Source organism: Kitasatospora sp. NBC_01266 (assembly GCF_036242395.1).
Classification (GTDB): domain Bacteria; phylum Actinomycetota; class Actinomycetes; order Streptomycetales; family Streptomycetaceae; genus Kitasatospora.
In genome coordinates, this window is record NZ_CP108458.1 from 454,617 (window position 1) to 679,869 (window position 225,253).

209 protein-coding genes and 6 pseudogenes (2 of these 215 only partly in view) are annotated in these 225,253 nt (G+C 72.7%); 103 read left to right on the plus strand and 112 right to left on the minus strand.

The features are described from left to right. The 3 genes from fusA to OG403_RS02025 all read right to left on the minus strand — a co-directional run. A protein-coding gene (gene fusA / locus OG403_RS02015; RefSeq protein ID WP_329560882.1) for an elongation factor G crosses the window boundary here: on the minus strand, window positions 1-680 show its 5' end (the start). Its footprint begins 1,429 nt before the window's first position; the window shows 680 of its 2,109 coding nt (coding positions 1-680); its start codon is at window positions 678-680; the stop codon falls past the left edge of the window. 362 nt (window positions 681-1,042) lie between these two features. Then, window positions 1,043-2,221: an aminotransferase class V-fold PLP-dependent enzyme gene (locus OG403_RS02020; protein ID WP_329560883.1), complete on the minus strand. Its 1,179-nt coding sequence runs from the start codon at window positions 2,219-2,221 to the stop codon at window positions 1,043-1,045. Window positions 2,222-2,334: 113 nt separating this feature from the next. Beyond that, window positions 2,335-2,637, minus strand: a complete 303-nt coding sequence (locus tag OG403_RS02025; protein WP_329560885.1) for a GlsB/YeaQ/YmgE family stress response membrane protein — start codon at window positions 2,635-2,637, stop codon at window positions 2,335-2,337. 232 nt (window positions 2,638-2,869) lie between these two features. Between OG403_RS02025 and OG403_RS02030 the strand changes: the two genes are divergently transcribed. The 4 genes from OG403_RS02030 to OG403_RS02045 all read left to right on the plus strand — a co-directional run bounded on the left by OG403_RS02030 (window position 2,870) and on the right by OG403_RS02045 (window position 7,133). Further along, entirely contained in the window at window positions 2,870-4,078 is a 1,209-nt protein-coding gene (locus OG403_RS02030; RefSeq protein ID WP_329560887.1) for an FAD-dependent monooxygenase, read from the plus strand. A 345-nt stretch (window positions 4,079-4,423) separates the two neighbouring features. Continuing rightward, the gene (locus OG403_RS02035) at window positions 4,424-5,725 is read left to right on the plus strand and encodes a S53 family peptidase (RefSeq protein ID WP_329560889.1); all 1,302 of its coding nucleotides are present in this window, start codon (window positions 4,424-4,426) and stop codon (window positions 5,723-5,725) included. 410 nt (window positions 5,726-6,135) lie between these two features. Further along, window positions 6,136-6,564 (plus strand): SSI family serine proteinase inhibitor, encoded by a 429-nt coding sequence (locus tag OG403_RS02040; protein WP_329560891.1) that lies wholly within the window; start codon window positions 6,136-6,138, stop codon window positions 6,562-6,564. Window positions 6,565-6,683: 119 nt separating this feature from the next. Then, complete coding sequence (locus OG403_RS02045; protein WP_329560893.1) at window positions 6,684-7,133, plus strand: hypothetical protein; 450 nt, start codon at window positions 6,684-6,686, stop codon at window positions 7,131-7,133. 28 nt (window positions 7,134-7,161) lie between these two features. Here the strand turns inward: OG403_RS02045 and OG403_RS02050 are convergent, their stop codons facing one another. Further along, entirely contained in the window at window positions 7,162-9,156 is a 1,995-nt protein-coding gene (locus tag OG403_RS02050) for an ABC transporter ATP-binding protein (RefSeq protein ID WP_329560895.1), read from the minus strand. Between the two features lie 279 nt (window positions 9,157-9,435). Between OG403_RS02050 and OG403_RS02055 the strand changes: the two genes are divergently transcribed. The 4 genes from OG403_RS02055 (at window position 9,436) to OG403_RS02070 (ending at window position 13,504) form a co-directional block, all read left to right on the plus strand. Then, entirely contained in the window at window positions 9,436-10,167 is a 732-nt protein-coding gene (locus OG403_RS02055) for a TetR/AcrR family transcriptional regulator (RefSeq protein ID WP_329560896.1), read from the plus strand. 1 nt (window position 10,168) lies between these two features. Beyond that, window positions 10,169-11,323 carry an FAD-dependent oxidoreductase gene (locus OG403_RS02060; RefSeq protein ID WP_329560898.1) on the plus strand — a complete coding sequence of 385 codons (1,155 nt, stop codon included), beginning with the start codon at window positions 10,169-10,171 and terminating at the stop codon, window positions 11,321-11,323. Between the two features lie 211 nt (window positions 11,324-11,534). Further along, window positions 11,535-12,902 carry an MFS transporter gene (locus OG403_RS02065; RefSeq protein WP_329560899.1) on the plus strand — a complete coding sequence of 456 codons (1,368 nt, stop codon included), beginning with the start codon at window positions 11,535-11,537 and terminating at the stop codon, window positions 12,900-12,902. A gap of 146 nt (window positions 12,903-13,048) precedes the next feature. Further along, window positions 13,049-13,504, plus strand: coding sequence for a hypothetical protein (locus tag OG403_RS02070; RefSeq protein ID WP_329560901.1), 456 nt, complete (start codon window positions 13,049-13,051; stop codon window positions 13,502-13,504). 55 nt (window positions 13,505-13,559) lie between these two features. On the opposite strand, the gene OG403_RS02075 is transcribed toward OG403_RS02070, so the two are convergent. Then, window positions 13,560-14,057, minus strand: coding sequence for a universal stress protein (locus OG403_RS02075; protein WP_329560903.1), 498 nt, complete (start codon window positions 14,055-14,057; stop codon window positions 13,560-13,562). Window positions 14,058-14,409: 352 nt separating this feature from the next. On the opposite strand from OG403_RS02075, the gene OG403_RS02080 reads away from it, so the two are divergent. After that, entirely contained in the window at window positions 14,410-15,234 is an 825-nt protein-coding gene (locus tag OG403_RS02080) for a GNAT family N-acetyltransferase (protein WP_329560904.1), read from the plus strand. A gap of 24 nt (window positions 15,235-15,258) precedes the next feature. Here the strand turns inward: OG403_RS02080 and OG403_RS02085 are convergent, their stop codons facing one another. Next, window positions 15,259-16,953 (minus strand): phospholipase, encoded by a 1,695-nt coding sequence (locus tag OG403_RS02085; protein ID WP_329560905.1) that lies wholly within the window; start codon window positions 16,951-16,953, stop codon window positions 15,259-15,261. Between the two features lie 245 nt (window positions 16,954-17,198). Here OG403_RS02085 and OG403_RS02090 point away from each other — a divergent pair, with 245 nt between their 5' ends. Beyond that, complete coding sequence (locus OG403_RS02090; RefSeq protein ID WP_329560907.1) at window positions 17,199-18,248, plus strand: TIGR03617 family F420-dependent LLM class oxidoreductase; 1,050 nt, start codon at window positions 17,199-17,201, stop codon at window positions 18,246-18,248. 32 nt (window positions 18,249-18,280) lie between these two features. Here the strand turns inward: OG403_RS02090 and OG403_RS02095 are convergent, their stop codons facing one another. After that, window positions 18,281-18,958, minus strand: a complete 678-nt coding sequence (locus tag OG403_RS02095; protein WP_329560909.1) for a hypothetical protein — start codon at window positions 18,956-18,958, stop codon at window positions 18,281-18,283. A 250-nt stretch (window positions 18,959-19,208) separates the two neighbouring features. On the opposite strand from OG403_RS02095, the gene OG403_RS02100 reads away from it, so the two are divergent. Continuing rightward, on the plus strand, window positions 19,209-20,027 hold the full coding sequence (locus OG403_RS02100; RefSeq protein ID WP_329560911.1) for a DUF4118 domain-containing protein: 819 nt from the start codon (window positions 19,209-19,211) through the stop codon (window positions 20,025-20,027). Window positions 20,028-20,048: 21 nt separating this feature from the next. Here the strand turns inward: OG403_RS02100 and OG403_RS02105 are convergent, their stop codons facing one another. Then, entirely contained in the window at window positions 20,049-20,321 is a 273-nt protein-coding gene (locus tag OG403_RS02105) for a hypothetical protein (RefSeq protein ID WP_329560912.1), read from the minus strand. 54 nt (window positions 20,322-20,375) lie between these two features. Between OG403_RS02105 and OG403_RS02110 the strand changes: the two genes are divergently transcribed. Beyond that, complete coding sequence (locus OG403_RS02110) at window positions 20,376-21,233, plus strand: hypothetical protein (protein WP_329560914.1); 858 nt, start codon at window positions 20,376-20,378, stop codon at window positions 21,231-21,233. Between the two features lie 288 nt (window positions 21,234-21,521). On the opposite strand, the gene OG403_RS02115 is transcribed toward OG403_RS02110, so the two are convergent. Next, window positions 21,522-21,791: a hypothetical protein gene (locus OG403_RS02115; protein ID WP_329560916.1), complete on the minus strand. Its 270-nt coding sequence runs from the start codon at window positions 21,789-21,791 to the stop codon at window positions 21,522-21,524. A gap of 272 nt (window positions 21,792-22,063) precedes the next feature. Between OG403_RS02115 and OG403_RS02120 the strand changes: the two genes are divergently transcribed. Further along, on the plus strand, window positions 22,064-23,524 hold the full coding sequence (locus tag OG403_RS02120; RefSeq protein WP_329560918.1) for a S1C family serine protease: 1,461 nt from the start codon (window positions 22,064-22,066) through the stop codon (window positions 23,522-23,524). 40 nt (window positions 23,525-23,564) lie between these two features. Here OG403_RS02120 and OG403_RS02125 read toward each other — a convergent pair whose 3' ends face one another. Both OG403_RS02125 and OG403_RS02130 read right to left on the minus strand, forming a co-directional pair. After that, the gene (locus tag OG403_RS02125) at window positions 23,565-24,665 is read right to left on the minus strand and encodes an LLM class flavin-dependent oxidoreductase (protein WP_442910849.1); all 1,101 of its coding nucleotides are present in this window, start codon (window positions 24,663-24,665) and stop codon (window positions 23,565-23,567) included. Between the two features lie 17 nt (window positions 24,666-24,682). Then, complete coding sequence (locus OG403_RS02130; RefSeq protein WP_329560921.1) at window positions 24,683-25,162, minus strand: DUF5994 family protein; 480 nt, start codon at window positions 25,160-25,162, stop codon at window positions 24,683-24,685. Window positions 25,163-25,469: 307 nt separating this feature from the next. Here OG403_RS02130 and OG403_RS02135 point away from each other — a divergent pair, with 307 nt between their 5' ends. From OG403_RS02135 to OG403_RS02145, 3 genes are all read left to right on the plus strand, one after another. Next, the gene (locus OG403_RS02135) at window positions 25,470-25,889 is read left to right on the plus strand and encodes a CBS domain-containing protein (protein ID WP_329560923.1); all 420 of its coding nucleotides are present in this window, start codon (window positions 25,470-25,472) and stop codon (window positions 25,887-25,889) included. A 64-nt stretch (window positions 25,890-25,953) separates the two neighbouring features. Further along, window positions 25,954-26,472: a PadR family transcriptional regulator gene (locus tag OG403_RS02140; RefSeq protein ID WP_329560924.1), complete on the plus strand. Its 519-nt coding sequence runs from the start codon at window positions 25,954-25,956 to the stop codon at window positions 26,470-26,472. A gap of 39 nt (window positions 26,473-26,511) precedes the next feature. Then, entirely contained in the window at window positions 26,512-26,670 is a 159-nt protein-coding gene (locus OG403_RS02145) for a hypothetical protein (protein WP_329560926.1), read from the plus strand. Window positions 26,671-26,701: 31 nt separating this feature from the next. Here OG403_RS02145 and OG403_RS02150 read toward each other — a convergent pair whose 3' ends face one another. The 3 genes from OG403_RS02150 to OG403_RS02160 form a co-directional block, all read right to left on the minus strand. Beyond that, entirely contained in the window at window positions 26,702-28,117 is a 1,416-nt protein-coding gene (locus tag OG403_RS02150; RefSeq protein ID WP_329560928.1) for a PLP-dependent cysteine synthase family protein, read from the minus strand. 50 nt (window positions 28,118-28,167) lie between these two features. Then, window positions 28,168-28,299: a hypothetical protein gene (locus OG403_RS02155; RefSeq protein WP_329560930.1), complete on the minus strand. Its 132-nt coding sequence runs from the start codon at window positions 28,297-28,299 to the stop codon at window positions 28,168-28,170. Window positions 28,300-28,416: 117 nt separating this feature from the next. Then, a complete protein-coding gene (locus tag OG403_RS02160) occupies window positions 28,417-28,779 on the minus strand; it encodes an SHOCT domain-containing protein (protein ID WP_442911040.1) in 363 nt (120 codons plus the stop codon). A gap of 339 nt (window positions 28,780-29,118) precedes the next feature. On the opposite strand from OG403_RS02160, the gene OG403_RS02165 reads away from it, so the two are divergent. Continuing rightward, window positions 29,119-30,726, plus strand: a complete 1,608-nt coding sequence (locus tag OG403_RS02165; protein WP_329560933.1) for an MFS transporter — start codon at window positions 29,119-29,121, stop codon at window positions 30,724-30,726. Between the two features lie 285 nt (window positions 30,727-31,011). Further along, window positions 31,012-31,662 (plus strand): DedA family protein, encoded by a 651-nt coding sequence (locus OG403_RS02170; protein WP_329560934.1) that lies wholly within the window; start codon window positions 31,012-31,014, stop codon window positions 31,660-31,662. Between the two features lie 58 nt (window positions 31,663-31,720). Here OG403_RS02170 and OG403_RS02175 read toward each other — a convergent pair whose 3' ends face one another. Next, a complete protein-coding gene (locus tag OG403_RS02175; protein ID WP_329560936.1) occupies window positions 31,721-32,110 on the minus strand; it encodes a transglycosylase SLT domain-containing protein in 390 nt (129 codons plus the stop codon). A 544-nt stretch (window positions 32,111-32,654) separates the two neighbouring features. Here OG403_RS02175 and OG403_RS02180 point away from each other — a divergent pair. Beyond that, window positions 32,655-32,822: a hypothetical protein gene (locus OG403_RS02180; RefSeq protein ID WP_329560937.1), complete on the plus strand. Its 168-nt coding sequence runs from the start codon at window positions 32,655-32,657 to the stop codon at window positions 32,820-32,822. 124 nt (window positions 32,823-32,946) lie between these two features. On the opposite strand, the gene OG403_RS02185 is transcribed toward OG403_RS02180, so the two are convergent. From OG403_RS02185 to OG403_RS02195, 3 genes are all read right to left on the minus strand, one after another. Then, window positions 32,947-33,336 carry a DUF302 domain-containing protein gene (locus OG403_RS02185; protein WP_329560939.1) on the minus strand — a complete coding sequence of 130 codons (390 nt, stop codon included), beginning with the start codon at window positions 33,334-33,336 and terminating at the stop codon, window positions 32,947-32,949. Between the two features lie 25 nt (window positions 33,337-33,361). After that, on the minus strand, window positions 33,362-33,628 hold the full coding sequence (locus OG403_RS02190) for a metal-sensitive transcriptional regulator (RefSeq protein WP_329560941.1): 267 nt from the start codon (window positions 33,626-33,628) through the stop codon (window positions 33,362-33,364). 66 nt (window positions 33,629-33,694) lie between these two features. Continuing rightward, complete coding sequence (locus OG403_RS02195) at window positions 33,695-34,504, minus strand: endonuclease/exonuclease/phosphatase family protein (protein ID WP_329560942.1); 810 nt, start codon at window positions 34,502-34,504, stop codon at window positions 33,695-33,697. A gap of 57 nt (window positions 34,505-34,561) precedes the next feature. Between OG403_RS02195 and OG403_RS02200 the strand changes: the two genes are divergently transcribed. The 3 genes from OG403_RS02200 to OG403_RS02210 all read left to right on the plus strand — a co-directional run bounded on the left by OG403_RS02200 (window position 34,562) and on the right by OG403_RS02210 (window position 36,896). Continuing rightward, entirely contained in the window at window positions 34,562-35,065 is a 504-nt protein-coding gene (locus OG403_RS02200) for a hypothetical protein (protein ID WP_329560943.1), read from the plus strand. A 170-nt stretch (window positions 35,066-35,235) separates the two neighbouring features. Next, on the plus strand, window positions 35,236-36,291 hold the full coding sequence (locus OG403_RS02205; RefSeq protein ID WP_329560944.1) for a sensor histidine kinase: 1,056 nt from the start codon (window positions 35,236-35,238) through the stop codon (window positions 36,289-36,291). Continuing rightward, window positions 36,288-36,896, plus strand: a complete 609-nt coding sequence (locus tag OG403_RS02210; RefSeq protein WP_329560945.1) for a response regulator transcription factor — start codon at window positions 36,288-36,290, stop codon at window positions 36,894-36,896. The genes OG403_RS02205 and OG403_RS02210 overlap by 4 nt, the downstream gene beginning before the upstream one ends. On the opposite strand, the gene OG403_RS02215 is transcribed toward OG403_RS02210, so the two are convergent. Next, window positions 36,891-37,499 (minus strand): hypothetical protein, encoded by a 609-nt coding sequence (locus tag OG403_RS02215; protein ID WP_329560946.1) that lies wholly within the window; start codon window positions 37,497-37,499, stop codon window positions 36,891-36,893. The genes OG403_RS02210 and OG403_RS02215 overlap by 6 nt on opposite strands. Before the next feature lie 243 nt (window positions 37,500-37,742). Here OG403_RS02215 and OG403_RS02220 point away from each other — a divergent pair, with 243 nt between their 5' ends. Together OG403_RS02220 and OG403_RS02225 are read left to right on the plus strand one after the other, a co-directional pair. Further along, window positions 37,743-39,053, plus strand: a complete 1,311-nt coding sequence (locus OG403_RS02220; protein ID WP_329560947.1) for a glycosyltransferase — start codon at window positions 37,743-37,745, stop codon at window positions 39,051-39,053. Window positions 39,054-39,148: 95 nt separating this feature from the next. Continuing rightward, the gene (locus tag OG403_RS02225; RefSeq protein WP_329560948.1) at window positions 39,149-39,565 is read left to right on the plus strand and encodes a GNAT family N-acetyltransferase; all 417 of its coding nucleotides are present in this window, start codon (window positions 39,149-39,151) and stop codon (window positions 39,563-39,565) included. A 13-nt stretch (window positions 39,566-39,578) separates the two neighbouring features. On the opposite strand, the gene OG403_RS02230 is transcribed toward OG403_RS02225, so the two are convergent. Together OG403_RS02230 and OG403_RS02235 are read right to left on the minus strand one after the other, a co-directional pair. After that, window positions 39,579-40,262 (minus strand): class I SAM-dependent methyltransferase, encoded by a 684-nt coding sequence (locus OG403_RS02230; RefSeq protein WP_329560950.1) that lies wholly within the window; start codon window positions 40,260-40,262, stop codon window positions 39,579-39,581. 136 nt (window positions 40,263-40,398) lie between these two features. Further along, a complete protein-coding gene (locus OG403_RS02235) occupies window positions 40,399-41,337 on the minus strand; it encodes an aminoglycoside phosphotransferase family protein (RefSeq protein WP_329560952.1) in 939 nt (312 codons plus the stop codon). Window positions 41,338-41,447: 110 nt separating this feature from the next. Here OG403_RS02235 and OG403_RS02240 point away from each other — a divergent pair, with 110 nt between their 5' ends. The 4 genes from OG403_RS02240 (at window position 41,448) to OG403_RS02255 (ending at window position 44,485) form a co-directional block, all read left to right on the plus strand. Next, entirely contained in the window at window positions 41,448-41,921 is a 474-nt protein-coding gene (locus tag OG403_RS02240; protein ID WP_329560954.1) for a carboxymuconolactone decarboxylase family protein, read from the plus strand. 72 nt (window positions 41,922-41,993) lie between these two features. Further along, a complete protein-coding gene (locus OG403_RS02245; RefSeq protein ID WP_329560956.1) occupies window positions 41,994-42,917 on the plus strand; it encodes an RNA polymerase sigma-70 factor in 924 nt (307 codons plus the stop codon). Between the two features lie 20 nt (window positions 42,918-42,937). Next, window positions 42,938-43,483: a GNAT family N-acetyltransferase gene (locus tag OG403_RS02250; protein ID WP_329560957.1), complete on the plus strand. Its 546-nt coding sequence runs from the start codon at window positions 42,938-42,940 to the stop codon at window positions 43,481-43,483. A gap of 162 nt (window positions 43,484-43,645) precedes the next feature. After that, window positions 43,646-44,485, plus strand: a complete 840-nt coding sequence (locus OG403_RS02255; RefSeq protein WP_329560959.1) for an SAM-dependent methyltransferase — start codon at window positions 43,646-43,648, stop codon at window positions 44,483-44,485. Window positions 44,486-44,521: 36 nt separating this feature from the next. Here OG403_RS02255 and OG403_RS02260 read toward each other — a convergent pair whose 3' ends face one another. After that, entirely contained in the window at window positions 44,522-45,562 is a 1,041-nt protein-coding gene (locus OG403_RS02260; protein WP_329560960.1) for an NAD(P)-dependent alcohol dehydrogenase, read from the minus strand. Between the two features lie 270 nt (window positions 45,563-45,832). On the opposite strand from OG403_RS02260, the gene OG403_RS02265 reads away from it, so the two are divergent. Continuing rightward, window positions 45,833-46,900 carry a terpene synthase family protein gene (locus OG403_RS02265; RefSeq protein WP_329560961.1) on the plus strand — a complete coding sequence of 356 codons (1,068 nt, stop codon included), beginning with the start codon at window positions 45,833-45,835 and terminating at the stop codon, window positions 46,898-46,900. A gap of 175 nt (window positions 46,901-47,075) precedes the next feature. Further along, window positions 47,076-47,471, plus strand: coding sequence for a hypothetical protein (locus tag OG403_RS02270; protein WP_329560962.1), 396 nt, complete (start codon window positions 47,076-47,078; stop codon window positions 47,469-47,471). Between the two features lie 30 nt (window positions 47,472-47,501). Here OG403_RS02270 and OG403_RS02275 read toward each other — a convergent pair whose 3' ends face one another. Then, on the minus strand, window positions 47,502-49,028 hold the full coding sequence (locus tag OG403_RS02275; protein WP_329560963.1) for an SDR family oxidoreductase: 1,527 nt from the start codon (window positions 49,026-49,028) through the stop codon (window positions 47,502-47,504). A gap of 201 nt (window positions 49,029-49,229) precedes the next feature. Here OG403_RS02275 and OG403_RS02280 point away from each other — a divergent pair, with 201 nt between their 5' ends. Next, window positions 49,230-49,943, plus strand: a complete 714-nt coding sequence (locus tag OG403_RS02280) for an alpha/beta fold hydrolase (RefSeq protein ID WP_329560964.1) — start codon at window positions 49,230-49,232, stop codon at window positions 49,941-49,943. A gap of 81 nt (window positions 49,944-50,024) precedes the next feature. On the opposite strand, the gene OG403_RS02285 is transcribed toward OG403_RS02280, so the two are convergent. After that, window positions 50,025-50,897, minus strand: coding sequence for an EamA family transporter (locus tag OG403_RS02285; RefSeq protein WP_329572053.1), 873 nt, complete (start codon window positions 50,895-50,897; stop codon window positions 50,025-50,027). Window positions 50,898-51,044: 147 nt separating this feature from the next. Here OG403_RS02285 and OG403_RS02290 point away from each other — a divergent pair, with 147 nt between their 5' ends. The 7 genes from OG403_RS02290 to OG403_RS02320 all read left to right on the plus strand — a co-directional run bounded on the left by OG403_RS02290 (window position 51,045) and on the right by OG403_RS02320 (window position 67,593). Then, entirely contained in the window at window positions 51,045-51,908 is an 864-nt protein-coding gene (locus tag OG403_RS02290; protein ID WP_329560966.1) for a MurR/RpiR family transcriptional regulator, read from the plus strand. Window positions 51,909-52,377: 469 nt separating this feature from the next. After that, a complete protein-coding gene (locus tag OG403_RS02295; RefSeq protein ID WP_329560967.1) occupies window positions 52,378-59,565 on the plus strand; it encodes an SDR family NAD(P)-dependent oxidoreductase in 7,188 nt (2,395 codons plus the stop codon). A gap of 17 nt (window positions 59,566-59,582) precedes the next feature. Continuing rightward, window positions 59,583-64,154 (plus strand): polyketide synthase, encoded by a 4,572-nt coding sequence (locus OG403_RS02300; RefSeq protein WP_329560968.1) that lies wholly within the window; start codon window positions 59,583-59,585, stop codon window positions 64,152-64,154. Between the two features lie 68 nt (window positions 64,155-64,222). After that, entirely contained in the window at window positions 64,223-64,477 is a 255-nt protein-coding gene (locus OG403_RS02305; RefSeq protein ID WP_329572055.1) for a phosphopantetheine-binding protein, read from the plus strand. Between the two features lies 1 nt (window position 64,478). Beyond that, complete coding sequence (locus OG403_RS02310; protein ID WP_329560969.1) at window positions 64,479-65,300, plus strand: alpha/beta fold hydrolase; 822 nt, start codon at window positions 64,479-64,481, stop codon at window positions 65,298-65,300. After that, window positions 65,297-66,502, plus strand: a complete 1,206-nt coding sequence (locus OG403_RS02315) for a glycosyltransferase (RefSeq protein ID WP_329560971.1) — start codon at window positions 65,297-65,299, stop codon at window positions 66,500-66,502. The genes OG403_RS02310 and OG403_RS02315 overlap by 4 nt, the downstream gene beginning before the upstream one ends. Further along, window positions 66,499-67,593 (plus strand): class I SAM-dependent methyltransferase, encoded by a 1,095-nt coding sequence (locus OG403_RS02320; protein WP_329560973.1) that lies wholly within the window; start codon window positions 66,499-66,501, stop codon window positions 67,591-67,593. The genes OG403_RS02315 and OG403_RS02320 overlap by 4 nt, the downstream gene beginning before the upstream one ends. Before the next feature lie 60 nt (window positions 67,594-67,653). Here the strand turns inward: OG403_RS02320 and OG403_RS02325 are convergent, their stop codons facing one another. After that, window positions 67,654-68,880 carry an FAD-dependent monooxygenase gene (locus OG403_RS02325; RefSeq protein ID WP_329560975.1) on the minus strand — a complete coding sequence of 409 codons (1,227 nt, stop codon included), beginning with the start codon at window positions 68,878-68,880 and terminating at the stop codon, window positions 67,654-67,656. A gap of 174 nt (window positions 68,881-69,054) precedes the next feature. Here OG403_RS02325 and OG403_RS02330 point away from each other — a divergent pair, with 174 nt between their 5' ends. After that, on the plus strand, window positions 69,055-70,242 hold the full coding sequence (locus tag OG403_RS02330) for a lactonase family protein (RefSeq protein ID WP_329560976.1): 1,188 nt from the start codon (window positions 69,055-69,057) through the stop codon (window positions 70,240-70,242). 57 nt (window positions 70,243-70,299) lie between these two features. Here OG403_RS02330 and OG403_RS02335 read toward each other — a convergent pair whose 3' ends face one another. From OG403_RS02335 to OG403_RS02390, 12 genes and pseudogenes are all read right to left on the minus strand, one after another. Next, window positions 70,300-70,944 carry a dihydrofolate reductase family protein gene (locus tag OG403_RS02335; protein WP_329560978.1) on the minus strand — a complete coding sequence of 215 codons (645 nt, stop codon included), beginning with the start codon at window positions 70,942-70,944 and terminating at the stop codon, window positions 70,300-70,302. Between the two features lie 84 nt (window positions 70,945-71,028). Beyond that, a complete protein-coding gene (locus OG403_RS02340) occupies window positions 71,029-72,657 on the minus strand; it encodes an amidohydrolase (RefSeq protein WP_329560980.1) in 1,629 nt (542 codons plus the stop codon). A 20-nt stretch (window positions 72,658-72,677) separates the two neighbouring features. Further along, a complete protein-coding gene (locus tag OG403_RS02345; protein WP_329560982.1) occupies window positions 72,678-73,544 on the minus strand; it encodes a PaaX family transcriptional regulator in 867 nt (288 codons plus the stop codon). Between the two features lie 84 nt (window positions 73,545-73,628). Next, complete coding sequence (locus OG403_RS02350; protein ID WP_329560984.1) at window positions 73,629-74,387, minus strand: maleate cis-trans isomerase family protein; 759 nt, start codon at window positions 74,385-74,387, stop codon at window positions 73,629-73,631. Next, on the minus strand, window positions 74,384-75,271 hold the full coding sequence (locus OG403_RS02355; RefSeq protein WP_329560986.1) for a fumarylacetoacetate hydrolase family protein: 888 nt from the start codon (window positions 75,269-75,271) through the stop codon (window positions 74,384-74,386). The genes OG403_RS02350 and OG403_RS02355 overlap by 4 nt, the downstream gene beginning before the upstream one ends. Beyond that, window positions 75,262-76,407: a cupin domain-containing protein gene (locus OG403_RS02360; RefSeq protein WP_329560988.1), complete on the minus strand. Its 1,146-nt coding sequence runs from the start codon at window positions 76,405-76,407 to the stop codon at window positions 75,262-75,264. Before OG403_RS02360 ends, OG403_RS02355 begins: the two co-directional genes overlap by 10 nt. Then, the gene (locus tag OG403_RS02365) at window positions 76,404-77,402 is read right to left on the minus strand and encodes a carbon-nitrogen hydrolase family protein (RefSeq protein ID WP_329560990.1); all 999 of its coding nucleotides are present in this window, start codon (window positions 77,400-77,402) and stop codon (window positions 76,404-76,406) included. Before OG403_RS02365 ends, OG403_RS02360 begins: the two co-directional genes overlap by 4 nt. Then, the gene (locus tag OG403_RS02370; protein ID WP_329560991.1) at window positions 77,402-79,747 is read right to left on the minus strand and encodes an oxidoreductase; all 2,346 of its coding nucleotides are present in this window, start codon (window positions 79,745-79,747) and stop codon (window positions 77,402-77,404) included. The genes OG403_RS02365 and OG403_RS02370 overlap by 1 nt, the downstream gene beginning before the upstream one ends. Then, complete coding sequence (locus tag OG403_RS02375) at window positions 79,744-80,157, minus strand: acyl-CoA thioesterase (protein ID WP_329572057.1); 414 nt, start codon at window positions 80,155-80,157, stop codon at window positions 79,744-79,746. The genes OG403_RS02370 and OG403_RS02375 overlap by 4 nt, the downstream gene beginning before the upstream one ends. Before the next feature lie 3 nt (window positions 80,158-80,160). Further along, window positions 80,161-81,792: pseudogene (locus OG403_RS02380) on the minus strand (AMP-binding protein); the annotation flags it as partial. Between the two features lie 179 nt (window positions 81,793-81,971). Then, window positions 81,972-83,690 carry a hydrogenase maturation protein gene (locus OG403_RS02385; protein WP_329560993.1) on the minus strand — a complete coding sequence of 573 codons (1,719 nt, stop codon included), beginning with the start codon at window positions 83,688-83,690 and terminating at the stop codon, window positions 81,972-81,974. A 106-nt stretch (window positions 83,691-83,796) separates the two neighbouring features. Beyond that, entirely contained in the window at window positions 83,797-83,925 is a 129-nt protein-coding gene (locus OG403_RS02390; protein WP_329560994.1) for a hypothetical protein, read from the minus strand. A gap of 62 nt (window positions 83,926-83,987) precedes the next feature. Here OG403_RS02390 and OG403_RS02395 point away from each other — a divergent pair, with 62 nt between their 5' ends. Then, on the plus strand, window positions 83,988-84,779 hold the full coding sequence (locus OG403_RS02395) for a maleylpyruvate isomerase family mycothiol-dependent enzyme (RefSeq protein WP_329560995.1): 792 nt from the start codon (window positions 83,988-83,990) through the stop codon (window positions 84,777-84,779). Window positions 84,780-84,849: 70 nt separating this feature from the next. On the opposite strand, the gene OG403_RS02400 is transcribed toward OG403_RS02395, so the two are convergent. Then, window positions 84,850-85,482, minus strand: a complete 633-nt coding sequence (locus OG403_RS02400; protein ID WP_329572059.1) for a TetR/AcrR family transcriptional regulator — start codon at window positions 85,480-85,482, stop codon at window positions 84,850-84,852. 100 nt (window positions 85,483-85,582) lie between these two features. Here OG403_RS02400 and OG403_RS02405 point away from each other — a divergent pair, with 100 nt between their 5' ends. Then, the gene (locus OG403_RS02405; protein ID WP_329560997.1) at window positions 85,583-87,181 is read left to right on the plus strand and encodes an MFS transporter; all 1,599 of its coding nucleotides are present in this window, start codon (window positions 85,583-85,585) and stop codon (window positions 87,179-87,181) included. A 175-nt stretch (window positions 87,182-87,356) separates the two neighbouring features. After that, window positions 87,357-87,830: a MarR family winged helix-turn-helix transcriptional regulator gene (locus tag OG403_RS02410; protein ID WP_442911041.1), complete on the plus strand. Its 474-nt coding sequence runs from the start codon at window positions 87,357-87,359 to the stop codon at window positions 87,828-87,830. A gap of 252 nt (window positions 87,831-88,082) precedes the next feature. On the opposite strand, the gene OG403_RS02415 is transcribed toward OG403_RS02410, so the two are convergent. Then, a complete protein-coding gene (locus OG403_RS02415; RefSeq protein ID WP_329561001.1) occupies window positions 88,083-89,366 on the minus strand; it encodes an MFS transporter in 1,284 nt (427 codons plus the stop codon). A 52-nt stretch (window positions 89,367-89,418) separates the two neighbouring features. Here OG403_RS02415 and OG403_RS02420 point away from each other — a divergent pair, with 52 nt between their 5' ends. Further along, complete coding sequence (locus OG403_RS02420) at window positions 89,419-89,814, plus strand: MerR family transcriptional regulator (RefSeq protein WP_329561002.1); 396 nt, start codon at window positions 89,419-89,421, stop codon at window positions 89,812-89,814. A gap of 76 nt (window positions 89,815-89,890) precedes the next feature. Here the strand turns inward: OG403_RS02420 and OG403_RS02425 are convergent, their stop codons facing one another. Beyond that, complete coding sequence (locus OG403_RS02425; protein ID WP_329561004.1) at window positions 89,891-90,436, minus strand: MarR family winged helix-turn-helix transcriptional regulator; 546 nt, start codon at window positions 90,434-90,436, stop codon at window positions 89,891-89,893. Between the two features lie 49 nt (window positions 90,437-90,485). Between OG403_RS02425 and pip the strand changes: the two genes are divergently transcribed. The 3 genes and pseudogenes from pip to OG403_RS02440 all read left to right on the plus strand — a co-directional run. Beyond that, the gene (gene pip, locus OG403_RS02430) at window positions 90,486-91,451 is read left to right on the plus strand and encodes a prolyl aminopeptidase (protein ID WP_329561005.1); all 966 of its coding nucleotides are present in this window, start codon (window positions 90,486-90,488) and stop codon (window positions 91,449-91,451) included. Window positions 91,452-91,674: 223 nt separating this feature from the next. Continuing rightward, complete coding sequence (locus OG403_RS02435) at window positions 91,675-93,897, plus strand: alpha-N-acetylglucosaminidase (RefSeq protein WP_329561007.1); 2,223 nt, start codon at window positions 91,675-91,677, stop codon at window positions 93,895-93,897. A gap of 104 nt (window positions 93,898-94,001) precedes the next feature. After that, window positions 94,002-94,106, plus strand: a pseudogene (locus tag OG403_RS02440) (DUF1772 domain-containing protein); the annotation flags it as partial. An 84-nt stretch (window positions 94,107-94,190) separates the two neighbouring features. Here OG403_RS02440 and OG403_RS02445 read toward each other — a convergent pair. Further along, window positions 94,191-94,625 (minus strand): MarR family winged helix-turn-helix transcriptional regulator, encoded by a 435-nt coding sequence (locus tag OG403_RS02445; RefSeq protein WP_329561009.1) that lies wholly within the window; start codon window positions 94,623-94,625, stop codon window positions 94,191-94,193. A gap of 294 nt (window positions 94,626-94,919) precedes the next feature. On the opposite strand from OG403_RS02445, the gene OG403_RS02450 reads away from it, so the two are divergent. Both OG403_RS02450 and OG403_RS02455 read left to right on the plus strand, forming a co-directional pair. Next, window positions 94,920-95,222: an alpha/beta hydrolase fold domain-containing protein gene (locus tag OG403_RS02450; protein WP_442910850.1), complete on the plus strand. Its 303-nt coding sequence runs from the start codon at window positions 94,920-94,922 to the stop codon at window positions 95,220-95,222. Window positions 95,223-95,264: 42 nt separating this feature from the next. Continuing rightward, window positions 95,265-95,438, plus strand: coding sequence for a hypothetical protein (locus OG403_RS02455; RefSeq protein ID WP_329561011.1), 174 nt, complete (start codon window positions 95,265-95,267; stop codon window positions 95,436-95,438). On the opposite strand, the gene OG403_RS02460 is transcribed toward OG403_RS02455, so the two are convergent. Continuing rightward, window positions 95,413-95,916 carry an NUDIX hydrolase gene (locus tag OG403_RS02460; RefSeq protein WP_329561012.1) on the minus strand — a complete coding sequence of 168 codons (504 nt, stop codon included), beginning with the start codon at window positions 95,914-95,916 and terminating at the stop codon, window positions 95,413-95,415. The two genes, OG403_RS02455 and OG403_RS02460, sit on opposite strands and share 26 nt — an antisense overlap. A gap of 181 nt (window positions 95,917-96,097) precedes the next feature. Here OG403_RS02460 and OG403_RS02465 point away from each other — a divergent pair, with 181 nt between their 5' ends. Next, window positions 96,098-96,589 carry a MarR family winged helix-turn-helix transcriptional regulator gene (locus OG403_RS02465; RefSeq protein WP_329561014.1) on the plus strand — a complete coding sequence of 164 codons (492 nt, stop codon included), beginning with the start codon at window positions 96,098-96,100 and terminating at the stop codon, window positions 96,587-96,589. Window positions 96,590-96,660: 71 nt separating this feature from the next. Further along, entirely contained in the window at window positions 96,661-97,215 is a 555-nt protein-coding gene (locus OG403_RS02470) for an isochorismatase family protein (protein WP_329561016.1), read from the plus strand. A 144-nt stretch (window positions 97,216-97,359) separates the two neighbouring features. Here the strand turns inward: OG403_RS02470 and OG403_RS02475 are convergent, their stop codons facing one another. Then, complete coding sequence (locus OG403_RS02475) at window positions 97,360-98,190, minus strand: aminoglycoside adenylyltransferase domain-containing protein (protein ID WP_329561017.1); 831 nt, start codon at window positions 98,188-98,190, stop codon at window positions 97,360-97,362. After that, on the minus strand, window positions 98,085-100,352 hold the full coding sequence (locus tag OG403_RS36630) for a multicopper oxidase domain-containing protein (protein WP_442910851.1): 2,268 nt from the start codon (window positions 100,350-100,352) through the stop codon (window positions 98,085-98,087). The genes OG403_RS02475 and OG403_RS36630 overlap by 106 nt, the downstream gene beginning before the upstream one ends. Before the next feature lie 84 nt (window positions 100,353-100,436). On the opposite strand from OG403_RS36630, the gene OG403_RS02485 reads away from it, so the two are divergent. Then, entirely contained in the window at window positions 100,437-101,252 is an 816-nt protein-coding gene (locus OG403_RS02485) for an IS5 family transposase (RefSeq protein WP_329572061.1), read from the plus strand. Between the two features lie 7 nt (window positions 101,253-101,259). Here OG403_RS02485 and OG403_RS02490 read toward each other — a convergent pair whose 3' ends face one another. Next, window positions 101,260-101,685, minus strand: coding sequence for a hypothetical protein (locus OG403_RS02490; RefSeq protein ID WP_329561021.1), 426 nt, complete (start codon window positions 101,683-101,685; stop codon window positions 101,260-101,262). Window positions 101,686-102,183: 498 nt separating this feature from the next. Here OG403_RS02490 and OG403_RS02495 point away from each other — a divergent pair, with 498 nt between their 5' ends. Further along, entirely contained in the window at window positions 102,184-102,837 is a 654-nt protein-coding gene (locus OG403_RS02495) for an HAD family hydrolase (RefSeq protein ID WP_329561023.1), read from the plus strand. 54 nt (window positions 102,838-102,891) lie between these two features. On the opposite strand, the gene OG403_RS02500 is transcribed toward OG403_RS02495, so the two are convergent. Beyond that, entirely contained in the window at window positions 102,892-103,440 is a 549-nt protein-coding gene (locus OG403_RS02500) for an NUDIX hydrolase (protein ID WP_329561024.1), read from the minus strand. Between the two features lie 275 nt (window positions 103,441-103,715). On the opposite strand from OG403_RS02500, the gene OG403_RS02505 reads away from it, so the two are divergent. Together OG403_RS02505 and OG403_RS02510 are read left to right on the plus strand one after the other, a co-directional pair. Then, the gene (locus OG403_RS02505) at window positions 103,716-104,135 is read left to right on the plus strand and encodes a YciI family protein (protein ID WP_329561025.1); all 420 of its coding nucleotides are present in this window, start codon (window positions 103,716-103,718) and stop codon (window positions 104,133-104,135) included. Further along, the gene (locus OG403_RS02510) at window positions 104,108-105,439 is read left to right on the plus strand and encodes an RNA polymerase sigma factor (protein ID WP_329561026.1); all 1,332 of its coding nucleotides are present in this window, start codon (window positions 104,108-104,110) and stop codon (window positions 105,437-105,439) included. The genes OG403_RS02505 and OG403_RS02510 overlap by 28 nt, the downstream gene beginning before the upstream one ends. A 334-nt stretch (window positions 105,440-105,773) precedes the next feature. Here the strand turns inward: OG403_RS02510 and OG403_RS02515 are convergent, their stop codons facing one another. Both OG403_RS02515 and OG403_RS02520 read right to left on the minus strand, forming a co-directional pair. Then, window positions 105,774-106,274, minus strand: coding sequence for a hypothetical protein (locus tag OG403_RS02515; protein WP_329561028.1), 501 nt, complete (start codon window positions 106,272-106,274; stop codon window positions 105,774-105,776). Between the two features lie 135 nt (window positions 106,275-106,409). Next, complete coding sequence (locus OG403_RS02520) at window positions 106,410-106,757, minus strand: hypothetical protein (RefSeq protein WP_329561030.1); 348 nt, start codon at window positions 106,755-106,757, stop codon at window positions 106,410-106,412. Window positions 106,758-106,949: 192 nt separating this feature from the next. On the opposite strand from OG403_RS02520, the gene OG403_RS02525 reads away from it, so the two are divergent. Beyond that, window positions 106,950-107,768, plus strand: a complete 819-nt coding sequence (locus OG403_RS02525; protein ID WP_329561032.1) for a hypothetical protein — start codon at window positions 106,950-106,952, stop codon at window positions 107,766-107,768. An 83-nt stretch (window positions 107,769-107,851) separates the two neighbouring features. Here the strand turns inward: OG403_RS02525 and OG403_RS02530 are convergent, their stop codons facing one another. Both OG403_RS02530 and OG403_RS02535 read right to left on the minus strand, forming a co-directional pair. Next, a complete protein-coding gene (locus OG403_RS02530; protein ID WP_329561033.1) occupies window positions 107,852-108,322 on the minus strand; it encodes a nucleotidyltransferase domain-containing protein in 471 nt (156 codons plus the stop codon). A gap of 197 nt (window positions 108,323-108,519) precedes the next feature. Further along, a complete protein-coding gene (locus OG403_RS02535) occupies window positions 108,520-108,849 on the minus strand; it encodes a deoxyxylulose-5-phosphate synthase (protein ID WP_329561034.1) in 330 nt (109 codons plus the stop codon). A 450-nt stretch (window positions 108,850-109,299) separates the two neighbouring features. Between OG403_RS02535 and OG403_RS02540 the strand changes: the two genes are divergently transcribed. Then, window positions 109,300-109,959, plus strand: a complete 660-nt coding sequence (locus OG403_RS02540) for a hypothetical protein (RefSeq protein ID WP_329561036.1) — start codon at window positions 109,300-109,302, stop codon at window positions 109,957-109,959. Between the two features lie 156 nt (window positions 109,960-110,115). Here the strand turns inward: OG403_RS02540 and OG403_RS02545 are convergent, their stop codons facing one another. Together OG403_RS02545 and OG403_RS02550 are read right to left on the minus strand one after the other, a co-directional pair. Next, on the minus strand, window positions 110,116-110,409 hold the full coding sequence (locus OG403_RS02545) for a hypothetical protein (protein WP_329561038.1): 294 nt from the start codon (window positions 110,407-110,409) through the stop codon (window positions 110,116-110,118). 149 nt (window positions 110,410-110,558) lie between these two features. Further along, the gene (locus tag OG403_RS02550; protein WP_329561040.1) at window positions 110,559-110,930 is read right to left on the minus strand and encodes a winged helix-turn-helix transcriptional regulator; all 372 of its coding nucleotides are present in this window, start codon (window positions 110,928-110,930) and stop codon (window positions 110,559-110,561) included. 91 nt (window positions 110,931-111,021) lie between these two features. Here OG403_RS02550 and OG403_RS02555 point away from each other — a divergent pair, with 91 nt between their 5' ends. The 5 genes from OG403_RS02555 to OG403_RS36635 all read left to right on the plus strand — a co-directional run bounded on the left by OG403_RS02555 (window position 111,022) and on the right by OG403_RS36635 (window position 118,816). After that, window positions 111,022-111,861, plus strand: coding sequence for an SDR family oxidoreductase (locus OG403_RS02555; RefSeq protein WP_329561042.1), 840 nt, complete (start codon window positions 111,022-111,024; stop codon window positions 111,859-111,861). A 217-nt stretch (window positions 111,862-112,078) separates the two neighbouring features. Then, window positions 112,079-113,776 carry a serine/threonine-protein kinase gene (locus tag OG403_RS02560; protein WP_329561044.1) on the plus strand — a complete coding sequence of 566 codons (1,698 nt, stop codon included), beginning with the start codon at window positions 112,079-112,081 and terminating at the stop codon, window positions 113,774-113,776. Window positions 113,777-113,930: 154 nt separating this feature from the next. After that, on the plus strand, window positions 113,931-115,235 hold the full coding sequence (locus OG403_RS02565) for a nucleotide disphospho-sugar-binding domain-containing protein (RefSeq protein ID WP_329561046.1): 1,305 nt from the start codon (window positions 113,931-113,933) through the stop codon (window positions 115,233-115,235). 374 nt (window positions 115,236-115,609) lie between these two features. Further along, window positions 115,610-116,443 carry an SDR family oxidoreductase gene (locus OG403_RS02570; RefSeq protein ID WP_329561048.1) on the plus strand — a complete coding sequence of 278 codons (834 nt, stop codon included), beginning with the start codon at window positions 115,610-115,612 and terminating at the stop codon, window positions 116,441-116,443. Between the two features lie 279 nt (window positions 116,444-116,722). Further along, the gene (locus tag OG403_RS36635; RefSeq protein WP_442910852.1) at window positions 116,723-118,816 is read left to right on the plus strand and encodes an NEW3 domain-containing protein; all 2,094 of its coding nucleotides are present in this window, start codon (window positions 116,723-116,725) and stop codon (window positions 118,814-118,816) included. A gap of 139 nt (window positions 118,817-118,955) precedes the next feature. Here OG403_RS36635 and OG403_RS02585 read toward each other — a convergent pair whose 3' ends face one another. The 3 genes from OG403_RS02585 to OG403_RS02595 form a co-directional block, all read right to left on the minus strand. Continuing rightward, window positions 118,956-119,201, minus strand: a complete 246-nt coding sequence (locus tag OG403_RS02585) for a hypothetical protein (RefSeq protein ID WP_329561049.1) — start codon at window positions 119,199-119,201, stop codon at window positions 118,956-118,958. Between the two features lie 288 nt (window positions 119,202-119,489). Then, the gene (locus OG403_RS02590; protein WP_329561050.1) at window positions 119,490-120,431 is read right to left on the minus strand and encodes a peptidase; all 942 of its coding nucleotides are present in this window, start codon (window positions 120,429-120,431) and stop codon (window positions 119,490-119,492) included. A 2-nt stretch (window positions 120,432-120,433) separates the two neighbouring features. Continuing rightward, window positions 120,434-121,813 carry a VWA domain-containing protein gene (locus OG403_RS02595; protein ID WP_329561053.1) on the minus strand — a complete coding sequence of 460 codons (1,380 nt, stop codon included), beginning with the start codon at window positions 121,811-121,813 and terminating at the stop codon, window positions 120,434-120,436. Between the two features lie 243 nt (window positions 121,814-122,056). Here OG403_RS02595 and OG403_RS02600 point away from each other — a divergent pair, with 243 nt between their 5' ends. Continuing rightward, the gene (locus OG403_RS02600; protein ID WP_329561054.1) at window positions 122,057-123,316 is read left to right on the plus strand and encodes an NAD(P)/FAD-dependent oxidoreductase; all 1,260 of its coding nucleotides are present in this window, start codon (window positions 122,057-122,059) and stop codon (window positions 123,314-123,316) included. A 4-nt stretch (window positions 123,317-123,320) separates the two neighbouring features. On the opposite strand, the gene OG403_RS02605 is transcribed toward OG403_RS02600, so the two are convergent. Together OG403_RS02605 and OG403_RS02610 are read right to left on the minus strand one after the other, a co-directional pair. Continuing rightward, window positions 123,321-124,475, minus strand: coding sequence for a glycosyltransferase 87 family protein (locus tag OG403_RS02605; protein ID WP_329561055.1), 1,155 nt, complete (start codon window positions 124,473-124,475; stop codon window positions 123,321-123,323). A 246-nt stretch (window positions 124,476-124,721) separates the two neighbouring features. Further along, window positions 124,722-127,499 (minus strand): glycosyl hydrolase family 95 catalytic domain-containing protein, encoded by a 2,778-nt coding sequence (locus tag OG403_RS02610; RefSeq protein WP_329561056.1) that lies wholly within the window; start codon window positions 127,497-127,499, stop codon window positions 124,722-124,724. Between the two features lie 529 nt (window positions 127,500-128,028). Between OG403_RS02610 and OG403_RS02615 the strand changes: the two genes are divergently transcribed. After that, on the plus strand, window positions 128,029-129,498 hold the full coding sequence (locus OG403_RS02615) for a hypothetical protein (RefSeq protein ID WP_329561057.1): 1,470 nt from the start codon (window positions 128,029-128,031) through the stop codon (window positions 129,496-129,498). A 71-nt stretch (window positions 129,499-129,569) separates the two neighbouring features. On the opposite strand, the gene OG403_RS02620 is transcribed toward OG403_RS02615, so the two are convergent. Together OG403_RS02620 and OG403_RS02625 are read right to left on the minus strand one after the other, a co-directional pair. Further along, window positions 129,570-130,526 (minus strand): aldo/keto reductase, encoded by a 957-nt coding sequence (locus OG403_RS02620; protein WP_329561058.1) that lies wholly within the window; start codon window positions 130,524-130,526, stop codon window positions 129,570-129,572. Window positions 130,527-130,601: 75 nt separating this feature from the next. Then, the gene (locus tag OG403_RS02625) at window positions 130,602-131,303 is read right to left on the minus strand and encodes a TetR/AcrR family transcriptional regulator (protein ID WP_329561060.1); all 702 of its coding nucleotides are present in this window, start codon (window positions 131,301-131,303) and stop codon (window positions 130,602-130,604) included. Window positions 131,304-131,414: 111 nt separating this feature from the next. Here OG403_RS02625 and OG403_RS02630 point away from each other — a divergent pair, with 111 nt between their 5' ends. Further along, window positions 131,415-132,578 carry an FAD-dependent oxidoreductase gene (locus tag OG403_RS02630; RefSeq protein ID WP_329561062.1) on the plus strand — a complete coding sequence of 388 codons (1,164 nt, stop codon included), beginning with the start codon at window positions 131,415-131,417 and terminating at the stop codon, window positions 132,576-132,578. Between the two features lie 89 nt (window positions 132,579-132,667). Continuing rightward, a complete protein-coding gene (locus OG403_RS02635; protein ID WP_329561064.1) occupies window positions 132,668-133,414 on the plus strand; it encodes an SOS response-associated peptidase in 747 nt (248 codons plus the stop codon). Window positions 133,415-133,444: 30 nt separating this feature from the next. Here the strand turns inward: OG403_RS02635 and OG403_RS02640 are convergent, their stop codons facing one another. Both OG403_RS02640 and OG403_RS02645 read right to left on the minus strand, forming a co-directional pair. Continuing rightward, complete coding sequence (locus OG403_RS02640; RefSeq protein WP_329561065.1) at window positions 133,445-133,732, minus strand: DUF1905 domain-containing protein; 288 nt, start codon at window positions 133,730-133,732, stop codon at window positions 133,445-133,447. 96 nt (window positions 133,733-133,828) lie between these two features. After that, the gene (locus OG403_RS02645; protein ID WP_329561066.1) at window positions 133,829-134,854 is read right to left on the minus strand and encodes a serine hydrolase; all 1,026 of its coding nucleotides are present in this window, start codon (window positions 134,852-134,854) and stop codon (window positions 133,829-133,831) included. A 232-nt stretch (window positions 134,855-135,086) separates the two neighbouring features. Between OG403_RS02645 and OG403_RS02650 the strand changes: the two genes are divergently transcribed. Further along, on the plus strand, window positions 135,087-135,860 hold the full coding sequence (locus tag OG403_RS02650) for a class I SAM-dependent methyltransferase (RefSeq protein WP_329561068.1): 774 nt from the start codon (window positions 135,087-135,089) through the stop codon (window positions 135,858-135,860). A 60-nt stretch (window positions 135,861-135,920) separates the two neighbouring features. Here the strand turns inward: OG403_RS02650 and OG403_RS02655 are convergent, their stop codons facing one another. The 10 genes from OG403_RS02655 to OG403_RS02700 all read right to left on the minus strand — a co-directional run bounded on the left by OG403_RS02655 (window position 135,921) and on the right by OG403_RS02700 (window position 146,845). Beyond that, window positions 135,921-136,670, minus strand: a complete 750-nt coding sequence (locus tag OG403_RS02655) for an alpha/beta fold hydrolase (protein ID WP_329561070.1) — start codon at window positions 136,668-136,670, stop codon at window positions 135,921-135,923. Between the two features lie 98 nt (window positions 136,671-136,768). Beyond that, window positions 136,769-137,089 (minus strand): hypothetical protein, encoded by a 321-nt coding sequence (locus OG403_RS02660; RefSeq protein WP_329572065.1) that lies wholly within the window; start codon window positions 137,087-137,089, stop codon window positions 136,769-136,771. 153 nt (window positions 137,090-137,242) lie between these two features. Continuing rightward, complete coding sequence (locus tag OG403_RS02665) at window positions 137,243-137,896, minus strand: DUF5825 family protein (protein WP_329561072.1); 654 nt, start codon at window positions 137,894-137,896, stop codon at window positions 137,243-137,245. Continuing rightward, window positions 137,877-139,790: a RiPP maturation radical SAM C-methyltransferase gene (locus OG403_RS02670; protein WP_329561074.1), complete on the minus strand. Its 1,914-nt coding sequence runs from the start codon at window positions 139,788-139,790 to the stop codon at window positions 137,877-137,879. The genes OG403_RS02665 and OG403_RS02670 overlap by 20 nt, the downstream gene beginning before the upstream one ends. 362 nt (window positions 139,791-140,152) lie before the next feature. After that, window positions 140,153-141,634, minus strand: a complete 1,482-nt coding sequence (locus OG403_RS02675) for an MFS transporter (RefSeq protein WP_329561076.1) — start codon at window positions 141,632-141,634, stop codon at window positions 140,153-140,155. After that, entirely contained in the window at window positions 141,631-142,860 is a 1,230-nt protein-coding gene (locus tag OG403_RS02680; RefSeq protein WP_329561077.1) for an AMP-binding protein, read from the minus strand. Before OG403_RS02680 ends, OG403_RS02675 begins: the two co-directional genes overlap by 4 nt. Further along, the gene (locus OG403_RS02685) at window positions 142,857-143,870 is read right to left on the minus strand and encodes an ATP-grasp domain-containing protein (protein ID WP_329561078.1); all 1,014 of its coding nucleotides are present in this window, start codon (window positions 143,868-143,870) and stop codon (window positions 142,857-142,859) included. The genes OG403_RS02680 and OG403_RS02685 overlap by 4 nt, the downstream gene beginning before the upstream one ends. After that, window positions 143,863-144,642 carry an alpha/beta fold hydrolase gene (locus OG403_RS02690; protein ID WP_329561079.1) on the minus strand — a complete coding sequence of 260 codons (780 nt, stop codon included), beginning with the start codon at window positions 144,640-144,642 and terminating at the stop codon, window positions 143,863-143,865. Before OG403_RS02690 ends, OG403_RS02685 begins: the two co-directional genes overlap by 8 nt. Beyond that, the gene (locus tag OG403_RS02695; protein WP_329561080.1) at window positions 144,639-146,168 is read right to left on the minus strand and encodes a class I adenylate-forming enzyme family protein; all 1,530 of its coding nucleotides are present in this window, start codon (window positions 146,166-146,168) and stop codon (window positions 144,639-144,641) included. Before OG403_RS02695 ends, OG403_RS02690 begins: the two co-directional genes overlap by 4 nt. Then, window positions 146,165-146,845, minus strand: coding sequence for a class I SAM-dependent methyltransferase (locus OG403_RS02700; protein ID WP_329561082.1), 681 nt, complete (start codon window positions 146,843-146,845; stop codon window positions 146,165-146,167). Before OG403_RS02700 ends, OG403_RS02695 begins: the two co-directional genes overlap by 4 nt. Window positions 146,846-147,111: 266 nt before the next feature. Here OG403_RS02700 and OG403_RS02705 point away from each other — a divergent pair, with 266 nt between their 5' ends. Beyond that, window positions 147,112-147,507, plus strand: a complete 396-nt coding sequence (locus tag OG403_RS02705; RefSeq protein ID WP_329561084.1) for a hypothetical protein — start codon at window positions 147,112-147,114, stop codon at window positions 147,505-147,507. Between the two features lie 60 nt (window positions 147,508-147,567). Here OG403_RS02705 and OG403_RS02710 read toward each other — a convergent pair whose 3' ends face one another. Next, window positions 147,568-148,140, minus strand: a complete 573-nt coding sequence (locus OG403_RS02710; protein ID WP_329561086.1) for a YceI family protein — start codon at window positions 148,138-148,140, stop codon at window positions 147,568-147,570. Window positions 148,141-148,288: 148 nt separating this feature from the next. On the opposite strand from OG403_RS02710, the gene OG403_RS02715 reads away from it, so the two are divergent. Beyond that, window positions 148,289-148,648 carry a UBP-type zinc finger domain-containing protein gene (locus OG403_RS02715; RefSeq protein ID WP_329561087.1) on the plus strand — a complete coding sequence of 120 codons (360 nt, stop codon included), beginning with the start codon at window positions 148,289-148,291 and terminating at the stop codon, window positions 148,646-148,648. 71 nt (window positions 148,649-148,719) lie between these two features. Here OG403_RS02715 and OG403_RS02720 read toward each other — a convergent pair whose 3' ends face one another. Continuing rightward, a complete protein-coding gene (locus OG403_RS02720; protein WP_329572067.1) occupies window positions 148,720-149,865 on the minus strand; it encodes a metallophosphoesterase in 1,146 nt (381 codons plus the stop codon). A gap of 438 nt (window positions 149,866-150,303) precedes the next feature. On the opposite strand from OG403_RS02720, the gene OG403_RS02725 reads away from it, so the two are divergent. The 3 genes from OG403_RS02725 (at window position 150,304) to OG403_RS02735 (ending at window position 153,008) form a co-directional block, all read left to right on the plus strand. Then, a complete protein-coding gene (locus tag OG403_RS02725; protein WP_329561088.1) occupies window positions 150,304-150,843 on the plus strand; it encodes a hypothetical protein in 540 nt (179 codons plus the stop codon). A gap of 146 nt (window positions 150,844-150,989) precedes the next feature. Continuing rightward, on the plus strand, window positions 150,990-152,057 hold the full coding sequence (locus tag OG403_RS02730; protein WP_329561090.1) for a hypothetical protein: 1,068 nt from the start codon (window positions 150,990-150,992) through the stop codon (window positions 152,055-152,057). 177 nt (window positions 152,058-152,234) lie between these two features. Next, the gene (locus OG403_RS02735) at window positions 152,235-153,008 is read left to right on the plus strand and encodes a carbonic anhydrase (RefSeq protein ID WP_329561092.1); all 774 of its coding nucleotides are present in this window, start codon (window positions 152,235-152,237) and stop codon (window positions 153,006-153,008) included. 22 nt (window positions 153,009-153,030) lie between these two features. Here the strand turns inward: OG403_RS02735 and OG403_RS02740 are convergent, their stop codons facing one another. After that, on the minus strand, window positions 153,031-153,681 hold the full coding sequence (locus OG403_RS02740) for an NAD(P)-dependent oxidoreductase (protein WP_329561093.1): 651 nt from the start codon (window positions 153,679-153,681) through the stop codon (window positions 153,031-153,033). A 71-nt stretch (window positions 153,682-153,752) separates the two neighbouring features. Between OG403_RS02740 and OG403_RS02745 the strand changes: the two genes are divergently transcribed. Continuing rightward, window positions 153,753-154,370, plus strand: a complete 618-nt coding sequence (locus tag OG403_RS02745) for a TetR/AcrR family transcriptional regulator (RefSeq protein ID WP_329561095.1) — start codon at window positions 153,753-153,755, stop codon at window positions 154,368-154,370. Between the two features lie 10 nt (window positions 154,371-154,380). Here the strand turns inward: OG403_RS02745 and OG403_RS02750 are convergent, their stop codons facing one another. Then, window positions 154,381-154,800 (minus strand): hypothetical protein, encoded by a 420-nt coding sequence (locus OG403_RS02750; RefSeq protein WP_329561097.1) that lies wholly within the window; start codon window positions 154,798-154,800, stop codon window positions 154,381-154,383. A 138-nt stretch (window positions 154,801-154,938) separates the two neighbouring features. Here OG403_RS02750 and OG403_RS02755 point away from each other — a divergent pair, with 138 nt between their 5' ends. Next, on the plus strand, window positions 154,939-155,589 hold the full coding sequence (locus tag OG403_RS02755) for a hypothetical protein (protein ID WP_329561098.1): 651 nt from the start codon (window positions 154,939-154,941) through the stop codon (window positions 155,587-155,589). A 41-nt stretch (window positions 155,590-155,630) separates the two neighbouring features. Continuing rightward, the gene (locus tag OG403_RS02760) at window positions 155,631-156,068 is read left to right on the plus strand and encodes a hypothetical protein (RefSeq protein ID WP_329561099.1); all 438 of its coding nucleotides are present in this window, start codon (window positions 155,631-155,633) and stop codon (window positions 156,066-156,068) included. A gap of 216 nt (window positions 156,069-156,284) precedes the next feature. On the opposite strand, the gene OG403_RS02765 is transcribed toward OG403_RS02760, so the two are convergent. Beyond that, entirely contained in the window at window positions 156,285-156,512 is a 228-nt protein-coding gene (locus OG403_RS02765) for a hypothetical protein (protein WP_329561100.1), read from the minus strand. A 79-nt stretch (window positions 156,513-156,591) separates the two neighbouring features. Here OG403_RS02765 and OG403_RS02770 point away from each other — a divergent pair, with 79 nt between their 5' ends. Then, on the plus strand, window positions 156,592-156,747 hold the full coding sequence (locus tag OG403_RS02770; protein ID WP_442910853.1) for a hypothetical protein: 156 nt from the start codon (window positions 156,592-156,594) through the stop codon (window positions 156,745-156,747). Window positions 156,748-156,845: 98 nt separating this feature from the next. Here OG403_RS02770 and OG403_RS02775 read toward each other — a convergent pair whose 3' ends face one another. From OG403_RS02775 to OG403_RS02795, 5 genes and pseudogenes are all read right to left on the minus strand, one after another. Continuing rightward, window positions 156,846-157,364, minus strand: a complete 519-nt coding sequence (locus OG403_RS02775) for a hypothetical protein (RefSeq protein WP_329561102.1) — start codon at window positions 157,362-157,364, stop codon at window positions 156,846-156,848. Window positions 157,365-157,589: 225 nt separating this feature from the next. Beyond that, a pseudogene (locus OG403_RS02780) lies at window positions 157,590-157,901 on the minus strand (IS5 family transposase); the annotation flags it as partial. Between the two features lie 38 nt (window positions 157,902-157,939). Continuing rightward, window positions 157,940-159,154, minus strand: a complete 1,215-nt coding sequence (locus OG403_RS02785; protein WP_329561103.1) for an alpha/beta hydrolase family protein — start codon at window positions 159,152-159,154, stop codon at window positions 157,940-157,942. Window positions 159,155-159,482: 328 nt separating this feature from the next. Continuing rightward, the gene (gene nudC, locus OG403_RS02790) at window positions 159,483-160,382 is read right to left on the minus strand and encodes an NAD(+) diphosphatase (RefSeq protein WP_124286798.1); all 900 of its coding nucleotides are present in this window, start codon (window positions 160,380-160,382) and stop codon (window positions 159,483-159,485) included. Window positions 160,383-160,533: 151 nt separating this feature from the next. Next, entirely contained in the window at window positions 160,534-160,692 is a 159-nt protein-coding gene (locus OG403_RS02795; RefSeq protein ID WP_329561106.1) for a hypothetical protein, read from the minus strand. Window positions 160,693-161,186: 494 nt separating this feature from the next. On the opposite strand from OG403_RS02795, the gene OG403_RS02800 reads away from it, so the two are divergent. Beyond that, window positions 161,187-162,470 (plus strand): M48 family metallopeptidase, encoded by a 1,284-nt coding sequence (locus tag OG403_RS02800; RefSeq protein WP_329561108.1) that lies wholly within the window; start codon window positions 161,187-161,189, stop codon window positions 162,468-162,470. A gap of 3 nt (window positions 162,471-162,473) precedes the next feature. Here OG403_RS02800 and OG403_RS02805 read toward each other — a convergent pair whose 3' ends face one another. Further along, window positions 162,474-163,193: a TetR/AcrR family transcriptional regulator gene (locus OG403_RS02805; RefSeq protein ID WP_329561109.1), complete on the minus strand. Its 720-nt coding sequence runs from the start codon at window positions 163,191-163,193 to the stop codon at window positions 162,474-162,476. A 214-nt stretch (window positions 163,194-163,407) separates the two neighbouring features. Here OG403_RS02805 and OG403_RS02810 point away from each other — a divergent pair, with 214 nt between their 5' ends. The 6 genes from OG403_RS02810 to OG403_RS02835 are packed head-to-tail and all read left to right on the plus strand — an operon-like array spanning window position 163,408 to window position 170,461. Continuing rightward, the gene (locus OG403_RS02810) at window positions 163,408-165,078 is read left to right on the plus strand and encodes an amidohydrolase (protein ID WP_329561111.1); all 1,671 of its coding nucleotides are present in this window, start codon (window positions 163,408-163,410) and stop codon (window positions 165,076-165,078) included. 44 nt (window positions 165,079-165,122) lie between these two features. After that, the gene (locus OG403_RS02815; protein ID WP_329561112.1) at window positions 165,123-166,772 is read left to right on the plus strand and encodes an ABC transporter substrate-binding protein; all 1,650 of its coding nucleotides are present in this window, start codon (window positions 165,123-165,125) and stop codon (window positions 166,770-166,772) included. Beyond that, window positions 166,772-167,719 (plus strand): ABC transporter permease, encoded by a 948-nt coding sequence (locus OG403_RS02820; protein ID WP_329561114.1) that lies wholly within the window; start codon window positions 166,772-166,774, stop codon window positions 167,717-167,719. Before OG403_RS02815 ends, OG403_RS02820 begins: the two co-directional genes overlap by 1 nt. Then, window positions 167,716-168,654, plus strand: coding sequence for an ABC transporter permease (locus OG403_RS02825; RefSeq protein WP_329561115.1), 939 nt, complete (start codon window positions 167,716-167,718; stop codon window positions 168,652-168,654). Before OG403_RS02820 ends, OG403_RS02825 begins: the two co-directional genes overlap by 4 nt. Next, window positions 168,651-169,652: an ABC transporter ATP-binding protein gene (locus tag OG403_RS02830; protein WP_329561116.1), complete on the plus strand. Its 1,002-nt coding sequence runs from the start codon at window positions 168,651-168,653 to the stop codon at window positions 169,650-169,652. The genes OG403_RS02825 and OG403_RS02830 overlap by 4 nt, the downstream gene beginning before the upstream one ends. Continuing rightward, the gene (locus tag OG403_RS02835) at window positions 169,649-170,461 is read left to right on the plus strand and encodes an ABC transporter ATP-binding protein (protein WP_329561117.1); all 813 of its coding nucleotides are present in this window, start codon (window positions 169,649-169,651) and stop codon (window positions 170,459-170,461) included. The genes OG403_RS02830 and OG403_RS02835 overlap by 4 nt, the downstream gene beginning before the upstream one ends. 107 nt (window positions 170,462-170,568) lie before the next feature. Here the strand turns inward: OG403_RS02835 and OG403_RS02840 are convergent, their stop codons facing one another. Genes OG403_RS02840 through OG403_RS02855 form a run of 4 tightly spaced genes read right to left on the minus strand, consistent with a single transcriptional unit; the run spans window position 170,569 to window position 174,683 of the window. Further along, entirely contained in the window at window positions 170,569-171,429 is an 861-nt protein-coding gene (locus OG403_RS02840) for an ABC transporter permease (protein WP_329561119.1), read from the minus strand. Further along, a complete protein-coding gene (locus tag OG403_RS02845) occupies window positions 171,429-172,358 on the minus strand; it encodes an ABC transporter permease (RefSeq protein WP_329561121.1) in 930 nt (309 codons plus the stop codon). Before OG403_RS02845 ends, OG403_RS02840 begins: the two co-directional genes overlap by 1 nt. Beyond that, window positions 172,355-173,506 carry an ABC transporter ATP-binding protein gene (locus tag OG403_RS02850; RefSeq protein WP_329561123.1) on the minus strand — a complete coding sequence of 384 codons (1,152 nt, stop codon included), beginning with the start codon at window positions 173,504-173,506 and terminating at the stop codon, window positions 172,355-172,357. The genes OG403_RS02845 and OG403_RS02850 overlap by 4 nt, the downstream gene beginning before the upstream one ends. 31 nt (window positions 173,507-173,537) lie before the next feature. After that, on the minus strand, window positions 173,538-174,683 hold the full coding sequence (locus OG403_RS02855) for an ABC transporter substrate-binding protein (RefSeq protein WP_329561125.1): 1,146 nt from the start codon (window positions 174,681-174,683) through the stop codon (window positions 173,538-173,540). Between the two features lie 542 nt (window positions 174,684-175,225). Between OG403_RS02855 and OG403_RS02860 the strand changes: the two genes are divergently transcribed. Both OG403_RS02860 and OG403_RS02865 read left to right on the plus strand, forming a co-directional pair. Further along, window positions 175,226-175,582, plus strand: coding sequence for a cupin domain-containing protein (locus OG403_RS02860; RefSeq protein WP_329561127.1), 357 nt, complete (start codon window positions 175,226-175,228; stop codon window positions 175,580-175,582). Between the two features lie 55 nt (window positions 175,583-175,637). Continuing rightward, window positions 175,638-177,032, plus strand: coding sequence for an NAD(P)/FAD-dependent oxidoreductase (locus OG403_RS02865; protein ID WP_329561129.1), 1,395 nt, complete (start codon window positions 175,638-175,640; stop codon window positions 177,030-177,032). A gap of 105 nt (window positions 177,033-177,137) precedes the next feature. Here OG403_RS02865 and OG403_RS02870 read toward each other — a convergent pair whose 3' ends face one another. Then, window positions 177,138-179,165: a S53 family peptidase gene (locus OG403_RS02870; RefSeq protein ID WP_329561131.1), complete on the minus strand. Its 2,028-nt coding sequence runs from the start codon at window positions 179,163-179,165 to the stop codon at window positions 177,138-177,140. 227 nt (window positions 179,166-179,392) lie between these two features. Here OG403_RS02870 and OG403_RS02875 point away from each other — a divergent pair. Then, window positions 179,393-180,132: pseudogene (locus OG403_RS02875) on the plus strand (glycosyltransferase); the annotation flags it as partial. Window positions 180,133-180,220: 88 nt separating this feature from the next. On the opposite strand, the gene mdlC reads toward OG403_RS02875, so the two are convergent. Together mdlC and OG403_RS02885 are read right to left on the minus strand one after the other, a co-directional pair. After that, complete coding sequence (gene mdlC, locus OG403_RS02880; RefSeq protein WP_329561133.1) at window positions 180,221-181,831, minus strand: benzoylformate decarboxylase; 1,611 nt, start codon at window positions 181,829-181,831, stop codon at window positions 180,221-180,223. Between the two features lie 184 nt (window positions 181,832-182,015). Further along, complete coding sequence (locus tag OG403_RS02885; RefSeq protein WP_329561135.1) at window positions 182,016-183,035, minus strand: CAP domain-containing protein; 1,020 nt, start codon at window positions 183,033-183,035, stop codon at window positions 182,016-182,018. Between the two features lie 437 nt (window positions 183,036-183,472). Between OG403_RS02885 and OG403_RS02890 the strand changes: the two genes are divergently transcribed. Beyond that, entirely contained in the window at window positions 183,473-184,969 is a 1,497-nt protein-coding gene (locus OG403_RS02890) for an IMP dehydrogenase (RefSeq protein ID WP_329561136.1), read from the plus strand. Window positions 184,970-185,076: 107 nt separating this feature from the next. On the opposite strand, the gene OG403_RS02895 is transcribed toward OG403_RS02890, so the two are convergent. Next, window positions 185,077-185,670, minus strand: coding sequence for a TetR/AcrR family transcriptional regulator (locus tag OG403_RS02895; protein WP_329561137.1), 594 nt, complete (start codon window positions 185,668-185,670; stop codon window positions 185,077-185,079). A gap of 124 nt (window positions 185,671-185,794) precedes the next feature. Between OG403_RS02895 and OG403_RS02900 the strand changes: the two genes are divergently transcribed. Continuing rightward, window positions 185,795-186,904 carry an FAD-dependent oxidoreductase gene (locus OG403_RS02900; protein ID WP_329561139.1) on the plus strand — a complete coding sequence of 370 codons (1,110 nt, stop codon included), beginning with the start codon at window positions 185,795-185,797 and terminating at the stop codon, window positions 186,902-186,904. Window positions 186,905-187,109: 205 nt separating this feature from the next. On the opposite strand, the gene OG403_RS02905 is transcribed toward OG403_RS02900, so the two are convergent. Beyond that, window positions 187,110-187,760, minus strand: coding sequence for a tetratricopeptide repeat protein (locus OG403_RS02905; RefSeq protein WP_329561140.1), 651 nt, complete (start codon window positions 187,758-187,760; stop codon window positions 187,110-187,112). Between the two features lie 285 nt (window positions 187,761-188,045). Between OG403_RS02905 and OG403_RS02910 the strand changes: the two genes are divergently transcribed. Together OG403_RS02910 and OG403_RS02915 are read left to right on the plus strand one after the other, a co-directional pair. Then, window positions 188,046-189,491: an MFS transporter gene (locus tag OG403_RS02910; RefSeq protein ID WP_329561141.1), complete on the plus strand. Its 1,446-nt coding sequence runs from the start codon at window positions 188,046-188,048 to the stop codon at window positions 189,489-189,491. A gap of 93 nt (window positions 189,492-189,584) precedes the next feature. Next, window positions 189,585-190,409 carry a helix-turn-helix domain-containing protein gene (locus OG403_RS02915; RefSeq protein ID WP_329572069.1) on the plus strand — a complete coding sequence of 275 codons (825 nt, stop codon included), beginning with the start codon at window positions 189,585-189,587 and terminating at the stop codon, window positions 190,407-190,409. Between the two features lie 49 nt (window positions 190,410-190,458). Here the strand turns inward: OG403_RS02915 and OG403_RS02920 are convergent, their stop codons facing one another. Further along, window positions 190,459-191,094 carry a hypothetical protein gene (locus tag OG403_RS02920; RefSeq protein ID WP_329561142.1) on the minus strand — a complete coding sequence of 212 codons (636 nt, stop codon included), beginning with the start codon at window positions 191,092-191,094 and terminating at the stop codon, window positions 190,459-190,461. A gap of 194 nt (window positions 191,095-191,288) precedes the next feature. Between OG403_RS02920 and OG403_RS02925 the strand changes: the two genes are divergently transcribed. Both OG403_RS02925 and OG403_RS02930 read left to right on the plus strand, forming a co-directional pair. Then, the gene (locus OG403_RS02925) at window positions 191,289-192,236 is read left to right on the plus strand and encodes a LysR family transcriptional regulator (protein ID WP_329561144.1); all 948 of its coding nucleotides are present in this window, start codon (window positions 191,289-191,291) and stop codon (window positions 192,234-192,236) included. 224 nt (window positions 192,237-192,460) lie between these two features. Continuing rightward, a complete protein-coding gene (locus OG403_RS02930) occupies window positions 192,461-194,689 on the plus strand; it encodes a glycoside hydrolase family 27 protein (protein WP_329561146.1) in 2,229 nt (742 codons plus the stop codon). A gap of 52 nt (window positions 194,690-194,741) precedes the next feature. On the opposite strand, the gene OG403_RS02935 is transcribed toward OG403_RS02930, so the two are convergent. From OG403_RS02935 to OG403_RS02955, 5 genes and pseudogenes are all read right to left on the minus strand, one after another. After that, window positions 194,742-196,232 (minus strand): MFS transporter, encoded by a 1,491-nt coding sequence (locus tag OG403_RS02935; RefSeq protein ID WP_329561148.1) that lies wholly within the window; start codon window positions 196,230-196,232, stop codon window positions 194,742-194,744. Then, window positions 196,229-196,357 carry a hypothetical protein gene (locus OG403_RS02940; RefSeq protein WP_329561150.1) on the minus strand — a complete coding sequence of 43 codons (129 nt, stop codon included), beginning with the start codon at window positions 196,355-196,357 and terminating at the stop codon, window positions 196,229-196,231. The genes OG403_RS02935 and OG403_RS02940 overlap by 4 nt, the downstream gene beginning before the upstream one ends. Window positions 196,358-196,362: 5 nt before the next feature. Continuing rightward, on the minus strand, window positions 196,363-197,550 hold the full coding sequence (locus OG403_RS02945) for an acyl-CoA dehydrogenase family protein (RefSeq protein ID WP_329561151.1): 1,188 nt from the start codon (window positions 197,548-197,550) through the stop codon (window positions 196,363-196,365). Window positions 197,551-197,561: 11 nt separating this feature from the next. Next, on the minus strand, window positions 197,562-197,930 hold the full coding sequence (locus OG403_RS02950) for a class I adenylate-forming enzyme family protein (RefSeq protein ID WP_329572071.1): 369 nt from the start codon (window positions 197,928-197,930) through the stop codon (window positions 197,562-197,564). A gap of 78 nt (window positions 197,931-198,008) precedes the next feature. Further along, window positions 198,009-199,049, minus strand: a pseudogene (locus OG403_RS02955) (AMP-binding protein); the annotation flags it as partial. Window positions 199,050-199,120: 71 nt separating this feature from the next. Between OG403_RS02955 and OG403_RS02960 the strand changes: the two are divergent. Further along, a complete protein-coding gene (locus tag OG403_RS02960) occupies window positions 199,121-200,308 on the plus strand; it encodes a hypothetical protein (RefSeq protein ID WP_329561153.1) in 1,188 nt (395 codons plus the stop codon). Window positions 200,309-200,488: 180 nt separating this feature from the next. Here OG403_RS02960 and OG403_RS02965 read toward each other — a convergent pair whose 3' ends face one another. From OG403_RS02965 to OG403_RS02975, 3 genes are all read right to left on the minus strand, one after another. Next, a complete protein-coding gene (locus OG403_RS02965) occupies window positions 200,489-200,947 on the minus strand; it encodes a MarR family winged helix-turn-helix transcriptional regulator (RefSeq protein WP_329561155.1) in 459 nt (152 codons plus the stop codon). After that, window positions 200,940-201,704, minus strand: coding sequence for an alpha/beta fold hydrolase (locus tag OG403_RS02970; protein ID WP_329561156.1), 765 nt, complete (start codon window positions 201,702-201,704; stop codon window positions 200,940-200,942). Before OG403_RS02970 ends, OG403_RS02965 begins: the two co-directional genes overlap by 8 nt. A 156-nt stretch (window positions 201,705-201,860) precedes the next feature. Continuing rightward, window positions 201,861-203,138, minus strand: coding sequence for a serine hydrolase domain-containing protein (locus OG403_RS02975; protein ID WP_329561157.1), 1,278 nt, complete (start codon window positions 203,136-203,138; stop codon window positions 201,861-201,863). Window positions 203,139-203,227: 89 nt separating this feature from the next. Between OG403_RS02975 and OG403_RS02980 the strand changes: the two genes are divergently transcribed. Next, the gene (locus tag OG403_RS02980) at window positions 203,228-203,377 is read left to right on the plus strand and encodes a hypothetical protein (RefSeq protein WP_329561158.1); all 150 of its coding nucleotides are present in this window, start codon (window positions 203,228-203,230) and stop codon (window positions 203,375-203,377) included. 61 nt (window positions 203,378-203,438) lie between these two features. On the opposite strand, the gene OG403_RS02985 is transcribed toward OG403_RS02980, so the two are convergent. Further along, window positions 203,439-206,129, minus strand: a complete 2,691-nt coding sequence (locus OG403_RS02985) for a hypothetical protein (RefSeq protein ID WP_329561159.1) — start codon at window positions 206,127-206,129, stop codon at window positions 203,439-203,441. Window positions 206,130-206,860: 731 nt separating this feature from the next. Here OG403_RS02985 and OG403_RS02990 point away from each other — a divergent pair. Then, window positions 206,861-207,037: pseudogene (locus OG403_RS02990) on the plus strand (response regulator transcription factor); the annotation flags it as partial. Here OG403_RS02990 and OG403_RS02995 read toward each other — a convergent pair. Both OG403_RS02995 and OG403_RS03000 read right to left on the minus strand, forming a co-directional pair. Continuing rightward, window positions 207,030-207,977 (minus strand): SURF1 family cytochrome oxidase biogenesis protein, encoded by a 948-nt coding sequence (locus OG403_RS02995; protein WP_329561161.1) that lies wholly within the window; start codon window positions 207,975-207,977, stop codon window positions 207,030-207,032. The pseudogene OG403_RS02990 and the gene OG403_RS02995 sit on opposite strands and share 8 nt — an antisense overlap. Before the next feature lie 138 nt (window positions 207,978-208,115). Beyond that, window positions 208,116-209,138 carry a helix-turn-helix domain-containing protein gene (locus OG403_RS03000; protein ID WP_442910854.1) on the minus strand — a complete coding sequence of 341 codons (1,023 nt, stop codon included), beginning with the start codon at window positions 209,136-209,138 and terminating at the stop codon, window positions 208,116-208,118. Between the two features lie 312 nt (window positions 209,139-209,450). Between OG403_RS03000 and OG403_RS03005 the strand changes: the two genes are divergently transcribed. The 3 genes from OG403_RS03005 to bla all read left to right on the plus strand — a co-directional run bounded on the left by OG403_RS03005 (window position 209,451) and on the right by bla (window position 212,392). Continuing rightward, window positions 209,451-210,710 (plus strand): sensor histidine kinase, encoded by a 1,260-nt coding sequence (locus OG403_RS03005; RefSeq protein ID WP_329561164.1) that lies wholly within the window; start codon window positions 209,451-209,453, stop codon window positions 210,708-210,710. Further along, window positions 210,707-211,348 (plus strand): nucleotidyltransferase domain-containing protein, encoded by a 642-nt coding sequence (locus OG403_RS03010; RefSeq protein WP_329561165.1) that lies wholly within the window; start codon window positions 210,707-210,709, stop codon window positions 211,346-211,348. Before OG403_RS03005 ends, OG403_RS03010 begins: the two co-directional genes overlap by 4 nt. 153 nt (window positions 211,349-211,501) lie before the next feature. Further along, window positions 211,502-212,392 (plus strand): class A beta-lactamase, encoded by an 891-nt coding sequence (gene bla / locus OG403_RS03015; protein WP_442911042.1) that lies wholly within the window; start codon window positions 211,502-211,504, stop codon window positions 212,390-212,392. A gap of 78 nt (window positions 212,393-212,470) precedes the next feature. Here bla and OG403_RS03020 read toward each other — a convergent pair whose 3' ends face one another. The 4 genes from OG403_RS03020 to OG403_RS03035 form a co-directional block, all read right to left on the minus strand. Further along, window positions 212,471-212,815 carry a VOC family protein gene (locus OG403_RS03020; protein WP_329561169.1) on the minus strand — a complete coding sequence of 115 codons (345 nt, stop codon included), beginning with the start codon at window positions 212,813-212,815 and terminating at the stop codon, window positions 212,471-212,473. Window positions 212,816-212,971: 156 nt separating this feature from the next. Continuing rightward, on the minus strand, window positions 212,972-213,874 hold the full coding sequence (locus OG403_RS03025) for an IS3 family transposase (protein WP_329561171.1): 903 nt from the start codon (window positions 213,872-213,874) through the stop codon (window positions 212,972-212,974). Between the two features lie 5 nt (window positions 213,875-213,879). Beyond that, on the minus strand, window positions 213,880-214,188 hold the full coding sequence (locus tag OG403_RS03030) for a transposase (RefSeq protein ID WP_329561174.1): 309 nt from the start codon (window positions 214,186-214,188) through the stop codon (window positions 213,880-213,882). A gap of 317 nt (window positions 214,189-214,505) precedes the next feature. Beyond that, complete coding sequence (locus OG403_RS03035) at window positions 214,506-215,993, minus strand: GntT/GntP/DsdX family permease (RefSeq protein WP_329561175.1); 1,488 nt, start codon at window positions 215,991-215,993, stop codon at window positions 214,506-214,508. A 153-nt stretch (window positions 215,994-216,146) separates the two neighbouring features. On the opposite strand from OG403_RS03035, the gene OG403_RS03040 reads away from it, so the two are divergent. From OG403_RS03040 to OG403_RS03050, 3 genes are read left to right on the plus strand one after another with little or no spacing between them, the layout of a single operon-like run. Beyond that, window positions 216,147-216,977: a PAS domain-containing protein gene (locus tag OG403_RS03040; RefSeq protein ID WP_329561177.1), complete on the plus strand. Its 831-nt coding sequence runs from the start codon at window positions 216,147-216,149 to the stop codon at window positions 216,975-216,977. A 12-nt stretch (window positions 216,978-216,989) separates the two neighbouring features. Beyond that, entirely contained in the window at window positions 216,990-217,826 is an 837-nt protein-coding gene (locus tag OG403_RS03045; RefSeq protein WP_329561178.1) for a sensor histidine kinase, read from the plus strand. Then, complete coding sequence (locus OG403_RS03050; protein ID WP_329561179.1) at window positions 217,823-218,521, plus strand: response regulator; 699 nt, start codon at window positions 217,823-217,825, stop codon at window positions 218,519-218,521. The genes OG403_RS03045 and OG403_RS03050 overlap by 4 nt, the downstream gene beginning before the upstream one ends. Before the next feature lie 30 nt (window positions 218,522-218,551). On the opposite strand, the gene OG403_RS03055 is transcribed toward OG403_RS03050, so the two are convergent. Then, complete coding sequence (locus OG403_RS03055) at window positions 218,552-219,289, minus strand: SAM-dependent methyltransferase (protein WP_329561181.1); 738 nt, start codon at window positions 219,287-219,289, stop codon at window positions 218,552-218,554. Between the two features lie 187 nt (window positions 219,290-219,476). On the opposite strand from OG403_RS03055, the gene OG403_RS03060 reads away from it, so the two are divergent. Continuing rightward, window positions 219,477-219,899 (plus strand): carboxymuconolactone decarboxylase family protein, encoded by a 423-nt coding sequence (locus OG403_RS03060; protein WP_329561183.1) that lies wholly within the window; start codon window positions 219,477-219,479, stop codon window positions 219,897-219,899. Between the two features lie 127 nt (window positions 219,900-220,026). Further along, window positions 220,027-220,932 carry a class I SAM-dependent methyltransferase gene (locus tag OG403_RS03065; RefSeq protein ID WP_329561184.1) on the plus strand — a complete coding sequence of 302 codons (906 nt, stop codon included), beginning with the start codon at window positions 220,027-220,029 and terminating at the stop codon, window positions 220,930-220,932. 44 nt (window positions 220,933-220,976) lie between these two features. Here the strand turns inward: OG403_RS03065 and OG403_RS03070 are convergent, their stop codons facing one another. Genes OG403_RS03070 through OG403_RS03080 form a run of 3 tightly spaced genes read right to left on the minus strand, consistent with a single transcriptional unit; the run spans window position 220,977 to window position 224,273 of the window. Next, on the minus strand, window positions 220,977-222,065 hold the full coding sequence (locus OG403_RS03070) for an alcohol dehydrogenase catalytic domain-containing protein (protein WP_329561186.1): 1,089 nt from the start codon (window positions 222,063-222,065) through the stop codon (window positions 220,977-220,979). A gap of 50 nt (window positions 222,066-222,115) precedes the next feature. Continuing rightward, window positions 222,116-223,510 (minus strand): aldehyde dehydrogenase family protein, encoded by a 1,395-nt coding sequence (locus tag OG403_RS03075; RefSeq protein WP_329561188.1) that lies wholly within the window; start codon window positions 223,508-223,510, stop codon window positions 222,116-222,118. A 7-nt stretch (window positions 223,511-223,517) separates the two neighbouring features. After that, entirely contained in the window at window positions 223,518-224,273 is a 756-nt protein-coding gene (locus tag OG403_RS03080; RefSeq protein WP_329561190.1) for a (5-formylfuran-3-yl)methyl phosphate synthase, read from the minus strand. Window positions 224,274-224,555: 282 nt separating this feature from the next. Here OG403_RS03080 and OG403_RS03085 point away from each other — a divergent pair, with 282 nt between their 5' ends. Continuing rightward, window positions 224,556-224,984, plus strand: coding sequence for a hypothetical protein (locus OG403_RS03085; protein ID WP_329561192.1), 429 nt, complete (start codon window positions 224,556-224,558; stop codon window positions 224,982-224,984). Window positions 224,985-225,040: 56 nt separating this feature from the next. Here OG403_RS03085 and OG403_RS03090 read toward each other — a convergent pair whose 3' ends face one another. After that, window positions 225,041-225,253 carry the final stretch of a hypothetical protein gene (locus tag OG403_RS03090; RefSeq protein ID WP_329561194.1) on the minus strand. 351 nt of this gene lie beyond the right edge of the window, so 213 of the gene's 564 nt are visible here — the last part of the coding sequence; its start codon lies off the right edge, out of view; its stop codon occupies window positions 225,041-225,043.

Genomic DNA, 225,253 nt, shown 5'->3' on the forward strand with positions numbered 1-225,253 from the left:
TCCAGCTCCGCCACCGCCTCCTCCAGCAGGTGGCGCCGCCGGGCGGCCTCCTCGGCCAGGGCGTCCGGCACCGGGCCCTCGGTGACGGTGCTCTTACCGTCGGCCCAGACCAGGGCGCGCATCCGGACCAGGTCGACCACTCCGGTGAAGCCTTCCTCCCGGCCGATCGGCAGCTGGACCACCAGCGGGACGGTGCCCAGCCGCTCCCGGATCGAGGCGACCGCGCTGTCCAGCTCCGCCCCGACCCGGTCCAGCTTGTTGACGAAGGCGATCCGCGGCACCCCGTGCCGGTCGGCCTGCCGCCACACCGACTCGCTCTGCGGCTCGACCCCGGCGACGGCGTCGAACACCGCGATCGCGCCGTCCAGCACGCGCAGCGAACGCTCGACCTCGTCGGCGAAGTCCACGTGGCCGGGGGTGTCGATCAGGTTGACCCGGTGACCGTCCCAGTCGCAGCTGACCGCCGCGGCGAAGATGGTGATCCCGCGTTCGCGCTCCTGCGGGTCGAAGTCGGTGACGGTCGTGCCGTCATGGACCTCACCGCGCTTGTGCGTGTTGCCGGCCAGGAACAGGATCCGCTCGGTGACGGTGGTCTTGCCCGCGTCGACGTGCGCGAGGATCCCCAGATTGCGCACGGTGGCAAGGGGGTTGAAGGTGTTCGGGGGCAGGTTGGTACGCACGGCCGATGGCCTTTCCTGGTGTTCCGCATGAGGGCGGCGCGACTTCCCGGGCGCTGCGGCCTTCGGTCAGGCCGTCTCGCAGATCCCGACCCCGGCGCCAACCAGCGGGCAGGGGTCAGGACTTCGCCACGGGACTCCGGTGCCAACCGCGCAGCGGGCACCGGAGGGGCGAGGACACCAGAATCACCTCGGAGAGCGAGGAGGGGACGACGACAGCGATGCGGTCACGCATGGCTGGTCCCCCCTCTCATCGCGGGCGCACCGCCGCTCGGTTGGGCGGTGCGCGATCTGGAGGCGAGTGTAGGCAGGCCCGCGCGGCCACCGAAAGCGAAATAGCGTCCGGGTCCTGACGGGCCGACGGCTCAGCCGCGGCGCGACAGCGCCTCGCAGAGCCGGTCGATCTCCTCCTCGGTGTTGTAGTAGTGCACGGAGGCGCGCACCAGCGAGGCGAGCCCGCGGGCCTCGAGGTCCCAGCGGGCGGAAGTCACCACCGAGACCGACACGTTGATCCGCTCCGCCTGCAGTTCCTCGGCGATCCGGTGGCTGTCCCGGCCGTCGACGGTGAAGGAGACGATGCCGCTGAGCCGGGTCCCGCGATCCCGCACGAGCACCCCGGGCAGGGCGCGCAGGCGCTGCCGCAGGGTGTCGGCGAGCTGGGTGACGCGGGCCTCGATGGCGTCCAGGCCCAGGTCGAGGGCGTAGTCGACGGCGACCCCGAGGCCGATCTTCCCGGCGTAGGAGGTCTCCCAGCTCTCGAAGCGGCGGGCGTCCGCGCGCACCTGGTAGCTGTCGGCGCCGGTCCAGGTCGCGGCGTGCAGGTCGAGGAACGGCGGTTCCAGGTGCTCGCGGATGCGCGGTGAGCAGTAGAGGAACCCGGTGCCGCGCGGGCCGCGCAGGAACTTGCGGCCGGTCGCGGTGAGCAGGTCGCAGCCGATCTCGCCGACGTCGACCGGCAGTTGGCCGACCGACTGGCAGGCGTCGAGCAGGTAGGTGATGCCCGCCTCGCGGGCGACCTTGCCGATCTCGACCGCCGGGTTGACCAGGCCGCCCTGGGTGGGGACGTGGGTGACGGCGATCAGCTTGACCCGCTCGTCGATCAACTCCCGCAGGGCGTCGACGTCCAGCGCGCCGCTCTCGTCGTCGGGCACCACCTCGACCTGGACGCCGTGCCGGCGGGCGGTCTGCAGCAGGGCGATCGCGTTGCTGGCGTACTCGGCCCGCGCGGTCAGGATCCGGTCGCCCGGGGCCCAGGGCAGCGAGTAGAAGCCCATGTCCCAGGCCCGGGTGGCGTTCTCCACCACCGCGATGTCCTCCCGGGCGGCGCCCACCAGCCGGGCCAGCGCGTCATAGGTGTGCTCCAGGCGATCGGCCCGCTCGGCGGCGGCCTCGTAGCCGCCGATCTCCTCCTCCAGTCGCAGGTGCTCCACCACCGCGTCCACCACCGGGCGGGGCGACAGGGCGGCCCCGGCATTGTTCAGGTGCGTGACCCGCTCGCAGCCCGCCGTGTCCCGGCGCACCCGCTCGACATCGATTCCCGTCATCCCCGCCATCCCCACCACTGCCCTCGGTCATCTTCGCGGTCCATGCGCTCTGATCTACCCCAGAACGCTCGGTCCCGCACCGATGTCCCCGACGGCCGCCGGCACTACCGGCACTACCGGCCGACTTTGCGCCGCCCCCAGGCCGGGCTGACCACGGCGACCAGCAGCACCGCGAAACCGATCTGCAGGATGTGGCGGATCCAGTCGATCCCCGAGGTGTGCCGCACCCCGATCCAGCCGGCCACCGCGTTGCCGAGCAGTGCGCCGAGCGCGCCGAGCACGACGGTGAGCCAGAGCGGAATCGCCTGCGGGCCGCGCAGGATCAGCCGGGCCAGGCCGCCGAGCACGAGGCCGATGATGAGGATCCAGATGATCTGGAACACGACGCCTCCCGAGTTGCCAACGGAGATGGACACTGCTTCGAGGCTATGGCGCGCCCGGCGGCCCGGCATCCGGGCCACCGACCGGCACCCCCTGCGCACTAGTGCGGCCAGCTGGACGGCGAGCCGCGTCCAAGGCGGCGAACGGGCGATCGAGCAGCCGCCGTCCGCCACTTGCGCACTAGTACGCCCAACCACTCAAGGCGCCAACCCCTAAGAAATTCGTGTTGCTTGTCAGCCGTGATGCGTACGGTGTACTCTCGCAGCCATGGAGAACACCGACATCCTCATCTCCGGCGCCAGCATCGCCGGCCCCGCCCTGGCGTACTGGCTACGCAAGGCCGGACACAACGTCACCGTGGTCGAGCGCGCCCCGGCGCCCCGGCCGGGCGGCCAGACGGTGGACCTGCGCGGCGCCGCCCGGGAGGTGATCGCCCGGATGGGGCTGATGGACCAGGCGCGGGCCATCACGGTCCAGCAGCGCGGCCTGGCCCTGGTCGACGCCACCGGGCGACTCACCGCGCGGATGACGGAGGACAGCTTCGGCGGCGAGGGGATCATCTCCGAGATCGAGATCCTCCGCGGCGACCTTGGCCAGCTGCTGTACGAGGCCACCCTGCCGAGGGTCGAGTACCTCTTCGACGACACCATCACCGGCCTGGTCCAGGACGAGGACGGCGTCAGCGTCACCTTCGAGAAGGCCGCCGCCCGGCGGTTCGGCCTGGTCGTCGGCGCGGACGGGCTGCACTCGACGGTCCGCACGCTGGCCTTCGGGCCGGCCGACGACCACGTCCGCCCGCTGGGCTTCTACAACGCCTGGTTCACCGCCGAGTCGGACCTGGACCTGGACGGCTGGTTCCAGATGTTCAACGCACCGGGTGGCCTGGTCGCCTCCGCCCGGCCCGGCCGCCTGCCGGGCGAGATCAAGGCGAGCCTCGGCTTCCGGTCGGCGGCGCTCGCCTACGACCGCCGCGACACCGCCGCGCAGCGGGAGCTGGTGGCGCAGCGCTTCGCCGGCGTCGGCTGGGAGGTGCCGCGACTGCTGGCCGGGATGCGGACCGCCACCGACTTCTCCTTCGACTCGGTGGGCCAGGTGCACCTGGCCAGCTGGTCGCACGGCCGGGTGGTCCTGCTCGGCGACGCCGGCTGGTGTCCGACCCCGATCACCGGACTGGGCACCAGCCTGGCCCTGGTCGGTGCCTACATCCTGGCCGGCGAACTCGGCAAGGCCGCCGGGAACCACCGCACCGCCTTCCGCGCGTACGAGCAGCTGATGCGCCCGTACGTCACCCAGGCGCAGCAGCTCCCGCCGGGCGGCGTCAACAGCTACGCGCCCACCGGTGCGCTGGCCATCCGGCTGCGCGCCATGTCGATGCGCTCGATGAGCCGCTGGCCGATGAGCAAGCTGCTCGCCGCGCAGGCCGAGAAGGCGGGGGACATCAAGCTGCCGACCTACGGGCAGTCGGCGGCGCGGTAGTTCGGCACGCCGATCGGCGACCAGGGGTTCGCACGACGATCGGCGTTGGGGGCTCGACCGGGGTGCTTGACCGGCAACCAGCGGCGCGGCAGGTCGACGCAATCCTGCCGCGCGCGGTTGCCGGTGCAGGTCCGGGACTTGATCGACAGCCAGGTGCGAGGATTCTGTGTGTTTCCTGGGAGGGGCATTGTTGTCATGGTCACGCGCCCCTACTCTCTTGCCCAGCCGCACAGTTGACCGGTCCCGACGACGGCACACCGTCAGCGACCGTGCGCGGCCGGCCAGAGGGCACCCCACGCCCGGACGGCCCTCCCCCACTGGTGCACCTCACAGAGGAGCAGGGTTTTGCGTACCCCCACGAGTTCGAAGGCCCGGCGTACCACGCTGGCCCTCACCGCCGCGACCGGTCTGGCGATCGCCGGGCTCGGCGTCGGCAGCCAGGCCGCGTTCGCCGGCACGGCCACCGCCCAGCAGGCCCACCACAAGGTGACGTTCACCCGGTCCTGCGCGGTTCCGCAGCACGCGGGCTACCTGGCCTGCAACGCCCTGCGGGTGACCGGCGGAAGCACCGTCAAGACCCACCTCGTGCACCCGGCCGCCGCCACCGGCGCCCGGCAGGCGAACGCCCAGGCCGACGCCACGGTGTCCGGCTACGGCCCGGCCGACATCCAGAGCGCGTACAACCTGGCCAGCGCCGCGGCGGCCAACGGCGCCGGCGAGACGGTGGCGATCGTCGACGCCCAGGACGACCCCAACGCCGAGTCCGACCTGGCCACCTACCGCAGCCAGTTCGGCCTGCCCGCCTGCACCTCCGCCGGCGGCTGCTTCAGCAAGGTGGACGAGAACGGCGGGACCAACTACCCATCCCCCGACTCCGGTTGGGCCGGCGAGATATCGCTGGACCTGGACATGGTCAGCGCCACCTGCCCGAACTGCAACATCCTGCTGGTCGAGGCCAGTTCGGCCAGCACCCAGGACCTGGGCACGGCGGTGAACCAGGCGGTCGCGCTGGGCGCCAAGTTCGTCTCCAACAGCTACGGCGGCTCGGAGTCCTCGGACGAGGTCAACGCCGACAGCTCGTACTACAACCACCCGGGCGTCGCGATCACGGCCTCGGCCGGTGACAGCGGCTACGGCGTGGAGTACCCGGCGGCCTCCCCGTACGTCACCGCCGTCGGCGGGACCTCGCTGACCCAGGACTCCAGCGCCCGCGGCTGGAGCGAGTCGGTCTGGGGCACCAGCGCCACCGAGGGCACCGGCTCGGGCTGCTCCGCCTACGAGACCAAGCCGACCTGGCAGACCGACAGCGGCTGCGCCAACCGCACCGTGGCCGACGTCTCGGCGGTCGCCGACCCGGCCACCGGCGTGGCCGTGTACGACACCTACGGCGCCTCCGGCTGGAACGTCTACGGCGGCACCAGCGCCTCCTCCCCGATCATCGCCAGCGTCTACGCGCTGGCCGGCAACCCCGGCGCGAACACCACGCCGGCCGCCGACCTGTACGCCGCCGACCCGTCCAACCTGAACAACGTCACCACCGGCTCCAACGGTGACTGCGGCGGCACCTACCTGTGCACCGCCGGCCCGGGCTACAACGGCCCGACCGGCCTCGGCACCCCGAACGGCACGGGCGCCTTCAGCGGCTGATCCGGCGCCGCCGTACCGCTCCACCTGATCCATCCGTTCCACCCGAACCACCGGCCATCGCGCGGGGCACCCCACGGTCCCGCGCGGTGGCCGGCTGCCGTTGGCGGTCCGTCGCCCATCGTGCCGCCGATCCGTCACTCGTGGTGCACCGACGTTCGACGGATGGTGGCCATCTCGGCCGTTCGGGAGTGGCCGACACGCCGGGGCCGGATCACGGGCCGGACCGGCGCAGCGGTGGCCGATGGGACTCATGGCGAGTCGTGGTGACCGTGGGACGGAGGTGCGGGCGGATCCCGGCCACCGGGGCGACGGCCGAGATTGGCCGTCGAACGCCGTCCGATTGCGTCCATGACAACTTCTTGTGGTGATACTGCCGAGTCCGTCCGGACAGTCGACCAAAGGAGTTCGATATGCGTACTCGCAGTGTCCTCATGGCAGTTGTCGGCGCCCTCGCCGGTGCCACGCTGGTGGCCGGCAGCGCGCTGCCCGCCGCCGCGCAGACCAGCCCCGCCGCCCCGGCCGGCCCCGACCTGCTGATCCTCTCGGTGACGGCGGCCGCCCAGAACACCACCACACCGGACCAGACCGTGACGCTCGACTGCGGCGGCGCGCAGCCCGCCGGGGACCACCCCGACGCGCCGGGCGCCTGTGCGGACCTGGTGGGCGCGCAGGGCGACTTCGCCGCCCTGACGCCGTCCCACGTGTTCTGTCCCGATCTCTACCTGCCGGTGACCGCCACCGCCGTGGGCTTCTGGGGCGGTCAACCCGTCATGTACCAGCAGACGTTCACCAACGAGTGCTCGTTGCAGCGGGCGACCGGGCGGGTCTTCGCGTTCTGACCCGGGGCCCCGGCAGTGGTGGGCGCGGTCGGTGGTGGCGAACCAGCCACCGCCGACCGCGCCCGCTCCCGCTCCCGCGTGCGACATTCTCCTTACCCACCGGCCGATACGATCGTCAGGTGTATGAGCTACGGATGACGCTGGCCGCCCACGAGGGCACGCTGCGGCGTTGGCTGCCGACCGCGTTCCGCACGGCCGGCTTCCTGCTGATGCCGTGGATCGTGGTCCTCGCGATGGATGTGAAGGGCCACTTCGGCGCGCGGAACCTCTCCAACTCCTGGGTCTGGCTGGACGTGATGGAGGTCTCGGCGCTCTTCCTGCTGGCCTCGCTGGTCCGCCGACGGCACCGCGCCACCAGCCCGGTGGCCTCGGCGACCGCGGTACTGCTCGGCATGGACGCGTTCTTCGACCTGTGGTCGGCCCACCGCGGCTCCTCCTATCTGCAGGCCAAGGCGCTCGCCTACTTCGCCGAGCTGCCCAGCGCCACCGTGCTCGCCGCGCTCTCCTGGTACTCGCTGGCCTGGGCCGCCGTCGCGGCAGCACCCCGGCCGGCCCCGGCCCGCCGCTGAGCGGTCCGCGGGCCGGCCCGGCCGGGCGCTACGCGCTGCCGGTCCGCTGGAGGGGGACGGCGCGGTCGCGCTGCAGGTCCAGCAGTTCGCGGAAGAGGCCGTCCGGCTGCGCGGCCAGCTCCGCCCAGCTGCCGCTCTGCACGATCCGGCCCTGGTCCAGCACGATCACCCGGTCCGCCACCGCCGCGTTCGCGATGTTGTGGGTGACCAGCAGCGTGATCCGCTCGGGGGCGAAGGCGCGCAGCGCGTGCAGGATCTTGTGCTCGGCCCGGGGGTCGAGGTCGGAGGTCGGCTCGTCCAGGATCAGCAGGCCGGGGTTGAGCGTGGTGCGGTAGAGGGCGCGGGCCACCGCCGCGCGCTGCCAGCCGCCGCCGGACAGCTCGGCGCCGCCCAGCCAGCCCTGCGCGAGCAGCGTCCGCCAGCCGGAGCGCAGCCGGGCCACCACTTCGTCGAAGCCGGTGTGCGCCGCCGCCCGGCGCACCTCGGCCATCAGGTCCTCGGTGAGCTGGCCCAGGTGCACGTTCTCGGCGGCGGCCAGCGGCCAGCGGGCGAACTCCTGCGGCACCCGGGCGACCCGGCGCCACATGCCCTCGGCGTCCAGCTCCTCGACCGGCACGCCGTCCCAGCTGATCTGCCCGCTCTGCGGCAGGTAGAGCCCGGCCAGGTGCTTGAGCAGGGTGGACTTGCCGCTGCCGTTCTGCCCGATCACGGCGACCACCTCGCCGCGCCGCAGCGTCATGCTGACCTCGCGCAGCGCGGGTTCCTGCTGCTCGCCCGGGTAGGTGTGGGAGAGCGCCTTGATCTCGACCAGCTCGGGCGCTGCGGGGACCACCGAGCCGCGCCGGATCCGGTGACCCCCGGCCTCGTCCAGGAACCTGAAGTAGTCGTCCAGGTAGAGGCCGGTGCGGTAGAGCCGGGCGCCGTTGCCCACCATGCCCTGCACACCGCCGGACGCCGTGCGCAGCGCGAAGGTGGCGGCACCGGCGGCGGCCAGGTCGATCCGGCCGCTGGCGACCAGGTAGAGCAGCACGCCCCAGATCAGCGCGCTCCCCGCGCCGGTGCCGAGCGCGGCCAGCAGCGAGACCATCGCCGCCTTCCGGGTGGCCTGGTCGGTGGCCGCGACGATCCTGGCCTCGGCCTGCCGGTACTTGGCCATCATGAACGGGGTGACCTGGTCGGACCTGACCTGGTCGGCACGGCCCTTGTCGATCAGGAACCAGCGGTAGATCCGCAGCGCCTGCCGCTCCTCGTTGGTGGTGACGGCGGCCAGGTAGTGGATCCGGGCGGTGCGCACGGCGGCGATGCCGGACGGCACCGAGCCGAGCAGCAGGAACGGGACCAGCCAGGGGTGCAGGGTGGCCAGCACCCCGGCCGCCGCGACCAGCGAGACCGTGGAGGCGATCACGTCCTGGGCATTGGAGAGCAGGTCAGGGGTGGTGGCCGCGCCCCGGTCGGCGGACTCCCACTGCTCGGCGTAGGCCGGTTCGTCGTACGCCTTGAGTTCGGCGGCGCAGCCGGCGGCGATCAGCGCGAGGTCCGCCTCCCGGTTGATCCGGGGCGCCACCTTGGTCGACAGGCTGGTCACGGTGATGCCGAGCACCGCGCGCAGCGCGGTGGCGGCGGTGAGCAGTGCCAGCGACGGGGCGGCGTGGCGCAGGTGCGCGCCGACCGGGCCGGGGACCAGCAGGGCGCCCAGCGTGCCGGTGGTGGCGTACAGCGCCAGTGCGCCGAAGATCCCGGAGAGCAGTTGGCAGCAGAGCAGCAGCACGGTGGCGGTGCGGTCGGCCTGCCAGGCCAGGGCGAGGGCGCGGCGGACGAGTTGGGGCAGGCGGCGCACCATCGCGGTGGCGGAGACCGACTCGCCGGCCCGGCGGCGGTTGTCGCCGTGGAAGTGCGCCCGGATCTGCTCGCTGTCGGCGGGCTCGACGTCGGTCTGCGCGGTGTCGGTCGGCGCGGCATCGGCGGGCTGGTGCCCGGTGTCGGTGGTCACGGTCTGCTCGGTTCTGACGGCGTGCTCGGACACACTGCTCCCCTGGTTCGGTGGGCTGACGGCGCGGCTGCGGGCACCCCTGCGGCTAAGGCCTGTCCGGGGCGGGTGCCGGGTGTGGTCCCCGATCCTGGCAGCGGTCTGACGGCCCCCTCGGCGTGTCCCGGCGGGTCTCACTCGATCCGGGCGAATCCGTGTCCGCGTCGGCGAGTTGATGGCAGTCGATCTTCGGAGGAGTCGGCCTGTCGCCGAATCGCTAACGAACACGTTCGTCCAGAACTTGTTCGTAACGAACGCGTTCGTTACGGTGGAGCCATGACAGCAGCCCCTCCCCCCACCCCCCGCAGCCGCCGCGAGCGCCCGGCGAAGCCCGCGCTGAGCCGGGACGGCATCGTCGCGGTCGCCGTCGAGGTGATGCGGGCCGAAGGCCTGGAGCGGGTCACCATGCGCCGCCTCGCGCAGGAGCTCGACACCGGTGCGGCCTCGCTCTACGTATACGTCCGCAACACCGCCGAGCTGCACGCCGCGATCCTGGACGAGCTGCTCGGCGAGGTCGACCTGGGCCCGGTGCGCGCCACCGGTGACTGGCGCGCGCGGCTGGCGACGGTGCTGACCTCCTACACCGCCGTGCTGTTCGAGCACCCGGGCCTGGCCCGCTCGGCGCTGGTCGCCCGGCCCAGCGGCGCGCACTACCTGGACCTGCTGGAGGCGCTGCTCGCGCTGCTCGCCGAGGGCGGGGTCCCCGCCGAGCGCGCCGCCTGGGCGGTCGACGTGCTGCTGCAGCTCGCCACCGCCAGCGCGGCCGAGCACGCCACCCGGGGCGAGGCGGACCACGCCCGGACCAGCGCCGAGATGGACGCCCTCGGCACCGCGCTGAGCGGCGCCGACCCCGCCCGGCACCCGCAGCTCGCCGCGCTCGGCACCGAACTGCTCTCCGGCACCGGCCAGGACCGCCTCGCCTGGAGCCTCCAGGTGCTGATCAGCGGCATTCTCCAGACACCGCGGCCGGACCGATCCGACGACCCCGAGCGACCCGAGGAGTACTGAGATGACCACCGAGCCCACCACCCATCACCCGATCGCCGTGGTCGGCGCCGGCCTCGGCGGCCTGGTGCTCGCCCGGGTGCTGCACGTGCACGGGATCGAGGCCGCCGTCCACGAGCTCGACCCCGCGCCCACCGCCCGCGCGCAGGGCGGCATGCTCGACATCCACCAGGAGTCCGGCCAGGCCGCGCTGCGGGCCGCCGACCTGCACGAGGAGTTCCGCGCGCTGATCCACGCCGGCGGCGAGGAGCTGCGGATCCTGGACCGGCACGCCGTGCTGCGGCTGCGGGAGGAGGACACCGGCGACGGCGGGCGACCCGAGGTCGACCGCGGCCGGCTGCGCGCGCTGCTGCTCGCCTCGCTGCCCCAGGGCACCATCCGCTGGGGTGCCAAGGTCACCGCCGCCGTGGGACTGGGCGACGGCCGCCACCGGGTGACCCTCGCCGACGGCAGCGCCTTCAGCACCGACCTGCTGGTCGGCGCCGACGGTGCCTGGTCGAAGATCCGCCCGCTGGTCTCCGACGCCTCGCCGGCCTACACCGGCATATCCCTGGTGGAGCTGGACCTGGTGGACGCCGACACCCGGCACCCGGTCAGCGCGGCCCTGGTCGGCGGCGGCATGTTCTTCGCGCTCGGTGACGGCCGGGGCTTCCTCGCGCACCGCGAACCCGACGGCAGCGTGCACGCCTACACCGCGCTGCGGGCGCCCCGGGGGTGGCACACCGCGATCGACTTCACCGATGCCGAGGCCGCCAAGGCCGCGCTGCTGGAGCACTTCGACGGCTGGGACGAGCGGCTGCGGTCGCTGATCGCCGACGCCGACGGCGCGCTGGTGCCGCGCGAGATCCACGCACTGCCCGTCGGCCACCACTGGCAGCCCACCCCCGGCGTCACCCTGCTCGGCGACGCCGCCCACCTGATGTCCCCCTTCGCCGGCGAGGGCGCCAACCTCGCCATGCTCGACGGCGCCGAACTCGCCGCCGCGATCGCCACTCACCCCGGCGACCCGGCCGCCGCCCTGGCCCGCTACGAGCAGGCGCTCTTCCCGCGCAGCGAGGCCGCCGCCGCCGATTCCGCCGCGAACCTGATCCGCTGCTTCAGCCCGACGGCGCCGCAGGAACTGCTCGACCTGTTCGCCGCCCACCGAACAACCGGCTGACCCCGGGCCGACCAACCTCTGGCCGATTGCCCGAACGCGGCCCCGGGCAGCTCCGGTTCGGCGCGTTTTTCCTGGTCACCTGAGGGTCCCCGGGAAATCGGAACCCATCCGTGCTCCACTCCAGCAGCAGGACGATGGCATCATGGCGGATCGCATCGCCGTCCGTTTGGGACGCCCCACGCGATGTCCTGATCGAGCACGGAGCCTGGTTTTGCCCAATTCTGTTCGCGATACGGTGGCCCCCGCGGCCGCCCCCGCCGATCTCCGGCGTGTCCAGCGCGGCTGGTACCTCAACGACTGGGCCAACGCGGCCTTCTCGGCGACCGTCCTGACCGTCTTCCTGGGCCCGTACCTGACGGACGTCGCCACCAAGGCCGCGGACGCGCACGGCGACGTCCACCCGCTCGGCATCCCGGTGCGGGCCGGCTCGTTCTTCCCGTACACCGTCTCGGCCTCGGTGCTGCTCTCGGTGGTGGTGATGCTGCTGGCCGGCGCCGCGGCCGACCGCACCGGCAAGCACAAGACCCTGCTGGGCGCCTTCGCCTACGCCGGGGCGGCGGCGACCGTCGGGATGTTCTTCCTGAACGGCGACCGCTACCTGCTGGGCGGCGCGCTGCTGGTGGTGGCCAACATCTGCTACGCGGTCTCGGCGGCGCTGGCCAACGCCTTCCTGCCGGGGCTGGCGGCGCCGGCCGAACGGGACTCGGTCTCCTCCAAGGGCTGGGCCTTCGGTTACGCGGGCGGCGGGCTGCTGCTGGTGCTCAACCTCGGGCTCTTCCTGGGGCACAGCGCGCTGGGGCTCTCCTCCGGGACGGCGGTGCGGCTCTGCCTGGCCTCGGCGGGCCTGTGGTGGGCCGCCTTCACGATCTTCCCGATGCTGCGGCTGCCCCAGCGGCCGGCCACCGCGCCCATCGCCCGGCCGGTGGACGAGCACGCCGGCGGCACCCTGCGCGAGCTCGCCGGGACGCTGCGCGGGATGCGGCGCTTCCCGCTCACCCTGCTCTTCCTGGCCGCCTTCCTCTGCTACAACGACGGCATCCAGACCGTCATCTCGCAGGCCTCGCTGTTCGGCAGCGAGGAACTGCACATGGGGCAGACCACGCTGATCGCGGGCGTGCTGCTGGTGCAGATCGTGGCGATCGGCGGCGCGCTGCTGCTGGGACGGATCGCGAAGCGGCACGGCGCCAAGAAGACCATCCTGGGCTCGCTGGTCGCCTGGGTGATCACGCTGGCCTTCGGCTACCTGATGCCGGCGAACCAGCCGATCTGGTTCTACGCGCTGGCCGCCGCGATCGGTCTGGTCCTCGGCGGCAGCCAGGCGCTGTCGCGCTCGCTCTTCTCCCACCTGATCCCGGCCGGGCGGGAGGCGGAGTACTTCAGCCTGTACAAGATCAGCGACCGGGGCACCAGCTGGATGGGCCCGCTGGTCTTCGGCCTGGCCTTCCAGCTGACCGGGAGTTACCGGGTGGCGATCATCTCGCTGCTGGTCTTCTTCGCGATCGGCTTCGCGGTGCTGCTGCGGGTACCGGTCCGGCGGGCGATCGAGGCGGTCGGCAACGAGGCACCCGAGGTGCTCTGACCGGGGACAGCGCGAGCGGCGGGTGGCGGGCGAGGAGCCCACCGCCCGCCGCTCCGTTTTCGCTCCCGCTCCGTTTTCCACCCCGGGTGGGACGAAAGGGCGGTATCGGTCACCTGGTCGGCCCGCAGCGCGTAGCGTGACCCGGTATGGCAGACGATGGCTCCGAGCTGACTCGGGATGAAGTCCTGCGGGCGCTGGCGGCGTTGGAGGCCGGCTGGCAGCACGACGAGCACGCGCTGGCGGTGCTCGGCGAACGCCGGGGGGACGAGCGGACGCTGCCGGCGCTGCTCGCCCTGTACGGCGAGCGGACCCTGCGCGCCCTGCTGACGCTGGCCGTCGGCGGCCAGGACGGGCTCTCCTCGCAGCAGGCCCTGGACGCGGCGGAGGAGCTGGACCGCAGCGTGGTGGGCCGGATCAGCGGAGTGCTCGGCGAGGCCCTGGAGTCCTGGGCGCAGGCGGCCGGTGACGACAGCTCGGCGGCCGGGCAGATCGCCCGCACGGTGATCGGCGCCATCGCGGCGGTCAGCCAGGACGCCGAGGGCGACGACGTGCTGCCGCTGATCGCCGCCCTGCGGGCGCAGACCCTGCGCGAGTCCTGCTGATCGGGCGTCGGGAAAAACGGGCGTCGGGCACCCCGGCGGGGTGCCCGACGTGACGTCAGGCCGCCATCGCGAAGTGGCCGCGGCCGCGGCGCGGGTTGCCGGTGGTGGGCTCGGTCTCGGCCGGGACGGAGATGACCGCGCAGGTGGCGCGGGCCAGGCAGTAGCGGCTGACCCTGGCGAAGAGCGGGCGCAGCAGGCCGCGGCGGCCGGTCCCGACCACCAGCAGGTCATCGGCGCGGTCGGCGATCTGGAGCAGCGCGGGGCCGACCTCGCCCTGGATCACCACGGGCGAGACCCGCAGGTTCGCCGGGTAGCCGCCGAAGGCCTCGGCGAGGGCCTGGTCGAGGCGGGCCTGGGCGGCCTGCGCCCAGGCGGCGGCGAGCGGCGGGCAGGGGTGGGTGCGATAGGCGCTCTCGCCACCGACCGGGGTCCAGGCCATCACCGGCACGAGTTCGGCGCCGCGCCGGGCCGCCTCCGCCGCAGCGCGCTGCAGGACCGCCGCGCTGCGCCGCGAGCCGCTGACGCCGACGATGACCCGGGTGGACTCGGCCATGATGAGCTGCACTTCCCTCAGTTGTGGGACCGCGGTCTCCGCTGATCCTCTGTTTATCAGGCGTGCTGATCCTATCGCCTTGTATTCCTAGGTCAAGTGGCGGGGCTCGGCACAGATCCATAAGACATCACCCGGGCCCTGCCTTCGGTTCCTCTTGACGCCTCCTTGACGCCGGGCGCCCGTCCGCTAACAGGCTCCTAACGCCGCCTCCGACCTGCGCCGTTCTGCCCGACGGCAGCTCCACCGCCGCCGGCGACCCGGATCGGCAAGGATCCGTCAGAGCGCTGCCCGCGGCCGACAGGGATTCGTCAGGAGCCGATCGCCGCCGGGGCCCGCCCGGTTCACTGGGGCGATGTCCCACCGCCCGCTGTCGACCGCGCCGCTCAGGAGTACCCCGACCCGCACCCTGCTGCCGCCGCCGGATGTCCCGCTCCCCCGCCACGGCCGACCGCGCACGCCGGCCCGCTGGTTCCTGCCGGAGCAGCCCGGCCCCGGCACGCTGGCCGCGCATGTGCTGCTCACCGGACGCGGCTCGCTGTGGACCGACCAGCCCGCCGCGCCCCGGGTGGCGGTGGCCGCCTGCGGTCCGTACCGGGTGCTGCGCGGCGACCCCCGGCTGCTGCCACGCGAGCTCCTCGCTCCGCTGGAGCGCGGGCAGTTCAGCGCGCCCGACCGCTTCCTGCCGCTGCTCGGCCGCAGCTTCAGCACGGTCACCCCCTGGGTGCGGCTGGTCTGCACGCAGCAGCACCGGCCGCGCCGCCGTCCCGTCCCGGCGGGCGTGCGGCTGCGTCCGCTGACCCGGGCGGACGCGGACCTGCTCGACGCCACCGGAGCGGAGTTGCGCTGGGTCACCGAGACCTGGGGGTCGAGCCGGGCGCTCGCCTCGTCGGGTGGCGCGTGGGGCGCCTTCGTCGACGGGCGGCTGGTCGCACTCGCGGCCGGCCACCTGCGCGGGCTCGCCCACGAGGACCTGGCGGTGGCCACCGTCCCGGAGTTCCGCCGAGCCGGTCTGGGCCTGGCCTGCGTACTGGCCGCCGCGACGGCGGTCCGCCACCGCGGCAAGCTCCCCAGCTGGACCGCGCCCCGGTCCAACGGACCCAGCCTGGCACTGGCCGAGGCGGCCGGCTTCCGGCCGGTCCGCGAGGAACTCGCCTACTGGGTCGGCCCGGCGGTGTGAGCGCCGGTCCGACCGGTGCGGCGGTCAGGCCGAGCAGAGCCCCCGGGTGTAGTCGACCGTCGCGGCGGTCTGCGAGTACTGCCACTCGGGGGTGAGCAGTTGGGCGTCCAGCTGGGCGGCGGCCGTGCGGTCCTCCGTCACATAGCCGAAGTCCTGCAGCCAGGCCGGGTAGAGGTTCTTGGAGCCGAGGTAGAACGCGGCGCCGTCCACCGAGACCAGCTTGTGGTGCAGCGCGTACGGGTGGCCGTCGGCCCAGGTGTCGCCGGGCGCCGCGCGGAAGGCGGCGAGCTGGAGGTTCTGGCACATGGTGGCCTTGGCGCCGGCCCGGTCCTGGCCGGTGGCCGCGCTGATCCGGTCCAGCAGCACATCGCTCACCTCGGAGAGCGACTTGATCTGCGAGTAGCCGCCACTGCCGACCGCGCCCCGGTTGGCCGGGTCGCTGACCACGATCCGCACCTTCACGCCGGCGGCGAGCTTGGCCGCCAGGGTGTCGTAGAGCCGGGCGTCGTAGCGGGGCAGCGGCGGGCAGGTGCCGTTGAGGTCCTGCTGCGATATCTCGATGTGGCTGGTCGCGCTGGCGACCAGCGCGCGCAGGGCGCTCTCCTCGGGGTTCACCGTGGCGTAGTCGCGGTCGGCGTTGGTGTGGTCGGGCAGCTTGATCGGGCCGCAGGAGGTGGCCGGGCTGCCGGTCGGGCTGACCGGGCTCGGCTGGAAGGCCGAGGCCGGGTCGACGCTCTGGATGCCCACGCCCAGGCCGCCGACCGCGATCACCGGCACGCTGCCGGTGGCGGCCGGGGTGGCCGGGTTGGCGTCCTGCTCCAGGGTGGCCAGGCAGCCGGCGCCGTTCGAGGCGGCGAACCAGGCCGCCGAGAACGGGCCGCTGTTGCGGCAGGTCCAGCTCCACAGGGTGTCCAGGTAGCGGCCGGCCGTCGCGGCGGCGGGGCCGGTCAGCGCGAGGTCGGCGTCGGTGACCGGGTGGCCGGTCTCCAGGTAGTCGGCCTTCCAGTCGTTGATGCCGCCGGTGATCACGCTCTGCCCGTCGACCACCAGCAGCTTGGCGTGGTTCCAGGAGAAGGCGGTCTTCGCGGTGGTCATCGAGGCCACGTTGAGCGTGACGGAGTCGGCCGCGTCGCCCAGCTTGCCCACCAGTTCGTCCCGGTAGGAGGTGGGCAGGGCGGTGATGTTGTAGAGCGGGGCGGCGCCCACCAGGATCCGCACCTGGATCCGGTGCCCGGACGCCACCGCGGACTTGAGCCCGGCCACGATGGCGTCCTCGAAGGCGCCGTTCGGCAGCGGGGCGAGCGAGGAGATGTCGACCGTGCGGGTGGCGGCGGCGATGTTGGCGGTCATCTTCGCCAGCAGCGCCTGGCTGCCCGGACGGTCGGCGCAGGACGGGTCGCCCCAGCAGCCCGGCGTCTGCAGCAGCCAGCCGCCCGGGTCGCCGGCCGGGGCGTCCAGCGCGTTGCCCGCGGTGCGCTGCCAGACCGTGCCCTCCAGTCCGGGCGAGACCTGGCGCAGCACCTGCTCGACGGCGTCCAGGTGCGGGGTCGAACTCGAGGCCGAGGCGGGGGCCGGGGCGGGGGCCGCCGGGGTGGCGGCGTCGCCGGGCGCCGCGGCGAGCGCTGGGGTGGCCGACGCCCCGGCGAGCAGCAGGGCGAGGGTCAGGACGGTCCGCGCCGGACGGCGGGACGGGCGGGCGGCGGCCCTGGAGAGCGGCATCGTGAGGATCCTTCAGGTAACTCGGAACATTTGTTCACCGAAATAACTCGCTCAAGCTACTGGCCGGTTACCCAACGTTTCGACAACTCCTGGCCCGATCCAGCCGATCGGCGGGGGAAGTCCCGCCGATCGACGGGTGTCGGGCCGGGCTGCCGCGCCCCTCCCCGGCCCCGCATGGCAGGCTACGAGGCCAGCACCGCCGCACCCCCGCACGCCGCCGCACCCCGCATCAGGAGCCGACCCCCATGGACCGCCCGAGCGCCACCTTCCGCCTCGACGCCCCCGCCAGCGCCGATCCGGCGGGGATCCTGACCGCCGCCGCCGCGGCCGAGGAGTGGGGCATGGACCGGCTGCTGGTCGCCGAGACCGCCTACGACCCGTTCCTCCAACTGGCCCGCGCCGCCGACCGGACCAGCTCGATCGAACTGGCCACCGGCGTCGCGGTCGCCTTCGCCCGCACCCCGATGACCCTGGCCTACCAGGCCTGGGGCCTGCACGCGGCCAGCGGCGGACGGGCCGTCATCGGCCTGGGCTCACAGGTCAAGCCGCACATCGAGAAGCGCTTCGGGATGCCCTGGGACCGCCCCGCCGCGCGGATGAACGAGTACGTCCACGCGGTGCGGGCGATCTGGCACAGCTGGCAGACCGGCGAACGGCTCAGGTTCCGTGGCGACTTCTACACGCACACCGTGATGACCCCGGTCTTCGCCCCCGACCCGATCCCGGCCGGCCCGCCCCGGATCCTGCTGGCCGGGGTCGGGCCGCTGATGACCCGGACCGCCGGCGCGGTCGCCGACGGTTTCGTCAGCCACCCCTTCACCTCCGTCGCCTACCTGACCGAGCAGGTGCTGCCCGGGGTGACGGCCGCCCGCGCCCAGGCCGAGGCCGAGGGCGCCCCGTGGACCACCCGCCCCTTCGAGATCGCCGGCAACGTGCTGACCGCCACCGGCCGCACCGAGGAGGAGCTGCGCGCCAACCTGGCCGGCGTCCGCGAACGGCTGGCCTTCTACGCCTCCACCCCCGCCTACCGCCCGGTGCTGGCCCAGCACGGCTGGCTCGAGCTGCACGAGGAACTGCACCGGCTCTCGCTGCGCGGACGCTGGCAGCAGATGGCCGACCTGATCGACGACGAGGTCTTCGCCGCCTTCGCCGTCACCGGAACCGTCCCGGAGGTCGCCCGCGAAATCCACCGCCGCTACGCCGGCCTGGTCACCCGCCTGTCCGTCAGCCTGCCCGACCAGGCCGACCCCGGACTCGGCCTGGAGGTCCTGGCGGCGGTGCGGGAGTTGGGGTAGCCCCCGCTCCGCTCGCACGACAGGCCCCAGGCCTACCGGCCCGGTTCGCGCTCCGCCACCAGCCCCTGGGACACCGCCGCCGCGTGCAGGGCGGCGCTCACCGCGCGCACCGAGGCGAGCAGCGAGGCCGCCGAGGTCCAGCCGCCGGAGCGCCAGAGCAGCAGCGTGGAGCCCTCGACCCGCCAGCTGCACGGTTCGGGGGTGCCGCGCAGCAGGTCCAGGCCGGACGTGGAGAGGACCGTGCGCACCAGGCGCGGGTCGGTGGCGTGGACCTCGAAGTGGCTGTCGAACCAGCCGTCGCCACTGCTCAGCCGGTCGCCGGAGAGCGGGACGAGGACCCGGGTCGAGTGGAAGACGGGCTCGTGGCGCACCTCGATCCGCGACTCGACCGCCTCGGGCAGCCTGACCAGCACCGCGCCGTAGAAGTGCGTCGAGCCGTTCTCCCGGCAGCGGTAGCCGACCGAGGTCAGCGGCAGGCCTTCGAGGCTGCCGGTCACCTCGCTCACCAACCGCTGCGCGCTGCCGTAGTGGAACGGCGGCCCGGCCAGGTCGGGGCCGTCGCCGCTGCTCGGCCGGAACCCGTGACCTGCGGTCAGCTCCTCGGCGATCGCGCCGGTGCGGCGCCGGTCGAGGACCGGACCGATCCGGGGCGCGGTCAGCACCAGCGCGACCAGCGCGACGAAGAGCACGATCGGGACGATGACGCCCATGGCGCCTCCCCTGGTTGAGAACCCGTCGGCAATGCCGCCCGGCACCCGCCGGGGCATGCGCGACCTTCACGCCGACCAGACTTCCCGGCACACCGCCACTGACAGTACCGATTGGTGGACGAAGCGCAAGGGTGCCCGGGGGGCTCCGGAGGCCGGTCGGCATGGACAGCGCAAGGATCGCGTCAACGCTGGCGCGTGCCGCTTGCGCGCCGCGGCAGGCCTGCTACACCAGAGAGCAGGAGGTGCAACGATGCGCCGCAGTCCCAGTCGCCACACGCCCGTTCTCCGTGGTCCCAGTTGGGTCTCGTACTGGAACCTGGACCGTTATGTCAGCCGGGACCGGCTCGCGCTGATCGCCGCCGTGCTGGTCCCGACAGCGCTCTGCGCGATCCTGCTCCCGTTCCGCGGCAGCATGGCCAACACCAATGTGGCGCTGCTGCTGGTCGTGGTGGTGGTCGCGGTGGCCGCGCTCGGTCGGCGGCTGGCCGGGGCGCTGGCCGCGGTGGTCGCGGCGCTCGGCTTCGACTTCTTCTTCACCCGTCCGTACGAGCAGTTCGCGATCAGCAAGTCGGCCGACCTGACCACCGCCGTGCTGCTCCTCGCGGTCGGCCTGGCGGTCTCCCAACTGGCCGTCCGGGCACGTCAGTTCCGGGTGCTGGCGATCACCGACGCCGGCTACCTGGCGCAGATCCGGGACACCGCGGTACTGGCACGCAGCGCGAACTCGGCGCTGACCGTGGTCGACCAGGTCCGCGACCAGCTGGTCGGGCTGCTCCAACTGCGGGGCTGCCGCTTCGAGTACGGCTCGCTGCTCGGCCACCCGCCGCGCCTGGAGCACGACGGCTCGGTGCTGGTCGGACACCGGCTCTGGGACGCCGACCGGCTCGGGCTGCCGGCCGAGGACGTGGAACTGCGGATGTTCGGCAACGGCAAGTACATCGGCCGCTTCATGCTCGAACCCACCCCTGGCACGGTGCCATCCCTGCAGGCCCGGCTGGTCGCGGTCACCCTGGCCGACCAGGCCGGAGCCGCACTGGACTCGCTGCACCGGCCGGTGCGGGCGGCCTGAGGCGGTCCGTCCCACCGAGCCCTACAGTCCCCGCAGTTCCACCACCACGGTCCCCAGGTGCCGGCCCTCGATGACCTCGAGCAGCGCGTTCGGCGCGTTCTCGATCCCGGCCACGCGGACCTGCGGGAAGGTGATCTCACCGGCGCGCAGCCAGTCGCCGGACCGCTGGAGCCACTCGGCGTGCGCCTCGGGGTCGTCGTCGGCGCTGTAGCCGCGGATGGTGATCCGCTTCAGCAGGAGCTGGACCCCGTCCAGCTCCACCGGGGCCGTGCGGCCGGGGCCGTGCTGCGCCAACTGCCCGGCGGACCTGACGTCCTGTCACCCGGGGCGGTCTGCCAAGCTGTGCCGGTGACCGAGATAGCCGGGCAGCCGCCAACAGCAGCACCGTCGCCGCAGCAGACCCAGCCCCAGCGGACCCAGCCGCAGTCGCAGCCGAAGGCGCGCCGGCAGTTCGTCCCGCTGGTGGTCACAACGGCCGCGCTCGGCATCGCGCTGGTGCACGTGCTGCGACCCGACCTGAAGATCGACACCATCACCGTGGTGCTGCTGGTGGTCGCCCTGCTGCCCTGGCTGGGCACGCTGATCGAGAGCATCGAGTTCCCCGGCGGCGGCAAGGTGCAGTACCGCCAGCTGCGCGCGGAGACGGCGGAGGCCCGGCACGAGGCGGACGAGGCCCGGCAGGAGGCCGGCGAGGCCGTGCGGACCGCGCTGGCGGCGGTCAGCGCCCAGGCGCCGGCCGAGCAGGTGACGATGGCGGACCTCGAACGGCTGGCCGCCCGCTACACCGAGCTGCGGCAGTCGATGCCCGGCGGCTCGGCCCGCACGGCCCAGGTGGACCGGCTCTTCGGCACGATGATGGTGGTCACCCCGCGGGTGGCCGACTTCGACCTGCTGGCCGCCCTGCGCTCCACCGACCCCGGCCTGCGCCTGGCCGCCTACGCCTGCGTGTTCGCCGAGCCCGAGGCCGCGCTCACCCGTTCGGCCGAGCTGCTGCCCGAGCTCGTCGCCGCGCTGACCGAGCGCGAGCCGTTCGGCAGCAGCCGGTACTGGGGCGCCCGTGCCCTGGACGCGGTCACCGACGTGATCGACCCCGCCACCCTGCCGGCCGGCCTCGGCCGCCGACTCACCGGGCCACTGGCCGAACTGCCTGCGGAAAGCGCCCGGGCCGCGACGCTGCGACGGGTGATCGCCAAGCTGGCGGGCTGAGAATCCGGCACCGGTGTGCCGGGGGCGCGCGACCCGTTTCCCCCGGACGCGCGCCCCCACCCCATCACCTGGCCGCCGATGGTGGTCACCGAAACCGGTGCAGCTTCATCGGCGTGGCACCGCCTCGGTCCCCCACGGACGGGGCGGCGCCTTACCTCTCGACCAACGTAGGCGCCCCCTGATCGGTTCCCGGGTTTCCTGATGCTCCCTTGTCGCCCGGCAAGCCGATCTTGACGGTTCGCTAGCGGGCCGTGCCCGGGGCGCCGCCGGCACGCTGTCGGGGCGCCGTCAGCGCACGACGGGCCGCTGGCCCCCGCCTCCTTCGTGGTGCGCGATCCAGCGGGCCAGCCACCCCAGCACCGCCAGCACCGTCACGCCCCAGACGATCGAGAAGAGCACCAGCACCCAGAGGGTCTCCACCTGTGCCCCCACCAGGCCGAGCCCCATCGACACCCCGACCAGCCACAGCACCGCCCAGGTCGGCGCCTGCGCGATCGACTGCACCACATCACGGAACGGATGCACGTTCTGCGAGTCACGCTCGAGACGCTCCGCCATCACCGCCACCTCCTCCGCTCGCACGGCCTTCGGCGGTCTCCGGCGGTTTGCCGGGGATCACCGGCTTCCATCGTCCCCCCGCCCGTCCCGGGCCGCCGCCGGAGGGACGGGCGGCGCCGGAGGGACGGTCGGCGCCGGGAAGGGCAGCGGCGCCGACCGTCCTGATGGTTGGCTGATGGTTAAAGGACAAGCTCATCCTCAGCTCACGTACTTCAAGGCGTTTGCTCGCATGATGGAGGGAAGCAGAACTCGCTTCGTCTGGTGGGGCCGACATGAGCGCAGATCAGGGACCAGCAGAACCGGCCGGGCCCGGTGGCACGGACCACGGCGGCCAGCAGAACCACGACAGCCAGGGCGGCGTCCCGCCTGAGGCGCGGCACGGCGACCACCGCACCCCGCACTGGAGCTGGGGCCCGCCGCCGCAGCCCGGTACCGCGATCCCGGGTGCGCCACCGGTTCAGCCGCCGGCGTCCGGGTATCCGTACGGGCCGGTGCCGCCACCACCCCCGTATCCGCCCGGTCCGATGCCCCCGGCGTACTACGGCTACCCGCCGGTACGGCGGCGTCCGCTGCGCACCTCGCTGGTGCTGGCGGCGGTGCTGGCGCTGGCCGTGGGTGCCGGGATCGGCCTCGACCAGGCGTTCTGGCAGAACTCCTCGTCCGCCGGCCCCGCGCCGTCCAACCCGATGGCGCCGTACGTCCCGCCGGGTTCGGGCGGGGGCACCGGCACCACCGGGGCGAGCGGGGTCGCCGGCAAGGTCGATCCCACGCTGGTGAACATCAACGTCACGATCGGTTACCAGGGTGCCCAGGCGGCCGGGACCGGCATCGTGCTCAGCTCCAACGGCGAGATCCTCACCAACAACCACGTGATCGACGGCGCCACCGCGATATCCGCGACCGATGTCGGCAACGGCCGTACCTACACGGCGACGGTGGTCGGCTACGACCGCACCGGCGACCTGGCGGTGATCCAGCTGAAGGACGCCTCCGGGCTGGCCACCGCGAAGCTGGGCGACTCCTCGAAGGTGTCCGTGGGTGACACGGTGACGGCGATCGGCAATGCCGGCGGGACCGATCAGACGCCGACGGCGGCCGCCGGCAGCGTGACCGGGCTCGACCAGGCGATCACCGCCAGCGACCAGGCGAGCGGGACGTCCGAGCAGCTCACCGGGATGATCCAGGTGGACGCGAACGTGCAGCCCGGCGACTCCGGCGGCTCGCTGGTGAACTCCTCCGGTGCCGTGATCGGCATCGACACGGCCGGTTCCGACGGCTCCGGCCAGCAGCAGGCGGGCACCCAGGGCTTCGCCATCCCGATCGACACGGCGGTGCCGCTGGCCGCCCAGATGATGGCCGGCAAGGCGAGCACGGATGTGCACATCGGGCCGACCGCCTTCCTCGGCGTGGAGGTCGCGACGGATTCGGGCTCCGGCTCGGGCAACGGTGGCTCCAGCGGCGGCGGTTCGGGCGGCGGCGGTTCGGGCAACGGCGACTCGGGCAACGGGGTGCCGATCGCCGGCGCGGTCCCGGGCTCGCCGGCGGCGCAGGCCGGACTCGGCCAGGGTGACGAGATCACGGCGGTCGACGGGCACACGGTGCTCGACCCCGATGCGCTGACCGGCCTGATGGCGAGTCAGACCCCCGGCAACCAGGTGACCGTCCAGTGGACCGACGCCGGCGGCGCCTCGCACAGCAGCACGGTCACCCTGGTCAGCGGACCGGCCGACTGAGTGCGCTGACCACCGGCGGGCCTGGCACCGACTCCTGACGTCACGTCAGCTGCGGTGCCAGGCCCGCCGCTTCGGCGAGCAGCCGGTAGGAGTCCAGCAGCGCCGTCCGGTCGTGGGCGTGCGTGGTGACCAGGAACTCGTCGGCGCCGGTGCGCTCCAGCAGGGCGCGCAGTTCGGCGACGGCCTGCTGCGGCGTCCCGGCGATCTGGCCGTCGAGCGCTTTCTGGTAGGCGGCGCGCTCGCGTGCGGTCATCGACCGGGCCTGGATCTCCGGGACCGGGGCGAGCGGCGGGAACTCCCCGTGGGTGCGGGCGAAGGCGCTGGACCAGGCTTCGGAGATGAGCAACTCCCGTGCCGCCTCGACGGTTTCGGCGACCGCCACGTTGCCCGAGACGACCACGTAGGGCCGCGCGGCCTGCCCGGAGGGGCGGAACCCGGACCGGTAGCGGTCGATGGCGGCCAGCATCGCGTCCGCCCCGCGCAGTCCCCCGATCACCAGCGGCAGGCCGGCCTCGGCGGCGAGGTCGGCGCCCGCACCGGTGGCGAGCACGAAGGCGGGCACCCGCAGGCCCTCGGCCGGGCGCACGTGCACCTCGGGGCGGGCGCTGCCGCTGGTGTCGAAGTAGCCGAGCAGCTCGGCCAGTTGCTCGGCGAAGTGGTCGGCGGCGTCCTTGTCCCGGCCGAGCGCGCGCCGGATGCCGTCGGTGAACGCCACCGAGCGGCCGAGCCCCATGTCGATCCGGTCGGGATAGAGCGAGGCCAGCACCCCGAACTGCTCGGCCACGATCATCGGTTGGTGGTTGGGGAGCATCACACCGCCGGTGCCGACCCGGATCCGGCTGGTCGCCGCCGCCACGGCCGCCGCGAGCACGGTGGGCGCGGAGCCCGCCACCCCCGGCACGCCGTGGTGCTCCGCGACCCAGAACCGGTGGTAGCCGAGCCGCTCCGCCTGCCGCGCGAAGGCCACCGTGTCGCGCAGCGCCTGCGGCGGGTCCTCGCCCTGCCTGGTCCGCGAGCGGTCCAGCACCGAGAGCCGAAGGGGACCCGTCCCGGCAGTCCCGGCAGTCGCGGCGGGCACAGCACTCTCAGGAGTCGCAGCGGTGTTCACGCAGGCGGGAACGCCCGCCGGTGTCGGCGGCATTCCCGGTGGGCCACGGGTCAGCCCGGCCGCTCCGCCTGGCCCGACTGATCCGCCTGGCCCGATTGATCCGCCTGGTCCGCCTGGTCCGCCCGGTCTGCCTGGTCCGACCAGGAGAGCAGTTCGGCCGCCGAGGCGTGGTTGCCGGTGCGGGCGGCGGCGGCCATGGCGGCGACCGCGACCTTCGGATCGGTGCGGGGTGGCACCACCAGCAGCAGGACGTGGTCCTGGGTGCCCGTGGTCAGGCTGATCGTGTCGTCGCCGGCGGTGACCCGGGCGACCCTGACCAGCAGCCCGTTCGCCGCCACCTCGCGGGGCACGGCGTCCCAGGTCACGGTGTCCAGGCCGACCTTCAGGATCGGGCCGAGGTGCGCGCTGAGCGCCGTGATCATGTCGGGCAGTTCGGCCCGCAGGTTGGTCGACCGGGGCCACCAGGCACCGTCGAACATCCCGGTGTGTTCCTGGGTCGGCTCGAGCGCCAGGCGCGGCAGCGCGGGCACGCCGAGGCCCGGCCAGGGGCCTCGGGAGTAGGGAGGAGGAAGGGAAACCGGCGTCATCGGGTGCCGCCCGCCCGGTCCGTGCGCGGGACCGATCGTGACCCAGGGCGACACCGGCGCGAGTGCCGGTGTGCGACATGTCCTCGGTTACTGCCACGGTACTCCGCGCGACCGGGGCCGCGATCGCCGCGGAGTAGGCTGGATTCATCCAGGGCACCTCGTATCCCGGTCACTGTTCCGGCCTCGTTCTGGGTGAACGACAGTTCCGGGCGACCGGCGAAGCCGCCCGGGGGCAGGCACTGGTGACGTCATGACCATTCACCAGACTCGGTCGGACGCGGGCGGCCTCACGGTCGCCGACGCTATGGAACCGTTCGAGTACCAGATCTCCGACGACAGCACGGTCGATCGGGCCAACGACATCTTCGGCAGTGCCCATGTGAGTTACCTGCTGGTGCGCGACCACAACGGTCGCTGCGAGGGCGTGGTGACCCAGATCGGTCTGCACTCCTTCCGGACCGGCTCCTGGTACAACGAGTTCACCCCGGTGAGCGACACCGCGCACCAGCGCGGTCCGTTCGCCTGGCCCGGGATGACCTTGGGGCTGGCCCGAATCGCCATGCAGATCAAGCGGTTGGCGGTGTGGCCGGTCATCGACGAGGACGGCTACACCGTCGGCATCCTCACCGCGGACCGCGTCCGCGGCCTGCTGGCCGCACCGGCGGCGTGACCGGCGACCCGGCTGCGCCGGGCAACCGCCGCAGCCGGGCGCGTCGGCGCGATAACGTCACGGCATGGCTGACACCCGGCTGACCACGCCCTCCTTCCTCGTCCTCGGCATCATCGACGCACTCGGCGAGGCCAGCCCGTACGACGTGAAGGTCGAAGCCGCCCGCACGGTGGCGCCGTTCTGGGCTATGCCGCACGCCCAGGTGTACGCACAGTGCGACCGACTCGCCGAGGCGGGCCTGCTCTCGGAGGTCCGGCAGGAGGGCGGGCGCAACCGGCGCCTGATGAAGCTGACCGACGCCGGGCGGACGGCGCTGGCCCAGTGGCTCGCCGATCCCACCTTCGTGCCGGTGGAAGCGCGCGAGCGCGGCATCCTCAAGCTCTGGTTCGGCGGGCGGCCCGAGGTGCTGGCTCCCGAGCAACTCACCGAGCACCGCCACACCTTGACGAACTACGAGGAACTTGCTTCCAGCGTAGGCGAGTTGCTGACCCGGGGCCAGCGCGAGGCGTTGGAGTTCGGGATCCGCTACGAGCGGATGATGGTGGACTTCTGGCAGTGGGTGGCGCAGCGCGGCGAGTCGTGACCCGGACGCGGTGACCCGGGCGGGACCGCGCTGCCGGGCGTGGCGCTCGCCGTCGCGCTGGTGCTGGGCGTGCGCGGCGCGCAGGTGCGCTGGGCGTCCGGTCCGGGGCTGTCGCTGGTCACGCTGGTCGGCGGGCTGCTGGTGGCCGGGCTGGTCGGGCAGCTGCTGCTGGCCCGGCGGCCGGCGGCGGAGCGCTGAGGCCCGCCACCGGCCGACCACCGGCTACCGACTAACCGAGCAGCGCGCGCAGTTCGGCCGAGCCGAGGAGGCCGACGCCGTGCCCGTCGTGCACCACCACGGCGGTGTCGAACCCGCTCGCGGTCAGCTCGGCGAGGGCCTGCGCCGCGGCCTCGCCGGTGCCGAACCTCGGCAGCGGGGCCGCGAGGTGGTCGCGGATCGGATCGCCGGGCGCGGCCTTGCCCTGGGCCACGGCGGTCTCCAACTGCTCCAGCGAGAGCGCGCCGATCAGTTCCAGCGCGGTCGGCTGACGTCCCGGCGCGACCGGGGCCGGACCGGCCGGCAGCACCGGCTCGGCGCCCTGGGCCGCCCGGGCGCGCAGCGCGTCCAGCGCCTGGGCCACCGTGCCGCGGTGGTCCAGGTAGGGCAGCGGGTGCTCGCGCACCGCCGCCGGGACGGCGTCACCCACCAGCGGCCGGCCCCGGTCGCCGTCCAGGAAGCCGTTGCGCAGCATCCACTCGTCGTTGAAGTACTTGGACAGGTACTGCCGCCCCGAGTCCGGCAGCATCACCACCACCAGTTGCTCGGGCCCCAGTTCGGCGGCCACCCGGAGCGCCGCCGTGACCGCGGTGCCGGAGGAGCCGCCGACCAGCAGGCCCTCCTCGCGGGCCAGTCGGCGGATCGTCAGCAGTGCGTCGCGGTCGGCGATCGGCAGGATCTCGTCCACCACCTCGCGGTGGAAGGAGACCGGCCAGGTGTCGTCGACCGTCTCGGGGTGGCGGAACCGCCCGGCGGCCTCCACGAAGTAGGGGCGTCCGTCGCCGCCGGAGTAGACCGAGGAGGCCGGGTCGGCACCGATCACCCGGACCGCGTCGCCGCTGGCCTCCTTGAGGAAGCGGCCGGTGCCGCTGATCGTGCCGCCGGTGCCCACGCAGGAGACCAGGTGGGTCACCCGACCCTCGGTCTGCCGCCAGATCTCCGGTCCGGTGGTCCGGTAGTGCGCGTCAGGGTTGGCCGGATTGTCGTACTGCTGGGCGAACCAGCCGCCCGGGGTCTGCTCGGCGATCCTGCGGGCGAGGTTGACGATGTGCTCCGGGTCCTCCAGCGGCAGCCCACCGGGGCGGACCACCACCTCGGCACCGTAGGCGCGCAGCGTGGCGATCTTCTCCGCGCTGCTCTTGTCCGGCAGCACCACGATGGTCCGGTAGCCCTTGGCCGCGGCCACCATGGCGAGCCCGGCCCCGGTGTTGCCCGAGGTGGCCTCGACCACCGTCCCGCCGGGCCGCAGCGCCCCGGACCGCTCGGCCTCCTCGATCATGCGCAGGCCGGGCCGGTCCTTGACGCTGCCGCCCGCGCTCAGGTACTCGAGCTTGGCGTAGACGGGGGCGGTCCGGCCGTCACCGGGCGTGCGCAGGCGCACCAGCGGTGTGTTGCCGATGAGTTCGAGCAGGGATTCATGAGCGTCCATCCCCGCAGACTATCCGCAGGCCGCGAACCGGGACCGCCCCGGACGGACCGTCAGGCCGGCGCCCCGACCCCGCTGCCGGTGCTGGCGCTGGTGCTGGTGCCGGCGCTGCTGCCGAGGTCCTGGGCAAGCCGGGACCCGAGGCCGGCGGCGGGGATCACCGCGCGGCGGATGGTCTGGGGCATCGAACGTCTCCCGTGGTTCGGCGGACGGACGCGCCGGGTGGCGCAACTGTGCTCGACGCTACCAAGGTTGACTGATGCTCAGGCGAGCAGCGCCCGGGCCTGGCCGGCCGCGGCAACTCAGGCCAGCACCTTGCGCTTGGCACTCTGGTACTCCTCCTCGGTCAGGTCACCGTTCTTCTTGAGCTCGGCGAGCCGGGCCAGGGCGTCCACGTGGCCCGCCGAGCCACCGTCCGTGCTGCCGGCCGCCTGCTGGATGTAACTGCGCATCTCCTGCTCGGCATCCATCGAGCGCTGGATCTCGCGGGCCCCCATGCCCTTGCCCCGCGCGATCAGGTAGACGATCACGCCGAGGAACGGGACCAGGATCAGGAAGATCGACCAGCCGGCCTTGCCCCCGCCGCTCACCGAGTCGTCGCGGAACAGGTCCCCGAACACCCGGAAGAGCAGGAAGAACCAGAGGATCCACAGGAAGACCCACATGGTCGTGAAGAAGATGTCGAGCAACGGATAGGAGTTCACGATGTGCCTCCGGAACTGGGGCCGCCCGCCACGGGTCGACCACGACAGGCGCGAAGCACGGATCCACGGCCGGACGGCTCGGGCCCGACGAGCCACCGGGCACGCCGGGAGTCGCCGATCGCGTCTCTTCGGCTTCTCCCTTCAGCCTCCTCCCCTTCGGGCGGTCGGCAAGGCAGGGCCGGACAGGGGGCCGGACAGGTGGGCCGGACGGCCACCTCGAGCACGCTACGCAGCACAGTGATCACCCGCTGCTACGGTTCCGGTGTTGTCGACGCGAGTTGAGCGGGTTGAGGAGACGCGGTGAACCGCTGGAGAGCGCTGATCGTCCTGGGGACGGCACAGTTCCTGATGGTGCTGGACGCCTCGGTGATGAACGTGTCGATCAGCCAGCTGGTCAAGGACTTCAACACCGAAGTGACCGCGATCCAGGCGGTGATCACCCTCTACACCCTGGTGATGGCCGCCTTCATGATCACCGGTGGCAAGCTCGGCGACATGTTCGGGCGCCGCCGGATGTTCATCGTCGGGCTGATGATCTACGGCGTCGGCTCCGCGCTGACCGCCGTCGCGCCCACCCTCTGGGTCCTCGCGCTCGGCTGGTCGGTCATCGAGGGCCTCGGTGCGGCCCTGGTGCTGCCCGCGCTCGCGGCCCTGGTCGCCGGCGCCTACCAGGGCCGCGAGCGCGCGACCGCCTACGGGGTGATCGGCGGGCTGGCCGGTGCCGGGATCGCGGTGGGACCGCTGCTGGGCGGCTGGCTGACCACCTACCTGACCTGGCGGCTGGTCTTCGCCGGCGAGGTCGTGCTGGTGCTGGCCATCCTGGCGCTGATGGGCTGGATCCAGCGGGAACCGGCGCCGAAGCAGCACCCGCCGCTGGATGTGGTCGGCACCGTGCTGTCGGTCGTCGGGCTGGCGCTGATGGTGCTGTCGGTCCTGCAGAGCGGCACCTGGGGCTGGCTGCAGCCGCGCAACCCGCCGTTCACCGTGCTCGGCTACTCCCCCACGCTGTTCGTCCTCGCGCTGGGCGGCGTGATCCTGTGGGTCTTCTGCTGGTGGGAGCAGCGGCAGGAGCATCCGCTGATGCGGCTGGGCCTCTTCGGCATCCCGGAGCTGCGGTCCGGGCTGCTCATGCTGTTCAGCCAGAACCTGGTCCTGCTGGGCCTGTTCTTCGTCATCCCGCTCTATCTGCAGGTGGTGCAGGGCCTGGACGCCTTCCAGACCGGGCTGCGCCTGCTGCCGGTGTCGATCACCATGCTCGCCGCCTCGCTCGGCGGGTCGCGGCTGGGCAGGTTCGCCTCGCCGCGCACCGTCGTGCGGGTCGGGCTGCTGGTCCTGCTGGTCGCCACCGTCTGGCTGATCGGCACGATCAAGCCGTCGCTGGACGACGTGTCGTTCGCGCTGGCCATGGCGCTGCTCGGGCTCGGCACGGGGCTGCTCGCCTCGCAGCTGGGCAACGTGGTGCAGTCCAGCGTCGGCACGGCGGATCGCAGCGAGGTCGGCGGGCTGCAGTACACCGCGCAGAACCTGGGCTCCTCGGTGGGCACGGCGCTGATCGGGGCGCTGCTGATCGGCGCCCTGGCGACCGCGTTCACCAACGCGATCACCGACCATCCGGCGATCTCGGACCAGGTGCGCCAGCAGGCCGGGATCAAGATGGAGGCGGGGATCCAGTTCGTCCCGGCGGACCAGGTCGCCACCGCGCTGGCCGGCAGCGGGGTGCCGCCCGAGGAGGCGGCGGCGCTGGTCGACTCCTACCGCGACGCCCAGCTCGCCGGGCTGAAGGCGGCGCTGCTGGCGGTCGCCGTGATCACGCTGGCGTCCTTCAGCTGGACCGGCCGGCTTCCTGCGAAGCGGGCGGCGGGGGAAACGGCGGAGGAAACGGCGGAGGGAACGGCGGAGCCGGGCTAAGGGGCGCGCCTTCCTGGTGGCGCGCGCCCGAACCCGAGGGGAGTCGGATTTCCGCGTCCGGGCGGGCCAAGCAGCGCCGCCGTTCCAGCAGCCCCCGCCAGCACCCCGCCGCCGGGCGGGCGGATCGGCCGCTGAACCGCATCGGTTCGGGATTCACTCGCCGGAGTGAAGCGGGGGTCGGTTTCACCGGGGCAGCCGGCGGCCTGGTCGGCCCGATGTCAGGCCCCGGCCGGACCCGCGGGTCTACAGTGGGCAGAAGATCACGCGGCCGGGCGGGGGTGACGGATGACCTCGGCACTCAACCTCACCAGCGGCTCCTCGCTGCTCGCCGCCTACGGCGCGCTGGCGGTGCTGCTGGTGACGTTCGTCGAGGCCGGTCTGCTGGTGGTGGGGTTCTTCGTCCCCGGCGACACCCTGCTCTTCCCCGCCGGGGTGCTCTGCGCCTCCGCCCCGACCGCCGCCGAGCACCACGGCCCCTACCTCACGCTCTGGCAGGTGCTGCTCTGCGCGGCGGTCGGGTCGATCGCCGGCGCCCAGTTGGGGTTCCTGATCGGGCGGCACGGCGGACAGGCGCTGCTCTCGCGCAGCCGCAGCGCCCGGTTGAAGAGCGCCGCCGCCCGCTCCGAGGAGCTCCTGGAGCGCTACGGCCGGCGCAAGGCCATCGTGCTCGGCCGGTTCATCCCGATGGTGCGCTCGGTGCTCGCGCCGCTGGCCGGGGCACTTCGGGTGCCGGTGCGGACCTTCACCGTCTGGCAGGTGGTCGGCGGGCTGCTCTGGACGCAGACCACGATCCTGGCGGGCTACGCCCTGGGCAAGTCGGTGCCGGGGATCGACAACTACCTGCTGCCGGTGGTGCTGGCGCTGGTGGTGCTGTCGGCGCTGCCGCTGCTCTTCGCCAAGCGCAGGAACGGCACGAGCACGCGGCCCGACCGGTGAGGGTCGGGCCGCGTGCTCGGTTGGCTACTGCTGGTCAGTCTGCGGCGACTGCCCGATATCAGTAGTTGTGGTGGACCTGCCAGTAGGCCCAGGCCTGGTTCGGGCTGCCGTAGCGGGAGTTCATGTAGTCGTAGGCCCACTTGATCTGGGTGGTGGGGTTGGTCTGCCAGTCGGCGCCGACCGAGGCCATCTTGCTGCCCGGCAGGGCCTGGGCCAGCCCGTAGGCGCCCGAGGACGGGTTGGTGGCGGTCACGTTCCAACCGCTCTCGTGGGAGATGATCTGGTCGAACGAGGCCAGCTGGTCGCCGGGCACGATGCTCGCGGCGATCGACTGCGGGGTGTCGGCGAACGCGGCGCTGGGGGCCACGGCCATACCCAGGCCGGCGAGACCGGCGGCGGAGGCGAGAAGAGCGGCGGACTTGCGCATGCGGGTGGAGAACACGGGCATGGGGAGTTCGACCTCAATCAGGTGGGGGGCGCCACCATCCCCCGTCACGACCACGGGCACGCCACGGCGTGGCCTCACGGTCAGGGGATGCGGCACCAGGCGACCCCGCGCAGTGCGGGGGCCGGACGGAATCCGCAGCACCCGGAGGACCCGGGGACCGCGGCTGGCGACTTAGCCATTGTTAGCGGGGCCCAAGTGCCCCGCCAAGACCCCCTATTACGACGCCGCGTCGTAGCGAAGCCGCCTCGCTCGACCGTCCGAGAAGCGCCGCTACCCCCCGCAAATCACCCCAAACCATCCCTTTCCGGACACCCGGTCGGTGGCCTGACCTGCGCAGACACCGACACCGGCGGCAACCACCCCACCCGCACCGCCGACGGCCCCGCCAAACCCCCGATTCGGGCAACGACCCCGCGTAGTAGACGCCGGAGCCGCGTGAGCACCGTCACCAGCCGACCCTGCCGACTGTCCGTTTTGAGGTGATCTGGGGCACTCGAAAATACCCGGTGGGGTATGCTGCGAGGAGCCGAGAGAGGAGCACACCGTGTGCCGACGCGTTACCTGCCGCAACTGCGGCAAGCTCACCTATGCCGGATGCGGCATGCACGTCGAGCAGGTGCTGGCCGGAGTCCCCGCCACCGACCGCTGCGGCTGCGATCGCGGCAGCCAGAAGTCCGGGTTCAGCCTGCGCCGGCTGTTCGGCCGCGGCTGACCGCGGCACGGACACCGAGAGAGCGGTGCGGACACAGAGAGAGGTGACGCGACCCGTTCCGACGGGTCACGTCACCTCTCTCCAGCGTTTCTCACTACCCCTCCAGGGCCGGCCCGCGCCCGGGTCAGGCCCGCAGGGCGTCCAGCGCCGCGCGCAGCCGGGTGGCGGCGTCGTCGGCGACCGGCGCGAGCTCCGGCCGTCCGGTCAGCTCGACCATGACCTGCGGGTCCATCGCCTCCACCACCGTGCGGCCGTCGGCGGTGCGCACCACCACGTTGCACGGCAGCAGCAGCCCGATCCGGCGGTCGACGCCGAGTGCGCGGTGCGCGAGCGGCGGGTTGCAGGCGCCGAGGATCAGGTAGTCCTCCAGCTCCTCGCCGAGCTTGGCCCGCAGCGTGGCCTGCACGTCGATCTCGGTCAGGATGCCGAAGCCCTGCCCCGCGAGGGCCGCGCGGACCCGCTCGACGGTGTCGGCGAACGGCAGGTCGAGGGTGACGGTGATGCCGTAGTCCATGAATTCCTCCAGTCGACGGGTGGCCTCACGCCAGCGTCAGGAACAGCTTCTCCAGCTCGGCCTCGCTCATCGGCGGCGCCTCGCCGTCCGCCGCGGCCATGCACTGCCGCATGCCGCTGGCGACGATCTTGAAGCCCGCCCGGTCCAGTGCCCGGGAGACCGCGGCGAGCTGGGTCACCACGTCCTTGCAGTCCCGCCCGGCCTCGATCATCGCGATGACACCCGCGAGCTGCCCCTGGGCCCGGCGAAGCCGGTTCAGCACTGCGCCAACCGCGTCGTCGTCGACCTGCACGAGCCACCTCCTGGGGAGAGAACAGTGCCTTCCACTGTACCCCCTGGGGTATCCGGCACCGGCGGTTCAGCGCTGCTCCGGTCCCTGGTCGGTCGGCCGGATCCGCAGTTCCACCCCGATGCCGACGTGGTCCGACAGGTACTCCATCCGCCCGTCCGCCAGCCGCACCCGCTCCCGCAGCACCAGCTCCGCCCGCGCCTCGACGGCGAGCGCGGGCGGCACGGAGAACAGGACCTGGTCGATGGCCGGCGGCTCGGGCCACCGCGGCGTCGGCCGGAAGGTCGGCTCCCGATCGCCGGCCAGGGCATCCCGCAGCCCGCTCGCGCGGACGAACTCGCCGTACGTCGAGGAGTCGCGCGGGACGTTGAAGTCCCCGGCGACCACCAGCGGGGTGCCGGGCCCGGCCGCCCGCACGACGCGACCGAGCTGCCGCAACTCGGCGGCCTCGACCCGGGTGTAGCGGTTCTGCGGGGACCAGTCGTCGTCGCGGTTGGCGCTCAGATGGGTGTTCACCACCGTCAGCCGCAGGTCGCCGACCTGATGGTGGGTCAGCAGCGCCCCCTTGAGTATGACCCACTCGCGGCGGACCGGCCGGGCGGGCCGGAAGAGGCTGAACTGCCGCCCGGTGAGCGGCAGTCGGGAGAGCGTCACCAGGCCGCCCCGGATCATCGGGAAGACCGGTGCGTATCCGACCTGGCGGTAGGAGGTGGCGACCTCGCGCAGCGCGCCGAGGTTGCGCGTCGACATCACCTCCTGCAGGCAGACGATGTCGTACTCCGAGCGCTCCAACACCGCGCCGAGCGCGCGGAGTCTGGCCCGGGCGCTGCCGCGGAAGAGCGTGTTGAACGTCAGTAGCCGCACGGTGGTGGGTGACATGGGCCGAGCGTAGGGCCGGCGACCGACAGGCCGCATGACAAATGTCATGGTGCGGTGATGGGCGATCTCACTGCCCTGGCCGGGGCCGTGCGAACCACCATGGTTGACATGAAGGTCGACAGCACCACCACCACGAACGGCGGCACGATCCGCCGCGAAGAGCTCCACCACCCGGACCGGCTGCGGGCGTTGCGCACGGTGGCGCTGCTGCTCGGCGCCTTCCTCGCGACCAGCGCCTGCACCCTGGTCACCATCGTCCTGCTCCGCCACCACACCACGCTGGTGACCGCCGCCGTCTGGATCCGGGGCGGCTTCGCCCTCGGCAGCGCCGTGGTCTCCTACGCCCTCGCCGTGCGCGCCACCGCCGGCTCACGCGCGGCCTACCGCCGGCTGCGGATCGTCTCGGCCGTGATGCTGATGGCCATCGTCACCATCGTCTCGCTCCCCGGCACCTTCCCGCTCTGGCTGAAGATCGAGCAGGGGTTCTGCGGCCTGCTGCTGCTCGGCGTTGTCGTGATCGTCAACGGCAGGCAGCTGCGCACCCTGTTCGCCGCCCGATGAACACCACCCGCAGCCGCGACCGGGCCGCCCCGCAGGCGGACCCGGGCGCGGCTGCCCGCTCGGCCGGAACCTGCGGTGCTACCTTGATCCTCATGGAGGACACCGGGACGGAGCCGGTGAGCGGGGGGCCGCAGGGTGACCCGGCGCGTTGGGCTCGGGGTTGGCGACGGATGCTGCTGTCGGGCGGCATGCTCGCCTATCCGGCACTCTCGCTGGTCGGGGTGGCCCAGTACTCGACCGGCGCCGGCGCGATCGCCGGGTACGCGATCGCGGCCGTCTTCGCCTGCTGCTACGTGCTCGCGGTCCTGTACGCCGACCGCAGCACCCCGTCCCGACGGTGGTTGCTGCTCACTGTGATGACCGCGCTGTTCATCGCCCAACTGCCGTTCGCCAGGGAGTTCGCGTTCTTCCTCGCCACCGTCGTCGTCTGCTACGCCGCCCTCTTCCACCGGCGGCACGCGGTGGCGATCGTCGCGGCCGGTGCGCTCAGCGCGATTCTGCTGCCCCTGGCGGTCCGTCCGTGGCACAGCGGGCCCGCGTGGTTCCAGGCGGTCGCGCTGGTCTTCACGGCCATGGCCGTGAGCGCGTTCGCCGAGATCGCCGCCGCCAACTTCGCGCTGCTGGAAGCCCGCGCCGAGGTCGCCCGGCTCGCCTCGGAGGCCGAACGGACCCGGATCGCCCGCGACCTGCACGACCTGCTGGGCCACTCGCTCACGGTGATCACGGTCAAGAGCGGCCTGGCCCGCCGGCTCGCCGCGACCGACCCCGCGCGCTCGCTCCAGGAGATCACCGAGGTCGAGGGCCTCTCCCGGCAGGCGCTCACCGAGGTGCGGGCCGCCGTCTCGGGCTACCGGGAGGTGACCCTGGGCAGCGAACTCGCCCGTGGCCGGGAGCTGCTGCGCGCCTCCGGCATCGTCGCGGACCTGCCCAAGGCCACCGACCAGGTCCCCGCCGCCCACCAGGAGCTGTTCGGCTGGGTGGTGCGCGAGGGCCTGACCAACGTGGTGCGCCACGCGCGGGCCGACCACTGCACGGTCACCCTGTCGGCGCTGGAGGTGGAGATCCGCGACAACGGCGTGGGCGGTACGGCCGGTGCCGGCAACGGCCTCACCGGGCTGCGCGAACGGGTCGCGGCGGCCGGCGGCACGGTGGCGGCCGGACCGCTGAGCCCGCACGGCTGGCGCCTGCTCGTCTCGCTCAAGCCGCCGACGGGGAAGGCGACATGACGATCCGTCTGCTCCTCGCCGACGACCAGGCGCTGATCCGCACCGCACTCTGCGCGCTGCTCGACCTGGAGGAGGACTTCGAGGTCGTGGCCGCCGTCGGCCGCGGCGACGAGATCGTCGACGCGGCGCGCGAACACCGGCCCGACGTGGCGCTGCTCGACATCGAGATGCCGGGCCTGGACGGCCTGACCGCCGCCGCCGTGCTCGCCGCCCAACTCCCCCACTGCCGGGTGGTGATCCTGACCACCTTCGGGCGCGCGGGCTACCTGCGCCGCGCGATGGAGGCGGGCGCCGTCGGCTTCGTCGTCAAGGACGCGCCCGCCGAGGCGCTCGCGGACGCCATCCGCCGCGTGATGAACGGCGAGCGCGTGGTCGACCCCGCGCTGGCCGCCGCGACCCTGGCCGCCGGCGACTCCCCGCTCACCGCCCGCGAGCGTGACGTCCTCAACGTGACCCGCTCGGGCGCGAGCGTGGCCGAGATCGCCGCCAGGCTGTACCTGTCGGAGGGCACCGTGCGCAACTACCTGTCGGCGGCGATCGCCAAGACCGGGACGGGCAACCGGATGGCGGCCCTGCGGGTGGCGGACGAGCGCGGCTGGCTATAGGGACCCGAGCGCGGGCAGGGTGCGCATCCACGCGTCGAACAGGCCCAGGTCGTACCGCTCCCGCACGGCCGGGCCTGGGGCCTCGGCGGGCCACTGCCACGCCACCCGGCCGGGGTCGACCGCGTCGAGCGCTTCGTACCACTCGCGCAGCGGCTCGGCCAGCCGGGCGTTGGTCTCGAAGTTGCGGCGGCTGCGGGTCGGGTCGCCGGCTCGGCGGCGGCGCAGCTCCGCGAGCGGCGAGAGCTGACAGACGATCAGATCGGCCATGCCAAGCCGGTGTTCGGCCATCACCTCGCGCGCGCAGCCGAGTTGTGCCAGGAAGGCCGCCGGGGACGCCAGGCCGGCCCGGGCCAGGCACCAGGCGAAGTGCAGTTTGAGCGGATCCGTGTCGCAGACGGCCAGGCCGGTGGCCGCCTCCGCCCGGCAGGCCTGCGACCAGCGGTCGGCATTGCGCTCCGTCCAGAACCGGCCGGCCGCACTCGGCGAGGCACCGACCGGGGGAACCGTGCCGCCCGGGGTCTCGGGCACCACCGCCGGTTCCTCGAACGTCCGGCAGTAGCTGGTCTTCCCCGCCGCGCTGGGGCCCTCGACAACCAGGATCATGGTCGACCAGTATGCCGCTCCCCGCACGCCTCCGGTTCCCCGGCCGCCACTGCGCTCCCGGCACCGAAGCGAAGTTCACCCAGTGGCCGTTCAGCGCTCACCCGAGTCGGTAGGAGGCCACGGTCACGGCCTCCTACCGTACGGGCTGAAGGCGCGAGCGGTCAGCCGGGATCGGTGCCGCTCGACGCCTCGCTCGGTCGTGCCCCCAGGCCGAGCGCCCCTCGTCGAGCGGAAGATCGATCAATGCGGGTTCTTGAGCACTCCTCCTCGCAGGGCAGCACTCCGGCCGTCCCGACGCCCGGTGCCCGGACCGGTCCGCTGCGCGCGCTGGTGATCACCGGCAGCGTCGGCGCCGGGCACAACGGCGCGGCGTTCGAGCTGGTCCGACGGCTGGCGGCGCGCGGGGTCGAGGCCGACTGCCGCGACTACCTGGACGCCCTGCCCCGGCGCTACCGGCTACTGCTGCGCGACGGCTACGAGTTCACCGCCGGCCGCACGCCGTGGGCGTTCGAGTGGCTGTTCCGCAGCGAGGAGCGCGAGTCGCTGGTGCGCTCCCTCACCCTGCACCTCTGCCGTTCGGCCGCCGGTGAGTTGGCGCGCTGGGTCGGCGGCGACCACGACGTGGTGGTGACCACCTTCCCGTTCGCCGCCCAGACGCTGGGCATGCTGAAGGAGGACGGCACGCTGACCGCGCCCGCGGTCTGCTACCTCACCGACCCGGCGCCGCACCGGCTCTGGGTGCACCCGCGGCTGGACGCGCACCTGACGGTCACCGGGGCCACCGCCGCCGAGGGCAGCGCGCGCTACGGGGTGCCGATGGCGGCGGCCGGCCCGCTGGCGCCCGCGGCGTTCGGCGAGCGCCCCGACCCGGCGGTCCGGGCGGCGCTGCGGGCCGAGTTCGGCGTGCCGCCCGAGCGGCGGATGGCGCTGCTGGTGACGGGCTCGCTGGGGCTCGGTGACGTGATGTCCGCCGTCCGGGCGCTGCGGGCCGCCGAGGACACCGTGCCCGTGGTGCTCTGCGGCCGCAACGAGCGGCTGCGGCAGCGGATCGCGGCGCTGCCGGGCGTGGTGGCGCTGGGCTGGCGCACCGACGTACCCGCGCTGATGGCGGCCGCCGATGTGCTGGTGCACAACGCGGGCGGCCTCTCGCTGACCGAGGCCATGGTCGCGGGCCTGCCCGCCGTCAGCTACGAGGTGCTCTCCGGTCACGGCCGGGCGAACGCGGCCACCTTGGCCAAGGCCGGGCTGGCGCCCTGGCCGCGCGACCCCGAGCAGCTCTCCCTGGCGCTGGCCCGGCAGGCGGCGCGTGGCCGGGTCCACCTGGCACCGCTGCCGGAGCACCGGCAGGCCGCCGCCGTGGTGGCCGAGTTGGCCCGACGCCGGCGCGAGCAGGGCCCGCACGAGCAGGGCCCGCACGAGCCCGCACCGACCCGCGAGGGGGCCCGGCTGCCGGGGCTGCGGCAGGCGGGTCGGCTCCGGCTGCCGCGCAGGCGGCCGGCCGCGGGCACCGAGGCGCTCACCGAGCCGGCCGCGAGTGCCGGTCGGATCTCCTGACCCGCCGCCGGCCGACCGCGCGGGGCCGGGGCAGCTCCGCAGAAGTTCGCGAAAGGGGGTGAGCAGAGCCGTGGGCGCGTGGCAGGCTGCTCCGCATGGTGATCACTGGTGGTGCGCCGCAGGTCGGCGATGAGGGTCTGCTGGTGTGTCCCGAACTGGCGGACGCCGAGCTCAACGCGTTGTTCGACGCGTCCTGGCCGGCCCACCGGCCGATCTCGTTCGCGCCGATGTTCGCCCGGAGTCTGCTCTGGATCGCGGCTCGTCGCGGGAGCCGGCTGGCCGGGTTCGTCAACGTGGTCGGAGACGGGGGTGCGCACGCCTTCATCCTGGACACCACCGTGCACCCGGACGAGCGCCGCCAGGGGCTCGGGGTCCGGCTGGTGCGCGCAGCCGCCGAGGGGGCGCGGGCGCGCGGTGCCCAGTGGCTGCACGTGGACTACGAGCCGCACCTGGAGTCCTTCTACGGCCGGTGCGGGTTCCGGCCGACCGCCGCCGGCCTGCTGCGGCTCTGAGCCGGCCGGCACGTCAGGACCGGACGGCCGGCCCGCCGGGCTTGACGGCATACAGGAACAGGTGTTCCTCCGGCCCCATCCCGGGAAAGTCCGGCTGGAAGACGCTGAGTTGCTCGTGGACGACGTCCAGGCCCACCTTGTGCAGCAGCTGCCCGAAGGCTTCGGCCGGGTAGCTGGTGCAGCGCACCCGCCGGCCCATCCACTGGACCTGCGCGTCCTCGGCGTCGAAGGGCACCGTGGCGAAGACGAACAGCCCGCCCGGCGCCAGCCAGTCGGCGATCCGCTCCAGGGTGGCATCCAGGTCGGCGCGCGGCATCTGGAGCAGCGGGAAGAACGCCGTGACGGCATCCCAACGGCCGGGCTCCCCACTCACGCAGCGCACGTCGACCCGCTCGAAGCGCGCACCGGGCACCTGGGCGCGGGCGAGGTCGACCATGATGGCGGACACGTCGTAGCCGGTCACGTCGTGTCCGGCCGCGGCGAGCCGCTCGGCGGTGGGCCGGCCGGTGCCGGATCCGATGTCGAGCACCTTCGCCGGTTCGGGCAGGCCGGCCAGCAGCCAGTCGATCGCGGCCAGTTGCTCGGGCAGCTGGGCGTAGGCGTCCTCGTACAGCTTGCCGAGCGAGTCGAACAGGCGGGCGGTCGCCTCGGCCGAGCCGTGCGGCCGGGCGGGAAAGACGGCGGGTTCCACGGGCATGGTTGGCGGGTGCTCCTGTTCCGGGCTTGATCATCAAGTCCAGCCGGACACTACACTGCGGAGCCGACTTCTCACTCCGCGTCGTCGATGAGTGGCACCCGGGGCCGCGCACCCGGTAGGATCCCGAAGAGCGGGCCTATCCGCGCTGTGTGAGCAACTCCGCCAGCTGGTCGACGAATTCGGTGAGCCAGGCAAGCCGCGCCCCGCCGCGCGCGACCCGGAAGCCGTGGCGGCGCCCCCAGAACGCGGCCCGGACGGCGTGGAACTGGGCCCAGCGCCGCGCGCGTTCGCGATCGAGTTCGGCGGCCTCGGTGAAGACGTCCAGCGTCCGCAGCACGGCCCGGCGCCGGTCGGGCGCCTCGATGAACGCCAGCGCGCGGGCCTTGAGCAGCGTGCCGCCGTCGTAAGCGGGGTCGCCCGCATATCCCTTGGGGTCGACGACCAGCCACGGTTCACGCTCGGCGCGCAGGATGTTCCTGGCGTGCAGGTCGCCGTGAACGATCAGGTCCGGCTGGGCCCGGCCCAGCTCGCGCGCGGTCGCCACCGCGGCGTCCACCGCGTGGCGCGACATCGTGTGCGTCAGCTCCTCGGCATCCCGGCGCAGGCGCTCCGCCCACTCCTCGGCCTGCTCCCGCAGCCGGGGCAGGCCGGGCGGCGCGGGGACGGCCAGGCGGCGGTTGAGCCGGCCGGCGACCGAGGCGATCTCGTCGCCGTCCTCGACCTCCGCCAGGGTCGAGGTCCGCACCCGTTCGAGCAGCATCGCGAAGCGCTCGTCGTCCCGCTCGTGCAGCAGCACGGCGCCGCGCCCGCCCCAGGCCGCGAACGCGTCCGGCTCATGGACGTTGCCGGGGTGCGGGAACGACACCTTCAGCACGGCGGCGCCCTCGCCCCCGCCCCGGCGGCGCACCGGGACGACGACCCCGACGCCGCCGTGCACCACCGCACCGTCCGGCACGCAGCTCCAGCGTTCCATCAACTCGTCCACGATCACGGGCAGTTCGGCCAGCCAGGCGGCTCCGGGGGCTCCTTCGCGGTCAACGGTGCCGCGCGCGAACTGCTCTGGTACCTCGATCATGCGGGCACTCTAGCGGCGGCGAGACGCAGGTCACATTCGGCCATGTCACAGCGGGTCGGGCTGTCCCGTCTCAGGGGGTGCAAGCACAAACGACCACCGAGGAGCACGCGATGGACGCACGGCTGAACTACTTCACCGACCCGACCGCCGGCAAGACCATGAAGCACGTCATGGCGACGGGCAAGGCGATCAAGGACTCGCCGCTGCCGACCGCCACCCAGGAGCTGGTGGCGCTCCGGGTCAGCCAGATCAACGGCTGCGCCGTCTGCATCGACATGCACACCAAGGACGCCACCGCGGCCGGTGAGACCCCGGTGCGGCTGAACCTGGTCGTGGCCTGGCGGGAGGCCACGGTCTTCACCGAGGCCGAGCGCGCCGCGCTGGAGCTGGCGGAGGCGGGGACCCGGGTCGCGGACGCGGCCGGCGGGGTCAGCGACGAGGTGTGGGCGCACGCCGCCGAGCACTACGACACCGAGCAGCTCACCGCCCTGGTGATCCTGATCTCCTTCATGAACATGGTGAACCGGGCGAACATCATCACCCGGCAGCCGGCCGGCAGCTACGAGCCCGGGCAGTTCCACTGAGCGGCACCGGCGGGATCAGCGGGATCAGCGGGATCGTCTGAACGGCATCGGCAGCGGGGGAAGGGAGTCGGCGTGAGCAAGGTCGAGGAGTTCGAGGAGCTGCGACCGCTGCTCTTCTCGATCGCCTACCGGATTCTGGGCGGTGTGGGCGAGGCCGAGGACGCGGTGCAGGAGACCTGGCTGCGCTTCGCCGGCTCCGCGACCCGGCCCACGTCGACCAAGGCCTTCCTGTCGGCCACGGTGACGCGGATCTCGATCGATGTGCTCCGCTCGGCGCGGGTGCGGCGGGAGGCGTACGTGGGCCCGTGGTTTCCCGAGCCGCTGCTGAGCGACCCGTACCAGGATCCGGCGCGCTCGGTGGAGCTGGCCGACTCGGTGTCGATGGCGGCACTGCTGCTGCTGGAGCGGCTCAGCCCGCTGGAGCGCGCGGTCTTCGTGCTGCGCGAGGTGTTCGACTTCGGCTTCCCGGAGATCGCGGCGACGGTGGGGCGCAAGGAAGCGGCCTGCCGCCAGCTCGCGGCCCGGGCGCGCCGTCACATGGACGCGGGCCGACCCCGGTTCGAGGCCGACCGGGCCGAGCGCGAGGAGCTCGCCGGGCGGTTCTTCGAGGCCTTCAGGAAAGGCGACGTCGACGGCCTGCGGGAGCTGCTGGCCGCCGACGTCGAACTCGTCGGGGACGGCGGCGGCAAGGCCCCGCTCTTCGCCCGGCTCGTCGCCGGCCCCGAGCACGTGGCCCGGCTGCTCGGCGCGCTCGCCCCGCAGTACGTCCGGGTCGGCGTGGCGGTGGAGCCGCGGCAGATCAACGGCCAACCCGGGGCGGTCTTCCGCGACCGGGACGGCAAGGTCCTCAGCATCCTGGTGCTCGATGTCCTGGACGGGCAGGTCCAGATGATCCGCTCGGTGATGAACCCCGACAAGCTCGGGCACCTCGGTCCGGTGGCGGACGCCTGGGCACTCAAGCACGAGGTGAACCAGGCTCGCCGGACCAGGGGTTGACCGATCATTATGATCATCAGATGTCCAATGACTACCTGGCCCAGGGCGACCGCGTCGCCATCCGAGAGCTGCGGCGCGACGATCGCGCCGCCTTCACCCGGCTCGCGCGCGAGAACGCGCAGCTGCACCGTCCCTGGCTCGCCCCGCCCAGCACCGACGCCGAGTTCGACGCCTACGCCGCACGGCTCGAGGAGCCGGCCCGCGAGGGCTTCGCCATCTGCCTGCTGGAGACCGGCGAGCTGGCCGGATACGTCAGCATCAACAACATCGTGCACGGTGCCTTCCGCTGCGGCGCGCTGGGCTACGGCGCCTTCGTGGCAGGGCGCGGGCTGGTCCGTGAAGGTGTCGGCCTGCTCCTGCGGCACGCGTTCGACACGCTCGGACTGCACCGCCTGGAGATCAACGTCCAGCCGGGCAACACCGGATCCATCGCACTGGCCAAGCGTCTCGGGTTCCGCCTCGAAGGCCTGTCGCCGGACTTCCTGTTCATCGACGGGGCCTGGCGCGACCACGAGCGCTGGGCGATCACGGCAGACATGGTGGACCTGGTGGACTCGACGGGCTGACCCACGCCGCGCGAGCGGTAACCGGGCGGACCCGCGCCGCTGGCAGTCCGTCAGCTGCCCGTCTCCCCATTGAATGTCGCAGCATGATCAGCGATCATGCTGCGCAGTGGACGATCGGCGGCGCACCTCCCCGCCGCGGTAGCCGCGATCTGGGAGAGTGCCGTGAGTGCCGCGCCGGAGCAGGACCAGCAGACCAGAGCCGACTGGCAGCCCGCCTCGTTCGAGACTCCGGCGCCGAACATCGCGCGCGTCTACGACTACCTGCTGGGCGGCAAGGACAACTACGCCCCCGATCGTCAGCTCGCCCAGCGGATCGAACAGACGCTGCCCGAGGTGCACCTCGGGGTGAAGGCGCAGCGGGCGGTGTTGCGGCGGGTGGTGCGGTACCTGGTCGGCGAGGCGGGGCTGCGGCAACTGCTCGACATCGGCTCGGGGTTGCCGACCGCCGACAACGTGCACCAGATCGCGCGGGCCCTGGAGCCGGACACCAGGGTGGTGTACGTCGACAACGACCCGGTGGTGCTGGCGCACGCCCGCGCGCTGCTGGCCGACAACCGCGAGACGGTGGTGGTGGCCGGGGACCTGCGGCAGCCCGCCGCGCTGCTGGCCGATCAGCGGCTGCGTGCGCACCTGGACTTCGGGCAGCCGGTCGGACTGCTGCTCTGCGGGATCCTGCACTACGTGCTGGACGAGGAGGAGCCGGCCCGGATCGTGCGCGAGCTGGTCGACGCGCTGCCGTCCGGCAGTTACGTCTTCGTCCACCACCTGCTGTCCGCCGGCGACGACGCCGAGGCCGCCGCCACCGAGGCGGTGCTGCGCCAGGGCGTGGGCCGGGCGCAGTTCCGTACCGTGGCACAGGTCGGCGCGTTCTTCGACGGCCTGGAGCTGGTCGATCCCGGGGTGGTCACGGTCTCCGAGTGGCACCCCGAGGCCGACGCCCCGAAGCTCGGCGAGAACCCGGTGCTGCGGCTGGCGGCGGTCGGCGTGGCGCGCAAGCCCTGAGCTGTCCTGTGCGGCGGGGGGCTGGGGGCTGGGGCGTCACAGGGTGGCCGTGTCGATCACGAAGCGGTAGCGGACGTCGCTCGCCAGGACCCGCTCGTACGCGTCGTTGATCTGGTCCGCGCCGATCAGCTCGATCTCGGCCGCCACCCCGTGCCCGGCGCAGAAGTCCAGCATCTCCTGGGTCTCGGCGATACCGCCGATGCCCGAGCTGCTCATGCTGCGCCGGTTGCCGAACAGCGACTGGAGCACCAGGTGCACCGGCTCCTCCGGCAGCCCGAGGTTCACCATGGTCCCGTCGGTGCGCAGCAGCGACCCGTAGGCGGCGAAGTCGAGCGGGGCGGAGACGGTGTTGAGGATGAGGTCGAAGCTGCCCGCCAGCTCCTCGAAGGTCCTCGGGTCGCTGGTGGCGTGGTAGTGGTCGGCACCCAGCCGCAGGCCGTCGTCCTTCTTGCGCAACGACTGGGACAGCACGGTGACCTCGGCACCGAGCGCGTGCGCGATCCGCACCCCCACGTGGCCGAGGCCGCCGAGCCCGACCACCGCGACCCGCCTGCCGGGGCCGGCCCGCCAGTGCCGCAGCGGTGAGTAGGTGGTGATGCCGGCGCACAGCAGCGGGGCGGCCACGTCCAGCGGGAGGCCGTCCGGGATGCGCACCACGTAGTTCTCGTCGACGACGATCTGCTGCGAGTAGCCGCCGTAGGTGGGCCGCCCGTCCGTGCCGACCGCGTTGTAGGTCCAGACCGGGCCGTCGGCGCAGTACTGCTCCAGCCCCGCCCGGCAGTTGTCGCACACCCGGCAGGAGTCGACCATGCAGCCGACGCCGACCCGGTCGCCGACCCCGAACTTCGTCACACCGGGCCCGACGGCGGAGACGACGCCCGCGATCTCGTGGCCCGGCACCATCGGGAAGATCGCCTCGCCCCAGCCCTCGCGGACCTGGTGGATGTCGGAGTGGCAGATGCCCACGAAGGTGATGTCGATCCGCAGATCGTGCTCGCCGACCGCGCGGCGCTCGATGGTCCTCCGCTCCAGCGGGGCCTTGGCGGCGGGTGCGGCGTAGGCGGCAACAGTGGTCATGACGAGGTTCTCCCGGGGGTGCTCCTGGTCGTGGGGGGTGCTCCTGGTCGTGCCGACGGCTACCTCCATTGTCGACGCCTCGGAACACCCCTGCGACTCGGCGAGCGACTCGGCGGGCCAGGGGGCGCGACGCCGGGCTGCCGGCCGGCCTCGGCCACCGCGAGTGCCGATCCGGCGGACCTGGTCGAGCATCTGACGCTACGTCATGACGTCGGGCCACCCTGATGGACAAGTGCGGCCAGGCAGCCGGGCACAGGCGAAACCGCCGCCATGGCTACCGAGGATGAGAGCATGCTCACCGAACGCGACACCCTCCACGGGCTTCCCGGCCCGGTCGTCCGCCCGGCCGGAATCGCGGAAGCGATGCACCCGATCACGCTCCCGAAGTTCCGGCTGCCGCTCCCCTCCATGGGCTGCAATCCGCTGCGGGAGGCGGCGGGTTCGGCGATGTGGGCCTGGGCCGAACAGTTCGGCCTGTGCGCCTCGATGACGGTGCGCCGGCGCATGGAGCGCACCCAGGCCGAGCTCTGGTGCGCGCTGACCGACCCCGGCGCCGGGCTCGAGGAACTCACGCTGCGGTGCCAGTGGACGTTCTGGGCGTTCGTCGTCGACGACGAGTTCGACGACGACGGCGCGGGCCAGGTCCCGGCCCAGACCCGCGAGGCGATCGGCGACCTGCTGGGAACCCTGCACGGCACCCGGCCGCCGACCGGCCCCGCGACGCTCGCCCTGGCGGACCTGTGGGAGCGCACCCGGGCCGGCCGCTCGCCGGGCTGGCAGCGGGTCTTCCGCGCCGACACCACCGCGTGGCTGTGGACCTACTACCGGGAGGCCGTCGAACGCGCCGCCGGTCAGGTGCCGGCCGTCGAGGACTACCTGCTGCACCGCCGGGACTCGATCGGCATGGGGATGTTCCTGGACCTCTTCGAGGCGCCGCCGCGCATCGACCTTCCCGGCCACGCACGTCAGTTGCCCGGGCTCCGGGCGCTGCGACACGCGGTGATGGATCACGTCGCCCTGTACAACGACATCTGCTCGGCCCAGAAGGAGGGCGCGGTCGGCTACTACCACAACGCGGTCTTCGTCCTGCGGCACCACCGGGGCGGCTCCGTGCAGGACGCCGTCGAAAAGGTGGAGAGCATGCGGGTCGCGTGCGCCGAGCGGGCCATCCGGGCCGAGCGGCAACTGGCCGCACAGCTGGCGGCCGTCGCGGTCAGTGATCCGGTCCGCGCCGCCCTGCGGCGCTACACCGAACACCACCGCACGCTCCTGCGCGGTGACTTCGAGTACCACGCGCGCGCCCAGCGGTACCAGCCCGAGCCGCAGCCGGCGGCGTAGCCGGAGCCGGCGGCCACCGCCGACCAGTCGGCGACGGGCGTCTGGCCGGCGCGGGGAGCGACTGGTTACGGGAGCGCTGCGACTGGGCGCTGCGACTGGCCGGGGCCGGTCGGCCGACCGACGATGGCAGCAGCGGCCGGCCGGTCGCCCGCCCAGCCACCAGGGGGTCTGCGCCATGAACCATCGCTTGCTGCGGGCCACCGGTGCCGCAACCGCCCTCTACGGCCTCGCGGTGACCCGGCGGCCAGCCCTGCTGGCCCGGCCCTCGGGACTGGCCGACGCGGACGGCGGGGTGTCCACCGAACTGGCCACCTGTCTGCGCCCGCTCGCCTTCCGGGACGCCGCCAGCGGGCTGGCGATGCTACTGGCCCCCGACGAGCGCAGCCTGCGGGTGGCGACGCTGGTGCGGATCGCGGCCGACTTCGGTGACGCGGCGCTACTGGCCCGCGCGCTGCCGCAGCGGCGGCACCGGGCGATGGCGCTGGCGGTGTCGGTCGGCTGGGGCGGGCTGTCGGTGGCCGGGCTGCTGGCGCGGGGCGGTGGAGGGCGAGGGGTGACGGGCGGGGGCTGACGGCTGACGGCTGACGGCTGACGGATAATGTCAGCGCGACGAGCGAGCCTGTTCGGTGATGTTGCGGACCATGCCACCGAAGACCACGCTGTGGAACGGCGCCACGGACCACCAGTAGGCGTGCCCGGCGAGCCCGTGCGGATGGAACAGCGCCCGCTGCCGGTACACCGCGCCGGCCGTACCGTCCTGGTGGGACGCCGGGCCGACCGACAGCTCCAGCCAGGCCAGCCCGGGCAGCCGCATCTCGGCCCGCAGCCGCAGCAGGCGTCCGGGCTCGATCTCCTCCACCCGCCAGAAGTCCAGCGAGTCGCCGACCCGCAGGTGCGCCGGATCGCGCCGGCCCCGGCGCAGGCCGACCCCGCCGACCAGGCGGTCCAGCCAGCCGCGCAGGGCCCAGGCGAGCGGGAAGGAGTACCAGCCGTTCTCGCCGCCGATGCCCTCCACCACCCGCCACAGCGCCTGCGGGGTCGCGGCCACCGAGCGTTCGCGCAGGTCCTGGTAGAGGCTGCCGCCGGCCCAGGAGGGATCAGTGGGCAGCGGGTCGCTGGGCGCACCGGGCAGCGAGGCGGACGACCAGCGGGTGCTGACCTGCGCGTCCCGGATCCGCTGGAGGGCGAGCCGGACCGCCTCGTCGAAGCCGATCAGGCCGTGCGGCGGGTCGGGCAGGTAGCGGGCGATGTCGTGCTCGGCGCAGACCACCTCGTGGCGCAGCGAGGCGACCAGCGGCTTGGCGATGGAGTTCGGTACCGGTGTCACCAGGCCCACCCAGTGGCTGGACAGCCGGGGCGTCAGCACCGGCACCGGGACGATGAGCCGGCGCCGCAGCCCGGCGGCCCGGGCGTACCGCACCATCATCTGGCGATAGGTCAGGACCTCGGGGCCGCCGAGGTCGAAGCTCCGGTTGACCTCGGCCGGCAGATCCGCCGCGCCGACCAGGTAGCGCAGCACGTCGCGCACCGCGATCGGCTGGATCCGGGTGTTCACCCAGCTCGGGGTGACCATCACCGGCAGCCGCTCGGTGAGGTAGCGCAGCATCTCGAAGGAGGCGGAGCCGGAGCCGAGGATCACGGCCGCGCGCAGTTCGGCCGTCGGCACGCCGCTGGCCCGCAGGATCCGGCCGACCTCCGCCCGGGAGCGCAGGTGCGGGGAGAGCTCGGCATCGGGCACCCCGGCCGGGAGCAGGCCGCCGAGGTAGACGATCCGGCGCACGCCCGCCGCCCGCGCCGCCGCCCCGAAGGCGCGGGCCGCGTCCCGGTCGCGGGCCTCGAAGTCCGGGCCGGTGCCGAGCGAGTGGACCAGGTAGTAGGCGGTGCGCACCCCGTCGAAGGCGCCGCGCAGGCTCTCGGGCCTGCTGACGTCGGCGGTGACCGTCTCGACCTCGGCCCGCCACGGGTGGTCGCGCAGCCGCCCCGGGTCGCGGACCAGGCAGCGCACGGTGTGCCCGGCGGCCAGCAGTTCGGGCACCAGTCGGCCGCCCAGGTAGCCGGTGGCACCGGTGACCAGGCTGCGCGGCGCGGCGGCTGCGGTGGGCGGTGGGGTGCTGGTCGGCTCGGGCATCGGATCGCCTTCCCGTGGTCCGGATCGGGTTGCCGGCCGGTCGGCGTGGCCGGGGGCCGGCGGACCTGGCCGGTCACCTTGATGATCGTCGATCCCGGGATTCGTCGGCGGTTCCCGCGCCGCCTTCGCGCAGCGGCCCGGTATCGCGCCCGCAGCGCCCTCGCACCACTCCCGCTCGGCGACCGTGACTATCGTGTCGCCATGCCCATGGTCCAGGTCGGCGATCTCGACCTCTACTACGAGGTCCACGGCGCCGGCCCGCCGCTGCTGCTGATCGGCGGCCTCGGAGCGGACCTGACGCTCCTCGCGCCGCTGACCGAGCGGCTCGCCCGCAGCCACCAGGTGATCGTCTTCGACAACCGGGGTGCCGGGCGGTCCGGCAAGCCCGACCTGCCGTACTCGATCCCGCTGCTGGCCGCCGACACCGTGGGGCTGCTGGACGCCCTGGGCATCGGGCGCGCCCACCTGCTGGGCATGTCGATGGGCGGCCGGATCGCCCTGGAGATCGCGCTCGACCACCCCGGGCGGGTCGACCGGCTGGTGCTGGTCGCCACCTCGGCGGCAGGGCGCGGCCGACTCACGCTGTCCTGGCCGATGCGGGTGATGCGGGCGGCCAGGCGGCTCGGGCTCGTCCGCCGCGCGCACCCGCAGCCGGACTTCGCCTTCCGGCGCCAACTCGCGGCGAGCGTGAGCTATTCGGCCGTCGACCGGCTCGGCGGTGTTCGAGCGCCGACCCTGATCCTGCACGGCCGCCAGGATCGCTCCATGCCGCCGAGCGCCGCCGAGGCGACGCGGGCGGGCATCCCCGGTGCGCGGCTGGAACTCTTCGACGGCGGGCACCTGTTCTTCCTGCTGGCGCAGCGCGAGGCGGTGCTGGCGCGGGTCGAGGAGTTCCTGGCGCAGCCGCGCCGGTAACGCCCCGGGCCGGGCGGCGCACCCGGGCGGACCACGCCGGTAGCGCCCGGGCGGACCGCGCCGCAGTCGTGGCTCGCGCCGTCAGGGATGCGCCAGTTCCAGCACCGCGATCCCCGCCAGCACGGTGGCGCTCGCGCCGATCCGCTGGTGGCCGAGCGGCTCGCGGAAGACCAGGGCCCCGATCGCGGCGGCGATGACGATGCTGGTCTCGCGCAGCGCCGCGATGGTGGCCAGGTCGCCCCGGGCCTGCGCCCAGACCACCAGGCCGTAGGCGACCAACGACAGCATCCCGCCGGTGAGTCCGCGCGCCAGGTACGGCTTGGCCTGGGCGACCAGGGCCCGGCCGCGCAGCACGCAGGCGGCCAGCGGCAGGATCGGGCCCTGGCAGAGGTAGAGCCAGGCGAGGTAGCCGGAGACCGTCCCGGAGTGCCGGACCCCGACGCCGTCGACGATGGTGTACGAGGCGATCATCACCCCGGTGCCCACGGCGGCTGCCAACGCTGGGAGTTGAGCCCGGCCCGGCAGGCCGTCGGCGAGCGCCAGCCCGGCCAGGCCCAGGCAGATCACCGCGACGCCGGCCGCTCCCTGGGCGGAGAGCGGCTGGCCCAGCGCGAGCGTGGCGATCACCGCCACCAGGAGCGGCGAGGTGCCGCGCGCGATCGGATAGAGCTGGCCGAAGTCACCGAGCCGGTAGGTCTGCAGCAGCAGTACCTGGTAGGCGGCCTGGAGTGCGGCGGAGGCGGCGATGAACGGCCAGGCCGAGGCGTCCGGCAGCGGGGTGAAGCAGACCGCGACAGCGGCGACGCCGGTGAATGCCAGGCCGATCAGCGCGAAGCCGACCAGCTTGTCCTTGATCGCATGGGCCAGCGCGTTCCAGGTCGCGTGCAGCACGGCGGCGGCCAGCACCACGTACGGGACGGCACCCGCCCCCGCCGGTGCCGGCAGAGCGGCCATGGACAGGTCGGCCATGGACAGAGCGGCCATGGACATGAGCACACCTTCCCGTCGCGGAGCTCGCGGAACTCGCGTCGCCGGTGGAACGCGCGGAGTTCACGGAGCTCACGGAACTTCTGGAACTGATTTCCGCGCTATCGTAGACCCATGGAATCCAGTTCCGTAAGCGGTGGTCAGCTCGCCGCCCATGTCCGCGCCCACCTGCCGGGCCTGCGCGACGCCGAGGCGCGCGTCGCCCAGGTCGTCCTCGACCAGGGCGCCGACCTGCCGAACCTGACCATCGGCGATGTCGCCGCGCTGGCCGGCACGGCGCCGTCCTCGGTGGTCCGCGCCTGCCAGCGGCTCGGCTTCCGCGGCTTCCAGCAGCTGAAGCTGGCGGCCGCCCGCCAGGCACCCCGCCCGGACCCGACCACCGAGCAGGACACCGCCGAACAGGACCCCGCCGTCCGGGCGTTGACCGACACCCTGCGTGCGGCCCGGGAGGCCCTCGACGGGCTGACCGCCACCCTGGACGCCGCCGAGCTGCGCGCCGCCGCCGAGTTGCTCGGCTCGGCGAGCCGGGTGCTGGTGGTCGGCGCCGGCCTCTCCGGCGCGGTGGCCCTGGACGCCGCCTACCGCCTGCGCGCACTGGGCTGCGCCGTCGACGCCCCCGCCGACCCCAGCACCGCCCAACTGGCCGCCGGGCTGCTGTCGCCCGGCGCCGTCTGCCTGGCCATCAGCCACACCGGCGCCAGCCGCACCACCGTCGACGCCGCCCGGCTAGCCCGTGGCACGGGCGCCGACGTGATCGCCCTGACCAGCACCACGCACTCCCCCCTGAGCGACCTGAGCAGCCGGACCCTGGTGGCCGGCGGCCAGGACCTCATCCTCGGCCTGGAGACCGTCGCCAGCCGCCTGGCCCACCTGGCGGTGATCGACGCCCTCGCCCTGACCCTGCTGACCTTGCGCGGCGCGAGCGCGGAGCAGGCGCTGTTCCTGTCCGCCGGGATCACGGCGGACCACCTCTACTGAGCAAACTGATCGTCAACGTACCACCGGCATGCGACCGTTGACAGCAGGCGAGAGTCTTGGTAAGTCCCGGCGTTCAACTGCGGAGCCGACGGCCGGCCGCCCGAACTCCCGGCCCACTGACCAGGAATGACCGCTGACGTTCCATCAGAATTTTCTGATGGTATGTCAGTAGGCCTCCTCCAGCTGACTGCGGAGTCACCACCGCTCGGACACCACTCGGACACCACTCGACCGGCGCTCCACGCGGAATCGAAAGCACCCGCACGTAATGTCATGGTTCCGTGGACATTGACATGGCCGCGCAACGTGGGCTTAACCTGTCGGGCACTACCCGTCGGTAGCGTCCATCGTGAACCGGACAGCGCCACCAGCAATGGCACCCTCGTGTCCCAGCGAGGGCGTCTGGTGATGCCCTGCGCCGGGAGTCGCACCTGCCCCGACTGCGCCGTGACTCTTACCCGGAGAGCCCATGCTGAGGCCCACCTTACCGCTGACCGATCTCGTCATCGGGATCACACCGTTCCAGGAACCGGACGCCGGGCTCGCCGAGGCAGTCTGCCGCGCCGGAGCCCTGGGGGTGCTGGATCTGGGGAGCGGTGACCGCCATGCGCGCGAGGAGTTCGCCAGACTCCGGGAGAGAGTCCCTGGCCGCTTCGGCGTCCGGATCGGGCCCGACTGCCGCCTCTCACCAGCGGATCTGCGCCCGGCGGGCGGATGCGGAAACACCCTGCTGCTGGCCGTGGACACTCCCGGCTGGGCACTCCCCGCGCTGGCCCGGGAGTACCGCCTGCTCGTCGAAGTGACCGACCTGACACAGGCGCTGGCCGCCGTTCGCGCCGGGGCCCACGGACTGATCGCGCGCGGCGCCGAGAGCGGCGGGCGGGTCGGCGAGTTGAGCACCTTCGTGCTGCTGCAGCAGCTGGTCGGTGCGCCCGAGATCGAGGTGCCCGTCTGGGCGGCCGGCGGGATCGGGCCGCACACCGCGGCCGGGGCGGTGGCCGGTGGCGCCGTGGGCGTGGTGCTGGACAGCCAACTCGCGCTGCTGGCCGAGTCCGCGGCCTCCCAGGAGGCCGCGGCGGCCGTGCGCGGCATGGACGGATCCGAGACCAGCGTGGTCGACGGCCGCCGGGTGCTGAGCAGGAGTACGGCCGATCGTGCGCTGACGGTCGGTCAGGACGGCTTTCTCGCGGCTCGGTTCGCCGAGCGGTGGGGCACGGTGGCCCGCACCGTGCACGGTCTGCGGACAGCCGTGCTGGACGGGCTGCGGGCGGTCACCGCGCCGGGCGCGGCCGCCGAGCTGCTCGGCCCCCGGGCACCGCTCAGCCTGGCGCTCGGCACCGCACTGCCGGTGGCGCAGGGGCCGATGACCAGGGTCAGCGACCAGCCGGGGTTCGCGGCCGCGGTGGCCGAGGCCGGCGCGCTGCCGTTCGTGGCGCTGGCGCTGGCCGGCCCGGAGCAGACCCGGGAGCTGCTCGCGCGGACCACCGAGGCCGTCGGTGGACTCCCCTGGGGAGTCGGCGTGTTGGGCTTCGCACCGGAAGAGGTCCGCAGCGCCCAGCTGGCGCAGGTGCTGGCCGCCCGACCCAGCCACGCGGTGATCGCGGGCGGACGCCCCTCGCAGGCCCGGGTGCTGGAGGAGGCGGGCATCCGCACCTTCCTGCACGTGCCCTCGCCCGGTCTGCTGGGCCAGTTCCTGGCGGACGGGGCGCGCCGGTTCGTCTTCGAGGGCGCGGAGTGCGGCGGACACGTCGGCCCCCGGCACAGCTTCCCGCTCTGGGAGGCGCAGTTGGCGGTGCTGGCGGACTTCCTCGACGCCGCGCCGCAGGCCGACCGGCAGGCCGCGCGGGTGGAGCTGCTCTTCGCGGGCGGCGTGCACGACGAGCGCTCGGCGGCGATGGTGGCGGCGATGACCGCGCCGCTGGCCGCCCGGGGGGTGGCCGCCGGGGTGCTGATGGGCACGGCGTACCTGTTCACCGAGGAGGCGGTGGCCCACGGCGCGGTGCGGCCGCAGTTCCAGCGCCAGGTCCTGGCGGCGCGGCACACCGAGCTGCTGCAGACCGCGCCCGGCCACGCCACCCGGTGCGTCCCGAGCCCCTTCACCGCGGAGTTCGAGCTGACCAGGCAGCGGCTGCGGGCGGACGGCGTGCCGGACCGGCAGATCTGGGAGCAGCTGGAGCAGCTGAACGTCGGGCGGTTGCGGATCGCCAGCAAGGGCGTCGACCGGGTGGCGGGGACGCTCGCCCCGGTGGACGAGCAGGGGCAGCTGGAGCGGGGCATGTTCATGGCCGGGCAGGTCGCCGTGCTGCGCTCGGACACCACCACGCTGGCCGAGCTGCACGCGGCCGTCAGCACCGGCGCGGCCGGCTACCTGGCCGCCCGGGGAGCGGAGTTGGCGGAGCGGCTGGGACTGGCGATCCCCGCCGAGGCGGAGCCGGCGCCGGAACCGCTGGAGATCGCCGTGATCGGCATGGCGGGGATGTTCCCCGGCGCGCCGGACCTGCCCGCGTTCTGGGCGAACGTGGTGCACGGGGTGGACTCGGTGACCGAGGTGCCGGCCGAGCGCTGGGACCCGGCGCTCTACCACGCGGCCGACGGCGCTCCCGGCACCACTCCGTCCAAGTGGGGCGGGTTCCTGCCGCCGATCCCGTTCGACCCGCTGAGCTACGGCATCCCGCCGGCCGCGCTCGGCAGCATCGAGCCGGTGCAGCTGCTGGCGCTGGAGGCCGCGCGCCGCGCCCTGCTGGACGCGGGGTACGACGGCGGCGGTGCCGAGGGCGGCCGGGACTTCGACCGCTCCCGCACCAGTGTGGTCTTCGGCGCGGAGGCGGGCAGCGACCTGTCGAACGCCGGGGTGCTGGGCGCGGTGCTGCCGTCCTACCTGGGCACGGTGCCGCCGGCGATCGCCGAGCAGCTGCCCGAGCTCACCGAGGACTCCTTCCCCGGCATGCTCTCCAACGTCATCGCGGGGCGGATCGCCAACCGGCTCGACCTGGGCGGGGCCAACTTCACCGTCGACGCGGCCTGCGCCTCCTCGCTCGCCGCGCTGGACGTGGCCTGCAAGGAACTTGCCGCCGGCACCGCCGACCTGGCGCTGTGCGGTGGCGCCGACCTGCACAACGGGATCAACGACTTCCTGCTCTTCGCCTCGGTGCACGCGCTCTCCCCCACCGGCCGCTCCCGCCCGTTCGACGCATCGGCGGACGGCATCGCGCTGGGCGAGGGTGTGGGCTGCCTGGTGCTGAAGCGGCTGGCGGACGCCGAGCGGGACGGCGACCGGGTGTACGCCGTGGTCCAGGGGGTCGGCAGCGCGAGCGACGGCCGCTCGCTGGGCCTGACCGCGCCCCGGCCCGAGGGGCAGCGGCTGGCGCTGGAGCGGGCCTACCGCAGCAGCGGCGTCCAGCCGGCCGAGGTCGGCCTGCTGGAGGCGCACGGCACCGGCACCGTGGTCGGCGACCGCACCGAACTCGCCACGCTGACCACGGTGTTCGCCGAGGCCGGGGCAGCGCCCGGGAGTTGCGCGCTGGGGTCGGTCAAGTCGCAGATCGGGCACACCAAGTGCGCGGCCGGGCTGGCCGGGCTGATCAAGGCGTCACTGGCGCTGCACACCGGTGTCAAGCCGCCCACCCTGCACCTGGCGCAGCCGAACGCGGCCTGGCAGGCGGCGGACAGCCCGTTCGCGTTCCACGCCGAGGCCCGGCCGTGGGCCGCACCGCCGGCCCAACGGGTGGCCGGCGTCAGCGCCTTCGGCTTCGGCGGCACCAACTTCCATGCGGTGCTGCGCGGCTACGACGGCCCGTCGCCGGTGCACGGACTGCAGGAGTGGCCGGCCGAGCTGTTCACCTTCCGGGGCACCGACCGGGCCAGGGCGCTGCGCGCGGTGTCCGAGCTGCTGCGCCTCGCGCGGGCCGAGGGTGCGCCCTGGCGGCTGCGCGACCTGGCGCTGGCCGCCTCCCGGCGCGCGGAGTCGGCGCAGGGTCCGGTGCGGGTCGCGGTGGTGGCCTCGGACCTCGCCGAGCTGACCGCGCTGCTGGAGCGGGCGCTGGACGGGGAGCAGAGCCCGGCCGACGGGCTGTACCTGGCCGCCGAGGACGGCGAGGACACCGGCGAGCTCGCCTTCCTCTTCCCCGGGCAGGGCAGCCAGCGGCCCGGGATGTTCGCGGAGCTCTTCTCGGCCTTCCCGGGCGTGCAGCGCCACCTGCGGCTGGGCGAGGCGTACGCCGACGTGCTCTACCCGCCGCTGGCCTTCACGCCCGAGGCCCGCGAGGCGCAGCGCGGCGCGGTGACCGACACCCGGGTGGCCCAGCCGGTGCTCGGCATGGCCGGGCTGGCCGCCTACGAGCTGCTGGCGCTGGCCGGGGTCCGTCCGCAGCTGGCGGGCGGCCACAGCTACGGCGAGCTGGTCGCACTCTGCGCGGCGGGCGCGCTGGCGGCCGAGGACCTCCCCGCGCTCGGCGCCGAGCGGGCCCGGGCCATCCTGGACGCGGTCGGCGAGGGCGCGGACCCCGGGTCGATGGCGGCGGTGACGGCCGGTGCCGAGCAGGTCGAGCAGCTGCTGGCGGCGGCCGGGCTGGCCGGCCGGGTGGTCGCCGCCAACCACAACGCGCCGCGCCAGACGGTCATTTCGGGCGCCACCGAGGAGGTGGCCGCCGCGACGAAGCTGCTGCGGGAGGCCGGGCACGACGTCAAGCGGCTGCCGGTCGCCTGCGCCTTCCACAGCCCGCTGGTGGCGGGCGCCGGCGAGCGGTTCGCCCAGGCGCTGGCCGCCCGCGCGGTGCGGGCGCCGGAGTTCCCGGTCTTCGCCAACCGGACCGCCGCCGCCTACCCGCTGGACCCGGCCGGGGTGCGGGCCGAACTGGAGGCCCAGATCGGCGCGCCGGTGCGCTTCGTGGCGCAGCTGGAGGCCATGTACCAGGCGGGCGCGCGGGTCTTCGTCGAAGCCGGCCCCGGGTCGGTGCTGACCCGCCTGGTGTCGGCGGTGCTCGGCGACCGGCCGCACCGCGCGGTGGCCCTCGAGGGACGCCGGCGCGGACTGCCCGGCTTCCTCGACGCGCTGGCCGAACTGGCCGTCGCGGGCGTTCCGGTGCGCACCGAACGGCTGCTGCGCGGCCGGGACGCGGTGGACGCGAGCCGGGCGCGGGCCACCCGCCGGCCCGGCTGGACGGTGGACGGACAGCTGGTGCGAACCGCTGCCGGAGAACTGCTGCCCGGTGCGCTGGCACCGGCCCGACTCGTGCCGGAGGCGCTGATGACCGACCACGTACCGCAACCGACCGGCGGGGACGCCCTGGTCTCGGAGTTCCTTCGCAGCAGCCGGGAGTTGATCGCGGCGCAGCGGGACGTGCTGCTGAGTTACCTCGGTGGCCCGGCCGGTGGGACGGTCGGTGTGCCCGCCGCGCTCTCGTTGCCGGCCGCCGTCCTACCGGTACCGTCGCCGGCCCTCGCCGCGGCTCCCGCGCCGGCGGTCACCGCGACCCCGGCCGTCGTGCAACCACCCGCGGCGGGGGACCTGTCGGTCCTGGTGGTGGAGGTGATCAGTGAACGCACCGGCTACCCCGCCGACATGATCGAACCCGACCTCGACCTCGAAGCCGACCTCAGCATCGACTCCATCAAACGCACCGAGATCATCGGCCAACTCGCCAGGCGCCTCGGCACGGCCGGCGAACTCGGCCAACTCACTGACGACCAGATCGAAGAACTCTCCCGCGCCCGCACCACCGCCGCCATCACCGACTGGCTCACCGCCCGGATCGGCAGTGCGGCTCCGGCGGTCACCGCGACCCCGACCGCCGTGCAACCGCCCGCGATCGGCGACCTGTCGGTCCTGGTGGTCGAGGTGATCAGCGAACGCACCGGCTACCCCGCCGACATGATCGAACCCGACCTCGACCTCGAAGCCGACCTCAGCATCGACTCCATCAAACGCACCGAGATCATCGGCCAACTCGCCAGGCGCCTCGGCGCCGCCACCGAACTCGGCCAACTCACCGACGACCAGATCGAAGAACTCTCCCGCGCCCGCACCACCGCCGCCATCACCGACTGGCTCACCACCCGGGTGCACCGGGCCGCACCGGAACCGGCCGCCGCCACCCCGCTGCCTGACGAACCGTCAGCAGTGGTGGGACACGAACCGCTGCGCCTGGAGTTCCGGCTCGCACCGCTGACCGAGGCCACCGGGAGCCCGGCGGCGCTGGCCGGCAAGCGCTTCGTCCTGCTCGGCGAGGACGGCCACGGCGTCCGCGAGGCGCTGACCGCCCGGCTGGCCGCGCACGACGCGCAGGTGCTGACCGTGGACGCCGCTCACCAACTGTCGGCGGCGGACGGGCCGGTGGACGGCGTGCTGCTGCTCGACCCGCTCGCGATCGACGGCGCTCCGGTGCTGCCGGGCTGCGTGCCCGCGCTACAGGCCGCCCTCGCCACCTCGCCCCGCTGGCTCCTTGCCGCCCGAACCGCTCGACTCGCCCGACCGGACGGCACCCCGGCAGACGGTGCCTCGACAGACGGCGCCCCGGCAGACCGCGCGCCGCTGGACAGCGGCCGGACGGCCGGGCTGCGCGGGCTGTTCCGCACGCTGGCCCGCGAGTACCCGGACACCGTGGCCCGGCTGGTCGAGCTGGACCCGGTGGACCCAGCCCGGGCGGCCGACACGCTGCTCGGCGAGCTGCTGGCCGAGGACCGCGAGCCGGTGGTGCTGCGCGGTGCGAGCGGGCGCCAGGGCCTGACCCTGGTGGAGTCGGGCCTCGGGCTGCTGGGCAGCACGGGCGCCGGTCCGGCCGGCGACGGCGTGGCGGAGGCCGCGGCGCTGGGGCTGGACCAGGACGCCGTGGTGCTGCTGGTCGGCGGCGCGCGCGGGATCACCGCGCGGTTCGCGGCCACGCTGGCCGCCGCCGGCCGGTGCCGCCTGGAGCTGCTGGGCCGCACCGCGCCGCCCGAGGGCCCCGAGGACCCGCTGACGGCCGCGGCCCGCGACCGCGCCGCGCTGCGGACCGCGCTCGCCCGCCAGGGCGTGCCGCTGCCCGAGATCGACGCCACCGCCTCCCGGCTGCTGGCCGGGCGCGAGGTCGCGGCGACGCTCGACGAACTGTCGGCGCTCGGCTCACCGGCCCGCTACCGGGCGGTGGACGCCGCCGATCCGGCCGCGCTGCGCCAGGCGGTCAAGGAGGTCTACGCCGAGTACGGCCGGCTGGACGGCGTGGTGTACGCGGCGGGCGTGATCGAGGACAAGGTGCTCGCCGAGAAGGACCCGCGCTCCTTCCGCCGGGTCTTCGCCACCAAGGCCGACGGCGCCCGGGCGCTGCTGGACGCGCTGGCCGAACTGCCGGAGGGGCCGCGCTTCACGGTGCTCTTCGGCAGTATCGCGGCGGCGCTCGGCAACCGGGGCCAGAGCGACTACGCGGCGGCCAACGACGCGCTCGAGGAGCTGGGCGCCCGCTGGGCCGAGCGCACCGAGTGCCGCGCGCTCACCGTGCACTGGGGTCCGTGGGCACCGTCGGGCGCGCACGGCGGCATGGTCTCCGCCGAGTTGGCGCACGACTACGTGCGGCGGGGCGTGCGGCTGATCGACCCGGCGGCGGGCACCCTGGCGCTGCTGCGCGAGCTCGCCTGGGGCGCGGAGCAGACCCGGTCCGTGGTCTACACCGCGTCGGGCTGGTGACGGCGCCGGTGGCGGACATGACGATGCGCCGGCTCCCGCCGGTGGCCGTGGTCGGCATGGCGGTGCTGCTGCCCGGCGCGCCGGACCTGGCGAGCTACTGGCGCAACCTGCTGGGCGGCGTGGACGCGATCACCGACGTTCCCGAGGGGCGCTGGGACGCGGACTACTACGACCCGGGCGCGGCCACCGGACCGGCCGCCCCCGACCGGCTCTACTGCCGGCGCGGCGGCTTCCTGGACGGCTCGGTGGCGGTGCAGCCGACCCGGTTCGGCATCGTGCCCACCTCGGTGGCCGGTGCCGAGCCCGACCAGCTGATCGCGCTCCAGGTCGCCGCCGCCGCGATCGAGGACGCGGGCGGCCCGGACCGGCTGCCGGACCGCGACCGGGTCGGGGTGGTGCTGGGCCGGGGCGGGTACCTGACGCCCGGCCTGGTCCGGCTCGACCAGCGGGTCCGTGGCGCACACCAGCTGGTGCGCACCCTCGGCGAGCTGCTGCCCGAGCTGACGGACAGTCAGCTCGGGCGGGTCCGCGAAGCGTTCACCGATCAGCTGGGTCCCGACCGGCCGGAGGCGGCGATCGGCCTGGTTCCCAACCTGGCCGCCTCCCGGCTGGCCAACCGGCTCGACCTGCGCGGCCCCGCCTACACGGTGGACGCCGCCTGCGCCTCCTCGCTGGTCGCCGTCGACCAGGCGGTGGGTGAACTGGCCACCGGGCGCTGCGATGTGGTGCTGGCCGGCGGGGTGCACCACTGCCACGACGTCACGCTGTGGAGCGTCTTCGCGCAGTTGCGGGCGCTCTCCGCCAGCCAGCGGATCCGCCCGTTCCACCGGGGCGCCGACGGACTGCTGATCGGCGAGGGCACCGGCGTGGTGGTGCTCAAGCGGCTCGCCGACGCCGAGCGGGACGGGGACCGGGTGTACGCGGTGATCCGGGGCACCGGCGTGGCCGGCGACGGCCGCACCGCCGGGCTCGCCAATCCCGACCCCGGCGGCCAGGCCCGGGCCGTGCGGGCGGCCTGGCGGGCCGCCGGGCTGGACCCGACCGAGGCGGGCGCACTCGGCCTGCTGGAGGCCCACGGCACCGCGACCCCGGCCGGTGACGCCGCCGAACTCGCCACCCTGGCTGAGGTGTTCGGCCCGGCCGGCAGCGGCGAGCGGGCCGTTCTGGGCTCCGTGAAGTCCATGATCGGCCACACCATGCCGGCCGCCGGCGTGGCCGGTCTGGTCAAGGCGGCACTGGCCGTGCACCATGGCATGCTGCTCCCGACCCTGCACTGCGAGGATCCGCATCCGGCGCTGGCCGACACCCGCTTTCGCACCATCGAGGCCGCCCAGCCCTGGCCGAGCACTCCGGGCGGGCCGCCGCGCCGGGCGGGGGTGAACGCCTTCGGCTTCGGCGGCATCAACGCCCATGTGGTGCTGGAGCAGGCGCCGGGCGCCCCGGCCGCCCTGCCCGCGCCACGGATCACGGTCAGCGAGCCCGAGCGGGTGCTGTACCTGGCCGCCGACGGACCCGAGCAGCTGGCCGGGCTGCTGGCGGCCGACGACTCGTCCCTGCTGGCCGGCGGCCGGACGGAGCCGGGCCGGACCGCGCCGCGCTGCCGGGTCGCGATCGCCGACCCGACGGCGAAGCGGCTGACCCTGGCCCGCCGGGCGGTGGCCCGCGGCCGCTCCTGGCGCGGGCGCAACGACGTGTGGTTCGCCCCGCGACCGCTGCTCGAACCGGGGGCCGGGGGCCGGGTCGCCTTCCTCTTCCCGGGCCTGGAGGGCGAGTTCCTCCCCCGGGTGGACGAGGTGGCCGACCACTTCGGTCTGGCCCGCCCACTGCCCGCGCGCAGCGCCTCGGTCGGCGACATCGGACGGCACGGGCTCGGCGTGGTCACCGTCGGGCGGCTGCTCGACACGGCGCTGCGCCGGATCGGCGTGCGCCCCGACGGCGTGGCCGGGCACAGTGTCGGCGAGTGGACCGCCATGATCGCGGGCGGCATCTACTCCGGCGCCTCGGTGGACGCCTTCCTGGCGGCCTTCGACCCGGACTCGCTGCGGGTGCCGGGCCTGGCCTTCGCCGCGCTCGGCGCCCCCGCCGAGCGGGTGCTGGAGGCACTGGCGAGCGTCGAGGGCATGGCCCAGGTGGTCCTGTCGCACGACAACGCACCGCAGCAGTCGATCGTCTGCGGCCCCGAGCAGCCCATCGAGCGGCTGGTGCACTGGTTCCGGGCGCGCGGCGTGCTGGGCCAGGTGCTGCCGTTCCAGTCCGGTTTCCACACCCCGATGCTGGCGCCCTACCTGGACCCGATCCGGCAGGCCGCCGACCGCATCGAGCTGCACCGGCCGAGCGTGCCGGTCTGGTCCGGCACCACCGCCGCCCCGTTCCCGGCCACCGAGGCGGCGGTGCGCGCGCTGTTCGTCCGGCACCTGCTGGAGCCGGTACGGTTCCGCCCGCTGGTGGAGGCGATGTACGCGGCGGGCTTCCGGGCCTTCGTCCAGGTGGGTACCGGCCAGCTCGCCTCGCTGGTGGGCGACACGCTGGGCGAGCGCGAGCACCTGGCGATCGCGGCCAACTCCCCGCACCGCGACGGGCTGGCGCAACTGCGCCGGGTGGCCGCGGCGCTCTGGGTGGAGGGCGCGGAACCGGACACGGCGGCGCTGCTGCCCGGCCGGAGCGGGGCTGCGACTGCGACTGCTTCGGCCTCGGCTTCGGTCCCCGCCGAACGGGTGCACCCGGCGGTGCCGCTGGACCTGGGCGGGGCGCTCGTCTCGCTGGATCCGGCGGCGCGCACCGCGCTGCGCGCCGAGCTGACCGGGCGTCAGGGATCCTTCCCCGCACCCGGACCCGGACCCGACCGGCGGCTGGCCGCGTTCGCGGACCGCTTCCCGCTGGCGGCCGAACTCGACGCGCTGCTGCGCGAGACCGAGCAGGCCGCCGCCGAACTCATCGGCGCGGGAGGGAAGTCCGCGGGCACCGCACCGGCGGTCCGCACCGATCCACTCCCCCCGGCGGCACCCGCCCCGGGCGGCACGCTGCACGTCTCGCTGGAGACCATGCCGTACCTGCTCGACCACTGCTTCTTCCGCCAACGCCCCGACTGGCCCGACCCGGCGGACCGCTGGCCCGTGGTGCCCGCCACCACCATCGTGCAGCACCTGATGGACGCGGCCGAACGGGCCAGGCCCGGCCAACTGGCCGCCACCGTCCACGATCTGCGGTTCGGCCAGTGGGTCCCGGCCGCGACCCCACTGGACGTCGACCTCACCCTGGAGGATGCCGGGCCGAACCGCTTCACCGCCGCGTTCGGCACCTTCGCCGGCGGCACGGTCGAGCTGACGGACCGTCACCCCGGGCCGCCCGCCCCGTGGCCCGTGGAGCACGAGGGGGAACGCGAGCCGCAGCTGACGGCGGCCGAGCTCTACGCGCAGCGGTGGATGTTCCACGGCCCGGCGTTCCAGGGCCTGACCGAGCTGACCGCACTCGGCGAAGCCCACGTGCGCGGGGTGATCACCGCACCGGCCGCGCCCGGCGCCCTGCTGGACAACGTCGGCCAGCTGCTCGGCTACTGGATCATGGCGACCCGCACCGAGCGCACCGTCGTCTTCCCGGTCGGGATGCGGCAGTTGCGCTTCCACGGGCCGGCGCCGCAGCCCGGCACCCGGCTGCACTGCCACATCCGGATCACCCGGCTGACCGACACCGCGCTGGAAGCCGACGTGCAACTGCGGGCCGGTGACAGGGTCTGGGCGGAGGTCGACGGCTGGCAGGACCGGCGCTTCGACAGCCACCCGGAGACCCGGCCGGTCGAACGCTTCGCCGACCGCAACACGCTCTCCCGGCCCCGACCCGGCGGCTGGGTGGTGCTGCACGAGCGCTGGCCGGACCTCGCCTCCCGCGACCTGATCATGCGCAACCACCTGAGCTCGGCGGAGCGCGCCCGCTACGAGCAGCAGCCGCCGCGCGGGCGCCGGGCCTGGCTGCTGGGCCGGATCGCGGTCAAGGACGCGGTGCGCCAGTGGCTCTGGGAGCAGGGCGAGGGGCCGGTCTTCCCCGCCGAGATCGAGGTGCTCAACGATCCCAGCGGCCGACCCCGGGTGGCCGGGCTGCACGGCCGCATCCTGCCCGCCCTGGACGTCTCGCTCGCCCACCGGGCCGAGGCGGCCGTGGCGCTGGTCCACCCGGTCCGGCCCAGCGGCGGGCCGGGGGCGGGCATCGACCTGGAGGAGGTCACCGAGCGCCCAGCCGGGACCCTGGAGGTCGCCCTCGGTCCGGCCGAGCGCCATCTTCTGACGGACTGTCAGCGGCTGCACGGCGGCTCCGAGGCACTCTGGTTCGCCCGGTTCTGGGCGGCGAAGGAGGCCGTGGCCAAGGCGCAGGGCACCGGCCTGGGGGGCCGGCCACGCGAGTTCGCCGTCATCGAGGCCGAGCCCGCCACCCTGCTGGTGGCCGTGGACGGACCCGATGGACCGTACCTGCACCGACTGCGCTGCACCGAGCTGAACAGCCCACCCGACCTGCCGGAGCGCCACTACGTCGTGGCCTGGACCACGGCGGACGACCCCGCGGCAGACCGCCCCGACGAGAGGACCCAACCCAAGTGACCAGCAGCGAGCAGCGCGTGGACCTGCGCCCGCCCACCGAGCAGGAGGTCCTCACCGAGATCACCGGCATGCTGGCCGTGGTGCTGGCGGACTACGGCCTGGACGAGGCCGAGGTCACCATGGAGTCCCGGTTCACCGACGACCTCGAGTTGGAGAGCATCGACCTGGTGACCCTGGCCGGGCAGCTCCAGGAGCGCTGGGGCGAGCGGATCAACTTCGCCGAGTTCATCGCCGGGATGGAGCTGGAGGAGATCATCGGCCTCACCGTGGGCCGACTGGTGCGCCATGTGGTGGACCGGCTGCAGCACGCCGAGCGGAGCTGACGTGGCCTTCGTGGACCTCAACGGGCGGCGCTGCCACGTGCAGCGGCTCGCCCCGCCGGACGGGCGTCCGGCCACCGCGACCGCCGTCCTGCTGCACGGGCTGCTCACCGACAGCCTGGCGAGCTACTACTTCACCCTGGCCCCCGCGCTGTCGGCCGCCGGGGTGGAGGTGCTGATGTACGACCACCGGGGCCACGGCCGCTCCGAACGGCCGCCCACCGGCTACCGGTTGGAGCACTTCGTCGACGACCTGGAGACCCTGCTGGACCGGCTGGCGCTGACCGGCCCGGTCCACCTGCTGGGCAACTCCTTCGGCGGCACGGTGGCGTTCGGCCTCGCGGCCAGGCGTCCGGCGCAGGTCGCGAGCATCCTGGCGATCGAGTCCGAGCCGGCCTCGGCGGCCTGGGCGGCCAAGCTGGACGGCATCCTGCGCCGGGCCGAGCAGGAGCTGGGCGAGGAGCGGACGCTGGCCTGGGTCGCCGAGCAGCGCGGCGCGCACACCGCCAGGCTGGCCCGCTCGGCCGGCGTGCTGCTGGCCGGCACCTCGCTGGCCCGGGACATCCCGGCCAGCCTGCTGCCCAGCACCGCCGAACTGCGCGCGATCCGCTGCCCGGTGCTCGCGGTCTACGGCACCGAGTCCGACCTGGCCGACCAGTCCGCCTGGCTGGACGGGCTGCTGGCCGACTGCCGGAGCACCTTCGTGCCCGACCAGGAGCACTCCGTTCTGGTCGAAGCCCCGGAGGTGGTGCGCGAACTCGCCTTCGGCTGGCTGCGGGAGCAGGGCGTGGTGCTGCACGGCGAGCCCGAACGGAGCCTGCGGTGACCCGATTCCTCTTCGTGGTTCCGCCGCTGGTCGGCCACATCAACCCGGCCGTCGGGGTCGCCGCCGAGCTGGCCGCTCGCGGGCATACCGTCGCCTGGGCGGGCGTGCCGGACCTGCTCGGCCGGCTCGCGGGCCCGGACGCCGAGGTGTTCGCCTGCGCCGTCCCCGGGTTCGGTCCGGACGGGGCGGCGGCGCAGCGGCCGCCGGAGTTGCGCGGACCGGCGGCGCTGAAGTTCCTCTGGGAGGAGTTCCTGATCCCGCTCGCCGAGGCGATGGCCCCGGACGTGGCGGCGGCGGTGGCGAACTTCTGCCCGGACGTGCTGGTGGTGGACCAGCAGGCGGTGGCCGGTGCGCTGGTCGCCGAACGGCTCGGGCTGCCGTGGGCCACCTCCGCCACCACCTCGGCGGAGTTCACCGGCGCGCTGGACGGGATGCCGCTGGTGGACGCCTGGGTCCGCGGCCTGCTGCACGAGCTGCGCGGGCGTCTCGGCGCACCGCCCAGCAGTGTCGACCCGCGCTTCTCCCCGCACCTGATCCTCGCCTTCAGCACCCCCGAACTGGCCGGCGCCGCCGCCCCGGTGGGCCCGATCCGGTTCGTCGGCCCGGCGCTGGCGGCCCGGCCCGCCGAGCCCGAATTCCCGTGGCAGTGGCTGGACCCGGACCGCTCGACGGTGCTGGTCACCCTGGGCACGGCCAACACCGATGCGGGCGCCGCGTTCCTGACGGCCTGTCAGGAGACGCTGCGGGAGCGCTCCGGAAGGTTGCAAGGGGTACTGGTCGACCCCGGCAAGGTGCTCGGCGATCCCGCGCCCGATCCCGACCTGCTGGTGCTGCCCGCCGTTCCGCAGCTGCGGCTGCTGGCGGGCGCCGCCGCCGTGATCTGCCACGCCGGACACAACACGGTCTGCGAGGCGCTGTGGCACGGCGTGCCGCTGGTCGTCGCCCCGATCCGCGACGACCAACCGGTGGTGGCCGGCCAGGTGGTGGCCGCCGGCGCCGGCCTGCGGGTGCGGTTCGGGCGGACCAGCGCGGCCAGGCTCGGCCAGGCGCTGGACGCCGTCCTCGACGATCCCGCGCACCGGACCGCCGCCCGCCGGGTCGGCGCCTCGTTCCGGGCGGCCGGTGGCGCGGCCCGCGCCGCCGACCACCTGGCGGAGCTGCCCGCTCCGCTGGCCAACCCCGCCGAGAGGAGCGTCCGTTGACCGCCACCGAGGCAGGCCCCGGCCCCGACCGGGCAACCGTGCGCAGTCGGCAGGTCGCCGCCCTGCGGCCCGGCTACCAGGCCGAACTGGCCGACGGCACCGACCGGTTCTTCGAGCCGCGCCGCACCGACTGCCCCTGGTGCGGCGCCACCAGGCTGCGGACCCGGCTGCGCACCGGCGACCTGCTGCAGCACAAGCCGGGCCGATTCACCCTGGACCGCTGCGAGGACTGCGGGCACGTCTTCCAGAACCCCCGACTGACCGGCGAGGGACTGGAGTTCTACTACCGCGACTTCTACGACGGCCTGGGCGAGCAGCGCCTGAGCGGCGTCTTCGGCACCCGCGCCGAGGTCTACCGGGGCCGCGCCCGGTCGGTGGCGCCGTTCACCGCCGCACCGGACAGCTGGCTGGATGTCGGCACCGGGCACGGGCACTTCTGCGAGCGGGCCCGCGAGCTCTTCCCGGACACCTCCTTCGACGGCCTGGACCTCAGCGAGGGCGCTGAGTTGGCCGAACGGCACGGTCGGCTCAGGCGCGGCTTCCGCGGCCTGTTCCCCGACCTGGCCGGGCAACTGACCGGCCAGTACGACGTGCTGAGCATGTTCCACTACCTGGAGCACAGCACCGAACCGGCCCGCGAACTGGCCGCCGCGCACCAGGTGCTGCGCCCCGGCGGCCTGCTGCTGATCGAGGTCCCCGACCCGGGCTCCCGGTTCGCCCGGCTGCTGGGGCGCTGGTGGCTGCCCTGGCTGCAGCCGCAGCACCTGCACCTGATGCCGGCCGCCAACCTGCGCCGCCGGCTGGGCGAGCTGGGCTTCACGGTGGTGCTGGAGCAGCACCGCGAGGCGCACGACCCGGTGGACCTGCTGGCCGCCTGCTGGCTGCTGCTGGACGCCCTCGCGCCGCCCGAGGACGCGCCGTGGCTGCCGGGCGAGCCGCCGGGGCGGGCACGTCGCGCGCTGCGCGGCGCGCTCTTCCTCGCCGCCTCGCCCGTGCTGCTGCTCGCGGCCCTGCTGGACCGCCTGCTCGCCCCGCTCGCGGGCCGCACCGGCCTGTCGAACGCCTACCGGCTGCTGGCCCGCCGCGACTGACCGCCGCACCGCCGCCCGGCCGGGTCGGGCCCCGGCCGGGCGGTCACTCCTTCGCGCCGCTCAGCGCCCCAGCGGGCGGCCACCGAAGCCGTTGCCGCCGCCCGCCCGCAGCCACCACCTCTCGATCGCGCCCTGGTCCATCGCCGCCCAGTCGGGTGTCTCCTGGACCTGGGCGCGACCCAGGCTGCGGCCGAGCTCCACGGTCGCCCGGCCCATGGGTGCGCGCTCCTGGCTGTAGGCGGTCAGCGCCTCGGTCAGGGTGCCCGCCGAGCGCAGCGCCCGCTCCAGGGCCGCGGCGTCCTGCAGCGCCTTGATCGCGCCGCTGCCGGTGTTCGGGCGGGCGATCGAGGCGGCGTCGCCGAGCACGGCCAGTCGGCCGGCGGCGTAGTGCGGGATGGCCATGTCGTACATGGGCTGGACGAACCGCTCCTCGAGCGGGGTGAGGGCGATCACCTCCTGCCAGAACGGCGGGAAGTAGCGCTCCACCAAGTCCTGCTGATGCCGCGCCAGGTCCTCGGTCACCGCGCGCGGGTGGATGGTCGTCGGGTCGGCGAAGCGGGCCGCCGCCGCGGGCGGCGGGACGGCGTAGAAGACCCAGTTGACGGAGGCACCGGTGCCGTCCCGCCCGGGGATCCGGTAGACGATCATGTGCCCGCCGGGCCAGACGACGGTCGCCGCGTCGCCCTCCCGGAAGGCCTCGGGCGGACCCGGCAGCCGGTCGGCGGGCAGCGTGCCACGCCAGGCCAGGTAGCCCCCGTAGCTGGCGGCGACGCCCGGAACCATCGCCGCGCGCACCAGGGAGCGGTAGCCGTCCGCCCCGACGACCAGGTCGAACCGCTCCTCGCCGCCGTCCGCCAGGACCAGCCGCACGCCGTCCGGCTCCTGCTCGAGGCTCGAGACGGCGGCGCCCGTCCGGTACTGGACGCTCCCGGGGATCCGGCCGCGCAGCTCGCTCCAGAGCGAGCCCCAGTTGTAGCAGCGGAACGGCATCGGCACCACGCCGATCGCCCGCCCCGCGCGCTCCTCGCCGTCCCGCACCACCCAGGGACGTCGGGCCAGTTGGATCCACGGCATGTCGGCGTCGAGGAAGCCGACCGCCGCCAGCTCGGCGTACCGGTCGTTGTGCAGCGCGAGGCCGACGCCCAGGTCCTGGAGGCGGCCGGTGGACCGCTCGAAGACCACCACCTCGTCGGCCCCGGCCCGGGCCGCGGCGAGCGCGCCGGCGCACCCCGCGATGCTGCCGCCCACCACGGCCACCCGTGCCCCGCGTACCGCCGTCCCAGTCACTTGGCCCCCATCGCTCTCAGGTCGTCCTTCGAGCATGCTACCGACTCCGGGCAAGGCCACCCGGGCCACCTCCACAAATCCAGACATAACGTCACTTACGGTATGGAACGGCACAGCTGACGTGCCGTCCGGCCGGTCCGGGCCGGAGCAGCAGCCCAAGGGAGCAGCCCCATCGTGCAGCGATTCACCCGTCTCGCCGTGGCCACCGCGACCGCGCTCGCCGCGGTCGCCGTGTCCGCCCCCACCGTCTCCGCCGTCTCCACCACCCCCGCCACCTCGAGCGCCGCCGCCGTCCGGGCGATGGACGACGCCCACCCGCACGGCCACCACGCCGTGTTCGTCCAGACCGACAACCTCTCCGGCAACCAGGTCATCGCCTACCACCGGTCCGACAACGGGCAGTTGACCCAGGCCGGCAGCTACGACACCGGCGGTCTCGGCGGCATGCTGGCCGACTCGGTGGTCGACCACCTCGCCTCGCAGGGCTCGCTCACCTACGACGAGCGGCACGCGCTGCTCTACGCCGTCAACGCGGGCAGCAACACCGTCACCGTCTTCGCGGTGGACGGCGACCACCTGGAGCGCCGCCAGGTCATCTCCTCGGGCGGTCAGTTCCCGGTCAGCGTCGCCGTGCACGGGGACGTCGTCTACGTGCTGAACGCGCTGGACGGCGGCTCGATCCAGGGCTACCGGGTGCACGAGGGCCACCTCGACCTGAAGGCCGGCTGGAACCGCTGCCTGGGCCTGGACCCGACCGCCGTGCCGCAGTTCACCAACACCCCGGGGCAGGTCGGCTTCACCGCCAACGGCACCCAGCTGGTGGTCACCACCAAGGCCAACGGCAACAACCTCGACGTCTTCGCGATCGACCGCGACGGCGCGCCCTCGGCCGACCCGGTGGTCACCAACCTGCCGGGCGCGGTGCCCTTCGGCTTCGTCCCGGCCGGTCACGGCGGGCTCTTCCTGGCCCAGGCGGGACCGAACGCGCTCTCCACCGTGCAGCTGCACCCCGACGGCACCGCCACCCAGCAGGGCTTCGCCGCCACCGGTCAGTCGGCCACCTGCTGGGTGGTCAAGGTGGGTGACCTGGTCTACGTCTCCAACGCCGGCAGCTCGACGCTCAGCGGCTTCCGCGCCTCCGACCACGGCGCCACGCTGACCCCGCTCGGCACCGCCGCGACCCACCCGGGCACCGTCGACACCGCCGTCTCGGACACCAAGGCCGGCCGCTACCTCTACGCGCAGACCGGCGGCCAGGGCATCGTCGACGAGTTCACCGTCAACGACGACGGCTCGCTGACCGGGATCGGCTCAGTGCTGGTGCCCGACGCGGTCGGCGGCGAGGGCATCGTCGCGTTCTGAGGCCGCAGCGCTCGGCCCCGGCCCCGGGCTCGTCCCAGGGCCGGGGCCGAGTGCCGGCTACGGCCGCGTCATGGTGAGGTGCGTGACGCCGCTGGGGGTCGTCACCGACTCGACCTGGAAGCGCTCTTCGAGCCCTTCGAGGCTCTCCCAGAGCCGCTCACCGCGCCCCAGCACGATCGGCACCAGCACCACGTGCAGCTGGTCGATCAGGTCCGCCGCCAGGAAGTCGCGCACGATGCTCGGCCCGCCGCCGATCCGCACGTCCAGGTCGCCCGCGACCTCGAGCGCCCGGCGCAGCGCCTCCTGGGGCGTGGCGTCGAGGAAGTGGAAGGTGGTGCCCCCCTCCATCTCCACCGACGGGCGGGGGTGGTGGGTCAGCACGAACACCGGTGTGTGGAACGGCGGATTGGATCCCCACCAGCCGGTCCACTCGTGGTCCTGCCACGGGCCGCGCTGGGGACCGAACTTGTTGCGCCCCATGATCTCCGCGCCGATGCCCGCGTTCCAGGCGCCGGCCACCGCGTCGTCGACTCCGGCGCCGCCGCCGGGCTTCCCGAACATCTCGTGGAAGGTCCGGGTCTGGAAGAACCATTCGTGCAACCGCTGGCCGGCATGGCCGAACGGCGCCTCGAGACTCTGCCCTTCACCGGTGCCGTAACCATCCAGCGAGACACTGAAGTTGTGCACGCGAACCCGGGACATCAGATGGCCTCCTTCGGTGAGCACTGTGGCCGCCGACTCTACGGGGTGCGACCGACACGGCGGGGGAGGCGCTCTGACGGTCCGTCAGGAGTGGTCGGCGAACAGCCCCCGCGCGTCGTGCACCGCTCGGCCGCCCAGCAGGGTCAGGTCGGGGAGCAGGGTGGCCAGCTCGTCGGCGGGGCAGCCGAGCGGGTCGGCGGGCCAGAGGGTGAGGTCGGCGAGGCGGCCGGGGGTGAGGGCGCCGCGCAGCCCGGTCTCGGCGAGCAGGCGGGCGGCGTTGGTGGTGTGCAGGGCGATCGCCTCGGGGCGGCTGATGGCGTGCGCCGCGCCCTGGACACCGGCCACGGTCTGCCGGGTGGCCATGCCCCAGACCGAGGTCATCGCGCCGAACGGGCCGACCGGGAAGTCCGAGCCGGCCGTGAGCAGCGCGCCCTCGTCCAGCCACTCGCGCAGCGGGAAGAGGTCGGCGACCCGGTCGGCGCCCCACTCGCGGATCTGGGCGCCGGCGGCGTCGTGCAGCAGCGGGTGCTGGACGGTGACCGGGAGGCCCAGCTTGATCGCGCGCGCCCGCTGCTCGGGGCGGGCCAGGCCGCCGTGCTCGATCACCAGGGTGCCGGCGGGCAGGCCCGGGTGGCGGCGCAGCACCTCCTCGTAGACGTCGAGCAGCACCCGCAGGCCGCGGTCGCCCCAGGCGTGGGTGCCCACCCGCCAGCCACGCCGGACCACGGCGTCCACCGCGTCGGCCAGCGCCTCGGGCTCCCAGTTGAGGCTGCCGCAGTAGCAGTCGCGGCTGGCGTAGGGCTGCTCCAGGGCGCCGGCCTCGATGCCGCCGTCGATGCCGAACTTGACGCCCCAGACGCTCAACCAGTCGTCACCCGGCTCGCGCCACGGCTCCATCGCGTCCAGCAGCTGTCCGACCTCGGCCGCGTCGCGCAGGCCGATGGCCGAGACCAGCGCGCGGACCCGCACTCCGAGGGCGCCGGCCCGCTGGGCGGCGCGCAGCACCGGCAGGTCGGCGAGCGGGACCATGCAGTCGCGCACCGTGCCGATGCCGGTGGCGGCGTAGGCGTGCGAGGCGGCCCGCAGGCCCTCGATCCGGGCCGCCAGGTCCGGTCGCGGCAGCAGGCGTTCGGCCTGCGCGGCGGCGGCGCCGATCAGTCGCCCGGTCAGCCGGCCCGCCGGGTCGCGCTCCAACTGGCCGCCGGCCGGGTCGGGGCTGTCGGGTCCGAAGCCGGTGCGCCGCAGCGCGGGCGAGTTGAGCACCACGTTGTAGGCGCCGCGCTTGACCATGACGGGGTGCTCGGTGGTGACCGCGTCCAGTTCGGCGATGCTGGGGAAGCGCTGCTCGGCGAGGTTGAACTCCTGCCAGTTGACGGTGGTGCGGATCCACTCCCCCGGCGCCGTGCCGGCGGCGCGCCGCCGGATCAGGTCGAGGAACCCGGCGAGGTCGCGGGCCTGGTGGACCGGGACGTCGTGGGCGCTGTTCGCGGCGAGGATCAGGTGGGTGTGGGTGTCGTCGAAGGCGGGCAGCACGGTGGCGCCCGGCTCGTCCACCACCCGGGTGGCGGGCGTGATCAGGTCGTCCAGCCCGTGCGGGTCGGGCGACACGGCCAGGATCCGGTCACCACGCACGGCCAGCGCCCGCTGTGGGGCCTGGCCGGGGAGCAGGGTGTGCACGGCGCCCGCGCGGAGCACCAGGTCGGCGTCGGTCATGGCGGGTGGGCTCCCTTGGCTCACGGGCGGGTGGTGGCGGGGGTGGCTGTGGCGGGGGCGGCTGCTGCTGCGGCGGTCGGCAGGCCGGTGACCTGCTCGACGTGGCGCAGGCTCGGCTCGGCGAGCAGGGCGTGCAGGTCGGCGAAGACCCGGCGGGCCAGCACGGCGTTCCAGTCGGCGGGCAGCAGTTCGGGCGGCAGGCCCGGGTCCAGGTAGGGCAGTCGGCGCCACTGGGTCAGCATCGGCAGGTAGGCGCGGAAGGCCGCCGCCGGCTGCGGTGCGGGGCCCAGCAGCGCGGCGAGCGGCCGGTGGGCGTCGGCGAACTCGGCGTACTGGGCCTCGATCGCCGGGAAGTCCCACCAGCCGCTGACCGCCTCGCGCAGTTCGGCGAAGGCCGCGTACCGGCCGGTGAAGAGGTGCACGTAGTCGCTCAGGCCGGTGCGGCGCAGCATCAGTTCGGCGTCCGGCAGCAGCCGGGCGGGGGCCAGCCAGACGCCCGGGGAGGCGTTGCCGAAGCCCAGCCAGCTGAGCCGGGAGCGCAGTTGGTGGCGGTGGGCCCGTTCGGACTCCGGCACCGAGAAGGTCGCGATCACCCAGCCGTCGGCCAGCCGGGCGGGCTCCAGGCTGCCGAAGATCCGGCGGTCGCCCTCGTCGAAGACCGGGCCCATCGCCGGGCTCAGCCGGTAGCCGGTGCCGGCCGGGCGGCGCTCCTGGACCAGGGTGCCGGCCTTCTTCAGCCGGGAGATCGCCGAGCGCACCGCCTGGCTGCCCACGTCCAGTTCGGCCATCAGCGCGATCAGGTCGGAGACCGTGATCCAGCCGCCCAGCCGCCGCACGAACGCACCGTAGACGGTGCCGATCAGGGCGCTGGGTCTGGTCTCCGACATGCTCGCCTCTCCTTGGGCCGTCCTGGTGATCATACGCAGCGGCCGCCCGGCCGGTGCCGGTCCACCGGCAACCCCCGCGTGCGGTCAGGCGAAGGCCCCGGAGAGCAGGTGCCCGGCGCCGGGAGCCACGGCGGGCAGGCCGAGCGCGCGCAGCAGTTGGTGGGCGGTGCAGATGGAGGCGGAGACCACCGGCTTGCCGAGTTGCTGTTCGGCGTCGGCCACGGCGGCCAGCGAGGGCAGTTGGACGCAGGCGGAGAGCACCACGGCGTCGGCGTCCGCGTACGCCAGGGCGCTCGCGATGCCCGGCAGCGCGGCCGGGTCGTGGGCGGCGACGGCCAGGTTGTCGGGGATCTCCAGCGAGGTGTGGTCCAGCACTTCGATGCCCTCGGCGGCCAGGTACTCCACCACCATCCGGGTCAGCGGGCGCAGGTAGGGGGCGACCAGGGCGATCCTCTTGGCGCCCAGCACCTGCAGCCCGTGCACCAGCGCGCCCGCGCTGGTGACCACGGGGGCCGGCGCGCCGTTCTCCACCGTGCGCCGGTGCAACCGCTCCTCGGAGACCCGGTGGTAGCCCTGGCCCATGCTCATGATGGCCACCAGGCAGGCGTAGCCGAGCACGTCCACGTGTGCGTCGGAGAGTTCCAGCGCGCACCGGTCGGAGTCGGCGTCCATCGCCCTGAGCTGCTCGGGGGTGACCTGGGTCATCCGCATCCGGCTGGAGTGGAAGGTGAAGCGCTCGGGTGCGACCGTCTCGCGGGCCCGCAGGATCGCCGGCACCTCGGTCTCCATGGTGACGTTGGAGCTGGGGACGATCTGGCCGATGCGGTAGGCGCGTCCGCTCATCGGGCGTCCACCACCGGGTTGACCAGGGTTCCGATGCGTTCCACGGTGGCCTCCACCAGGTCGCCGGGGCGCAGGAACTGAGGAGGCGTCATGCCGGCGCCGACCCCGGAGGGCGAGCCGGTGGAGATGACGTCGCCGGGCTCCAGGGTCATGCCCGAGGAGATGTCGGCGATCAGGCGCGGAATGGCGAAGAGCATGTGGCGGGTGTTGGACTTCTGCTTCGTCTCGCCGTTGACCCGCAGCGAGAGGTCGAGCTGCTGGGGGTCGGGGATCTCGTCGGCGGTGACCACGGCCGGGCCGAACGGGGCATAGGAGTCCATGCCCTTGGAGAAGAACCACTGGCCCGAGCGGCGCTGGTCGCGGGCGCTGATGTCGTTCATGATGCTGTAGCCGAACACGTGGGCCCAGGCGTCCTGTTCGGTGACCCGGAAGGCCGGTCGGCCGATCACCACGGCGAGTTCGCACTCCCAGTCGAGCTGCTGGGTCAGGTCGCCGTTGTGCAGGATCGGGGCGCCGGGGCCGGTGACGGCGGTGGCGGGCTTGCCGAAGAGCACCGGGCGGTCGGGCAGTTCGCTCGCGGTGTCCAGGCTGCGGCTGGACTCGGCGACGTGCTCCACGTAGTTGAGGCCGACGCCGATGATCTTGCCGGGCCGCAGCGGGGCGTGCAGCGTGACCTCGGCCAGCGACTGTCCGCCGGGCGCCCGGTCGGCCAACTGCCGGGCCAGCGCGAGGGCCTGGTCGCCGGCCCGGATCAGCGAGAGCAGGTCGGCGGGCAGCTCGGCGTCGGCCGCCAGCGCCGCGGCGGCCAGGTCCACCACGCGGTCGCCGAGTTGGGCGCCCAGGCGGGGGGCCGAACCCTGGTGGGTGTAGGTGATCAGGCGCATGGCGGCTGCTCACGCTCCTCGGAGGTCGGGACGGGCTGGTGCCCGTCGTGGTCGGGGTAGGCCTCTTCGCGGTGGAAGCCGAGCGAGCGCATCACCGGGAAGTCGTTGAACGAGAAGAGGCAGGCGTCCTCGCGCTCGTCCAGGTTCGCGTGCTCGTGCCAGGCCCAGGACGGCACGCAGAAGATGTCGCCCTGCTGCCAGTCGAAGCGCTGCCCCGCGATCACCGAACTGCCGCGCCCCTTGGCCACGGTGTAGACGACCGAGCCGGTGTGCCGGTGCGCCGAGGTGGCCTGCCCCGGGCGCAGCAACTGCATGTGCGCGCCCATGGTGGGCATCACCGCGCCACCGGTGACGGGGTTGGTGTACTCCATGATCACGCCGTCGTACGGGGAGCCCTCGGTGGCCCTGGCCAGGTCGAGCAGCGCCTGGTAGGTGGGCTCCCAGGGCCAGGCGAGCAGCGGGGAGTACGGCCGGGTCCAGTTCTCCACGCCGTACGGGAGCAGGTTGCCGCCGTAGCTGAGCACCGAGGAGTTGACCACCTTTCCGGGCCGCTGGTACAGCTCGGGGTGCACCTCGTAGAAGCCCGCGTCCAGCGCGTTCACCAGCGGGATGTCCAGACCGTCCTGCCAGATCACCGGCGCTTCGGTGGACTCGTTGCCGTGCTCGTGCCAGGTGCCGTTGGGGGTGATGGCGAAGTCGCGCGGGCCGACCCTGAGCTTCTGGCCGTCCACGACGGTCCAGGCGCCGGTGCCCTCCTGGACGAAGCGCAGGGCGGCGGCCTGGTGGCGGTGCGCGGTCATCGACTCGCCGGGCCCCATGATCTGCAGGCCGGTGTAGAGCAGGCCGACGGCGGCGCTGAGCTCCCTGCGCCGCGGGTTGACCAGCATCACCACCCGGCGGCCGGCGTCGTCGGCCTGCACCAGCGGCAGCGCCTTGTGCACCAGCGGGCGCAGGTCCTGGTAGCGCCAGAGCGTCGGGACGGACCTGGGCTGCGGGTACCAGGGCTCGATCTCGTTCGCCACGGTCCACAGTGCGCCAGCCTCAAGGGCGCCCAACTCCTGGTAGTAGGACTTGAGTTCCGGGGTGTCGTGGACCCGGGCCCGGCCGAGCCGGGTGTCGTCGTGGTCGGCGCTCACGCTTCCTCCTCAGGAGCAGGGGCGGTCCGGTCGGTGGTGAAGGTGATCGGCTGCCGGGGACGGTCGTCCACCTGGAGCCGGAAGACGTCGAAGCGGTTGTAGTGGCCGATGATGTCGTGCATCTGCTTGGGCTGGATGCACCGGCCCAGGTCGATCTCGGCGTAGACGATGCCCTCGTCGTCGATCAGCGGCTCGGTGACCGGGCGGCCGTCGGGGCCGAAGATCCCGGAGAGCGCGCTGCGCTTGCGGGCCAGTTGCTTGCGCACCGCCTCGTCCTCGCCGGCCACCGCGTCCACGATCTCGGGCGAGATGGTGGAGCAGGCGACCACCGAGAAGAGCTTGCCCTCGAAGCTGTGGGCCGCCGTGCGCAGTGCGATGGCGTCCGCCATGTCGTAGTCCTCGGGCGCCACCGGCAGCGCGATGTAGCTTGCGGCGTGCACGAGTTCACCCTGGGCGAGCAGGGTGAAGCGGGCCAGCGTGTTGGTGTTCTCACCACAGGCCAGCGCACCGAGCGGGCCCACCGCGGTGCGGTGCACCCGCAGGGTGCTGCCGTCGCCACCGGTCCAGGTGAGCTTCTCGGCCCAGGTGGGGACGAGTTTGCGGTGCGCGGCCAGCAGTTCGCCGTCGGCGCCGATGATCAGCAGGGTGTTGTACAGCACGCCGAGGCTGTGCGCGCCGCGCTCGTTGACGCCGACCACCAGCACCGTGCCGCACTCCCTGGCCACCGCGCAGAGCGCGGCCACCTGCGGTCCCGGCACGTCGATCGCGGCCCGGTAGAGCCGTTCGAACCAGGGCGAGCCCTGGACCGGGTTCATCGTCCAGTTCCAGTACGGGTAGCCGGGGATGAAGGCCTCGGGCAGCACCACCAGCGTGGCGCCGTGCCGGGCCGCCTCGCGGATCAGGTCGACGGCCTTGGCGGTGGTGGCGTCCGGGTCCAGGTAGACCGGCGCGGCCTGGACGGCGGCGGCGGTGAAGCGGGGCAGGCAGAAGTCCATCAGGCGCTCCGGTCGGCGTCGGGTTGCGGGTCGCGCTTGGGCAGCCAGCGGCGGTGGACGGGGTCGGCGGGGGCGCGCAGCAGGTGCAGTCGGGGCGGCACCCGGTCGGCGCGCGGGCCCGGCGGCTTGCGCCGGCCGGCCTGCCAGGGCTGCGGCCAGGGCGCGCCCGGTCCGGTGTAGCCCTGGTCGGCGGCGGCGTGCAGGGTCCAGAGCGGGTCGTGCAGGTGGGCGCGGCCGACCGCGACCAGGTCGGCCCGCCCGGCCAGCAGGATCGAGTTGGCGTCGTCGTGGCTGGAGATGGCGCCGACCGCGATGGTCGGGATCCCGGTGGCGTTGCGGATCAGGTCGGCGTACGGGGTCTGGTAGCTGCGTCCGTAGTCGGGCCGCTGGTGGGCGACCACCTCGCCGGTGGAGACGTCCACCGCGTCCGCCCCGCCGTCGGCCAGCGCGCGGCAGATCCGCACCGCCTCGGCCGACGTGGTGCCGCCCTCGGCCCAGTCGGTGGCGGAGATCCGCACCAGCAGCGGCTTGGCGGCCGGCCAGGCGGCCCGGACCGCCGCCAGCACCTGGAGCGGGAAGCGCAGTCGGCAGCCCAGCGTGCCGCCGTACTCGTCCCGGCGCTGGTTGGTCAGCGGGGAGAGGAAGCCGGAGAGCAACTGCCCATGGCCCAGCTGGAGTTCCAGGACGTCGAAGCCGGCCCGGTGGGCCCGCTCGGTGGCGGCGGCGAAGTCCCTGACGATGGCGTCCAGTTCGGCCCGGTTGGCTTCGCGCGGCCGCGGACTGTCGGCGTCCCAGGGCAGCGCGGAGGCGGCCAGCGACGGCCAGTCGCCTTCACCGGGGGCCAGCGGGCGGCCGATGCCGTCCGGTCCTGGCCTGGCGGTCGAGGCGCGGCGGCCCGCATGGGTGAGCTGGATCCCGAGGCGGGTGTCGGGCAGCAGCCGGGCCGCCTCGACGATCCGCCGCCAGGCCCGCTCCTGCTCGTCGTTCCAGAGCCCCGGGCAGTGCGGGGTGGCCCGGCCCTCGGGGCTGACGGCGGTCATCCCGGCCAGCACCAGCGCCGCGCCGCCGAGCGCCTGCGCGCTGAACTGGGCGGCCTCGAAGGCGCTCGGCATGCCGTCGACCGCCGTGTAGGTGGCCAGCGGCGGCACCACGATCCGGTTGCGCAGCGGCAGCCGGCCGAGCTTCAAGGGCCGGAACATCGGCGGGACGCCGCAGTCGGAGCCGAACCAGGAGTCGACCGCCGCGACGAACTCCGGGTCCCGCTCGCGCAGACTCTGGTAGCCGACCCGGCGGCTGCGGGTGAGCAGGTTGAAGGCGAACTGCGGGGCCGGCTGGCCGGTGTGGCCCCCGATGCCCTCGAACCACTCCAGACTGGCTTGGGCGGCGCGCTGGGTGGACTCCACCACCGGCTTGCGCTCGGCCTCGTAGGCGCTCAACGCCTGTGGAACAGTGGGGTGTTCGTGCAGGCAGGCGGCGAGCGCCAGGGCGTCCTCCATGGCCAGCTTGGTGCCCGAGCCGATCGAGAAGTGCGCGGTGTGCGCCGCGTCGCCGAGCAGCACCACATTGCCGTGGCGCCAACTCGCGTTGCGCACCGTGGTGAAGTTGATCCAGCGCGGGCTGGGTCCGGCGATCAGCCGGTGCCCGTCGAGGTGTTCGGCCAGCAGCCGCTCGCAGCGCCGCACGCTGCGCTCGTCGTCGCCGAAGCCGGCCTGCTGCCAGGCCTCCTCCCCCAGCTCCACGATGAAGGTGCTGCGCCGGTCGTCATAGGGGTAGGCGTGCACCTGCACGATGCCGAAGTCGGTCTGCTCGACGATGAAGGTGAAGGCCTCGAAGACCCGGTCGGTGGCCAGCCACATGTAGCGGCAGCCGCGCTCGTCCAGCCGCGGGCCGAAGCTCGCGGCAAAGGCCTGCCGGGTGGCCGAGCGGACCCCGTCGGCGGCCACCACCAGGTCGTACTCGGCGGCCAGTTCGGCGGCGGCCGGCGCCTGGGTGCTGAACCGCAGGTCGACCCCGAGCTCCTCGCAGCGCCGGCGCAGGATGGCCAGCAGCCGCCGGCGCTCCAGGGCGGCGAAGCCGTGGCCGCCGGAGGTGAGTTGCCGCCCCGCGTAGCGGATGTCGATGTCGCGCCAGCGGGCGAACTCCGCGGACATCGCCCGGAACACCTCCGGGTCGGCCTGGGCGATCCCGTCGAGGGTCTCGTCGGAGAAGACCACGCCGAACCCGAAGGTGTCGTCGGGGGCGTTGCGCTCCCACAGGGTGATCTCCCGTTCCGGGGCCAACTGCTTGGCCAGCGCGGCGAAGTAGAGCCCGCCGGGCCCGCCGCCGATCACGGCTGTCCGGCTCACGACTCCTCCCGGTGGTAGCACTCGGCGTCCTGCGGCCCGGCCTGGGTGAGCGCGGCCCGCACCTCGTCCGGCCACGGTGCCGAGCCCTTGGCCCGCACGGCGGCGTGCACCACGGTCATCCGCCCGGTGGCGGCGGGGCCGCTGGGGCCGCGCACCTCGAAGCCGTAGGTCAGCGATGAGCGGCCGACCTTCTCCACCCGCAGTTCGGTGTGCACCGGTTCGCCGAACCAGAGGCGCTCGCGGTAGTCCGCCTCGAAGCGCACCCGGGGGATGCTGCCGAAGAGTCCGTCCAGCCCGAGCCGGCGCAGCAGCACCGCCTCGGCCGCCTCGACCCAGCGCTGCACGGCGGAGAAGTGGTAGTGCCCGGCCGCGTCGGTGTCCGACCACTCGACCCGCCGCTCCACCACCACGCTGGGCAGCCGGGCCGCCGCCCAGCGGCGCAGCTCGGCCCGGTGCAGCTTGCCGCTGGAGGTGCGCGGCAGAGCGGGGACGAACTCGACGGCGCGCGGGTACTTGTAGGGCGCGATGGCCTGCTTCACGTGCTGCTGGAGCGCCGCCGCCCGGGCCGGGGAGGCGTCAACTCCCTCGCGCAGCACGACGAAGGCCTTGACCACGGTGCCGCGCCGCTGGTCCGGCGCGCCGGCCACCGCGCAGTCCAGCACGTCGGGATGGCCGACCAGGGCCTGCTCGACCTCCGGCGCGGCGATGTTGTAGCCGGCCGAGACGATCATGTCGTCGCTGCGCGCCTGGTACCAGAAGTAGCCGTCCTGGTCCCGCAGGTAGACGTCGCCGGTGATGTTCCACCCGCCGCGCACGTAGTCGGCCTGCCGCTCGTCGTCCAGGTAGCGGCAGCCGGTCGGGCCCTTGACGGCGAGCAGGCCCGGCTGCCCGTCCGGCACGGGCGCGCCCTGCTCGTCCAGGATCGCCGCCCGGTAGCCGGGCACCGCGCGGCCGGTGGCGCCGGGGCGGATGTCCTGGTCGGCGGCGGAGATGAAGACGTGCAGCAGCTCGGTGGCACCGATGCCGTCGATCAGGCGCAGCCCGGTGACCTGCCGGAACTCCTGCCAGACGGCGGCCGGCAGGGCCTCGCCCGCCGAGACGCCGCGCCGCAGTCCGGCCAGCTTGCCGGCCAACCCGGCGGCCAGGATGGCCCGGTAGGCGGTGGGCGCGGTGAACAGCACGGTGGCGCGGTGCGCGGCGACCAGCTCGGCCAACTCCTCAGCGCCGGCCCGTTCCAGCAGGAGGCTGGCCGCGCCGACCCGCAGCGGGAAGACCACCAGCCCGCCGAGCCCGAAGGTGAAGCCGAGCGGGGGTGTGCCGGTGAACAGGTCGTCCGGCTCGGGGCGCACGATGTGCCGGGAGAAGGTGTCGGCGTTGGCCAGCACGTCCCGGTGGAAGTGCAGGGTCGCTTTGGGGCGTCCGGTGGTGCCGGAGGTGAAGGCGATCAGCGCCACGTCGTCGGCGGCGGTGTCGACGGCGCTGAAGACGCCGTCCTTGGCCGCGCAGCGGGCGGTGAGGTCACTCGGTCCGGCCGCTCCGTAGCCGAGCACGGTCAGGCCCGGCAGGCGCTCGGCGGCCGACTCCAGGTCGGCGAGGTAGCGGTGGTCGCAGAGCGCGATCGTGGGGCGGCTGATCGCGCCCAACTCGACCAGCTCACCGGCCCGCAGCAGCGGCATGGTGGTCACGGCCACCCCGCCCGCCTTCAGCACCCCGAGCCAACTGGCGACCAGCCATGGGTTGTTGGGTCCACGCAACAGCACCCGGTTGCCGGGCAGCAGGCCAAGCTCCTCGGTCAGCAGCTGGGCCACCTGGTTGGCGCGCAGCTGGAGTTCGCCGTAGCTCCACTGCTGCTCGCCGGGGGTGAGCAGGCAGCGCCGGTCCGGGCCCCAGCGCGCGACCGTCTCGTCGAGCAGCTCGCGGGCACAGTTGAGCCGTTCCGGATAGCGCAACTCCGGTAATTCGTGGATCAGTTCGGGCCACTGGTCGGCGGCCGGCAGGCGGTCGCGGCAGAACGTGTCGACGTGTCCTGAGGGGGAGAGCTCCATGGGTGGCACCTCGGCGGGCTCGGCGAAGGCGGAGCGGGAACGCGAACGGACGGAACGGACGGAACGGGAACGGGCGGAGCTGGAACGGGCGGAGCTGGAACGGGCGGAACGCGACCGGGCTGACAGGGCCGACAGGGCGGCGGGGGCGACACGGGGATATCGCGTTTTCCTGACGACAGTCAGTATGACGCGACATCTTGATCGCTAAACCACGCCAAGTGCTCCGGCGTGCCCCGCACCGGCTCCTTGCGCACGAACGCGGCGCGCAGCGCGTGGTACGGCGCCCTGGGGTCCAGGAAGGTGCGGCGCATCACCGCCAACTCCTCGGCGCGGTAGGCCGCCAACGGCTTGGCCGCCTCGTCGCGCTCGCGCCCGGCCTTCTTCGCCGCGATCCGCTCCGCCAACGCGGGCCGATTGGCAAGCAGTTCGGCCAGCCGGGCGACCTCGGAGCCGAACTCCCCGGGCGCCGCCGCGACCACCCGGTCCACCAGGCCCAGCCGCTGCGCACTGTCCGCCGTCACCGGCAGCGCCTGCCCGGTGAGGCGCTCCGCCACCGCCCGGCCCACCCGGCGCGGCAGGGTGTACGTCCAGTACTCCGACCCGTACAGCCCCATCAGCCGGTAGTGCGGGTTGAGCAGCACACCTTCGCGGCACCAGACCTCGTCGGCGGCCAGCGCCAGCATCGCGCCGCCGGCCGCCGCGTTGCCGCCCAGCGCGGCGACCACCAGCCGGTCGGTGGTGGTGAGGAGCTCGGCGACCAGGTCGTCCATCGCGTTGATGTTCGCCCAGGACTCCACGGCCGGATCGGCGGCGCCCTCGATCACGTTGAGGTGGATGCCGTTGGAGAAGAAGTCCCGGCCGCCGCCGAGCACCAGCACCGAGGTCGGACGGGAGCAGGCGTAGCGGTAGGCGTCCAGCAGCCGCCGGCAGTGCGCGGTGCTCATCGCCCCGCCAGGGAAGGAGAAGCGCAGCAGCCCGACCGGGCCCCGCTCCCGGTAGTCGAGGTCCGTCCAGGTGCGGCGCCCCTCGGGCAGGCAGAGCGGAGCGGGCACCTCCGGCAGCGCCGGCAGCCGCTCCCCCAGCGCGAGGGTGGCCGGCAGCTTGACGCCGGCCACCGCCCCCGCGTCCCGGCGCGCCCGCAGCTCGGGCAGCCACACCGCGCCGTCCACCGTGGCCCGGCACACCGCGCCGGCCCGGGTGGCCAGCAACTCGCCAGGGGCGCCGCGCAGTTCGTCCTCGGCGTGGCCGCCGTGCAACTGCCATCGGGCACCCAGCAGTTCATCCGCCACACCCGGCTGGGAGTCGGCGGCGCGCAGCTTGCGCAGCACCGTCGCGGTCGGATCGCCGGACCAGTCGATCCGTCGCTCGCCCTGCCGCAGGTACGGGCGGGTGCGCACGGGGACGTCCCAGCCAGGGCCGTGCTGCGCGCACGGGGTGTGGCTGCCCGAGGCGAAGCGCTCGACGGCGAGCAGCACGGCCCGCGACGCGGCGTCGGAGAGCTCGTTGCGGTACAGATCGCTCTTGCCGACCGGCGGCACCGGGAACTCGACGTGCGCCCAGACGTCGCCGCCGTCCATCACCTCGTTGGCCTGGAGCACCGTCACCCCCCAGCGCTCCGCGCCCTCCTGGATCGCCCGGTCGAGCGAGGAGGGCCCCCGGTCGCCCAGCGGGCCCGGGTGCACGATCAGGGTGGTGTGCGCGGACCAGACGTCCTCGGGCACGGCGGCCTTCAGCATCGGTGCCACGATCAGCTCCGGCGCGTGCCGGCGCACCGTCTCCCGCAGCGCCTGGTCGCCGGTCACCAGGTGCACGGCCAGGTGGTGCCCGTGATCGCGCAACTCCGCGAAGACGCGCTGGGTCAGGCTGTTGAACGCACTGGCGATCAGTAGGATCCGCATCTCGGCCTCCGGCTCTGGGGGTGGCCGTCGACGCCGCTCCGACCGGTGACGATCGTTTCGCAGCTCCCGGCCGCCCCGGTCGGCGAATCGCCGCCGGCTCACCCGATCAGCGCCACGACCGGGAGGCCGCACCGCCGCGACCGGCTCGCCGCACCACCGCGACCAGCTCGCCCCGCAGCAGCCGGACCAGCTCCCATGGGGCGGACCAGTTCCCACGGGCCGGACCAGCGCCCACGGGCTGGCGAGTCCTTTCCAGGGTCTGGACAGTGCGGGCGTCTTGCCGCAGGCTTCGGCCCCATGAGAGTGCCAACCAAGGTGATCGAGGCCAACCTCGCCACCGCCGAATCCATCGCCCACCTGCTGCGCTCACGCCCCGAACCGGCGGTGCGGATACCCGGTGCCACCTGGTCGGTGGGCGAAGCGGCCGCGCACCTCGCGCTCGCCAACCAGCTGATGGCGGCCGTGGCCGGCGGCGAGCGGCGCCCCTACGGTGACGGCACCCCGGGCGGCCTGGCCGCCGCCAACGAGGAGTCGCTGGCCGACTACCCCGAACGCGACCCCGTGGTCCTGGCCGACGCGATCGTGGCGCACACCCGTGCCTTCGCCGCCGCCATCGAGCAGCGCGACGCCACCGAGACCGTGCTGACCCCGATGGGCCCGATGGACCTGGGCACACTGCCCAGCTACCTGCTCACCCACCAGCTCGGCCACGGCTACGACCTGGCCCGCGCGCTGCGCCACCCGCACATGATCGACCGCGAGCGCGTCGAACTCTCGCTCCCGTTCCTGCTCACCGCGATGCCCCGGGTGGTGGACCGGCGCACCGCCGCCGACCGGCACGCCCGCTACACCGTCGGCCTGCGCGGCGGCCCGCGCTTCGGCGTCGCGCTCGCCGACGGCGAGGTGACGATCAGTCAGCCGCCCGCACCGGGAGCCGACTGCGTGATCGTCACCGAGCCGGTCACCTTCCTGCTGCTGGCGCTCGGCCGCTGCAACCCGGCGGGGGCCATCGCCCGGGGCCGGATCCTGGCCTGGGGGCGCAAGCCCTGGCTGGCGCCCGCCTTCCCGACCTACTTCAAGGCTCCCTGAGCGGAGCGGAGCGGCCCGCAGCACCGTCTCGGCTCGCGCCCGAGCCTGCCGCGCCCGCCCGCCGGCCCGTTCAGTGCGGGCCGGCGGGCGCCGACCGCCCGACGGGCCGCTGTCCCGGCTCCTGGAGAGCCCGGTGCAGGGCGGGTCCGAGGTGGCGGACGATTTCATCAGGCGTCATGGACGCCATCGGCTCCAGCCGCAGCAGGTACCGGGTGGTGATCACACCGGCGAGCTGCGCGCAGCAGGCGGCGGCCCGCCTGCGGGCCGCCGCGCCGCCGAGCCAGGCGGCGATCCGGTCCACGATCTCACGCTCCACCACCTCCTTGACCAGGGCGGCGAAGGCCTCCTCCTGCGCCGTCCGGCGGAGCATCGCCAGCAGGGTGGGGCCGGCCTGCGGGTCCTCCCAGACGCCGAGCAGGGAGCGCAGGGCGCGCTGCGGGAAGGTGGCCCGGTCGCCCTTCAGCACCTCGGCGAGCACCTCGGCGGGGTTGGCTGCCAAGGCGAGGGCGGCGCCGAAGAGGCCCTTCTTGGAGCCGAAGAAGTAGCTGATCAGCGCCAGGTCGACGCCCGCCTCAGCGGCGATCGAGCGCAGCGTGACAGCGTGATAGCCCTCGGCCAGGAACCGGCGGCGCGCGATGTCCAGGATGGCGCCGCGGGTGTCCGGGCTGCCTGGTCGACGCCCGCGCGACGCGGGTTTATTCATCACCGTTGAAATGCTACTCCGGGGACGGCGACGCTGTGCGCAGGTAGTCGAAGCCCCCGTCCTGCCAAGAGCCCGAGCGACCCCGGGAGAGCGAGAACCCATGCCTGCCGCCCAGCAACCAACCGGCCACCCGGCAACCACCCGGCCGCCACACGGCATCACCCCGCGCCCCAACGCGGTGCTGGCGATCACCTGCCTCGCGCTGGCCACGGTGGTGGCCGCGATGTCCTCGCTGAACGTCGCGCTGCCGTCCATCGCCCGGCAGACCCACGCCACGCAGACCCAACTCTCCTGGATCATCGACGCCTACAGCCTGGTCTTCGCCTCGCTGCTGCTGCCGGCCGGTGCGCTGGGCGACCGGTTCGGCCGCCGCCGGGCGCTGCTGACCGGCCTGCTGATCTTCGGCGGCGCCTCCGCCGGGGCGCTGTTCACCACCTCCCCCGCCGCGCTGATCGCCCTGCGCGCGCTGCTGGGCGTGGGCGCCGCGCTGGTCATGCCGGCCACGCTGTCCACCATCACCACCACCTTCCCGCGCGAGCAGCGTGCCCGAGCGGTCAGCGTCTGGGCGGCCGTGGCGGGCGCCAGCGCCGTGGTCGGCCTGCTCACCTCGGGGTCGCTGCTGCAGGCGTGGTCCTGGCGCTCGGTGTTCCTGCTCAACGTGCTGCTCGCGGCCCTCGCGCTGGTCGGCGTGCGGGTCTTCGTCCCCGAGTCGGCCGAGCCGGACCGCCCCGCGCTCGACGTGGTCGGCGCGCTGCTGGCGGTGGTCGGGCTCGGCGCGCTGGTGTACAGCGTGATCGAGGCACCGGTGAACGGCTGGGGCAGCACCCGCACGCTGGGCGGGATCGGGGTCGGGCTGCTCGTGCTGGCGGGCTTCGTGGCCTGGGAGTTGCGGCGCCGGCACCCGCTGCTGGACCCACGGCTGTTCCGCGACGCGGAGTTCGCGGCCGGCTCGCTCTCCATCGCGCTGCAGTTCTTCGCCTTCTTCGGCTACATCTTCGTGGTCATGCAGTACCTGCAACTGGTGCGCGGCGACGGCACGCTGACGGCGGCGGTCAGCGTGCTGCCGATGGCGGTGGCGATGGTCCCCTGCTCCCGGCTCAGCCCGAAGCTCTCCGCGCGCTTCGGCGTCCGGCGTCCGTGGCTGGCCGGCCTGCTGCTGGTCGCGGCGGGCCTGTCGGTCTTCGCCCAGCTGGACCGCAGCAGCCCGTACGCGCTGATCGCGGCGGCGCTGCTGCTGCTCGGCGCCGGCATGGGGCTGGCGATGACCCCGGCGACCACCGCGATCACCGACGCGCTGCCGCCGGCGCTGCAGAACGTCGGCTCGGCGATGAACGACCTGTCACGCGAACTCGGCGGCGCCCTGGGGATCGCGGTCCTCGGCAGCATCCTCGGCGCCTCCTACCGCAGCCACCTCCAGCTGCCCGGCGCACCCGAGCACCTGGTGCGGGCGGCCCGCTCCTCACTGGCAGCCGCCGCGGCCGCGGGCCAACCGATCCTCGGCCAGGCCCGCACCGCGTTCGTCACGGGCATGCACGACGCGCTGCTCGGCGGCGCGGCCGTCGCGCTGCTCGCGGCCCTCGCGGTGGGCCTGCTGCTGCGCGGCGCGGCCCGGAGCACCGCGGCCGCACCGACCGGACCGAAGGCCGCGGCCACGCCCGCGCCGCACGCCCCTCTCGACCCTCCCGCCGCCCGCTCCTGACCCGCTGGTCGTCGCCGACCAGGAGGACGGCTGACCCAAAGTGCCGGCACTGCCGGCCGATTCGGAGCGGCGATCCGAACCACCATGGCAGCAAATCGACCTGATGTAGTGTCAGACCAATCGGACTGCCGAGGCGCGACGCGTGCGCGGGACACGCTATCCTGGAGGGGTGGACATGGATGCGGGTCAGGAGATCGCCGAGGCGCTGGGGCTGCTGCTCAGGCGCACCACCCGGGCACGGCTGTACCAGCGGCTGACCGAAGGCCTCGGCGAGGGGGTGGACGAGCTGACCTATCCCGTCCTGTCCGGCCTGGCCCGGACCGGCCCGCGCAGCGCCGCCGAACTCGCCCACGAGGTCGGCCTGGACCGCTCCAACGTGACCCGCCGCGCCAGCCGCCTGGAGGAGGCCGGCCTGCTGCGCCGCGAACCGGACCCCGCCGACCGCCGTGCCACCCTGCTGGTCCTCACCGACCACGGCGAGCAGGCGGTGCAGGCCACCCGCGACCGGCTGGCCGACCAGATCGCCGACGCCCTGCGCAGCTGGCCGCCCGCCGAGGCCGACAGCTTCGCCCGCCACCTGCACCGCTTCGTCACCGAGGGCCCGTTCACCGCGCCGGACGAGCACGGCGGCGGCACCGGCGACAGCTGAGACACGCTGCGGGCGCGGTCCGAGGTCGGCCGTTCCGGCTTCCAGCGGTCGGCCTGGCGGTAGCGTCCTCGACATGACGACCAAGGGCGAGGCGACGGACGGGGAGGCGCCGGTTCCGGTGACGTAGCAGTAGCCGTTGGAGAGGGTGGTCACCGGTGCGGCGGCCCGGCCAGGGCGACACCGGTCAGGAGTACTGCCGCGGCTGCGACCCCCTCGGCGCGGATCAAACACCAGCGGATCAAGCCCAGTTGGCTAGGAGCGCGGGCCACCCACCGGTACTGCGCGGGTTCGGATCCGGTGCTGCTTCGTGCGGCGGATCCACAGGGCCGCAGCGCAGGCGGCGACGAAGATCATGGCGATGCCTGTGCCGGTCAGCACCTGGCGGACCCCCAGGGCGGTGGTGAGGGGCCCGCCCAGCGCCGCGCCGAGGGGTGAGGCCGTCAGCAGGACGGACCCGCGCAGCGCGAGGACGGTGGTGAGCAGGTCTGCCGGGGTGTGGTCCTGGAACAGCTTGAAGGCCAGGGCGTTGTAGGGACCGTAGATCATCCCGCCCAAGGCGAAACCCACCAGCGAGAACGCGGCCGGTGCGGGGAGCCCGAAGGGCAGCATGGCCAGGCCGTGACCGGCGATGATGCAGAGCAGGACCGGCCTGAGCGGCAGGTTTCGCAGGGCGCCGACGGTCAGCGCGCCCGTGACGGCTCCGATGCCGAAGGCGGCCCAGTACAGGCCGAGGGCACTGGCGCCGGCGTGGAGGTCCTGCGCGACGAAGAGCGGCAACGCGACTTCGACGGGGCCGTAGAACAGGTTGAACAGCCAGGTGACCGCGAGGACGCCGAGCAGTTCGGGCCGGGCCCGCAGGACGCGCAGGCCTTGGCCCGGCCGGGTGTCGGGGGCCGGCGCGGCGGGCTCCGGGCTGTCCGGCGCGCCCAGGAACCCGCTCCGGAGGGCCAACGCGGCGAAGGAGAGGGCGTTCAGACCGATGATCCAGGCCGGGCCGATGACCGTCGCGAGGACTCCGGCGAGCGCCGGGCCGAGGATGGTGGACACCCAGGCGCTGGTGCTGAGCAGTGCGTTGGCCGCCAGGCGCTGCTCGGCGGGAAGGACTTGGGCAGCCAGGGCGTACTTGGCACTGCCACCCCAGGCGTGCAGGAGGGATGAGCAGGCGAGCAGGGTCAGGTAGCGGGCGGGGTGGAGCGCGCCGAGCGCCCAGGTGAGGGGGACGCAGCCGAGGAAGAACGCCCGCGTCCAGGCGTTCGCGCGGATCAGCCGTTGCGCGGGCAGGGCGCGCAGCCATCGGCCCAGCACCAGCGCGCCGACGACGCCCGGCAGGACGTAGGCGGCGACCGCGGCTCCGATCAACGGGCCGCGGTCGGCGGGCGGGGCCAGCCGCACGGCCAGCCAGGCGACCGCGACCACGCTCATCCCGTCACCGAGGTCGGACACCGCCAGTGCGGGCAGCAGGCGCCGGAACGGGCGGTGGGCGAAGAGCGGTCGGTACCCCTGGGCAAACCGGCGGAACAGGCGTGCTGAGATCATGTGTTCAGGCAAGCGGTTCAACCGCACGTGAAGTCAAGCGACGGGTGATGCGATGCGATACGTGGGCATCGGGGAGTTGGCGCGCCAGGCGGGCCTGCGGGCCTCGGCCCTGCGCTACTACGAGAGTCTGGGGCTGCTGCCCGCCGCCCGCCGTGAAGGCGGCCGCAGGCTGTGGCCCGCCGCCACCCTGCGGCGGATCGCGCTGATCCGGATGTCGCAGCGCGCGGGGTTCACCCTGGCCGAGATCCGCCGGCTGCTGGACAGCGACGCCGACCAGGGCGCCACCCGCCAGTGGCGGGCGCTGGCCGAACGCAAGCTCCCCGAACTCGACCGCATCGTCCAGCAGACCCAGCGGCTGCGCGAAGCGGTCGCGGCCTGCCTCGCCTGCGGCTGCATGAACTTCGCCAACTGCGAACTCCTGGCCGGCGCGCCCGGCGCGGATACCTGATCCGCCACTCCCGGCCGGGGAGCCGGCTCCACCTCGAGGCATCTTCCAGGCTCGCTGAGCGCTCTGCTGACCGGCTTCAACTCTCCTGCCGCCGACCGTCCTTCGCCATGACATCGGCGATCCGCTGCCGCATCGGGCGGCGTTCCAGCACGGCCAGCGCCTCGGTGATCAACCGGCTCAAGGAGTACGGGAGTTCCGCCTCGAACGCGCCGGCGGCCGCGCTGGTCGCGGACCACTCCGCCGCCAGGGTCGGCAGCAGTGCCTCCGCTTTCGGGGTCAGCTGGACGATCCGCTGCCGGGCGTCCTGGCCCGGCGCGAGCACCACCAGTTCTGCCTTGACCAGTTGGGCCACCGTCTGACTGGCCGCGGAGTGGGAGACACCGGTGGCCCGGGCCAGGTCGCGGATCGGGCTGGGGCCGGCGGTGGCCAGCACCCGGATGACCGGGGCGAAGCGCGGTCGGAAGCCGGGCAGGCCGAGGTCCTGGTAGACGGCCGCGACATCACCGTCGAGGAGGTCGAGCAGGTGGCGCAGCCGGGTACCGAGCAGTTCGGGACCAGGGGCGGGGCCGGCAGCGGAGTCGGAACCAGGGGCAGCGTGAATACCAGCGACAGCGTCAGCCATGTCCCGTAATATAACAGCGCTGTTGCATCTACGCCGAGGAGGCCCTTCCGTGTCCGAGCTCTATCCCCCGATCGAGCCCTACCAGCACGGCATGCTCGATGTCGGCGACGGCAACCTGGTGTACTGGGAGGAGTGCGGCAACCCGGACGGCAAGCCCGCGGTGTTCGTCCACGGCGGCCCCGGCTCGGGGGCCAAGGCCAGGACACGCCAGTACTTCGACCCGGCGCGCTACCGGGTGATCCTCTTCGACCAGCGCAACTGCGGCCGCAGCACCCCGCACGCCGCCGACCCGGCGACCGACCTGCGGCACAACACCACGCACCACCTGATCGCCGACATGGAGCAGCTGCGCGAGCACCTGGGCATCGACAGCTGGCTGCTGTTCGGCGTCTCCTGGGGCTCGACGCTGGCGTTGGCCTACGCCGTGCGGCACCCGGAGCGGGTCTCCGGGATCGTGCTCGCGTCCGTCACGATGACCCGGCGCTCCGAGACCGAGTGGCTCTACCGGGGCGTCGGCAGCTTCTTCCCCGAGCAGTGGGAGCGCTTCGTCGCGGGCGCCGATGGCACGCCGCCCGACGGCGACCTGCTCGCGGCATACGTGCGCCTCACCGAGCACCCGGACCCGGCGGTCCGCGCGAAGGCCACCGCCGACTGGTGCGCCTGGGAGGACGCGGTGCTGTCCGGCGAGACCGGTGGGACCTCCAACCCCTACGGCGACCGCCCGACCGAGGCCCGGCTGGCGTTCGTCCGGATCTGCGCACGCTACTTCGCCAACGGCGTCTGGCTGGCCGAGGGCGAACTGCTGCGCGAGGCGGGACGGCTGGCCGGCATCCCCGGGGTCCTGGTGCACGGCCGGTTCGACCTGGGCGGACCACTGACCACCGCCTGGGAGCTGCACCGCGCCTGGCCGGACTCGGAGTTGATCGTGGTCGAGGACGCGGGCCACCTGGGCGGCCCCACGACGCGCGGACATGTGCTGCGCGCACTGGACCGCTTCGCGACGGAGGGCGGCTGACAGCGTGGTGACGGATGGGCGCCGAGCACTGGCGGACGACAGGTGACAGATGACGAAATCTGTCATCCGACACCTGTTGTTCAACGGCTGACGGCTGACGGCTGATCACCCGTCAGCTCACCCATCCACCGCGCCACAGAGCACCCGCTGCTCGCCGGTCCACCATCCGCGCCGCCCTCCCTGCCAGGATCGGTCCAGCCGATCACGGCACGGGAGGACGCAGATGAAGTGGCCCGGCATCACCCTGCTGCTGGCGGCGGCGCTGACAGTGACCGTCCCGCCCGCCCCCGCACCGGCCCACTCCCCTGCCGGCGCAGCACCCGCCACCGCAGCGCCCGCCACCGCACCCGCCTTCGACCCCGCACCCGCCATGGCGAGCCTGGCCCGCCTGCTGCCCGGCCACGCCGCGCAGTTCAGGCTGCTCCCGGTGGCCAGGACCGCCATCGGCGACCAGTTCTCGATCGACGGCACCCCGGGCGCGATCACCGTCCGCGGCACCTCCGGGGCCACCCTGCTCAGCGGTGTCGGCTGGTACCTGGAGCACGTGGCCGGCGTGGACCCAGGCTGGCCGGGTGACAGCCTCGACCGGCTCCCCGCCACGCTGCCCGCCCCGACCAGCGGCGCCATCACCCGCTCGGCAGCGGTGCCGCACCGCTACGCGCTGAACGACACCGACGCCAGCTACTCGGGCCCCTACCGCGACTTCGCCGCCTACCAGCACGAGATCGACCTGCTGGCCCTGCACGGCGTCAACGAGGTCTTCGTGCAGACCGGCGCCGAGTACCCGTATCTCCAGGCGCTGCGCCAGTTCGGTTACGGTGAAGCCGAGTTGCGCGCCTGGTTTCCCGCGCCCGGACACCAGAGCTGGTGGCTGCTGCAGAACCTGGCGGGCTTCGGCGGCCCGGAGTCGGCACAGCTCGTCGAGGCCCGCGCGGCGCTCGGGCGGCGGATCGCCGACCAGCTCCGCGACCTGGGCATGACGCCGGTGCTGCCCGGCTTCTTCGGCACCGTGCCACCGGGTTTCGCCGACCGCCAGCCGGGTGCACGGGTGGTGCCGCAGGGCAGTTGGGTCGGCTTCACGCGCCCGGACTGGCTCGACCCGACCGGCCCGGTCTTCGCCCGCCTCGCGGCGGCCTACTACCGCGCCCAGCGCGAGCGGTTCGGCGACAGCACGATGTACAAGATGGACCTGCTGCACGAGGGCGGCGTGCTCGGCCCGGTCGACGCCACGGCGGCGGCCCGGGCCGTCCAACAGGCGCTGGACGCCGCGCACCCGGGCGCGACCTGGGTGATCCTCGGCTGGGAGCAGAACCCCGCGCCCGCCGTGCTGTCCGGCGTCGACCGGGCCAGGATGCTGGTCCTGGACGGCCTGTCCGACCGCTACGACGGCCTGGACCGGGAGCGCCAGTGGGGCGGGACGCCGTACGCGTTCGGCAGCATCGACAACTTCGGCGGCCACACCGGCATCGGCGCCAACACGGCGGTCTGGGCCGACCGGTTCCGCCGGTGGCTCGACCGGCCCGACAGCGCGCTGCGCGGCCTCGCCTACCTGCCCGAGGGCACTGGCGGCAACCCGGCGGCCTTCGAGCTGTTCACCGAACTCGCCTGGCAGCAGGGGCCGGTCGACCAGCGCGCCTGGTTCGCCGAGTACGCGGCCCGCCGCTACGGCTCCCCGGACCCGCATGCCGCCGCGGCCTGGGAGTTGCTGCGGCGCGGCCCGTACAGCATGCCGTCCGACGGCTGGAGCGAGCCACCGGACAGCCTGTTCGCCGCCCGGCCCGCGCTGACCGCCGGCACGGCCGCGACCTGGAGCCCCACCGCGATGCGCTACCCGGCCGGGACGGTCGAGGCTGCGCTCGGCGAACTGCTCCAGGTCGCGCCCGAGTTGCGGGGCTGCGACGCCTACCGCTTCGATGTGGTCGACCTGGCCCGGCAGGTGCTGGCCAACCGCGCCCGGACCCTGCTCCCCCGGATCGCCGCCGCCTACACCGCGCGCGACCGGGCCGCCTTCACCGGCCTGACCGGCAGTTGGACCGCGGACGAGGCCCTGCTCGACCGGCTGCTCGCCACCGACTCCCGTTTCCTGCTAGGCCCTTGGCTCGCCGCCGCCCGCTCCTGGGGCGCTTCCCCGGCAGAGCGCGACCAGCTGGAGTACGACGCGCGCGCCCTGCTGACCACCTGGGGTGGCCGCGGACCCAGCGAGGACGGGCAGTTGCACGACTACGCCAATCGCGAGTGGTCCGGTCTGGTCGCCGACGTCTACGCCCCGCGCTGGGCGGCGTACTTCGCGAGTCTGGACGCCGCACTCGCCGACGGCGGGGAGCCGGCCGCGATCGACTGGTTCACGCCGGACGACGCCTGGGCGCACCGGATCACCCGCTACCCGACCGCGCCGACCGGCGACCCGGTCGCCCTGGCCAGGCAGGTGGCGGCGACCAGCAGCTGACGACCGGTCAGCCGACAGGAACCGGCGCACACAACCCAATTGGGTGGCCGACGCCCCCGGCCACCGGGTAGCGTCCGGGTTTTGATGACTGAGACCTGGGCGCACCCGCCGACTGGAAGCAGCAGATGGGACGGTGGGACCGGTTCCACTACGGCCGGGTGGGCGTCATCGTGCTCGCCTTCGCGCTGTTCGCCGTCGCGCTGGCCTGAGCCCCGGTCCATGCCGCGCACCGCGCCGGCCGGCCCGCCGCCCGCGCGGCGCTCGAGGCCGGCCGGCGGGGCCAGGACCTGTAGTCAGCCCGTCGGCATGCCGACGCGCGCATCCTCCACAGTCCGTCGTAGCAGGGCGACCGTGGACGCCAACTGGTCGAGCGACCGCGCGCTCAGCGGGTCGGCGAGCCAGTTGCGCAGCCCGTCCTCGAAGGTCACGGTCGCGGCGCCCAGCAGACCCGCGCCGGCCTCCGTCAGGGCGAGCAACGAGGAGCGACGGTTGCTCGGATTCGGGCGACGGCTCACCCAGCCCGCCGCCTCGAGTCGGTCGACCGCCTTGCTGGTCGCGCCCACGGTGATCGCGACCTCATGGGCGAGGTCGTTCACCCGGCAGTCGTCGCGGCCGCCGATGATCCGCAGAAACTCGAACTGACCTGCCGTCAAACCGTGTTCGGCTCGCAACCGCTCACCGAGGACGTTGTAGAGCCTCGTCTCGTACCGGACAAGATCGGCGAACACCTGTGCAAGATCAGTCACGCGCGCACCGCGCCTTCCCTAGAAGTATATTCCTCGGAATACTATTCATCGAGGGCCGACCCCTCGCGAACCATGATCCCCCACCCGCCTGGTTCCGGAGAACCGCATGAGCATGGAGCAGCGCGCGGCCGTTGACGCCCACCTCCGGGCGAACCCGTTCGACACCACCCTCAGCCCGGACGAGCTGCGCCGGGCCTTCGAGGCGATGATGACCAGCGGCCCGACACGGCCCGGAACCCCACCTCGGCACTCGTTCGGCGCACCGGCACCCGGGCGGTGTCGCTCGACTACCGGCTCGCCCCGGAGCACCCGTTCCCGGCCGCGATCGAAGACGCCGTCGCCGCCTACCGCGACCTGCTCGACCAGGGCGTCGCGGCCGAACAGATCGTGCTGGCGGGCGAGTCGGCCGGTGGCAGCCTGGCCGTCCTGACCCTGCTCGCCGCGCGCGACGCCGGCCTGCCCCGGCCGGCCGGAGCGGTCGCGTTCTCACCGGAACTGGACGCGACCCGCAGCGGTGCGAGCATGACGACCAAGCACGGCAGAGACCCGCTCTTCACCCGCGAGTCGCTCAACGCCTGAGCGCGCTCCACCTGGCTGGCGACCCGCGCGGCCGCGGCCGGTGTGGACGTCATCCTCGACGTCACCGCCGACGTGCCGCACGTGTTCCAGTCGTGCACCGGCATGCTCGACGAAGCCGACGCGGCACTGGACCGGGCCGGCCGGTTCATCCTCGACCGCCTGACACCGGCGCGGAGGCCCGACACCGGACTCACTCGCCCTGGCGACCGTCGTTGAGGCAGAGCGCCGTCCCCGCCGCCCGGGCCCGCAGCAACGCGGCGAACCACGGACGTTGTGCGGGTTGCAGGTACGGGTGCCACTGCTCGGGCGGGCGCCAGGCGTAGTCGTCGTGCTCGGCGCTGAGCACCACCCCGGTGCCCGGCTCCGCCGTGCCGCCGTCGAAGCAGAAGTCGATCACGGAGGGCCAGCCGTCCACGGGAGCGCGGTAGTCGACGGCGAGCAGTGGCAGCGCGGTGGGCAGCTGGATGCCGGTCTCCTCCCGGGTCTCGCGGGCGGCGGTCTGATTCGGGCACTCACCGGTGTCCGCCAGGCCGCCGGGCAACTGCCACCACGCGGGGTGACCCGGGTAGGGCTGCGCCTGATGGAGCAGCAGGATCCGGCCATCCGGGTCGGCGAGCAGGACGGCGGCGGACACGACGTGCTTGGGCAGGGTGGCGGCGAACTCGTCGGGCGGCATGGCCAGGGTCGTCATCATCGACCCCCCTCTCGTTGCGGCGGGACGCTCGACCTGGGCAACGAACGGCCGGGCCGACGGGCACGGCGCGGCGCGGCGCAGATCAACCGAGGCTCGGCGGCGAAAGTCGAGAACGAAAGTCCACAGGCAAACTCAACAGGCAAGCTTGCAAGTTTCCCTCCTGACCGCTTACGCTCGCAGCATGCCGCCCGCCGACGCCGCACACCCCGCCAGCCCCACCAGCCCCACCAGCCCGAGCAACCCTGACGATCTGCCCGCGCTGGCCGGCGAGATCCACGCCGTCCTCGGGCAGCTGTTCCGCCGGGCCCGGGCCGCCTCGGCGGGCAGCGGGCTGACCGCCTCCCAGCGTTCGGCCGTCGCCCGGCTGCGTGACGGCGCGGCGACCACCGCCGATCTGGCGCGGGCGGAGTTCGTGCGGCCGCAGTCGATGCGGATGACCGTGGCGGCACTGGAGGAGCAGGGCTACGTCCGGCGCACCCCGCACCCCACCGACGGGCGCCAGCTGCTGATCGAGCTGACCGACGAGGGCCGGGCCGCGATGGACTCGATACTGCGCGCCAAGCGCGACTGGCTGACCACCGCCCTCGGCACCGAACTCGACGCGGACCAGCGCGCGGCCCTCGCCGAGGCACTGCCACTGCTGCGGATCATCGCGACCGGGGAAGACAGCTGATCAACCGTCAACTCCCCGTGAAAATCCGGCAACAACACCCCGTGAAGAACAAGGAACAAGGAGGAACCACCATGACTGCCACCACCCTGGACCGCGACACCGCGCTGATCCTGATCGACCTGCAGAAGGGCATCACCGCCTTCGCTGCCGACTTCGGCATCGACCAGGTCCTCGCCAACGCCGAGCAGTTGATCGCGGCGTTCCGCGAGCGCGGCCTGCCGATCGTCCAGGTGAACGTCACCGGCGGCGCCCCCGGCCGCACCGAGCGGGCCGCCCGTGGCGGCGAACTGCCCGCCGACTGGGCCGAGTTGGTCCTGCCCGCCGAGGAGGACGACATCACGGTCACCAAGCAGACGTGGGGCGCCTTCCACGCCACCGACCTCGACGCCGAGCTGCGCCGTCGCGGCATCACCCAGGTCGTCCTCGGTGGGGTCGCCACCAGCGTGGGCGTCGAGTCCACCGCCCGCTCGGCGTACGAGCACGGCTACAACGTCACCATCGCCACCGACGCGGTGACCGACCTGGACCCGGTCTCGCACGAGCACAGCCTGAACCGCATCTTCCCGAAGCTCGGCGAGACGGGCAGCACCGCGGAGCTGATCGCGCTGCTGGACCAGCGGGGCTGAACCAGCGGCACCGGCCGGCCGTGCGGCCCACGGGGCAAGGGCAGTCGCGCCCCTGCCCCGTGGGCCGCAACTCGCCACAGCGCGGCCCTCGCTGGACCAACAGCCGCCGACCAACGTCACTGACCAACCGTCACTGACCAACAGTCACTGACTGACCGTCACCGATCGTCCGCCGAGCGCCAGTCCCGCCTCGATCGCCATCACGGTGAACTCGGTCGTGTCGCTCCCCCGCCGTTCCGCCGCGCCGGCGTACCCGGACGGCGTGTCCGCCGCCTCGCGGAGCCGCAGAGCCTCGGTGATGATCGGGTGCCAGCGCGGCTCGAAGGCGGTCAGCGCGTAGCGCCCGGCGCCGCTCTTCGAGGTGAGGCCGCCGGTGGCGAGCAGGTGGTGCAGGCGGCTGACGCCCAGCACGCACCACACCGCGGCCTCGGGAGTGGCTGCCTGCTCCGGATCGCTCACCAGCGACTCGGCGACGCGGGACCAGTAGGCGGTCAAGTTGGCGTGGCTGAAGGCGCGCAGCGCGGCGTCATCCGTCCAGACCTCGGCCTCGGTCAGCACCGGACCGCGCACCGTCACCGCGTGGCGGGCGAGTTCGTGCCAGGCGACCGGGTTCAGGTTGACCCGGCCGGCCTCCTCGAAGGCCCACTCCAGCGTGCACGGCACGTCCGGGCAGTGTACGGGCGACCGCGCCAAGTCGTCGCGGACCACGTGGAATCCGTCGAAGTACGGGCGCGGATACCGTCCCCGCACGACCCCGTGGGCATCGACCAGTGCCGCGAGCGCGGTCGCGTCGGGGCGCGTGGTGAGCACCGCGACGAAGTCGATATCGCTCTGGTCGGCGTAGAACTCACCGAAACCCAGCGAGCCGATCAGATAGAGCCCCTCGACCAGGCCGGGCGCCCGCCGGTCGATCTCGGCCAGGAAGGTCGAGGTGGCGCGCTGGACTTCCGGCGGCAGTGCCGCGTGCTGTGACATGTCGACCACCCTAGGGTCTGTCGTCGAACCCCCGTCGGATCAGCCCGGGTTTCCCCCGGCCTTCGGTTGGGGGTACCCCCACGGGGCGGACAGCTGCAAGGCGGAGGATCGCCCTCGTACTGGGCCGTACTTGGGCGATGCGACAACGCGCTGTGGGCGCGCCCCCTGGCCGCAGGCCGGGTGAGGCCGTGGCAGGCAAGCCGGGCCCGGCGGGGGTGTGACGACAGGCCCCAGGAAGCGCAGCGGCCGCCCCGTTCCGGCGGGAGGTTGTGACTGAGGCGGCGGACCGTGGCCGGTCCGCCGCCTCTCCGGTTCAGTGCGTCGGCGCGTACGGGCGCATCATCTCGTTGTCCTCGTGGTCGATGATGTGGCAGTGCCAGACGTAGCCCGGTCCCTCGGTCGGGTCGAACGGGAAGCGGTTCTCGCCCGGCTTGACGGTGCCCACGCGCAGCGCCGTGGGTGCCCAGCGGGCGATCACTCGAGTGACCTGTCCGGGCAGGATGTTGACGGTGTCCTTCCAGCCCGCCTCGTTCGGGTTCGGCGGGATGACCGGTCCCGTCAGGTGGGGGCCGATCGCGGGGTTGCCGCCGATGGCGCCGTCCGCTCGGGGTCAGGTAGTCGCGGGGCGGCCCGTAGCCGGGGATGACTGTCCCCGGCGGGTAGTTGACCTTGCCCAGGGTGCCGTCGCAGTTCTGACCGTCGAACGTGCCGCCCGGGAACTCGGCCGCCCAGGCGGCCGTGTAGGACGCGATGTCGACGTCCTGCCGGTTGAGGACCTGGAACTGGACCAGGTGGATGTGCATGGGATGCGCGAACCCGGCGATGTCGAGCATCTCCCAGATCTCGGTGGCCCCGACGCGCGGCCGTTCGGTCAGCCAGAGGCCCTGGCGGTAGCGGTCGGGCCGGGAGCCGTCGATCGGGGTGTCGGTTCCGGCGCGGAGCCCGGTCCACATGCTGTTGTTGACCAGCGCGAGGATCGTTCCCGGCTCGGCGGGCGGCGGCGGCTTGTAACAGCCGACGCTGTCCTGCTCGTTGATCATCAGTTGGCGTCTGACGTGCACCGGCACGCCCGGGGCGACGTGGCCGGTGCGGGGATCTGCCAGGCGGACGAGCGGCGCGGGCCGCCCGGCCCCGCCGCGCAGCGGCGCACACGAGGCCGGGTCGTAGGTGGTGTCCCGGCCGCAGAGCGGGAGGCTGACGTCGATCCTCATGATCTGGCCGTCCAGTGACGGATCCGGTGCGTGGCCGCTGGGAAAGGAGCGGACCGCGGTGTTGGTCAGGATCAGCGAGGAGCCTTCGAGACCGGCGAAGTCGATGATCACGTCGGCGCGTTCTGCCGGCGAGAGCATGAGCCGGGGAGCCTCGGGCCTGCCGGGCGTGTTGAGCTCGGCGGGGGTGTCGAGCAGCCCGCCCTCGGTGCCGATCTGCCAGAACGCGACCGCCGACGGTGCGTTGCCCTGGTCCGCGTTCGGTGCGTCGGTCAGGCTCATCGACAGGTAGCGGTTGTTGCATCCGTTGAGGAAGCGGAAGCGGTAGCGGCGTGGTTCGACCTTGAGTACCGGCCAGCTGCGGCCGTTGACCACCATCACGTCACCGAGGTACGCGGGGATCCAGTACGGGTGCGCCTTCGGGTTGGGCGGCGGGCCGACGAAGGTGTCGTAGTCCGGGTTCGAGCCGTCGGGGAAGAGCAGTTGCCCGTTGGTGTCGAACCGCCGGTCCTGGATGGCGAGTTCGATCTCGTACGGGTCCGCAGGGAGCCCGAGCGGATTGTCCGGCAGACCGGTGTCGTACCGGTCGCGGACGAGGTAGAAGGCGGCGAGCCCGGCGTACACGTTGAGCCTGGTGACGCCGAGAGCGTGGTCGTGGAACCACAGCGTGCACGACTGCTGGGCGTTCGGGTACCGGTAGACGGCCTCGTTCGCCGCGGTCGGGCCGTGAGTGGAGTATCCGGGGCCGCGCCGACCGTCCGCGGTGAACCACGCGTTCGGCCCGCCGTCGTCCCCGGAGGGCACCTCGCCACCGTGGAGGTGCGCGACGGCAGGGATCGGCTTGAAGGACTCCATCCGGTGCAGCGGGTCGGCCCAGTGAATGGTCTGGTCGACCGTCAGCAGCGGTGCCAGGCGGGATCCATGGCCGATCCAGGGCAGCTTGTTGACGTACACCGTGACCGTCCCGACGGACCGGCTGCGTGTTGTCCTCGCATCGGTATCGGCGAGGCGTGGGGGTGTGTGACGGCGTCCGGGGCGGTGAAGCGCAAGCCGTGGGAGATCGAGGACGGGCTGTGGGAGCGGATCGAACCGCTGCTCCCGGTGGTGGGGCGGCGCTACCGCTATCCCGGACGCAAGCGGCTTGAGCAGCGCAAAGTCATGTGCGGGATCCTGTTCGTGCTGTACACCGGGATCCGGTGGGAGTTCCTTCCGCAGGAACTGGGCTTCGGCTCCGGGATGACCTGCTGGCGGCGGCTGCGGGACTGGAACGGGGCAGGCGTGTGGCAGCAGCTCCACGAACTCCTGCTCGCCGAACTTCGCGCCGGCGACGTCCTGGACCTGTCCCGCGCCTCCGTCGACGGCTCCCACCTACGAGCCCTGAAAGACGGAGACGCCACCGGACCCTCGCCGGTGGACCGTGAGACGGGCAGCAAGCACCACGTGATCGTCGACGCCCACGGCATCCCCCTCGCCGCCACCGTGACCGGCGGCAACCGCAACGACGTCACCCAGCTCCTGCCCCTGATACACGCCGTGCCGCCGATCCGGGGCAAGCGCGGACGACCCCGCCAGCGTCCCGGCGTGCTCTACGCCGACCGCGGCTACGACCACGACATCTACCGCCGCCAGGTCCGTAAGCTGGGCATCCGTCCGCCCATCGCCCGCCGCGGCACCGGACACGGCAGCGGCCTGGGCAAGAACCGCTGGGTCGTCGAAGCGGCCTTCGCGCTCCCGCACTGGTTCCGTCGACTGCGCATCCGCTGGGAGATCCGCGCCGACATCCACCAGGCCTTCCTCACCCTCGGCTGCGCCATCATCTGCTGGCGACGACTGAAACCATCAATCACGCACTGAAGGAGCATCAGGCAAGGGCGTCCGTCACAGCGTGTCGCAGGTTCTGCGCGCCCAAGAAGTCCGTGCTGTCCGCCCATTGATCGACGCTCCCGATTCGTGGCAACTCGCGCAGCTGCCGATCGGTGACCGTCTCGACCAATGCGTTCGCGAAACGCTCGGCGAACAGCACCCGATAGGGACGGCCGTGATACCGGCGGCAGGTCGTGGCCAGGGACGGTGTGAGGCCGGATTCGTTGTGCACCACGGCGACGACCTCGTAGGCCTCGCACAGATGTTTCGCGCGTTCCCGATAGCCGGTTGCCGCCAGCGTCGCCTGGAGGGACGCAGACAACTCCCCGGCCACCGGCAACTGCTTGAACGCGCTCCCCAACCACTTGCCGTACGGCGCACACCGGCGCCCGAAGAGCAGGCACAGCCGCATGAGGTCGCGCACCAGGCGCCCGGCGACGACCGCCGAACCCAGGCTGACAGGCGCTGGCGTGGGGGCCGGGTGCCGGGTCGCGGGAGGTGGCCGCGAGTTGGGCGACTTTGGCGGCCATGGCGCGGCGGCGGTCGACTCGGGCCTGGTGCTGTTGCGCGCCGGCGTCGGGGGTGTCGTGGCTGTCGGGCGCAGTGGTGGGTTCGGGGCCGGGTGCGGCGGGTGCCGTGGTGGTGTAGAGGGGCCTGAAGTAGGTGCGGTCGCCGACCAGGACGTCGACCAGGGTGCGCAGTTCGTCCCAGGTGGTGGTGTGGGTGCCGTTGAGGAGGGCGGTGATCTGGGCCTGGGTGCTTCATGTCATCACCCGCGACGAACCCAGACCCTGCCCCCAAGGGCAAGGTCAAGCGGCGCCGGGCGGAGCATCGAGGAGCCCGGCGGCTGGAGGACGTCCCACCGCGCCGGCCGCGTCCCGCCGCCTTCGGGCACCTGCGGGTGACCCGGTAGGGTCCAGGCATGATCGAACTGGTGATCTTCGACTGCGACGGCGTCCTCATCGACAGCGAACGCCTCGCGGTGAAGGTGGACGCGGTGGTGCTCGCGGCCCTGGGCTGGCCGCTGAGCGAGGAGGAGATCGTCGAACGGTTCGTCGGCCGCTCCCACGCCGCGATGACCGCGGCGATCGAGGACCACCTGGGCCACCGCCTGCCCCCTGACTGGGACGCGGAGTTCACCCCGCTCTACGACGAGGTCTTCGAGCGCGAGCTGACACCGGTCACCGGGATCATCGGGGCGCTGGAGGCGATCGACCTGCCCACCTGCGTGGCCTCCAGCAGCAGCCACGCCCGGCTGCGCCGCACCCTCGGGCTGGTCGGCCTCTACGAGCGGTTCGCGGGCCGGATCTTCAGCGCCGAGGACGTGGCGCACGGCAAGCCCGCCCCGGACCTCTTCCTGCACGCCGCAGCCCGCTCGGGCGTCGAGCCGAGCGCCTGCGTGGTCGTCGAGGACAGCCACTTCGGCCTCAGCGCGGCCCGGACCGCCGGCATGCGGTCCTTCGGCTACTGCGGCGGGCTGAGCCGCGCGGAGCGGCTGGCGGGGCCGGGCACGGTGGTCTTCGATGACATGCGGGAGCTGCCCGAACTGCTGGCCGGAGCCGCGGTCGGGCGCTGAACCGCGGCCCGCTCCGGCCCAAGGGTTCGGTGGCCCAGTACTTCGGCAGCCCGGCTATCGGACAAAGCCGAGGTCGATCGGTGTCACCGGTGCACCGCTCTTCCGCACTTCGGCGAGCAGTTCGGGCAGTTGCGGCGGCCACAGCGGCTCGATGTCACCGGACAGATCTTCCGGCGACCACCACCGCCATTGAAGGATCCCGTCCGCGGCATGTGAGGCGGCGAGATCACCAACCGGGTCCCGGTGGGGGCCGCGCGCGAGGAAGATGTGCTCGTGCTGGCGAACAGGCACACCGGCCCTGGTGAAGTCGTGTTCCCAGAGGCACAGCAGAGTGCCGTCCAACTGGATGTCGGTCCACCCGGTTTCCTCGCGCAACTCGCGCTCGGCGGCTTGCAGCGGTGTCTCACCCGGATCCATCCCGCCGCCGGGCATCGCCCAGTGGACACCAACTTCCTCATTGTCGTACCGGAGCAGGAAGACCGCCCCCGCCGGGTCCAGGACCGCGACTCTGGCTGCTTGTCTGGGTATCCGCACCACGCCAGCCTGCCAGTGCCGAACGCCGCTGTCGATCACGTTGGCGGTCAGGCCTTCGGCCAGTTCCAATACCCGGCTCCACCATCAGAGTTGTGCGCCACCCGCAACGACGGCCGCTCCCTGCAGCACGACCCAGGCCAGACCGAGTCCCCGGCGTGGGGTGTTGCGCCACCCGCCACACGCCACTTCCTCTCGTCTCCCACCCACCGCTGCCGAACGTGAGACAGAAGACGTCTGTCCAAAAGAAAATGATCCGTGTCTGCCTGCCGTGTCGATCTGCGACTGCGCCGTTCGACCTGGGGTAGAGAGGGTCGAGAGGCGACCCCCGATCAAGGAGGCCGGAGATGGCGAAGTACATGCTGATCATGCGGGGCACGGACGAGTCCGTCGCGAAGATGATGGAGACGCCTTTCGAGGACATGCTCGAGACGGTGGGCCGCTTCAACGAGGAGCTGATCCGGGCGGGCGTGCTCGTCGCCGCCGAGGGCCTGGACGACCCGTCGCAGGGCGTGGTGGTGGACTTCAGTGGGCAGGCCCCGGTGGTCACCGACGGGCCGTACGGCGAGACGAAGGAGTTGTTCGGCGGCTTCTACGTGATCGACGTCGCCTCGAAGGAGGAGGCGGTCGAGTGGGCCAAGCGCCTCCCGGCGTTCCCCGGCTCGAAGTGCGAGGTCCGCCGGGTGCCGGGCATCGAGGAGTTCCCGCAGGACAACGAGTGGATCGTCAAGGAGCGGGCGTGGCGCGAGCGGACCGGCCAGCTCTGATGCCCGAAGCCACCGACGGCCCGCCGATCGCCGAGTCGGCGCGGCGGGCCGTCGAGGCCGTCTGGCGGATCGAGTCCGCACGGATCGTCGGCGCGCTGGCGCGCTACACCGGGGACTTCGCGCTCGCTGAGGACGTCGCGCAGGAGGCGCTGGCGGAGGCACTGGTCACCTGGTCACGCGACGGCGCGCCGGCCAGCCCGGTGGGCTGGCTGCTGGCGACCGGGCGGCGCCGGGCCATCGACGCCTTCCGCCGCGCCTCGGCGCTCGACGAGCGGTACGCCGCACTCGCGGGCCGGCTGGCCGAAGGCGAGTTCAGCACAGGCGCGGCGGGCGCGCCGCAGCGGCCGGACGACCTGCCGTGGGACCCCGACCGGGTCAACGACGACGTCCTGGCCCTGATGTTCACCGCCTGCCACCCGGTGCTCTCGCCGGAGGCCCAAGTGGCGCTCACGCTGCGCGTGGTGGGCGGCCTGTCCAGCGAGGAGATCGCCCGGGCGTTCCTCGTGCCCGTGCCGACCGTCCAGGCCCGGATCACCCGGGCGAAGAAGACGATCGCCGCAGCGCACGTGCCGTTCGAGCTGCCGCCGTCCGAGGAGCGACCAGCACGGCTCGGCGGGGTCCTGAGCGTCCTGTATGTGATCTACACGGAGGGCTCGACGGCGACAAGCGGCGACCGCCTGCTGCGCCCCGATCTCGCCTACGAGGCTGTCCGGCTGGCCCGGATGCTGGTGGCCCTGCTGCCTGGTGAGTCGGAGGTGTACGGGCTGCTCGCGCTGTTCGAGCTCACCGCCGCGCGCTTTCCGGCACGAACCGGGCCCGATGGGGAGGCGGTGCTTCTGGAGGACCAGGACCGGCGCCTGTGGGACCGGTCGGCAATTCGTCGCGGCCTGGCCGCGCTCGGCCGGGCCGCGGCCGCCGGACGGGGCCTTGGACCGTACGGGCTGCAGGCGGCGATCGCCGCCTGCCACGCGACGGCGCCCTCGGTGCCAGACACCGACTGGGAGCGCATCGTGCTCCTGTACGAGGCGCTCGGCCGGGTGGCTCCGTCACCCGTCGTCGAGCTCAACCGGGCCGTGGCCGTCGCGATGGCGAGCGGACCGCAGCAGGCGCTGTTCATCGTCGACGACCTGGTCGCCTCCGACCGCCTGTCGGGATCGCACCTGCTCCCGAGCGTGCGCGGCGAACTGCTGGTCCGCCTCGGCCGCACCACCGAGGCCCGCGCCGAGCTGGAGCTCGCCGCCCGGCTGTGCCGCAACGCCCGCGAGCGGGCGGTACTGCTGCGCAAGGCGGCTGCGTTGGAGTGATGTCCACCCACCCAGCGCGGCCGTCTCGCCTGCCTACGCCTCGGCCAGCCAGCCAGCCAGCCGGGCGGGCGGGCGGGCGGGCGGGCGACAGTGGGGTGGTGGCCGGCCGAGAGCCGACCTGCCGTCCGGCAGCGCGGCGATGTCTCCGCCAATTCAAGCGTCCACGTCCTGGACCTGCGGCCTCGTTGCCGGACCGAAGACCTTCTCACTCTCAGTCCCCGCTGAGGTGCGGCGGAGCGTCAGACCTCCGGAGCTGTCCGTCAGTCAGCCTTCCTTCGGGCTTCCTTCGGGCTTCCTTCGGGCTTCCCTTCGGGTTGCGACGATCGGTACAGGCTCAGTCGTCGGCTGCGACAACGAGCTTCACCAGTGCACGTTCCCGGTCCACGGCGACGTACTCGTGGAAGTCGGCGTGCACACCGCCCCAGTCATGGAACGCCCGGCTCCCCAGATCCCGTAGCCGGTAGCAGCTGGTGGCCGAGTCGACAGCATCGAATACCTGCGAGGCGAGCGCCTCCTCCAGGGATTCAGGGACCGGCCCGTACTGGTCGACCCAGTCGCGAATCGTGGACAGCGCTTCGGCCTTGCCGACCTCGCGGTAGGCGTGCGCGGTGACATGCCTGAGCCAGTAGGGACCGTGGCGGATCCCACCCGGATCGACGCCGCCACCCGCGTAGTCGTCGCGAAACTGCTCGTGGGCGACCAGTGCCGTCAGCAACTCGCCGTCCTGGGCGCCTCGCGGGATCCCGAATGACCGCACATCCACCCAGCGGTAGCCGTGCGCGCTGGGCTCCGAGAAGTCGTGGTGGCGGAAGTTCACGAAGGTTCGGGCAGCCAAGACAAGCTGTGTCACTGGTCCACGCTATCCCGCAGCGCAGCGGGGGCTGACCAGCGTCTTGACGGAACCACGGGCAGAGCCAGTTTCACAGTTCTGACCGGAAGTTCGTGAAAGGCCGGGTCAGGGTCGGCGGGCTCAATCGGTCCGGCCGAGCACCTCAGCGAGCGGGGTACCACTGCGGGAGGCCGCGATGCGGCGGGCGCGCAGCTGGGCGCGGGTGCGGGGGCGGAACTTCGGAGCGCGCCCGCACCCGCACGGCTCGAAGCCCTCGTAGCGCAGCCCGGCGTTGAGGACTGCCGCGACGACCGACCATGCCTTCCGGTTGCTGCGGCGGGGTGCCGCGAAGTCGTGACCGGCACACAGCAGGAGCCCGGCGCAGCGCGGGCATGTGTGGCCGGCGTCGTCAGGATGCCGTTTGAAGCTGATCCGGCACGGCACGCACGCGTAGTGCAGCTTGTAGTGGGCGAAGGCGTAGGTGCACATGGGCCGACTGTATTGGCGACGCTTCGTCACCAACCAGCGGGTTCCATGTCAGCGGTCCGTGGACGCCCGCGGCTCCGGTTGGGCTGTCGGTCCAGGTGCCGAGGCGACCGCCTCGGAGGGAAGTGATGGGGGTAGAGTCTGGCACGAGTTTTGAACGCGTTCAGAATCGGGTGGGCGAAGATGGCTGGAAGAGTGACGGATCCGCCTGTCTGGGGCGCCGGTGCGGTGCGGCAGGTGCAGCGACGATTCGGGCCGACTGCGGTGCTGCTGGCCATCGTCGCGGCACTGGGGGTACTGGCCATCGCGCTGATCGGCCTGGACAGGCTCCGGGCTCCGGGCCCTTTCCCGGAGCAGCGTCCCTATGACCACTACTTCTTGGCCGCCGCCCTGTGGGGGATCGCGATCGGCGTCGTCGGAATCCTGCTGGCCGTGCGGCGGCCTCGAGCCCTGCCCTGCTCGCCCGGCGAGCTGCTGTTCCTGACTGATCTGAGCATCCTGCTGGCGTTCTTCTGGCCGATCGAAGCCATGGCCGTGTCCGTGGTCGTCGCCGCCCGCGCCCGGCGCCGCCCTGGCCGGCAGCGCGCCGCGGCCCTCGCGCTGGGAGCGCTGGCACTGGTCGGGGGTACCTGGTGGGGCTGTGGCGCCTACGACGAGCAGGATGCGGACATGGTCGGATGGGCCAGCGCAGACCAACTGGCGGGCAGCTGGCACGAGGTGGCCGGGCCGGGCCACCTCGAGCTGGGAGCCGACGGGCACTTCACACTCCGGCACGCCACGGCCGCACTGGACCACTCCCTGCCGCCGGGCAGGACGATCGACGTGACCGGCAGCTGGGCGCTTCAGGATCAAGACCGCCCGATGATCATCACGTTGACGGTATCGCCGGACGTCTCGAGCGCGGCGCCGCCCGACCGGTTGAGTCTCGACGTGGAGGCGCTGGGCGCCTCGACCGTCCTGTGCCCGGACGCGGATCCGGACGTCGTGTGCGGTCAGGACGGGCTCCACCGCTGATCTGCCGTCACGCCGTCACCTCAACGTGACCAGGAGCGCGGTGCGGAAGCCGGTCTGACGGCGGCGCCGCCCACCGATCCGGCTCAGTGCCAAGTGGGACGGCACGCGGCGAGGAGGCCGGTCAGGATGCCCACCGGGTCGTGCAGCACGCGGGCGCCGTCGGTGACGACACGGTGTGTCCCAGGATCGACGGGGTCTGTCTCCGCCCAGGTGGGAGAGCCGATACCGATCTCGACTTCCAGGCCCGAGGCCGTGGAGTAGCGTCGTTCGGTGATCGGCCCCCACGACCGGATGCGGATCAGTTCCCCCGGACCGAGCTCCTTGACCAACGAGTCGTCGCAGTACCGGGCCTGATCCGTGGTGAGCAGGACGAAGTCGATGTCGGAGTCGGGGCGCGCGGCGTTGCGGGCGCATGATCCGACCAGGAGCAGACCGACGACGTCTTCGCGCTCCGTGGCCCACCGTGTGACGCGGTCGATGACCCGGGTGATCTCGGCACTCCGTGTCGGCGAGAGCCCGGTCGGCCTGTTCGCTGACTGATCGTCACGATGCATCGTGTGTACTCCTCGCGGTCCTGGTCAGCGGCCTGGGCGTCGCCCTGGTCCCTGGTCCTACACGTCCTCTCGGCTGGCCGGCCTGTAGTCCTCGGGTACCCGCACCCCGAGCGCGGTCTCGGCGGCGGTCCAGTCGCCGTCGGCGTCAACAGGTCGGGCTGGCGGCGCGACGAGGCGGGTCAGGCCCTGGCTCCCCATCAGAGCACCGGTCGGACCAGGGCCTTGGCGAAGGGCTCGCCGGTACGCCGTGCGTAGGTCATCCGCTCGCGCACCTCGTGCAGTGTGCGGGGGCGGTATCCGGGGCCGCCGTCGCAGCAGGTCTTGTGGAAACCCACGCCCGCGTTCACGAGGACGGAGAGAGTCCGCCAGCCTGCGGTGTCCCGTCGCCGGGGCGCGGCGAACGCCGACCCCACGTGGGTCAACTTCCCCGAGCAGCGCGGGCAGATCCGCTGCCGATCCCTGTCGTAGGGCTGCTTGTACGAGGCCCGACAGGGCAGGCAGACGTACGAGGTCTTCGCATGGGCCATGCCGCCAGCGTAGACATCACCCCGCGACAACGCCGACCGATTTAGCGGGAGTCGGCGTCGGCATGCCCCGTAGCGGTCCCAGCGGTCCATGTTCTGATCACACTTCGCGTCGAAGTGCGGTTCCGGACGGGCCATGGAGTGCTTCGGGGCCGGCCGCCTTGCCCCGACAGGAGGCCGTCCTGTGCGGCAACCGCAGCGAGGTCCACCCGGTGCGACGCGGCGCGGCCCGGAGCGGCCCTGCGGCCCCGCGTTCCCACCACCCGCCTGTTCCCGTGCTGCCCGGCCACGCGCCCTGGGATGGCTCGGCTCCGGCCTCGCCTCCCACTCCCCCGGTGCGGCGCCCACCGCGCCGCCCATCGCCACGATCAGCGGCTGGTGCTCGCCTACCACCCGCATGGACGGAGCCGTGGAACCGTCCAGCGGGGGTGGCGCTGGGGATAGCCTCCAGGTGTGCCGATATCCGAGAACACCGCGCTCCCCGACCCGTTCCGAACGACCACCACCCTGGCGCGGCTCGCCCAGTGGCGTACCGGCTCCCGCATCTGTGCCGCGATCGACGTGGCCGCCGGGGCGGCCGGTGCCGTACTGCTGCTCGTCGCGGCGGGCGACAGCCTGGTCTCCTGGCCCTCGAACCGGGTGTTGCTCGGGCATGACGACCTGTCACACATCGCGGGGGCGATACTCATACCGTGCTGGGTCTGGCTCATCGGGTCCCTCGCGCTGGTCACGGGCGTGAGCCCGGCCCGGCGGAGCAAGACGGAGCGGGCCGCGCGGCGCGCCGTGGAGAAGGAGATCTGGCGTGCCATGTTCCCGGGCAGGCGGGTGAGGATCGGCCTCGGTGTGGCCGCCGTGCTCTGCCTGGGTGTGGTGGTCGGCGGGTTCGTGGTCGGCGGCGCGAAGGGCAGCGCACGCACGCTGCCCGGCCCGAGCTACCAGGTCTCGGTGCAGGACCTCAACGACTCCGCGTGGACCGACGTCCCGCGCGACCAGTACGACCGCTGGCGGGCCGAATTCGTCCGGGAGGATGGGATGTTCACCATCTTCGGCCTCTTTCTGGTCGGCGGCAGCCTTGGACTGCGCCGGCTCCACCGCCGGACCCCGCCTCGGTAGAGCTTGGGTCTGAACCCGTCCGTGGCTGGTCACGGGCCGCAGACGGTGGGCGGAGCAGCTGCTGGGTACCGTTCGGACTTCCCGTCGCGGTGACGGAGAGGTCCGGGCGGGCCGAAGGGCGGGTTTCGGCGTGGACCGGGATTGCGGCTGCCGGGGTCAGCGGATGGCGACCAGGATGCTGTCGTCGCCGCATTGCCAGACGGTGGTGGCGGTGGTGAAACCGGCTTCGTGCAGGAGGCGGATCTGCTCGGCGGTCGTCAGGTCGTGGGGCTCGGTGAAGGTGCGGTCCGCGATCGGGGAACGGGAGCGGGCTTGGGCGAGGGGGGCGAGTTCGGGGGCGGACAGCACGGTCTTCCACCAGTTGTCCCAGTCCTCGCGGCCGTGGCGCCCGGTGCGGTGGGCGCGCCGCGCGCGCAGGTGACCGGCGGGTGGGACCCTGTCGTCGGCCAAGGTAGGCGGGCTGGTCAAGTGATCGTGCAGGGCCGGGGACAGCCACGGCGTGGACCTGTCCCCGCGGCCGGGATCCTCCAGCTCGCGATGGGGCTGACCAGGACGGGCACCTTCGCTGGATGCGCTTTTCGTGGTCGGCCGCTACCACGCTATCCCGCGTTGCGCGGCGGCAGCCGCCGGGTGATCCGGTCGAACAGCTCCGCCAGTGGCTCGCCGACGTCCCGGCCGAACTCGGTCAGCCCGTAGGTGACCTGGGGCGGGGTCGTCGGCTCGACCTCCCGCCAGACCAGGCTGTCCTGGACCAGCGCGCGCAGGGTCTGGGCGAGCATCTTCTCGCTGATGCCCTGGATGCTCTCGCGCAGCTCGTAGAACCGGAGGTCGTTGCTCCGCAAGGAGATCAACACCCAGATGCCCCACCTGCTGGTCACGTGGTCGACCACATCGCGCGCGGGGCAGTCGGTGTGAAACACGTCATACCGCGTCTCGGCCTCGGCCCGTGTGTGCTGCGCGCTTCCCGCCATGTGATGAGCTTACCTCGAGGTATGTCCTTACCAAGAGTTAGCCCGGCTCCTAGCGTGAAGGCCACAGCGGACATCGAAGAAGGAGCTGTACATGATCGTGGTGACCGGGGCTACCGGGAATGTGGGCCGGCCGTTGACGCGGGCGTTGGCCGAGGCGGGCCAGTTGGTGACGGCGGTGTCACGGCACGCGGCGGCGGTGCCGGACGGCGTCCGCCACGTGGCGGCCGACCTGGCCGAGCCGGCCGGCCTTGAGCCCGCGCTGACCGGGGCGAAAGCGCTGTTCCTGCTGCTCTCCGGCGACCTGCACGCCGCCGGAGCCAGCCCGGCCGACATCATCGGCCAAGCCGCGGCCGGCGGGGTCCGCCGGGTCGTCCTGCTCTCCACGCAGGGCGTGGCGACCAGGCCCTTCGGCGCGACGCGGATCGCGATGCGCGCGCTGGAGGACGTGCTGCGGGAGTCCGGTCTGGAGTGGGCCATCCTGCGGCCGGGCGGCTTCGCCTCCAACGCCCTGTGGTGGGCCGAGTCCATCCGCGCGCGGCGGGTCGTCGCCGCGCCCTTCGGCGACGTCGGGGTGCCGATCGTCGACCCGGCGGACATCGCCGAGGTCGCGGCGGCCTGCCTGCTGGACGACCGGCACACCGGCGGCGTGTACGAGCTGACCGGCCCGCAGGTGATCACGCCGCGCCAGCAGGCGCAGGCCATCGCCGCCGCGCTGGGCTCGCCAGTGCGGTTCCACGACCTCACCCGCGACGAGGCCAAGGCCGCCATGGCCCGGAGCATGCCGGCGGAGCTCGCCGAGGACACCCTGACCATCCTCGGTTCCCCGAACCCGGCCGAACTGCGCGTCAGCCCGGACGTCCAGCGGATCCTCGGCCGCGCCCCGCGCCCGTTCGCCGACTGGGCCGCCCGCAATATCGCCGCGTTCCGCTGAAACAGGTCAGCGCCGCTGGAACCGCTCGGCGTGCTCGGCGATCCACTGCCGGCAGTAGCGGGAGCGACCAGTGCGAGAGTGACGGCCGGCCCCAGCACGCCCTGACGTGTCGTCAAGCCCTCATGCCCCCAAGAACATGAAAGCGCCATCCCGCTCACTCGGGTCGATATCCTTCAAGCTCGACCGACGGGGTGCTCAGGGGAAGCGCGGGGGAAGTGTGACGGACTACCTGTGGATACATCTGGGCACAGGCATCCTGGCCGTGCTCGGGCTGGCTCTGGTGCTGCGGCTGGCGTCGCTGCCACTGCTGTTGCGTGTTCAACGGAGCGTGCGCCAGCGGGCCTTGGCGGCCCGAGGTGTGGCTGCGGCGTCGGCCTGGCCTTGGGCGGCGGTCTGCGGGGAGCTGGTGGTGGAGCTCGGCGGCGCTGTCGGCCTGGCGCTGCTGCTGAACACCGACTACGTGGACGGCTTCGACCTGTTGAAGCTGTCGATCGCCACGGGACGCCCGCTCCATCTGGCTGCGGAGCTGCACATCACCCAACCGGAAGCGCAGACCCGGTTCCACCTTGCCGCGATCTCGGCACTGGTGGTCTGGCTGCTGCTCTGGTTCCTGACACAGCGCAGGCTGCTGACCGCAGCCACGCCTGCCGGGACTTGGGCGTCGCCCCCGGTCGCGGGCCGGCTGGCCGGTCTGTTCGCCCTTCGGCTGGCACTCGGCGTGTTCGCACCGGTCGGGCTGGTCGTGGCCGGCCTGGTGTTCCAAGTCGTCGCCCTCGTGGCCGCCTTGAGGTTCCGGTCCGCCGACGGCGCCACCACCGCGCCGCCGCTCCCGTCCGAGCAGCCCGGCTCGTCCGCGCAGCCCGGCTCGTTCGGTCCGTCCGGTCCGTCCGGCTCATTCGGTCCACCCCTCCCGTACGTGCCGCCCATGCCGTCCGCTCCGCCCGCGCGGCCCGTCGCGCACGTGCCGACGCAGGTCGATCGGGGTGCCGGTGCCGTGCCGCAGGTCACGTACCAGCAGCTGCATCCGAACGAGCCACGGACGATCGGCGGGTACCAGCTGCTCGGGCGGATCGGCAGCGGCGGGATGGGTACGGTGTACCTCGCCCGGCGGGAGGGCGCGGCAACCCAGGTGGCGTTGAAGACCATCAACCCCGAACTCCTGGACCACGAAGAACTGTTGCACCGTTTCGAGCGTGAGGCGGAGGTGCTGGCGATGGTCTCCGGCGCCTACACCGCCAGGGTGCTCGACGCCGGCTTGGACGCCGGGCGGCCTTACCTGGCCATGGAGTTGCTGGACGGCCGTCCCCTCGACGTCCATCTGCGCGAGCGGGGGCCGATCCGCTCGCCCGAGGCGCTGCGCGCCCTGGCGCTGGCACTGGCGGTCGCGCTCTCCGGGGTGCACCGGCTCGGCCTGGTCCACCGTGACCTCAAACCCGCCAACATCATGCTGACCAGCGCCGGACCGCGCCTGCTCGACTTCGGCATCGCGGCGATCGTGGACGGCACCAGGCTCACCCGAACCGGCGGCGGACCGGGGACCCTGACATACATGGCGCCGGAACAGTTCGGCGACGAGCGCGTCGGCACGGCTGCCGACATCTGGGCCTGGGCGTGCTGCGTGATATGTGCGGCGCACGGCAGCAGTCCGTTCGCGGCGACCAATACGGGCGCGGTGATCCGCCGGATCGTGGACACCGGCCCCGAGCCGGCCGCGCTGATGGCGCTGCAGGCGCTCGACCCGGCTCTCGCGGCCGCCATCACGCAGGCGCTGAGCGTCGATCCGGCGGGGCGCCCCGCGGACGGCTCGGCCCTGGTCGAGCTCCTGACCTCCCACCAGGGGCCGAACCACGCGCCGGCGGATGAGGGCACCCTGCGCGAGCAGATCACCCAGGGCTGGGGCACGCTGACGCTCTGACACCGGGGCCGCGTCGGCTGTGCAAGCGGCGGCGGCGGCGCGCGCCTGGCGGGCGGACGCGGCACTGGTGGGCTAACCTGCGCTGCGGGCCGGGTGCGCAGGAACGACCACGGGGTGCGCACGGACCGGCCGACGAACCTATGGGGGGTTCCACATGTCCAGAATCATCACCGCCGCCATGCCCGCGCACGGGCACACCGCGCCGCTGCTGGCGATCACCGCCGACCTGGTGGCACGCGGGCACCAGGTGGCCTTCCTCGGCGGGGCGCGGTTCGCCGCGGCCGCCGAAAAGACCGGGGCGCGATTCGTCGCCCTGCCGGCGGAGGCGGACTTCGACGACCGCCGGATCAACGACTACTTCCCGGGCCGGGCCGAGCTGCCGCCCGGGCCGCAGCGGCTGGCCTTCGACGCCCGGCACATCTTCATCGATCCGGTGCCCGCGCAGTACCGGGCGCTGCGCGCGCTGCTGGCCGAGTTCCCGGCCACGGCCGTGCTCGGCGACTGCTTCTTCCACGGTGCGGTGGCCCTGGCGCTGGCCCACCCGCGCGGCGAGCGGCCGGCCGTGGTGGGCATCGGGGTGGCCCCGCCGATGCTGCAGAGCGTCGACACCGCACCCTTCGGGCTCGCCCTGCCGCCGCAGGCAGGACCGGAAGGGCGGGCCCGCAACCGCGAGTTGAACGCCGAGGCGGCGCAGCGCGGCGAGCCGCTGCGGCAGTACGCGGCCGAGGTCTTCGCCGGCGTCGGGGCCGAACTGCCGCCGGGGCCAAGGGCGAACGCCGCCGTGACCGGGCCCGACCACTACCTGCAGCTGACCGTCCCGGGGTTCGAGTACCCGCGCAGCGACGCGCCGGCCTCACTGCGGTACATCGGCGCGCTGCCACTGCAGAGCCGGGACGAGGCGGAACTGCCACTGTGGTGGCCGGAGCTGACGGCGGGCCGGTCGGTCGCGGTGGTCACCCAGGGCACCCTGGCCAACGACGACCCGACCGAGTTGCTGGTCCCCGCGGTGCGGGCGCTCGCCGACCACCCCGACCTGCTGGTGGTCGCCGCCACCGCCCGACCGGACGGGCCCGAGCTGCTCGCCGAGGCGCTCGGCGGCGGCTTGCCGGACAACGTCCGGGCCGCCGGCTACCTGCCGTTCGACCGGCTTCTGCCGCACGCCGACCTGCTGATCAGCAACGGCGGCTATGGCGGCGTCCACACCGCGCTGGCTTTCGGGGTGCCGCTGGTGGTCGCCGGCGGCAGCGAGGACAAGCCCGAGGTGGCCGCCCGGGTGGCCTGGCGCGGCGTCGGCGTCGACCTGCGCACCGGACGCCCGGGCGAACCGGAGCTGCGCGAGGCCGTCGACCGGGTCCTGGCCGACCCGAGCTACCGTACCAACGCCGCCGAACTGGCCGCCGAACTCGCCGCCCACCAGCCGCTGACGGCGATCGCCGAACTGGTGGACTCGCTCGGCTGACCGAGGCGGGGGGCCGCCGACGGATGCTCGGGGAGATCGACCGGCCGGCGTGGGGAAGTTGGCTCCCGGTCTCGCCGGTCTCGCTCTCCGTGCGACGGGTTCGAGGCCTACCAGGGTACGGGGGTACCGGAGTTGGGACCCTGGACCGGCTTCGGAGCCGGTCCAGGGTCCCCACGCGGCACGTGGGGACTCTGGCAGAACTGCGGGACCGGCGCCGGCCGCGCGCTGCGGACCCGCCCGAACCACCCGAACCACTCTTCCCGCAGGGCCCGTTCGGGCCGTCGGTGCGTTTCGGGCTGCCACGCGGCGGGGATTCGTGAAGCACGGTGGGGCTCTTGGCGGACCGGGCACTCGGCGGTCGGAGGGGTGGGGCGGTGCGTCGGTGGCTGGTGACGGGATGTTCCTCGGGGCTGGGGCGCGCCCTGGCCACCGCGGCTGCCGGGGCCGGCGACCGGGTGGCGGCCACCGCCCGCCGGCCGGGCGACCTTGAGGGGCTGGTCCGGGCCTGGCCCGAGCGGATCGTCCCGATCGCGCTGGACGTGTGCGACGCCGACCAGTGCGAGCAGGCCGTGCGCACCGCCGCCGACCGGCTGGGCGGCATCGACGTGCTGGTCAACAACGCGGGCAGCGGACTGTTCGGGGCGGTGGAGGAGGTCGGCGACGCCGAACTGCGCGAGCAGTTGGAGGTCCTGCTGCTGGCGCCGTGGCGCTTGGTGCGGCTGGTGCTGCCGCTGATGCGGGCACAGCGGTCCGGGCACATCGTCAACGTCTCCTCGCTGGCCGGGCGGATGGCCTTTCCGGGCCTGGCCGCTTACGTCACCGGGAAGTTCGCGCTGGAGGGGATGAGCCAGGCGCTGGCCGGCGAGGTCGCCGAGCACGGCATCAGGGTCACCGTGGTGGAGCCCGGCGGATTCGCCACCGGCTACGGGAGCTCCCTCGCACAGGCGGCGCACCGGCTGCCGGCGTACCAGCGGTCGACCGGCGAACTGCTGCCCGCCTTCCGCGGCATGGCGGACAACCCCGACCTCGGGCGACCCGAGGACTTCGCCGACGCGGTCCTGCGGCTGGTCGCCGCGGACCCGCCCGGTCCCCTGCGGGTGCCGGTCGGCGCGGACGCGTTCAGCTACCTGGAGGCGGTGGAGCGGGCGGCCCGCGAGGAACTCGCCGCGGCCCGCGCCGTACTGGACGGGACACCACCGCCCCGGTGACACCGACCCGGTGACAGCGACCCGGTGACAGCGACCCGGTGACGCCGGCCTTCGGCGCCGGGCGCAGCTGAGGCGCGGCCCCGTGCGGCCCCGTGCGACCCCGCGCGGCCTCGTCCCCGTACTCGTCCACCGGTTCCACCGGTTCCACCAGCGCGATGGTGTTGATTTCTGATTTATCCTGCGTTTGATATTGACCGTTGATGTTGGATTCTGCTTCGCTGTAATGCCTGCGCAGGCATCGCTCCCCGAACTCCCCCATCCACGGAATCCGGAGTACCCATGCGCAAGACCTGGCCCATCCTGACCGCGACCGCGTTAGCCGCGGCCTCCCTGGCCGTTCTGCCGGTCGCCGCCACCCCGGCCGCCGCACTCGACAACCAGCTGGCGCTCACCCCGCCGATGGGCTGGAACGACTGGAACGCCTTCGGCTGCAACGTCAGCGCACAGCTCGTGGAGCAGACCGCGGACAAGATCGTCTCCTCCGGCCTCAAGGCGGCCGGCTACCAGTACGTCAACATCGACGACTGCTGGCTGACGCACAGCCGCGACGCCGCCGGGAACCTCGTCCCGGACCCGGTCAAGTTCCCCGACGGCATCAAGGGCGTCGCCGACTACGTGCACAGCAAGGGCCTCAAGCTCGGCATCTACGAGAGCGCCGGCACCCTGACCTGCGCCGGCTACCCCGGCAGCCTGGGCCACGAGAAGCAGGACGCGGCCACCTTCGCGTCCTGGGGTGTCGACTACCTGAAGTACGACAACTGCAACAACCAGGGCATCCCCGGGCTGCAGCGCTACACCGCGATGCGCGACGCACTGGCCGCGACCGGTCGGCCGATCGTCTACAGCATCTGCAGCTGGGGCACCGACGACGTCGCCAGCTGGGGCCCGGGCGTGGGCAACCTGTGGCGCACCACCGGTGACATCAACGCCTCGTTCGGCTCGCTGCTCTCCAACTTCCACCAGAACGTGCAGCTGGCCGCCGGCGCCAAGCCGGACGCCTGGAACGATCCCGACATGCTGGAGGTCGGCAACGGGATGACCTCGGCGGAGGACCGCAGCGAGTTCTCCCTGTGGGCGGAGATGGCCGCACCGCTCATCTCCGGCACCGACCTGCGCACCGCGAGCGCCGACACCCTCTCCGTCTACGGCAACCGCGAGGTCATCGCCGTGGACCAGGACCCGCTCGGCCGGCAGGGCACGGCGGTGACGCTGTCCGGCGGCCTCGACGTGCTGGCCAAGCCGCTCGCCGACGGCAGCGTCGCGGTCACCCTGTTCAACGAGAACCCGACCCGGGCCACGATCTCCACCACGGCCGCCGCCGTCGGCCTGCCCAAGTCCGCGGGCTACCTGCTGCGTGACCTGTGGGCGCACACCACCACCAGCAGCGGCGGCACCATCAGTGCCTCCGTCCCGGGCCACGCGACCGTGATGTACCGGGTCACCCCCACCACGAAGGCCCGCGCCTACGCACCGGCGCTGACCCTGGGCACCAGCGCGGCCGCCTTCACCGCCGGCAGCTCCGCGAACCTGCTCTCCACCTTCACCAACAACGGCGTCGAGCCCGTCGACGACGTGCGGCTGGGCCTGTCCGTCCCCAGCGGATGGACCGTCACGCCGCTGACCGCGACCCGGTCGGGCCACGTCGCCCCCGGCAAGGTCGCCCTCGCCGAGTTCCGGGTCACCGCGCCCGCCACGCTCAGCGCCCCCATCACCCAGGCGAGCGTGGGCGGCACCGCCGAGGCCCGCTGGCACGGCCAGGTGGAGCAGCTCGCCGCCGCCGACAGCGTGACCGTGCCCGCCCCGGTGCAGGCGCCGTTCAAGACCTTCACCGACACCGACGCCGTCTTCGGGCAGCAGGGCGACCGGATCGCGGTCGACGGCGCCGGGGACGACCTGTGGGGCAGCACCGACCAGTACAGCACCGTCTACCGCCCCGGCGCGGAGCACGACGGCTCCGTCACCACCGTCGAACTCACCGCCCAGGCCTACACCAGTGACTGGGCCAAGGCGGGGATCATGGTGCGCGACGACATCACCGGTGCCGGTACGTCACCTGGCTACCTGGTCCTCGCCGAAGCTCCGGGCAAGGGCTACGTCATGCAGTGGGACTCCACCGGAAGCGGCCAGCTGGACAGCAACAGCGCACCCTCCAACCAGGGTTCGGGCACCGCGACGTACCCGACCTGGCTGCGGCTGGTCCGCACCGGCTCGGTCTTCACCGGCTCCTACTCCACTGACGGCACCACCTGGACCCAGATCGCGGCCGTCACCGTCCCGGGCGTGACCGCCGGCCAGGACGTGGGCGTCTTCACCACCTCGCACAGCGACGGCACCAGCGGCGAGGCCGACTTCACGGGCTTCACCCAGAGCTGACGCCATCGGCTCGCCCGCCGAGGCGAACCCGGCGGCGAACCCCGAAGCGAACCCCGAGGCGAACGCGGTGGGGGCCGGCGCTGACGCGCAGGCCCCCACTGCGGCAGTACGCGGGCCCGGCGCAGGGCGTCACGGCCCGTCAGTTCGGTGGCGGCGGGCTGTCCCAGGAGTACGAGTCGGGCAGGTTGTGGGCCCCGCCGGTGTTCTCGTTGCGGATGGCCGCGCCGGCCGTGTACGAGCTCCCGTCGGTGAAGGCCACCAGGCAGCGCAGGCGCGCGGTCTGCCCGCGCTCGGTGTCGTGGACGTGCGGGGTGCACGACACCGAGGCGACCGGCCGGTGGTCCTGCGTGGTGATGTGCGACTTCATCGCGTTCTGCAGAGCCACGTAGGCGTCCGTGTTCGGTCCGCAGCCGGTCAGCGGCCCCGCCAGCGCCGCCGCCAGAACCGCAGCCCGCCAGCCCCCGCGACGGGACCGGCACGGCCCGTGGAGTCGGTCCACCCGCATCGCTGCGCTCCTGATCGCTGGTCGAAGGGCCCCGATCGTAGCCCACGACCGCTCGGCGGGATCACCGCGGTGCGCCGGAACGACGGCACTGCCCGGCACCGCACGCCGGGGGTCAACGGTGCGGTGCCGGGCAGGAGTCGGTGCCGGACAGGGGTCGGCGGCGGGAGGTCAGGAGTGGAAGCTCTCCTGACGCGACGGCGGCGCCGGGGACTGTCGCGGCATCGGTGCGGGACGCAGGAAGCGCGAGCCGCGCGGATGCCGGGTGAACCGGTAGCCGGCCACGCCGGCCAGGGCCGCCAGGCCGCCGCCGCTCAGCGTCCAGTACCAGCGGGTGTTCCAGCCGGAGAACATCGCCGAGTACCAGTGGGACACCGCCTTGACCGGCGCCGCCGCACGCAGGGTGCCCGGCTGCGGGCCGGCGCTCGCCGAGGCGGCCGGCGTCGGCACCGCACCGGTGTCCGGCCCGGCCGTGGCACCCGGGGTCACCGGGGGCACCAGCGGCGCCCGCAGGCTGCCGCCCTGCGGCTGCGCGTCGTCCGCATCGCCCGTCATGGCGACGTGCACGGACACCTGGGTGGCGAGTCCGAGGTCCTGCTGCTGGACGTCGCTGGTCGACACCCGTGCGTAGTAGGTGCCGGGCAGCGGGTCGTCGGACCACGGCTCGGCCCAGCTGCGCACCTGCCGCAGCGTGCAACTCATGGTGAGCGAGCCGGTGTTCTGGTCGACGGTGGCGTCCTGCGGGCCGGCCGTGCAGGCCTGCCGCCGGCGCAGGCCGTCGAACAGGTCCAGCGCCCAGGTCTGCGGGCCGTGCCGGTCGGCCGAGGGCGGCAGCGCCACGGTCACCTGGACGGTGGCCGTCTGCCCCTGGGTGGCGGCGAACGACCAGTACAGGTAGTCACCCGTGGCGGCGGTCACAGCCGCGTCCTGGGCCGGTGCCAGCGTGGTGGCGGTCAGGAACGAGGTGCCGAACGTGGTCGCCGCCGCGGCACCGCCCGCCGACGCGGTCGCCGTCGGGGACGGCGACGGGGAGTCGGCGGCGGCCGCCGGGGCGAGCAGCGCGGCCAGGCCCAGGGTCAGCGGGGCCGCGCAGAGGATCCGGATGAGTCGCATCGTCAGTTCTCCTGCCATACGGCGATCCGCCAGCGCGCCACCCAGCCGGCGAGCAGCCCGGTGACCAGACCCGCGCCGGTCAGCACCAGCAGCAGGATCCAGCCTCGGCCCAGGCCCATCGCCACGCCGTCGGGGGCCGGGGAGGCCTTGGTCACGTCCACGACCAGCTCCAGCGGCAGTCCGGGGTCGGTCTGCACGTTCCCCTGCGGCGCGAAGGAGTTGCTGACGACCAGGCAGACGACCTGGTCCGCGCTGCCGGCGGCGCCGGCGGGGTCGATCGGGGCGGCGGAGACGGCGGGGTCGCTCGGGGCGGCGGAGACGGCGGCGGGCGCCGACCAGCGCAGGCCGGTGGAGGCGGCGTCGGTCCGTCCGCTGCCGGCGTCGGTACCGCGCACCAGCTCCTGGCCGGCGGCGTCGGTGGCCTGCAGCAGCACGCCGTAGTCCCGGGCAACCGCGCGGTCGGGAGTGACGCTGACCGCGGCCCGCAACTCCTGGCCGGACTTCACCGGGACCCGGTAGAAGCGGTGTTCGGAGAACTTCTCCCGGTCGCTGTAGACGCCGGGGGTGAGCAGCGGAGCGTTGGCGCAGCTGTCGGCCCCGGCGACCTGGGCGGGGTTCTGGGCGTAGGTCTGGTCCGATCTCGTGACCGACTGCTGCAGCCGCTGGGTGAGTTGCTCCTGGGAGCGCACGTCGGTGTAGGTGCCGCCGGTCGCGTTCGCGATGCACAGCAGTTGCTGGCTGACCTGGTCGTCGTGCGCCAGGCCGAGCGTGTCGATCACCAGGTGGGTGCCCTGCGCGGCCAGTTCACGCGCGACGTCGCACGGGTCGGGCGGCGAGCAGTCGTCCTCGCCGTCGGTGACCAGCACCACCCGGCGGGTCGCCTGTCCCGTGCCGAGGTCCTGCGCGGCACCGCGCAGCGCCAGGCCGATCGGCGTCCAGCCGGTCGGGCGCAGGGTGGCCACCGCCGTCTTGGCCTCCACCTTGTCGGTCTTGCCGACCGGGAAGAGCACCTCGGTGTCCTTGCAGCCGTCGGTCTTGTCGCTGACCGGGTAGGTCGCGCCCAGCGTGCGGATGCCGAACTGGGCCTCCGGCGGCAGCGCGTCGATGACCTCGTCGATGGAGTGCTGGGCGACCGAGATGCGGCTCTGCCCGTTGATGTCCGTGGTGCTCATGGACCCGCTGACATCGAGGATGAGGTCGACACGCGGAGCCTGGTCGCCCGTCGGGGTCGTGCTGTTCGGGGTCGTACTGCTCGCGGTGGGCGCCCCGCCGGGTACGCCGTCGGCCTGGGCCGGCAGGCCGCTCATGACGGTGGCGGCGGTGATCGCCAGAACGGCCAGCAGACCTGCCGCCCTGGTCGGTCGTTGTCGGATGATCTTCACGGCTCCGCATCCTACGGGTCGTCAGCGACCGAGTCACACCAGCCGATCGGGGCCCGGAGGCGGACGGGGATCCGCCGGCTCCCGGCCGCCGCACTGGCAGCAGATCCACGACGGAGGAGGCCACCGGAACCTGATCACACGTCACCCGATCCGCGACTCTTGACAACTGCCCATGCTCCTGACACCACTGGCACTGCACCACTCCCCCGAACGGCAGCACACCCCGAAGGGAGCGATCAGCACATGACCAGGCCTGAGAGCGCGGGATACGACTACGACGTCGTCATCAGCGGAGCCGGCCTCGCCGGCAGCGCCGCGGCGATCCTGCTCGCCCGACGCGGCGTCCGCGTCGCACTGCTGGAACGCCGCTCGGACCCCGAAGCGTACAAGGTGCTCTGCACCCACTCCCTCACGGCCAACGCCTATCCGGTGCTGGACGAACTCGGCCTCGTACCCGCTCTCGAGAAGGCGGGAGCCGTCCGCAACGACGCCCGCTGGTACACCCGCTGGGGATGGATCGAGCCGAGGGCGGCACCGGCGGGCCCCGAGCTGCCGTACGGGTACAACATCCGGCGCAGCACCCTCGACCCGATGATCAGGTCCCGTGCGGCGCAGACTCCTGGCGTCGATCTGCTGCTCGGTCACCAGGTGACCGGGCTGGTCCGGGAAGCCGGGCGGACCCTGGGGGTGCGCGCGTCGACGCCGCAGGGCGAGCGCGAGATCCGGGCCCGCCTGGTGGTCGGTGCCGACGGCAAGGACTCGGCCGTGGCGAAGTTCGCCGGGGTGCCCGCTCGGCTGCACGAGAACGCGCGGTTCGGCTATCTCGCGCAGTTCCGCAACCTGCCGCTGCACGGCGGGCTCGGTCACACCTGGTTCCTCGAGCCCGACATGGCGTACGCGTTCCCCAACGACGACGGGGTGACGGTCATCGCGGTGCTCCCGGACAAGAAGCGGTTGCCGGCCTTCCGGGAGGACCTGGCGGGCAGCTTCGTCGCCTTCGTCCGCGCCCTGCCCGAGGCACCGCCGATCGACTCCGCCGAGCGCATCACGAAGATCATCGGCACTGTCGACTACCCGCTTCTCAGCCGCAAGCCGACCGCACCGGGCGTCGCGCTCATCGGCGACGCCGCCCTGACCGGCGACCCGCTGTGGGGAGTGGGCTGCGGGTGGGCCCTGCAGTCCGCGCAGTGGTTGGCAGCGGCGGTCGCCCCGGCCGCGACCGGTCAGGGCGACCTCGATCGGTCGCTCGCGGTGTACGCACGCAGGCACCGGCGCCGGCTGCGCGGTCACCAGTACCTGGCCGCCGACTTCGCCACGGCCCGTCCGTTCAACCCCGGGGAGCGGCTGATGTTCTCGGCGGCGGCACGCGATGAGTCGATGGCCCGGCACACGCACCTGTTCGCATCCCGCCTGATCGGTCCGCTGCGCTTCCTGAACCCCGTGGCACTGGCCAGGGCCTCGGCCGTCAACATCAAGCATCGCGGGGCGACCGCGCCACCCTGAGTGGTCACGTCAGCGCGGCATCATGGCCGGTCCGGCCGGCCGGGATGCCGTGGTCCGCTCCGGACCCGTTGCCGGCCGAACGCCATCCGCGGTACAGGCGCAGTCCCACGGCGACGAGAACGGCGATGCCCAAGGGCGGGTAGATCGAGCCGGGTAGTTGCCAGTACCAGGCGACGCCGCGTCCCCATCGGTGGGGCGATATCCACATGGCGTGGGAGAGGAACACCGCCAGCGTGATGCCGAGCAGCACCCGGCGCGCTGTGCTCCTGCCCTCCGCAGCCAGCAGCGCGATGAGAGGGATGCACCAGACCCAGTGGTGGGTCCAGCTGATCGGCGAGATCAGCAGCGCGGTGAACGCGGTGCAGACGGCGCCCCAGGCATCGGCCCGGCGCAGCAGCCGTGCGGAGCGCCCGGCCAGGACGGCCACCGCGAGGCCGAGCGTCCCGACGACGGCGCAGGCGGCGAGCCCGACCAGGCCCGGGTCGCTGACGTCGAGGAGTCGGCAGACGGCGCCCCGCAGGGACTGGTTGTCCATGAGGGCCGTGACGCCTACCCGGCTCGGGTCCCAGAGGTACCTGGTCCAGAAGCCGAAGGAGGCGTCGGGCAGCACCAGCCAGCCGATCAGACCGGCCGTCAGGAATGTGCCTGCTGAGACCAGAGCGGCTCTGATCCGGCCGGTGAGGAGCAGGTACACGGCGAACAGGCCTGGGGTGATCTTGATGGCGGTGGCCAGGCCGATGCCCACGCCCTTGAACCGGCTCCGGTCCGGCCGGGTCAGGTCCCACAGGACCAGGCAGAGGATGCCGAGGTTGACCTGGCCGTACTGGAAGGTGGTGTACACCGGCTCCAGCCAGACGCCGAGGCCCGTCGCGAACAGGACGGCGGCTGGGCGGTGACGTGCGCGGGGCCACTCGATCAGGCGGAGGGAGAGGTGGACGGCCAGGGCGAGCAGGGCGAGGCCGAGGACCATCACCAGAACCCGTAACGTGCTCACCTCGAACCAGGTGCTCGGCACGAAGAGCATCGCGGCGAAGGGCGGGTAGGTGGCCGGCAGGTCCCACACCCGCATCGCGTACAGGTCCTCGCCATGGACGACCGCGGCGCCCTCGCCCCGGTAGACGAGCATGTCGACCATGGTCGCCCCGTGGAAGTGACGCACGACGGCGAACACCGCCAGGGACGCGGCCGCGACGCAAGCCGCGGCCACGGCCCAACGTGTCGTTCTTGCGGGGCGGAAGGTATCGATGCGTTCGTCCATACCCGGGTCAACGTGTCGCAGGCGCTTGCGGGCTCACGGCGAGGAGGCCTCGGAACTGTCGGCGATTCCTCGGACCAGGGCAGCCAACAGCGCACACCACCGCCGCCGTCACCCCGCACCGTCGCGGGGTGGATCCTCAGCCGAGCATCAGCTGCCACTGCTGGCCGCTCGCGCCGGTACCCGTCTGCTGTTCGAGGGCGGCCAGGTCCTGGAGCGAGCCGCCGACACGCCCAGCACCAGCCCGCTGCGCACATTGACCAGGTTGACGTATCCGCCGCCGGCGTCGGCGAGTGTCCACTGCTGGTTGGTCGCGCCCGTCGGTGTCCACTGGATGACGGGCGTACCGGGCGCGGTACCACCGCCGTTCACGTCCATCGCCAGCGCCGAAGCGGCGTTGACGAGGGTGTGGGCGCCCGAGCCGGTCGGCTGGAACTGCCAGCACTGGTTGCGGCCGCCGTCGCGCGTGTACTGGATCAGTTCGGTACCGGCGGAGCTACTGGCGGCGGGATCGTCGACGGCCTTGCCGCTGTTCCGGTTGACCAGGACGAAGCTGTCGAAGGTGGCGGACCGCCCGGCGGCGACCGTGACCGACCTGCTCCAGGGACCGGACCGCACGACGGTGCTCGCGCCGGCCGGGCCGACGTTGTGCAGGGTGAAGGAGGTCACCTGGCCGGCGCTCCAGGTGAGGTCCACCGTGAACCCGCCCCGGACGCCGACCCCCGTCACGCTGCCCGACGCGGACCACGCCGCGGGCAGCGCGGGCAGGAGTTGGAGCAGGCCGGGACGGGAGTACACGAGCATCTCGACGGCGGCGGACGGCAGGCCCAGGTTGGCGTCGATCTGGAACGTGTCGCCGCCGTAGATGTCCAGCAGGTTCCCCGCCGTCCCGGTCGACCCGTTGACCGACGGGGTCAGGCCGTTGACGAAGCACTGGTAGGCGTTGGGCGCGTTCTTCAGCCGGGCCCAGCAGGCCGAGCGCCAGGCGACGCCCCAGCCGTAGCTGGTCATACCCCGGGCGGTGAGCAGCTTGGTCGCACCGGCCAGCAGCGCGGCCGCGCTGCCGTCGGCGGTGATCCGGTCGCCGGGGAACAGGCCGATCAGCGGCGACAGATGGCGGTGCTGGAGGTCGGAGGTGTCGAGGTTGTCCGGTGTCATCCACTCCTCGAGCCAGCCGGTGGTGTCGCTGACCTGCGGGAGGTAGAGGCGGCTCTGCAGGCCCTGCACGGTCCGGGCGTAGTCGCCGTCCTCGCTCAGGAGCGCCGCAGCCGCCAGGTAGTTCGCGAACAGTTGCCAGACGAGTTCCTGGGCGTAGGTGATGCCGAGCGCGTCGGTCGGTCCGTGCTCGGGTGACCAGTCCGCGTCGTCGACCAGCACGGTGTGGGTCACGCCGGCGGCGTCCGTGTAGCTGGTCGTGATCAGGCGGGCCTCCCAGAACTGGCAGGCGCCCTTGAGCAGCGGATAGATCTTCGCCAGGTAGCCGGCGTCCTGGTTGTACAGGTAGTGGTCGAAGAGTTCGTTGCAGAGCCAGGCGTTGCCCGCCGGGTGCCACCACCACCCCAGGCCGCCGAAGACGTTGGTGGAGATGGCGACGGTCCAGCCGGCGATCTTGCCGGAGGAGTTCCGGAAGCCGTTGTCCGGGCTGTTGAACAGGGCCTGGGTGTGCTGTTCCCACTGGGGCTGCTGGTTGACGCAGTAGTCCGCGAACGCCTCGAAGCAGGACGGCAGTCCGGCGCGGTCCGGCAGCCAGTAGTTCATCTGGAGGTTGATGTCGGTGTGGTAGTCGCTCATCCAGTCGGGCGAGTTGGAGTCCTGCCAGGGCCCCTGCAGATTGATCGGCAGCCCGGTTCGCGAGCCGCAGATCATCAGGTAGCGACCGAACTGGACATAGGCGGCGTGCAGTTCGGGGTCGGGCGCGGCTCCGGGGAGCTGGGCGGCGGCCAGCCGCTGGTCGGTGGGCAGGGCCCGCTGGGCCGCCGTCGAGACGCCGAGGTTGACGCTCATCGCCTGCTGCAGGCCCTGGTAGTCGGCCAGGTGGGCACCCAGCAGCGCGTCGGCGCCCAGGCCCACGGCCCGCGCGGCCTGGGCGCCGGCGACGGTCGACGGGACGATGGCCGGGTCCGTGAAGCCCGGCGCCGTCGCGCGGTAGTCGGTGCCGCCGCTGATCACCAGCAGCACCTCGGTGCAGCCGGTGAAGGTCACGGCCCCCGCGGACACGCCGACGGTTCCGCCGGTGCCGCGGGCCTGGACCACCGCGGCATAGCGCAGTCCGTTGGGCAGGCCGGCACTGAACGAGGCGGTGACCGACGCGGCGTCCGTGGTGGTGGTCTCCGAGCGGGTGCCGGTCAGGGCGAGGCTGCCGGTGTAGGTTCCGCCGCCGCCCTGGGTCAGGTGGATGACGATGACGTCGTCGGGGTGGCTGGCGTAGACGTCCCGGCGGTAGCCGATGCCCTCGAACTGGTAGGTCGCCGACACCAGTCCGTTGCTCAGGTCGAGTTGCCGCTGGTAGCCGGTGATCGCCGAACCGGTGTGTCCGGGTATCCGCAGGTAGGCCTTGGCCAGTAGCTGCTGAGTACCGAAGTCGTCGGTGTCATAGGGGAACTGGCCGTCGGAGCCGAGCGAGGCGTTGGCCCCGCCGGCCCAGCAGCTCGCGTCGGTCACGCAGTACGCCTCTTCGGCGGTGTCCCCGGTGAGCAGCGCGCCGAGCCGGCCGTTGCCGACCGGCAGGGCCGTTGCCATCATCGACGACTCGACGCCCGGCTGGGTGTACCAGAGACTCAGGGCGTCGCCGGGCGGCACCGGGCTCGCCGAGGCGGTGGACGCCTCGGCGCGCGGCGTGAAGACCGGCAGCGCGGGCGCCACCAGTAGCGCGCCGAAGGCCGCCGCGCCGCGCAGGAGCGTACGACGGGATGGGGTGGATCCGGACAACGCGGCCTCCTGGCAGGCGAGATGAGTCGGTGTCACGCAGGTTCTTCGGGCGGGCGCGGGCCCGTCCGGCGGGTCGCGGTGCCGGACGGGCCCGCGCATGACCTGCAACGTGACGTTCATATCTGCGCGATCTTGGGGTGTTCTGAGCATTCATGCTCAGAAGTGGAATATAGGAGGGCGGTGATGGCACGTCAACGGTTCCAACTGGCAACGGGCGAGACGGCTGCGGCTCACCTGAGACCCCGCACCGGGGTACACGCTCCTTAGCGAAACCTTGAGCCCTGCCAGCGGCAGTCGACCTTGCCCCGGCAGAACGCGCGGTGAAGGATCGCAGCGTTGTCCTGTGAGGCGTGCCAAACGTCGTTGGGAGGGCAGTGTGCACAGACATGCTGAGCGGAGCGAGCCGTCGCAGCGGGAGGCGAAGGCACCGGCTCCGCGCCGGAACCCCGGACCGGCTCCCCGTGGGGCCGCTGGCCACCCGGCGCGAGCCGACCTCCTCGCGCTGCAGCGGAGCGTGGGAAACTCCGCCGTGACGTTGGCACTCCAACGGTCGGGAGCCGTCGGCGTTCAACGGGAGACCGAGGACGCCGAGGTCACCACGGGCCGGGTCAAGGACACCCTCGACACCGCCGCCCAGAACGTCGCCGCGACGACCGCCACGACCGTCGGGGCGCAGTTCACCGACCCCAGCTTCAGCACACCCGCTTCCTATGCCGGTGGCATGGCAGGCCCCTTCGGCTCAGGCATCGCGGCCGGGGTCACGCTCGCCACCGGCCTCGGGGCGATGCGGAACGCGCGGCGTGACAGGAACGCGCATCCGCAGGGCACCGCGCCGCACCGGGAGGCGTCCCGCGAACTCGGCAGCGCCCGCGCGGAGGTCGGCCAGAGCGCCGCCGGCCTGGTGGGCAACCTGCTCAACGGGACCGGCGGGGCGTTGAGCTACACCGGACAGGCAACCCCGGTGTACAACGCCGTCTTCTCGGCAGGCGGCGCGGTCGGACTGCCCGCGACACTGGTGCAGACGGGGCGGTACGCCCGTAAGGCCGCCAAGGCGCACGCGCGCGTCAAGGCGTTGCGCGCGCTGATGTCCGCGGAGGATCAGCAGCCGAAGAAGGCGTTGGCGGCCGCGAACCAAGAGGTCGCCGCTTGCCGTGAACTGGTCTACGCGATCGACGAGTTGTTCGAGTCGAAGAGTGAGACGTACCGGGCCCGCGTGCAGGAGATGGGCCGTTCGCCCATGGACCGGCCCCTGGGAACCGACCTGGACACCCTCAAGCAGTCGCTACTGGAAGTCCATGAGTTGGAGCGGCAGCTCCAGGAGGCCAACGCCGGCCTCCTCGCGGCCGTGGCGAAACAGAAGCAGCGGGAGGACGTCCGGGTCGCCATGGAGCGCGGGCTCGGCGAGGCCGCCGAGGAGGTCAAGCAGCATCGGGCGGGCGCACCCCAGCAGATCTCGCTGCGCATGATCCAGGCATACGCGGTGCAGAAGAACGAGCGCGGCCGGATCAAGAAGATCATCACCGCGACAGGCGGGGCGCTCGGAACGGCGGGCAGCGTCGCCGCTCTCGTCACCTCGATCGCCGTCGCCGCGGGCACCGCCGCCGGCGCGAGCGTGCTGCTCGCGACCCCGGTCGGCTGGGCGCTCGCTGCCGCCGCTGCCGCCGTGGGACTGGGCCTTGCCTCGTACAAGGCGTGGAAGTACTTCGCCAAGCGCTGGGAGCGGACGGCCGAGCCCGACGCCGACGGCAAGCCCACCCGCCCCGCTCTCGTACGGCTCGGCAAGACCCTGGCTTTCTGGAAGAAGGCCGGGCCGAGCAAACGCGAGGAGTACGCCTCCGCGCTCTACGAGATGGCCAAGGACGGACAGGACACCGACCCGGTCCGGACAGAAGAGGCACGGAAGACCATCACAGCCCTCGGGCTCGACTGGGACGGACTCACGATGAAGGACGAACCGGAGAGCGCCAAGAAGCTGATCGCCGCGAAGCTCGCGTCGTAGTCATCGGGGGTCGTCGGGGGTCCCGTCCCCAAGGACGGCGCGTCCTTGGGGACGGGAAGTCCCCCGGCCGCTCAGGCCGCGGCGGGCTCCGCGCCGAGGAGCGCGTCGATCTCGGCCAGCTCCTCAGAGGTCGGCACCCACTGCCCGGCGGCGGCGTTGGCGCGCACCTGCTCGGCGGTGCTCGCCCCGGCGATGACCGAGCCGCAGCCGGGCCGGGCGGCGAGCGCGCCCACGCCGATCTCGAGGACGCTCCGCCCGTGCGCCTCGCCCCAGGCGGCGAGGCGTTCGACCGTGTCGAGGCCGGCCTCGGTCACCCGCTCGGGCCGCGACGCCAGGCGCGAGCCCGCGGGCACGCCCGTGGCACGGCGCACCTTCCCGGTCAGCAGGCCGTTGGCGAGCGGGAAGTACGGCAGCACACCGAGGCCGTAGTGCAGCGCCGCGGGCACCACCTCCCGCTCCGCGCCGCGTTCGAGCAGCGACCATTCGTTCTGGGCCGAGACGAACGGGACGGCCCCGATCTCCCGGGCGACGTGCGCGGCCTCGGCGATCTGCCAGCCGGCGAAGTTGGAGTGCCCGATGTAGCGCACCTTGCCTTCGCGCACCAGCTCGCTGAGCGCGGCGAGCGTCTCGGCGATCGGTGTGCGCGGGTCAGGGGTGTGCAGCTGGTAGAGGTCGATGTGGTCGGTCTGCAGGCGTCGCAGCGACGCCTCGACCGCGCGCCGGATGTAGGCCCGGCCGCCCTTCGCCCCGGCCGCGGCCCCGTACCCCAGGTCCGCCCCCTGATGGCCGAACTTGGTGGCCAGCACGACCTCGTCCCGCCGCCCCTTCAGCGCCTGGCCGAGCAGTGTCTCGGAGCCGCCCAGGCCGCCGTACATGTCGGCGGTGTCGAAGAGCGTCACCCCGGCGTCGAGTGCCGCGTCGACCACCGCGAGCGTCTGCGCCGCATCGAGACGTCCGCCGAAGTTGTTGCAGCCGAGTCCGACCACGGAGACGAGGAGTCCGCTGTTGCCCAGCGTTCGATAGTCCATGGGGCCACTCTAGGCACCTGTCCGGACCTCCGGTGTTGTCAGCGGCGGATGCCGTGATCTGCCGGGATCACGGCGTCACGCGGGCGGTCGCTGGTCCGCGATCGCGTCAAGGCCGCCCAGGAGCAGGTCGAGGCCGGTGGTGAACTGGTCGCGGTCGTCGTGGTCGCGCAGGTCCTTGGTGGTGCGCGTGAGGAAGGGGTAGTCGGCGGGGTCGAGTTCTTCCCAGCGCTGGGCGGTCCGGGCGAGGAAGGCGTCGCGGCTGGTGGTCGCGCCGACGGTGAGGCCCGGGGCGATGATCTCGGCGCTGACGCCGGTGATGTAGTAGGAGATCGCGGTGGTGACCGCGAAGTGCCGTTCGGCGGGCAGTCCGGTCCGGGCGACCAGGGTGCCGATGCGGTCGAACAGGCGCAGTGCGTTCTCCAGCGTGGCCGGCGCGGTGACGTGGGACGCTGCCCACGGATGCCGGTCGAGGGCGTCGAAGACGGCGATGGCGAGCGCGCGCAGCCCGGCGCCGGCGTCTGCCACGAGACGCTGGTCCGCGGCGAAGGCGTGGCCGAGTACCTGATCGGCGGCCAGGGCGACGAGCTCGTCCTTGTTCGTCACGTGCCAGTACAGCGCGCCGGGTCCGGTGTTCAGCTCCTTGGCCAGCAGCCGGAAGGTGAGTCCCCGCTCGCCGAGCTCGTCCAGCAGCGTGACGGCCGCGCCGACGATGATCTCGCGCGAAAGGGCGTCGGCCCGCCCTTCCCCATCGGGTGCTCGTCCTCGTGTCCGTGGCATGACCTCATTTTGACACACCTGGACCGGCGTTCCATACTCGTTATGGAACATCGGTCCATATAGGTTCGGGCAGCTGCCCGGCGCTCCGCCCGCACGGGAACGAGGAAATCCATGAGCACCAGCCACCACCCGATCGCCATCGTCGGCGCCGGCCTCGGCGGCCTGACCCTGGCCCGGGTCCTGCACGTCCACGGCATCCCGGCAACGGTCTACGAGGCCGACCCCTCGGCCGAGTCCCGCACGCAGGGCGGCCAGCTCGACATCCACCAGGACGACGGGCAGCGCGCGCTCGCCGACGCCGGCCTCACCGACGAGTTCCGCGCGATCATCCACGAAGGCGCCGAGGCGCTGCGGGTGCTCGACCAGCACGGCCGGCTGCTGCACGACGAACCCGACGACGGCACGGCGAGGCGTCCCGAAGTACTCCGCGGAGACCTGCGTCGGATCCTGCTCGACTCGCTGCCCGACCACACGGTCCAGTGGGGGCGCAAGGTCACCGGCGTCCAGCCCCTCGGCGGCGGCCGGCACGAGCTGACCTTCGCCGACGGCGCGACCGTGACCAGCAGCCTGCTCGTCGGTGCCGACGGCGCCTGGTCGAGGATCCGCCCGCTGCTCTCCGACGCCGAGCCCGCGTACGTCGGCACGACGTTCATCGAGACCTACCTCTACGACGCCGACGAGCGGCACGCCGCGACGGCCGAGGCGGTCGGGGTCGGCGCGATGTACGCGCTGACCCCGGGCAAGGGGATCGTCGCGCACCGCGAGGCGGGGAACATCCTGCACACGTACGTCGAGCTGAACCGCCCCGCCGAGTGGATCGCCGACATCGACTTCACCGACGCCGCCGCCGCGACCGCCCGGGTCGCGGCCGAGTTCGACGGCTGGGCACCGGAACTCACCGCGCTGATCACCGACGGCGAGGCCACTCCGGTCGCGCGCATGATCCACACGCTCCCGGACGGACACCGCTGGGACCGCGTGCCCGGGGTGACGCTCCTCGGCGACGCCGCCCACCTGATGCCGCCGTCCGGCGACGGCGCGAACCTGGCGATGTTCGACGGCGCCGAACTCGCCAAGGCGATCGCCGCACACCCCGACGACCTCGAAGCGGCACTCACCGCCTACGAAGAGGCGCTGTTCCCCCGCAGCGGGGCCTTCTACGCCGACGCCCACGAAGTGCTGGACCTCTGCCTCGGCGACCGCGCACCGTTCGGACTCATCGCCCTCTTCAACGGTGACCCCCAGAACCGGGACGGGGCACCGGGGCAGTCCTGAGTCACACCGCCGACGGACCCCTGTGCGACGGACTCCTGTGTGACGGGGCGTCTGCCCTGGACCAGCGCCGCGGGTGGCAAGCTGGGGGCATGTGCGGCCGCTTCGTCTCCACCACCGGTCCCCAGGACCTCGTCTCCCTGTTCGGCGTGACCCGCTGGGACCCGGCGGAGACCCTCGCCCCCAGCTGGAACACCGCGCCCACCGACCCGGTGTGGGCCGTCCTGGAGCACCTGGACCGCGACACCGGCGAGATCGCCCGCCAACTGCGGCCGCTGCGCTGGGGCCTGGTGCCGTCCTGGGCGAAGGACCCCGGCATCGGCGCACGGATGATCAACGCCCGCTCCGAGACCGTCCACGAGAAGCCCGCCTTCCGCAAGGCCTTCACCACACGGCGGTGCCTGCTGCCCGCCGACGGCTACTACGAATGGACCGCCATCCCCGCCACCGACGGCAGGAAGGCCTACAAGCAGCCCTACTACCTGGCCCCGGCGTCCGGCGAGCTGATGGCGATGGCCGGCCTGTACGAGTTCTGGCGCGACCCCACCCGCCCTGACGACGACCCGAACGCCTGGCTCACCACCACCACGATCATCACCACCCAAGCCCGCGACGACGCCGGACGCGTCCACGACCGCATGCCCCTGACCATCAACCAGGACGACTTCGACGCCTGGCTGGACCCCGACCACACCGACCACACCCGGCTACACGCCCTGCTGCACACCCCCGCCGACGGCCACCTCGCCGTCCGACCCGTCCCCACCGCCGTCAACAGCGTCCGCAACAACGGAGCCCACCTCCTGGACGAGGCACCCGACGCTCCCCCGCTGACCTGACGAAGCGCCGACCGGCCTGCCGCCCTGAAATCACAGGCGAACGGCCATCTCCACGGTCACCTCGTCCCCTGCCGAGAGCCCCTGCGGCGTGCGCACAGCGCTCTTGACCGGCAGCAGGTAACCGCCGTCCTTCGGGAAGAGCGAGGTCGCAAAGGCGATCCCACCGATCCGGGCCTCAACGGGAATGACACCCCACCCGTACGAAGCCACCGACGCCACCTCGCGGATGTCGGCGCACTGCTCTGCCGGCACGGCCACGAAGTAGTACGGGGAAGGCCCGCGCCATTCGATCACTCGACCAGCGAAAACGATGTCCATGGCGCCGGTCCGTTCCTCGAGGAGAGCCAAATTCCGCTCAGCGTACAGGCGCTGTCGCTTCGCGGCGCCTGGCACGGTGCCGCAGGTGGTGGAAGCTCAACTCCCGTCCAGTGAACCGGCGGCCGCCTGGGCCACCGACTGCACCAGGGAGATCCCGCCGGACTCGCTCGAATTGCCGTCCGAGACCACCGCGATCAGCAGCTGGTGCCCGTCCCGCTCGACCGTCCCGATGCTGTTGATCACCCACAGGCCGGTCGCCGACCGCGGCAGCCAGCCGTCCTTCACCGCGTAGTCGCTGCCGCTCGCCGCCGCGCTCACACCCCAGCGCTGGTCGCTCTCCACCTGGCCGAGCAGCCCCTGGAGGTAGCCGCGCGAGGCGGCCGAGAGCAGTGAGTCGCTGGTGAAGACCTGGCGCAGCAGCAGCACCTGGTCGGCGGCGGTGGTCGAGGTGAGGCCCCAGTTGCCGTCCGTGCCGCCCGAGGTGGAGGTCAGCCCGAACCGCGTGTTCGCGGCGTTCAGGCCGCTCTCCTGGCCGATCTCGTTCCACAGGGCGGTCGCGGAGTCGTTGTCGCTGTTCTCGATCATCGCGGTGGCGAGGCTCTGCTGTGCCGCGGTCAGCGTGGTGCCCTGGTCCTGGGCCTGGAGGAGCAGCGTGGACAGGATGTCGACCTTGACGATGCTGGCGGTGGCGAAGCCGTGCCCGGGCGCGCCGTAGGTGAGTGACTGCCCCGTCTCCAGGTCGGTGACCGAGACCGAGACCGCGCCGTTGGCCTGGGCGGCGGCGCCGAGCAGCGCGGCGTCGGCGGCCGGGGCGGCGGGGGTGGGTGGGGCGGAGGCGGCCGGGGTGGGGGCGGTGGTCGGTCTGGGGGCGGTGGTCGGGCTGGGGGCGGTGGTCGGGCTGGCCGAAGCGCTCGCCGAGGGCTTCGGCGAAGGCTCGGCGGAAGGCTTCGCGGACGCGGACGGGTTCGCGGAGGCGGAGGAGGAGGCCGAGTCGGCCACGGCGGACATTCTCGCGTGACCCTCGGCGGCGCTGGAATGTCCTTGCAGCAGCACGGTGATGATCCCTGCGGCTGCGAGGGTGCTGACACCTGTCAGCACCCTGGTCAGGGAGACGCTTCGCATCGACATACTGGATGACGCTAGAGAGCGCCGCTTTGAGCAGTCTGAAGACAGAATGGGCGTTTCCTATCAGGCGCCGGAGTGGTGGATCAACTCCCCTGGTACGGATGGGAGTCCGGAGCTGTCGCGCTGCCACGGGCCGATCTTCAGGCCGAGCGGATCAGGTCTGGTCCCACTGCCCGGCGATCGAAATGGGCGTGCACCCCGGCGGCCCTCTCTGTCATGATCACCAACCATGACCGCAGCACGAGCAACCGCTCTCTTCGACCAAGTGGCCCCGATGTACGACGAGGTACTGCCGTTCTTCGCCGGGTTCGCCCAGCAGCACATACAGTGGCTGGCTCCTGCCCCCGGCACCCGTGTCCTGGACCTGGGCGCCGGGCGTGGTGCCCTGACCGCCGCCGCGCTCGAGCGCGGCTGCCGGGTGACGGCGGTGGACTGCGCCCCTGGCATGGTCACGCGGATCATGGAGCAGTACCCGCAGGTCCACGAGGCGCGGGTGATGGACGCGCACGAGTTGGACTTCCCGGACGCCTCCTTCGACCTGGTCTGCGCGGGCTTCGTCGTGCATCTGCTCGACGACCCGGCGGCGGCGGCCCGGGAGATCCGCCGGGTCCTCGCCCCGGGCGGGGTGTTCTCCTTCTCCGTCCCGGGCGGCGTCGAGGACGCGCCTGAGTGGGAGTTCTACAGCGCCCTCTACCGCGAGTTCCAGCCGCTGGTCCCCGCCGGCGAGGGACGGCTCAGCCGCCCCCTGGACGAGGAGCAGTTCCTGACGGCGGCAGGGTTCACCGATGTCAGCGAGACCGACATCGAGCAGCGTCTTCCTGTTCCCGACGCCGACACGTTCTGGAACTGGGCGCTCTCGCACGGCTCCCGCGCCTTCATCGACGCCCTCCCGGCAGCGGCCCGAACCGAGTTCGAAGCCCGGCTGCGAGCGGAACTGTCCGCCATGGACCCGATCGTCTTCGCCTCCGGCGCCAACCTGTGGCGTGGCACCTCACCAGCCTGAAACTGGTCGAGTTCCGGAAAGCGGGGCTTCTCCGTCAGCGCCGTCCTCAGCCGACCGGGGTCACCGTTCGGCGAGGAACTCGGCCATGGCCGCAGCCAGCTCAGGCGCGGTGAACGCACTCTCGTGACCGCCCGGCACGCGTACGAACCGGGCGTCACGCAGGAGCGCGGCCAACTCGTCGGCGTCGGAGCGCTCATCCCGATCGCCGATCGCGACGAGTGCCGGGACGGTGATCTGCCGCAGGTCATCCACGGGAGTCGGGACGAGCGAGTCCAACACGAGCAGCAGCGCCCGGGGGTCGACGCCGAGCTTCGAGATCCACTGCGCGATGAGCGCATCGCGCGAGCCGGGCTCGATCGCGCCCCCGCCGACGAGCGCGGCGAGCACACGGCGGCTCGCCTCGCCCTGCGGACCGCTCACCCTCGCCAGGCCCTGCCCGGCCACGATCACGCGGCCCGGCTTGGCGCCCCGCACCAGCATGCGCAGCGTGATCCGCGCGCCGAGCGAGTAGCCGCCGAGGTCGTACTCCCCGTCGCCGAGACCGAGATGCTCGACGAGGGCGAGCCCGTCATCGGCCAGTACGTCGGCGGGATAGGCGGCCGGGTCGTGCGGCTTCGCACTGTCCCCGTGGCCGCGGAAGTCCGGCAGAACGACGCGGCGCCCCTGCTCGACGAACATCCGGGCCCAGCCGTCGAGCCTGTGCGTACCCGCGCCCATGAAGCCGTGCAGCAGGATCAGTGGCCGGCCGGACCCGATCTCATGGAACGCCAGCTCCACACCATCGCGGCCGACGAATCGAAAAGCTTCCATATCGCGGTCGATCCTAGGCCATCCCCCTTCGAGGGACGTGGGCCCGCAGGACCGGGGACAGGACGTCACCCGCCAACGGACCGGGTCCGCACCGTGTCCTACGCGGTGCCGGGATCCTCGAGGAAGCGCAGCAGCACGGCGGCCTCCGTGCGGAGCCGCGCGGCTCGGTCGGCGTGCGCGGGCGCGGTCAACTGCGCTGCAACCTCCAGTCGCTCGGCGACCTCGGCGCGCACGACATCCACCACATCGCGCTCGCTCAGCTCACGCCGCACTGCTTCGGTGACGCCGACGCCGACCGGCGACTGCTCAAGGGCCAGGCCGCGGAGCCCGGCTTCGCCGACGGGCACCGCCTCGGCGTTGTCCAGTGCGGCCAGCGTCGCGCGCAGGGCGCTCACCGCGGCCTTGTCACGGGCGCGCATCGCTTCCGGCAGTGCTTGACGCATACGAAGACGTAGAGACATGCCGGTGACCCTATGGCGGCGCCCCCGAACCCACAACGCGATATACGTGCGGCACCAGACTTCCCGTCCGGTGCGGCGCTGCACCCCCGACAGAATCGCGAAGGCGGGACGTCACAGCGCGAAGGAGCCCACCGGCCAGCGGTGCAGGCGGGCGGGCAGCCACCAGAGCAGGGCGCCGTCCGCGCGGATCAGCCGGGCTTCGGCCAGTTCGCCGCGCACCGGTGCGGGCACCGCGTCCGGTGGGGCGCCGTCCAGCAGGGCCTCGATCGCGGTGAGGAAGGCGGGCTCGTCGATGACGGTCAGCTCCAGCGCGCCGAAGCGGCGGTCGCGCACCTCCACGAAGCCGGGGCCGCGGCGGAAGACGCACAGGGTCGGCAGGTACTGCTGCGGCCAGCCGCGCCAGTGGGCCGGGTCCGCGCCCGCCACCCGCTGCGGGGGGAACAGGTGGAACAGCTCGCCGTCCGCCACGCAGCCGTCGGTGCAGCACGCTGTCCAGTCCACCGCCAGGCCCAGGGCGGTGAGTTCGCGGAGCAGCAGGAGTGCCGGTCCGCCGCCCCCGCACAGCTCGACCGGGTCGGGGAGGCGGACCAGTCGCGCCCCGGCGGCGACCAGCCGCTCGGCGTTCGCCAACGCCGGTCGGTGCGCGTCCAGTTCCAGCGGGCCCAGCCTCATACTGGGCATCGAACGGACCGCGGGATCGGCGTCCCGCCAGGCCTCGACGGTGCGCACCGCCCGCTCGCGTGTGTCAGCCGATCGCGAGAGCATGACGCTCCTCCTCTTCGTCCCAGGCCGGCTGCTCCAGCCGGAACAGCGGTTGCTCGGCCGCGTCGGCGGCCACCTGGAGGTACGAGCCGTCCTCCTGGAAGACGAGCCCGAGGTCGGTCCACCGCGCGAGCAGTCGGGACACCTCCTCGGCCGGGCGGCCGAGCCGGCCGGCCAGGGTGGCGAGCCTGCGCGGCTGGTCGAGCAGGCGGAACAACGCGAGCTGCTCGGGCGAGGTCAGCTCCAGCACCGACCAGTCGTACGCCTGCCGCCGGTTGACCAGCACGATCCGCTCGCCCAGGTCCTGGTAGCTGAGCCGGCTGCCCGGATAGGCGGCGTGCCACGCCGCGATCGCCGCGTCCAGCTCGGCGGCGACCGGCCTGCCGATGCCCTGCGGGGCGGCGGCGAAGAGGTAGGCGAGGTCGGCGGTCTCGGCTTCGGGCAGGCGGTAGATGTGGGTGTACTGGGCGGCCGGCCTCAGGTCGGGGAACCCGAGCTCGGGCCGGTCGAAGTACGGGCTGAAGCGCTCGATGGCGATCCGCGAGGAACCGCCCGGCGGCTCCAGGTGGTGGAGCATCGGCAGCTGGCGGATGATCTCCCGGTAGTCGGCCGCCGACTCGCCGGGGAAGCCGTAGAGGTAGTTCCAGCAGACGCTGACGCCGGTGCTCTGCGCGTCGCGCAGCGCCCGGACGTTGAGGCAGCCGGTGACGCCCTTGTCCATCAGCTTCAGCACCTTCGAGCTGAGGCTCTCGATGCCCGGCTGCACCATCACGGTGCCGGCCTCCACCAGGCGGCGGAAGTGCGGGCGGCGAAGGTTGGACTTGACCTCGAAGTGCAGCCGCAGTTGATGGTCGGACTCGGCCAGGCGGCGCAGCACGGTGTCGAAGTAGCCCATGTCCAGGATGTTGTCGACCACCATGAAGTCCAGCACCTGGTAGCGGCGGGCGAGTTCGACCAGCTCGTCGTGGAACCGGTCCGGGCTCTTGCTGCGGAACTCCATGAAGGAGCCGTTCAGCCCGCAGAAGGTGCAGTGGTGCTTCTCGCCCCACCAGCAGCCGCGCGAGCCCTCCACCGGCAGCCTCGGCTGCACCCAGCCGGCCGCGACGGAGGTGTCGAGGCGCTCGAAGAAGCCGTCGTAGACCGGGGTGAGGATCTGGCTCGGGGTGAGCGGGCGGCGCGACATGGGGTTCACCCGTCCGGTGCCGGCGGTGTCGCGCCAGCACAGGCCGGGGATCCGTCCCAGGCGCCGGTCGTCCGACGGGTCCTCCGATACGTCGTCCGGTACGTCGTCGAGCGCGGCCAGCAGGGCCGGCAGGGCCGTCTCGCCCTCGCCGCGCACCACGAAGTCGACCCAGGGGAAGGTGCGGTGCAGCGCCGCGCCCATCTCGCCGTCGCAGTTGGCGCCACCGAAGACGATCCGGGTGTCCGGCGAGAGCCGCTTGAGCAGCCGGGCGACGGCGAGGGCGGCGGTGTTCTGCTGGAAGGTGGTGGTGAAGCCCACCACGTCGGGCCGCTCGGCGGCCAGCCGGTCGGCGAGTTCGGTGATGAAGGCGGGGGCCAGTTCGTGCAGCGCGCCCGTCATCGCGATCTCCTGCGGCGATGCGCCCTTCGCGGCGAGCAGTTCGGCATAGGCCCGGACGTCGCCGGGGCTGCCGTGCAGGGCGCTGGAGAAGACCCAGTCGCCGGCGCCCTGGAAGTAGGAGGAGGTCGAGTAGTAGGTGTAGTCCGCGAGGGCGAAGGGGGTGCGCTCGACGACCCAGTCGACGAAGTCCAGGTTGGCGTGCCGGATATCGACCTGGTGGCCGCCGGACTCGGCGGCCGTGCGCAGGATTCCCAGCGCGAGGGAGGGGACTTCGATGGACCCCCACGGCATGTTCACGAGCAGGAGCTTCAGCACCGTTGTCCTTCCAGAGATCGGGGGTGGCGGCGGCTCCGGGGCCGCCGCCGGCCCGACCCGGGGGTCGGAGCGGGCGGCGGGCCCAGGAGCAGCGGTACCGGGACTGCGGCGAGGGCTACTCGTTGCCGCCGTGCACCAGCCAGCGGCCGCGGTCGGCGCCGGTGCTGTGGTCGGTGCGCTTCTCGAGCTGGATCGTGCGCTTCTTCATGGGGATCTCCTTCTGTAGAGGTGGTGGTGGGATCGGTACCGGGACTGCGGCGAGGGCTACTCGTTGCCGCCGTGGACCAGCCAGCGGCCGCGGTCGGCGCCGCTGCTGTGGTCGGTGCGCTTCTCGAGCTGGATCGTGCGCTTCTTCATGGAGTTCACCCCCTCTCCGAGGGTTCGGTACGGGTGAGGACCCGCGGCGCGGGGCGCGCGGCCAGGAAGGCCGCGCCGCCGACGCACGCCGCGGCAGCGAGCAGGACCATGGCCGTCCGCACCGAGTGGGCGGAGGGCGAGGTCCGTACGAGTGGGGCGACCAGGGCCGCGCCCACCATCGCGCCGATCTGCAGCGCTGTGCCGAAGACGCCGGACGCGGCGCCGCTCAGCTGTCGCGGCACGTGGTGCATGGCCGCGGTGACCAGGGGGGTGAGCAGGAAGGCGTTGCCGATCCCGATGACGCACATCGGGCCCACGAACTGCGGCCAGTGCGCACCGACCCGCATGCCGGCTGCGGCCCACAGCATGCCCAGCACCGTCGCGCCGAGCCCGCCGAGCACCAGCAGCCTGCCCTCCACCCGTCCGGCCAGCCGCCCGGCCAGCGGATTGAGCAGCATCGAGCAGGCCGAGGCGGGTACCAGGACCAGCCCCGCCAGCAGCGCGCCGAACCCGGCCACCGACTGGAAGTAGAGGGACAGCAGCAGCACCAGCCCGGTGATCGTGGCGGCGACCAGCACCCCCAGCGCCGTCATCCGGCTGAACCCGCGCACCGCGAAGAGCGCGAAGGGGACCAGCGGCGAGCGCTCCTGGCGGCCGCGCTGCTGGCGGACGAAGACGGCCCCGAGTGCCATCCCGGCCCCGAGCAGCGCCCAGATCCGGCCGTCCCAGCTGTCCTGCGCGCCCTGGCTCAGCCCCAGGCTCAGGCAGAGCAGGGCCGCGGCCGCGAGTGCCACCCCCGGCAGGTCGAGGCGCACCCCGCCCGGCGGGGCGTCACCCGGTGCGGCGTCGGGGATCGCCAGCCGCCCCAGCACCATCGCGAGCACTCCGACCGGCACGTTCAGCCAGAACACCCAGCGCCAGTCCACCGCCCCGACCAGCAGCCCGCCGAGCACCGGCGCGGTCACTGCGGCGACCCCGTTGACCGCGCCGCGCACCCCGAAGGCCGCGCCGCGCCGCTCGGCCGGGTAGTACCGGACCAGCATGGCCAGCGTCTGCGGGGTGAACAGCGCCGCGCCCAGCCCCTGCACCACCCGGGCCGCGATCAGCTGGCCCGGTGTCAGGGCCAGCCCGCAGGCCAGGCTGGCCAGGGTGAAGACCCCCAGGCCCGCCAGGAAGACCCGCCGATGCCCGAACTGGTCGCCCAGCCGCCCTCCGCTGATCACCCCGACGGCCAGCGCCAGCACGTAGCCGCTGACCGTCCAGACCACCGCGCTCACCGAGGCGCCCAGCTGCACCCGGATCTGCGGGATCGCCACCGTCACCACCAGCGCGTCCAGCTGGGCCAGGAAGGCGGCCACCGAGACCACCGCGAGCAGCGCCCCGGGCCGTTCGCGCAGTCCGGCGAGCGCGGCCCGCGGGCCGGCGGCCCCGGTCGTGCCCGCCGTGCCAGCCGTGCCCGCCGCCCCGAGCGCGCCTGCGGCGCTCACCGCGACCGCCAGATCATCGGCGGGATCTTCCCGGTGCGCTCCACCATGGTCAGCTTCGGTACCCGGACCACCTCCAGCGCCTCCGGGTGGTGCAGCTCGATCCCGAACAGCCTGGCCGACCCGGCGAGCAGGGCCCGGCGCAGTTCGGCGGGCTCCGCGGCGCCGGTGTAGTGCACCGTCATCCGGCGGACCCCGTGCCAGGACTCCTCCTCGCGGAGCAGCTCCAGCTGGGCCGCCGACACCCCGGGCACCGAGGTGGCCAGCTCGACCAGCTCGCCGATCGACAGCAGGCTGCCGTGCAGCTTGAACGCGTCGTCGGCGCGGCCCAGCACCCGCAGCCCGTCCGGGCGCCCGCAGCGGCACTGGGCCGCGGCCAGCCGGTCGCCCAGCCGGTAGCGCACCGCCGGGAGCGTCCAGCCCTCGCCGACCCGGCTCAGCAGTGCCCCGGCGTCGTCGAGCTCGAGGACCTGGTCCGGCATCAGGTGCAGGACCCGCAGATCGCAGGCCGACGTGTTGGTGGCGACCACATAGGTCTCCACCGAGCCGTAGTTGCCCCAGAACTCGGCCTGCGGGAAGGCGGCGCGGACGGTCTTCTCGGCGACCTCGGTCCACGGCTCGGCCATCCAGATCACGGTGCGCACCGGCAGCGTGCGGTCGGCGTCCAGCATCGCCTGGGCCAGGTCGGTCAGCCCGCTCGGGGTGCCGGCCACCGCGTTCACCCCGAGGCTCTCGAAGGCGTCGAGCCAGTAGTGGAGTTCACCGGCCTCCAGCGGCCCGCTCGGCACCACCCGGCAGCCGCTGCGCTCGGCGAGCGCCTGCACGTAGTAGTGCGAGGCCCACATCCGGCCGGGGCTGAACAGGTTCAGCAGCACGCTCCGCGGCCCCAGCGGGCGCCACTCGCGCAGCAGCCGCCCGACGGCCTGGTCGTAGGCCACGAAGGTGATCTTCGGTGGGCCGGTGGTCCCGCCGCTGGAGAGCACGATCGACCCGTTGGGCTCGGTCAGCCGGCGCGAGAGCGCGAAGACCTCCGCCGGACCGGCCACCGCGAGCTCCGCCAACTCCGCTGCTGCCTGCGGCACTTCGGACCAGCCGAGGTCCGCGAGCCGGCGGGCCTGCCGCAGCAGCTGCGGCCAGGGCAGCGCGCCGATACTCCCCCGCGCCCCGTCCTCCGTCCCCCGCACCTCGTCCTCGGTCCCCCGCGCCCCGTCCTCGGTCGTCGTCGTCATGAGCCGGCCGCCATCAGCTCGGCGTGCCGGGCGAGGTAGGCCCGGTAGCGGGCCCGCATCATCTCGGTGGCGAGCCGGTCGCCCTCCTCGCTCATCCCGAACGCGGCGCCGCCGTCCAGCTCCACCTCGGAGAGCCAGTCCTGCTCCCCGTCGGAGATGAAGTCCACCGAGAAGTACGGGCACGGCAGCCGCTCGGCGACATACGCGACGGTCTCGCGCATCCGCTCCGGCAACTCGACGTAGCTCCAGCTCCGCTCGCCGCCGATCCGGTTCGTGACCATCCCGCAGTAGCCCTCCTTCCAGCCCTGGAAGACCGCGAGCGGCTCGCCCTCGACCACGTAGATCCGGGTCTCCCGCGGGTCCTTGAGGTAGGGCTGGATCACCAGCGGCGTCTCCGAGCCGCCCGCCAGGCCGATCACCCCGCGCAGGTCGTGGATGTTGTGCACCACCGAGACGCCCAGCCCCATGCCCCAGTTGGCGGGCTTGACGAGCATCGGATAGGACAGTTCGGCGAGCGCCGGATCGTAGTGGCCGGTCATCGCGTCCCGCCCGGTGCCGATCCGGACCGTCGGCAGCGGCGGGATCGGGCTGCCCGCCAGATGCAGCGCGGTCGCCATCTTGTCGACGACCGTGTACGCCAGTTGCGGCGGCATCGGCAGGTAGAACCCGAGCTTCTCCAGCACGGTGTAGAGGTGGACCTGGTTGCCGACGTCCGCCAGCTGGTGCGGCAGCGCCCAGAGCATCGTCACGAAGACGGTGTCCTGCGGGGTGACCGGCTCGCCTTTCAGGTAGACCTTCGGCTTGGCCGGGTCGGTGGCGTCCACCGCGACGTCGTCCGGCTTGTTCAGGGTCAGCTCCAGGCCCAGCTCCGCGGCCAGTCGCTGGTAGGTGTGCCAGATGTTGCGGTCCTCGAAGCCGCGCTGGTGGGCGCTGGCCCGCTCCGGGTAGATCCACACCAGCCGACGCACGGTGCTGTGCTGCTCAGACACGGTGCTGTGCTGCTCAGACATGGCTGACACTCCTCGCGATGAAGTCACTGACCGTGCGGACGAAGTCCCGGGGCTGTTCCAGGAACGGCAGGTGGCCGCTCTCCTCGAGCAGGCGCAGCTCGGCGCCGGGGATCGTGTCGGCCAGCCACGGGCCGACCGCCGTGGGGTAGACCTGGCTCTTCGCGCCGTGCACCAGCAGCACCGGCAGGGCGAGCGCGGCGAGCCGGGCGCGGTAGTCCTGGCCGGCGGCGTCGGCGAGCAGGCTCGCGCACGCCTGCGGCGTCCAGCGCAGCGCCTCGCTCACCAGCGCGCGCACCAGGGCGGGATCCGGCTCGCTGCCCGCGGCGAAGGAGCCGCGCACCAACTGCTCGGCGAAGGCGGCCTGGTCGGCGGCAATCGTCTCGCGCAGCTGGTCCACGCCGGCCGCGTCGAGCCCGCCGAAGGCCGCGTGCGGCCAGTTGGGGGCCAGGGTCAGCCGGGGCGTCTGCTCGACCGAGACCAGGGCCGAGACCCGGCCGTTGCCGAAGCGGTCCAGGTACTCCCAGGCGACCGAGGCGCCGAGCGACCAGCCCAGCAGCACCGCGCCGTTCAGGTCCAGGCGGTCGAACACCCCGGCGAGCTGCCCGGCCGCCTGCCGCACCGTGGCTGGACCACGGGTGGGCAGCTCGACCGTCACCACCCGGTGCTCGGCCGCCAACTCCCGCGCGAGCGGGGCGAAGAACTCTCCGGTGGCGGCGAGACCGGGAACCAGTACCACCGGGGTTCCCGTGCCGCGCGACTCGAACTGTGTCATCTCATGCCCCAACGTTCACGCAGCAAGGGCTTGTTGACCTTGCCGACTTCGGTCCGCGGCACCGCGTCGACGAACTCGACCGTGCCGTGCAGGTGATGGCGGTTCAGCACCGCGGTGACGGCCGCGATGGCCGCGGCGCGGGCGGCGGGCTCGGCGCGGGCCGGCCGCACCGCGACCAGGACCTCGTTGCGGTACCCCTGCGGGTGCACCGGCAGGCTGACCGTCTCCGCGACGGCGCCGGTCGCCGCGAGCTCCTCGTCCAGCATCGGTGCGAGCAGCGGGCCGGCCGGGGTGGCCAGCGCGTCGGTGAGCCGCCCCAGGATCCGCAAGCGGCCGTCCGGGAGGCGGCGGGCCATGTCACCGGTCCAGAACTCGGCGGCACGGAAGGTCCTGGCGTTGGCCGCCGGGTTCTCCAGGTAGCCCTCGCTGGTGCAGTCCGAGCGGAGCACCAGTTCGCCGGTGTCCGCACAGCCGGTGTCCGCACAGCCGGTTTCAGTGCAGCCGGTTTCAGTGCAGCCGGTTTCAGTGCAGCCGGTGTCCGTACAGCCGGTGCCGGCGGAGCCGGGGAGCGCCTCGATCCGCGTCCCGACCCCGGCCACCGGCGCCAGCCCTTCGCCGGACATGTCGCCCAGCGCGAGCCCGAACTCGGTGGAGCCGTAGATCTCCCTGACGGTGATCCCCAGCACCTCCCGGGCCCGCAGGGACACCGCCGGACTCAGGTAGGCGCCGCCGCACAGCGCCCGCCGCAGCCCGGACAGGTCCGGGCCCCGGCCGGGCTCGGCCGCGGCGATGAGCTCCTCGTAGTGCCAGGGCAGCGCACTCGTCACGGTCGCCCGGTACTGCGCCAGTTGCCGCAGCAGCACCCGCGGCGGCGCGGCCGGATCGGCCAGCACCAGCCGGGCACCGGAGAGCAGCGCGGCGAAGACGTGCAGGTCGGTGGCGTGCGCGACATCCAGCGGGTGCCGGCAGAAGACCACGTCCGTGTCATCGATCTCGGTGTCGGCGATCCAGCGGCGCCGCTCGGTGACGAACCTGTCCTGCCGCCAGGCGATCCCCTTCGGGAAGCCGGTCGACCCGGAGGACCAGAGGATCCGGAACACGCCCGGCGCCGGGGTGCGGCCCTCGCGCGGCCGGTCGGCCTCGGCCGTCGGGTGGCCGCTCAGCAGCCGATCGAGCGGGACCGCCGGCACCTGTGCGGGCACCTCGCGGTCGGCGACCAGCAGCACCGGCCGGGTCAGCCGCAGCGCCTCCTTGACCTCCTGCTCGCCGAACCCGGAGAGCAGCGGGACGTAGTGCGCGCCCAGGCTCGCCGTCGCGAGGATCAGCGCGACGTACTCGATGCTGTTGCGCAGCGCGAAGCCCACGCAGTCGCCGGCCCCCACCCCCCGCACGGCCAGCCCGCCGGCCAACCGGTCCGCCAACGCGACGAGTTCGCGGTAGCTGACGGACGGCCCGCCGGTCTCCTCGATCGCGCACGCTTCGGGGCGACGATCGGCGACCTCGCGGACGGCCTGATGGAGCGTCATGACGCCTTCCACGCCGCGTAGGTGGCGAACCGCCAGTCCTTGGCCAGGCAGTCGGCCTGGGCGAAGCCCGCCGCGCGCAGCCAGCCGAGCTGCGAGTCGAGGTCGGCCGGGATGTCGTAGGTCATCCGCTGCCGCCCGGCCGCCCACTCCTCGGCCGGGGTACCGGCGGCGTGCACATGGGCCTCGTGCTGCCGGTCGTACATGCCCTCCAGCCGCGGGCTCGGCGCGAGCAGCTGCTCCACGTTGACGAAGATCCCGCCCGGCACCAGCACCCGGCGGATCCGGGCGAACAGGTCCTGCTTCTCCTCGTGCTCCAGGTGGTGGATGGCCAGGCCCGAGACCACCGCGTCGAACGGCCCGACCGGCAGCTCGTCGGTCAACTCGCCGACCTGCGTGCTGATCCGCGCGTTGTCGCGGAACCGGTCCACCGCCTGACCGAGCATCCCGGCCGAACGGTCCACCAGCAGCACCTCGGCGTCGGGCATCCGGTCCAGCACCGCCGCACTCAGCAGCCCGGTCCCCCCGCCCAGATCCAGCACCCGGGCCCCGGTCGGCACCGTCATCGCCACCGCGGCGGCGGCGCTGCCGTACAGCAGGTCGAACGACGGGATCAGCTGCCGGCGCAGCGCGTCGAAGGTGGTGGGGTCCCACAGCTCGGGAAGAGTGTGCGTCCGCATGGTTGGCCCTCTGTTCGTTCGGTCTGCCTGGTCCGCTTCCGCTTGCTTGACTCGATGGTGCTGGTCAGCGGGGTGGGCGAGGCAGAGAAGAACGAGCAGAAACATCGGCACCGCGCGCGGAGCGCGCCCACCGCTCGTTCCGGTGGTTTCGCCTGACCACGGCCACGCGAGCAGCGTGCTGCGGCAGCATGGGAGCCGGGTCGATGCCGGGAGAGGACACCATGGCGTTACATGACGGCCCCCGTCCTGCCCGTGGCCGACCCATCGTGCTGGAACCCCTGCCCGACCTCGGCCCTGACGCCCCGTGCGGGCTGTGGGTGGCACTGCCGAGCCTGGATGTCGTCTTCTACGAACGGCACACCGGCCCCGCCCACCAGGATCTGCTCAAGCTCCACGAACTCGGTCACGTGCTGTGCGGGCACACCGGAATGCTCGAGCTGTCCCGGCTGGCAACGCTGCTGCCCGACCTCACACCGGAGTTCATCGCCAGCGCCATCGGCCGGACGAGCTACGCCACCGTCGAGGAGCAGGAAGCCGAGATGATCGCGCTCCTCCTCGCGGATCTCGCCGGGTCGGAACGCGGCGGGACAACGGCTTCCAGGCGTCTGGCCGACAGCCCCGCGCATCCGATCCGGCCGCTCCGGCGCTGGGGGCGAGGCTGATGCGCGCCGCCCCGGCGCCCGCGACCGCGACCGCGACCGCGACCGCGCTGAACTTCGCCGTCAGGCGGCCGTCCCGGCGGATTCCAGGACAGCCTCGATGTCGATCGCGACGTCGACCGTGTCGCTGACCACCACGCCGCCCCGGTCCAGCGCGTCGTTCCAACTCACCCCGAAGTCATGACGGTTGATCCGGGCCTTGGCCTCGAACCCGGCACGCCGCCTGGGTCCGAGATTCTGGCCGCCCTCCCACCAGGGCGTGTCCCACTGGCCCAGATAGCTCACCTCCAGCACGACGGGTCGGGTCACCCCGCGGATGGTGAGATCGCCGGTGACCTCGAACCCGCTCGCGCTCACCTGGTGGACCCGTGACCCGACGAATCTCCAGGTCGGGTGGTGCTCGACATCGAAGAAGTCGGCGCTGCGCAGGTGCGCGTCGCGCTCGGGCGAGCCGGTGTAGACCTGGGTCGCGTCGATCGTCGCCTCGACCAGGGCCTTCTCCGGCTCCTCCGGGTCGACCTCCAGGAAGCCGCGCACGTTCTTGAACTGACCACGCACGTAGGTGACCATCATGTGTCTGGCGCGGAACTCCGCGCCGGTGTGGCTGGGCTCGAAGGACCATCTCGCCGTCGCCATGGCAGCTCCCTGGCAGTTCTGCCCCCTGCGACCAGCGTAGGCCGACGACGGGCGGCCGCGCGCGGCACCGGACCGGCAGCGGCCACCGGACTGGCAGCAGAACTCCCGCCGGGCCAGGCTGGTGAGGACAGCCGAGGAGGAGGCACCAATGGCGAACTACCAGATCCCGGGCATCGACCCGAGCGCCGCACCCAGCGGCGACGGCTGCGCGGAGTGCCTGGGCGGCGACGGTCAGGGTTGGTGGTTGCACCTGCGGCGGTGCGCGGCCTGCGGGCACATCGGCTGCTGCGACTCGTCGCCCGCCCAGCACGCGACGAAGCACGCGCGAGCGGCCGGACACCCCTTCCTGACCAGCTTCGAGCCCGGGGAGGACTGGTTCTGGAACCTGGAGACCGGCGAGTACTACGAGGGCCCGCCCCTGCCCCCACCGACGTCCCACCCCGCCGACCAGCCGACACCGGGCCCGCGGGGCCAGGTCCCGGCGAACTGGCAGGACTTGCTGCACTGACCGACCGCACCCGCGTCGACCCGGACCGGCGCTACGCCGACCCGCTACGCCGACCCGTTACGTCGACCCCGCTAAGCAGACCGCAGGGTGAGCAGCGTGATCTCGCTGGGCGCGAAGATCCGGAAGGGCGGGCCCCAGAAGCCGGTGCCCCGGCTGGTGTAGAGCTGGGTCCGCTCGCCGTGCCGGCTCAGGCCGTGCACCACCGGCTGGTCGATCCGGACGAGGAAGTTGAACGGCCAGATCTGCCCGCCGTGGGTGTGCCCGGAGATCTGCAGGTCGATCCCGGCGTTCGCGGCCGTTCCGACGTACTTGGGCTGGTGCGCGACGAGCAGGACCGGCAGGTCCGGGTCCGCGCCCGCCAGCGCGCCGACCAGGTTCGCCCGGTGTCCGGTCAGCCCGGAGGAGGCCGCGGTCACATCGTCCACACCCGCGAGCACCAGACTGTCCCCGCCCCGCCGGACCACGACGTGGCGGTTGTGCAGCGGCTCCCACCCCAGCTCCGCCATGCGGTCGAGCCAGCCCTGGGCTTCGCTGGAGTACTCGTGGTTCCCGGTGACGTACACCTTCGCCAGCCGGGAGCGCATCGTCCCGAGCGGCGCGGCCTGCGCCCGCCGCTGGTCCGGGGTGCCGTCGGCGATGTCGCCCGCGTGGCAGACGACGTCGGCGTCCAGCCCGTTGACCACCTCGGCGACCCGCGCCGACCAGCCGGCCCGGTCGATCGGTCCGTAGTGGGTGTCGGCCAGCACGACGACCCGGGTGCCGTCCAGACCGCGTCCGAGCCGCGGGACGGTGACGTCCAGGCGCTTCACCCGGGGCACCCGCATGGCCTCCCGGTGTCCCCAGGCCAGCAGTGCGGCCGCGACCACCGCGACGGCGAGGGCCACGATCCTGGACCGAGCCGGGTCGCCGACGCCGCACGCGATCAGGACGAGCCGCAGCAGGACGCTCAGCGCCGACCAGGCGAACAACACCCAGACCACCCCGAGGGTGGTGTCGGCGACGCGTGCCGCCCGGTCCGACCGCCTGCGCCCGTGCCCCATGACCATCAGCACCGGCATGGCGGGCACGGCGGCGGCGAACAGGACCGTACCGACCAGGACCACCGGGAACGGCCAGTCGGTGTGGGAGGAGAACAGCGTCCACCAGGGCAGGAAGAACAGGGAGATGAGGACGGTGACCAAGCACAGGATCCGAACGGTGACCGCGCCCTTCGTCACCGGCGACGACCCGGCGTCGACCGGTACGTCGACCGATATGCCGGCCTCGGCCGGGGGTCCGAGCACGGCGGTGTCCGGTGCGCCGCCGCGGGCCGGCGGTGCGACCGGCTCCGACCGGTGGGAATCGTGGTCTGTCACTGCGCTGCCCCTCACGTCCGCGGTCCGGCCGATTCCCATCATCCAGCATCCGGGACCGCCACCCGAACGAGGCCCGCGCCGCTTCCACGCCTCACCCGTATCCGCAGGTCCGACAGGCGTGTTGGGCACCTGGCGGAAGCCTGGGAGCACTGGCGACCCGGCGCGGCGGCCCCGGGCGAGGTCCTGCCTGGTGCGGTCAACACAGAGCCTTTCTTCGGGATTTGCCCCGTCTCATCCGATTCGGCGGTCTACGCTACGAACATGCCGCGCTACCCGCTGCGGCCGTTGAGGAGGATTCCTGTGTCATCACCCTGCGACCCCGAATACGCTCCCGCCGGCGACGTGGGCGCGGCGCTCATGGTGATCGACTCCCGGCTCAAGAGCATCTACGACGGCAAGGCCGCTCCGGGCCCCGAACACCAGCAGATGGTCGAGCAGTTCGCCGCATCCCTGGGCCAGGTGGGATTCGATGCGCTGCTGGACGGCGCGTGCACGCTCATCTACATGTTCATGAGCTGGCTGCGGGCGGCCTGCGAGGACCACGACAAGGACGTCATCGAGCACGTGGTGCCCAGCCTCGTGGCCACCATGCGGATGATGCCCAAGACCTTCCGTCCCGAGGTCATCCCCACCATGGCCGGCCTGCTCATCGCCGCCGGCACCGACCTGAGCCCCAACCTGTGGCGCGCGCAGTACGGACGTTGGACCGAGGCCGAGATGAATCCCCTGGAAGCCACGGCCGTTCTGCTCGCGGAGCACGTCAACCGGGTTTCCGGTGACGACCACGACTTCGCCACCCGCTTGATCACCGAGGCGCTGTCCAGGTCGGATCAGATCTGACGCGCGGCATCGCGCGGGCCTGGGGCAACGACCCGATGCGCCCACGGGACCGGCTTGTTGCGCTCCTGTGACGCCGACCGCACCGACCCGGGACGCCTCGCGGGAATGCTTCTCCCATCATCGGATTCATCCTCGGGGGAACTCTCATGCCCGCCCGCGCCAGACGCCGCAGTACCGCCGCCGCCATCGCTCTCGCCTCCGCCGTCACCGGCACCGCGCTGCTGCTGACCGGGTGCGGCCCGGACGAGATCGCCAAGGCCGCCCCGCCCGCTGCCACCGCGCCGGGCGGGGCCACCGCGCCGACCGCGCCCGGCAACCCGGCCGACACCCCCGGCAACCCCGCCACCCCTGCCGCCGGCGCGCCCACCGCCACCGCTGCCCCCACCAAGAGCACGCGCCCGGCCATGAACGGCACCGGCGGCAGCAGACTGACCATCAGCAATGGCACCCAGTACGTCCTGCTGAACGGCACCTCGGTGGACTTCGGCACCGCGGTCCGCGACCTCGCCTGGTCCTCGGACGGCAGCAAGGCCGTCTTCGTCGACGGCGACGGCGACCTGGTCACCGCCAACCCGGACGGCAGCGGGCGGGTGGTCGTCGCGAAGCACCTGCCCGGGCAGAGCTGGTCCCACCCGGCCTGGCACTACGTCGCGGCCGACCAGACCAACCTGACCGCGCGGAAGGACATCTTCTTCGTCTCCACCGCGGGCGGGGTCACCAGCCTGGAGACCGTCCCGGCCGACTCCGCCGACGGCACCCCGACCCCGCTGGACCTGAGCTCCGCCATGGACGGCGTCCAGAACATGCCGCAGACCGCCAACACCTGGCCGAACGGCGCCGGCACCAAGGGCACCGTCGTCTTCGCCAACACGCAGACCGGTGACATCTACCTCCGCGACGACTACCTCCGCCAGATGGTCTCCCAGGTCGCTGCCGGCTCCGAGCCGACGGTCACCGCCGACGGGGAGGAGGTGGTCTTCGTCCGCTCGGTCGGCGGGCACGACCACGTCTTCGAGCAGAACCTGCAGACCCCGCAGGCGCCCGCCACGGACCTCACCCCGAACGCGACCACCGACTACACCGAGCCGGCGCTCTCCCCGGACGGCACCACCATCGCGGTGCGCACGCCCGACGGCATCGCCAGTCTCCCCGCCGACGGGTCCGCCGCCCCGACCCTGATCTCCACCCACCCGGGCCTGCCGGCCTACCGCTGACCGGGCCGCGCGGCGGGCATCCCGGGCACGGGGACCACGCACCTGCGGCCGAGCGGGTGGTCCGCGGCCGCCGGGCAAGGGCGGGCGCGGTGTGGCGGGGCGGGTCCGGCGGCTCGGCGTCCAGACTCGTGGTCGGGGTGGCAACAGGAAGATCACCAGGAAGGCCGAGATCACACCATGCATGTCTCACCAACTGACCGCCGCCGCCCGGAGAACGTCGCCGGCTCGGCCACCCGCCGCCGCTTCCTCGTCGGCGGCGCCGGCGCACTGGCCGCCGTCCCCCTGCTCGGAACCGCCCCGGCGTTCGCGCAACCCCGCGGCGTCGCCGATCCGGCGCGGCCACCGGTGCTGGACGGGGACACACCCGGGCCGGACGAGGCGATGCGGCGGCTGGTCGAAGGCAACGAGCGCTGGGTGGCCGGAGAGCTCCTGCATCCGCACCAGACCGTGGCCCGCCGCCTGGCCGTGGCCGCGGGACAACTCCCGCTGGCGACCGTCTTCTCGTGCATCGACTCCCGGGTGCCGCCCGAGATCGTCTTCGACCGCGGCGTCGGGGACCTGTTCGTCGTGCGAACCGCGGCCCAGACCAACGACGACCTGATCCAGGGCGCGGTCGAGTACGGCGCCGAGGAGGCCGTGACCCCGCTGGTCGTGGTGATGGGCCACCAGCGGTGCGGCGCCGTCAGCTTCGCGGTGGACGCCCTCAACGACGGCACCGAGGTACCGGCCCACCTCGTCGCGGTCGTCGAAGCCCTCAAGCCCGCCTACGAGGCAGCCAAGCCCCTCCCCGGCGACCAGGTCGACAACACCATCCGCGCCCAGACCTGCCTCACCGCCGACCAGCTCCGCGAGGACCCCCTGCTCGCCCCCCTCATCGGCGAGCACCGGGTCCGGGTGGTGGGCGCCTACTACTCCCTGGACACCGGCTGCGTGGAGTTCATGCTCCCCTGACGTCTGACGTCCTGACCACGCGTCAGGACGAGACGCCGACCGCGTGCCGGACGGTCGCCGGGTCGTCCAGGCAGCTCAGCAGCGCGTCGGCGACGTCCGCGCGGCCGATGCTCCGGCCGTTCGGGACGTTGCCGTCGACGACCCGCCGGTAGCTGCCGGTGCGGGGCCGGTCGAGCAGTCGGGGCGGCCGGATCACCGTCCACTCGGTACCGCTCGCGGCGAGCACCCGTTCCATCACCGCGAGGTCCGCGTACACGTCGCTGAACACGGCACGCAGCAGCGGATACCCGATGGCCCGGGTGAGCAGGCCCTCGCCCGGCGGGGTCGGGCCGAGCGGCGCGGCGCTGACCACCGCGAGCCGCCGCACGCCCAGCCGGTCCATCACCTCGACGACGGACCGCAGCGCGGGGCCGGTCACCGGTGCCGCCTTCGCCTGCCTCCGGCCGCGCGGACCCAGCGCGCTGACCACGGCGGACCGGCCCTCCAGCACCGGGCGCAGCGCCGCCCGGTCGGTCAGGTCGGCCACGGTCGCGACGGTGAGCCCCGGCCGGTCCGGCCGCGGCAGCCGGGCGGGGTCGCGCACCACCGCCGTGACCTCGTGCCCGGCGTCGAGCGCCTGCTGAACCACCTCGCGGCCCACGCCGCCGGTCGCGCCGAAAACGGTGAGTCTCATGACCGTCTCCCGATTCTCGCGATATCTGGTGGGTGAGTACTCACTCACCCCTCTTCCGCTAGAGTGAGTGAATGCTCACCCCCACGTCAAGCGACCGGCCGAACCCGCCCACCCGACAGCGCCTGCTGGACGCCGCCGAGCGGCTGATGCGGACCGTCGGGCTGGCCGCCGCCACCACCAAGGCCATCGCCCGCGAGGCCGGCTGCTCGGAGGGCGCGCTCTACAAGCACTTCGCCAACAAGGAGGAGCTCTTCGTCTGCGTGCTGATCGAGCGCTCGCCGAACGCGGCCCCGCTGCTGGCCGAACTGGCCGCCGACCCCGGCGAGCGCACCGTCGAGGAGCACCTGACGGCCATCGCCCGGCACGCCGCGCTCTTCTACGCCGAGGCCATGCCGGTGGCCGGCTCGCTCTTCGCCGACCCGCCGCTGCTCAGCCGCCACCGCGACGGCCTGCACGAGATCGGGCGCGGGCCGCACCTGGTGCTCGACGCGCTCACCGGGTACCTCGACCGGGAGCTGGCACAGGGGCGGATCAGGCCCGACGCCGACCCCTACGCGGCAGCCGCGCTGCTGCTCGGCGCCTGCTTCCAGCGGGCGTTCTTCCTGCACTTCTCGGGTGAGCCGGCGGTGCGCCCGATCGAGGAGTTCGCGCCCGCCGTGGCCGGGGCCACCTGGGCCGCGCTGCGCTGACCGAGTCGGGTCAGCGGTACGGCTGCCGGTCGTCGCGGTGGGCGGCGGCGCCGGCGACCAGGCGCCAGGAGCGGCTGTGCCAGGTCAGGGTCCACGTCTCGGGCGCGTGCCGGGCATTGTCGATCCAGGCCCCGAGCTCGGCGAGGACGTGCTCCTGCAAGGCGCGGCGGGCGGCGGCCCGGTCGGCGGCCGGCAGGGGGCAGACGGAGACGTGGATGCGGCACCAGCGCGAAGGGTGGACGCCGCTCCCGTAGTTGGCACGGACAACCGGTGTCCAGCCGACGTGCAGGAGGGTGCCGTCGCCCCAAGGGTGGCCGCCGAAGGACAGCTCGTCGACCTCGGCGAACCGCTCGCCGAGAGCGGTCTGGACGTCTGTCCGCGTGAGCGGCCACGACAGGTGGCGCGGCAGGCGGCGGTTGCGGGCTGGCACGGGCCCGAGAATGGCAGAGTCCCTGGCGGAAGCGCATGTCCATTTCGGCACCCCCCTTCACCCCCCTACTCTGTTCGTGCGCGTCCCGATGTGGTGAGATGTGCGCTCACGGTCTTGGGTCGCTGGTGGGGGTGCGGTGTGCTGAAAAGTGAGCGGCTGCTCGCGCTGGACGAGGACGCGGTGCAGCTCGCGGCCGCGGGTCTGGTCCGGCTCGGTGTGCGGGAGTGGCTGGACGACGCGGCGGGGGCCGCGGGGTGGCCGGTGCGCGCGGACTCGTTCGCCAACGCCTGGCTCGCCTTCGGTGACCGCCCGGCGCCGGGCCCGCGGGTGCCGGCCGCACCGGTCCTGCGGGCGGTCGTGCACCGGGCCGCGCAACTGCTCCTGCAGGCCCGCGACGGGGACGGTCCGGCCGTGCTGGAATGGCTGGGCGCGCGGTCGGCCGAAGCCCGCGAACAGGCCCGCCGGGAGCAGCTGGCACACCCCGCCGAACCCACCGCCCTCACCCTGGTCTGGCACGGCGTCCAGGCCCGCACACCGGAAGGCGCGTGCGGCCAGGGCCGGCGCATCGACGAGCGGTGCGAGGCGTACATCCGCGAGCGGCACCGCCGCCAGGACACCCTCGCCCTGACGCTGGCCTGCGCCCGACTGGCCGCCGCCGCCCTGGTCGAGCTCAGCGGCCAGGACCCGGACCGGGCGGGTGAACGCATCGAGGAGCACGCGGCCCGGTACATGCCGCTGGACAGCCCCGCGCCGCTGTGGGTACCGGCCTGGCGGCAGCCGACCGACTGACCGCCGCGAGCGCTCCTGGCCAGGGGGGGTACGCTGCGGCCGTGATCGATGATGAAGACCAGATTCTGGCTGCCGCGATAGGCGCGCTGGGAGCCAGCGGTGGTGGGGCTGGCGGCGGACGAGGGGCGACGTTCGCGGCGAAGCGCTTGAAGAAGAACGTCCATGAGATCGACCTGACGCTGGCCATGCCGCTGGATGCCGCTGCCGCACACGCCCTCGCCGTCCTCGCTCAGGCGGGACGCCTACTGGAAGCGGAAGACGCCCGGTCCACGGGGGCGCGAGCTGTCCGAGCGCTTGTCGGGGGCGGACTCGGGAACATGAATCCAGTTCTGATCACCGTCAGTCTGACCGAAGTTGGGCCGGAGCGAAGCACTGTGTCCGTTCGCGGTGCGGCCAAGGAGGGTCTCATCAAGCAGCGGGCAGGAGAGAAGACGGCGAAGCGCATCGCCGAACTCCTGGCTCAGCAGGCAATGAGCTGACTGCTACCCGCCTTGGGCCAGCCAACTTGGCTTGTCCGCATAGGCTCCGACATGGTGTCCGGGATCTTCAAGATGCTCGGCTTCGAACTTCCCAGCCGCGTCGGCTGCCTGAACCGGCGTCAAGACGGACACTCCGCCTGGAGTGGCGGGAGGCTCTCGGATTCCGCCGCCCCCGCCACGCAGGGCGGCGTCGTTCTGGAGACGTGCCCGGATTGATTACGTGATGTCCAGGGTGGCGAGCGGGCGACTGGCGTCCCGGGCGTGGTGGCGGAGACCCGCGGCGATGTTGTCGTGGCCGGTCAGTCGCAGTGCACCGATGGCGAGGTTGCGCAGGGTGGCCATGGCGCGGGGCGCGGTGCCGGTGCGGACGCGGGGGGCGTCCTCGGCGTACACAGTGTCGCGCACATGATGGATCTTGTTCTCGATGCCCCAGCGATCACGCACGCGCTGCGCGATCCCCACCGGACCGGCCTGCTGTCACTGCTGATCACCCCGGGTCAGCGAGCTGGACGCCTACCAGCTGGTGACGCAGGGCGTCGAGTCGCCGCTGGCGAACGTCTGCGACAGCAACTACACCTCGGTCGCCAAGATGCGGAAGGCCTACCTGCCCAGCGGCAGCTCCGCCTACGGCGTGCACGAGGTGCTGCGGCAGCGCGCCTCGCAATACCTGGCGGGCTGAGCGGGCGGCCCGGCCGCCGCGGCGGCGGCGGCCGCGTTGCTGCGCCGGTCATCCCGGCGCCAATCATCACGGCCGCCGGCGCAGGGTCAGCACGCAGGTCAGCTCAGCACGTCGCAGACGTCGACGGACTTGGTCTGATACAGGACGTCGGGCTGGTGCGTCGGCGAGATCGACAGCGCCTCCCCACCGCTGAGCACGAACTCGCCCTGGGCGTGGTACGGGTCACCGGCCGGGACGGTGAGCCCCACGTTGTCCGGCACCACCCACAGGTCGGACTTGTCCGGCAGGTTGTAGAGAGTGCCGGTACCGCTGAGGTCCTCGTCCACGGTTCTGCCGGTGGAGAGATTCGTGAAGTGGGCGATGAGCGGGCCGCGGAAGTCGGTCGCCAGCGGCGAGCCGTCCGGGTACCTGGCGGCGACCCGCATCTCGACGGCCTGCGTGGGGAACTCCTCCTTGAGCTCGAACGGGCAGACCAGGCCGGCGGGATGGTCCAGCGGGCCGTAGGTGATCGGCGTCCAGCCGTCGCCGGATCCGGTGGTGTCGGCCGAGGCCGCAGCCGGGAACGCCACGACGAGCAAGCCCGCCGACAGGGCCAGGCCGAGCATTCGTGTCCGCATGCTATCCCTTCGTGTTCTGATGGCTTCCTGGATCCGCGTCCCGAGCCCCTGCCGGATCCATCCATCACTGTGGGGCCACCGGACCCGCGAGGCAATCCCTTCGGCCGAGGCTGAAACATGAGGACGGCTATGCGCATCCACTTCACCCCCGACGACCTGCTCCGCATAGGACGCGCTGATCTGGCAGCTGCGCGGCGAGGTGCCCGTCGACGACGCCTACCTGCAGCGCGTCGATGTCGAGTCGACCGACACGTCCCAGTCGATGTCACCCGCCGCGTCGGCCTCGGCCTGGACCCGTTGAAGCAACAGCTCCCACGTCCCGTTCGCCGACCAGCGACGATGCCGCTCGTGCACCGTCTTCCACGGCCCGTACCGCTCCGGCAGATCACGCCACTGCACGCCCGTCCGGATCCGGTACAGCACCCCGTTCACGACCTGCCGATGGTCCCGCCACCTGCCACAACGACCGTTGCTCACCGGCAGAAGCGGCTCCAGCCGCTCCCACTGTGCATCCGTCAGATCACCCCTATGTCCCACAGTCCTATCAACGACTCAACTGATCGCCAGGACACTGCCTAGTGCTGGAAGAGTACTTCCGGATTGTTCGGCGAGGGGCCGTCCAGCAGCGGACTGTGGATCCCCTTCAGCGTCTGGTCGAAGAACGCTGTCGCGTACTCGCGGGTGATCACCACCCCGCGTTCCGGGGAGAGGGGCGGCGTCGGGAACCCGGCCTCCTCCAGAAGCAGGTCCAGGTCGCTGAAGCTGAAGTGGTCGGCGCCGGCGACCGTCAGCCACTTCTTGTAGCCGCCGAGGGCGGCCCAGGCCTGCTCCCACACGGTGTAGTCGTCGCCGCCGGGCGCGTGGTTGACGGCCGCACCCAGCATGAGGAACGGCCGGTTGATCTGGCCGGGCATCGGGGCCGGGTGGAAGGTGCCGTCCATGTTCACTCCGGCCCGTACTCGCGGGTCGGCGATCATCGTGGCGGCGGCCGCCGCTCCGCCGATGGAGTGTCCGGCCATGCCGATCTCGTGCTTGTCGATGAGGTGTGCCAGGCGCCACGCGGTATTGCCATGCGTCAACTGGTCGATCACGAAGGACACGTCCAGCGCACGGCTGGCGGCGACGGAGTCCAAGTCGAGCGCCGGGTCATCGCAGATCGCGCACGGCGGCGTCTGGCCGTTCGCCAGCGTCTCGCCGCTGTCCTCGTAGGTGTGGCCGACGAGCGCGACGACGTAGCCGTGACTGGCCAGGTCGGTCGCGAGCGAGGTGAGCACCATGCGCGGGTCCTCGAACGCGGGTGAAAGGACCACCAGCGGATACTTGCCGCTCTGCGGCCGCGCACCGTCGAAGGCGTGAGTGGTGACACTGGAAAGGTTCTGTGGGGTGACGCCGGAGCTCGCCGGCATCTTCCGCTGCTGGATGACTCCGGCTGCCTCGGCGAGGGTCATATAAGGGGCCGGAGTCCCGGTCCCGGGGACGGCCGGGTAGACCATCGTGACGGTCAGTTGGCGGGGGCCGGATGACGGCACCCACGGATCGGGACGGCTCGCGTCGGTGAGGTGGATGACGTCCTCGCCGGCGGCGTAGGGGCCGGTCGGCGCGGGGAGCGTGCCTTGGAAGGACCGCGTGGGCGCGGTGGCCGTGGCCGTGGCCGGTGCGGTGTCGAACGCGTGCGTGGCCACCGGTGTGGCCGACGGTGTGGTCGTGGCGGCGAACCCGGCGCCGGTTCCGGTGACGAGGGCGGCGAGCGCCAGCACCGCGACAGCGCTGATACGGCGATTGCGTTTCATGGGATCGACGCTAGGACACCTCGACGGGGGTCTGCCATGAGCCTGGCACCCGCATCCATGGTGGCACCGTTGCCACCGTTGCTGATTCTGCAGTCGGACAAGAGAGGCGCGTCGACGATGCCGTTCTCCTGGGTGAAGGCGGCGATGAGGGACTGCCAGGCGATGTTGTTGACCGCTGCCCACCCGGCCCCCGCCCAGCCCTCATGTCCACCCCCGGTGACGCCGACGCTTTTGGCTACTCAACCCCAGATAACGGACGCAGGCGGTGGCCGAGTTGAAGCAGAAGATGAGCGAGGCAGCGTAAAATCTGTCTTCGCACCGCATCGGTTCAGTCTGTGTCGGCCAGCCACTGGTCGATGAGCGCCTTGCCAATCGAATCGACCCGGTACGGGCCGCCGAGAGCAGCGTCCGCCAGCCGCGCGCGCAGTTCCGCGGCCGTGAACCAGCGTGCCTCCACCACTTCCACGTTGTCCACATCGATCGCGTCGGAAAGAGCCTCGGCGCGAAACCCGATCATCACCCCGGCCGGGAACGGCCACCCCTGGGAACCCTGGTAGGTCACCGCACCCACGGTGACGCCGGCTTCCTCCCGCACCTCGCGGCGCACCGTGTCCTCGAAGCTCTCGCCGATCTCGACGAACCCGGCTAGGGTGCTGAAGCGGTTCGGGCCGGATGCCGCATGGCGGCCGAGCAGGCAGCGCCGGGGCGTGCCCGGAAGCTCGACTAGCACGATCACGGCCGGTTCGATCCGCGGGAACAGCAGCTTCCCACAGTTCTGGCAGGTCCGCAGGTGGCCACCATTGCAGGACCGGGCCGGGCCCCCGCAGGCGCCACAAAACCGCTGATTGCGGTTCCAGTGCAGAATTCCCCGCGCGTACGCCAGCAGACCCGCTTCGTCCGGCGTGATGGTGGGAACCATCGCCCGCACGTCCAGCATCCTGTCCGCGCCGGCCAGCTCGACGGCGCTCTCCCGTTCGAGCCCGGACACATCAGCCGCGAACACCGCCCTCTCGCCTTCGAGGCCGAGCAGCACCCGGTCGCCGGCCGCGACGAGGATGTCCCTCGCCTGGGCCAAGGGCAGCCGCAACGGCGTTTCGTTTCGCACCAGGCACTGGTCCTGCCACAGGGGAATGACCTGGGTACTGGCCCTGGTCAGCAGTGCCTCGATCCAGTCCGAGTCTCCCCGCCGATCAACGACACGGTCGAGCCCCAACCCGCTGTAGTACACCGCTCCTCCTGGATCACAGTGTCTGCCTGTCCTCGACACTAGCGGATACGTCCGCCGACACCCTCCGCAGCTAGAACTTGCCTAACATGCCTTACCGGATCAGATCTGGGATGAACTGGCTCGATGGCTTGACAACACTAGATAACCACCGTCACATCCCGCGGTCAGGTCTGTGCCAGGGAACGGGGCGATCGTCCGGACTCATGGGCAGGTGTTCGAGATTGACCGGACCGGGGTAGAAATACGTTCCATTGGGATGGATGACTTCCTCGCCAATGAGGTGCCGGTAGAGCCACTCGGCGAAGCTCATGGCATGCTCCCAGTACCCGCCTTCGTCCCGGTCGTGTACCACCACGCTCCAGTCGGGCGCCCTCCAGCCAGTCGAAGATGCGCGTCAGTGAGAGCTGCTGGCGCCACAGGTTGCGGACGGTCGGCTCGCTCAGCAGGCTCTCGGCCAGGCGGGCCAGTTCATCGCGATGCGCCGTCTCCTGTCCGCTGCCACGGGCCGTGCTCCTCGGTTCGGGCAGCACGGCGGTGAGGAGGGCAGGGTCGCGTGGGCTGACCGGCGTGCGGGCGACGCGCCCGTGCCGTCAGTATCCAGGCTCAGTAAAATTCCCGCGATCCGTTCGAGTTCGGCAATCACTTCGTCAGCACTGCGGGTTGCGAGACGCCGGGCGAACTTCGACCATCCTGCGGGTCAGCGGCAACCATCCGGCATAGGACGCGCAACGGTTCTGCCACCGGTAGTCCGCCGTGGCACCCCGAGTGCCGCGGTCGCTCGGTGTTGCGGCATGATCAGGCGCTGTGCCCGAAACGCTCACCACTTCGACGCGGCCGTGCCCCGGTTGCGGCGCCCGGATTGTCACGGACCCGCGGTTCACCGCCTGGTGCCCGGTCTGCGAGTGGAATCTGGGCGCCGAGCCGTCCCGCGGGCGCTGGCGTCGGTGGCGCCGTGCGCGCGACCACGCCCGGGTCGAGCGGCTGTACGCCAAGCTCGCCGCCCGCCCCGCCGACCTGCGTATCGGACGCGGCGCTGCGTGGCTCCTCGCGGTGCTGCTCGCGGCGCTGGTGCATCTGTGCACGCTCGGCGTGCTGGCCGGCTCGCTGTGGCTGCTGGTCCGCGGCTACCCGTTCCTCAAACTGCTCGGGGCAGCCGGCCTCTGCCTGACCTGGCTGCTGCGCCCCCGGCTCGGCGGCTGGCGCGGCGATCCCGCGGTGCTCGCCCGCGAGCAGGCTCCCGCGCTGTACGCCCTCGTCGAGCGCGTCGCGGACGAACTGGGCACCCGCCGCCCCGACCGGCTCAGGATCACCAGGGCGTACAACGCCTCCTACGGTGTCCGGGGCCTGCGCCGACGGGTCGAGCTCAGCCTCGGCCTGCCGCTGTGGACCGCGCTCACCGGGCAGGAGCGGATCGCCCTGCTCGGCCACGAGTTGGGCCACGGCAGCAACGGCGACCAGCGGCGCGGCCCCTGGCTGCACACCGCGCTGCGCACGCTGGAGGCCTGGCACGCGCTGATGATGCCGCACGCCGGGGACCGCTTCCGGCCGCGCAACGGCAGCAAGCGGGCCTTCGACGACCTGGTCACCTGGCTGCTCCTGTGGTGCGCGGTTCCGGTCCGGCTCCTGCACGGCGCGCTGCACCGGCTGACCGCGCTCAGCAGCCAGCGCGCCGAGTACCTCGCGGACGAGATGGCGGCCCGTGTCGCCTCCTCGGCCGCCGCCGGCGGAATGCTCGGCAAGCTGTTCCTGAAGGACAGTGTGGGGAACCACGTGTCCCAGCTGCGCGCCGCCGCGCGAAACCGCGCGCTCCCCGCCGGCGCGGACCCGGTGGAGGAGTTCTGGACCGGGCTGAGCGCGTACCTGGAGTCCGTTCCGGCCACGGAGCGGGAGCGCCGGGCCCGGCTCAGCGCCCGGGAGATGACCGCCGTGGACACCCGCCACCCGCCCACCCACCTACGGGTCCGGCTGCGCTCCGAACGCCCGCAGCAGCCCGCGGCCGTGGTCGCGGACCGATCGCAGTGGGCGGCGATCCACCGGGAGCTCGCCCCCGCTCGCCGCCGGATCGCCCACGAGCTGATCGATTTCTGAGGCTCAGTCAACTCCCCCGCGGATTCCCCGCGCACGTTCGATCCGGATGGCGATGCCGTCCAGGAACGTCGCCAGGATCAGTTCGAACACCTCCTCGTCGTTGCGGAAGAGTTCCGTCAGCCGTTCGGCGCTCTTGTGCAGGAGCGGGAAGTCGCGCTCCTGCAGCATGCGGTACTTGACCGCCCACGCGGCCTCGTCCTTCGCCTGCGTCGCCGGGTCGAGGGACGAGAACGCCGCCGTGTACTGCGTCATCGCCAGTGTCAGGTCCAGGAGTTGGCGGTAGCACTCGGCCGCGGCGATGACCGGCAGGCCGGCCCGGTGCAGGACCGAGATCAGCTCCTCGACGCTGCTCGTCTCCGCCGGGCTGGCCGTCGTCCGCGCGGCGGCCAGCACCGCCACCGCCGGCCGTGCCAGGTAGGAGTTCCGTACGCTGCGCGCGGTGACCGTGAGCCAGGCGCGCCAGTCGTCCGACGGGCCGTCGGGCAGCGCGGCCCGGGCCAGCTTCACGCCCTCCTGGACCGTCAGATCCGTGAGGGCGAGGATGAGTTCGTCCTTGTCGCGGAAGTGGCGGTAGACCGCGGTCGGGTCCGCGCCCAGCTCCTTGCCGAGGCGGCTGAAGGTGAGCTGGCCGCCGCCTTCGGGCGAACAGAGGCGCAGTGCCGCCTCCAGGATCGACTCTCGGGTGAGCGTCGCACGTCGCTTCGCCTTTGACTCTTCCGCCACCTGGGCCTCCACGCGGGCCGCTCCTCATCGTTCGCTCGGTTCTGGCGCTGTCACGCCGGGGCGCTTCACTCGATCGTAACGGCGCGGGCGTGTCAATGCCATTGACACGGCCATTGTCATCGGCTTTTCTTCTCCCATCATCCGGCAGTGCCCTTTCCGTGGCCCGCCGTTCAGGTTCCGCCGTCTCCGCTCTCCCCCATGCTCTGGAGCGCCCGTGCACCTCGCTCACCCCCCTGCCGACCTGGTCTTCCTCGGCGGCCCCGTCTACACCGTCGACCCCGCCCGGTCCTGGGCCACCGCCGTCGCCGTGCGCGACGGGCGCATCGTCGCGGTCGGTTCGGACCACGACGTCCGGCCCTTGATCGGCGCCGCCACCGAGGTCGTGGACCTCGCCGGACGCCTGCTGCTGCCGGGCTTCCAGGACGCCCACGTCCACCCCGTGCTGGCCGGCACCACGCTGCGCAGCTGCGATCTGCACGAGTTGCGCACCGCCGACGAGTACCAGCGGGCCGTCGCCGAGTACGCCGCCGCGCGGCCCGAGGCGGCCTGGATCACCGGCGGCGGCTGGGGCATGGACGCCTTCCCGGGCGGCACGCCGCACCGCTCGCTGCTGGACGCCGTCTGCCCCGACCGTCCGGTCGCCCTGCCCAACCGCGACGGCCACGGCCTGTGGGTCAACAGCCGCGCGCTGCAGATCGCGGGCATCACCGCCGAGACGCCGGACCCGGCCGACGGGCGGATCGAGCGCGAGGCCGACGGCACCCCGACCGGCATGCTGCAGGAGGGCGCCGCCGAGCTGGTGACCCGTCACCTGCCGCCGCCCACGGACGAGGACTTCTACCAGGGCCTGCTGGCCGGCCAGGCCTACCTGCACTCCTTCGGCATCACCGGCTGGCAGGACGCCGCCGTCGGCGCCCACTTCGGCCCCGGCGACGTCTACGGCGCCTACCTGCGGGCCGACCGCGAGGGCACGCTGACCGCGCGGGTGCGCGGCGCGCAGTGGTGGGACCGGGCCGGCGGGCTGGAGCAGCTGCCGGGCTTCCTGGAGCGCCGCGCCGAGGCCGAACGGGGCGGCGAGCGCTTCCGGGCCGGCACCGTCAAGATCATGCTGGACGGCGTCGCGGAGAACCACACCGCGGCGATGCTGGAGCCCTACCTGGACGGCTGCGGCTGCTCCTCGGCCAACGCGGGCCTGGACTTCGTCGACCCCGCGAAACTGGGCGGCTACGTCGCCGAGCTGGACGCGGCCGGGTTCCAGGTGCACTTCCACGCGCTCGGCGACCGGGCCGTGCGCAACGCGCTGGACGCCGTCGAGGAGGCCATCCGCCGCAACGGCCGCCGCGACAACCGGCACCACCTGGCGCACCTCCAGGTGGTCCACCCCGACGACATCGCCCGCTTCCGCGAGCTCGGCGCGACCGCCAACATCCAGCCGCTCTGGGCCTGCCACGAGCCGCAGATGGACGAGTTGACCATCCCGTTCCTCGGCGAACCCCGGGCCGGGTGGCAGTACCCGTTCGGCTCGCTGGTCCGGGCCGGCGCGATGCTCGCGGCCGGCAGCGACTGGTCCGTGAGCACCCCCGACGTGCTGGCCGGCGTGCACGTCGCGGTCAACCGCACCGGCGAGGAGGAGCCGAACCGGGTGCTCAACCCCGAGGAGCGGATCGACCTGGGCACCGCGCTGGCCGCCTACACGGCCGGCACCGCCCGGGTGAACCACCTCGACGAGTGGACCGGTTCCGTGCAGGTCGGCAAACTCGCCGACCTGGTGGTGCTGGACCGCGACCCGTTCGCCGGCCCCAGCCAGGCCATCGCCGAGACCCGGGTGCTGCGCACCTACGTCCAGGGCGAGTTGGTCCACTACACCGACGCCGAATCCGAGTGAACCACCGGGACGGGGAGCGCCGTCAGAGCCAAGGAGAGAGAACCGTGAACACCACAATCCCGCGTGCCGCAGGCTGCGCCGCCGCGGTGGCCCTGCTGGTCACCGCGTGCGGACCCGGCGGGAGCGCCGCGGCGCCGGCCGCCAGCAGCAACTTCTCGACCGCGCAGGTGACCACCGCGCCGGGGACCAAGCCGATCAGCTCGCTGACCTGGTCCGGGGACTACCGCGCGCCGTACGCGGAGGACCCGGTGAAGACCGCCGACTACCCCGAGGAGACCATCCTCGGCAACGTCTGCGAGCCGCTGATCCGGGTCGCCGCCGACTACTCGATGCACCCCGGCATCGCCGCGTCCTGGAGCCAGCCCGACGCCGAGCACGTGGTGGTCGACCTCGACCCGCGGGCGCGGTTCAGCGACGGCCAGCCGGTCACCACCGACGACGTGGTCTACAGCCTGGCCCGCAACATGGACCCGCAGGTCGCCAGCAACTACGCCGACTCCTACAACGACGTCGCCTCGATCAAGGCCACCGGGCCGGCGCAGGTGACCGTCACGCTCACCAAGCCCGACTACGTCTTCGTGCGCACCCTGGGCACCCTGGGCGCGGCGGTCGTGGAGAAGGCCTTCGCGGTCAAGGCCGGCAGCGACTTCGGCAACGCCGACACCGGCGTGGTCTGCGCCGGGCCCTACACGATCCAGTCGTTCGACGGCACCAACCAGATGGTGCTCAAGCGCGACCCGAACTACTGGGACCCGAGCCACGCGGGCAAGGCCGACACGGTCACCTTCAAGTTCCTCGGCGACCCGTCCGCGCTCGCCAACGCGCTCACCTCGGGCGCCGTGCAGGGCGCGTTCGACCTTCAGGCGTCGACCGTCTCGCAGTTGAGCCGGGCGAGCGGCGGCAAGCTCTACGTCGGCGGCGAGGGCTCGACCACGCAGAACGTCGACCTGGTGGTCTCCGACTTCGCCGGCGGCCTGGCCGACGCCCGCACCCGGCAGGCGCTGAGCATGGCGATCGACCGGGCCGGCATCGCCAAGACCATCTACAGCGGCGCCGCCGACCCGCTCTACGCCGTCGCCGGGCCGGGCTTCTGGCAGGGCAACCCCGCCGAGTCGGTCTACCGGGCGGCCTACAACCAGCTGGCCAAGGGCCCGGACCTGGCGGGCGCGACCAGCCTGGTCAAGCAGGCCGGTGCGAGCGGCAAGCAGGTGACCATCGCGTACGCGGCCGGCACCCCGTCCCAGGCGCAGCTGGCCCAGGTGCTCCAGCAGACCGGCCAGGCGATCGGCCTCAACGTCAAGATCATCGGCCTGCCGGACCAGCAGTACGGCAACCTGTTCACCGACCCGAAGGCCCGGGCCGCCTACGACGGGTTCCTGACGATCAACTACATGGAGTACCCGGAAGCCCAGAGCATGTACGCGAGTTACGCCACCGCGACCGGCGCGCAGAACTTCAACGGCTACGCCAACACCGCCGTCCAGCAGGACCTGGACGCGGCGCAGGCCGCCAACGACCCGACCACCCGGGCCCAGGCGGTGCTGAAGGCGCAGGCGGTGCTCGGGCAGGACCTGCCCTGGATCCCGATCGTCGCGCCGCGCGCGCTGCTCTTCCAGAGCCACGAGGTCACCGGCGCGCCGCTGACCTTCTCCTACATGGACAACGCCTGGGTGACCGCGATCGGGGCGCCCTGATGGCCCGACTGCTGCTGCACCGCCTCGGCGGGCTGCTCACCACGCTGCTGCTGTCCAGCGTGCTGATCTTCGGCAGCCTCTACCTCGCCCCCGGCAGCCCGGAGAACGTGCTCTTCGGCAGCCGGGTGCCGAGCGCCGCCGCCCGCGCGGCGGTGCGGCACCGGCTGCACCTGGACCAGCCGCTGCCGGTCCGCTACTGGGACTGGCTGACCGGAGTGCTCCACGGCGACCTGGGCACCTCGATGGTCACCGGCCAGCCGGTCGCGGACCGGGTCAGCGCCGGGCTCGGCACCACACTGCTGCTGGTGCTGATGACCATGGTGCTGGTGGTGCTCCTGGGCCTGGGCCTCGGACTGGCCGCGGCGGTGCGGCCCGGCCGCGTGGACGGCGCCGTCAGCGCGTTCACCTCGGTCTCGGTGAGCGTGCCGCCGTTCGTCGCCTCCACGCTGCTGATCTCGGTCTTCGCGATCAGGACGGGCTGGTTCCCGGCCTCCGGCATCGGCGAAGGGCTGGGCGGGAAGATCGACGGACTCGTGCTGCCCGCCTGCGCGCTCGCGGTGATCTCCTGCGGCTTCCTGGCCCGGGTCACCCGCAACGCGGTCCGCGAGGAGCTGGAGCGCGAGCATGTGCAGACCTCGCTGGTGCGCGGCCTGCCCCGACTGGTGGTGCTCCGCAGCCACGTGCTGCGCAACGCGCTGCCGCCGATCATCACCGCCGTCGGCCTGCTGACCGCCGGCACCTTCGCCTCGACGCTGGTCGTCGAGTCCGCCTTCGCGGTGCCGGGGATCGGGCAGTTGACGATCCAGTCGGTGGCCCAGAAGGACTTCCCGGTGGTCCAGGCCGTGGCGCTGCTGCTGGTCGCCGCGTTCGTGGTCTGCAACGCGGTGAGCGACCTGATCCAGGCCCTGGTGGACCCGCGACTGCGCGAGGCAGGGAGCACATCGTGAGACAGACGTTGAGCCAGACACTGCGGAAGACGGCCAGGAAGCTGGGCCGCTCCGGAACCGCCTCGGCGGTGTTCCTGCTGGTCGTGCTGGTGGTCGCGATCGCCGCGCCGCTGCTCGCCCCGGTCGACCCCAACCGGCAGAGCCTGCTGGACGCCTACACCGGCCCGTCCGCCGCGCACCTGCTCGGCGCGGACGGCATCGGCCGCGACATCCTGTCCCGGCTGATGTTCGGGGCGCGCACCAGCCTGCTCGGCCCGGCGCTGGTCGTCGGGGTGTCGCTGCTGTTCGGCATCCCGCTGGCGCTGCTGGCCAGTTGGTACGGCGGCTGGGTCGACGCGGTGGTGGCCCGGGTCTTCGACCTGATCTACGCGCTGCCCGGCCTGCTGCTCGCGGTGCTGACGGTGGCCCTGTTCGGTCCCGGCCTGACACCGGCCGTCGCCGCGCTCTCCATCGCCTACGTGCCCTTCCTGGCCCGGATCGTGCGGGCGGCGGCGCGCCAGCAGCGGGTCAGCCCGTACGTCGACGCCCTGTCGGTGCAGGGCTTCGGCATGGTGCGGATCTCCGTCGGCCACGTGCTGCGCAACATCGCGCCCACCGTGGTCGGCCAGGCCGCGATCGCCTTCGGCTACGCGCTGCTCGACCTGGCCTCGCTCTCCTACCTCGGCCTCGCCGTCCAGGCCCCGACGCCCGACTGGGGCGTCATGGTCAGCGACACCGACGCGCTGATGAAGGGGTACTGGCTGCCGGTGATCGCACCGGGCGTGCTGATCGTGCTCACCGTCCTGGCACTGACCGTGCTCGGCGCGCGGATCAGCGGCGAGCAGCCGCCCGGCTACCTGCGCCGCGCGAAGCGCACCCCGCGCAAGCAGGCCCCCGACCCGGCGCGGCCGGGCGGACCGGAGCAGAAGGAGACGACCGTGGGAGCCGTCGGATGAGCGGGCCACTGCTGGAACTGTCGGGCCTCACGGTCGACATCGACACCGAGGCCGCCGCCTCGCGCACGCTGCTCGACGGCATCGACCTGACCCTCGCCCGCGGCGAGGCGCTGGGCCTGGTCGGTGAGTCCGGCTCGGGCAAGTCGATGACCGTGCGCGCGATCACCCGGCTGCTGCCGGCCGGGGCCCGGACCTCGGGCACGATCCGCTTCGAGGGCGCCGACGTCGGCGCGATGGACGCCGCCGCACTGCGCTCCTACCGCGACGGCGGCGTGGGCCTGGTCTTCCAGGACCCGCGCGCGCACATCAACCCGACCCGCCGGATCGGCGCGTTCCTGATCGAGGCGCTGGTCCGCAACCGGAAGGTCCCCAAACGCGAGGCGCTGGCCAGGGCGGCGGCGGTGCTGGCCGAGGTCGGCATCGACGACCCGACCCGGCGGCTGCGGCAGTACCCGCACGAGGTCTCCGGCGGCATGCTGCAGCGCGTCATGATCGCCTCGGTGCTGCTCGCCGAGCCCCGGCTGATCCTGGCCGACGAGCCGACCACCGCGCTCGACGTGACGATCCAGCAGGAGGTCGTGGCCATTCTGGACCGGCTGCGCCGGGACCGCGGCATGGGCATGGTCTTCATCACCCACGACCTCGACCTCGCGCTGGCCGTCTGCGGCCGCGTGGCGGTGATGTACGCGGGGCGGATCGTCGAACTCCGGTCCGCCGACACCCTGCACGAGCGCGCCGCCCACCCGTACACGGCCGGGCTGCTCGGCTCGCGACCCGCGATCGACGAGCGGGCGGAGCGGCTGGCGGCCATCCCCGGCCGCCCCGTCTCCGCCTTCGAGTCGGGCCCGGGCTGCGCCTTCGCGCCGCGCTGCGCGCACGCGCGGCCGGTCTGCGAGCAGCGGCCACCGGAACTCACCGAGTTCGACGGCGGGTTGGTGCGCTGCGCGCGGGTGGCGGAGATCCGCCCGGCACGGACGAGCAAGGAGGCGAGCGCATGAGCGCGGCAGCGACCGACACCGCGCAGGCGGTCGAGGTACGGGAACTGGGCAAGGTGTTCAAGGGCCCGCGCGGGGTGCGGCACCAGGCCGTGGCGGACGTCTCGTTCGACGTCCCGGTCGGCGGCTCACTCGGTATCGTCGGCGAGTCCGGCTCGGGCAAGACCACCATCGCCCGGATGCTGGTCGGGCTGGAACGCCCGACCGGCGGCCGGATCGCGGTGCTGGGCCGCGACCGCAGCCGGCCGGCGCGCCGGGGCGCGGAGCGCGGCGCCCGGGCGCGGGAGCTGCAGATCGTCTTCCAGGACCCGTACACCTCGCTCGACCCGCGGCAGAGCGCGCGGGCCGCGGTGGAGGAGGTGCTGCGGCACCACGGCGGGCTGACGGCGGACCAGCGCGCGAAGCGACTCGACGAGCTGGTCGATCAGGTGGGCCTGACCGAGCGCCAGGCCCGGGCCCGTCCGCGCGACCTCTCCGGCGGCCAGCGCCAGCGGGTGGCGATCGCCCGGGCGCTGGCGGCGCGGCCGCGGGTCCTGGTGCTGGACGAGGCGGTCTCGGCGCTGGACGTGTCGATCCAGGCGCAGATCCTCAACCTGCTCGCGGACATCCGCGCCGAGACCGGGCTGACCTACCTGCTGATCTCGCACGACCTGGCGGTCGTGCGGCAGCTCTGCGACACGGTGCTGGTGCTGCGCCGCGGTCGGGTGGTCGAGCAGGGCGACTGCGCCCGCGTGCTCGACGCGCCGGAGCAGGCGTACACCCGGGCGCTGCGCGAGGCGGTTCCGGTGCCGGGCTGGAGAGTTGGGGTGTAGGCCAGGAAGCGGTGACAAGCCGCTGAGTACGACAGGCCCCCGACCGCTGACGCGATCGGGGGCCTGTCGTGAGGGGCCCTGTCGTGAGGGGCCCGGTCGTGACCGGGCTACCGCCGGGCGGCTCGCACCCGGCCGAGGACCGTCGAGAGCGCGATGACCGCCATGGTGCCCAGCAGCATCATCGAGCCGATGACGTCGATCTGCGCCGGGTAGGCGCGCTGCACGGATCCCCAGATGTACATCGGGAAGGTCTCCAGGTTGCCGGCGGTGAAGACGGTGATGATGTAGTCGTCCACCGACAGCGCGAAGGAGAGCAGGGCCGCCGCCGCGATACCGGGGGCCACCAGTGGGAGGGTGACCTTCATGAAGGTCTGGAACGGCGTGGCGTAGAGGTCCTGGGCCGCCCGCTCCAGGGTCGGGTCCATGCCCGCGAGCCGGGCCTTGACCGTCACCACGACGTAGCTGACGCAGAACATCACATGCGCGATCGTGATGGTCCAGAAGCCGAGCCCGCCGGGGCCGACGGTGTTGAAGAACATCGCGGCCAGCGTCGCGCCCATGACCACCTCGGGGGCGGCCATCGGCAGGAACAGCAGGGCGTTGATGCCGGAGCGGGCCTTGAAGCGGTGGCGCACCATCGCGAAGGCGATCATCGTGCCCAGCACCGTCGCCACCACGGTCGCCACGGCGCCGATCTGCAGCGAGAGCCCGATGCTGTGGCACATCCCGGGGTTGGCGCACGGGTTGGCCCAGGCCGCCGTGGAGAAGTGGTTCCAGACGTAGTTGAACTTGCCCACGGGCTGGTTGAAGGACATCCACAGGACGACCGCGTTGGGCAGCAGCATGAAGACGAAGATCGCCACCGTGACGACCAGCAGGATGTGCTCGCGGGCCCAGCTCAGCGGGCTGCGGCGGCGGACCGCCGGGGCCCCTGCGGCTGCCGCGGGGAGAGTGGTCAGAGTCGTCATCAGAGCAGATCCTCCGTACCGGCCTTGCGGATGTAGCTCATCACCAGGACGAGCGTGCCGACCATCATCACGACCGAGATCGCCGAACCGACCGGGTAGCCGGAGGTCTGTCGCAGGAACAGGTCCTCGATCTTCTGGCCGACCACGCCGGTGTTCGGGTTGCCCAGCAGCTGGGCGTTGATGTAGTCGCCGACCGCCGGGATGAAGGTCAGCAGGGTGCCGCCGACGACACCGGGCATCGACAGCGGCAGGGTGATCCGCCGCCAGGTGGTGAAGGTGCTGCAGTAGAGGTCGCTGCCCGCCTCCAGCAGCCGGGGGTCGATCTTCTCCAGCGAGGTGTAGAGCGGCAGGATCGTGAACGGCAGGAAGTTGTAGACCATGCCGCAGACCACCGCCGCCGGGGTGTTGATCACATGGCTGCCGGTGGTCCAGCCGAGCGCGTCGGTCAGCCCGAGGATGTGCGCGCTCCGCAGCACGTGGACGACCGGGCCCTGGTCGGCGAGGATGGTCTCCCAGGCGATGGTGCGGATCAGGAAGCTGGTGAACGACGGCACGATCACCAGTGCCATCAGCAGCGACTTCCACTTGCCGCCCTTGAAGGCGATGAAGTAGGCCACCGGGTAGCCCAGCGCCAGGCAGAGGACCGTGGTGAGGGTCGAGTACAGGCCCGAGTGCCAGTACTGCGTCCCGTAGTCGGAGATCGCGTGCCCGTAGTTGGCCCAGTGCCAGGTCAGCTTGAAGCCGTCGTCGTAGTTGCCGGTCTGCACCGAGGCCGAGACCGAGGTGAGGATCGGCAGCAGGAAGAAGACGGTCAGCCAGAGCAGGCCCGGCAGCAGCAGGATCCAGGGGGTCAGGTTGCGGCGCGGCTTGTGGTCCGCGACCGGCGGGCGCTGCGCCGTTGCGGCCGCGGGGTCGGCGACAGCGGTCATGCGGCGCCCTCCTCGTCCAGGACGGCGCCGGCCTCGATGTCCTGGGTGCCGTCCAGGCCGAAGCCCTGGCTCGGGTCCCAGTAGACGGCGACCTCGTTGCCCGGGCGCTGGATGGCGCGGCCGGTGTTCTGCTCGAACACCGAGATCTCCTCGCCGGAGGCCAGCCTGACCAGGTACTGGGTGGAGACACCGATGAACGAGGTGTCGACCACCGTCCCGGTCAGGCAGTTGAAACCGCTGGGCACCTCGTCCTCGGTCGCGGCGATCTGCACCTTCTCCGGTCGCACGCCGAGGATCACGGCACCGCTGGTGGCGCGGGCGCGGTCGGCGTTCAGCGTGAGCGTGCGGCCGTGGGCGCGCACCGTGACCACGCCGCCGGCGACGCCCTCGACCACACCGGGTATCAGGTTGGACTGTCCCAGGAAGTTGGCGACGAAGGTGCTGGCCGGGTTCTCGTACAGGTCTGCGGGAGAGCCCAGTTGCTCGATCCGGCCCTGGTTCATCACCGCGATGGTGTCGGCCATCGTCATGGCCTCCTCCTGGTCGTGGGTGACGTGGACGAAGGTCAGGCCCACCTCGGTCTGGATCCGCTTGAGTTCGATCTGCATCTGGCGGCGCAGCTTGAGGTCCAGCGCGCCCAACGGCTCGTCCAGCAGCAGCACCTGGGGCTGGTTGATCAGCGCGCGGGCGAGCGCGATGCGCTGCTGCTGGCCGCCGGACAGCTGGTTGGGCTTGCGCTTGGCCAGGTGGCCCAGCTCGACCAGCTCCAGCATCTCCTCCACCTGGGGCCGGACGCTCTTGAACCCGCGCCGGCGCAGGCCGAAGGCGACGTTCTCGAAGATGTCCAGGTGCGGGAAGAGCGCGTAGTTCTGGAAGACGGTGTTGACCGGGCGCCGGTAGGGCTTGGTGTCGGTCACCTCGGCGTCGCCCAGGAAGATCTGACCCGCCGTCGGGTCCTCCAGGCCGGAGACCATGCGCAGGGTGGTGGTCTTGCCGCAGCCCGACGCGCCCAGCAGGGCGAAGAACGATCCCTGGGGGATGGTCAGGTCGAGATTGTCGACGGCGGTGAAGGCACCGAAGCGCTTGGTGAGGCCGACCAGGCGGAGATCCCCGCCCTCGGTTCGACCCAGTACGTCGTTGGAGCTCATCGTTGCTTCTTTCACTGGGGAGGCGGGTCCGCTACTGGCCGGTGATCTGCTGGAATCGGCTGGTGTAGTCGTCCAGTTGGGCGATGCTGAGGGCCATGAAGCCGCGGGCCTTGTCCTGCATCTCCTGGGTGGGGACGATGAGCGGCACGGCGGCGGCGGTGGGGTCCAGTTGCTGGAGCGCCGCCACGGCGCCGTCCACCGAGGGGATGTAGTTGATGTAGTCGTCGAGGGCGGCGCAGACGTCGGGCTCGAGGTAGTAGTTCAGCAGCTTCTCGGCATTGGTCTTGTGCCGCGCGAAGTTGGGGATGACGCAGTTGTCGGACCAGGAGAGCATGCCCTCGGTGGGCAGGTCGAGGGTGACCAGGTTGGGCTTGCCGAGCTGCGCGACATCGCCCGAATACGCCATCGTCACAGCGGTGTTGCCCTGCTGGAAGGCGCTCAGGTAGTCGTTCCCGGTGAAGGAGCGGATCTGGCCGGAATCCTTGGCCTTGCGGACGTACTCCAGCGCCTGGTTGAACTGGGCGTCGGTGAAGTTCTCCGAGTCGAATCCCAGGGCCAGCAGCGCGATCGCGACGGTGTCCTCCATCTCGCTGAAGAGCGAGACCTTGCCCCGGAGGTCGGCCCGGGTGAAGACCTCCGCGAGCGAAGTGATCGGCTGCTTCACCAGGTCGGTGTTGTAGGCGAAGGTGGTGTAGCCGTAGGCCCACGGCACCGAGAAGAGGCGGCCCGGATCGGTGGCGTCCTTGATGACGCTGGGCAGCATCTTCGCGTGGTTGGGGATGTTCGCCAGGTCGAGTTCCTGGATGTAGTCGTACGCCCGGTACTTGGCCACCATGTAGTCGCTGACGACCATGAGGTCGTAGCCGGTGTCGATGCCCTTGACCAGCGCCGGGTCGACCTTCGTGTACCAGTCGTTGTTGTCGTTGATGATCTCCAGGTAGTCGACCTGGATGCCGCTCTGCTGGACGAAGGCGTCCAGCGTGGGCCGCTTGTTGGGGTCCTTCGGATCGACGTCGATGTAGGCCGGCCAGGTCGCGAAGACGACCTTCCGCTCGGTGGCGGAGTAGTCCTTGCCGGCCTGCCCCACCTCCTTGCCGCCGGGCGGAACGACATGACCCGGCACACCGCAGGCCGACAGCAGTCCGGTACCGGCCGCGGCCAGCCCTCCCGCTGTCACACCACGGAGCAGGGAGCGGCGGCTTATCGCGGCGGCCGCCGAATGGGAGCGGGTTCGGTTGGTGAACCGCACCAGATCGGCAAAACTGGGGCCCGTCATGGGGATGGAGTGGCCTTTCTGCAGAACGCGGGGGGCTGGCCGATGGTCCTTTCCAGCGGTGCCGGCGGGGGTAATTGCGCTGCGGCGACAGCGGATGGGGTCAGAGATTAGGGCTGGAACAACGGATTCCCTTGCCTAAACCCCGGATGACAGCGGAATCGTTACCAACATTGAGCGTTTCGCAACGTGCTCCGCATCGATGATCACCCTGCGTGATAGCGACCGCTCTTGGCCACCTACACCTTGTAAAAGGCGCAACAGAAGGTCTGCTCATCTGGCAGTGGGACGGCGCGGGGGCCAGGCGGGATGATCTCCGCACCGCCCACCGATGGGGGGACGGGTGTCCAGCTCCGCCGGCCGGGCTTACGGGGTGTCACCCCGGAACGCTGGAGCGACACACTCTGCCTCCCCCCGGTGCTGCCACGGGCGGATAGCGTCCCTCCATGACCAACAGCTTCGCCCTGCACATTCCCGACGTCGACCTCGAACCGGAGCCGCTGGATCCGTCGCAGATCGTCTCCGGCACGCCCCAGGTCACCGGCAGGGTGCTCTGGGAGTCCCCGGACGGCCGGCAGCTGCGCGGGATCTGGCAGATCACCCCCGGCGTGGTGACGGACACCGAGGCCGACGAACTCTTCGTGGTGGTCAGCGGCCGGGCCACCGTCGAGATCGCCGGCGGCCCCACCCTGGAGGTGGGACCGGGCGACGTCGCCGTCCTGCACGAGGGTGACCGGACCACCTGGACGGTGCACGAGACGCTGCGGAAGGCCTACGCCATCACGCTGCGCGAACCCGCCTGATCCCCCTCTGCCCCCGCTACCCCCACACCCCTCCCTCGCACGAAGGAACACCCTCATGGATCCCGCCTCCTCCCTGCAGGACGTCAAGCCGGTCCCGTTCTGGCTGGACGACCCCGCGCGCCCCGAGGCCGGTTCCGCTCTGGTCGGCGACGTCCACTGCGACCTGCTCGTGGTCGGCGGCGGCTACAGCGGCCTGTGGACGGCGTTGATCGCCAAGGAGCGGGACCCCTCGCTGGACGTGGTCCTGATCGAGGGACAGCGGATCGGCTGGGCGGCCTCCGGGCGCAACGGCGGCTTCTGCGCCGCCAGCCTCACCCACGGTCTCGGCAACGGCCAGCAGCGCTGGCCCGGCGAGCTGGCCCGGCTCGAGAAGCTGGGCGCGCAGAACCTGCAGGCCATCGAGGACAGCATCAAGCGCTACTCGATCGACTGCGACTGGGAGCGCACCGGCGAGATCGACGTGGCGACCGAGCCCTACCAGCTGGACGACCTGCACGAATTCGCCGAAATGGCGGCCCAGTTCGGCGGCGACTGCACCGTCCTGGACGCCGAGGCGGTCCGCGCCGAGCTCAACTCCCCGACCTACCTCGGCGGGCTCTGGGACAAGGACGGCGTGGGCATGGTCAATCCGGCCAAACTCGCCTGGGGCCTGACGCAGGCCTGCCTGGACCTGGGCGTGCGGGTCTTCGAACACACCGAGGCGACCGCGCTGGCCGAGGCCGGTGCGGGACTGGCCGTGCGCACGCCCTACGGCCGGATCTTCGCCGGCCGGGTCGCGCTCGGGACGAACGTCTTCCCCTCGCTGGTCCGCCGGGTCCGCGCCTACACGGTTCCGGTCTACGACTACGCGCTGATGACCGAGCCGCTGAGCACCGAGCAGCTCGCCTCCATCGGCTGGCGGAACCGGCAGGGGGTGGGGGACAGCGCCAACCAGTTCCACTACTACCGGCTCTCCGCCGACAACCGGATCCTCTGGGGCGGCTACGACGCGATCTACCACTACGGCGGCCGGGTCCGGGCCGAGTACGACCACCGTCCGCAGACCTACCAGACGCTGGCCACGCACTTCTTCCGGACCTTCCCGCAGCTGGAGGGCCTGCGCTTCACCCACGCCTGGGGCGGCGCGATCGACACCTGCACGCGGTTCTCCGCCTTCTTCGACACCGCCTACCGGGGCAAGGTCGCCCTCGCCGCCGGCTACACCGGCCTCGGGGTCGGTGCCACCCGCTTCGGCGCCGAAGTGATGCTCGACCTGCTGGCCGGCGAGCGCACCGAGCGGACCGCCCTGGAGATGGTGCGCCGCAAGCCGCTCCCCTTCCCTCCCGAGCCCGTGCGCTGGGCCGGCATCGAGCTGACCAAGCGCTCCCTCGACCAGGCCGACCGCAACGCGGGGCGGCGCAACCTCTGGCTCAAGACGATGGACCGCCTCGGGCTCGGCTTCGACTCCTGACCGGGTAGCAGCTGTCGGCACCCGAAGAGGGGCACCTCCGGGACGCGGTCGCGTCCCGGAGGTGCCCCTCTTCGTCTTCGTCATCCGCCCCCTGGCGCAGCGGCCCTACTGCTTGAACGACTTCAGGTAGCCCAGGGTCGGCGAGCCGAGACCGGAGACGTCGTTGTAGCCGGGCGTCGCCTTGAGCGTGTAGTCCGTCCCGAGGGTGTAGAGGTCGCCCTGCCGCACGCCGTTCAGCAGGCCCTTGTCGTAGGCCACGCCCTTCGTCTGCCCGCCCGGGTTGTCGGTGACCGGGTGGAAGGCCTGGGTGCCCAGCGACTGGTACTTGGCGTAGATCTCCGGGTTCGCGAAACCGATCGGGAAGCCCAGCGACTGCTCGGCGTCGCTCTGCTCCCCCGCGAACAGCGGGCAGGCGATGCTGGTGCCGCCGTAGCCCTGCTCGGCGAAGCCGGTGGTGCCGTCGGGCAGCTTCTGCGTGAAGCCGACCATCGTGGTCAGCAGCAGGTCGCCCTCCATGGCCACGTCCGGCACCTCGCGCATCGGCTGGCTCGCGGGCTGCCCGGTCAGCAGCGTGTCGGCGAGCGAGTCGGGCACGACGCCCTTCTGGTACCACGGCTGGGCGAAGTAGTTGCTGGTGCCGCCGCCGCTGCCGAAGATGAACGAGCCGGGCAGGCTCGACCAGGTGGTGCCGTTCTGCAGCGCCGCCTTGGAGTCGCCCATGCCGGTCTCGAACTCGTAGTTCTGGTTCTTGCCGATCCCGATGGCCGTCGCGCCGACCGCCGTCACCCACGGGATCGAGGGCTGGAAGGTGGTCTGCGGCTCGGAGGAGTAGGTGTCGCAGTTGACACCGGTGGCCACGATCGCCGGGGCGTCGTCGGCGCAGTCGCCGGAGGCGAAGTAGAAGCCGATGCCCTCGGCCGCACCCTCCTCGAACACCTGGTTGTAGGCGTTGATGAGCACCGGGGAGGTGTTGCCGTTGGTGTCGTAGAGGTCCTCGGTGTACGAGTCGGAGACGACGTCGGCGAGGTGGTTGTCGACGATGTCGGACTCGGCCGAGATGAAGTCGATGTCGTTGCAGGAGTTCGCGCCGACGTAGTTGATCTTCGCGTCGGGCGCCATGGTGTGCACCTCCTCGACGTCCAGCGACTCCTCGGGCGTCCAGTCACCGCAGGAGGACTGATCGGTGAAGTCGGCCGGGGTGCTCAGGTCGGCGAACTGTCCCGCCTTGAACTGCGGAAAGCCGCTGTACTTGTCGAAGGTGTCCACGTCGGACTCGATGGTCGACGAGCCGTAGGCATCCACGATCGCGACCGTGACGCCCTTGCCGCTCAGGCCGCTCTGCGGGATCTGGTACGCGCTGCGGAGCTGGCCGGGCAGGTAGCCGCACATGGTGTACGGCTGGTAACCGCCATAGGCCTTGGGCAGGTTCTTCGACGCGCTCTGGTCGTAGTAGCTGGTACACGGGTTCGCGCCTATGTACGGCGCGCCGTTCGGGCCCGTGACGAGCCGGTTGCCGGCGCTCGGGGCGGTGGCCGGGGCCGAGGCGGGCTTGTTGACGTGCGGCGCGTTGTCGAGCCCTTCGACGCCGACCACCGCGTCGGCCACGGCGGCCGGGACCAGCGCCGGGTGCTGCGGCGCGTAGTAGGTGTGGCCGCCGACGGCGTAGTTGTGCAGCGGGGTGCTGAACGCCGCCGTCAGCTGCGCGGCCGTCCCGGCGACGGAGACGTACTGCTCGGTGGACGAGGTGACCTTCAGCCCGGAGCCGGTGAGCCAGGAGCGCACCGCGGCGGACTGCGCGGCCGTCGGGCCGAAGCGCGCGTTCTGCTGAGCCGGCGTCAGGTAGTGGTGGTACTCCGGGCTGCCCGGGGACGAGACCGCCTGGGCGTACGCGGCCAGACCGCTCGGGTCCTGACTGCTCAGCAGGACCTCGACGGACATCCTGCTGCTCGCCGGGACAGCACCCTGGTCGGCCCGCGCCGTCGCCCAGGACGGCTGACTGTCCGCCAGAGCCGCCGGGCCGGGACGCGCGGCCCCGGTCGCCGCCTGCGCCATGGTGCCGCTCAGGCCGAGCGCCAACGCGGCGACCACGGCGGACACGGCCGTGCGGCGGCCGCGCGCTGTTCGGTGGGGCATGGTGCTCCTTCACGCTGGAGTGGGAGGTGCCTTGCATGCTGAACAGGGCCTTGCTGTAGGGCTCTTGGGACCATGTGAAATTTCACATGTGCGGTATGGTATTGCGTCGATCTGAAGTCGTCCAGGGTCAGGGGCTGTTGGTCAGAGGCCGTTGGTCAGGGGCTGTTGGTCAAGGGCCGTTGGTCGGGGGCCGTTCACGCCCTGCGCGGCATATCCGCCCGTTTCGCGCCGCCCGCAGCAGCGACGTCCTGCTGCTCTCCAGCTCGCTCGGCCCGCTCGGCCACACCATCGCCGCTGGGCTCGGCCTGCCGAGCATCGGCGTGTACCTCCAACCACTCGCCGCCACCGGCGAGTTCGCTCCTCCCGTCACCAGCACCCGGTCCTGGGGACCGCTCGGCAACCGGCTCCCGGACCGGTTGCGCGCGTTCCTGTCCGCCGGCCCGCCACCGGTCTTCGTCGGTCCGGGCAGCGCCACCGTTCCCGACCCCGAGCAGCTGAGCCGAACCGTCGTGCGCGCCCTGCGTACGGCCGGGCTGCGCGGGGTGATTCAGCGCGGCTGGAGCCAACTGGCCAGCGAGGGCGACGACATGCTCACCATCGACGAGGTGCCGCACCACCTGCTCTTCCCCCACCTGGCCGCGGCCGTCCACCACGCGGGGGCGGGCACCACCGCGGCCGCACTGCGCGCGGGCATTCCGACCGTCCCCCTCCCCGTGCGGTTCGGCGCCGCGTTCTGGGGCGCCCGCCTCACCGCCCTGGGCGTCGCCCCCACCGCGATCCCGCTTTGCCGGCTCACCGCCGAAGCGCTGACCGCGCGGCTCTCGTCCAGACCACGACCGACCCGTCCTACCTCCGCCGCGCCCAGGCCCTGGCCGCCCGCATCCGCCAGGAGGACGGCACCGGCCCGGTCCTGGCCGCGGTGAACCAGCTCGGCAACTCCCCGGCGCACCCTGCGAGCTCGGACTGACCTGCGACCTCGGACTGACCTGAGAACTTCCGCTCCCCGGAGGAGAACGGCAGACCCGCGCGGTCTGCGGTCGCGCGGGCCGCCCGGTTCAGAGCATCGCCTTCTGGGGCTGCGTGGGCACCACGATGACCGTGGTGGTGCCGGCGGACAGGGCCGCCGTGAACTCCCGTTCCAGGTCCTCGCCGGACTTCACCTCGACCGCGCGGCAGCCGAAGCCGCGGGCCACGGAGGCGATGTCGAGCCCGGGCAGGTCGAGTCCCGGCACGCCCGGAGTCTGCTCCAGCACCGCGAACGACTTGAGGATGGAGTACTCGTGGTTGCGCATGACCACGTAGACGATGGGCAGGTCGTGCTGCGCCGCCGTCCAGATGGCCTGCACCGAGTACTGGAAGGAGCCGTCGCCGATCAGGCCGACCACCGGCCGGACGACGCCCCGGTCCCGGTCGCCGAGCGCGACGCCCACCGCCGCGGGGGTGCCCCAGCCGATGCCGCCGCTGGCCGTGGCGAAGAACGATCCGGTCCGGGTGGTGGGCAGCCACTCGAGCTGCTGCGCCATCGTGGACGTCGACTCGTTGACGATGACCGCGTCGGCCGGCCGGACCCGGCTCAGCGCGGCATAGACCTCCGGCGGGGTGAGCGGGCTGTTCGGCGTCTGCGGAAGCTCCCGGGGCCGCGCCATCGGCTCCGGGGCGGTCCGCGTCGATCCCTCCGCGACCAGGTCCAGGAGCAGCTCGATCGCCAACCCGGGATCACCCAGCAGGCTGTCGCCCACCCGCGCCGCCGCGGCGGCCGCCGGATCGCCGGTGATCTGCAGCAGCGCGGTGCCGTCGGGCAGGTAGTCGCCGGGGACGTAGGGGTAGTAGCGGAACACCTCCGCGCCGATCACGACCACCAGGTCGTGTCCCGCCAGCCGGTCGCTGATGGTCTTCACCGACATGCCGAGCGGACCGCCGAACAGCCGGTGGTCCTCCGGGAAGGCGGCGCGGTCCGGCAGCGGGGCGCCGTAGACGCGAGCGCTCAGCTTCTCCGCGAGGGCGATGGCGGCGTCCCATCCGCCGCTGCGGTCGACCTCCGGCCCGAAGACCAGCGCGGGACGGCGGCTGGCGGAGATGCGATCGGCGAAGCCGCGCAGCCGCTGCGGGTCGGGGGCGACGCGGTGGCTCACCGTCCGCACCCGGTCGAAGCCGGACAGCGGCCGGTTCCAGTCGTCCATCGGAATCGACAGGTAGACCGGTCCGGCCGGCGGCTGCAACGCCTCCGCGTAGGCCCGCATGAAGGCTTCCGGGACGTCTTCGGCGCGGGCCGGCTCGTAGGACCACTTCACCCACGGCTTCGGCAGCGTGGTGGCTTCCCGGTTGCCGAGATACGGCTCGCCGATCACCAGTTCCCGGTGCTGCTGCCCCGAGGTGACGATCAGGGGCGTGTTCGCGTGGGAGGCCGCCACCAGGTTGCCCACCGCGTTTCCCATCCCGGCCGAGGAGTGCACGTTGACCAGTGCGGGGCGGCCGGTCACCTGGGCGAACGCGTCGGCCATCGCGATGACGGACGCCTCCTGCAGGGCCAGGACGTAGCTGAAGTCCTCGGGGAAGTCCTGCAGGAAGGTCTGCTCGGTGGAACCCGGATTGCCGAAGACCGTGGTGAGCTTCAGGGTCCGCAGCAGGTCGTAGGTCACGCTGTGGACGGTGGATTGATCGGTCATCGCGTGCTGCCCGCCTTCCGTGCAGCGCCCGACGGAGTGCGGACGCATAGGACAATTCGGACACTCTATGCGGCGATCGCCTCATTCCCGCCAAGGCTCGCACGCACCCCCGGAGCACGTCCAGCGGGCCCCGGGGAGAAGTCGACGAACCGTCAGAACTGGTTCCACATAACCGTCCTGACGGTCAGTCGGAGAAGTCCTGGGTCATCCACACCGTTCCCGAGGAGTCCCGCAGCAGCTCGATGCCGATGTGGTGGAACGCCGGGTTGAGGATGTTGCGCCGGTGGCCGTCGTTCGGCGGCTGCTCGGCGAGCATGCTGTTGGTGAGCCCGACCGCCATGTCGGCTATCGCGGCCGTGGTGTCGGCGACCGGGCCGCCCTCGCCGATGTTCTCGCCGGCCGTCGTCCACTGCACGCCGGCGGCGTTCTCGCGGGCGCCGAAGGCGGGTTCGCCCGGGCACTGGTGCTGCAGTCCACAGCCCGCGGCCATGGTGTGGTTGTGGGCGTCCGCACTGGTCTGCAGGCCGGCCAGCATCTGCAGCGGTGCCACGCCCTGGGCGGCGCGCGCCTGGTTGATGACGGCCAGCACCTGGGCGAGCGCCGGATCCAGGTCGGTGCCGGGGGCACCGGGAGCGGTGGCGCTCGGCGCGGGGACGGGAACGGCGCCGGTGGTGGAACTCGCGGTGGGGACGGGTGCGGCGCTGGGGGCTGTCGGGGCCTGGGAGGCGGCGGCGGTCTGCGAGTTGGCCGGCGTCGGCGCGCTGGACGGCGCTCCGACGGTGGGAGAGTTCACCGGCGTCGTGCTGGTGGACCCGCCGGGCAACCGGGTGGGCCCGGTGCCCTGCGCGGACGGGGCCGCCGTGGCGGCAGGCGTCCCGCTCGGGGAGCCGGACGCGGTGCTCGCCGGCGCGTCGGTCGCCGGCGGTGGTTCCGGCGCCGAGAGCTGCTTGCCGTCCTGCGGGCCGGGCAGCAGGGCCCGTCCGCCGATCACCACGGTGGTCGCCGTCGCCGCCAGCGCGACCGCGGCGAGCAGCGGCCTGGCGCCGGCGACCCCGCGCCGCGCCCGGTGCCGGCCGTTGCCGGCCCGGCGATGGGCCCCACCACCCGGCCTGCCGGCGGCCGGACTCAGGTCGTACCAGCTTTCCGGCCCCGCACCGCCCCAGGGCTGCGCAGCCGGCTCGGTCTCGGTGGCGTACTTCGTCATCAGCTCTCTCCTCCGGTCAACGGCCTTCGTGACAGGAGACCCCCAGGAGGTCGGCGGATAACGGAAACCCGGAACGGAATCCGAACGGAGTCCCGAGCCGGGGTCGACGACGGCGGTCGGACGCCGACGGTGACGTAGGCGCTGATCGGTCCGCCATGGTGCGCCACTGCGCCAGGACTCCGCAGAGCCTTCGAACCGTTTTCCGGGGCCGCCGACCGCAGCGGCCGGGAGCACGATTCGTGCAACGGGTGAGTTGATCGCTAAGGTGCCAGGTCACGACCGCTCCCCGTTCGATCCACGGGCCGGTCAGGGCTCTGCCGCAGTTGGTGGCACCTCCACGACTGCTGTGCCGATCTCTGCCTGCCCGGGCCCTGGGATACGGGGGCGGTCCGCACGGCGGGGCAGTCGGGCCCCGGCCGACGGGTCAGGAGGAACGAGTGGCACAGATCATCGCCGAGGTCTCACGGACGTTCAACGAGTTTCTGCTCTTGCCGAACCGGACTCGGACCGACTGCTCGGCTGCGACGGTCGACCTGCGCACGCCGCTGGTGCGGCACCTCGCGGGTGAGGCGTCGGCGATCGAGCTGCAGTCCCCGTTCACGTCCGCGATCATGCAGGCCGTCAGCACACCCGAGCTCGCGATCGCGCTGGCGCGCAACGGTGGTTTCAGCTTCCTGCACCACAACCAGTCGATCCAGGACCAGGCTGCGGCGGTCCGTCAGGTGAAGAACTTCAAGGCCGGGTTCGTCACCAGCGATACCAACGTCCGCCCCGACGACAGCCTGAGCCTGCTGGTCGATGTCATGCGCCGCACCGGTCACAGCACCGCCGCGGTCACCCACGACGGGACCGCCACCGGCCGCCTGCTCGGCCTGGTGACCTCCCGCGACTTCCACCCCCAGCGCCACGACCTCGACGGACCGGTCAGCGGCCGGATGACCGCCGTCGCCGACCTGCCGCACGCCGGTGCCGACATCACGCTCTCCGAGGCCAACGCGCGGCTGTGGGACGAACGGCTGGACTGCCTCCCGGTGCTGGACGCCGGGGGTCACCTGCAGCAGCTGGTGTTCCGTTCCGACTACGCGGACAACAAGCGCTTCCCGAACCAGGTCGTGGACGCTGCCAAGCGGCTGCGGGTGGGCGCGGGCATCAACACCCACGACTATCAGGAGCGGGTCCCGGCCCTGCTGGAGGCGGGCGCGGACGCGCTGTGCTTCGACTCGTCCGACGGCTACAGCGACTGGCAGGCACAGGCGCTGTCCTGGGTGAAGAAGCACTATCCGGAGATCCCGGTCGGTGGCGGCAACGTGGTCGACGGCGAGGCGTTCACCTTTCTCGCCGAGGCGGGGGCGGACTTCGTCAAGGTCGGGGTGGGCGGCGGCTCCATCTGCATCACCCGGGACCAGAAGGGCATCGGCCGCGGCCAGGCCAGCGCCGTGCTGGACGTCGCGGCGGCCCGGGACGCCTTCCGCGAACGCACCGGCGAGTACGTGCCGATCTGCTCCGACGGCGGGCTGGTGCACGACTACCACGTGGCGCTGGCACTGGCGATGGGGGCCGACTTCGTCATGATGGGGCGTTACTTCGCGCGCTTCGACCAGGCGGCCGGCGCGAAGCTGCCCACCCGTGACGGCTTCGTGAAGGAGTACTGGGGTGAGGGTTCGAACCGGGCCCGCAACTGGCAGCGCTACGGCCAGGGCGGCCAGGGCCTGATCTTCGAGGAAGGCGTGGACGGCTACGTCCCCTACGCGGGCGACCTCAACGAAGGGCTCGCCCTGACCATCGCCAAGCTCAAGACCACGATGGTCTCCTGCGGCTCCACCACCCTGCCGGAGTTCCAGTCGACGGCCCGGCTGACGCTCGTTTCGGACCAGAGCTTCCAGGAGAGCCACGCCAACGTCACCCTGCGGGACACCCCGGCGACGGTCTCCTGACAAGCTGCTGAGTCCCGACAGGCGGACCACTGGTGGGAGGGGAATGGTGCAGGGTCGCGCCAATCCCCTCCCGCCAGTGGTCCTTTGCATGCGCGGGGCGGACCGGGTCAGTTGCCCGGACGGGAGGCCGTCCAGCCGTGTTCGAGCAACGCGAAGGCCTCGTCGGCGGCGCGGCGCGGATCGGCGTGCCGCAGGATGAGGCCGCGGGCCTCCAGCGCGAAACGAGCCAGGGCAGCGCAGCTGACGTCGTCCTCGGGGGCACCGACAGACTCGGCGATGGCTCGCGCCAGGGCCGCTTCGTGGCGGGTCCACATGCGGTGGGCGTAGTCGCGCAGCGCGGGGGTCTCCTGCACCATGCGCGTGAAGTCGGCGAACCGCGGGTCCGCGGCGTGGACGGCGAGCTGGGTCTGCCTCAGCAGGATGTGCTCGCGCAACGCCTGCGGGATCGACTGGCCTGGGGTGCGGTCGCGCACGGCGGCGACGAGCGCGGCTTCCAGGTCGTCGTCCTGGTCGAAGACCAGGGCTTCCTTGCCGGAGAAGTGCTTGAACAGGGTGGTCACCGAGACATCGGCGGCATCGGCGACCTCCTTGACGCCGACCTGGTCGTAGCCGCGTTCGAGGAAGAGCTCGAGTGCGGCGTCGGCCAGGGACTGGCGGGTCTGGGCCTTCTTGCGCTCGCGGCGCCCGGTCGGTTCGGTCACTCGCCCACCATACCCCAGAGTGCAGTGGCTATGAAAGTTGAGTCGTTGCACTTATTTCGTGAGTGTGCTTTCTTGGTGGTGCCGGGCCTCCCGGCGTCCCATCCACCTCCCGAAGGACACACCCATGAACTCTGCTCGTGATCCCCGCATCGCGATCGTCGGCGCCGGCCTCGGTGGCCTCGCCTGCGCCCGAGTCCTGCAGCGACACGGCCGCTCCGTCACCGTTTTCGAACGCGAGGCCGCCGCCGACGCCCGCCCGCAGGGCGGCACCCTCGACCTGCACGCCGACACCGGTCAGGCCGCCCTGCGGGCGGCGGGGCTCCTCGACCGGTTCCAAGCCCTCGCCCGCCCGGAAGGAGAGGAGTGGCGCGTGCTCGACTTCGCCGACGCCGCCCTCCTCGCGCATCAGGGGCCTTCCGCCGCCGGCGGCCGACCGGAGATCGATCGAGGCCAACTGCGCGGTCTGTTCCTGGACTCGATCACCGAGGGCACGGTGCGGTGGGACCGCGCCGCCAGCGGGGTCACCCCGCTGGCGGACGGCAGCTGCCGGCTGCACTTCGCCGACGGCACCGCCGAGGACTTCGACCTGGTCGTCGGTGCCGACGGCGCCTGGTCGCGCGTCCGCCCGGCCCTGTCACCCGCCGCCCCCAGCTACACCGGTGTCACCTTCGTCGAGACCGGATTCGACCACTGCGACACCCGCCATCCCGACCTCGCACGGCTGGTCGGCAACGGATCGATGCTGGCGAAGGGCGCCGGCCGGTCCCTGGTCGCCCAGCGCAACAGCAACGGCCACATCCGCGCCTACATCGCGCTCCGCGCGCCGCAGGACTGGCACCTGGCCGCCGGTATCGACCTCGGCGACCAGCAGGCCGCGCGGACGCAGTTGCTGAGGATGTTCGACGGCTGGGACGAGAGCCTGCGCTACCTCCTGCGGAACAGCGACAGCGAGTTCGTCAACCGGCCCCTGTTCGTCCTGCCCGCCCCGCACACCTGGGAGCACGTTCCCGGCGTCACCCTGCTCGGCGACGCCGCGCACCTGATGCCCCCGGTCGGGCTGGGCGCCAATCTCGCCATGCTCGACGGCTCCGACCTCGCCCACGCCCTCATCACCGAGTCCAGTGTCGACGACGCCGTCCGCGCCTACGAGAGCATCATGCTGCCGCGCTCGATCGAGGCCGCGACGGGCAGTGCGCAGGGACTCGACCACCTCGTTCCCGCGACGGCCTGCTGAGCCGCCCCCGGGTTGGCAGGCCGGGCGGCGGTGAACCGGTGGGTGGGTCGTATGCCTTGGAGTGGTGCAGTGCTCGTACATCAACGATCGTGCGGTCGAAGGGAGTTCTTCGTGGGCACCGCCCTCGAGCAGCTGACCGGGGCGGCCGACGGAGTACCTTGACAGACATCCCATGAGCTCGTGCACGCGCCGTCAGGTGGGTGCCTCACGGCAAGTTGAGCTCCTCGCGGGCTGCCGCCACCCAGCGCAGCACGCCGTGGGATCGGGTGCTCTCGGCCAACTCTGTCGCTTCCTTGAGTAGCGCCGCCGCGTCGTCCCGCCGCTCCTGCTGGGTGGCCAGATAAGCCAGCCCGATCAGATTCGCCGCGACTCCCGGCAGGAATCCCAGATCCCGGCGCAGACGAGTGGACTCCTCGAAGTGCGCACGGGCCTCGTCCAGGCGGCCGGCCATGTGGTCGGCGAAGCCGAGGTGCCGTAGGGCGTAGGACGTCGTCAGCCGGTCGCCGGCCCGGGTGGCAAGTTTGAGGGCACGCTCGAAGGCGGGCACGGCGGTCTCGACGTCGTCGCGGATCACCTGGTGGAAGGTGCCGACCCAGAACACCGCCTCGCCCTCACCCCGCACATCGCCGAGCCGCCTGTACAGCGCCGCCGCACGCTCGAAGAGCTCCAGCTCCCGCGCATCCTCGACCCGCTCCTCCAGGAAGCGGGCGTGGATCACCCGGCCGCGGGCCAGTGCAAGGTCCGCCTCGACCTCGTCGAGGCCCCGGTCGGCAGACGACAGCGCACCGCTGTCGCCGCCGAACACGGCACGTTCATAGAGGAGTCCGGCCTGCTTGATCCGCTCGTCCGCAGTCATGCCGTGATCGTATCGACCACATGCAAGCCCAGGCCCGAGGACCCTTCCGCCCTTCCGCCCTTCCGCCCTTCCGCCGAGGTCGTGCCGCTAGGGATGGTTCAGCGGTCGCCTGCCAACGGTCGTGCCGTGGGCGGGAGTTCGTCTCGGCTGTGCTCGCCGGGCCTCGTGCTGACCGACGACCGACAGCCGCATTACCTGACGGGTAATCGACAGGCGGTGCCGGTGCGGAGATCGTGTGCTGACCGACAGCGTTGCTGTACGCGTCATCCACGAGGAGTCATCCAGATGAGCACTGAAGCACGGCCGCAGTCCGCCCCGGTGGGCCAGGCCGCGGCGGGCCCACCGCCCTGGATCGCCCTTCCCGTCGTGCTGGTGGGCATCTTCATGCCCACCCTCGACTTCTTCATCGTCAACGTCGCGGTCCCCTCGATCCATACGGGGCTGCACGCCGGCGACGCGGCAGTGCAGCTCGTCATCGCCGGCTACGGCGTTGCCTACGCGGCGGGGCTGATCACCGGCGGGCGCCTCGGTGACCTGTACGGTCGGCGCCGCGTCTTCGTCCTGGGCCTGGCGGCGTTCACCCTCACCTCGCTGCTCGCGGGCGTCGCGCAGAACACCGAAGAGCTGATCATCGCGCGCGTGCTGCAGGGCGTGGCCGCGGCCGTCGTGACCCCGCAGGTGCTCGCCATCATCACCACGGCGTTCACCGGCAAGGCCCGTACCCCCGCTTTCAACGCCTTCGGGCTGTCCGTCGGGCTCGCCGGGGTCTTCGGCCAGATCCTCGGCGGTGCGCTGATCGCCGCGAACGTCGACGGCTGGGGCTGGCGCAGCGTCTTCCTGATCAACGTCCCGGTTGGCCTCGTCGCCCTGGCACTGGCGCCGAAGCTGGTCCCGGAGTCCCACGGCGAGGAGCGCAACCGGCTCGACCTGGTCGGCATGCTGCTGGTGTCCGCAGGTCTGACCGCCGTCGTACTACCGCTGGTCCAGGGCCGTCAGGAACACTGGCCGGAGTGGATCTGGCTGATCCTGATCGCCTCGGTACCGCTGCTGGCCGGGTTCGTCGCCTACGAGAAGCGGCTGGGCAGGCGGAACGGCTCCCCGCTGATCGACCTGACCCTGTTCCGCGAGCGGGCGTTCTCGGCGGGGCTGGCCATCACGCTGAGCTACTTCCTGGCGATGGGGTCGTTCTTCCTGGTTCTCGCGCTGTACCTGCAGCAGGGCCAGGGGCTGTCCCCGCTGCGGTCCGGGCTGGTCTTCAGCACCGTCGGCTTCGGCTTCTTCGCCACCTCGGCGATCGCCCCGGTGGCGGCGGCCAGGCTCGGGCGGCAGATCCTGGCCGTCGGCGCGCTGGGGGTGGCGGTCGGCTACGCCATCACCGCGGAGACCGTCCAGCACCTCGGCCCGCACGGCTCCATCGCCTGGCTGGTCCCGGGCCTGCTGGTGGCCGGCTTCGGCATGGGCTTCGTGACCGCGCCGCTGTCGTCGACCGTGCTCGCCCGCGTGGTCCCCCGTCACGCCGCGGCGGCCTCCGGCGCGCTGTCGACGGCACAGGAGGCTGGTGGCGCCCTGGGCGTGGCTCTGGTCGGCATCGTGTACTTCGGCCAGATCGGCCACGCCACATCCGCCCACGCGTTCGCACTCAGCCTCGAACTGCTCATCGGGTTCTGCGTGCTGAGTGCGCTCATCGTCCAGTTCCTGCCGCGTACCGGCGCGCGGCCCGACGGCCGCTGACGCCGGTGAGGCGTCGATCGCGGGTAATCGGCGCCTCCGCATGATGAACCCGACGAGGACATGGCGGTGTCCAACTACCATCCAAGTGTGACCATGCCGAAGGAGTACGCGGACGAGGCCGGGGTCGGGCCGCTGCTCCGGGAGTGGCGGCAGCGACGGAATCTGACCCAGCTGGCTCTGGCCCACTTGGCGAACACCTCGGCCCGGCATGTGAGTTTCGTGGAAACCGGCCGGTCGCGGCCCAGTCGGGCCCTGCTGTCGCGCCTGGCGGACCACCTGGACATCCCCGCCAGGCAACGCAACGCCCTGTACGTCGCGGCGGGATACGCGCCGGTCTTCGAGCGGTCCCGACTGGATTCCCCTCGACTCAGGCTCGTCAACCAGACCGTCGAACGCCTCTTCGAGGCCCACGAACCGTTCCCCGCCCTGGCCCTCGACGCCGACGAGGACATCGTCTCGATGAACCGCGCCGCGGCGCTGCTGGCCCGCGAGGTGCCGGCCGGACTGCTGAAACCACCGGTCAACCTCATGCGGGTGGCGCTGCACCCGGAGGGACTGGCCCGGCAGATCGTGAACTTGGCGGAGTGGCGCGAGCACATGCTCGGGCGGTTGTACCGGCAGATGGTCCACTCGGGACTGCCGAGCCTGCGCTCGCTGTACCAGGAGGTGTCGGCGTACGCGGGGACGAGTGCGGACGCCGGGGCAGCGGCGGAGAACAGCGTACTGACGCTGCTGCACATGCGCCTGTTCGACACCGAGATCCGGCTGTTCAGCACCATCACCACGTTCGGTGCCACCACCGACATCACCGTGGCGGAGCTGTCGCTGGAGACCTTTCATCCAGCCGACGAACACACCGCCAAGGTCTTCAGAGAGGCACTGGAGGTCAGGCCGGACCGTGTGCCGTCGGCCGGTTGAGGGTGCCTTCGAGTCACGTTGAGGACTGACGTTGAGGACTCACGTTGAGTCAATCACCGGCCTGGTCAACGACCACCCCGAGCCAGAGATGGAGCTCGATGTCGCCATCGCCGTAGTTGACGAAGACCTGGAGCACCAGCTTCGACTCGCCCACCCGCCAGTACACGGCCGAGCCGGAGTCCGAATCGCGCAGTTCCTCCGTCTCATCGACCGGTTCGCCGTACTGCTCGGTGATCCGACGGGCGAGCAGTTGCTGATCCGTCTGGAAGTCCCCCGTCGCGTCGAGGCCCACGTCGAGGTCCGCGCCCCACTCCGCCTCGCTGACGTAACCGTCGCGCAGCACGACCAGCGCCCCGCGGCGCACCTGCTCCAGGTAGTACTCATCGAGATCACTCAGGTCGTAGGCGTCGGCCCGGTCCTCGTCCAGGGCCACCGGGAGGAACGGCCGCGGCTCGGCCGCGAGCAGCGACCGCACCAGTTCGACGAGTTCGTCGTCCCCGGAGGGGATCTCGTCGAACAGATCCCAGGACGGATCGTCTTCAAGCGGCAGCGCTGCCGGGTCGCACTCGACCGACCCGGCATCGTGCGACAGCAGCGCGCCAGGCACGACGATGTCAGACACGACGACGTCAGGTGCGGACGGAACGTGGGCGTTTGATTCGCCTTCAGCGGCAGATGCGGACATGGCGAACACCGTATCGACCCGGTACGACAGCCCCGAGGGGCACCGCCGCTGAGCCTCTCCGCCCGGCCCGCTCGCCACTCCCCCGCACAACCGATCCGCGATCGGAAAGCCTCCAAGCGAGCGCCATCCCCGGGGGTCGGACAACCGAAGGACCGCCTTGGCACAACCAATGGTTGTGGCCATAGGGTGTCGACATGGACCTCGACACCATCCGGACCTTCGTCGCCGCCGCCGACGCGGGGCAGTTCCAGGAGGCCGCCGCCGAGCTGGCGGTCACCCAGCAGGCCGTCTCGAAGCGCATCGCCACGCTGGAGCGCAACCTGGGCGTGCGGCTGTTCACCCGCACCGCGCGCGGCGCCGAGCTCACCATCGACGGGCAGGCGTTCCTGCCCCACGCGCGCGAGTTGCTGCGCGTCGCCGAGCGCGCGGTCGCGTCCGTGCGCACCGGCCGCCGTCCGCTGCGGGTGGACGTGATCGCTTCGCGCGTCGCTCCGTCGGGCCTGATGCGCGGCTTCCACCGCGCGCACCCCGACGTCGACCTCGACGTGCTGATGCTGTTCGACATCGAGACGGCCGTCGCCGCCATCCGGTCCGGTGAGATCGACGCGTCCTTCCGCGCCGTCGCCATGCCCGGCCGGCCCCTTCCCGAGGACATCGAGTCCGTCCGGGTGCTCGACGAACCGCTCCAGCTCCTCACCGGCCCCGCCCACGCGCTGGCGGGCGCCCGGTCGGTGACCGTCGCTCAGCTCGCCGGACACCGGATCTGGATGCCCGGCCTCGTCCCCGGTACCGAGTGGGCCGCCTACTACGACGACCTCGTCGCCCGGTTCGACCTCACCATCGAGGCGACCGGCCCCAACTTCGGCTCCGACGCGCTCCTCGACACCATCGCCGACACCCCGGCGCTGGCCACCTTCATGGGCGAGCACACCCGCCTCGTCTGGCCCGCCGGCCACGGCCTGCGCCGCATCCCGGTGACCGACCCGACGCCCGTCTACCCGCACTCGCTCCTCTGGCACCGCGACAACCCCCACCCGGCACTGGCCACCCTCCGCGCCCACCTCGCCGGCACCGCGGCCGACCAGGGCACCGCCGGGACCTGGGCGCCGGGCTGGGTGGTTCCGCGCCGAACGGACAGCTGAACGGATGGCCGAACGGATTACGGACGGGCGCGCCTTCGAGCAGGCGGGCGTGCTCCAGGACGGTGCACGGCTCTTGACACACATCCGAAACGGGTGCGTTTACTTAGCTACTTGTTGGATTGTGTTCCGTTCTGGTCGGTTCGCCGCGTGTGGCCCCGCTGCCACCTGACTGACGATGCCGCGCGCGCCCGAACGGTCCGGACGGAAGAGATGAAGGTGCGCCGATGAGCCTGTTCCTGTTCACCCGCTCAAGACGAGGGGCCTCGCGTCGGCCACTGGGGCGGGCCGCGCTCGGGGCGGCGATGCTGCTGGGTTCGTTCTCCGGAGTGCTGACCGCCGAGCCGGCGACGGCTTCGGCGCCGGCCCCCGCGCCGGCCAACGGCCTGGCGGCGCTGACACCCACGCCTCCGATGGGGTGGAGCAGCTGGGACTACATCAGGAAGAACCCGACCGCCGCGAACATCGAGGCGGAGGCCGACTACCTGGTCAGCAGCGGACTGAGCACGGCGGGCTACAAGCTGGTCAGCATCGACGACTTCTGGATGTCGTGCGACACCTACAGCGCGGCGATGGGGCACAACACGTACGACACGGACGCGAACGGCTACTGGACGCCCAGTTCGGCGTTCCCCGGCGGGATCAAGCCCGTGGCGGACTACGTCCACAAACTGGGGCTGCAGTTGGGCATCTACCTGACTCCGGGCCTGCCCTGGTCCGGCGACGGCAAGCCGATCGCCGGCACGGGCTACAACACCGACCAGATCAAGGTGTCCTCCACGCCCGGCCAGGACGAGACCAACTACAACTGCGCGACCACCCTCGGCGGCAGCCCGGGCGGCAACAACGGCATGGACTACATCAACTACAACACGCCCGCCACGCCCAACGCGGGGCAGGACTACGTGAACGGCTGGGCCGACCTGCTGGCCTCCTGGGGCGTCGACCACCTGAAGCTCGACGGGGTCGGCTCCAACGACACCGCCGACATCCAGGCCTGGAGCACCGCGTTGCAGCAGGCGCCGCGGCCGATCAGCCTGGCCCTGTCCAACGGCGGCGGTGTCGGCGCCGGCATCGCGCCGACGGTGGCCCAGTACGCGAATAGCTGGCGCATCGACGGCGACGTCAACTCGTACCAGGCGTCCGTCTATCCGCTGACCTCGTGGTCGCACGTGTCGGCCCGTTTCGACGACGCGGCGTCCTGGGCGCCCTGGGGCGGCAGTGGTCACTGGAACGACCTCGACTCGGTCGAGGTCGGCAACGGCGGCAACGACGGACTCACCGTGGACGAGCGGCAGTCGACGCTCGCCCTGTGGGCGATGGCCTCTTCGCCGCTGATGATCGGCGCCGATCTGACCAACCTGGATCCGACGGATCTGGCGATGCTGAAGAACCCCGGTCTGATCCAGGTCGACCAGAACGGCGCCGCCGCGACCCGCGTCTACAACGAGGCCGGGCTGCAGGTGTGGAACAAGACCCTCGGTGCCGATGAGCAGGCCGTCGCCTTCTTCAACACCTCCGGCACCGCGACCACGTACGACGTGGGCAGCTATCTGCCGTCCGTCGCGCTGACCGGTTCCGACACCCTGACCGATGTGCTGGGCGACGCGAACCTGCAGCCCGTCCCGTCGAGCGCCACGGACCGGACGGTCACCGTCCCCAGCCACGGCGTCGCGATCGTCGGCGTCACCGGCCCGGCCGGACTGCGGCCGGCGGCCTGCGGCACCCCCGCCACCTTCACCGTCCCCGCGGGCGCCCACACCATGCGCGCGCTGGTGGCCGGTGCGCCGGGCCAGACCGGCTGGGGCACGGGCGGCGGCGGCGGGCAGGCCGGCGGTGCCGGCGGCGCGGTGCTGGCCACCGTCAGTGTCACCCCGGGCCAGACCGTGTCGGCCGTCACCGGCTGCACCTCCACCACGAACAGCGGCGGAGCGGGCTGGTCGACCGGTGGCGGCAGCATGTCCGGTGGCGGAACGGGCGGCGGCTCCTCGGCCGTCTGCGCCTCGAGCACCTGCAGCGCGGGCAGCGGCACCCCCTTGGTGGTGGCCGGCGGCGGTGGCGGCGGTGGCGGCGGCACCTGCAACGGCTACTGGGGCTGGCCCGGCGGTGCCGGTGGCGGCAGTAGCACCTCGGTGACCTCCGACCCCGGTGCCACCGGTTCGGGACCGAGCGGCGCCAACGGCGTCGCCAGCGGCAACCCCGGCGGCCTGGGCGGCGCCAACAACGGCTCCACCGGCAACAACGGCTCCCCCAACGGGGGTAGCGGCTCGGTCCACGACGGTGACTCGGGCGGTGGCGCCGGCATGGTGGGCGGCTGGGGCGGAAACGACTGGGGCTTGGGCTGCCAGTCCCAGGGCGGCGGGGGCGGCGGCTCGTCCTGGGTCTCCGCCACCGCGGGCACCGGAACCGTGTTCGCGACGAGCCAGGTTGCCCAGGCCACGGTCTGGTTCAGCTGACCCTCGGACGACCTCGTGCCCAGCGCGTCGCGGACGCGCTGGGCACGAGCGTTCACTTGGGCCGGCGGCGGGCACGGGCGCCGAGGTGAGCGCGGGTCGGGGACGAGGGCAGGAGCAGGGTGGCGGCGAGGCCGGACACGGCGACCCCAGCACTCACCGTCCAAGCCGTCAGGTACGCCCGGTGGCCGCCGCCCTGCGCGGTCAGGATCGCCGCGTTGGTCGCCGACCCGACCGCGGCACCGAGGCCGACCAGGAGTTCGAACAGCCCTGAGCCGGCCGCGGTGTCCTCGGCCCGCACGCCGTCGACGACGAGGATGCGTGCCGCTCCGGAGATCAGCCCCATCCCGGCGCCGCTGAGGGCGAGCGCCACCGCGAAGTCCGCCGCTCCCGCATGCCGCAGCAGTAGCCCCGTCGCACCCAGCGCTACCAGCGCCGCCCCCAGCACCATGACGTTCCGGTAGCCGACGACCCGCCCGAGCCTGCTGGTGCACGCGGCCAGGACGGTCATCCCGCAGAAGGCCGGCAACAGCACCAGGCCCACCGAGGCGGCCGGCAGCCCGAGCCCCGCGGGGAGGGTCAGATAGGTGGAGTAGGACACCTGCCCACCGAGGACGACGTAGTGCACGACGCAGCCGGCCGCGAAGACCGGCAGCAGGCGCGGTCGCAGCAGGCGGCGTAGGTCGATCAGCGGTGCCGGGCTGCGCAGTTGGACCGTCGCCCAGGCGGCGAGCAGCACCACGCCCGCACCGAGGCAGCCCAGCGTGCCGGACGAGCCCCAGCCCCACGCCGCGCCCTCGTGCAGCGCCAGCGCGACGGGGACCAGAGCTGCGGCCAGCAGCGCGGCACCGGGCCAGTCGACCCGGGCCGCCGCTCCCAGGCGCTCGGGCGCTTCCCCGCGCTCGAACCTGTCTCCGCGCTCCAACCCGTCCCCGCGTCCCGCCCACGGCAGCAGGCCGAGGCCCATGGCCGTCCCGACGGCCGGTGTCCACAGCACGGCGCCGATGCCGGCCGTCCGGAGCAGCAGCGAGGAGCAGGCGCTGCCCAGCAGCACACCGAACATCAGGGCCGCCGACAGGTAGGCGATGGCCCGGTGGGTGTGCCGGATCCCGTGGCGGCGCCGGACCAGGCCCGACATCAGCGGCAGGAAGCCGGCCAGGCAGCCCTGGAGCATCCGCCCCGCCATGAGCAGCGGGTAGTCGGGCGCGAGCGCGATCAGCACGGCGCCGGCCGCGACCGCCGCGGTCGTCGCGCGCAGCACCCGCAGGTGTCCGTGACGGTCTCCCAGCGCGGCCAGCAGCGGCGTGGCGATCGCCGCCGTCAGCGCGGGCCCGGTGACCGTCCAGGCCAGAGCGCTCACCCCCACGTGGTACCGGTCGCCCAGGGCCTGGAAGAGCGAGGTGAAGTAGCTCTGCTGGAAGCCGCTGAACAGCACGATGAGCAGGAGCACGGCAAGGGTGCGCCGCAGTGCCCGCCCGCCGGTCGCGGTGTCGCCGGACGCGATCGCGCCGAACGCGGTGGCGGCGCGGAGCGGTGCCGCGGTCATCCGATCGGGGCCGGCGCGTCGCGGGTGAATCGGCGCAGGGCCGGTTCGGCCGGCAGCGCGGCGCCGTCGGGCGCGCCCTGTCGGGTGCCGGTCAGCGAGGACCAGGTGGGAGCCGACCGGTTCATGCCGTTCACCGCGCGGGTCGCAGCAGCAGCTTGGCGATGCCGTTCTTCTGGATCTCCGAGGTGCCGGTCAGCACCCGGAACATCCGCACCTTGCGGAAGAGGAACTCGACCTCGTTGCCCTGGGTCAGGCCCTCCTTGCCGTGGATCTGCACGGCCTCGTCGAGGATCCGGAACGCGCTCTCGGCGACGTTCAGTTTGCACATGAACGCCTCCAGCCGCGGCACCGTATCGGTGTCCAGCGCCGCGAGCGCCGCGTAGGTCATGGCGCGGGCCGCGTAGTAGGAGGTCGCCATGTCCGCGAGCTTGTGCTGGATCGACTGCAGCTCGGCGAGCGGTGCCCCGGCCACGGTGCGGGTGCCGACCCGCTCCAGGGTCAGTTCCAGCGCGCGGCGGGCCATGCCGAGCACGCTCGGGCAGTGCAGCAGCCGGTTGACGTTGACCCGGCCGAGCCCGAGCAGCAGTCCGTCACCCTCTGCGCCGAGCAGGTTGGCGGCCGGGACCCGGCAGTCGCTCAGCAGGATGTCGCTCTCGATGTGTTCGCCGGACATCGGTACGGCTCCGTCGAGGACTTGGCAGCCGGGACTGTCGAGGTCGACGAGGAAGGCGGAGTAGGTCTTCTCCGTGCCGTCCATGCGGGCGATGACGATGGCGAAGTCGGCGACCGGGCCGGCGCTGGAGAAGACCTTGCGGCCGCTCAGCCGGTAGCCCTGGCCGTCCGGCTCGCGGACGGCGGTGGTGCGCATCGCCCGCACGTCCGAGCCCGCGTCGGTCTCGGTGAGGGAGAAGCAGCAGGCCCGTTCGCCGCGCACCACGGGCAGGAAGTAGCGCTCCAGCTGGTGCGGCGTGGCGGCGGCGAGGATGTCGCCGACCCGCAGCGGACCGCCCATCTCGCCCAGCACGCTGTGCGCGAGCACGCGTCCGGCGGCGGCGATCTCCTCCTTGAGTGCGGCGAGCTGCGTGTACGTCAGGCCCTGGCCGCCGAGCTCGGACGGCAGGTGGATGCCGTAGAAGCCGAGCTCGCGGCTGCGGCGCCAGACCGGCTCCAGCAGGGCACGGGTGATCGGGGTCTGCGGGGTGACGGCATGCTCGCGCTCGTAGTCGGCCAACTCGCCGTCCAGGTAACCGCGCAGCTTGCGCACCAGCTCGTCCAGGAGCGGGTCGTCGGCGTAGTCGGGGCGCAGGGAGAAGAGCATCGGACGGCCTTTCAGTTGACGCGGCGCGCGGCGCCGGCCCAGTAGGTCTCGCGGACGGCCTTGCGGTCGAGCTTGCCGTTGCGGTTGTGCGGGAGTTCGGCGGCGAAGTCGACGGAGCGGGGCTTCTTGAACCGGTCCAGGCGCTCGGCGCAGAAGGCGATCAGCTCGTCGGCGCCGACCCGCGCGCCGTCGCGGACGACCACGACGGCCTTGACCGCCTCGCCCCAGCGTTCGTCCGGGACGCCGATGACACAGGCTTCCTGGACGGCCGGGTGCTCGTCGAGCGCGGCCTCGACCTCGGTCGAGTAGATGTTGAAGCCACCGGAGATGATCATGTCTTTCCTGCGGTCGACGATGAACAGGTAGCCGTCCTCCCGCATCCAGGCCAGATCGCCGGTGCGCACCCAGCCGTCCGCGAAGGTCTCGGCGGTGAGTTCGGGCTCGCGCCAGTAGGAGCGCACGCAGTCCGGGCCGCGCACGACGATCTCGCCGATCTCGCGCGGCTCGGCCTCCCGGCCCTGCTCGTCCACCACCCGGATCTCGGTGTCGTAGCCGGCTCGCCCGCAGGACTGGAGCAGCTCCGGGTCCTGCGCCACGCCGCGGGCGATCTCGGCGGCGGTGAGACCGGCGACCACGGAGGTGGTCTCGGCGAGCCCGTACCCCTGTCCGACGACCGGGCCGAACGCGGCGACCGCCTCGCGCAGCCGCTGCGGCGAGATCGGGGCACCGCCCACCCGCAGGTCGGTCAGACTCGACACGTCGTAGCCGCCGAGGCCCGGGTGCGCGAGCACGGTGGCGAGCATCGCGGGGACGAGGAAGGTGGCGTCGATCCGCTCCCGCGCGACCGTGGCCAGGAAGGCGTCGGGGTCCCAGCCGGGCAGCACGTGGACGGTGGTACCGGCGAAGACGCAGGCCAGCAGCGGCATACCGGTGGCGTGGGTGATCGGGCCGCAGGCCAGGTAGCGGGAGCCGGCCCGCGGGCGGGGCTCGGTCATCAGCTGCTTGCGCATGTTGGCGAGCCGGTTGCCGAAGGTCTGCACGGCCGCTTTCAGCGCGCCCGTCGAGCCCGAGGTGAAGTTGAGCACGCACGGGTCGTCCTGCGCGACCTCCACCCGCACCGGCGCGGTGCCGCCTTCGGCGAGCAGCGCCGCGAACCCGCTCTCGAACTCGACCGGCAGGCAGTCCGTGCCGGCGGCCTCCAGCGCCGCGAGGGCGTCCTCGCGGTGGGCCGCGTCGAAGAGCAGCGCTCTGACGGGCGCGTAGCCGAGCAGGTGCGCGATCTCGGCGCGACCCAGCCGGGCGTTGACGGGCGCGCGCATCAGCCCGGCCTTGTACAGGGCGAACTCGATCACGATCAGCTCACCGCGGTTCCAGGCCAGGCTGGCCACCGCGTCGCCGGGTCCCAGCCCGCGCGCCAGCAGGGCGGCGGCGAGCCGGTTCGCGTCCTCCTCCAACTGCCGGAACGTCCAGCGCCGGTCCGCACAGACGACGGCGGGCGCAGATCCAGGCGGAGGCCGCCAGCGCCGCGCAGCACTTCGGCGCCGGCACCTCGCTGAACACCCAGATCATCGTGGCGACTCCGACCGGCCACTCGACGGCGGGCTTCGGCAGCAGCTACTGCGGCTACCACGGCGCGGTCGCGGCGCTGCCCAGCATCACCTACACCGACCTGCCGTACATGCCGGACGCGGCGGGGTCCTGCGGAGCGGGCAGCGCCAACGGCGCCGCCGGCACCCTGGACGGCGTCAGCATCGTCGCGGGGCACGAACTCGCCGAGACGATCACCGGCCCCCTGATCAACGGCTGGCGGGACAGCGCCGGCGCGGAGATCGCGGACAAGTGCGCCTGGGTCAACATAAGGGACACCAACCTGTCCGGCAGCAGCTTCGCCATGCAGCCGTTGTGGAGCAACAACTCCGGTGGCTGCAGCATGGGTTCGGGCTCCTGGTCCACCTGGCAGCAGCACGGCGCGCCGGCGCCGGGGGTGGCCGCCGGAGCCTCCCCGGTGGTGGCCTCGTGGGGCCCCAAGCGCCTCGACCTGTTCGTCCGGGGCAAGGACGGCGCGATCTGGCACCAGCCGTACGACACCGGCGGCGCGGGTTGGTACCCCTGGGAGTCGATGGGCGGACGCTTCGTCTCCAATCCCGCCGCGGTCGCCTGGGACCCGACCCGGCTCGACCTGTTCGGCGTGGGCACGAACGGCGGTATCTCGCACCGCTCCTGGAGCAGCACGACCGGCTGGAGCGGCTGGACCACCGACTTCGCCGCCCCGCCGCCCGGGGTGGCCTCCGGCGCCACGCCGACCGTGACCTCCTGGGGCACCGGCCGACTCGACCTGTTCGTCCGCGGCAAGGACAACGCGATCTGGCACCTGAGCTACAGCAACGGCTGGAGCAAGTGGGAGAGCCTCGGCGCGAAGGTCATCTCCGATCCGGCGGCGACCTCTCCCAGCAACGGCCGCATCGACCTCTTCGGCCTCGGCACGAACAACAACGTCTGGCACAAGTACTGGACCCCGGGCACCGGTTGGACCAGTTGGTCGCCGGACCTGCCAGCCCTGCCCGTCGGTATCGCGCCCGGCAGCTCGCCGGCGGCCTCCCTGTGGCAGCCGAACGTCGGCGACTCGAGGTCTATGTCCGCGGCAAGGACGGCGCGATCTGGAGCAGCCTCTACAGCGGCGGAAGTTGGGGCGCCTGGTCGTCCCAGGGCGGCACCCTGGCGTCCAACACCACGGCGATCTCCCCCGGCCCCAACGTGATCGACCTGTTCGCGGTCGGCACGAACGGCTCGCTGGACGAGAAGCTCTGGGCCTGACGAACGGGCGCCACCGTCCACCGGACTCCGGAGAGCCACCTTGCCGGCCGCCACCTCCGCGCCTCGATGATCTGGATCAAAGACCTTACCCGGACAGCCTGTTGATCACGACTCCAGCTGCTCCCTAGTCCAGGCTGAGGCGTTTGTTGAGGGCCTCGCCCGCGGGCAGGGTGTCGATGAGCTTGTGAAGGAAGTCGAGCATCGCGTCGGTCTCCAGGCCGTCGGAGGCGGTGTCGATCGAGGTGTAGATGGCCTCCTCGATCCCGGCGACCGCGGTGGCCAGGCGTTCGCCCTCAGGGGTGAGGCTGAGTTGGAGGTAGCGGCGGTCCTCGGCGGCGGTGCGGCGCTCGACCAGCCCGGCCGCGACGGCGCGTTCGACCAGCCGGCTGGGGTTGGTGCCGCTCTCGCACACCAGGAGCTGCCCGAGCCCGTTGAGGCTCAAGGTGCCGTGCCGCTGGAGCAGGCGCAGCACCTCGGCCTGCGACGGGGTGATGCCGTGGGGTTTGAGGGCCTGGGTCAGCAGCCGGTTGCCTTCGCGTTGGGCTGCCAGGATCGCGAACCGCAGGTGTTCGGCCTTACGCATCGGCGCCCTGTCGGGTGATCGGCAGGGCGGCGATGAAGTCCTTGACCGCGGCGGCGTAGGTGGCCGGGTGGGAGAAGCGGAACATGTGGCCGGTGCGCGGCAGCACGACCTCCCGGGCGTCGGGGATGCCCGCGAGCATGATCTTGGAGGCGTTCTCGCCGATCAGCACGTCGTGCGAGGGGGTCAGGATCAGGGTCGGGACCTGGACCTGGCCGAGCACGTCAACGTAGTCGGCCGCGAAGATCGCTGACACGCGCGAACCGTAGGAGGCGGCCGGGGTGTTGGTGAGGAACAGTTCGCGGCTGCGCGCCTCGCTCCAGGGCACCTGACCCTCGCCGTCGAACGGGGAGGCGAGGCGGTGGGCGTGGGCTCGCAGCGTCAGCTGCCGGTAGAACGGGCCGGGCGCCTTGCCCATCACCTGCGCCAGCGCCTTCAACGGCTTCGAGTCGATCGGGTTGGCCGCGAATCCGCCGGACAGGACCAGGGCGCGCAGGCCCCGCGGGCGGCGGATGGCGAGCGCGAGCGCGATGTTCGCGCCGAATGAGTCGCCGACCAGCACGTAGTCGTCGAGGTCCGCGATCGCGTTTTCGACGTGGTCGGCGTAGCGCTCGATGTCCTTGACGCCTTCGGGCAGGCGCAGCGTGCGCTTGGGCGCCTCGCCGTAGGGGGCGAGCTGTTCGACGCTCCACGGGGTACCGGAGAGGCAGGGGATGAAGACGAGGGTCGGGCGCTTCTCTGCAGTGGTCGCAGTGTTCATGGAAGACATATTACACGACACATGTGTCGTGTAATATGTTAGCTGCGTCACACATCGACATGGACACCGCCCCGCCCGTGCGACCGATCCTCGTCGTCCCCGCCCCGGCCCCGCCCCGGCCCCCGCCCCGCCCCGGCCCGGGCACTCGAATCCGTCTCAGTGCCCGGCGGCCTGCGGCGCCAGCACCGCGCCGAGCAGGCGGTCCGACACGGCCGACGGGCCGCCGTTGTTGACCGCCGTGGTGGCGACCGAGAACACCGCGCGCAGCGAGAGGTCACGCGTCGCGAACATCCCGTTCACGTAGCCGTAGTCGTGCCCCGTCTTCCCCCACAGCGTCTGGCCGTTGGGCAGCGGGATGGACATCAGACCCGCCCCGAAGCACGCCGGGCCGGGCTTGCCGCCGACGGCGCAGTTGAAGGTGTCCACGTACGGGACGACCTTGCCGTCGGCCCCCTTGGGCAGCGTGAACATCTCGTTCAGCTGGGCGGGCGCCAGCAGTTCGCCCTTGAACAGGGCGCTGATGAAGTGGTCCAGGTCGGCCGGGGTGGAGATCATGTTGGACGGGTCGCCGCCCTGCTCGCTGACGTCCACGGGCCGGCCCTGGCCGTCGAGCAGGTAGCCGTGCAGGTAGGGCTTGGGCATGGTGGGGTCGTCCTCGGGCACCGAGGTCTGGTCCAGGTGCAGCGGCTCCAGGATCCGGCTGGTCACCTCGTCCTTGTAGGAGTTGCCGGTGATGTGCTCGATCAGCGCGCCGCCGATCCGGAAGCCGAGGGAGTTGTACTCCTGCTCGGTGCCGGGCGCGAAGTGCGCGGTGGGCCAGGGGCGGTCGGTCGGGCGCAGGGTGCCCTCGATCTCGTCGTCGAAGGTGAGGTACTGGAGGTGCTCGGCGATCTGCTGGTCGGGGGTCGGCACCGGCGCGCCCTCGAAGACGTCCGGCAGGCCACTGGTCATGTTGAGCAGCTCGCGGACGGTGATCGGGGCGAAGCTGTCCGGGAGCAGACCGGGCAGGTAGGACTGCACGCTCTGGTCCAGGTCGATCCGGCCCTCCGCCGCCAACTGCAGGATCACCACGCTCTCGAAGGTCTTCGAGATGCTGCCGATGTGGAAGTGGGCGTTGTCCGCGACCTTGCGCCCGGTCACCGTGTCGCCGGAGGAGCCGCGCCACAGCTGCCCCGGCTCGGCGACCCGGGCGATCGCGCCCACCGCCTGGTCACCGGGGCGGATGTCGATGGCCGCCTGGAGCGCGGCCGGGTCCAGCGCGGGGAAGCCGGAGGCGGACGCCGACGCGCCACCACCCGATGCCGCGGGCGCGTCGGCGAAGGCCGTCGCCCCGCCCGCGGCGGTGGTGGCGACCAGGGCGGAGCAGGCCAGGCTCAGGGTGGCGATGCGGCGGACGAGGGTGTTCATCGAGGACTCCGACTGAGTGTGCGTCAACTGGCGGACCGTGCGTGAACATCCTGTCGAGTCGGCGCCCCTGCCCGGTATCGGGAACAACCCTGGACCGCCCCTGAGGGGCTCCCCTGATGCCGGCCATCCCGCCGGACGAGACCCAGCCACTGGTCGCACCCATCACGCAGTTGGACGCGTCCCCCGGCACCGGCGGCTTGATCATGGTCACCTCCACCACGCTCACGGTCGGGCCCATGGACAGCGACGCCGTGCCGCACGGCTGAGGCGCGATGTGTTCGGCTCCACGGCATCTTGATCGGGCCTCTGGTCAACAGCGGCGTGATCCTACGGAACGGGCAGCAACGCCACGGCCTTGTCGAATTCCGTCGGAGTTATCTCCCGGTCGAGGAGAAGGCGGAGACCCTGCCAGGTTGCCGCATAGCACGCGCATGCCGTCCGGATGTCGCCCCACGGCAGCGATCCGGGCGCGTGGGTTGCTGTCGCCCGCACCTTGACGAGCCAGTCATGGCTGCACTCGATCGGCGAACACCCGTTGTTCGAAACCAGGCTGCTACCCAGCTGGTCGAGAAGATCGCCAACAGTTGACTGCGGCGCCTTCCGCTGTGCGGTTTTGCCTGCGGACCATTCCGCGTCGGCATCCAGGAGGTCGTCGAGTTCTGGCACCCCTTCGTAAGCCCCGCTCTCGGCCAGCAGGGTGGGGCCTGCGACCTCTCGGACCCGCTGCAGCAGTTTCGCCCGGCAGGGCAGATCGTGCGCACGGTTGTCCGTGACCTGCAGAACACGGCGCCAGATCTCGTATTCACTCTCGAACCAGCTGACCTGGGCACGAATTCCGGCGGCGCTCTGCCTACGCCGGCGGCGCCACGTTTCCTCCATCACCTCGGCGACCCGCATCAGCAGTTGGCGATCATAGGCCGCCACCTCGGCCTGCAGCGGCTGGTCGTCGCGGTCTTGGTGATCGGGGGTGGCATGCGGGTACGTCTCCCGCTCGAAGCGCGCGAACCGACTCTCCCTGCGCAGCACAGCCAGATCGGGATCCTCGCTGAGCAGCCACGACCGCTTGAGCGTCAGAAAGCCGCCCTCAGCGCTTCGTACCGCTTCTTCCAGCTCACGGGTGGCCAGCTCGGCCAGCTCGTCGCGCCGCTTCTCATGCGTTCGAGACCTGTGACCGTGCATCGCAAACGCATACACGCAGGCGGCGTTGTAGTGGTCCTGCCACTCGTGGCTTCCTCGCCAACGCCTTCGTGCCCTCTCCACGCGCGGCACCAGCTCCTCCGCAGTCGCAGGCCACCGCACCGATGCGACACGCTTGTACACGCGGCGAGGCCAGCGCAGCCGCTTCCGCTCCGCCATCGCCGGCTCGGCTGTCCCGAGCCCGTACGCCCAGGCCAGCCGCAAGGGCGCCCAGACGTCGCGGTTGATCCGGAGCGCGGACCGGGTGAGGACCTCGCCGGAGACCATGCCGGGGATGAATCGCGCGATGGGGTAGTCCTGGGCGAGTCTGCACATCTCCTGTGCGCAGGCACGCTGGAATACCAACCGGACCTCGCGGTACGTACCGCAGACGAGCGTCTCCCTGAGCAACTGCTGGCGCTCTCTTTCCTGACCCTCCGCGTCCGTGACCGCACCCGCTGACGGGAACGGCTGGCTGGGCCAGTAGCGGGCCACCAAGGCGGGCGTCAGGGATTTCCGGATCTCCCGGCGGTGCTCGGCCGAACCGTCTTGGCCACTGCGGCGGCACCACTGGTGAGCGGTGATCTCGGACATGCCGAGGACGACGGCATACCGGTATCGAGCCTGGAGCACGCCGCGCTGCCACCACGGGCACCAGAGGCAGTTGAACCGACGCCAGGGCCAGCGGTACACCCACAATCGGTCGTTCGTCCGCCGTTTCCGGTCGCCCCTCTGCCATGGCCGCTCGTACCTGGGTCTGCTGCTGTGCGTTCCAAGGGTGAGCGCCCCGTAGTAGGTCTCGAGGGCGTCAAGGTACAGCCCGAGCTTCTCCTGCGTTCCGCCTATCTGGGTCCGCAGATACAGGTTCGTCGGGTCGTACTGCAATGCGAGGAAGTAGAGACGGAGCGCCTCATCGAATCGGCGGTTGCGACCGTTTTCTCGCGCCTGTTGATAGGCGGCGAACAGGTCGGCCGGCAGGTCCCGTCCTCGCCAATGTCGCCACGGCGGCGTCTTGCCGGCCCGGGTCACCGGCAGGAGCGCCGCCGCGACCCAGTACCCGGCCCTACGGACCGCCTCCTCCCAGCTGCGCGCCCAGACCGTCTCCATCCGACTGCCACGAATCGCATAGGAGGTGACGGTCACCGTCACTCCGAAGCGCGGTTCCGGGTCCTGCTCGCGCAGCACACCGCTGACCCGGTAGGCGATCTTGGGCCGCAATCGGCTGGTCAGGCGCAGCAGGCTCGTCCCGAGCTTCGCGGGTTCGAGGTCGACGTCCCCGAGCAGGTCCAGGAAGTTCTCCGCGGGCGGCTCGGCGGGCAGCGTGGACGGAGGGTAGAGATCGGTCTCGGACAGCTGCTTGCGGAACTGGGCGGAGAGATCCGCCACCGAGGGCTGCTGCCGTGCTTCGGGAGCAGCCGTGACAAGGTCTTTTACCTCGACCGGACCTGGCCGGTAGGCGTTGCGAACGAGCAGCGCTCGCCGCAGAGCCCATAAGACGGCGATCAGCAGGGCAAGACAGGCCAGCCGCAGGCTCAGCGGAGCAGCGTTCGTCAGCACTCGGGCGAGGCCGTTGAAGATCTGGGGCACCCAGCCTCGTCCCCATGATCCGTGCGCTCTGTCCCATGCCGAATGCCTGCTCCCGGCCCAGCGCAGCGTCGCGAGCAGAGCGAGGCAGGTCAGGGCGGTCCAGGTGCGCCAGAAGTTCACCCGTGGCATCGGGAGCGACGATCGGGCGGTCCTGGAGAGCTTTCCGTGGTGCGAGAACATGCCGACCTCGGTTACCTCTGGCCCGTACTTCCAGTCTTCCTCGCGCTGCGGGAAGAGCAACTCGATCGTGATCATCCCGACCTGACGGGGGAGCCGGCGGCCTCCATGTCATGAGCGGTGCGCCGGCTCTGGCGGTGGCCCACCGGTCGGCGCCCGGCCGGCCGGCTCGGGAGAAACCGCAGCTCACCGGCTCGACGGCGGCAACCCGGCACGCGGCCGCCGATCGGATAGTGCACGGCGGCCGAGGCTGCTGCACCCCCACCTCCCGGCCGGCGCCCGGCTCCTCTCCACCGCGCCCTACGGTGCGGCCCCGGGGGTCGTCGGGGCGATCCAGCACTGGGAGTCGACCACGCGGGTCGGTGATCTGACCCTCACTCAGCTCGACGGCCCCACCCTGGCCGCTGTCGAGCGCGACCGGGACGACCCCCCACCGGAGCTCGCCGCCGCTCCTCGTCCGCGGGGGCCCCGCGACCCAGTTCGCCGACTCGGGTGAGATCGCCTGGACGGAGACGGGCGAAGCGATGCTGCTGGTCTGGTCCACGCCCGACCCCCAACCCACCACCGCCGCGGTGATCGCCATCGCGGACAGCAGCCCGTGACGACGCGCTTCTCCGGGCGGTGTGCAGCGGGGAGGACCGGGTGTCCGGTCCTCCCCGCTGGTGTGACGGGTCAGCCCTGGGCGGGGGTACCGACGTAGCTGTCCAGGTCGGTCGTCCCCCAAGTACCCGCAGGCGGCGGGGAACCCTGTTGTGGCGGGCGATTAAAACCGCCAGCCACAACAGGGAGCCGCAGGCCTCAGTGCCTCCGGACAGGAGCTGCTCAAGTTGCTCGCCGCCGGTCTGACCGACGAGGTCGCGGGCCGCCGGCTCGGCATCTCGGCCCGCAGCGTGCGCCGGCAGATGGCGGGACTCATGGAACGCCTCGGCGCATCGAGCCGATTCGAAGCGGGCCTCAGGGCGGCGCAACGCGGTTGGCTCAACTGATCCGTGCGGGAGCCGCGATCGCCGAAGCCGACACCCGGTCGGCAGCCGGGTCGGGGTCCGGGGCGGGGTCGGGGTCGTCCGTCCGGTCGTCCGGGGTCGGGCCGGCCGCGGCGGCGGCTTCGTCGGCGGCCTGCTTCTCGCGGGCGTCGCGGAGGTCGCGGGCGTCGCGGAGGTCGCGGCGGAGCAGGACCACCCAGCCGGTCGGGATCAGCGCGGCGAACAGCCACCACTGGATCGCGTAGGGCAGGTGGACGCCCTGGCCGACCACCGCGTCGTCGCTGGTGGTGGCGGCGCTGTTGGGAGCCGGCACGTGCTCGGCCTCGTCGACGGCCGGCGGGGTGGGACTGGTGGAGACCAGTTCCAGGTAGCCCGCGACCACCGGCCGCCGCAGGCGGGCGGCCTGGGCGCCGCTGTCGATCCGCATGAACATCCGGTCCGGCATGCCGCTGTGCTCGGTGATGCCGGTGCTCTTGAAGGTCTCGTCGGGCCGCAGCCGGCCGGTCACCGTCAGCTCGCCGGAGGGGGCCGGCGGCACCGCCGGGTAGGCGGTGGCGTCCCCTCCCGAGGCGACCCAGCCGCGGTTGACCAGCACCAGGTCGCCCGCTTCGGTGACCAGTGGGGTGATCACGTAGTAGCCGACCGTCTCGCCGTCGGCCGCGGTGCGCTGGCGGATCACGAACTCGTCCGACGGGTCGTAGTGCCCGGTCGCGGTGACCGGGCGGTACGTCTGCGCGGTGGGCACGGTCCCGCCGGGGTGCGAGATGACGTCCATCGCGACCGGCGGCGCCTTCATCGCGACGGCGGTCACGGCGTTCTGCCGGTTGGTCTGCTCGTAGCGGTGGTACTGCCATCGTCCGAGCAGGATCATCGCCGGGATGATCGCGAAGAAGACGAGGGTCAGGACCAGCCAACGCCGGGTCAGGAGGGTGCGGAACAACACCCGATCACGCTATCGCCCGCTGACTCTCCCTCATGGACCGCCCCCTGCCCGGCGTACCGGAACGGCGGGACCGGCCCACCACCAGCAGCAGCCTCAGGAGGTTCAGGCCCGCGGCGATGCCGAGGACGGCTGCCGGCCTCACGCCTGCTCGCCCGCGCGCTGCGACCGCGCCCGATGCCGGTGCTCGCTGGGCGGGAGGCCGTACGCGGCCCGGAAGGCGCGGCTGAAGTCGGAGGCGCGGGGGATCCCCCAGCGGGCGGCGACGGCGTGGATCGGCACGGCGTACAGCGCGGGGTTCTCCAGGTCGTGGCGCGCCTGCTCCAGCCGCTGGCCGCGGATCCAGGCGGCGACCGTCTCACCTCGCGACTGCCGGCTGAAGACGCGGTGCAGATAGCTGACCGAGATGTGGTGCGCGGCGGCGATCGCGGACAGCGACAGCTCGGGATCGTGCAGGTTCCGCCGGATGAACGCCCGGACGTTCTCCACCATGGCCCGCTGCCGGGCGTCCTCCGGCAGCGCGGCCTCGGCGTCCAGCTCCCGGGCCAGGCAGGCGGCCAGCAGGTCGACCACGACCGATCCCAGGCGGGGGGCCTCGGCCGGGCCCACGGCGGCGGCCTGCCGGTCCAGTCCGACGAGGAACTGCGAGAGCAGTGCAGCCGTACCCTCCCGCCCCGAGAACCCCCGGCCCAGCAGGTCGCGCAGCTGCTTCGGCGGCAGCGGCAGCAGTGCCGCGGGGAAGTCGATGCCCACTGCCTCGACCCGCAGTTCCCCTCCATCGGCGGCACGGGCGCCGAAGGCCCGCAGGTCGAACGGGTGCGAGCTGTGGACCAGGTGCAGGTCACCCGGCCCGAACGTCGCGGTCCGGTCGGCGCCGCGGGTCAGCGCCAGGCCGCCGTCGAGCAGCAGCGTCAGGTGGTACACCTCCGGATCCGAGCGCCGCACCATGCCCGCGGTCCGCCGGAACCGCGCCGGCGGGAACGACGTCCGCAGCAGGGTCACCGGCCCCAGTTCCAGTCGCCGCATCTCGGCCTGGAAGTCGTCGGTATGGGCACTGGTCACCTCGCTGGCCCGGGTCTGCCCGATCAGCTCCCGCCAATGGTCGAAACGCTCCTTCCCGGACACGCCCTCCCTGCGGAACACGCTCCCCGCCCTCGCGGCCACGCTCCGCTCCCCCTTCGGGTTCCTCCCCTTGCCGGTCGGCAAGGCCTTCGCACCCGACGTCGTCGGCTCCTGGGACAACCCACCCGAGCAGCAGGATGCCATGGGCCGGCCGGGAGCCAGGCGCGGCCGACGGACAGGCCCCAGGACCCTGGTCCTGGTCCCGGCTCAGCCGCAGGTCCCGGCCCGCGGCCGGCGGGCGGTGGAAGAATGGTCCGCGCACGCCTGCCGCGGCACGCCGGGGACCGCCCGGGGCGCTGGCCGCCGCAGACATCCGCAGACATCCGCAGACATCCACAGAGGAGAACCACCAGCATGGCGACGCGCCGACCGCTGCCGCCGGACGCACCGCAGGCACCCGACGAACCGGGTTCCGACTCCCCCTGGACCCGCAACGACGCGCTGCTGGCCGCCGGTTCGGCCGTCATGGACGTGTTCGGCTACACGATGACCAGCCTGGACGCCAACCACCCGTTGAGCGTCCTGGGGCTGGTGCTCAGTGTGGTGGCGGCGCTGCCGCTGCTGGTCCGGCGCCGTCACCCGATCGCGGTGCTGGCCGCGGTGCTGGCCGCCAACCTGGCGCTGAACCTGAGCGCGCCGGTGTCGCACCACTTTCCCTGCACCACCGCGGTGGCGCTGTTCGCCGTCACCCAGTACCGCCCGCTCGCGGTCGCCGTGCCGGCGGGGCTGATCGTCTCCGTGGTCGCGCTGACCAGCCGCGGGCCGCAGCTGAGCCTGAGCGGCGAGGACCTCATGGGCAGCCTGCTGGCGACTGTGCTGGTGGTCGGCACCGGCGCCGTACTCAACCGCTGGCAGCACGAGCTGGAGGTCCGGCGCGCGTTGCTGGCAGAGCGGGCGGTGTCGGAGGAACGGCGGCGGATCGCCAGGGAGTTGCACGACATCGTGGCTCACCACATCACCACCATGCAGCTGATGGCCGGCGGTGCCCGGGCCAACCTGGGCGGCGACACCGAGGTGGTGCGCGAGGCCCTGGTGACGCTGGAGAGCTCCGGGCGCCTGGCGCTGCGCGAGATGCGCCAACTGCTCGACGTGCTGCGGGCCGACGACGAGCGCGAGGTCACCCCGGCCGCGCCGCAGCCCGGCACCGCCGACCTCGAACGGATCGTCAACGAGTCGCGCCTGGCCGGCCTGCCCACCGAGTTCACCGTCCACGGCACCGCACGGCCGCTGCCGCCGACCACCGAGCTGGCCGTCTTCCGGATCGTCCAGGAGTCGCTCACCAACGCCCGCAAACACGCCGGCCCGGCCAAGGCCCGGGTCAAGCTGACCTACCGGCCGCAGTCGGTCACCGTGGAGGTCAGCGACAACGGCTCCGGCCGGCCGGGCCGTGCCGCCGGGGGGAACGGTCACAGCGGCGCGGTCGCCACCCCGGGATCGGGCGGGGAGCGCGGCGGGTACGGGCTGGTCGGCATGCGGGAGCGGGCCGCGCTGCACGGCGGCAGCCTGGTGGCCGGGCCACTGGCGGAGGGCGGGTTCCGGGTCGCGGCCAGCCTGCCGCTCGGCACGCCCGAAAGCGCTGACGGGGAGGAGCTGTCCGGTAGATTCCTGGGATGAGCGAGCAACTGCCCAGCGATGGCATCGAGCTGACGCCCGATGAGATCGAAGCCCTCGATGCCAGGTGGTCATCCTGCTGGACCCCGGGGGAGGTCGCGCGGCGACTGGCCGGAATCGGCACCCCCTGGTACGTGGCCGCGGGCTGGGCGCTGGACCTGTTCCACGGCCGGCAGACCCGCGCGCACGGGGACATCGAGATCGCGATTCCGGCCGCGGGCTTCGCCGAGGTCCGCGGCCGCTTCCCCGGATATGTCTTCGACGCGGCCGGCAGCGGCCGGATCTGGGAGGACGCCGCACCCGAGGTGCTGGCCACCGTGTACCAGACCTGGCTGCGCGATCCGGCCACCGGCAACTACCTGCTCGACGTGTTCCGCGAACCGCACGACCGCGACACCTGGATCTGCCGACGCGACGAGCGGATCCGGCTTCCCTACGACGCCGTCATCCACCACACCCCGGACGGCATCCCGTACTTGGCGCCCGAGCTGGTCCTGCTGTTCAAGGCCAAGCACACCCGCCGCAAGGACCAGGCGGACTTCGACGCGACCGTCCCGCTCATGACGGCAAGTCAGCGAGCGACCCTGGCCGAGCTGCTCACCCGCACCAACCCGGGCCATCCCTGGCTCGCCGACCTGTAGCCCCGCTCGCGGGGCGGACCCTCAGCGGCAGCCGCGGTGCAGTGCGCGCGAACCAATCGGGCCGTCGAGGCGTCCTGCTCTGCGGAGGATGGTCGCCGAACAGAGGAGGACGCGATCGTGAGGACTTTCAGCGGGCGCCCGAGCCGCCGCGCGATGCTGGCCCTCGGTGCCGGGACGGCGCTGGCCGCCGCGGTGTCCACGGCCGGCCCGGCCTATGCGGCGAGCGGCGCGCCACTGGGCGAGGACGCGGTCACCAGGGCACTGGCAGGCCTCGAACGGGAACACGGCGCCCGGCTGGGGGTGTTCGCGCGGAACACGGTCACCGGCCGGTGCGTGGTCTACCGCGCCGACGAGCTCTTCCCGATCTGCTCGGTGCACAAGACGCTCACCGCCGCCGCGATCCTGCGGGACCTCGACCGGGACGGCCGGTTCCTCGCCAAGCGGATCCGGTACCAGCAGAAGGACGTCACGGACGCGGGCTACGCCCCGATCACGGGCACACCCGAGCACCTCGCGAACGGCATGACCGTCGCCGAGCTGTGCGCCGCCGCCATCGACTACAGCGACAACGCCGCCGCCAACCTGCTGCTCCGCGAGCTCGGCGGTCCCACGGCGATCACCCGCTTCTGCCGGTCCATCGGCGACGAGGTGACCCGCCTCGACCGGTGGGAGCCGGCGCTGAACTCCGCCGAACCGGGACGGGTGACGGACACCACCAGCCCGGCCGCGATCGGGCAGAGCCACCGGAAGCTGCTCCTCGGGGATGCGCTCGCCCCTTGGGACCAGCGGCAGTTGACCCGGTGGCTGCTCGCCAACACCACCGGCGCCGCCCGCCTGCGCGCCGGACTCCCCAAGGACTGGACCCTCGCGGACAAGACCGGCACCGGCGACTACGGCACCACCAACGACGTCGGCATCGCCTGGACCCCGGACCGAACGCCGGTCGTGCTGTCCGTCCTGTCCACCAAACCGGACGCCGCCGCCCCGGCCGACGAACCGCTGGTCGCCAAGGCCGCCGCGCTGCTGGCGGCGGCCCTCACCTGACACCGCGCGGTGCGGGCCCGCCGCATTCGAACAGGCGGGTTGGGCCGTTCGGCCGAGGCGCACGGTGACGTCAGGGGGTCACGGCTGCTGGCGGAGCCCGATGACGTTGCCGTCCGCGTCCTTGACGGAAGCGACCAGCAGGCCGCCGCCGACGTCGTGCGGCTCCGCGTGGGACTCGGCGCCGGCGGCGAGGAGAGCCTGGTGGGCGGCGGCGATGTCGGGCACGTCGCGGAAGCAGACCGGGCCGGCCTGGCCGTGCTGGTGGGCGTCGGGGACGAGGCCGATCTGCTGACCGCCGAGCTCGTAGCCGACGTAGTACGGCGTGTCCGTCGACGGCTCGACGCCGAGGAACTTGCCGAACAGCGCCTTGGCCCGGTCCAGGTCCTTGACGTGGTAGAGGATCACGGTGATGCCACTGCTCATGGCGTTGGTACTCCTGTGTCTCGGGATGGTCCTGCGGCGGCCCCGCGGGTTGCGCCGGTGGTCCCACGGTAGGCGCGGGGTGCGGGCGGGCGCTTCTCCGAAACTGACCGATCGGCCACGAGGTGAAGTTCCCCCCTGATCTTGGACAGCGGGTGCTTACGCTGCGGGGGTGAAGTCGTGCTGCAGCCTGGCTCGGGTTTCGAGTGGGGTGAGGTACCCGAACTCGGGGTGCCTGCGGAGCCTGGTGCGGTTGTATTCGACTTCGATGAAGCGGAAGACGTCGGCTCGGGCCGCTTCCCGGCTGTCCCAGACGGTGGTGCCGATCTCCGCTTTCAGCAAGCCGAAGAAGCTCTCGGCTGCGGCGTTATCGTAACATATGCCGGTTCGCCCCATACTCTGTCTCAGGTTCAACTTCCTTATCTCCTGGCGGAATTCGCTACTCGTATACTCGCTGCCGCGGTCGGTGTGCATGATGCAGCCCGGCTTCAGGCCGCCCCGGCCGGCGGCCATTTTCAGGGCGTCGGTGACCAGTTCGGCGCGGTGGTGGTCGGCCATCGCGTACCCGATCACCTCGCGGGTCGCCAGGTCGATGACCGTGGCCAGATACCACCAGCCCTCGATCGTGGGCAGATATGTGATGTCGCCGACGAGCTTCGTACCGGGCCGCTTCGCGGTGAAGTCGCGGCCGATCAGGTCGGGGGCCGGGGCGGCCTTGGTGTCCTGTTTCGTCAGGTGGCGGCGCCTGCGGCGGGTGATACCCCGGATGTCGCGCTCGCGCATGATCCGCTCGACCTTCTTCCGGTTGATCGCACGGCCCGTCCGCCGCAGTGCGGCGTGCACGCGCGGGACGCCGTAGGCTCCGCGCGAGGAGGCGTGGATCTCCCTTATCTCCTGGGCCAGTTCGTCTTCTGCCCGCTGCCGCTCGGCGGCGGCCGGCCGACTGGCGAGCCAGGCGTAGTAGCTGGTGCGCGGGAGCTTCAGAACCCGGCACAACAGCGCGACACTGAAGCCGTCAGGTCTGTCCTCGGCAGCCCTCTCCGCGTCGATGAAGCGGCACAACGTGCCTACTTCATCGTCTCCTTCGCGAAGAAGGCCGCGGCTTTTTTCAAGATCTCGATCGTCTGCTGCTGTTCCCGGTTCTCCCTGCGCAGCCGCTGGAGCTCGTCCTTCTCCGCCGTCGTCAGCGCGCCTGGCGCCCCCTCGCCGCGGTCGACCTTCGCCTGTTTCACCCAGCCGCGAAGCCCCTCCGGACTCACGCCCAGCTCCCGGGCGATATCGGTGACGTTCCGATGGGGCGAGGACCGGACGAGCGCGATCGCGTCCCGCTTGAACTCCGCCGTGTACCGCTTGCTCATGTTGCTCTTGCCACTCACTACCTGGACTGCTTCCTCCGGGACTCAACCGTCCCAGTATCAAGCTGTCCAGATCAACGGGGGAACTTCAAGGTCAGCGGCGGCCGGTGACCGGGCGGGTGCGGGGCACAGGGCGGTGAGAGCGGCGGCAAAGCGCATTCACAGCTTGGGGCGCGAGCGTGACCGCCATGACTTGGACCAGCCCCGTCCCGCCCGCCGCCCGCACACCCTCGCCCTCGCCCTCGCCAGCCGACCGGCCGCCGCTGCGCCCGCCCGGTCGGCTGCGGCGCGGATGGCGGGGCCGCCCCGAGGACCCGGCCTGGGCGCGGCCCGGAGTGCTAACCCAGCGCCGCGTTGAGGACCAGGACGCCGGCCAGCGAAGTCAGCGAGAGCAGCGTGTGGGCCACCGTCCAGGTGCGCAGGGTGCCGCCGACCGAGAGTCCGAAGTACTCCTTGAACATCCAGAACGAGGCGTCGTTCACGTGGCCGAGGAAGGCCGCGCCGGAGCCGAGCGCCAGCGCGAGCAGCGCCGCCTGGGTGGAGCCGAGGTGGTGCGCCAGCGGGCCGATGATGCCGGCCGCGGCGACGGTGGCCACCGTGCCGGAGCCGGTCGCCGTCCGCATCAGCGCCGCCACCAGCCAGGCGAGCAGCAGCAGCGGGATGTGCAGGTGGCCGGCGGCCTGGCCGATCGCGGCGTTGACGCCCGAGTCGGCCAGCGCCTGCGAGTAGCCGCCGCCCGCGCCGACGATCACCAGCACGCCCGCGATCGGCGGGAAGGAGCGGGAGAGCGACTCCTGCACCTGGCGGCGCGAGGCGCCCACCGCGTAGCCGAAGGTGCCCAGCGCCACCAGCACCGCCACCAGCAGCGAGACCACCGGCGTGCCCAGGAACTCGAGCAGGGTGTACGCCGTGCCGTGACCCCAGTCGAAGGTGTCGCAGCCGGCCTTGAGCATCATCAGGACGATCGGCAGCAGCACGGTGGCGATCGTCACCGAGAAGCGCGGCAGCCGGCGCGGCGCGGCGCCCTCACGTGCTGCCGCGGCGCCCTCAGCTGCTGCCGCGGCGCCCCCGGGTGCGCCCCCGGTGGTGAAGGCGGCCAGCGCCGACTCGGGGATGACGGCCTCGACCCGCGGCCAGGCGTAGGCGGTGAACAGCGGCCCGACCACGATGGCGCAGGGCACCGCCACGATCAGCCCGTAGACCAGGGTGAGGCCGATCGAGGCGTGCACGGCGCTGATCGCCACCAGCACCCCGGGGTGCGGCGGCACCAGCGCGTGCACGGTGGCGAGCCCGGCCATCGCGGGAATGCCGACCCGCAGCACCGGGTAGTCGGCCCGCTTGGCGATCTGCAGCACCAGCGGCACCAGCAGGACGAAGCCGACCTCGAAGAACATCGACAGCCCCACCAGGCAGGCGACCAGGGTGACCACCCACGGCAGGCCCTTGGGGCCGACGGCTCTGGTGAGCGTGGTCACGATCTGGTCGATGCCCCCGGAGTCGGCCATCAGCCGGCCCAGCACCGCGCCGAGAATGATGAGGATGCCGACTTTTCCGGTGATGTTCCCGAGCCCGGTGGTAAAGGAATTCGCGACCTTTCCCACACCTTCACCGGAGAGCAGCGAGACGCTGAACGCACCGATCATCAGGGCCAGGAAAGCGTGCAGCTTCAGCCAGCTGATCAGGACGACGACCAGGCCTATCGATATCCCCACCACCGCCAGGAGCCAGCTGTCGTGGCCGGTCCAGGCGGTGGTCGCGGCCTGGGCGGCGGCCCGGCCCACGGTGTGCGCGAGCTGGGCGGACGATGATGCCGACGCTGCCATCATGCGTATTCCTCTTTCCGATTTCATGACTGCTGCGGGGCACCGTACGGGCCGGCCGCAGGCCACCGCCAGAGTTCCGGCCATTGTGCGAATTGCGGTCGCCGGAAATCTTTCCGCTCGTTCTGTGCGTTCTGTGCACGGCGGTACGCTGGCCGCATGTTCCGACGTGTGTTCGGCCGCCGGCCCCGTCTCGCCACCCAGACCCTGCTCGCCCAGGTGACGGTGCTCTGCGTGGTGCTCGGCGGCGGCTTCGCACTGACCGCGCAGGTGCTGCGTGACTCCGCCGAGCAGAACTACGAGCAGCGGGCGCTCGCGGTGGCCCGCGCCACCGCCGAGGACCCGGTGGTGGTGGACCGGATCGCGGCCGGCTCCGATCCGGGTGGCGAGGTTCAGCAGGTGGCCCAGGCCGTCATGCGCCGCACCGGGCTGCTCTTCGTGGTGGTCACCGACGACCACGGCATCCGCTACTCGCACCCCGACCCGGCGCTGCTGGGCAAGGAGGTCAGCACCGCGCCGACCGCGCTGGACGGGCGCGAGTCGGTCGCCATCCAGCGCGGCACGCTGGGCGATTCGGCCCGGGCCAAGGTGCCGCTGCGCACGGCGGACGGCCGGGTGGTCGGCGAGGTCAGCACCGGGGTGCGGCTGAGCACCGCGCTGGGCGCCGCCGCGCCGCTGATCCGCGAGGAGGGCGCGTTCGCCGGCGGCGCGCTGCTGGTGGGAGTCGCGGCGGCGGCGCTGCTCACCCGGCGGCTGAAGCGCCAGACCCTCGGCCTCGAACCGGTGGACCTCGCCGATCTGCTGCGCGAGCAGCAGGCCGTGCTGCGCGGGCTGGGCGACGGCGTGCTGGCGGTGGACCAGGACGGCCGGGTGACGGTGTGCAACGCGGCGGCCGCCCGGCTGCTCGGCAGCCCGCTGGCACCGGGCACCCGGCTCGCCGCGGCGGGCCTGCCGCCCACCCTGGAAAGGATTCTGACGGAGCATCAGTAACTGTGGCAGCACGTGCTGGTGGTCGGCGACCGGGTGCTGGTGGTGACCGCGCAGCCGGTACGGCGCGGCGAGCGCAACCTCGGTCACGTGCTGACCCTGCGGGACCGCACCGAGCTGGACGAACTGGCCCGCGAGCGCTCGGCGTTGCGGGCGCTGTCGGATGCGCTGCGGGCCCAGGCGCACGAGTACACCAACCGGCTGCACACCCTGGCCGGACTGCTGGACACCGGCGCCGCCGTCGAGGCCCGCGACTACCTGCGCGAGCTGGCCGCCGCGCCGCTGGCCACCGAGGGCCGGGACGGCGCCCGGCTGGCCGACCCCTACCTGCGCGGGCTGCTGGCGGCCAAGGCGGCGACCGCCTCGGAGCACGGGGTGGCGCTGCGGCTGGACGAGGACTCGCACCTGCCGCGCCGGCTGACCGAACCGCTGGACGTGGTGAGCGTGGTCGGCAACCTGCTGGACAACGCGGTCAAGGCCGCCGAGAGCGGCGAACGGCGGCCGGCCTGGGTGGAGTTGAGCGTGCTGGCCGAGGGCGGCACGCTGCATGTGGCGGTGCTGGACAGCGGCGACGGGGTGGCCGAGCAGGACGCCGAGCGGCTGTTCCGCAGCGGCTTCACCACCCGGGCCGCCGAGGACCGCAGCGGCCACGGCCTCGGCCTCACGCTGGCCCGCCAGTTGGTCCGACGGCACGGTGGTGAGCTGCGGCTGGCGCTGGCCCGCGGGGACGGCCACGGCGCGGTCTTCGTGGCCCGGCTGCCCGGCGTGCTGGAGCAGCCGGCCGACGACCTGCTCGTCCCCGATCCGGCCGACCGGCCGGTGACCGGCGAACTCCTGGGAGGAGAGCGGTGATCCGCGTTCTGGTGGTGGACGACGACTACCGGGTCGCCGAGCTGCACGCCCGCTACGTGGCGGCGGTGGACGGCTTCACGGTGGTGGGCACCGCGCGGTCGGCGGCCGAGGCGGTGGCGGCGGACCGCGAGCTCTCTCCCGACCTGGTGCTGCTCGACCAGTACCTGCCGGACCGGCTGGGCACCGAGCTGCTGCCCCAACTGACCGGCGACGTCCTGATGGTGACCGCAGCCGCGGACACCGCCCAGGTGCGGGCCGCCCTCGGCGGCGGCGCGGTGGGCTACCTGATCAAGCCGTTCGACGCCGCCGCGTTGACCGACCGGCTGACCGGCTACGCCCGGTTCCGGGCCCAACTCGCCGCCGACCGCACGGTGGACCAGGAGCAGGTGGACCGCGCGCTGCGCGCCCTGCACGGCACGGACCGCGGCGGACGCCCGCGGCGCCCGCGCGCCACGCCCACCGGCGAGTTGGTCGCGGACGCCGTCCGTCGCGCGCCCGGCACCGTCACCGCCGGCGAACTCGCCGTCCGGCTGGGCATCTCCCGCCCCACCGCCCAGCGGTACCTGGCCGACCTGGCCGCCGACGGCACGGTCCGGGTGGAGCTGCGCTACGGCGCCGCCGGCCGACCCGAGCACCTCTACTCCTGGAACGGCGGCCCGCCGGGCGGTCCGGCAGGCGGTCCGGCACCCCGCTGACGAGGAGCCGGCCCCGGGGCGGGGCCGGGTTCAGTCGGACGTCCGACGCAGCACCAGGCAGACGAACCCCAAGGTGTCCCGGTAGACGCGCAGCCATTCGGAGCGGCGGGTGGCGGCTGTTTCGAGCACCTGCGCGCTGTCCGGCTCGGCCGGGTGGTCCAGCGCCCAGGAGGCGAGCGACCCCCAGCAGGCCCACTCGTAGTCGTCCAGTTCACTGCGCGTGCTGACGTGCCCGTGGACCGGAGTCCAGCCGTCGGCGACGACCCGGTCCATCGTGGTCGCCAGGTCGGTGAAGTTCCCGAGCATCTCGACGGCCTCGTGGGAGGGCTCACGGTCCCAGAAGCCGTCACCGATCAGCACGCGTCCACCCGGCGCCAGCCGCTCGCGCGCCGCCGCGAGGGCGGGGAGCAGGCCGCCGAAGGCATGCGCGGCCCCGACGCTGAGCACCAGGTCGAACCCGTGCGGGGAGGAGAAGTCGGCGGCTTCCTGGTGGTGGAGCACCAGACGCTCCTGGACACCGAGGGCGCTCGCTGCCTCACGGGCCCGGGTCAGGGCGTCCTCGGAGATGTCGACCCCCTCGGCCCGCAGCCGCGGGTGCGCGGCCAGCGCGCGCAGCAGCCACTCCCCCGTGCCGCAGCCGAGGTCGAGTACCCGCTCGTCGCCGCGCGGCAGGCCGTGCTCCAGCAGCCGGCGCACCGAGTCGTCGTCGAGCGGGGACTTGATCGGGTGATCGGCATGGGCGAGCTCGGAGATCTGTTCGCGATTCACCCGCGCAGCCTGCCAGCGCCCGGCGAGCGTACGCACCTCGTTTTCCGCTCCGAGCTCGGCCTTCGCGAGTTCGGACGCTCGAAGTCCTACGGTGCTGTCATGCGCTCAGGCAGCCCGATCGGAGCGCATGACAGCACCGGACACGACGAGAAGCCGTCGACGCGCGGCTGGAAACGGACCCGCCAGGATGGACACCCCCACGAACGACGCCGAGACCCGCCAGGAGCGCTTCGAGCGCGGTCTGGACATGCTCACCCGGATCTCCGGCGAGGGCGGGCAGCGGGTGGTCGACGCGCTGGCCGACGTCAGCCCCGAACTCGCCCACCAGATCATCGCGTGGGGCTTCGGCGAGATCTACCGGCGTCCCGGACTGGCGCCGCGTGACCGGCAGTTGGTGACCCTGGGCATGCTCACCGCGCTCGGCGGCTGCGAGCCCCAGCTGGACGTCCACGTCAACGCCGCGCTCAACGTCGGCCTCACTGCGGAGGAGATCGTCGAGGCACTGCTGCACGCCGCCGGCTACTGCGGCTTCCCCAAGGCTCTCAACGCCACCTTCGTCGCCAAGAAGGTCTTCGGCGAGCGCGGCCTGCTACCGGTCACCACCGACTGACAGCTGAGTCAAGTTCACCCGATCGAGTGAATCCCGTCGGCTTTTCATACCGCTGGCGCTCGTCGGTTGGATAGTCGTGCGCATCCCTCGCTGCTCGTGGTCTCAACTCGCCCCAAGGGAGCACAACATGGCCGGCACAGCGGATCGGAACACCGGCGTGGAAGGCGTGGCAGGGGGTGTCGGTGTGACCGCCCTGCTGGTCGCCGCGGCGCGGGCGATCGAGACCCACCGCCACGACGCCCTGGCACAGGACGTCTTCGCGGAGCACTTCGTACGGTCCGCACCGGCGTCCGCGGGCTGGCCGGTCCGGATCCAGCAGGTGCCGGACGGGGACGCGAACCCGCTCTGGGGCCGGTTCGCGCGCTACTTCGGCCTGCGGACCAGGGTCCTGGACGACTTCCTGCTCCGGTCGGTGCACGCGGGCGCCCGCCAAGTGGTGCTGCTCGGGGCGGGGTTGGACACGCGGGCGTTCCGGCTCGACTGGCCGCCCGGCTGCGTGGTCTTCGAGATCGACCGGGCAGGCGTGCTGGCCTTCAAGCACCAGGTGCTCGAACGCCAGGCGGCCACCCCGAAGGCGGCGCGGGTACCGATCCCGACCGATCTGCGCGCCGACTGGGTCACGGCGCTGACCGACGCCGGCTTCGACCCGGCCGCACCGAGCGTCTGGCTGGCCGAGGGGCTGCTGTTCTACCTGCCCAACGCCGTCGAGACCGAACTCATCGACACGGTGGACCGGTTGACCTCGGCAGGGAGCGCGCTGGCGTTCGAGGTCAAGCTCGACAAGGACCTGCTGGAGTACCGCGACAGCCCGCTCTACACCTCGACGAAGGACCAGATCGGCATCGACCTGCTCGACCTGTTCGTCTCGGAGCCGCGGCCCGACTCCGCGGGTGATCTGACGCGCAAGGGCTGGTCCACCTCGGTGCACACCCCCTTCGACTTCACCCGCCGGCACGGACGCGGCCCGCTGCCCGAGCAGAACGACGCGCTGGCCGGCAACCGGTGGGTGTTCGCCAACAAGCCCCGGCCATAACGGCGCCGGCCGGGCAGCCGCAGCCGCGCTCAGCAGCCACCCCGCTACGGCACCAGCACGGGTTTGACCACCCGGCCCGCTTCGCAGTCGCGTTCGGCCTCGTTGATGTCGGCGAGCGGGTACGTGCGGATCAACTGGTCGAAGGGGAACCGCCCGGCCTGCCACAGTGCGGTCAGCCGCGGGATCAGCAGCCCGGGCACCGCGTCCCCCTCGCAGATGTGGGAGATCCTCCGGCCCCGGTCCAGGGCGCCCACCTCGAGCGGCAGCGCGGTGTGCAGCCGTGCCACCAGGCCGAGGTGGCCCTTGGGGCGCAGCGCCCGCAGCGCGTCGTTGATCAGCTGCGCGGAGCCCGTGGTGTCCAGCGCGAACTGCGCGCCGCCGTCGGTCAACCGCTGGATGCGGTCGGCCAGGTCGGCCGAGCCGGCGCGCAGCGCGATCGCGCCGAACCGCTCGGCGAGGGCCAGCCGTTCGGGGTGCCGGTCGACGGCCACGGTCACCGCCCCGGCGGCGGTGGCCGCCAGCACCGCGGCCAATCCCACCGCTCCCGCGCCGAAGACCGCGACGGTGTCACCGGGGCCGACGCCGAAGGAGGTGAAGACCGCTCCGGCGCCGGTGAGGAAGCCGCAGCCGAGCGGTCCGAGCAGTTCGATCGGCAGCGCGGGGTCGACCCGGACGGCGTTGCGGGCCGGGACCATCGCGTACTCGGCGAACGAGGACTGGCCGAACCACCGGGGGGCCAGTTCACCCCCGGCCGCGTCGGTGAACCGCGCCGCGTGCTCCTCGCGCCCGCCGAAGAGGTTGAGCGAGGCGAAGGAGTCGCAGTAGGCGGGGGCCGCGCCCAGGCAGTTGCGGCACTGCCCGCAGGAGTCGAAGCTCAGCACCACGTGGTCGCCGACGCTCAGGCCGGTGTCCGGGCCGCCCGTCCCCACCACGACCCCGGCCCCCTCGTGGCCGAGCACCGCCGGCAGCGGCGAGCGGCCCGCCGAGTGCCGGACCGCGAGATCGGTCCGGCACATCCCGCAGCCCGCGATCCTGACCAGGACCTCGCCGTCGGCCGGACCCGCGTTCAGGACCACCTCCTCGACGGCGAACCGGCTCCGGTACGAGCGCAGGACCGCCGCGCCGAACCTCATCGGCCCGCCTCCTGCAACGCCTTCTGTCACGCCTCCGCTCACGCCTCCCCTCACGCCTCCTCCAGGCGGTGCACGACGAACGGCCGCAGGTTCCCGTAGAGCCCCCACGGCCCGCCCGCGACGCCGACCCCGCTCTCCTTGATGCCCGCGAAGGGCTGGGCGAGGGAGAGTTCGGCGTGGTGGTTGATCCAGGCCGTCCCGCACTCCAGCCGGTCGGCCACCGCCTCGGCCCGGTCGAGGTCGGTCCCCCAGACCGAGCCGCCCAGTCCGAAGCCGGTGGAGTTGGCCGCCTCGACGGCTTCGTCCAGGCTCCGGTACGGCAGCACCGGACCGAACTGCTCCTCCGTCACCACCGGGCTGTCGGGCGGGACATCGGCCAGGATCGTCGGGGCGAAGAAGTAGCCCGGTCCCGCCGGCCGGTGGCCACCGGTCACGGCCCGGGCGCCGGCCGCCAGAGCCTGGGCCGTGCAGCGCTCGACCCGGGCCAGCTGGGGGGCGTTGTTGACCGGCCCCAGCTGCGTGCCCGGGTCGAGCCCGGCTCCGACGACGACGGTCTTCGCGCGCTCCGCGAGGGCCTCGACCACCTGGGAGTAGAGCCGGGCCGGGGCGTAGACGCGCTTGACCGCCATGCAGACCTGCCCGCAGTTGCGGAACGCCGCCCAGAACAGCCGGTCCGCGATCCGCTCCACCGCCACGTCCTCCAGCAGGATGGCGGCGTCGTTGCCGCCCAGCTCCAGGGTGACCCGGGCGAGCGAGGCCGCCGCGCCCCGGGCGACGGCCCGACCGGTGGGGATCGAACCGGTGAAGGTCACATGGCGGATCCCCGGATGGGAGGCGAGGCGGGCGCCGAGGGGTTCGCGACCGGTGACGACCGTCAGGACGTCCGCGGGGAGCGCGCTGGCGAGGACGGACGCCAGCAGCCGGGTGGCGAGCGGGGTGAGCGGCGAGGGCTTGAGCACCATCGTGTTGCCTGCCGCCAGCGCGGGCGCGAACTTCGCGGATGCGAGCTGGAGGGGAAAGTTCCACGGGACGATCGCGGCGACGGGCCCCAGCGATCGCCAGCGGATCTCGCTGCGCACCGGCCGGCCGTCCGTGATCGGCTGGGACCCGGGGTCCAGCTCGGCGAAGTAGCGCAGGCGGGCCGCCGTGCGGGCCACCTCCGCGTACGACTCGGCCAGCGGCTTGCCCTGTTCACGGGTGAGCAGCGGGGCGAGGTCGGGCCCGGCCGCCAGCACGGCGTCGGCTGCCGCGCGCAGCGCGGTGGCGCGGGCGACGGGGTCGGCCCGCCAGCCGCGCCAGGCCTGGTGGGCCCGGCCGACGATGGCGTCCAACTCCTGCGGCTGCTGGTCGGGGGCCTCTTCGAAGGCCTCCCCCGTCGCCGGATCGACGACGGCGAAGTGCTCGCCGCAGTTGCCGGGCGCGCGACCGGGCTGAGGTATCGGCATGCCGGCCTCAGCTCGCGGCGGCGACGGCAGCCGCGTGTTCCCGGGCCTGCCGGTCCAGCTCCGCCCGGAGGGCGGCCACCAGGTGCGGCTGAATCCTTCCGGTGGTGCGGTCGCCCCCCTCGCAGACCGCCCCGCGCACCCCCACGATGTCGGTGCCGATCCGGGTCAGCGTGCCGAGGTCGGCCACCTTGACGCTGCCCGCGAGGGCGGCGAGCAGACCGGCCGCGTGCGCCAGCCGGACGAACTCGGCGCAGGCGTCGGGCGGAACGTGGTCGAACAGCCGGCTCCCGTCCTTGATCGCGGTGTCGAGCATGGCCGCGTCGCAGCCGGAGCGGCGGGCGATGTCGGGCAGCGCGAGCGGGTTGACGCAGCCGATCCGGTGGGCGTCGGCGTAGCCCGAGGCGACCACGAACGCGTCCGACCGGTAGTCCTTCACCGCCCGGACGACCCCTCGCATCACCTCGATGGCCTGGTCGGGCGTCGTGCATCCGTAGAGGCCGACCTTGATGTACGTGGCTCCGGAGACGGCCGCACCGAGCGCCGCCTGGGCCACCGTGCCGGGCTTGTACGGTACGTCTCCCACGGTGGCGGACACCGGCTTGTCCGCCGGGACCGCGTCGCGGATCTCCCTGATCACCCAGGGGTAGTTCGCGCCCAGCGAGCCCTCGTCGGGCTTCTTGACGTCGACGATGTCGAGGTGCTCCGCCGCCTTCGCGCAGTCGAGGGCCTCCTCGACGCTGTCCGGGGAGATGAGAAGCAACAACGCGGACTCCTTCCACCGCGGGTCCGCCTGCCGAGGGGCAGGCGTGCGGTGTCGCCAGGATCACTTGCGGTCAGCTCATCATTACTACGCCCGGTGGCCACCGGTAGGGCGTGTGGAGTGCGAGCAGGGCGCGGCCATGACGTGTCCACCCCCTGGTGCGCCGTCCACGCCGGTTCGAACCAGCCAAGCCAGGAGTGGAACTGACTCGGCATCAGGAATGCCGGGCGAAGGGCCGGGTAGAGGAGGCTCGCCCGTCGCTCCGTCCCGAAGGAGGGCAAGACGATGACCAGCCCTATCCCACCGCACCGACCGGTCGCCGAACTCACCGCCGAGGCAGCCGCGTTGATCGGGGCCGCCGAACACAGCGCGCAGCCGGACGGCAGACCGGGCCTGTCCCAGGCCGGCGAGGTCGCCGACAGTGTGCAGGCACTGGCGGCGCTGACCGCCCGGCTGCCCGAACTCCTGGACCAGCTGGGCTCCTTCCTCAGCAGCGAGCAGGCGGGCGGGCGCCTGGCGGCGACCGGCCCGGACGGTTCGGACGGCTCGGAGCTCGACCTGGCCCGCGCCGCCCGCGACTCGCGGGACCGGCTGCTCGACGCCCGCCGGGTGGCCGCCGTGCTGGCCGAGGAACTCGCCGGAGCCGCCGCCTCGCTCACCGCGGTCGGTACGCCCTGGGCGGCCTACCCGGCGCGCGAGCGAGGCGGCGGCTGACATCAGCTGTCGACGTCAGCGATCGACGTCAGCCGTCGCGGTTTCAGCTGTCGGCGTCAGCCGTCGACCAGGTTCTTCGGGTGGTAGGCGTGGTAGCCGTCGCCCTTGACGAAGCCGTAGCTGTGGAGGTGGCGGCGGGTACCGGACTCCCCGGCCTGCTCGTAGGTCCAGTACGAGGTGTGGGCCGCGTTCGCCCAGCCGTCGAAGAGGACGACGTGCCGCTCGTCCGAACTGTTGCTGTTGGCCTTGATGACCAGGTCGCCCTGCCG

What these genes read in the sequence shown, in the direction of transcription:
- OG403_RS02590 (WP_329561050.1), bottom strand. Translation starts at nt 120,431, where the DNA reads ATGCGACTCATCCGGATCCTCTGCGCGGCCCCGCTGACCCTGGGCCTG.
- OG403_RS02235 (WP_329560952.1), bottom strand. Translation starts at nt 41,337, where the DNA reads ATGATCGAGGTACCAGAGCAGTTCGCGCGCGGCACCGTTGACCGCGAA.
- OG403_RS02085 (WP_329560905.1), bottom strand. Translation starts at nt 16,953, where the DNA reads ATGCCGCTCTCCAGGGCCGCCGCCCGCCCGTCCCGCCGTCCGGCGCGG.
- OG403_RS02230 (WP_329560950.1), bottom strand. Translation starts at nt 40,262, where the DNA reads ATGCCCGTGGAACCCGCCGTCTTTCCCGCCCGGCCGCACGGCTCGGCC.
- OG403_RS02120 (WP_329560918.1), top strand. Translation starts at nt 22,064, where the DNA reads ATGAGCGCAGATCAGGGACCAGCAGAACCGGCCGGGCCCGGTGGCACG.
- OG403_RS02555 (WP_329561042.1), top strand. Translation starts at nt 111,022, where the DNA reads ATGATCGTGGTGACCGGGGCTACCGGGAATGTGGGCCGGCCGTTGACG.
- OG403_RS02115 (WP_329560916.1), bottom strand. Translation starts at nt 21,791, where the DNA reads ATGGCGGAGCGTCTCGAGCGTGACTCGCAGAACGTGCATCCGTTCCGT.
- OG403_RS03035 (WP_329561175.1), bottom strand. Translation starts at nt 215,993, where the DNA reads ATGATGGCAGCGTCGGCATCATCGTCCGCCCAGCTCGCGCACACCGTG.
- OG403_RS03075 (WP_329561188.1), bottom strand. Translation starts at nt 223,510, where the DNA reads ATGCCGATACCTCAGCCCGGTCGCGCGCCCGGCAACTGCGGCGAGCAC.
- OG403_RS02240 (WP_329560954.1), top strand. Translation starts at nt 41,448, where the DNA reads ATGGACGCACGGCTGAACTACTTCACCGACCCGACCGCCGGCAAGACC.
- OG403_RS02090 (WP_329560907.1), top strand. Translation starts at nt 17,199, where the DNA reads ATGGACCGCCCGAGCGCCACCTTCCGCCTCGACGCCCCCGCCAGCGCC.
- OG403_RS02550 (WP_329561040.1), bottom strand. Translation starts at nt 110,930, where the DNA reads ATGGCGGGAAGCGCGCAGCACACACGGGCCGAGGCCGAGACGCGGTAT.
- OG403_RS02925 (WP_329561144.1), top strand. Translation starts at nt 191,289, where the DNA reads ATGGACCTCGACACCATCCGGACCTTCGTCGCCGCCGCCGACGCGGGG.
- OG403_RS02930 (WP_329561146.1), top strand. Translation starts at nt 192,461, where the DNA reads ATGAGCCTGTTCCTGTTCACCCGCTCAAGACGAGGGGCCTCGCGTCGG.
- OG403_RS02160 (WP_442911040.1), bottom strand. Translation starts at nt 28,779, where the DNA reads ATGTGGGTCTTCCTGTGGATCCTCTGGTTCTTCCTGCTCTTCCGGGTG.
- OG403_RS02410 (WP_442911041.1), top strand. Translation starts at nt 87,357, where the DNA reads ATGGATGCGGGTCAGGAGATCGCCGAGGCGCTGGGGCTGCTGCTCAGG.
- OG403_RS02935 (WP_329561148.1), bottom strand. Translation starts at nt 196,232, where the DNA reads ATGACCGCGGCACCGCTCCGCGCCGCCACCGCGTTCGGCGCGATCGCG.
- OG403_RS36635 (WP_442910852.1), top strand. Translation starts at nt 116,723, where the DNA reads ATGCGCAAGACCTGGCCCATCCTGACCGCGACCGCGTTAGCCGCGGCC.
- mdlC (WP_329561133.1), bottom strand. Translation starts at nt 181,831, where the DNA reads ATGACCGATCAATCCACCGTCCACAGCGTGACCTACGACCTGCTGCGG.
- OG403_RS02295 (WP_329560967.1), top strand. Translation starts at nt 52,378, where the DNA reads ATGCTGAGGCCCACCTTACCGCTGACCGATCTCGTCATCGGGATCACA.
- OG403_RS02270 (WP_329560962.1), top strand. Translation starts at nt 47,076, where the DNA reads ATGAACCATCGCTTGCTGCGGGCCACCGGTGCCGCAACCGCCCTCTAC.
- OG403_RS02650 (WP_329561068.1), top strand. Translation starts at nt 135,087, where the DNA reads ATGACCGCAGCACGAGCAACCGCTCTCTTCGACCAAGTGGCCCCGATG.
- OG403_RS02200 (WP_329560943.1), top strand. Translation starts at nt 34,562, where the DNA reads ATGGGCGATCTCACTGCCCTGGCCGGGGCCGTGCGAACCACCATGGTT.
- OG403_RS02220 (WP_329560947.1), top strand. Translation starts at nt 37,743, where the DNA reads ATGCGGGTTCTTGAGCACTCCTCCTCGCAGGGCAGCACTCCGGCCGTC.
- OG403_RS02985 (WP_329561159.1), bottom strand. Translation starts at nt 206,129, where the DNA reads ATGATCACGATCGAGTTGCTCTTCCCGCAGCGCGAGGAAGACTGGAAG.
- OG403_RS02665 (WP_329561072.1), bottom strand. Translation starts at nt 137,896, where the DNA reads ATGCTCTCGCGATCGGCTGACACACGCGAGCGGGCGGTGCGCACCGTC.
- OG403_RS02300 (WP_329560968.1), top strand. Translation starts at nt 59,583, where the DNA reads ATGACGATGCGCCGGCTCCCGCCGGTGGCCGTGGTCGGCATGGCGGTG.
- bla (WP_442911042.1), top strand. Translation starts at nt 211,502, where the DNA reads ATGCTGGCCCTCGGTGCCGGGACGGCGCTGGCCGCCGCGGTGTCCACG.
- OG403_RS02680 (WP_329561077.1), bottom strand. Translation starts at nt 142,860, where the DNA reads ATGACGACGACGACCGAGGACGGGGCGCGGGGGACCGAGGACGAGGTG.
- OG403_RS02100 (WP_329560911.1), top strand. Translation starts at nt 19,209, where the DNA reads ATGCGCCGCAGTCCCAGTCGCCACACGCCCGTTCTCCGTGGTCCCAGT.
- OG403_RS02645 (WP_329561066.1), bottom strand. Translation starts at nt 134,854, where the DNA reads ATGCGAAGCGTCTCCCTGACCAGGGTGCTGACAGGTGTCAGCACCCTC.
- OG403_RS02630 (WP_329561062.1), top strand. Translation starts at nt 131,415, where the DNA reads ATGAGCACCAGCCACCACCCGATCGCCATCGTCGGCGCCGGCCTCGGC.
- OG403_RS02265 (WP_329560961.1), top strand. Translation starts at nt 45,833, where the DNA reads ATGGCTACCGAGGATGAGAGCATGCTCACCGAACGCGACACCCTCCAC.
- OG403_RS02860 (WP_329561127.1), top strand. Translation starts at nt 175,226, where the DNA reads ATGACCAACAGCTTCGCCCTGCACATTCCCGACGTCGACCTCGAACCG.
- OG403_RS02870 (WP_329561131.1), bottom strand. Translation starts at nt 179,165, where the DNA reads ATGCCCCACCGAACAGCGCGCGGCCGCCGCACGGCCGTGTCCGCCGTG.
- OG403_RS02745 (WP_329561095.1), top strand. Translation starts at nt 153,753, where the DNA reads ATGCTCACCCCCACGTCAAGCGACCGGCCGAACCCGCCCACCCGACAG.
- OG403_RS02475 (WP_329561017.1), bottom strand. Translation starts at nt 98,190, where the DNA reads ATGTCACAGCACGCGGCACTGCCGCCGGAAGTCCAGCGCGCCACCTCG.
- OG403_RS02135 (WP_329560923.1), top strand. Translation starts at nt 25,470, where the DNA reads ATGACCATTCACCAGACTCGGTCGGACGCGGGCGGCCTCACGGTCGCC.
- OG403_RS02945 (WP_329561151.1), bottom strand. Translation starts at nt 197,550, where the DNA reads ATGCTCTTCTCCCTGCGCCCCGACTACGCCGACGACCCGCTCCTGGAC.
- OG403_RS02910 (WP_329561141.1), top strand. Translation starts at nt 188,046, where the DNA reads ATGAGCACTGAAGCACGGCCGCAGTCCGCCCCGGTGGGCCAGGCCGCG.
- OG403_RS02285 (WP_329572053.1), bottom strand. Translation starts at nt 50,897, where the DNA reads ATGGCCGCTCTGCCGGCACCGGCGGGGGCGGGTGCCGTCCCGTACGTG.
- OG403_RS02950 (WP_329572071.1), bottom strand. Translation starts at nt 197,930, where the DNA reads ATGCGGGAGGACGGCTACCTGTTCATCGTCGACCGCAGGAAAGACATG.
- OG403_RS02915 (WP_329572069.1), top strand. Translation starts at nt 189,585, where the DNA reads ATGCCGAAGGAGTACGCGGACGAGGCCGGGGTCGGGCCGCTGCTCCGG.
- OG403_RS02970 (WP_329561156.1), bottom strand. Translation starts at nt 201,704, where the DNA reads ATGAACACTGCGACCACTGCAGAGAAGCGCCCGACCCTCGTCTTCATC.
- OG403_RS02695 (WP_329561080.1), bottom strand. Translation starts at nt 146,168, where the DNA reads ATGACGCTCCATCAGGCCGTCCGCGAGGTCGCCGATCGTCGCCCCGAA.
- OG403_RS02965 (WP_329561155.1), bottom strand. Translation starts at nt 200,947, where the DNA reads ATGCGTAAGGCCGAACACCTGCGGTTCGCGATCCTGGCAGCCCAACGC.
- OG403_RS02170 (WP_329560934.1), top strand. Translation starts at nt 31,012, where the DNA reads ATGACCTCGGCACTCAACCTCACCAGCGGCTCCTCGCTGCTCGCCGCC.
- OG403_RS02280 (WP_329560964.1), top strand. Translation starts at nt 49,230, where the DNA reads ATGCCCATGGTCCAGGTCGGCGATCTCGACCTCTACTACGAGGTCCAC.
- OG403_RS02355 (WP_329560986.1), bottom strand. Translation starts at nt 75,271, where the DNA reads ATGCGCCTGATCACCTACACCCACCAGGGTTCGGCCCCCCGCCTGGGC.
- OG403_RS03085 (WP_329561192.1), top strand. Translation starts at nt 224,556, where the DNA reads ATGACCAGCCCTATCCCACCGCACCGACCGGTCGCCGAACTCACCGCC.
- OG403_RS02260 (WP_329560960.1), bottom strand. Translation starts at nt 45,562, where the DNA reads ATGACCACTGTTGCCGCCTACGCCGCACCCGCCGCCAAGGCCCCGCTG.
- OG403_RS02405 (WP_329560997.1), top strand. Translation starts at nt 85,583, where the DNA reads ATGCCTGCCGCCCAGCAACCAACCGGCCACCCGGCAACCACCCGGCCG.
- OG403_RS02020 (WP_329560883.1), bottom strand. Translation starts at nt 2,221, where the DNA reads ATGACGGGAATCGATGTCGAGCGGGTGCGCCGGGACACGGCGGGCTGC.
- OG403_RS02275 (WP_329560963.1), bottom strand. Translation starts at nt 49,028, where the DNA reads ATGCCCGAGCCGACCAGCACCCCACCGCCCACCGCAGCCGCCGCGCCG.
- OG403_RS02175 (WP_329560936.1), bottom strand. Translation starts at nt 32,110, where the DNA reads ATGCCCGTGTTCTCCACCCGCATGCGCAAGTCCGCCGCTCTTCTCGCC.
- OG403_RS02395 (WP_329560995.1), top strand. Translation starts at nt 83,988, where the DNA reads ATGAGAGTGCCAACCAAGGTGATCGAGGCCAACCTCGCCACCGCCGAA.
- OG403_RS03040 (WP_329561177.1), top strand. Translation starts at nt 216,147, where the DNA reads ATGTTCCGACGTGTGTTCGGCCGCCGGCCCCGTCTCGCCACCCAGACC.
- OG403_RS02290 (WP_329560966.1), top strand. Translation starts at nt 51,045, where the DNA reads ATGGAATCCAGTTCCGTAAGCGGTGGTCAGCTCGCCGCCCATGTCCGC.
- OG403_RS02140 (WP_329560924.1), top strand. Translation starts at nt 25,954, where the DNA reads ATGGCTGACACCCGGCTGACCACGCCCTCCTTCCTCGTCCTCGGCATC.
- OG403_RS02385 (WP_329560993.1), bottom strand. Translation starts at nt 83,690, where the DNA reads ATGCGGATCCTACTGATCGCCAGTGCGTTCAACAGCCTGACCCAGCGC.
- OG403_RS02785 (WP_329561103.1), bottom strand. Translation starts at nt 159,154, where the DNA reads ATGAAACGCAATCGCCGTATCAGCGCTGTCGCGGTGCTGGCGCTCGCC.
- OG403_RS02125 (WP_442910849.1), bottom strand. Translation starts at nt 24,665, where the DNA reads ATGCCGCCGACACCGGCGGGCGTTCCCGCCTGCGTGAACACCGCTGCG.
- OG403_RS02715 (WP_329561087.1), top strand. Translation starts at nt 148,289, where the DNA reads ATGGCGAACTACCAGATCCCGGGCATCGACCCGAGCGCCGCACCCAGC.
- OG403_RS02070 (WP_329560901.1), top strand. Translation starts at nt 13,049, where the DNA reads ATGGCAGACGATGGCTCCGAGCTGACTCGGGATGAAGTCCTGCGGGCG.
- OG403_RS02940 (WP_329561150.1), bottom strand. Translation starts at nt 196,357, where the DNA reads ATGAACCGGTCGGCTCCCACCTGGTCCTCGCTGACCGGCACCCGACAG.
- OG403_RS02535 (WP_329561034.1), bottom strand. Translation starts at nt 108,849, where the DNA reads ATGGCCCATGCGAAGACCTCGTACGTCTGCCTGCCCTGTCGGGCCTCG.
- OG403_RS02795 (WP_329561106.1), bottom strand. Translation starts at nt 160,692, where the DNA reads ATGAGCTTCGCCGAGTGGCTCTACCGGCACCTCATTGGCGAGGAAGTC.
- OG403_RS02030 (WP_329560887.1), top strand. Translation starts at nt 2,870, where the DNA reads ATGGAGAACACCGACATCCTCATCTCCGGCGCCAGCATCGCCGGCCCC.
- OG403_RS02920 (WP_329561142.1), bottom strand. Translation starts at nt 191,094, where the DNA reads ATGTCCGCATCTGCCGCTGAAGGCGAATCAAACGCCCACGTTCCGTCC.
- OG403_RS02495 (WP_329561023.1), top strand. Translation starts at nt 102,184, where the DNA reads ATGATCGAACTGGTGATCTTCGACTGCGACGGCGTCCTCATCGACAGC.
- OG403_RS02075 (WP_329560903.1), bottom strand. Translation starts at nt 14,057, where the DNA reads ATGGCCGAGTCCACCCGGGTCATCGTCGGCGTCAGCGGCTCGCGGCGC.
- OG403_RS03010 (WP_329561165.1), top strand. Translation starts at nt 210,707, where the DNA reads ATGAGCGAGCAACTGCCCAGCGATGGCATCGAGCTGACGCCCGATGAG.
- OG403_RS02215 (WP_329560946.1), bottom strand. Translation starts at nt 37,499, where the DNA reads ATGATCCTGGTTGTCGAGGGCCCCAGCGCGGCGGGGAAGACCAGCTAC.
- OG403_RS02365 (WP_329560990.1), bottom strand. Translation starts at nt 77,402, where the DNA reads ATGGACTTCTGCCTGCCCCGCTTCACCGCCGCCGCCGTCCAGGCCGCG.
- OG403_RS02205 (WP_329560944.1), top strand. Translation starts at nt 35,236, where the DNA reads ATGCTGCTGTCGGGCGGCATGCTCGCCTATCCGGCACTCTCGCTGGTC.
- OG403_RS02905 (WP_329561140.1), bottom strand. Translation starts at nt 187,760, where the DNA reads ATGACTGCGGACGAGCGGATCAAGCAGGCCGGACTCCTCTATGAACGT.
- OG403_RS03060 (WP_329561183.1), top strand. Translation starts at nt 219,477, where the DNA reads ATGGACACCCCCACGAACGACGCCGAGACCCGCCAGGAGCGCTTCGAG.
- OG403_RS02735 (WP_329561092.1), top strand. Translation starts at nt 152,235, where the DNA reads ATGCATGTCTCACCAACTGACCGCCGCCGCCCGGAGAACGTCGCCGGC.
- OG403_RS02195 (WP_329560942.1), bottom strand. Translation starts at nt 34,504, where the DNA reads ATGTCACCCACCACCGTGCGGCTACTGACGTTCAACACGCTCTTCCGC.
- OG403_RS02400 (WP_329572059.1), bottom strand. Translation starts at nt 85,482, where the DNA reads ATGAATAAACCCGCGTCGCGCGGGCGTCGACCAGGCAGCCCGGACACC.
- OG403_RS02185 (WP_329560939.1), bottom strand. Translation starts at nt 33,336, where the DNA reads ATGGACTACGGCATCACCGTCACCCTCGACCTGCCGTTCGCCGACACC.
- OG403_RS02095 (WP_329560909.1), bottom strand. Translation starts at nt 18,958, where the DNA reads ATGGGCGTCATCGTCCCGATCGTGCTCTTCGTCGCGCTGGTCGCGCTG.
- OG403_RS02520 (WP_329561030.1), bottom strand. Translation starts at nt 106,757, where the DNA reads ATGTGCACCTACGCCTTCGCCCACTACAAGCTGCACTACGCGTGCGTG.
- OG403_RS02150 (WP_329560928.1), bottom strand. Translation starts at nt 28,117, where the DNA reads ATGGACGCTCATGAATCCCTGCTCGAACTCATCGGCAACACACCGCTG.
- OG403_RS02885 (WP_329561135.1), bottom strand. Translation starts at nt 183,035, where the DNA reads ATGACGAAGTACGCCACCGAGACCGAGCCGGCTGCGCAGCCCTGGGGC.
- OG403_RS02660 (WP_329572065.1), bottom strand. Translation starts at nt 137,089, where the DNA reads ATGCGCGCCCGTGACAAGGCCGCGGTGAGCGCCCTGCGCGCGACGCTG.
- OG403_RS02340 (WP_329560980.1), bottom strand. Translation starts at nt 72,657, where the DNA reads ATGACCGACGCCGACCTGGTGCTCCGCGCGGGCGCCGTGCACACCCTG.
- OG403_RS02600 (WP_329561054.1), top strand. Translation starts at nt 122,057, where the DNA reads ATGACCAGGCCTGAGAGCGCGGGATACGACTACGACGTCGTCATCAGC.
- OG403_RS02840 (WP_329561119.1), bottom strand. Translation starts at nt 171,429, where the DNA reads ATGACGACTCTGACCACTCTCCCCGCGGCAGCCGCAGGGGCCCCGGCG.
- OG403_RS02055 (WP_329560896.1), top strand. Translation starts at nt 9,436, where the DNA reads ATGACAGCAGCCCCTCCCCCCACCCCCCGCAGCCGCCGCGAGCGCCCG.
- OG403_RS02060 (WP_329560898.1), top strand. Translation starts at nt 10,169, where the DNA reads ATGACCACCGAGCCCACCACCCATCACCCGATCGCCGTGGTCGGCGCC.
- OG403_RS02345 (WP_329560982.1), bottom strand. Translation starts at nt 73,544, where the DNA reads ATGTCGGAGACCAGACCCAGCGCCCTGATCGGCACCGTCTACGGTGCG.
- OG403_RS02425 (WP_329561004.1), bottom strand. Translation starts at nt 90,436, where the DNA reads ATGGCTGACGCTGTCGCTGGTATTCACGCTGCCCCTGGTTCCGACTCC.
- OG403_RS02835 (WP_329561117.1), top strand. Translation starts at nt 169,649, where the DNA reads ATGAGCGCGGCAGCGACCGACACCGCGCAGGCGGTCGAGGTACGGGAA.
- OG403_RS02435 (WP_329561007.1), top strand. Translation starts at nt 91,675, where the DNA reads ATGAAGTGGCCCGGCATCACCCTGCTGCTGGCGGCGGCGCTGACAGTG.
- OG403_RS02080 (WP_329560904.1), top strand. Translation starts at nt 14,410, where the DNA reads ATGTCCCACCGCCCGCTGTCGACCGCGCCGCTCAGGAGTACCCCGACC.
- OG403_RS02530 (WP_329561033.1), bottom strand. Translation starts at nt 108,322, where the DNA reads ATGCATCGTGACGATCAGTCAGCGAACAGGCCGACCGGGCTCTCGCCG.
- OG403_RS02865 (WP_329561129.1), top strand. Translation starts at nt 175,638, where the DNA reads ATGGATCCCGCCTCCTCCCTGCAGGACGTCAAGCCGGTCCCGTTCTGG.
- OG403_RS02635 (WP_329561064.1), top strand. Translation starts at nt 132,668, where the DNA reads ATGTGCGGCCGCTTCGTCTCCACCACCGGTCCCCAGGACCTCGTCTCC.
- OG403_RS02470 (WP_329561016.1), top strand. Translation starts at nt 96,661, where the DNA reads ATGACTGCCACCACCCTGGACCGCGACACCGCGCTGATCCTGATCGAC.
- OG403_RS02845 (WP_329561121.1), bottom strand. Translation starts at nt 172,358, where the DNA reads ATGACCGCTGTCGCCGACCCCGCGGCCGCAACGGCGCAGCGCCCGCCG.
- OG403_RS02690 (WP_329561079.1), bottom strand. Translation starts at nt 144,642, where the DNA reads ATGACACAGTTCGAGTCGCGCGGCACGGGAACCCCGGTGGTACTGGTT.
- OG403_RS02565 (WP_329561046.1), top strand. Translation starts at nt 113,931, where the DNA reads ATGTCCAGAATCATCACCGCCGCCATGCCCGCGCACGGGCACACCGCG.
- OG403_RS02980 (WP_329561158.1), top strand. Translation starts at nt 203,228, where the DNA reads ATGCCGGCCATCCCGCCGGACGAGACCCAGCCACTGGTCGCACCCATC.
- OG403_RS02335 (WP_329560978.1), bottom strand. Translation starts at nt 70,944, where the DNA reads ATGTCCCGGGTTCGCGTGCACAACTTCAGTGTCTCGCTGGATGGTTAC.
- OG403_RS02625 (WP_329561060.1), bottom strand. Translation starts at nt 131,303, where the DNA reads ATGCCACGGACACGAGGACGAGCACCCGATGGGGAAGGGCGGGCCGAC.
- OG403_RS02640 (WP_329561065.1), bottom strand. Translation starts at nt 133,732, where the DNA reads ATGGACATCGTTTTCGCTGGTCGAGTGATCGAATGGCGCGGGCCTTCC.
- OG403_RS02415 (WP_329561001.1), bottom strand. Translation starts at nt 89,366, where the DNA reads ATGATCTCAGCACGCCTGTTCCGCCGGTTTGCCCAGGGGTACCGACCG.
- OG403_RS02620 (WP_329561058.1), bottom strand. Translation starts at nt 130,526, where the DNA reads ATGGACTATCGAACGCTGGGCAACAGCGGACTCCTCGTCTCCGTGGTC.
- OG403_RS02710 (WP_329561086.1), bottom strand. Translation starts at nt 148,140, where the DNA reads ATGGCGACGGCGAGATGGTCCTTCGAGCCCAGCCACACCGGCGCGGAG.
- OG403_RS02820 (WP_329561114.1), top strand. Translation starts at nt 166,772, where the DNA reads ATGGCCCGACTGCTGCTGCACCGCCTCGGCGGGCTGCTCACCACGCTG.
- OG403_RS02465 (WP_329561014.1), top strand. Translation starts at nt 96,098, where the DNA reads ATGCCGCCCGCCGACGCCGCACACCCCGCCAGCCCCACCAGCCCCACC.
- OG403_RS02700 (WP_329561082.1), bottom strand. Translation starts at nt 146,845, where the DNA reads ATGCGGACGCACACTCTTCCCGAGCTGTGGGACCCCACCACCTTCGAC.
- OG403_RS02040 (WP_329560891.1), top strand. Translation starts at nt 6,136, where the DNA reads ATGCGTACTCGCAGTGTCCTCATGGCAGTTGTCGGCGCCCTCGCCGGT.
- OG403_RS02460 (WP_329561012.1), bottom strand. Translation starts at nt 95,916, where the DNA reads ATGATGACGACCCTGGCCATGCCGCCCGACGAGTTCGCCGCCACCCTG.
- OG403_RS02420 (WP_329561002.1), top strand. Translation starts at nt 89,419, where the DNA reads ATGCGATACGTGGGCATCGGGGAGTTGGCGCGCCAGGCGGGCCTGCGG.
- OG403_RS03005 (WP_329561164.1), top strand. Translation starts at nt 209,451, where the DNA reads ATGGCGACGCGCCGACCGCTGCCGCCGGACGCACCGCAGGCACCCGAC.
- OG403_RS02740 (WP_329561093.1), bottom strand. Translation starts at nt 153,681, where the DNA reads ATGAGACTCACCGTTTTCGGCGCGACCGGCGGCGTGGGCCGCGAGGTG.
- OG403_RS02350 (WP_329560984.1), bottom strand. Translation starts at nt 74,387, where the DNA reads ATGAGCGGACGCGCCTACCGCATCGGCCAGATCGTCCCCAGCTCCAAC.
- OG403_RS02210 (WP_329560945.1), top strand. Translation starts at nt 36,288, where the DNA reads ATGACGATCCGTCTGCTCCTCGCCGACGACCAGGCGCTGATCCGCACC.
- OG403_RS03020 (WP_329561169.1), bottom strand. Translation starts at nt 212,815, where the DNA reads ATGAGCAGTGGCATCACCGTGATCCTCTACCACGTCAAGGACCTGGAC.
- OG403_RS02900 (WP_329561139.1), top strand. Translation starts at nt 185,795, where the DNA reads ATGAACTCTGCTCGTGATCCCCGCATCGCGATCGTCGGCGCCGGCCTC.
- OG403_RS02730 (WP_329561090.1), top strand. Translation starts at nt 150,990, where the DNA reads ATGCCCGCCCGCGCCAGACGCCGCAGTACCGCCGCCGCCATCGCTCTC.
- OG403_RS02775 (WP_329561102.1), bottom strand. Translation starts at nt 157,364, where the DNA reads ATGCGGACACGAATGCTCGGCCTGGCCCTGTCGGCGGGCTTGCTCGTC.
- OG403_RS02305 (WP_329572055.1), top strand. Translation starts at nt 64,223, where the DNA reads ATGCTGGCCGTGGTGCTGGCGGACTACGGCCTGGACGAGGCCGAGGTC.
- OG403_RS02655 (WP_329561070.1), bottom strand. Translation starts at nt 136,670, where the DNA reads ATGGAAGCTTTTCGATTCGTCGGCCGCGATGGTGTGGAGCTGGCGTTC.
- OG403_RS02830 (WP_329561116.1), top strand. Translation starts at nt 168,651, where the DNA reads ATGAGCGGGCCACTGCTGGAACTGTCGGGCCTCACGGTCGACATCGAC.
- OG403_RS02850 (WP_329561123.1), bottom strand. Translation starts at nt 173,506, where the DNA reads ATGAGCTCCAACGACGTACTGGGTCGAACCGAGGGCGGGGATCTCCGC.
- OG403_RS03065 (WP_329561184.1), top strand. Translation starts at nt 220,027, where the DNA reads ATGGCCGGCACAGCGGATCGGAACACCGGCGTGGAAGGCGTGGCAGGG.
- OG403_RS02250 (WP_329560957.1), top strand. Translation starts at nt 42,938, where the DNA reads ATGTCCAATGACTACCTGGCCCAGGGCGACCGCGTCGCCATCCGAGAG.
- OG403_RS03070 (WP_329561186.1), bottom strand. Translation starts at nt 222,065, where the DNA reads ATGAGGTTCGGCGCGGCGGTCCTGCGCTCGTACCGGAGCCGGTTCGCC.
- OG403_RS02155 (WP_329560930.1), bottom strand. Translation starts at nt 28,299, where the DNA reads ATGCCCCAGACCATCCGCCGCGCGGTGATCCCCGCCGCCGGCCTCGGG.
- OG403_RS02685 (WP_329561078.1), bottom strand. Translation starts at nt 143,870, where the DNA reads ATGTCTGAGCAGCACAGCACCGTGTCTGAGCAGCACAGCACCGTGCGT.
- OG403_RS02505 (WP_329561025.1), top strand. Translation starts at nt 103,716, where the DNA reads ATGGCGAAGTACATGCTGATCATGCGGGGCACGGACGAGTCCGTCGCG.
- OG403_RS02225 (WP_329560948.1), top strand. Translation starts at nt 39,149, where the DNA reads ATGGTGATCACTGGTGGTGCGCCGCAGGTCGGCGATGAGGGTCTGCTG.